Source organism: Halobacterium wangiae, assembly GCF_021249345.1.
GTDB classification, from domain to species: Archaea; Halobacteriota; Halobacteria; order Halobacteriales; family Halobacteriaceae; genus Halobacterium; species Halobacterium wangiae.
In genome coordinates, this window is the sequence record NZ_CP089588.1 from 817,837 (window position 1) to 1,030,699 (window position 212,863).

Sequence of the window (212,863 nt, forward strand, 5' to 3'; positions counted from 1 at the left end):
CGAACGTTCTCCGAATCCTCCTGCCAGAAGACCTTAGCTGGCCGGATGACGTAGTAGATGAACCCCAATGGGGCAAGTAGGAGGACGACGACGTGCATCACGCCCATCGCCGGGAGCCAACCGACGATGGTCACGAGGAACAAGAAGCCTGTAATCCACGCAAGCCCGATAGCCTGCCATAAGAGCGTGAAACACCGATTCAGGTAGATTAGCGCCTCCGTCACGCGCTCATCATTCTCGAGAATCCACTCCACTAACAGGTCCTCCTCCGCGTCTGCCTCCGTCTCGGTTTCTACCGCTCTCCTTCTCGAAGTCGGCAGCGGGCTATCGATTTTCATTATCCAAATCGTATTCATCCCTGCCCCGTACAACAGGCCCACAGTAATCATCGCTAACATGACTATGACGGCCAGCGAGTCGTTGACAATCTCGGGGGCCTTCGCAGCGACACCGTTCTGGAAGACGAGCGGCGAGTTCAGCAACTCGTACAACTGTCCGTTGTTTACGATAGCGGTGTACACCTCCGTGCCGGCGAGCCCGAGAACGAGGGCGGAGGCAGCAATCAGGAGCCGAAAGAACTTCTGGCCCTGTTCCTGGGCGTGACGGAACGTCTCGGCCTGCTGGGTGAGGACGAGTTCGCGTTGCGACTCGGACAACTGCCGCACGTCCTCCCGCGTGAAGTGTCGGTCCATATACACGGCAGAAATCCGGCCAGCAAATGTCTTTGGGACGCTACGGCAGTCGTCCTCCAGCCCTCGCCGGAAGAAGATATGGGGTGGTGCGGGCAGCGACGCCCGAATCTCCGCTCCGCCCAGTGCGAGAGTCTCTTCTTCCGCAGGATTATGGGGGCACGACTCAGTCCAGAGATACCTACTGCTCAGTGAAGCGGAAGTTAGTGCCGCCACACCCAGGGCAGGCATCAACGCGCCTTGGAGTGGGGTCGGTCGTATTCGTGCCGAGCAGCACGAACCCACAGTCCCGACAGGCGATGTACTCAGACACCATGGTCACCGGGCCTTAGTCGACTCCTCTGGGGGTGGTCGAATACAGATGATACCGTCGGCGTGGACCGTTACCTCGTAGTCAACGTACGTCACGGAGACGTGCATCTCTCCGAGTGCTGCCTCCGTTATCATCAGGTCGACCAGCGCGTCGTGTGCGTCTGAGCCAATGTCGTAGTAGACTGGGGGCAACTTCAACGGCTCCGTGTTCGAAACCGTCGCAACAGCGGAGACGACTTCCAGTGCGACGCACTCAGGATGGCTCCCGAGTTTCGCCCAGTACGTGTTTGTTTCTGCGTCGTAGTGGAGCGCCTCTCGCTCATTGGTTTCGCCCCATTCGGTATTCGCTACATCCGGGGTCGGAGGGAGAGCGTGTGGTACTGGTGGTATTCCCGTGCCTATTCGGTTGTTCATCACCACCTCTTAAGGGACACGCACGAATGAACGCCAGTGATTTTCACGCCGTTCCGAATCTGGGTCAATGGGATGGCTGGCAAGACGCGGGGACTTCACTGGAAACGTGTAAACTGCGACCGCAGGCAACTACCGGGTCGTATACTGGCAAGAGCGGGTTTCCCGTTGACGGTCCAAATAGCGTGCGTGAGAGATACACAGGAGTTCTTCTACGAGCCGAATGAGGATGAACCGCTAAGCACAGCAGTCGTCACGGCGGTTGCAGAGGCACACCACGAGGATGTAATCGAGCAAAAGTGGGTCATCAGTGACGATATTAATGCAGACGCACTCGACGGGCTCTTTCAACAGAACAATCTCAAGATGACCCTCCAGTTCGAGGCGGATTCGACGACCGCGACTATCGTCGCCGACAAAAACGGAAATCCAGTCATCAAAATCGAATCGCACCGCTAAGTATGCACATCTCCATCACAATCAGGTGTTCAGTAGTCGACCGACCAAACGGGCCGAAGCGTCGCGCCGGCCACGGTCGCACCCCGGACTACTCGGTTCTGACGGGTTCTCGGCATTGCGGCGAGCCCGCGCCACACGGCCCGCTCAGCCGTTCTCGCACTCGGCCCGACCAATCGAGAACCCGACGCCACGGACGGAGCGTGGCGGGAGGGCTGGCGCCACCGAATCGCTCAGTCCGTCAAATCACGCCGCCACCTGCCCCCTCAGTCGTCGGTGCGGACAATCGTCCCCGTGTCGTTGTGCTTGAACTCCACGCCCCCACAGTCCGGACACGCTTCAACTCCCGGCACAAACTCGCCGTCCTGCTTCTTGCCTCGGGTGAACTCGCCACACGCCCGGCACATCAGCATCTCCATTACGCCACCACGCCGCGAGTGAGATACTGCGACCATTCGTCCGCTGGGACTACTGTGGGAGCGCCCCAGTACCGGACCGTGGCTGACCGGGCGTCGTAGTCGATGAGGCCCTGGTCGGCTAACTTCGGCAAGTCACGGTGGTGGAGGTTCTTCCGGACGTGCTCGCGCTCGGTGTCGGCCTGCTGCGTGGCGAGGAACGCAGTGAGGTCGTCCAGCGATGCCGTGGCCTCCCCCGTCCGCTCAAAGTAGGCCAGCACGAGCCGTCGCTGGTCGCTCGCGAGCGCCGCGTGCAATCGACTCATGGTCGCCGTATCGCCCCCCGTCGTGAAGGGGTGAGTGGACATGGAACGTTTTAGTCCTCAACTCCGGGTAGGGCCTATCGTTGAACAGTCAACCTCTTTTTATAAGCGTGGGTGGCGGGATGGAGCGTGTCACCGGAAATCCGCTGCCGAGGAGAGCAACGCCTGTTTGAGGACCTTCTCGTTGCCGCGGCGAATCCGATTCGAGACGGCCTGCTCGGAAATCCCGAGTTTGTCGGCGAGGTCGGCGAGTGAGGTCCCCCGGGGCGTCTGGAAGTAGCCCTCCTGGAGCGCCAAGACGAGCGCCTCGCGCTGGTCCTGGGTGAGGTCGAACCGGTGGCCGAACTTCGTCTTCTCGGTGAGCGTGTACGACCGCTCGATGTGGATGTCGATGTCCTGCCCAGTGCAGAGATTGTAGAACGTCGAGAGTGCGTCGTGGTCGCGGAACCGAACGCGGAATGCCCAGCCGTTATTTCCGAAGCCTTCGAGGATAGCACCACCGCTCTGGGTGATGATTTCCAGCAGACTGAACGGCTCGTCAGCCCACTCGACGCGGTAGAGCACCCAGTCGTCGGCCCGGTCGAGGGCGTCGAACCTGCCGATGACGGGATTCTCGTTGATGTGCTTCTCGAACGCCTCGTAGTTCTCGCCATGCACCCATAGGAAAGGGATGACTGCATCGCCGGTCGGGACGAGGCGTTCGAGTTCGATGCGCAGCCCTGCCTGCCCCGCCGGCTCCGCCAGCACCTCTCCGAGCAGGAACTCCTCGTCCGGAATCGTGAACTCAACGATGACACTCATGCCGTCCCCCTACAGCAGCCATGTAGGAAGAAGTAGGGGGTACCGCCGAGTGCGCTCACAGGGCTCGCGGGGCTGCGGTATCGGCTCCACGACTGGCGCTGAGGTGTGAAGCCCAGGAGCCACCACAAAAACAGCGGTGAGCGCCCCTCACCACCGCGCGACGCCGCTCAGTCCGACTTGCCTTTCTTCCGCGCCACCGCGTTCCGCCGCTCCTCCTCGGCCTCCGCGTACCGGGCAACGAGCAGCGGGTATCGCTGTTCAACCAACGTCGCCCGCGCCTCGTACGCCGACCGGCCACCCACGGGAACCTCCTCGTCCGGCTCCTGCGGGAGCCCTGCCTGTTTTCGTTCCCACGCCGACCGCCCGCCAGCGGGCCAGTCGTCCTCGTCGTCGCCCGCGGCGTTCGACCGGGAGAACGGCCCCGGGACCGCCGCGTAGTTTACGCGCTGCTCGTCGTCGGCCTCCGCCTCCTTCCGGGCCGCCCACGAGGACCGCGTCCCCGTCGCCACGTCCGCGTTCGTCGTCGGGTCCGCCTCCTCGCCGCCGTCGTAGATATACCGGGGGTCCGCGTCCACCGCCGTCTCGTTCTCCCGCCTGACAACCTCGGGGTCCACCCCCCGGACCCGCGCCGCCGCGTGGTAGCAGAGTGCGTCTATGCAGTCGCACTCCTCGGGCCGCCACCCCACGACGTGGGCCGAGAGGAACACGCCCTTCTCCTTCTCCGGTATCTCCGTCCCGTCCTCCTTCAGGGCCGCCACGGCCGCCTCACGCTCGGCCGCGCTCTTGAAAACGCGCACCTCCTCGTCGTCCTCGTCGGTCTGGTCGACCGCGTGCTCGCCGTCGTGCTCGCCGTAGTCATTGTGGGTGTGCTCGTGCTCGTGCTCGTGCTCGTCGTCGTTCATGGAAGTAGTGGTCTGCTGGTCGCTGTCGTTCGCCGTGCTCGCCGCCCTGTCCGCCTCGCTCTCCGTGTCCGCGCCTGGGTCGTGCTCCTCGTCGCCGGTCGCCGTGTGAACGGTGCCGGTTCCGCACCCGCAGCCGCAGTGCGTACGAAGCGGGCCGACCGACTCCCCGCGTGCGGCTGCTATTGCTCGCGCCTGACCCAGCGACGGGGGCGTGTGCTCCTCGCCGTCAGTCATCGTCGCTCGCCTCCTCGGCCCCGTCGCTCTCAGCGCTACCAGGCGCGCTCTCAGTACCCTCCGACTCGCCCGCCGTGTGGGAGTCGCCGGTCGGCCCCGACTTCGCCTCGTGGGCTTCGCGGGCCTCCTTGGCCGCGCGGAGCCGCTCCAGATACGCGTCGGCAGCGCCGGGATGTGGTTCCGGCTCGCCGTTGTCCCTCGCGTGGCAGTTCCGTAACTGGAACATGTACAGGTCGCTCACGGCAACGTCCTCGTAGGACGCGTCGTACGTGGCCTCCAGGTCCTCGACGCGCTCGGTGAGGTCCCGACTCATCGCCGGACCCCGGGCGTCGCCGCGGGCTTTTCCTCCAAGGCCTCGATGCGCTCCCGGAGGTCGTCCATGTCCCGGTCCTTCAGCAGCCTGCGTTCTGCATTTGCGGCCTGCACGGTGAGCCGGTGGTACTTGATGCGGATGTCCTCGCGCTCAACGTCTCGAATCCGTCCGTCGCCGAACGTCTTGTACCGCGCCTGCTCCCGGACCTCTCGCAGGTCCGCCAGTACGTCGTCTCTCTCTCGCCGTTCGTCGTGTTCCGTCATTTTTCGTATCCTCGTTTTCGTCCTTCTCGTGCTCGTTCTCGTGCTCGTTCTCGTGCTCGTTCTCGTGCTCGCTCGTCCTCCGTCCGGTAGCCCCTGCCACTTCACCACGGAACGCCGCTCACCGACCGCCTCGGCGTCCCTACGGACACCCGCGGTTACGTTATCTACCGGTAAAAAGTACCGGTACCAATAGACAACGCCAGCCGCGACTACCCTCGCACCACCGGAGGCGGCTTCCCTCGCGCCACCACCGTAGCACGCACCCCGAACCCGCCACCGACCGCGGACACCACCACCTCGCACACCGGAGCATCCACAACCACGACCTCGCCCTCGACCGGGGACTCGTCTACGTGCTCCGTCACCGTGTCGTCCACCGCGGCCAGCACCGCCGGGTCCGACGCACCGCGAATCGCCGGCACCGAATCGGGCGCGTCCGCCCACGACGGCTTCGGCACCACGCGAGTACACGGCAAGGCCCAGAAGAGCGCCCCCACCCGCGCCGCTGCGGGATGCACGTCCACACCCTCGACGCCCGTCACGTCCACCGGCAGGTCCGGCCCCCGACCCGGCTCCACCTCCACGTCCCCCAGCGCGCCGTGCGCGTCCGCCATCGCCCGCCGCTCCCCCGCATCGAGGTCCGCCGCACTCGCGAGCGCGTTCGCCCCCTTCGCCAGATACGCCGCCGGCGAACACCCGTCCGCGTCCTCCGGGGCTGCATCCGCCCACGTCCACGCCTCCGAGGATGCGCCCGGCCCCGTCGCGGTCGCGCGTAGCGGCTGCACCTCCACCTGATGCCCGCGACCCCGATGGGTCGCCCAGTAGTCCTTCAGGTCCGCCCGGTGCTCGACCAGCGCCGCCGCGTCCACCCCGAACACCACTACGTGGACGTGCGGGAGTCCGCGCGCCGAGACGTCCAGCACCCAGAGCACCGGCGGCCGCCCCGGCAAGTCCAGCACCCGCTTCACCTTGCCCTTGAACAGGTCCACGTCCTTCGGGAGTGACTCCGCCGCCTCGTAGAGACTCCCGCACCACCCCTCCGCGGTCGTCAGCGTCACGACCGCCGCCTCCAGCACGCCCGCCTCGGCCGCCGCCGCGAACGAATCCAGTACCCGGTCGCGAGTGGCTAACGCCCTCGACAGCGTGTTGTACTTCGAATCCGTCCGCACCTCTGCCGGTCCCCGCTCGTGGCCCAGCCGCTTCGCCGCCCAGTCACCCAGCAGTCCCTCGTAGTCCTCGGCCGTATCCAGCGCCTCTCGCCGCTTCAACCGGCCGCGAGCGTTCGCCAGCGACTCCGACGCCGGTTCCGCCGCCGACTCCTCGGTGTCCGCTCCGTCCCTCGTTGGAGGGCTTTGCTTACTTGCTGTATTGAACTTCTCCGCGTCGTCGAGGAGTTCGAACGCCTGGAACGCCTCTGCCGTCGGGAACACCCAGCGTGGCCGGTTCCACGGGCGTTCCTGGGGGCCGATGCGTTCGATGCGTACCACGTCGTGGCGCGCCAGCGCGTCCGTGAAGTCCTTGAGGCGGTTGTAATCGTAGGTCGAGTTTCGGATGGCGTCGTGGTCGTAGAGATGCTTCACCAGCGCGGAGAACCGGACGCCGTAGCCGTCTGCTTCGACGATGCGACGGAGGGCAGCGATTCGGACTTCTCGGCGGGAGTCCTCGAACAGGTCCGCCCACGGGTACGATTGTGGTATTCGGCCGGGGTGTTGAGACACACCCCGCGCGTCCGCATCGTTCCCGCCGCAGTCGGAGACGCTCACGCAGCCCACCTCGCCGGGCAGCCGGCACCGGTACGGCTTCGTATCTGGAGCGCAGAGGATGCTGTACAGAGTGTTCGCGGCCGTCCCGCGGGAGTGGTTCCTGCTCTCGCCGGCCGCGTAGGTCCCGAGTCGGGTATTCCGGGTGGGCCAATCGGATTCGCACTACTTTTCCTCGCGGGCCGCCAACGTGCTGCCGACGCATGGCCCGCTACCACATCGAGACGTACGGGTGCACCTCGAACCGCGGCGAGAGCCGCGAGATCGAGCGGCGCCTCCGCGACGCCGGCCACCACCAGGTCGAGGGGCCGGACGCCGCGGACGTCGCCATCCTCAACACCTGTACCGTCGTCGAGAAGACGGAGCGCAACATGCTCCGTCGGGCCAAAGAGCTAGAGAGCGAGACGGTGGACCTCATCGTCACCGGCTGTATGGCGCTGGCCCAGGGCGAGGAGTTCCGCGCGGAGGACGTCGACGCCCAGATCCTCCACTGGGACGAGGTGCCCGAAGCCGTCACGAACGGGGAGTGTCCGACGACGACGCCGGACGCCGACCCGATTCTGGACGGCGTCATCGGCATCCTCCCCATCGCCCGGGGCTGCATGAGCAACTGCTCGTACTGCATCACGAAGCAGGCGACCGGCCGCGTGGACTCGCCGCCGGTCGAGGAGAACGTCGAGAAGGCCCGCGCGCTCGTCCACGCCGGCGCGAAGGAGATCCGTATCACCGGCCAGGACACGGGCGTCTACGGCTGGGACAAGGGCGAGCGGAAGCTCCCCGAACTGCTCGAGCGCATCGCCACCGAGATAGACGGCGACTTCCGCGTCCGCGTGGGGATGGCCAACCCCGGCGGCGTCCACGGCATCCGCGAGGAACTCGCACGGGTGTTCGCCGAGCACGACGAGATCTACAACTTCCTGCACGCGCCCGTGCAGTCCGGCAGCGACGACGTGCTCGCTGACATGCGCCGCCAGCACGAGGTCGCCCAGTACGTCGACATCGTGGAGACGTTCGACGACTACCTCGAGGAGTGGACGCTGTCGACGGACTTCATCGTCGGCTTCCCCACCGAGACCGACCACGACCACGAGCAGTCGATGGCGCTCCTGCGGGAGACCCGCCCGGAGAAGATTAACGTCACGCGGTTCTCGAAGCGCCCCGGCACGGACGCCGCCGACATGAAGGGGCTGGGCGGCCAGACGAAGAAGGACCGCTCGAAGGCGATGTCCGACCTGAAGATGGACGTCGTCGCAGAGGCCCACGAGGAGATGGTGGGCACCGAGCGAAACGTGCTCGTCACCGAGCAGGGGACTGGCGACTCCGTGAAGTGCTACGACGACAGCTACCGGCAGGTCATCGTCCAGAACGCGAGCGAGTACGGCCTCGAACCCGGGGACTTCGCGACGGTCGAGGTCGTCGGTCACCAGACCGTCTACGCGTTCGGCGAACCAATCTGAGGCGGAACGAGCGACGTGGTACCGTCGGACACGGGCGGGAAACACTCATTGTTCACGTCGACCGACTTACCTGACGGATGCCGTTCCCGAACCTCCCCGGCAAGTACGACGCCGACCCGGTCGCGACGCCCGATCATAACAACGAGTACCGCGACGAGCGCGCCGACGGCGACGCCGTAGAGCCTCCCGAGGGCGTCGTCGTCTGCTACAGCCGAAGCCTGATGGAGTACTTCGTGGAGTCCTACGACGGCGAACTCGTCGAGCAGTACTACGGCGACCTCTACGTCCTCAACGACACCGACGGCCGCGTCGGCGTGCTCGGCGAGTTCGGCATCGGGGCTCCCACGACGGCCATCCTCATGGACGAACTGGTCGCCGACGGCGTCGAGACGTTCCTCTCCATCGGGTACACGGGCTGTCTCGACCGCTCCGTGGAGATGGGGGAGTTCGTCGTCTGCGACAGCGCCGTCCGCGACGAGGGCACGAGCCACCACTACGTCGAGTCCGCGAAGTACGCCCACGCCACCGAGGCCGTCGTCGACGCGACGACCGACCTGCTGGACGAGCGCGACGAACCGTACCACGTCGGGCCGTCGTGGACGACGGACGCCCTCTACCGGGAGACCGATCTGGAGGTCGAGACGTACGCCGCGGAGGGCGTGCTCACGGTGGAGATGGAGGCGTCGGCGGTGTTCGCCGTCGCGGACCACCGCGGCGTCGACGCGGGCGCGATGTTCGTCGTCAGCGACTACCTCGGCACCGACGACTGGGAGCCGAAGTTCCACCTCACGGCCGAGGACATGCAGCACCTCGGAGACACCGCGGTCGACGTGCTCGCGCGGTACGTGGACTGACCGGGTTTTTGGTCGTATGTGACGTCGTGGCGACCATGCCGTCGCTGCCCCGTCGCCTCTCGTCGTTCGCCGACCGCTACTTCTGGCGCGGCCACGCGAACCCCGGGAGTGTGTGGACGTTCGTCGCCGCCTACCCAGTGTTCGTGCTCGCCGTCTACCGTCGCGACCTGCGCCTGCTCGGGGCGGTCCTGGCGTTCGTAGCCGTCAACCCAGTGGTGTTCCCGGAGCCGGCGGACGACAGCGCGTGGGCGACCCGCGTGGTCCTCGGGGAGCGCGCGTGGCTGGCCGACGGCCTCCTGTCGTCGCCACTGGACCTCCTGCTCGTGGTCGCCGTCGCTCCGTTCCACCTGTGGACCCTCCACGCGGCGGTGCGACGGCGGCCGGTTCGGGCAGCTGTCGGCACCGCGCTGGCGCTGCCACTGATGGGGCTGTTCTTCGGCCGGATGGCGCGGCTGTACGACGAGCGCTAGCGGTGAGGGTTACGCCGGTTCCTGCTCTTCTTTCCACTCGCCGAGTTCCCGTGGGTCCACGTGGACGAACACGTCGTCGACCTCGGGTATGGAGCGGACGTCCTCGACGATGGCCGTCTCGATGTCGTGGACCTCGTGGAGGGTCATCTCGCCCTCGACCTCGATGTGGAGGCTGACGTCGACCTCCGGACCGACGTAGTGGGCGATGACGTCGTGGGCGCCGTGGACCTCCGGGTGGGCGAGTGCGCGCTCGAGGATGTCCTCGCGGAGGTCGTCGGGCGGCGCGGCGCCGACGAGGTAGTTGACGTTGTCGCGAACGATCTCGTAGCCCGTGTAGAGGATGCCGACGGCGACGAGGAGGGCGGCCGCCGGGTCGAGGACGGGGTAGCCGACGGCCGAGCCGAGGACGCCGACGAGCGCGGCGCTCGCGGTAAGGATGTCGTTGCGGTTGTCGAGGGCGGTGGCTCGGATAGCCGGCGAGTGGTGGGTGTCGGCGACGTCGAGGCAGTAGCGGTAGAGCGCGTACTTCCCGACCGCCGTCCCGACGAGCACGACGATGGCGGCCGCTCCCGCGTGCTGCCCGTAGTCCCCCGAGAGCAGCGAGGTGGTGGCCGACCAGATGACGCCGACGCCGGCCGCGAGCACGCCAAGGGCGACGACCAGCGAGACGAACGGCTCGATGCGCTCGTGGCCGTGCGGGTGTTCGAAGTCCGGCGGCTGGGTGGTGAGGTAGAGGCCGCCGAGCACGACCAGCGAGTACGCGACGTCCGCGAGGCTGTTGACGGCCTCGGAGCCGACCGCGATGCTGCCGGAGAGCCACCACGCGGCGGCCTTCGCGGCGACCAGCGCGAGGTTCGCCACCAGGACGACGAACCCGACCCGGCGGACGGCGCGCGTGCGGTCCATCACGCACTGGTTCCCAACGGGGGAGGTTCGGCCTTTCGGTTGGCGTCACGGAGACGCCGCCAGGGCCACGCTCGATCTGCGTCCCGCCGCCTCAACTGTTCGGCAGGTCCCAGCGGATGCCCACGGTGACGCCCTCTACCTCCGTCGGGACGACCTCGACGAGGATGTCGTGGACCTCCATGGCGTTCTCGGTGCCGACAGTGATAGTGCGCCGGGGCTTGCCGGCTTCCGGGAGGAAGTGGTCGTCGTCGACGGACGCCTCTACGACGTACAGCCCCTCGCCGCTGACGACCTGGTCCCACTCGTGGTCCTCGCTGGGGTCGCTCTCGACGGTCTCCTCGAAGACCAGTTCGTCGCTGCCGCGTGGCGCGACGGTGATGGTGACCGAGTACGGGTGGTCGGTCTTGTTGAGGAGGCGGACGCCATAGGAGTCTGTGCCCGCGTCCGGGTCGCCGGAGCCACCGACGCCAGGTATCGCCGAACAGCCGGCGAGAACGGTGGCCGCGAGGACGCTACTACCGCAGAGGACGCTCCGTCTGGTTGGCTGGAGGGCCATATCCGGGCCTCGGCACGCCCGGTAAAGTAATTTTTCCTGACAGGACGGGGCGCGTGCTCAGTCGAACGCGAGTCGCGGAGCGCCCGCGTCGCTCTCGACGGCGGTGGCGTGCTCGCCGAACGCCTCGTGGAGACGGTCGTAGGTGTCGTCGAGGGCTTCGACGATGACCTTCGTGTCGCCGACGACGGGCATGAAGTTCGTGTCGCCGCTCCAGCGCGGCACGACGTGCGTGTGGAGGTGGTCGCCGATGCTGCCGCCTGCCGCGCTGCCCCCGAGGTTGAGGCCAGCGTTGTAGCCGTCCGGGTCGAAGGCGGCGTCGAGCGCGTCGAGCGTGGCCTGCTTGAGGCGCGCGTGGTCGAGGAGGACGTCCGGGGAGAGGTCGGTGTAGTCGCCGGTGTGCTCGCGGGGGACGACCATGCAGTGGCCCGGGTTGTAGGGGTAGTTGTTCAGCATCACGAACGCGTGCTCCGAGCGCGCGACGACGAGGTGCTCGCGGTCGTCCTCGCTGGCGGGGAACTCACAGAACACGCAGTCCACGCCCTCGTTCTTCTCCTCGCGCTCCACCCACTCGATGCGCCACGGGGCGAACACCTGCTCCATGGAGGCGCGTCGGCCCCACGAGACAGGAGTGTTTCGGTGAAGTCGCCCGGTGTACCAGCCCGTTGTATCCAACGTCGTGGAAGTTTATTTACGAGGCTAGTTCGTTGGAACCCCCGGGTGGTTCCGATGGCCAGCAAGACACCGCGCACAGACGGACGAACCGAACACTGCGAGCACTGCGGTCGGGAGACGGTACACGACGTCCGCGTCGAGGTTCGCACGGAGAACGAGCAGGCCGAGTACGCGGCGAACTCACGCGAACCGTACCGAGTCGTCACCTGCCGGGAGTGCGGTCGGGAGACGAGCCAGCGCATGAACGACGCGTAGGTCCCGCCCCGCGCTCGCCAGCCGACTGTCGGCACAGCGCCGCGGCCGTCAGTTCGTCGTGATCTCGCAGCCGTCCTCGGTGACGATGACTGTGTGCTCGTCCTGGCTCACAAGCGTCCCCTCGGCCTCCTTCAGCACGGGGTACGAGCGCACGATGTCGGCCATCTCTAGTCGCCGGAGGCTCATCTCCGCGCGCGGGGAGTCCAGCCAGCGCGCTGCGAACGGCAGGCCGTCGAACTGCTCGAGGTCCTCGAGCAACTGGCGGGCGCGCCGGTCGCGGACCGACCCCTCGCCGACGACCTCGTAGATCTCCGTGTCCGTCCCCTCGGAGACCTTCCCGCTGCCGGTGGTGGCGAACGGCTCGATGGCGAGCACGTCGCCGACCTGTAGTTCGACGCCGCTGTCGACCGCGCGGTTCGGCACGCTCGGCCCGGTGTGCGCGTCGTAGACGTCCATCCCGTGGCCCGTCAGGTTCACGACCGGATTGTAGCCGTACCCCTCGATGGCGGCCTCGATTTCGGCGCCGATCTCGCCCGTGTGGACGCCCGGTTCGACGGCGTCGACCGCCGCATCGAGGGCCGACTCGGCGGCCTCGACGAGGTCGGGGTTCCCGGAGAGGTCGACGGTGGTCGCGGCGTCCGCGATGTGGCCGTCGACGTGGACGCCGACGTCGAGACACACCATCTCCTCGCCGAACTCCGTCTCGTCGTCGGCACCCGGCGCGGCGTGGCTCGCCTCCTCGTCGACGCTGATGTTCACGGGGAAGGCGGGTTCGCCGCCGAGTTCGCGGATGCGCTCCTCGGCGAACTCCGCGACCTCGAGTTGCGTGACGCCGACCTCGATGCGGTCGGCCGCCGCGTCCAGTACGTCGGTGAGAATCTCGCCGGCCTCGACGTACTGCTCGTACGCCTCGGAGCCGACTTCGACGCTGTCTGCCATGTCACGCCACTTCGCCCGACCCGGGGAAAGAGGTTGCGGGATTGGGCGGTCGGCAGCGCCACTCACTCGCCCAGGAACGACTCGACGTCCGCGCGGAACTCGTCGTCCGCGACGCCCTCCGGGACCGAGTCGAACCAGTCGTCCGCCCACTCGTCGCCGTCTTCCGACTCGCGTCTCGCGTTCAGGTAGTCCATCGGCGTCTCGTCGTCCAGCGGCGCCGCCCGGAACACCACGTCGTAGCCCGTCGTCTGCCTGGTCGCGGACCCCGCGAGCCGGTAGCTGGTGCGGCTGACGCGCTCGGGACGCTCGATGTCGACGGCGAGCCCTGCCTTCTGGGCGACCCAGCGCCGCGCGACCGCCGCCCAGTCGTCGCCCGCGCGCACTGGACTCACGGGGAGCGACCAGCCCTGCGGTGCGTTCACCAGCAGGAGGTCACCGTCGTCGTTCAGCACGCCCACGGCGACGGCACCCGCCCACGTCTCGTGGCCGTTGAACGCGGCGACGTCGTTCACGACTTCCGTCTCCTCCCGGAACAGCACGTCCGTCCGCTCGCGTAACTGCTCGGGGTCGAGCAGCGACGTCTTCGAGAAACCGTCGTAGATGGGGCGCTCGGGCATGGGGGACCGTCGGGGGTACCGACTGTGACCCTTGCTTACCCCGCGCTCGTAGAAGAACGCTTCGGCAGTTCGCTCACTCCTCGGCTACGCTCGCGGCTCCCGGTCGCCGCTCGCACGTTCCGATAGCCCTCACTCCGTTCGGGCTATCGCGGTCTGCATCGCCGACGAGTTGAACGCCTCCCCCGCGTTCCCCTCGCTGTCGAGGACGATGACGCCCGCCGAGGAACCCGTGATCTCGCCGAACTCCTCGATGGCGCGCTCGGCGGCCCGCTGGGCGTCCAGCCCGGATTCGAGGTGGCGGACGGCGCGTCGCGTGAGCGTCGTCTTCGCGATGTCCTCGCCGGCGCCCGTCGCGGACGCGGCGCCCGCCGGGGCGGCGTAGAACCCGGAGCCGATCTGCGGGACGTCGCCGACGCGACCCGCGAGTGCGAGCCAGCGGCCGCCCGTCGAGGTGGCCGCGGCAAACTGCTCCCCGTCGTAGGCCACCGCGCCGACGGTGTCGTGGTCCTTGTCGTCTCTCCCGCCTGGATCCGTCTGTCCGAACTTGTCCCGTATCCACGCGAGGTGCTCGGTCGGTGTCCCCTCGGGGTGGTCGTCGAGGGCGTCCCAGCGCTCGCGGGTGTCCTCGCTCCAGAGGTCCCGTTCCACCTCGACCCCGACGTCCGCCGCGAAGTCGACCGCGTGGACGCCGTTCAGGAGGACGTGCGGCGTCTCCTCCAGCACCGCGCGCGCCACCGAGACCGCGGCCTCGACACCTGGCATCGACGCCGCTGCACCAGCACGTCGGTCGCTGGTCATCAGCCCCGCATCGGTCCGGATCACGCCGTCGGACTGCACTGCGCCGCCCGTACCAGCGTTGAACCGGACGTCTGCCTCGAGCACGCGGACGGCCGATTCGACGGCGTCCACCACGTCGTCCTCGCTCGCACCGGCGTTAGCCGCATCATTCAGCGTCGCCTGTCGCGGCGCCGGCTCCTCTGGGTCGCTGCCAGCCCCGCCGTGGACGATGACTTTCACGTCCGACTCTCCCGACGGCGGCCCCTTAGTGGTGCGGTTTCCGCCCGCAGGAGCCGCAACAGGGCGTCGACGTTAGGCGGCGTGTATGGATTCGGGGTGGCCGTCGTGCCGTCGGTAGCCGGTGTATAGCAAAGCGGTGGCACGGCCCGTGGAAAGCCATGAAGCTGGCAGTAATCGGGTTCGGGAACGCAGGGAGCAAGATTGCGGATCGAATCGTCGAGTACGAGGCCGACACGGGGCGGTCTCTCTGCCGGTTCACTGCCGTAATCAACACGGCGAGCATCGACCTGAAGAAGATCGACTACATCCCGAAGGACCACCGCGTACTCATCGGCCAGACCGACGAGCGCTCGAAGGGCCACGGTGCGGGCGCCGACCCCGAGCTGGGCGCGGAGCTCACGCGACAGGACAAACCGGAGCTCGCGCGGTTCCTCGACGGCGTCCCGCTACACGACATCGACGCGTTCCTCGTCATCGGCGGCCTCGGGGGCGGCACCGGGAGCGGGGGCGGCCCGGTGCTCGCAGAAATCCTTCGCGAGCGCTACGACGAGCCGGTGTACGGCCTCGGTGTCCTCCCGAGCCGCGACGAGGGCGGCCGAGCGTCGCTGAACGCCGCGCGCTCCGTCCAGTCGTACGCCGACCAGACTGACGGCCTGATGGTCTTCGACAACAACGCCTGGAAGGAGGGCAGCGACACGGTCGAGGGCGGCTACGAGCGCACGAACTACGAGATCGCCAAGCGCGTGGTGACGCTGCTCGCCGCCGGGGAGTACGACGGCTCGACGGTGTCGGAGAACGCGATGGACTCCAGCGACATCAACCGGACGCTGGCCGTCGGCGGCGTGAGCACCATCGCCTACGCGGAGGCGGAACTCGACGACGCGACGCGGCGCCAACAGGGGCTGTTGAGCCGGGTTCGGTCGGGCGGGTCGAGCGAGGACGGCAACGCCAACTCCGCGACGAAGGTCCACAGCCTCGTCCGGCGGGCGGTCCAGTCGCGGCTCACCTGCCCGGCGGACGTGGCGTCCGCGGAACGGGCGCTCATCGTCGTCTCCGGCCCGCCGAGCGAACTCTCCCAGAAGGGGCTGGTCCGCGCGAGACAGTGGCTCGAGGCCGAGATAGACAGCGTCGAGGTACTCGCGGGCGACGACCCGCGGAAGTCCGCCGACTCCCTCTCGGCGACCGTGCTGCTCTCGAACGTGACCGAGGTCCCCCGCATCGACCGCCTCCAGGAGCAGGCCGTCGACGCCCAGTCCAACATCGAGGAGCAGGCCAGCGGGCGCGACGAGCAGATCACGAACCTCGTGACTGACGCCGACGACAAGCTCGACCCGATATGAGCCGGCGCGGACGAGCGACGCGAGGCGCTCCGCGCCTCGATTCGCGCGAACGGGGAGCACCGCGACCAGTGAGCGGCTCGACGACACTGCCGCGCTGGCTCCGAGACGCACCCCAGCGACGAGCTGGCTAACACCGATGGCCCCGGAGCAACGGACTGACCGACGAGAGACGGCAGCCTCGCCGAGCCTCTGGACCCAGCTCCGCACCGACCTCGGGCGGCTCCACGTCGGCTGGATGGACCTCGCGTTCCCGCGTCAGGCCGACCCCCACCCGACGCTCGGCCGGTGGAAACCCGAGACGGTGCCCCAGCGACTCGCCTACTGGCTGTGGGCGCTCCTCGGCGTGGTGGCGCTCGCCGTCGGCTACCCGCTCGCGCTCGCCGGGTTCACGGTCCGCTTCTACAGCCGACGGCTGTACAGCACCGCGCTCGCGCTCGGCATCCTCGGCGTGGTGGTGGTCGCCACCCTCGTCTGGACCGGGCTCACCGTCGGCGTCTACCTCCTGGAGTTCTCCCGGGAGGGCGTCGTCGCGGTGGCCGCCGGTGGCGGCGTGGCCGTCGTCTCGGCGGCCCTGGCGACCGCGTTCGCGCGCTGGGACGGCCGGCTGGCGACGGTGCTGTTCGCGTACCCCTTCGGCGTCACCGCCGTGTTCCTGCCGCCCGTCGTCGCGGCGCTGTACTCTCCGACGCTCGGCGAGTGGGTGTTCCCGAACAGCTACAGTCTCGCCGTGTGGCTCCTGGAGAACCCGCTTTCCGTCGCCGGAATCGCCGAGTTCCTGCGCTCGCAGTTCACCCTCGTCGGCGTCGCCTACGTCGGGATGTGGTTCGCGCTCGCGGTGCCGGTCGGGTGGGCGCTGGGGCTACTCGTGACGCTCGCGGACTTCGTGCGACCGACCGCGGAGCGCTGAGCGCCCACTGGAGGCGGCAATACTTGGCGAGGCCGCGGCAAACAGCAGTCCTTTTAGGCGCATCCCGCGAGTTTTCGAACGATAATGAGCTACGACAAGATCTCTGTCCCCGAGAACGGAGAGCAGATCACGTACGACGAGGAGGCGGACGAACTCAACGTCCCGGACGACCCTATCATCCCCATCATCCACGGGGACGGCATCGGGAAGGACGTCGGCCCGGCCGCCCAGAAGGTGCTCGAAGCGGCGGCGAACGCGACGGGACGCAACATCGAGTGGATGCGCGTCTATGCTGGCGAGTCCGCTCGCGAGAAGTACGACGAGAACCTCCCCGACGACACGGTCGAGGCCATCAAGGAGTTCAACGTCGCCATCAAGGGCCCGCTCACGACGCCCGTCGGCGCCGGCTTCCGCAGTCTGAACGTCGCGCTCCGCAAGACGCTCGACCTCTACGCGAACGTGCGACCGACCTACCACCTCGACGGCGTCCCCTCGCCCGTCAAGAACCCGTCGGCGATGGACATGGTGACGTTCCGGGAGAACACCGAGGACGTCTACGCCGGCATCGAGTGGGAGGCCGGCACCGACGAGGTCCAGCAGGTCAAGGAGTTCGTCGAGGAGGAGATGGGGTACGATTCCACCATCCACGACGGCCCGGTCGGCATCGGCGTCAAGCCCATCACCGAGTTCGGATCGAAACGCCTCGTCCGTGAGGCCATCGACTACGCCATCGAGAACGACCGCGACTCCGTCACCCTGGTCCACAAGGGGAACATCATGAAGTTCACCGAGGGCGCGTTCCGCGACTGGGGCTACGAGGTCGCCGAGGAGGAGTACAGCGAGGACGTCATCACCGAGGACACCCTCTGGGACGAGTACGACGGCGAAGCGCCCGAGGGCAAGCTAGTCGTCAAGGACCGGATCGCCGACAACATGCTCCAGCAGCAGCTCACCCGGACGTCGGACTACGACGTCATCGCCACGATGAACCTCAACGGTGACTACATGTCCGACGCCGCGGGCGCCCAGATCGGCGGCCTCGGCATCGCTCCCGGCGCCAACTTCGGCGAGTCCCGCTGTCTCGCGGAACCGGTCCACGGCTCGGCCCCCAAGCACGCCGGCAAGGACAAGGCCAACCCGACCGCGATGATCCTCTCGGGCCGGCTGATGCTCGAGTACATGGGCTGGAAGGACGCAGGCAAACTCGTCCGCGACGCCGTCGAGGAGACCATCTCCAGCGGCCAGGTCACCTACGACCTCGAGCGCCAGATCGAGGGCGGCACGAAGCTCTCCACCTCGGAGTACGCGGAAGCCGTCGTCGAGCGCATCGAGGAACTCGCGTAACTCGCTCGCCGGACAGTCGGATTTCGGCCGATACCATCCGAGAGCGCTCGCACGACTCGACACCGACCACTATTCTCTCGGCGAGGACGTCGGCGAACTGTTCCCGAGACTACTCTCGTGGGCCCAGGGGCTGTGGTTCGTCGACGTCGTACCCGCCACCACCGCCGCCGCCGTCCCCGCCGCCGTCGTCACCGTCACCAGGGTCACCACAGCCCGCGAGGACGAGCGTCGCGACGGTTGCTGACGTGGCGAGGAAGCGTCTCCGGCTCATACTAGTGGTTTGGTAACGTTTGGCAATAAGTATACTGGCAGTCCACGCGCGGGCAGACACCGCGGCAACGGCTTTGCGTCTCGGTGGCATAGTGGATAGTATGTCAGACGACGACCCGTTCGAGGGGCTGGACGTACCGGGCGAGGACGACCTGGCGCGCGCCGACCAGGTGTTGACCGTCCGCGTCGAGTCCCGCAGGTACGACAAGCCGATGACCGTCGTCGAGGGGTTCGACCCCGACGTAACCGACACCGACGAGGTGGCGACGATGTTGAAGAAGCAACTCGGGGCCGGCGGCACGGCCAAGGAGACGAGCGTGGAGGTGCAGGGCGACCACGCGGAGCGAGCACGGGACATCCTCGAGAGCGAGGGATTCCAGGTCGACTGACGGTACCCCCTCGAGAGCGAGGAGTGTGGGTCAGGTGATGCGAGCGATGGAGTCGCCGCGGCGGAACTCGCCGTGCTCCTCGACGAGCACCTCGACCGTGCCAGCGTCGGGCGCGGGCACGTCGACGCTCACTTTCTCGATCTGGATTTCGGCTATGGTGTCGCCCGCCTCGACGGTCGCGCCGTCGCGCACGAACCAGTTGGAGACGACCGCCTCCTCGACGTCCATCGCGTCCGCCGGCCAGACGTCCGCGGAGTCGACGTCGGTCATTCCGTGACGCGGCGGACGGCCTCGGAGATATCCCCGGCAGACGGGTTGAACTCCTCTTCGAGTGGGCGAGCGTACGGCACCGGCACGTCGGGGCTGGCGACCCGCTCCGGGGGCGCTGCCAGCTCGTCGAACGCGTGCTCGGTGGCGAGCGCCGAAATCTCCCCGGAGACGCCGAAGGAGTGGTAGTCCTCGTCGACGACGACGAGGCGCCCCGTCTTCCGCACCGAGTCGAGGACCGTCTCGCGGTCGAGGGGGACGAGCGACCGGAGGTCCACGACCTCCGCGTCGACGCCGTCGTCCGCGAGGTCCTCGGCGGCGTCGAGTGCGCGGTGGACGTGGAGACCGAGCGTGACGATGGAGACGTCACTCCCCTCGCGTTTGACGTCGGCCTCCCCGATGGAGGCCTCGTAGTCCTCCTCGGGGACGGCGGTCTTCGGCCCCTCCGGTGCGGGCATCCAGCCTAGCCCCATCAGGCGCTTGTGGAACATGTAGACGACGGGGTCGTCGTCGCGGATCGCGGCGTGCATCAGCCCCTTCGCGTCGCGGGCGGTCGACGGGACGACGACCTTCATCCCCGGGAGGTGGGCGAAGGTGCCGTAGAGTGTCTGGGAGTGCTGGGCGGCGTCGTTGTACGTGCCGCCGACCGCTGTCGTCAGCACCATCGGCACCGACACCTGCCCGCCGCTCATGTACGTGTGCTTGGCCATCGCGTTGTAGATCTGGTCGAAGCAGACACCGAGGAAGTCGGTGAACATCAGCTCCGCGATGGGGCGCATCCCCTCCATCGCGGCGCCGGTGGCGGCGCCGAGGTACGCCGTCTCGCTGATGGGGACGTCCATCACGCGGTCGCGCCCGAACTCGTCGAGGAGCCCCTGGGTCGAGTCGAAGATGCCGCCGTAGTCGGCGACGTCCTCGCCCATGTAGAACACCTCGTCGTTCTCCCGCATCTCGTGCGCGATGGCGTCGACCATCGCGCGACTCATCGTGAGTTCGCGCTCGGCGGTCTGCTGGCTCATTCGGGACCACCCCCGATCGCGGTGCCGTGTTCGGGTGGGTTCGTGAACACGTCCTCGTAGGTCGTCTCGGGGTCCGGTTCGGGCTGGTCTTTCGCCCACTCGATCGCGTCGTCGACGCGCTGTTCGGCTCGCTCCCGGATGTCCGCGAGTTCGTCGTCGTCGACGCCCGCCGCCGCGAGGTCGGCCTCCAGGTGCGGGATACAGTCGAGTTCCTTCGCCCGTTCGACGTCCGCGTCCGGCCGGTAGGACTCGGGGTCGCCCATGAAGTGGCCCATGCGGCGGTGGACCTGGACCGAGAGCAGCGTCGGGCCGTTGCCGTTGCGGGCGCGCCCGACGGCCTCCTCGGCCGCCTCGTAGACCGCGCAGACGTCGTCGAACTCGACGCTGCGGCCGGGCAGGTCGAACCCGTTTGCGCGGTCGGCGATGTCGTCGACGTCCGTGATGCGTTCCTGGGGCATCGAGATGGCCCAGTCGTTGTCCTCCACGACGAAGACGACGGGGAGGTCGTGGACCGCCGCGAAGTTCAGGGACTCGAGGAACCCACCCTGGTCGACGGCGCCCTCACCGAGGAAGGCGACGGCGACGTCGTCCGTGTTGCGCTTCTTCGCTGCGAGCGCGGCGCCGGCGGCGGGCGGGCAGCCCTGCGCGATGATGCCCGAGCAGGCGAAGTTGACGTCCGGGTCGTAGAGGTGCATGTGCCCGCCCTTCCCGGAGGAGAGGCCGGTTTCCCGCCCGAAGATCTCGGCGGTCATGCGCTCCAGGTCGACGCCCTTGGCGATGGCGACGTGGTGCGGGCGGTGGGGCGCGGTGACGGTGTCCTCGTCGCGGAGGTGCGCGCAGACGCCGGCGCTGGCCGCCTCCTGGCCGGCCGAGAGATGGAGTTCGCCGGGGATGGGGCCGGCGGAGATGTCGAACGCCGGCTGTTTCCCCTCGAGGTACTCCTCCTGGAGGCGCTCCTCGTAGTATCGCGCGGTGACCACGTCCTCGTAGAGGCCCCGGATCGTGTCTGCTGTTAACATACCACTGTTTCGGTTCGGCAGCGCTGAGGTAGTAGTTAATTGACACGTGTTGGCGAGGTAGTTACCAGTTCGTGAATCGAGGGGGTGGACCGGGCGACGCGGCGGCAGCACAAAGGGCGCCGGACAACCAACCGGAAACCGTCTGGTAACATCGTTGATTCGTCGACTTGCCGTCGTATCGAACGATGGATATCGCCGACATCTACACCACGGAGTACGTCGCAGTGTCGCCGGATACCCCCGCGTCGAAACTCGTCGGTCGGTTCGAGGAGGCCGACGAGAAGGCCGTCCTGGTCGTCGACGGGGCCGACGTCGAGGGCGTCGTCACGGAGCGCCAGTTCCTCCAGTCCAGCGTGCCGCCGCAGACGAAGGCGCGGTCGCTCGTCTGGCACGTCCCCGCGGTGTCGCCGTCGACGAACGTCCGGGACGTGGCGCGCCACCTGGTGGGGGCACAGACGACGCTGCTGCCGGTCGTCGACGAGGGCGACCTGGTCGGCGTGGTCACTAGCGACGGCGTGCTGGCCGCCGTCGCGGACAACCTCGACGTGCTCACCGTCGCGGACGTCCAGACCGACGACCCTCTGACGGTGCCGCCGACCGCCACCGTCGGGAGTGCACTGAACCAGCTGCGGGAGCGCCGCATCTCCCACCTCCCCGTGGTCGACGACGGCGACGTGGTCGGCGTCGTGAGCGTGGCGGACCTCGTCGGCGTCACGGGACGGGCGGTGTCGAAGTCCAGCGGCGGGGACACGGGGTTCCGTGAGGGGCAGAGCCACGGCGGGTTCGGAGCCCGCGAGGGCGACCGCGACGTCCTCCTCGACGTCCCCGTACGAACCGTCATGACCGAGCGCCCGATGTCGACGGCGCCGACCACCCCGCTCGGGGAGGCGGTCGAGACGATGCTCGGCGCGGGCATCTCCTCGCTCGTGGTCGCGGCGGGCGAACGGCCCACCGGCATCGTCACGAAGACGGACGCCCTGGAGTCCCTGACGTGGACCGACGAGTCCCCGCCGGAGGTCCAGATCCACCACAAGGACCTGATGGACGACCTCACGATGACGACGGTGCGGGAGACCATCGGCGGCATCGTCTCGAAGTACGACGCGATGCGACTCCTCGAGGCGAACGTCTACTTCCACGAGCACGAGGAGCGCCTCCGCGGGACGCCGCTACTGCTCGCGCGCATCCGGCTGTTCACCGACAAGGGCCACTTCGTCGGCACAGGGGAGGGGTATGGCGCGTCCCACGCGTTCCGACTGGCGGCGAACGTCGTCGAACGCGAGATCCTCGAGGGGAAGACCCGGGGGCGCTCGAAGAAGGGGCGTGATCAGGAGGAGCGTGCCGCCCACAAGCTATACGGCTGGTGGCTCGCTGGACCCGACGAACGGCGGTGACGTCGGGCGACGGCTCGGCCCGGGGGCACCGTCGAGGGGTGAGCCTTTTCAGGGGGCGCGACCGACACAGTCGCATGTACGCGGTCGTCGGCTGTTCGAACTGCAACGCGCTGTGGGTGGTCGAGGGACGGCCCGACACCACCGGCTGTCCGCGCTGCGAGAAGCGCCACCAGTTCGGGAAGCTGCGGAAGTTCGTCACCACCGACGACGAGGACCACGCTCGCGAGGTTCGCGCGTCGATCCTCGCGAACAAGGCCGGTCACGGCGACGCGTTCGCGGAACTGGACGACTTCGCGACGCTCGACGACTACACCGACGACGTGGGGATGAGCGACGACGAGTTCCTCTCACAGGCGGGCGTGGACACCGACGAGGTGGCGGGCGTCGCCGAGCGCGTCGAGGCGTCCCCGCGGAGTCTCGGGAAGCGCGAGGCCGTCAGGACCGCGCTGCGGGAACTCGACGAACCGACGGCTGGCGAGGTGAAGGCGTTCGCCGCAGAACACGGCGTCGACGGCGACTACGTCGAGCGCGCACTGGCGAAACTCAAACGCGCCGGCGAACTCTCCGAGTCGGGCGGTCGGTACCGACAGCTGTAACGAACCTACAGCGGCCCGCCGGAGAGCGCCCGGAGGAGGGTGAGGGCGAGCACGAGCACCGTGAGGAGGAGTTTGAGGACGCGGAGCGCGCGCACTGCCAGTGCGGACGGGTCGGGGTCCTCGGCGTCGCTGTGAGCGCGCATATTACGACCCACGGCAGTGAGGAAAATAACCCTGTGTCTGCCGCGGGGCGAAAGTGAAACTGGTCAGGCCGTCAGCGCGAGCAAGACGACGCCGGCGACGCCGACTCCACAGAGCCAGCAGACAGCCTGCAGCGGGTTCGGGATCGGGATCACGTTCCCGGTCTGGTACTGCTCGGGGTTCCCCGTCGGGGCGCCGATGCGGGCGCTCGCGGTGGCGGTCTCGATGCCCGCGTCCGTGACGCCGACGATGCCGGGGACGACGAACAGCGGGACGCCGGTCAGGATCATCCCGAGCAGTTGCAGCGGGAAGTCGGCGGCGACGGCGACGCCGGTCAGTACCAGCGTCGTGGCGACGCCGGCGGCTGCGAACCGGAGGGCGACTTCGCGGAGGTTCACGTCGCTCATGGCCCGCCATCGTGTCGGCGGTGAGATAAGTGTTGCCGGCAGTCTCAGCGTCCGAGTTCGGCGTGGGCCGAGGAGAGGTGGCGGGAGGCGAGCGCGGCGAGCAGGCTGAGTTCGCCGGCGAGGCCGCCCGCGGCGATGACCTCGGCGAGCGCGTCGGCGTTCGCGCCGGCCGGGTCGCCGCCGCCCCGGACGCCTAGCACGTCGAGGGCCTCCCGCTGGGTGGGGAGTTTGGTGCCGCCGCCGACGGTGCCGACCTCGAGACTCGCGAAGCTCACGGAGGCGTAGAGGGCCTCCTCCCGAGCCTCGACGGTGGTGATGGCGTTGGACCCCTCGACGACCTGCGCGGCGTCCTGCCCGGTGGCGAGGAAGACGGCCGCGACGACGTTCGCCGCGTGGGCGTTGAATCCCAGGCTCCCCGCCTTCGCGGAGCCGACGAGGTTCTTCCGGGTGTTGGCCTCCTCGATGGCCTCCGGCGTCGTGTCGAAGCGGTCCTCGACCACGTCGCGGGGGATGGTGACGTCGGCAGTGACCGTGCGGCCCCGACCCTCCACGGCGTTGATGGCGGCCGGCTTCTTGTCCGTGCAGAGGTTGCCCGAGAGCGCGACGAGTTCCGCTGGCGTCTCGCGCTCGACGACCTCGCTGGCGGCCTCGGTGGCGATGGTCGCCATGTTCATCCCCATCGCGTCCTTCGTGTCGTAGCTGAACCGCAGGAAGACGTTGTCGCCGACGACGTACGGCGTCACGTCCAGCAGTTCGCCGTGGCTGGTCGTGGACTCGGCGGCTTCGGCGAGCACGTCGACGTGCTCGTCGACCCACTCGGCCACTTCGGCGCCCTCGGTCACGTCTGCGACCCGGAAGACGGGGGCGCGCGTCATCCCGACCTTCGTGACGCGAGCGTTCGCACCGCCGGCAGCCGTGATAGCCGAGCAACCCCGGTTGACGGAGGCGACGAGCGCACCCTCCGTCGTAGCCAGGGGGAGGTAGTAGTCGTCCCCGGCCGCGCCGCCGGAGACGGCCAGAGGACCGGCGACGCCGAGCGGGAGTTGCGTGCCGCCGGCGAGGTTCTCGACGGCCGTTTCGGCGGCGTGTTCGGCGTCGAACGTGAACGCGCCCGTGGCGTCGAGGTCGGCCCCGGTCTCGCGGACGAGCAGTTCGCGCCGCGCTGCCGCCGCCGTGTCGGCGTCGGCGTGGGATTCGAGTTCGTAGAGTCGGAGTTCGCCGGCCTGCACGCGGTCGGCGAGGTCTGCGGCGTCGGTCATGCCCGGGAGTCGGCGGCCCGGCGCCCTGAAGGTTACCCTTCGGCGTCGACCGGTGGAAATAGTGAGTTATATCACCAAGTAATTCACCGGTGTGGTATGACCGTCACCGCCATGCTGTCGGTCGCACCGCTGGACAGCCCGGAGGTCGAGTTCGACGAGGAGATCGCGAAGGCCGTCGACGCCCTCGAGGACTTCGACGTGCGCTACGAGACCTACCCGATGGAGACCACCATCGAGGCCGACTCCCTCGACGAGGTGTTCGCCGCGGCGCAGGCCGCCCACGAGGCCCTCGACGCGCGTCGGGTCGGCACCAACCTGAAGATAGACCACTTCAGGGAGGAGGACCTCGCCGTCGAGGAGAAGGTCGAGCGCGTGGAGTCGTACCTCGGCCGCGAGGCGGTGAGCGACGAATGACGTCGCGCCGCCGCTTCCTCGCGTCCGCCGGGACCGCCGCCGCGCTCGGTCTCGCCGGTTGCCTGGACGTCGCCAGCCCCGGCGGCGACCCAGACACGCTGAAGGTCGGCACCACGCAGTCCTACGTCGACGCCGTCTCCACGAGCGCCGGCGACTGGGTGAAAGCCGAGTTCGAGGCGCGCTACGACGCGACACTCGAGTGGGTCGTCCGCGAGAACGAACTCAACGACTTCCTCGAACGCCGGAAGCAGGGCGTCGACCTCGGCGCAGACGTGTACGTCGGCGTCACGCCCACCGACCTCGTCCGCGCGGACCGGGAACTCGACGAGTCGCTGTTCGCGGCGTTCGACACCGACCGCGTCCCGAACTCGCGGGACGTCGTCGACGCCTACCGTTTCGACCCGCAGGACCGCGTCCTCCCCACCGGGTCCTCGTACGTCTGCATCGTCTACGACGAGAACGAGGTCGCCGAACCCGAGACGCTGGAGGACCTCACGCGGGAGCCGTGGGCGGACAGCCTCCTCCTCCCGGACCCCCAGAACACGGTGACGGGCCTGAGCTTCCTGCTGTGGACGGTCGAGGCGTACGGCACCGACGGCTACCTCGACTACTGGGAGCGCCTGCTCGACAACGGCCTCCGCACCACCGGCAACTGGAACGCCGCGTACAGCGCCTACTCCAACGAGGAGGCCCCGATGGTAGTGTCCTACAGCACCGACCAGGTGTACGCCGCCCGGAGCGACGTGGACATGAGCCGCCACCAGATCGCGTTCCCGAACGGCCAGGGGTACGCCTACGTCTCCGGCACCGCGCGCTTCGCGGACGCCGGGAAGGACGACCTCGTCCACGAGTTCGCGAACTTCATGCTGGACGCCCGGACCCAGCGCGAGGTCGCCGTGAAGAACGTCGGCATCCCGACCGTCTCGGACGCCTCCCTCCCCGAGGACGTCCAGCAGTACGCCCACGTCCCCGGGGAGACACTCCAGTACGACTACGACACGTTGCGCGAGAACCTCGGCGACTGGCGGGAGACGGTCTCCCGGCGCATCGCCGGCCAGTAACGTACCAGTAACAGACTGGGTGCCAGCCGAACGAGTGCCGGACGGCAGTCGGCGCTGTCAGGCGACCATGTAGTAGGGGTCCCGTTCGACCGCCGGTTCGAGCGCGTCTCGGACGTCTCTCGCTCGCATGAACGACAGCCGCAGACCGTTCGTCTCGCGGTCGTTGACGACCCCGCGGTCGGCGAGGTCGCGCTCCATCTTCCAGCGGTTCCAGTTATAGATGGACGTGAACGTGTCGCCGCGTTGTACTACGGGTTCGTGCGTCTCGCCGTCGCGGTAGAGCACGCCCGAGTGGGTCTCCGCAGCGTGGTACGGCGAGTCGGCCTGCATGGAGATGTAGTGGAACTGGGTCGAGACGAGCCTGTTCGTCCCGATGTTCGCGATCAAGACGTTGTCCCGGTCGAGTTTCGCGTAACAGCCGTCCGCCCCGAACGTGTCGTGGTGGTCGCAGTCGTCGAAGCGGTACGAGCCGGCGACCTGGATGGAGTGCAGCGCGTCGTCCGTGCGGTAGTCGGCGTCGTCCATGAACAGGACGGGGAACGTGCCGACCTGTGGCCGGGAGTACTGCTTGTGGTAGACGCCCGAGTCCCGAAAACTCGGCGTGAATCCGGGGACGAGGACGCTGTCGAACTGCGCCGTCAGCTCCTCGTACAGCCGCTCGTACCCCCGTTGCCCGAACGCAGCGTTCACGTCGCTCAGGCCGACGTGGACGAAGACCACACTGTCGTCGTAGTCGTCCAGGATCGAACTGAGCTCGGAGAACTGGACCGGCGAGGCGGACGTGTCTCTGAGGCGGCCTCTGAGCCGGCGTGTGTACTGTCCTCTGGCCACGGTCCGCCACCGTCGAAGCTCTCGAAGGGGGCGGAGCTCCCGCGACATACACTGAACAGGGCGTTCGTGGCCAATGTAATACCGACCATATGCGAGAACAGGTTCGTTCTATACCCACCCCGGGGGTCTACGGCGTCAGCGGTGGGAGAGCAGACGAGACGAGGGCTGGGAGCCACCGCCGCACCCGCGAGCCGTGGCGCGAATCCCGCGACCCCGCCCCCGATGACCCCTTCCCCAACGTCTTTGCCGACGCACGACCCGGACAGTAGTATGACAGCGCCCGCCGACCTCGTCCTGCACAACGGCGAGGTGCACACGCTAGCCGGCGAGGAACGCTACGACGCCGTCGCGGTGCGGGACGGCCGCGTGGTGCGTCTCGCCAGCGACTACGACATCGACTTCCTGAACGGCGTCGGCACGGACGTCGTCGACCTCGACGGCCGCGTCCTCCTGCCGGGGTTCGTCGACGCCCACACCCACATGGAGACCGTCGGCCAGTACGGCCTCCACGCGGACCTCCGGGGCGCCAGCGGCCCCGGAGACGTGGCCGACCGCCTCCGCGACCGTGCGGCCGAGAGCGACGGCTGGATCCTGGGCTTCGGCTACGACGAGAGCACCTGGGACGCAGACGACATCGTGCAGGCGGACCTCGACGCCGTCAGCGAGGAGCGTCCCGTCGCGGCCATCCGCGAGGACATGCACACGGCGACGGTCAACGACGTCGTCCTCGACGAGTTCGGCTCCCAGATGCCCGACGACGACGTGCTCGGCGACGGCCGCATCGTCGAGGACGCCGTCGAGGTCGTCTACGACGCTACCGACCCCGGCCCCGCGGAGACGAAGGACCTCGTCCGGGCCGCCCAGCGCGAGGCCAACGAGCGGGGCGTCACCGCCGTCCACGACATGGTCCGGCACTCGGACGCGCCGCGGGCGTTCCGGGAACTCGCGCTCGCCGGCGACCTCACCGTCCGGGTGCGCCTCAACTACTGGAGCGACCACCTCGACGCCGTCCGCGAGGTCGGCCTGCGGACGAACCACGGCTCCGGGCTGGTCGACGTCGGCGGCGTCAAGACGTTCACGGACGGGAGCCTCGGCGGCCACACCGCGAAGCTCTCCGACCCGTACGCCGACGCGCCCGACGAGACGGGGACGTGGGTCGTCGACCCCGAGGAACTGGCGTCGTTCGTCCGGGAGGCCGACGAACTCGGCCTGCAGGTGACCGCCCACGCCATCGGCGACGAGGCCGTCGACGCGGTGCTCGACGCCTACGAGGAGTGTGCGGACGCGGCCGCGAGCCGCCACCGAGTCGAGCACGCCGAACTCGCGAGCGACGACGCCGTCGAGCGGATGGCCGAGCTGGGCGTCGTCGCGTCGATGCAGCCGAACTTCCTGAAGTGGGCGGGCGAGGAGAGCCTCTACGAGGACCGCCTCGGCACCGAGCGCCGGGAGGCGAGCAACCGCTTCCGGGCGATGCTCGACGCCGACGTGCCGCTCGCGTTCGGCAGCGACTGCATGCCACTGGACCCGCTGCTGGGCGTCCACCACGCCGTGAACGCCCCTGCCGAGAGCCAGCGACTCTCCGTCACCGAGGCGCTCCGGGCGTACACCAGCGGCGGCGCGTACGCCGGCTTCGCGGAGGACCGGATGGGGACCGTCGAAGTCGGCAACGTCGCGGACTTCGTCGTCCTCGAGGAGTCGCCGTGGGAGCGCCCCGAGTCGATCCGCGACGTCGATGTGGCCGCGACGGTCGTGGACGGCGACGTGGTCTACCGCAGCGAGGGCTTCGACGGCGGGCAGAACGACTAACTGCTCGCGCGGTCACGCTCCGCGTATGGCAGCAGCCGCCGGTAGTGTGTTCGCGTTCTTCCTGGCACTGTCCCTCCTCGGCGCGCTCGCACTCTACTACTTCGTGCGCCGCGAGGCCGAGAACACCGAGCGGATGCGCCGCGACGAGGCCCACGAGCGGGTCTCCCGCGAGCAGGACGAGAACTAGTCGAGCAGCGATTCGCCGGTCATCTCCGTGGGCTGGTCGACGTCCAGCAGCGCGAGCAGCGTCGGAGCGACGTCGCGGAGCGCGCCGCCCTCGCGGACCGCGTGGCCCCCGGAGCAGTCCTCGGCCGCGGCGTCGGCGTCGAGGAAGACGAGTGGCACGGGGTTGAACGTGTGCGCGGTGTGTGGCTCCTCGGCGGTCCCCATGTCGTCGGCGTTGCCGTGGTCGGCGGTGACGAGCACGTCCGCGCCGGACTCGCGCAGTGCGGGGACGAGCCGGCCGAGTTGCTCGTCGACGGCCTCGACGGCCTCGATGGCCGCCTCGTAGTCGCCCGTGTGGCCGACCATGTCGGGGTTCGCGTAGTTCAACACGAGCACGTCCGGGTCGTCGGTTCCGAGCACGTCGAGGGCGGTGTCGGTGACCCCCGCCGCACTCATCTCCGGCTGGAGGTCGTAGGTGGGGACGTCCGGGCTCTCGACGATGCGCCGGAACTCGCCGTCGAACTCCACCTCGCGGCCGCCGTTGAGGAAGTACGTGACGTGGGCGTACTTCTCGGACTCGGCGACCCGGAGCTGCGTGAGCCCGTGTTCCGCGAGCACGTCGCCGAGGGTCTGCTCGGGCTGTCGGGACGGGAACGCCACCGGGAGGCCGAAGGTCCTGTCGTACTCCGTCATCGTGGCGACCGGGGCGTCCGGCGGGTCGGTATCGAAGCCCCAGTCGTCGGGCCGGATGTCGGCGAGCAGCCGGGTCAACTGGCGCGCGCGGTCCGACCGGAAGTTGCAGAATATAACGGCGTCCCCATCGCCAAGTGCCGCGCCACCCTCGACCAGCGTGGGTTCGACGAACTCGTCGGTGGTGTCGCGCTCGTAGGACTCCTGGACCGCCTCGACCGCGGAGTCGGCGCGGTGGTCGGCCTCCCGGTGGACGATGGCGTCGTACGCGCGCTTCGTCCGGTCCCAGTTCTGGTCGCGGTCCATCGCGTAGTAGCGCCCGGTTACCGTGGCCACGTCCCCGGTACCCTGCTCGCCGGCGACGGTCTCGAGCGTCTCCAGGTAGTCCTCGCCGCCGTGCGGGGAGGTGTCCCGGCCGTCAGTGAACGCGTGGGTCGTCGCCTCGACGCCCCGCTCCGCCGCGCACTCGATCAGCGCGTGAACGTGCTCGTGGTCGGAGTGGACGCCGCCGTCACTGACGAGACCCATCAGATGTACGCGGCCGCCCGTCTCCGCCACGTGGTCGAAGGCGCCAGCGATGGCGTCGTTCTCGCAGAGGTCGCCGGACTCGATGGCGTCCTCGATTCGGGTGTACTCCTGGAGGACGACCCGTCCCGACCCGATCGTGAGGTGGCCGACCTCGCTGTTGCCCATCTGCCCCTCCGGGAGGCCGACGTCCCGGCCGGTGGTGGTGAGCGTGCCGTAGGCTCCCCGGCGGGCGTACTCGTCGAAGTTCGGCGTCTCGGCGGCCCTCACTGCGTCCAGTCTGTCGTGGTCGCCGAGCCCCCAGCCGTCGAGAATCACGAGCGCGGCCTGCATGATTCAGGGTGCGGTAGCCGCGGCCATGTAGGTGTCGTTCGTTGGTCGCAGGTCCGGCGGAGCTTGGGACAGCATACTCCGCAGCGAACACCCAGAAAGCCCCGGCGTGCTCGCTGTCGCCGGGCTTCGCCCGGCTGCAAGCGGTTCCGGGGGAACCGCTCTGCCTGCGGCTCGCTGCGCTCCTCGGCCTCCGGCCTGCGGTGCTTACGTCGCCTCGGCTACCGAGCACGCCGCCCCTTTCAGTCCGCCCGTCGGTCGACGCTTCGACCGGCAGACACCGTTGGGGTATTTGGTGCTCGGGGGAACAGACGGTGGCATGACCCTCGACCCCGTCCACTTCGACGGCATCGCGGACCTCGCGCGCCAGATCCGCCACGAGGTGGACGCCGAGGAACACCGCGACGTGGCCGAGGAGACGTGGGCGAACTACCTCGACCCGCTGTACGGCGACGGCGGCGTCGTCCTCGAACCGCTGGCCGAGCAACGTCGGTCGGCCGCCCCCATCGAGGAACTCGCGCTCCAGCCCTCGCCGTTCGACACCGCCCACGGCCTCGACTCCGGCACCATCAACCCGCGGACGTTCAAGAACGGGCTCGTCCTCGACCTGGCGCAGGCGGCGATGAGCGCGACGCCCTCGGACCTCGACCTCCACCGCTCGCGGACGGTCATCACGAGCGTCCACTCGAACGACGCCACCGTCCGCACGAACACCGACTGGCGGAAGTGGGACGCGGGATTCAGCCGCGGGCGCATCGTCCACACCGCGCCGCTCGCCCGCGACCAGGAGCGCGTCGTCCACGGCCTCGCGCTCTACCTCGCGGAGAGCCACCACGCCGTCCAACACGCCGAGGCCGTCGACGACCTGCTGCTGCTGGACGGTCCGGTGTACCCGAAGCAGCTGGTGAACTGGGCGGACCGCCACGCGAGCGTCGCAGACCTCGTCACGGAGGAAGAACTCGTCGGCGAGGTGCTGGAGAACTACGTCCGCCTCGTCGAGCGCTTCGCCGAGCAGGACGTGCCGCTGGCGGGGTTCGTGAAGAGTCCCGCGAGCCAGGCGCTCGTCCGCGCGCTCCGGGACCGCGGCCGGCCGACGCCGTGGGCCAGCGACGCCGCGTTCTTCACGCAGGTGCTCGAACGCCGCGAGTTCGACGGGGAGGACCACCAGCGCCTCACCGACGAACTCACGTGGACCGGCTGGTTCACGTCGACGCTCGGCGCGGACGGCGTGTTCGCCGACGCGGGCGAACTCGGCGTGGAGCGCGAACTCGACGCCGAAGCCTACGAAGTCGCCTTCTTCGTCGTCTACGACCCCCGGACGGACCTCGTCCACAAGGTCGAACTCCCCTGCGCGTTCGCACGCGACGGTGACGTCCGCGCGGCCGTCGAGCGCTACGTCACCAGCCAGGTCGCTGCGGAGGCCGGCCCGCCGAAGCCCGTGGGGAAGGCCGACGAACTCGCCCGTATCGGCGCCGCCGAGAAGGGCGAACTCGTGCGGAAGCTTGAACAGTCCTTCGACAGCCAGCAGGACCGCAACTACGACGACGAGCGCTGGGAGTGAGGCGGCCTGCGGTGTTCGAACGCGGAGAACACTCGTCCGGTTTTAAGACCGGTGAGCCGAGAGTGCCGACAATGAGCGACCGCGCCATCGAGACACGGAACCTGACGAAGCGGTACGGCGACACGACCGCCGTGGAGCGACTCAACCTCGCCATCCCCGCGGGCAGCGTCTACGGCTTCCTCGGCCCGAACGGCGCGGGGAAGACCACGACGATGCGGATGCTCACGACGCTCACGAGACCCAGCGACGGCACGGCCACCGTCGCGGGCGCGGACGTCACCGACCGCGAAGCGGTCGTCTCGAACATCGGCTACCTCCCCGAGGAGCCGCCGCTGCACGCCGAACTCACGGGTCGCGAACAGCTCCGCTACATCGCCGGTCTGCGCGACCTGCCCGAGGCCCACGCCGAGGAGCGCATCGAGGACCTCCTCGCCCGGTTCTCGCTGGCCGACGACGGCGACAAGCGCATCTCCGCGTACTCCAAGGGGATGAAACAGAAGGTCGGCATCATCCAGGCGATGCTCCACGACCCGGACGTCCTCTTCCTCGACGAACCGACCTCCGGGCTCGACCCCCGGGCCGCGCGCACCGTCCGGGACACCATCGCGCACCTCGCTGCGGGCGACGCCACCGTCTTCCTCTCGACGCACATCCTCCCGGTGGTCGACGAACTCGCGGACACGGTCGGCGTCCTCTACGACGGGAGCCTCGTCACGGAGGGGTCGCCGCGAGGACTGAAGTCCCGCGCGGAGTCCGGCGAGGAGCGCACCCTCGAGGACGTCTTCCTCGAGGTGACCGGCGGCATCGGCGAGGAGGCCTGACCATGTCCGCGCTGCCGGACGCCCGCCACTCGTACGCCATCGCCCGCAACGAACTCCGGGTCGGCTGGCGGAAGTTCCGCTCGAAGAGCTTCGTCCAGGTCCTCGTCTTCGGTCTCGCCGCGCTGCTCGGCCTGGTGTTCACAGCCGCTGCGACCTACGGTGCGTACTGGGCGGGTCAGGCGCTCGTCGAGGACCCGGGCGAGGCGGCCGACCTCGCCGCGCTCGTCCCGGCCGGCCTCGGCGCGTTCGTCCTCTTCATGGCGGCGTACATGACGGTCATCCAGATCGGCGACATCGACGTCCGGGACGGCTACCTCACGACGGTCCCCGCGCGTGACGTCGTCGGCGGCCTCCTGCTCTCGGGGTACGTCCGCGTCGCCGGCTTCGTCGCCGGGCCGCTGGTTGTCGCGAGCGCGGGGTTCGCGGTCGGCACCGGCGAGCCCCTGGCGTTCCCGCTGGCCGTCCTCGCCGTGGTCGCGCTGACCGCGACCTCGTTCCTCGTCGGCTACCCGCTGGGAGCCGCCGTCGGCTACCTCCTCGGGCAGTCCGAACTGGTCGCCCGTTACAGGGTCGCGCTCGGCGCGCTCGCGTTCGTCGCGTACTTCGGCCTCATCCTCACGGGCACACTCGACGTGGTGATCGACCCCGTCATCGAGGCGTTCCGTGCCTCGCCCGTCGCGTGGTACAGCGACCTCGTGTTGCTCCCCGTCCTCGACTCGGCGAGCGCCCTGCAGGCGGGGGCGGTGGTCGTCGGGTCCGTCCTCCTCTCGGCGGTCGCCGTGTTCGCCAGCGTCCGCGTCTCCGAGCGCCGGTGGTACGACGACGGCGTCGACGCCGGCGCCCGGGAGACCGACTCCGTCTCCGGTGGCCGCCTCGACGGACTGCTCGGCCGCCGGACCGCGTGGGTCGCACGCAAGAGCTGGCTGCGCGCCCGGCGCGCCCCCGTCAAACTGCTGTACGTCGCCTACCCGATCTTCGTCCTCGTCACCCCGATCCAGGCGAGCGTCGAGGCCGGCCGGGTCACCAGCCTGCTCCCGACGATCGTGGCGCTGTACGGCGCGTGGATGACCGGCGCGCTGTTCACGCTCAACCCGCTCGGCGACGAGGGCGCGGTGCTCCCCGTCTCCGCCATCACGGGCGTCACCGGCCGCGAGTTCGTCGGCGGCCTGGTCACCGCGAGCGCGCTCCTCGGTGGACCGGTGACGCTCGTCGTGACCGTCGTCCTCGCCGTGCTCAGTCCGCTCCCGCCGCTCGCCGTCGTCTGTACCGTCGCGGCCGCCGCCGTCCTGCCGCCGCTCGCCGCCGCCGTCGCCGTCGGCGTCGGCACTGCGTTCCCGAAGTTCGAGGCGACGACCATCACCCGGAGCCGCGAGGCCGTCGTGCCGTCGCTGTGGGCGTTCGCGGTGTACACGCTGGTGTTCCTGGTGACCGCGGGCATCGCCACGGGAGCGCAGTCGCCGGCGGCCGCCGGCCCCATCGCCGACGCGCTCGGCGCGAGCACGGCAGCCGTCCGCCTCGGCAGCCTCGTCGTCGGCGTCGCGCTCGCGGGCGCCACTGCAGTCGTCGGCACGCGCACCGCGGTGCGGGCGTTCGACGGCTACACCACGGACGACTGACCGGACACTACTTGAAGAGCCTAGTGGCTGCGGCAGTACGACGAACTGGGGACGCTCGAAACGTCCCCCTATGACGGTACGTAGCCACAGGTGGTCGCCGTGACGGCGCCGACGCTCCCCGAAGCGATCTCGAACGTCCTCCCGGACGGCCCGCTGGCCGACCCGCTGGGGGCGTTCCTCTCGGCGTTCCTCGTCGCGAACTTCGTGCTCGCGACCACCGCGGTCGCCGGCCCGTGGGCGAAACGCAAGATAGCCGCCGACTTCTGGGGGAAGGTCGGGCCGAACCGGATGGGACCGTACGGCATCCTCATCGTCGTCGCCGACGCCCTCCGCCTGCTCTCCAAGGAGAACATCGTCCCGGAGAACACCGACCGACCGGCCTTCGACCTCGCACCGCTCGTGATGGCGTCGACCGCGCTCCTCGGCTTCGCCGTCGTCCCGATGGGGTCGCTGTTCGGCGTGCGTATCCACCTCGCGGACCCCGAGACCGGGCTCGCGTTCGTCTTCGCCGTCTCCTCGCTGGCGAGCGTCGGTATCGTCATGGCGGGGTACGCCTCGAACAACAAGTTCAGCCTGCTCGGCGGTCTGCGCGCCGTCGCGCTCACGATCGCCTACGAGATCCCGCTCGTGGTCACCGCCGCCAGCGTCGTCCTGCTCGCGGGAACGCTCCAGATGGGCGCCATCGTGGAGGCACAGGCCGAACCGCTGCTCACCGTGGCGGGGGTCACGATTCCCTCGTGGTACGCCGTCGTCAACCCGGTCGCGTTCGCCCTCTTCCTCGTCGCGAACCTCGCGGAGGTCGGGCGCAACCCCTTCGACCTCGCGGAGGCGCCACAGGAGATCGTCGCCGGCATCATGACGGAGTACTCCAGCGTCTACTTCACGCTCATCTACCTCGCCGAGTTCATCCACATCTTCCTCGCCGGCGCCGTCGTCGCGACGCTGTTCCTCGGCGGCCCCGCGGGGCCGGTGCTGCCCGGCTTCGTCTGGTTCGTCGGCAAGATCTGGGCGGTGTTCCTGTTCACGCAGTGGATGCGCGCGACCATCCCCCGGGTCCGCGTCGACCAGCTCATCGAGATCGGGTGGAAGGGACTGCTCGTCCTCTCGTTCCTCAACCTGCTGCTCACCGCCGTAGTCGTCGTCGTGTTCGCAGCCTGAGCCTACGGTTCCGCCTCGTGTTCGCGGACGACCTCGATCACCACGTCGTCGGGGTCGATGCCGATGCGCGCGAACTGCGTGCGGACGTGTTCGCGGGCCGCGTCGAGGGCCAGTTCGCGGGTCTCGAACCCCCGGGGCATCGGCGACTCGAAGGCGACGTTGACGTCCTCGCCGTCGACCCGCTGGACGCTCCCCCCGCTCTCGACGGCGTAGAACTCGTCGCAGACCCAGACGTAGGGCGCGGCCTCGTCGGGGGCGCCCTTGAACGACGGCGAGTCCTCGCCGCGTTCGTACAGGGACCCCGTGAGCGTCGTCCCGCCCGCCGAACCGCGCACCAGTAACATAGGTGGTACTGGGTGGCCGACGACCATAAGCCCGTGGCTGGACCGCAGGTCACGAGACTGCTGCCAGCAGCGCCTCGCAGACGTCTCCGTTCGTCGCGGCGACGTACAGCCCGTCGCCGGGTCGAGCGACCGAAGCCCCTGCCTCTGAGGCGAGCAGTTCGCCGACGTGCTGCTCCTCGTCGTCGGGGTGGAAACAGACCATCCCGTCGAGACGCCCCCGGGCCAGCGCACCCCAGTGGACGCAGGGCGACCAGCTCTCGACGACGCGCTTCGTGACGTCGCCGAGCGCGGCCTGCAGCCGGTCTGCCTCGTCGAGTCTGCCGTCGAGTTTCACGTCGTGGCCGACGACGAACGCGACCGTCGCCTTCGCGGGTGGGACGTCGCTGTCGGCGCGAACCGGGTCGCCGTCGTAGCGCACGCCCTCGCCGCGCCGCACGACGAAGAGGTCGTCGGCGACGGGGACGTAGACGCTGCCGACGACCGGCCCGTCGTCGTCGAGGACCGCGGCCGCCGTCGCGAACGACGGGAGCCCCGAGACGAAGTTGTTCGTGCCGTCGAGTGGGTCGACGATCCAGCGGTAGTCGCCCTCGATGGCCACGTCGCCGGACTCCTCGGCGTACACTGCGTGCCCGGGGTGGGCGGACTGAATCACGTCGAGCATCCGCGCCTCGGAGGCGCGGTCGGCCGCGGCCTTCACGTCGTGTCTGGAGAACTCCGCGTCGACCTCGTCGCCAAAGCGTTCGCGGAGGTGCCGACCGCCGGCGAGACACGCCCGCACGGCCGTGTTCTCTACGTTGGAGAGCATCACCGGACGACACTCGACAAGCGTCTAAGGCGTTCCGGTTCGAGGGAAAGGGGTTTGTAGGCGGCCCGTGAGGAACGCGCCATGAGCGACCTCGGGGACTTCGCCGACCACGACCGCGACGACGCGGGCAGTGGTGCGAGCGACACCGGTGCTGGTGGCGCGGACGATGACTTCCAGCGCGCGGACCTCGACGACGTCGGCGACGACGCGGGCCTCGGCGCGCTGGCCGTCTCGGAGGGACTCCGCATCCACGAGGACGGACAGGAGACCGCACTGAAGGCCTACGTCACAGCCGGCAACCGGTCGGCGGTCCGTCTCGGCACGTACCTCGTCGCGCCGTACCCCCGCGGCGAGAAACTGTTCTGCCGCATTACCGGCCTGGAGTACGTCCAGGCGTTCCAGAGCGACGACGCCACGGAGATCCACGCACGGAGAGCCATGCGCAGCGACGGTGTCGACGAGCAGGACTACAAGTTCCTCGCCGAACTCGAACCGGTCGCCGTCCTCTACGACGACGACGGCGACCTCAAGCGCCGGATGCCCGACCGCGTCCCGAAACCCGAGACGGTGGTCCGGGCGGCCGACGACGCCACCGAGATCAAGACCGGTCTCAAGATCCCGGAGGAGGGTGTCTTCCTCGGTCACCTCTCCGTTGGCGGGGAGAAGGTGCGGACCGCGGCCGAACCGCCGACCATCGACTACCGGGTGAAAGACGACTACGACTCGGGCGACCCGCTCGTCTTCCGGCACACGCTCGTCGCGGGCGGCACCGGGTCCGGGAAGACCCACTCCGCGAAGAACGTCCTCCGGCAGTACCTCCACGAGGACCGCCGCTACCCCGTCGACTCGGGCGGCGCGGAGCGCCGGATGGCGGTCGTCCAGTTCGACCCGCAGGACGAGTACGCACAGATGCACGACGACAACCCCGAGGCCACCGCCGGCGACGAACGGAACTGGGAGACCCAGGGGCTCGCCCACGGCGGCCACGACGACACCGTCGCGTTCGTCCCGAAGGTCGGGGACGCGTCGTACGCTGCGGACCACCACGGCGCCAAACAGGTGGAGTTCACAGTGCCGTTCTCGATGGTGCGCTCGAACCCGTGGCTGGTCGCCTCCAGCGGCCTCAACGACAACCAGTACGGCGCGCTGACGCTGCTCCTCGACCGGTTCTTCGGGAACTACGGGCGCTCGGGAACGTACGAGGAGTTCTGCACGTTCCTCGACGACCCCGCGCTCAAGGAAGAACTCGACGAGAGCGGGCGCGTCCACGAGGCGACCTACGAGGCCGTACTGCGGCGCGTCCACAACATGCCCTCGGGGCTGTTCGACCAGGACGCACGCTCGATCACCGACCTCGTCTCGGACCGCCAGTTCGTGCGACCCGGTCGCCTCTCGGTCGTGCCGACGTACCACATCAGCAACTCCCGGGCGGCGGAGACGGTGGTACTGGCGGTGTCGAGCCTGCTCGTCGACCAGAAGCTCTCGAACGACCCGACCTACGAGTCGATCAAGGAGACGCCGCTCGTCGTGGGGATGGACGAGGCGCACAACTTCCTCGCGGACGCCGACAGCGTGCAGGCGAACAAGGTCGTCGGGAAGTTCACCGAGGCCGCCAAGCAGGGCCGAAAGGAACGTCTCGGCCTCTTCCTCATCACGCAGGACCCCCAGGACATCGCCGACCCGGTGTTCAAGCAGGTGAACACGACGGTCGTGTTAAACCTCGGTGACGAGGACGCCATCAAGGCCGTGAACATCCCCGCGGAGCTCCAGTCGAAGGTCCCGTACATGGAGAAGGGGCAGATGGTCGTCTACTCGCCGGACAACTCCGAACCCGTCGAAATCTGTGGGCTGCCGACGTGCCTGACGCGTCACGGTCGCGAGTAGTGGGAATTGCCCAACCGCTTTTTGAGGGGCACGACGAACTATCCGGTATGTCGAGGATTCTCGTCCCTATCGACGGTTCCGAACAGGCCCAGGACGCCCTAGAGTACGCACTCGAAGAGTTCGAGTCGGACGACATCACGGTCATCAACGTCATCGACCCCATCGAGGCCGGCTACACGGCGCAGGCGACGGTCCCCGGCTACTCCGAGGAGTGGTTCGAGCAGGCGAAGTCGGCGGCCGACGACCTGTTCGAGGCGGCCAACGAGACCGCCGCCGAGTACGGCAACGGACCACTCGACACCGCGACTGAGGTCGGCCGACCGAGCCGCACCATCGTCGAGTACGCCGAGGAGAACGGCTTCGACCACATCGTGATAGGGAGCCACGGGCGCGCCGGCGTGACTCGCATCCTCCTCGGGAGCGTCGCGGAGAGCGTCGTGCGTCGCTCCCCGATGCCAGTGACGATTGTGAGGTAGGGCTTGCAGGCGGCGTGTCGTCCTCGCGGCCCGGGTCGCCGCACTCCCGCCCCGGCCGGACCGCGCTTGTCGTCAGCTCACGGTGCGGGTTGGTTCCGCTCTCCTACTTGAACCTACACGAGCAGAAAGCGACGCCTGTGAGACAGCCGGCAGGTTAGCATCCGGCGACCGAGCGGGTCGAATACCCCGGAAGATCGCCGGTTCACTCCGCGAACGAAGTGAGCGGAGGCCGAGGAGCGACCAACGGGAACGACGCTGGCTTTTGGTGGAGCTTTTGCCGAGCGAGCGGCGCTACACGCCGCTCGCGCAGCGCAAAAGGTCCGCTAGAAGATATTCGCCTGCCGGTAGACGCTGATTCCCTGGTGGGTGATCTCGTACGGTTTGGTCTCGCGGGAGTGGTTGGCGTCCCGGATCTTCTGGATCTCGACGGCGAGACGGGTCTCCCGGAAGTCCTCCGGGCGGATGTAGCGCAGGACGACGACGGCGTCCGTGAGGTACTCGATGATGCCGTAGCGCGAGGCGAAGGGGTTGTCCTCGCTGGCCTCGCTGGTGAGCATCGTGGTGACGCCGGCCTCCTTCAGCGACTTGGTGAAGTCGTAGATCTCGGTGCGGCGCTTGGACTGGTCGTCGTACATCATCTCCAGCAGGGAGACGGAGTCCAGCACGAGACGGCTGGCGCCGAACTCCTCGACCAGACGGGGGAGTTCGTTGCGGATGCTGGTCAGGGAGTTCGCCATCTCGATAGGGTCGATGTCGATGACGGCGAGGTCCCCCGCCTCGGTGTGCCGGTCGAACTCCCAGCCCTTGTCGACGGCGCTCTTGATGACGCGCTCGCGGGACTCCTCGAGCGTGATGAAGACGGCACGGTCGCCGTTCTGGACGGCCTCGTAGAGGAACTGGAGGCCGAACGTGGTCTTCCCGGTCCCGGCTTCGCCGACGGCGACCATCAGGGAGCGTTCGGGGACGCCACCCTGGATCATCTCGTCGAGGCCGTCGATGCCGATGTCGATGCGGGGAATGTCGGAGTCGTACTCTTCGTCCTCCTCGAATCCGCCGGGCGCCCCTGCACCGGCGTCGCCGTCGATGTCGAACCCGAAGGTCTCGTCCCCACCGCCGGGAGCGCCGCCACCGCCGAACGCGTCCGCGAAGTCGTCCTCGAAGAGGTCGTCGCCGCCGCCCGGTTCGCCGCCGCCGAACGCGTCCGCGAAGTCGTCGGAGTCGTCTCCGCCAGACTCACTCTCGGCGGCGTCCGGCGCCGGTTCGTCGCCCAGGTCGAGCGCGTCGGTGGGGTCGACTGACTCGTCCGCGGTGTCCTCGGCTTCGTCGGTGTCGCTGTCGTCCGGGGCGTCGTCTACGTCTGCGGTGTCTGTCTCGACGGCTTCGTCGTCGGCGTCGGCTGACGGTTCGTCTGCGTCCGCCTCCGTCGGCGGGTCGTCGTCAGCATCGGCTGGCGAGTCCCCGGAGTGGTCGGCCGACTCCTCGGCCTCGTCGTCGAACGCCTGCTCGAACCAGTCCTCGTCGTCCTCAGCCACGGTGACGCCTCCAGCCCGCGACGGGACGCGCCGTCGACTCCATACCCGGCCGTTGTGACACAGCGAAAAGTAGTTTCCGCCGCCCGCGGGTTTTTCAAGGGCGCCCGTGAGATAGTCGGTATGCGTGTTGGAATCGTCGCACAGCGGGGGAACTCCCGCGCGGCGTACCTGGCGGCGGACCTGCGTGAGTTACTCGCCGACGAGGACGTCGAGGTGTGGCTGGACACGGAAACGGCGGCCACGCTCGACGGCGACGGCCACGACGTCGACACGTTCGACGCCTGCGAACTCGTCGTGAGCATCGGCGGCGACGGGACGTTCCTGTTCGCCGCGCGGGGCGCCGGGTCGACGCCCGTGCTCGGCGTGAACCTCGGCGAGGTCGGCTTCCTGAACGCGGTGGCGCCGGGCCAGGCCGTCGAGACGACGCGCCGGGCGGTCCGGCGGTACGAGGAGACCGGCGAGGTGAGCCACCGGGAGGTGCCGCGGGTCACCGCGACCGGCGAGGACTGGGCGCTGAACCCCGCGCTCAACGAGGTGGTCGTGGCCGGCGAGCAGCGCGGGCACGGTCACGGAGTGGACGTGGAGGTGCGCGTCGACGGCTCGCTGTACGAGGCGACGCACGCCGACGGCGTGCTGGTGGCGACGCCGACGGGGAGCACCGCGTACAACCTCAGCGAGGGTGGGCCGCTCGTCACGCCGGGCGTGGACGCGCTCGTGGTGACGGGGATGTGCCCCGTCGAGCCGATGCCGCCGCTGGTGACGGGCCTGGACAGCGAGGTGACCGTGCGCGTCGACGGCCCGGAGTACGCGGTCGTCTCCAGCGACGGGCGGAACCGCGAGCGAGTCGCGACGCCGGCGGTCGTGACCGTGCAGACCACGGACGACCCGGCGCGGGTCGCGGGCCCGGAGACGGACTTCTTCCAGGCGCTGAACAAACTGGAGTGAGGTGCCGGAATGAAAAGGGTTAGTGAGCCGCCACACGTAGCGGACGCCAATGAGCCAGCAGCTTCCCGACGTACAGGCGACCGAACCGGACGTCAGAGTCGGCCTCAGTCAGGTCGGCGTCACGGGGGTCGAGAAGCTCGTGAAGATCGCTCGCGAGGACAAACGTCCCATCGCGTTGATGGCGGACTTCGAGGTGTTCGTCGACCTCCCGCAGGGCCGGAAGGGCATCGACATGAGCCGGAACATGGAGGTCATCGACGAGACCCTCGAGGCCGCCGTCTCGGAGCCGGTCTACCAGGTCGAGGAGATGTGCGGAGACACCGCCGAGCGCCTGCTCGACAAACACGACTACACGACGACGGCGACGGTGAAGATGGAGGCGGAGCTGATGATCCAGGACGAGACACCGGCGAGCGAGCGCTCGACGCAGGGCACCGTCGACATCATCGCGTCGGCGACCGCCCGCGAGAACGAGCCGACCCGCGAGGAGATCGGCGCGCGCGTCGTCGGGATGACGGTGTGCCCGTGCAGCCAGCAGATGATGAGCGAGACCGCGCGGGAGACGCTCCGTGACCTCGGGGTCGGCGAGCGCGAGGTCCGGAAGTTCCTCCAGGCGGTCCCGCAGGCGGGCCACAGCCAGCGCGGGCACGCGACGCTCACCGTGGAGGCCGCGGGCGACCCCGAGGTCGACCTGATGGACATCGTCGACCTCGCCCGGGACTCGATGAGTGCGCGCATCTACAACATGGCCAAGCGCCCGGACGAGGACCACATGACGTACGCGGCCCACGCGAACGCGAAGTTCGTCGAGGACTGCGTGCGCTCGATGGCGGAGGGCGTCGTCGCGGAGTTCGACCACCTCGCGGACGGCGTGGTGGTGACGATGAAGCAGTCCAACGACGAGTCCATCCACCAGCACAACGCCCACGCCGAGCGCATCGCGGAGCTGGGGACGCTGCGCGAGGAAGTGAACGAGAACTAGAACTCCCACCGCGTCGCGTCCGTCGGGAAGTCCGCCCACGCGAACGCGCGCTCCGGTCGCACCGCGAAGACGGGCGACCCGTGGCGGACGTCGTACTTCTGTTCGTAGGCGTCGTCGACGCGTTCCTGAGTCTCGTCGTCGGTGACGCGTTCCGCGTGCCCTTCGAGAATCACGACCTCGGTCCCGCTCTCGGAGTGGACGCTCACGGCGGGGTTCGTGGCGAGGTTGCGGACCCAGCGCGTGAGCTCGCCGCCGCCACAGTGGACGGTGTCGTCGACGTAGACGCCCCACACCGGCCGAGTGTGCGGTGAGCCGTCGGGGCGCGTCGTGGCGAGCCAGAACGTCTGCTGGTCGCGCAGGCGGTCGGCGACGAACGACCAGTCGAGGGCGCCATCGCCCTCGGGGATCCCGTAACTGTCCTCGGTCTCCGGGGTGCTCCGCTGGGGGGCGGTCATGGTCGAAGTACGCGCCGGACGACAATCAGTCGAGTGTCGGGTCGGTCGAGTTCGCTCGGTCGGGTGTGCCGGTCAGTCGAGTGTGTCCGCGTCGGTCCAGCTGTCCTCGAAGGCGGCGTAGACGTCGGCGGCGAACTCCGCGTCCTGGAGGTCGATGATGGCGAACGCCTCGTCGGGTTCGACGGGGTTCGACACCTCCAGGCAGACCTCCGCGCCGTCGACGATGGTGACGTTGCCGTCGATGCCGTCGCCGACGCGGACCTCGTAGTCGGGGCTGTCCGCGAGGTCCGAGGCGTAACGCTCGTTGACGACGTCGGGCATCGAGCGCGCCAGGCCCTCGGACATGAGCACCGAGACGGAGACACCCCGCTCGACGGCGTCCTGGAGGCGGCTGAACACGCGTCCGCTCACGTCGTCGAAATCGAAACTGGAGGAGGGCGTGCCGGAGACGAGGACGATGCTGTCGCTGGCGGCGTCGAGGCGTTCGAGCAGCAGGCCCAGCGAGTCGTCCGGTCCGAGCGCGGCGGTCCAGAAGCCGTCCTCGGGGGCGGTCGGGTCCTGGAGGTCGCGGGTGAGTTCGTCGACGACGGACTCGTACTGGTCGGCCTTCTCGCGGAGTTCGCGCTTCCGGTCGTCGAGCAGGCGGTCGAGGGCCGTGTCCGGTTCGACGGCGACGTACTTCTTCGGCCGACTCGCGGCCTGACTCCGGACGAGGTGCTGGGACTCGACGCTCCCGAGCACGTCGTAAATGCGGCCCATCGGCACCCCGCTCTCCTCGGACAACTCCTTGGCGGTTGCCGGACCGGTTCGAAGGAGCGCGCGGTACGCACTCGCCTCGTACTCCGAGAGCCCGATGTCCCTCAAATCAGCCATCTCGTCGTCAGTTGGGATTCGGGGGTCAAAAACACTCCGACGGTTTATCTCGGCCGGCCGGTAGCGCTACTGCGTGCTCGCCACGAGGTCCGCGAGCGCCTCGGGGGAGTCGACGGCCGCCGTCGTGCCGTCGGTGGTCTCCAGCCACGCCGTCTCTCGTTCGCTGTCGGCGTCCGGCAGGACGACCTTCTCGTGGTCTGCCATCCGGAGCGCCGCGCGGTGGAGGTCGCTGCCCACCTCGTCCGCGACCGCGACCACGAGCGGGCGGTCGACGACGCGGGAGGCCGCCGTCCCGTAGCTCGCGACCTGGACGCCCATCCGGTCGGCCGCCCCGGCGAACGCGCCGACAGCGTCGCGTGCGGCGTCCAGGTAGCGGTCGTCGCCGGTGAGGTAGTGGAGGTCGACCAGGGCGTTGGCGAACGTCGCGGCGTCGTCGATGGGCCGGAGCGGCATGTCGAGCAGACCGACGTCCTCGCCGGGGCCGTCCTGAAACGCGCCGGTCGCGTCCTGCAGGTCGTCGATGGTCGCGTCCGCGACGGCGACGGCAGTGTCGAGGTAGCCGTCACCGAGCACCTGGGCCGCCGTGGCGAACGCCTGCGTGACCTGTGCGCGGTCCGCGAGCAGGCCGGTGGGTGCGGCGGGTGCGTCGAAGTGGCGGACTGTCCCGTCGTCGACGAGGCTGTCCGCGAGGTAGTCGAGCGTCCGCTCGGCGTAGCGGGTCGCCGTCTCGTCGTCGGTGTACGACGCGAACGCCAGGAGTGCGTCCGCGGCGAGGGCGTTCACGTCGGCGTACGCCGTCTCGTCAACGGCCGGTTCCTCGTGGCCCGCACGCTCCTCGTCGGGGGCGTCGAAGTACGCGCTGGCGGCCTCGCTACCGCCGAACGCCGCGCCCGTCCACAGCGTCCCCGTGAGGTAGTCGATGGCGTCCGCCGCGGGGTCGCGGTACGCCTCGCTGCCCGTGTGGAGGTAGGCGTGGGCGAACGCCCGGAGCAGGCTGGCGTTCTCCGAGAGCACCTTCTCGCGCTGGGGGTCCGACCAGTCCCGGCCGTGGGCGAACCGGAAGAACCCGCCGTCGACGTCGTCCGTGAGGTTGCGTGCGACTGCGTCGAGGGTCCGGAGGGCCTGGTCGCGCTCGCGCTTGAGGGCGAACTCGATGGTCCCCGGGAGCGGGAACTTCTCGCTGGTCCCCCAGCCCGCGTGTTCGTCGTCGTACTGGTCGCCGAGCTGGCCCGCGAGCAGGCGCTCGATCTCGCCGTCGACCGGTCCCCGGGGTGGTTCGCCGCCCTGCAGCGACCGGGGCACCTGGCCCGCGTCCTCGCCCTGCTCGTCCCACGTCTCGCGGACGCGCTGGAGCACCTGGCGGAACCCCTCGGGTTCGAGGAACGTCGCGCCCGCGATGTGGTTCCCCTCGGGCGTCACGAACACCGTCGACGGGAACCCGCCCATGTTGTACCGCTCGCGGACCCGCGGGTGGCGGTCGGCGTCCACGCGCACCGGCACGAAGTCGTCGTTGACGTTCGCCGCGATGCGGGGTTCCGCGTACGTCCGCTCGTCCATCTGCCGGCACCAGTCGCTCCAGGACGCGACCAGCGCCACCAGCAGCGGGACGTCCCGGTCGGCGGCCTCCGCGAACGCCGCCTCGCCCCACTCGCGCCACTCCACACGCGTCCGGTCCGCAGCGTCTTCCATACCCGCCACTCGGCGGCACGCCCGGGAAACCGTTTCGACACGGGCAGCGCGAGGCCGACCGACGGGAGTCCTCGGACTGCTCGAACGAGGAGCGAAGCGACCCGTGAGAGTCGCGGGAGTCGACAGCGCCGAGGGCTTTCAGACAGTCGCAGGAGTCGTCACCGCCACCAAGCTATCAGCTGAATACAGGAACCGTACGGTAGCAGAAAAGCTATCAGGCGCGCGAAGCAACCTCGTGGTATGCCTCGACTCCGGTGGCTGTTCCTGGCCCTGCTGATCGTCCCCCTCGCGGACGCACTGTTCCTGGTGTTCGTCGCGGGGGAACTCGGCTGGAAGGTCACCGTCGCCATCGTCGTCCTCACTGCGCTCCTGGGGACGCTGTTCGTGCGCGCCGAGGGCCGCCACACCCTCCGGCGCATCCAGCGCTCGCTGGCGAGCGGCGAGTCCCCGGCGGACGACCTCATCGACGGCGCGTTCCTCATCGCCGCGGGCGCGTTCCTGCTCACGCCCGGCCTGCTCACGGACGCCCTCGGCTTCCTGCTCGTCTTCCCGGTGACGCGCATCCCGTTCCGGTACGCCGTCAAGCGCTGGGTCATCCTCCCCAGACTCGACCAGCGCACCGGCGGCTTCGCCACCGGCAACGTCTACACGTTCGGCTTCCCCGGCGACGACGCCGACCCCTTCGGTGGCGACGCCGGCGGCTCGGGCGGCGGCTTCGACCCCCGGGACTTCGACGCGAACGCCGACAGCGAGGACACCGTCGACCTCGGCGAGGAGTCCTACGACGTGGAGTTCGACGACGACGAGGACCGCCGGTAACGCCAGCGGGCGCCGGTGTCGAAAGGAAACCCTTAATTGTGGCACCAGCAAACGTTCGGTTGCGTTCGGGTCAGTAGCTCAACTAGGTAGAGCGCCACTCTGATAAGGTGGAAGTTTGCGGTTCAAATCCGCACTGACCCACTCAGTTTCCTCTCGTTCACTGACCGAGTAGCGAGTTCTCTTTCGTGAGGATATTACCCTGACCTATGCGCTAAAGAACACCGCCGTCAGAACTCGCTGGAAAATTATAGTGAATATGGCAGCCGAAAGGCCAATTAGGAGTTGGAAACACAAAACTTTCCACTTTGGCTCATCCAGTTCGCTGGCCAACCAGGCGACCGAGAGCCCAGTAATCATCAGCATCAGGGAACTTGCGCCCGTGACGCCCCTCTGAATCGCGACGCTATCTGTTGCCACCATTATAGCTCCTGAGAAGAACAAAAGCGCCCACCAGAGCAGAGCGGTTCCTCCTGTGATTATCCCGACCCCCATGATGTCAACATCTTCGTCGCTGTTGAGTACCCACTTCACCACCCCCAACCAAAGCGTAAGCGCCACTAGAGTTGCCTGAAACAGCGGGATAGACGTACTAAGGTCTGCAACCATATCTCCCACTCACCACTATTTCCAGATTAACTTTCCTACCCGTTGTCAGAATAGGTCCGCCTGGCTATATCCCCTGCCACGGATATCCTCCTTTGTCACTCAATCTCGAGCGAATAATGTGGTCCGTGCTCGGGGTAACAGCTCATCTTCGTAAACGAAACCACTACTTCTGCTCTTCACTCTCGGCGATTCGCTGGAGCGCGTCCGCGATGCCTTCTACGGCGACGAGAAACCGCCACAGGAGGTACAGCGACACGAACAGCATCCCGAACCAGATCACGAGCAGTGGCTGGTGTATGACGAGCACCGAGTAGCCCAGGAGGAGGACGTAGAGGAGGACTATCAGGCCGAGCCAGTGGGAGGGAATAGACGCAGGGGACCAGTCCGACATGCGTCGCTCTACCCGGAAGGCACACTTAAAATCAGCGTCACTTGCGCACTGCCTCGCCATAACCGCGTTCGCACGCGCTGCAACTCCGCGACGCTTTCAGTACCCAACACACCGAACTCCCTGCTGGGTTCCGAAGGTTCGGAACCTGTCCCTGTTCCCCGCCACGCCGAGGCCCACGGCCGTTGCCTGGCCGTTCCCTGCCACCCGGGCCTCGGTTGGCGTTCCGGAGTCCAGTCGCGCAGTCGAGGAGTGCCGGACGGCGCTGGTCCCGGATTCGGCCCCCGCGTCTCGAAGCGGAGGATTCACGCACGCCGAGTGCCAACGCGAGTCCATGAAGTCGCACGTGAAACTGGCGCTGGTGCTCGCCGCGGGTATCGCGGTGCCGGGCGTGGCGGACTACGCGCTCAAGGAGGCGGGCGCGCCGACCGCTGGCGCCGCCGTCTGGGCGGTCGGGTACGCGACGATGGTGCTCGTCGTATGGTACTACTGGATCCGCCCGCTGGACATCACTGGACCGAGCGGCGGAACGGAACCTTAAAGGGGATTTCGCGGCGATTTCCGACCAACAATGGCGTTCACACCGTTGCCCCTCATAGACGACTTCCTCGTCAACTACCACGTCGGGCACGCACTCCTGGTGTTGTTCGCGCTGTCCATCGTCGGGGTCATTCCGCTCGGATCGCGGAAGATCGTCTCCATCAACGCCGTGATGTTCGGCCTGCTCTTCCTCGTGATTCCGGGGTCAATGCTCGGCGACGACCCGTTCACGTACCGCTTCCTCGGCCTCGCGCTCGTCATCGTCGCACCGCTGCTGTACGTCACCGCCCGCAGGTAATCCGGGGCCGCGAACGCCGCCTTCTACCGACGACCAATCCGTAGCCGAGCGGCCGCGTCACACCGCGCGCCGACCACGCTCGCGCTACTCTCCGACGAGTTCCTCGTAGCGCGCGCCCGTCTGCTTCAGCGTCTGTTCGCTGTACAGTCGCTCGTGGTCGAACGGCAGGTACTCCGCGGCGAGTTCGTCGATCTTCGCGTCGACGGCGTCGCTCTCCCGGCCGTGGATCATCGTGAAGAGGTTGTACGGCCACTCCTGGTCGGGTCGCCGCGGGCGGTGGTAGCACAGCGTCACGTACGGGAGTTGGCCGACGTCGACGCCGCGCTCGTTGAGTTCGTCGTCGGGGACGTCCCAGACGACCATGCAGTTGGCGTCGAAGCCCGTGACGACGTGGTTGACGATGCAGCCGACGCGCTTGATGCAGCCGTCGGTGAGCAGGCGCTCGACGGCGTCCAGGACGCTCTCGACGTCCGCGCCGATTTCGTCGGCGACGTCCCGGTAGGGGGTCGCGGACAGCGGGAAACCGTCCTGGATGGCCAGCAGCAACTCGGCGTCCAGTTCGGAGAGGTCGCCCGTCGCGTTCTCGCTGATGCGCGTCGCGGAGACGTCCGTGCTGTCCAGGCTCTCCCGTGCGAACCGGTCGGAGTTCACCACCGGGAACTCGAGGTCGATGTAGTAGTCCGTGAGCATCGGGAGGTTCAGCACCTCGCAGCCAGTGCGCTCTTCGATTTCCCGGAGTATCTCGTCGCGTCGCTCCCGGCTGCCGGCGGTGACCACGAACCACTGGTTGTACTCGTGGGCGCGCCGGTAGTTGTGGTTCACCTGCCGGTAGCCGTTGATGACGTCGGCCACCTCGTCGAAGCGGTCCTCGGGCGCCCGCACGGCGGCGAGCGTCGAGGAGCCGATGACCGGCGGGTTGAGCACGGCGCCGAACCGCCGGAAGACGCCCTCGTCGCTGAGCCGTTCCACGCGCTCGACGACGTCTGCCTCCGTCGTCCCGAGCGCCGCCGCGACGGCCTGGAAGGGACGCTCGCGGACGGGGAAGCCGCTCTGGTACTCGTCGACGAGGCGTGCGTCCGTGTCGTCGAGGCGTTCACGCCAGTCCTCCGCAACCATTGGTCGGGCGTAGGGAGCACTGCGGTTACTGTCTACCGGTTCCGGCGCACGCGAACCGGGTGGATTTACCGTGGTGCGATTCCAACCCCGAGACATGAGTGATTCGTACGGCGAGTGGCCGCTACAGCGCCTGATGACGGAGGTCGTCGGTTCTGGGCCGAAGTCCGCCGCGGACATGACCCGCGAGCAAGCGACGGAGGCCTTCGAGCGCATCCTCGACCACGACCCGGACCCCACGACGCTGGGCGCGTTCTGGCTGGCCAACCGCTGGAAGCGCAACGACGGCGAGGAACTCGGCGCGTACGTCGACGTGATGCGCCGTGACAGCGTCGTCACCGCCGAACCGGACGCCGACCCCGTGGACTGCGGCGCGAACTACGACGGGAAGCAGTCGAGTGCGCTGCTCGGCGTCGCGGCCGGCGTCGTCGCGGCCGCCGGCGGCACGCCAATCGTCGTCCACTCCGGCGACCGCGTGCCGACGCAGCAGGGCGACGCGTACAAGCACGTCCTCGACGAACTCGGCGTCCGCACCGAGCTCTCACCGGACGAGAGCGCGCGCATGGTCGACGAGGTGGGCTTCGGCTTCTACTACCAGCCGGAGTTCAACCCGGTCGTCGACGCGCTGTGGGACCGCCGCGAGAAGATGGGCGTCCGGACGTTCGTCAACACCGTCGAGACGCTCGGCAACCCCGCGAACGCCGACGTCCACCTCGGCTCGTTCTACCACCTCGCGTTCGCGAAGAAGATCGTCGAGACGGTCCGCGAGAGCGAGGCCGTCGGCTTCGACCGCGTCCTGATGTTCCAGGGGATGGAGGGGTACGACGACGTGCGCCCCGGGTCGACGACCGTCGCGGAGTGGTCCGCGGGCGGCGACGTCGAGGACTTCACCGTCGAGACGCCGGACTACGGGATGGACTTCGAGAGCGAGGACCTGCACGTCGACGACGTCGCCGTCGACTCCGCGGCGATCACGGCGGACGTGCTGGCCGGTGAGGAGCGCGGCCCGTTCGTGGACGCCGTGGCGCTCAACGCCGCCCTCCGCATGTACGCCGGCGAGGACGTCGACTCCATCGACGAGGGCGTCGAGGCGGCCCGCGAAGTTATCGCCGACGGCCGCGCCGAGTCGCTGCTCGCGGACCTCTGTGCGTTCTGAGGTCGGAACCACTTTGTGACAGCCGGCGAATCGGAGCGCATGAGCGACGGCGACGGGTTCGACGTGCTGGCCGACGAGACCCGCGCCGGCATCGTCCGTGCGCTCGCGGTGGCGCGCCGCGACGACCCGCGGAACCCACACCGCTCGTTCTCCGAACTGCAGGACGACGTGGGGGCGACGGACTCCGGCCGGTTCAACTACCACCTCGGGAAGGTCAGGGGGCACTTCGTGACGCAGACAGAGGACGGCTACACGCTGTCGGCGGTCGGGCAGCGAGCAGCGGGCGCCATCCTCTCGGGGTCCTTCGACGACCCGCCGGAACACGACCCCGTGGACCTCGACGAGGACTGCGGCCGCTGTGGCGAGCCAGTAACGGCGCAGTACGAGGACGGACTGCTCCTGGTGGGCTGTGAGAACGACCACAGGTTCGGGGACTCCCTGCCGCCCGCGACCATCGAGGAGAACACCCTCAGAGAGTCCATCGACGTCCTCGACGCGAAGATGCGCGGCGACGTCGAGCTGGCACGCCGGGGCGCCTGTCCGACGTGCTTCGGCCCGGTCGCGTGGTCGTTCCACCGGGACCTCGACCCCGAGGCCCCGGTCGAGCAGATCTACACCGCCGAGTGCCAGCAGTGCGGCCAGCAACTCGGCGTCCCACCGGGGTTAGTCGTCCACGACCACCCGGCGCTCGTCGCCGCCTACCGGGACGCCGGCGTGGACCTCCGCGAGCAACTCCTCTGGACCGTCGACTGCTGTCTCCCCGGGGCGTCGGAACTCGTCTCCGAGGACCCCGTCCGGGTCGCCATCGACGCCGGCCCGCACGGCGACCAGCGGTTCGTCCTCGACGCCACCGCCGACGTCGTGACGGCACCGAACGACGCGAGTAGGTAGCGTTATCCGCCCGGCGGTCGACCGTTCGGACTGTATGACTATCCAGGCGACGCTCCACACGAGCGAAGGCGACATCGAGGTCGAACTGTACGACGACCGGGCCCCGCGGACGGTCGAGAACTTCGTCAACCTGGCGAAACACGACCCCGCGGCCAGCGACGACCCGGCCCCCGACACGCCCACGTGGGAGGACCCCGAGAGCGGCGAGGTCCGGGGCGACGCGCTGTACAACGACGTCAAGTTCCACCGCGTCATCGAGGGGTTCATGATCCAGGGTGGCGACCCGACGGAGACCGGTCGCGGCGGCCCCGGCTACCAGTTCGACGACGAGTTCCACGACGACCTCCGCCACGACGGCCCCGGCGTGCTCTCGATGGCGAACTCCGGCCCGGACACGAACGGCTCGCAGTTCTTCGTCACGCTGGACGCCCAGCCACACCTCGACGGCCGCCACGCGGTCTTCGGGAAGGTCACCGACGGCATGGACGTCGTCGAGGCCATCGGCACCGTCGAGACCGGCCCGAACGACCAGCCCCAGCGCGACGTCGTCCTCGAGTCCGTCGAAGTCCACGAGTAACGCGACGCTCAGAGCCCTGCGGCGCGGCGTTCTTCTTCGTCACCCAGTCGGGTAGCGACCAGTCGGTCGGCGCTCCACGGGAGCGATTCACTCACTACCGAACATGTCCGCGACAACCACCAACTGGTCGCTCCCGAAACCGGACGACATGGCTGTCGGATCGGGACAACTCGCACTCACAGTGACGACCGGACTGCTGTTGTTCGTCGTCGCGTGGACGCTCACCAGCGTGGAGAACTGGCGCTCGTACACGCCCTCCGGCGGAGGGTTCGGTACCGGCGACGACGTCGACCACCGGGAGAAACCGGGCGGCGTCGTGCGCTGGCTCACCACCGTCGACCACAAGGACGTCGGCATGCTGTACGGCACGTTCGCGCTCCTCTCGTTCGTCTGGGGCGGCGTCGCAGTCCTGCTGTTGCGCACCGAACTGCTCACGCCCCCCATCGACGTCCTCGACGCGGCGACGTACAACGCGTTGCTGACCAGTCACGGCGTCACGATGCTGTTCCTCTTCGGGACGCCCATCCTCGCGGCGGTGGCGAACTACTTCATCCCGCTGCTCATCGGCGCCGACGACATGGCGTTCCCGCGCATCAACGCCATCGCGTTCTGGCTGCTCCCGCCGGGTGCGCTGCTCGTCTGGGGCGGGTTCTTCCTCGAACCGCTGGGGCTGGCCGAGGGCGCCCAGACCGCCTGGACGCTCTACCCGCCGCTGTCGGTCCAGCAGACCAACCCGGGCGTCGACCTGCTGTTGCTCGGCCTCCACCTCACGGGCGTCTCCGCGACGATGGGCGCCATCAACTTCGTCGCCACCATCTTCACCGAGCGCGGCGACGACGTCGACTGGGCCACCCTCGACATCTTCTCGTGGACCGTCCTCGTGCAGTCCGGCCAGATCCTGTTCGCGTTCCCGCTGCTCGGCAGCGTGCTCATCATGTTGCTGCTCGACCGGAACTTCGGCACCACGTTCTTCGCTGTCGGGGGTGGCGACCCCATCCTTTTCCAGCACCTCTTCTGGTTCTTCGGCCACCCCGAGGTGTACATCCTCGTCCTCCCGCCGATGGGACTCGTCTCCTACATCCTGCCGAAGTTCACGGGCCGGAAGCTGTTCGGCTTCAAGTTCGTCGTCTACTCGACGCTCGCGCTCGGCGTCCTCTCGTTCGGCGTGTGGGCCCACCACATGTTCGCCACCGGCATCGACCCACGTCTCCGTGCCTCGTTCATGGCCGTCTCCATCGCCATCGCGATCCCCTCCGCGGTGAAGGTGTTCAACTGGATCACGACCATGTGGAACGGGGACCTCCGGCTCACCGTCCCGATGCTGTTCTGCATCGGGTTCATCCAGAACTTCATCATCGGCGGCGTCACCGGCGTCTTCGAGGCCGCCATCCCCGTCGACCTCATCCTCCACGACACGTACCACGTCGTCGCGCACTTCCACTACGTCATCATGGGCGGCATCGTCTTCGCCGTCTTCGCGGGCATCTACTACTGGTTCCCGCTGTACACCGGTCGCTGGTACCAGCGACGACTCGCCCACGCCCACTTCTGGCTCTCGATGGTCGGCACCAACCTCACGTTCTTCCCGATGATACTGCTCGGCTACGGCGGGATGCCGCGTCGCTACGCGAACTACAGCCTCGAGGTCGGGCCGGTGTCGTACTTCACCGACCTCCACCAGCTCGCGACGCTCGGCGCGTTCGTCCTCGCGGTCGGCCAGCTCGTCTTCGTCTGGAACGTCGTCGTCTCCTGGCGCGAGGGGAAGCGCGTCGAGAGCGACGACCCTTGGGACCTCGCCGTCCACGGCCAGCGGACGAAAGAGTGGGTGTGGTTCGAGCGCGACCGCCGCCCCGTCGTCGCGGACGGCGGCGACGACGCCGACGGCGAGGCGGCGGACTGACCGCCAGTCGCGGGGACCGAAAGCCGAAAGACCGGCGACCCCCAACCCCCGCCAATGAGCGACGCCGACACCGCCGTCGACCCCAGCGACATCGGGGAGGCGGACGCGCCGCCCGTCGAGGAGAAGCCGTACAAGCTCGTCTACGAGGCCAACAAGTGCTTCGGCGCGGGCAAGTGCGCCGAGGTCTCCGCGAACTGGGAGATGGACATCTCGACGGGCGTCGCGAAGCCGAAGACCTACTTCTTCGACGAGGACGAACTCGACCACAACGTCGCCGCCGCCGAGGCCTGCCCCGCGAAGAAGGGCGACGGCGTCATCCACGTCGTCGACCGCCGCACCGACGAGGAGATCGCGCCCGACCCCGACGGCGACGGCACCCTCTCCGTCGACTGGTAGCGTGCGCCCCCTCTACCGCTTCCTCCTCGCGACGAGCGTCGTCTACCCCGTCGCACTCGTCGCCGGCGCCGTCGCGTTCGGCCTCGACTGGACGCTCGCCAACCGCCTCCCCCTGCTCGCCGCGAGTTTCGGCGTCGGCGCCGCCGTCCTCACGCAGGCCGCCGTCCGTCGACAGTTCGCCTGAGCACGCACCGTAACCGACTTCTCCCCCCGGACCCCACGAACGGACGCGAGGGTGGCCGAGCGGCCAAAGGCGGCGGGCTTAAGACCCGCTCCCGTAGGGGTTCGTGGGTTCGAATCCCACTCCTCGCATCTGCGACGAACGAACGTGAGGAGCGATGCGTGGGGGATTCGAAGCACGGCAGACGCAGCGCGAACGGAGTGAGCGACCGTCTGCAGGCGGTTCGAATCCCACTCCTCGCATCGGACCTTTTACGCTGCGCTCGGCGGCTCCGCCGCCTCGCTCGGTAAAAGCTACGCTAAAAGCACTCCTCGCTCCTGCCGCTCGCTACGCTCGCGCAGTGAATCGCGGCGTCCTCGTTCGCCTTCGGCTCACGAGGGACAAGCAGACCTCCGGTCTGCTCAGTCTCGGGCTCTTCGACCCGCTTCCGTCGCCAGCGAACGGGGTCGGCGGCAGCAGGGCCAACACTCTCCGCTCAGGCCGACCCGTCGCCCTCCTCTGGGGGAACGATTTCGAGGACCGCGCCGGTGTCGCCTTCGGGGACGCCGCGCTGGTTGGCGAGGACGTACACCTCGCCGTTCGGCCCCTGGCCGAACATGCGGACGAAGTAGTCGAAACCGCCCTGGACGACGAGTTCCTCCATCTCCCAGAGCTGGTCCAGGGGGACGTCTCCGGCGGTGCCGTCCGCCGCCTCGGTCGTCGTAGTCGTCCCCTCCGTCGTGGTGGTGGTCGTCGTATTGTCCGCCGTCGTGGTAGTGGTCGTCGCGTTGTCCGTCGTCGTAGTCGTCCCGTTGTCCGTCGTCGTGGTGGTTGCGCCGTCGCCCTGCCCGAAGTCGCCGCGAGGAGTCGCCGCGAGGATGCGGCCGGCTGGCTCCTCGCGGGCCGGGTCGGTCGTCCAGGCGCCGAAGACGTACTTTCCCTGGAGGTCCGGGACCGCGTCGGCCTCGTAGCGGTGGCCACCGACGACCGTGATACCGACACTCTCGCCCTGGTACGTGTGGGGGAACTCGACCACTGGGTCGACGAGTGGGCTGCCATCGTACGGTGCCTGATTCGGCTCGTTCGCCGGACAGTCCGTTATCGCGGCGGGGTCGCTCGGGCTCTCAGTGCTGAAGCAGTGCGTGCCCTCCTTGACGTTCCAGCCGTAGTTCCCGCCGCGTTCGACGACGTTCACCTCCTCGAAGAGGTTCTGGCCCGCGTCGGCGACGAACAGGTTCCCCTCGCTGTCGAAGGAGATGCCGTACGGGTTCCGGAACCCGTACGCGTAGATCTCGTCGCGGGCGTCCGTCCCGACGAACGGGTTGTCCTCCGGGACGCCGTACGGCGAGTCGTCTCCCTGTGCGTCCACGTCGATTCGGAGCACGTCACCGAGGAGGTTCTCCGTGACGTCCTGGCCGTTGCCGCCCTCGTTGACGTCGTACCAGTCGTCGACGTGGCCGTACATGTTGTCGTTGGCACCGCCACCGTCGCCCATGGGGACGTACAGGTAGCCGTCCGGACCGAAGGCCATCGGGCCGGCGTCGTGGTTGTACTGGGGTTTCTGGAACTGGAGGAGGACCCGCTCGGACGACGGGTCGGCACTGCTGCCGTCCCCGGTGGTCGTGAACTCGGAGACGACCTCGACGTGGTCCCAGCCCTCCGGCGTGTCCTCGTTCGGCGGTGCACTGTAGTGGAGGTAGAACCGACCGTTGTCCGCGAAGTCAGGGTGGACGTCGATACCCAGCAGGCCGCGCTCGTCGTACTCCTGGGTCTGGCTCGCGTACGAGCCATCGAACTCGCCGAGCGTGACCATCTGGTCGGAGACGTTCACGAACGGGGTCTCTTGGCGGCCGTCGTCGGTGACGACCCACACCTCGCCGGTCTGGTCGGTGACGAACTGTCGGCCGCTCCCGTCGTCCGGCACCGCGAGATCAGTCGGCGCGGTCATCCCGTCCGCGACCGTCCGCAGGCCGACCTCGGTTCCCTCCGTGAAGAATCCGGCCTGGCCGGGCTCCTCGGTCGTCGTAGTCGTCGTCTGCGATTCGTCCGTGACGGAGACGCCGCCGACCATGGTGTTCGGGTGGACCTCGCAGAGGTACTCCGTCATCTCGGTGGTCGCCGTGAACGTCACCGTCTGGGTCGCCCCCTGTTCGGTGACGATGTCGGAGCGTACGAGCTGGTTCCCGTCCGCGTCGACGACGACGACGTTGTGTGGTTGTCCGTCGAGGTTCTCCCAGACGATGCTGTACTCCTGACCGTCCTGCAGTTCCAGCGTCGGGTTGTTGACGCCCTCGATGGAGGCCGGGGTCTGCCCCTGCCACCCCCCGATTTCGCCGCCGAGCCGGAACTCGGTCTGCTGGATTGCCGCGGCGGCGCCGTATCCGAGCAGGCCGAACGCGACCCCTGCACCGCCCACGCCCGCCAGGACGCTCCGCCGCGATACCGGGAGCGCCCCGTCTGCCCAGCTCTCGTCCGCCGGCTTCTGGTCGTTCGCTTCCGGTCTGTCGGCTTCCGCGTCGGTGTGGTGGTTGCGCATGGTCTACAGTCGTCGTTCAACCATCCTGTCGGTCTTTGTTATGCACAATCGCCCGACAGGTAAGCGCGACCGAGGCACGGAAACGCGATGTTACCTTCCGTGGCGACCCGACGAGGCTCGCGGCGTCGCTGTCACCCCCGGCCACAGGTACAGAGCGCAGAAACGGGAGCCGGCCCAGCCAACCAGGTCAGCTTACTACCACCCAGGCCAGACCTATCGCGAGTCCGGCGCCGCCGACCATCGAGAGGCGGACTGCGAGGCCCAATCACGGCGGACACGTATTTGTTCGCTCCCTCCATAAGAACAGTGAGAATGGCCGTCGAACTGAGACCGGCGACGGCGGTGCTCGTGCTTGTCGCCGTGCTCGCGGCCGGTTCGGTGGGGTCGATCGTGGTCGCGGAAGCCGACAGTAGCGGCGACGACGAGACGCTCCGATCCATCACCCTGGAGGGCGAGGACCGCCACCTCTGGCTGTTCACGAGTCGAGGGCGCACGTTTGACCAGCCGACGCTCTCGGTCAACGTGCTCGTCTACGGCGACCCCGAGGACGTCCGGCGACGGCTCGTCGAGTCCAACCGCGGGAACTGGAACGAGACCGGCGCCGGGGAACAGGAGGTCGCCGTCGACGAGAGCGCCTCGGCGCTCAACTCGACCTCCGTCGAGTGGCAGGTCGCCGACGGTGCCGACCGGTACGTCTACCTCTCCGACGTCGAGGGCGGGGCGTGGCTCTCCGAGGACTACCAGATCCACGACGGGTCCTACCTGGGGAGCCGCCACCACGTCCGGGCGTACACGCCACCCGGTGACGACGCGTCGTGGACGGCGATGCAGGCCCACCACGAGCACTGGGACTGGTTCATGGGGCAGCACATCGTCACGAGCGTCGGCGATTCCCAGTCGTACCTCGAACGGGAGTTCGTCGACAACCGCGACGGGCCAGCGATCACCAGAGTGCCGACGAGCAGCGGGGACCACCCGGGCTTCGACCGGTGGCTGACCGTCGTCGACTTCCGGAACGAGGGCGTCCAGTCCGCCGCCGTCCTCGCCGTCGTGCTCCTCGGGGCGTTCCGGACTCGCGTCGCCGACGCCGGGGCCGCGCTGGCGGACCAGTACCCGGAGGCGGACGCTCGCGCGTTCGTGCTCGCCGCCGGAGTCGGCGCGCTGTTCGTGTCGGTTCGCCTGGCTGGAATCGCGCTCGAGCGGTCGCTCGACCTCCCGCCGAAGGGGTTCGCGTTCCTCCTCTACCCCGTGCTGTTCGTCGGACTCCCCGTCACCGCGTACCTGCTCGCAGGGCCACTCGACCGCGCCAGGGCCTTCGGTGGCGCGTCTCTCGGGTTCATCGCCGCCGTCCTCGTGGACTACACGTACCTCGGCGTCGCGAACATCCCCCTGGACGTGCTCGTCCACCGCGGGGCGCTGGCGGTCGCACTGGGCCTGGTCGCCGTCGGTGGGTCGCGGGGCGAGCGCCGCGACCCCGAACACGCCGACCACGTCCGCTCCGGGGTGTTGCTGTGGCTGGTCGCGACGGTGCTCCCACTGCTACGGCACACGCCGTTGCCCGTGTAGCCAGCCCGGGAGTCAGGGTGGGCTGCGGTACGGCCGCTCCCAGCCGGGCGTGACTTTGCCGTAGACGGCGATGCCGGCGAACAGGACCAGGTAGTGGAGCCACTGGGGGAGCGTCAGCCAGCGGAACAGCGCCGCCGAGACGACGAGCCACGTCAGCAACACCGCGGCGTCGACGACCAGCTGGTCGCGGTTGTGCCGGAGGAACGCGAGCAGGCGCCCCGTCCTGGACTCGACGGTGGGTCGGTCGGTCACTGGCGGGGGGTAGACACCACAGCGGCATAACCGGAGCGGCGCTGGGCCGCTCACCCGACCAGCAGCCAGGCCGCTCCGACGGCAGCGCCGGCGCCGACCAGGTTCCCGAGCGCGTGGAACGCCGCCGCGCCCCACCGCTCGTTTTCCGCGAGACCGACGACGTCGACGCTGAACGAGGAGAAGGTGGTGAACGCGCCGCAGGCGCCCGTGCCGACGAGCAGGAGGACGTCGTCGCTGGCGCCCGCGAACGTGACGGCGGCGAGGACGAACGTACCGACGACGTTCACGACGAGCGTGCTCGCCGGGTAGCCCTCGACCCGGACGGCCTCGCCGACGGCGTGGCGGAGGACGGCGCCAACCGCACCCCCGACGCCGACGAGGAATGCGGGTGGCAGCGGGAGGGGCATCACGCCCCACCCCCGTAGCGGACCGCCAGCGAGCGCCCGACGAGGACGCCGAGGAAGCCCAGTCCGTAGTTCGCGGCGACGTTCGCGACCATCAGCGGGGGAGCGACGCCAGCGGTCTGGACGGCGAACGTGCTGTACGTCGTCAGCGAGGAGAGCACGCCCGTGGCGAGCAGGGTCCGGGACGACTCCGAGAGCACGCTGCGGCCGACGGCCTCGTAGACGAGGAAGCCGAGCGCGAGGCTCCCGGCGGCGTTCACGGCGAGCGTGCCGGGGAGGCCGGGGGCGAGCAACGCGACGGCGTACCGGAGGGTCGCGCCGGCGAACCCGCCGGCACCGACAAGCGCCAGCGTCCCTAGCGTCCCGGGTGAGTGTCTCGACATCTGGGCCTCGAGTTGCTCCGAGGTGGTCCGCGCCGGTACGTATAGCCAGCGGTCCCGCGGCCCCGAGCGCAACGCCCAACTGCCCGCACTCCCTCTCGAACGGTAATGAGCGACATCGAGGCCGAGTTCGTCGACCACGGGCTGTACCGACGCGTAGACGCGCAGGACGACGCGGAGGGCGCCGTCTTCGAACCGACGTCGAACGACTGGAGCGCGCGCACGGTCGTCGGGGACGAGACGGTCGAGGTCGCGGTGACGGTGCCGACGCTGTCGGCCGTCGTCGACGAACCCGTCGCGGACGTCGTCGAGGACGGCTGGTACGACACGTTCGAGCGTCGCGTCGTGGACGCCGACAGCGTCACGCTCGCCGACGACGTGACCGTCACGAGCGTCTCGCGGGCGGACGGCGACGTGGTCGTCGAACTGACGCTGACGCCCCGGCAGGGGAAGGCTGCCGACGACGCGCTCGCACTCGTGAACTACGTCGAGGGGACGTGGTTCCAGGGCGTCATCCCGGGCTACGACTACGTAGAGCAGGTCCAGTCGATGCGCGAGCGGGCCGCCCAGAACGGGCAAGGAAGCAGTATCTGAGTCGGGAGAAGGGAGAGAGCGGGACCGATTCAGGAGTCAGCTCATCGAGATGTACGTCTCGGTGTCCTCGACGCCGGGCGTGTTCTGGATGGCGTCGGCGGCGATCTCCTTCACGTCGGCCGGCGAGTCGACATCCACTCTCGCGATGAGGTCGACGTCGCCGGCGACGAGGTGGGCGTCGACGACCCCGTCAATGCCGGCCACTGCGTGGAGCAGGCGGTCGGCCTCCCCCGTGTTGGCCTTCACGAGGATGTAGGCGGTGACCATCTACTGACCCCCCGCGACGGCCTCGGTACCGACGAGTATCTGGCGGACGTCCTCGAGCGCCTCGAACTCCGCGAGCACGGCGATGCGGGACCCGACTTCGAGCGTCTCGTCGGGGAACGGGAGCCCCAGTGAGCCGTCCTCCTTCCCGAAAGCGAGCAGGCGGGCGCCGGCGGGGAGTTCGAGTTCGCTGAGCGTGTAGCCGTGCATCGGCGCGTCCCGGGTGACGGTGAACTGGACGATCTGGAGGTTCTCGGCGAGGTCGGCGATGGCGGTGACGTTGCCGCCGAGGAGCGCGTTCTTCGCGCCGATGGCGCCGAGGCGCTCCGGGTAGACGATCTCGTCGACCTCGTCGGCGTACTTCTGGTAGATCTCCTCGCGGTAGTCCTCGTCGATGCGCATGACGGTCCGGCAGCCGTGGTACTTGCCGACCATGCAGCCCACGAAGTTCGTGTTGAGGTCGCCGGCGAGCGCGCCGAGTGCGTCGGCCGTGTCGAGGTCGGCCTGCATCAGTACCTCCTCGTTGGAGCCGTCGCCCTCGATGACGTCGAAGTCCTGCTTCCGTGCGCGTTCGGCCTTGTCGTAGTCGCGCTCGACGAGCGTCACGTCGTGTCCCTCGTTGGCGGTGATGCGGGCAGTGCGGAGGCCGACCCGCCCCGCGCCGATGATGACGATGCGCATACCCCTCGTAGGACGTGACACGCCAAATAGGTTTGCGCCGCGTTACCACGTGGCAACGTTTTTCGTGTGGGGCGTCCAACGTGACGCCATGGTTCACGCGTTCATCATGGTGCGAACCGGCGCGGGCGCGGCCAGCGACGTCCGCGACTCGGTGGCGGAACTGGAGGGCGTCGAGGCCGCCCACGTCGTCGCCGGACAGTACGACATCATCGCGGAGGTCGGCGGCGGCGAGGTCCACGACGTGCTGGAGACGGTGTCGAGTCGCATCGGCACCGTCGACGGCGTCACGGACACGCGGACGTACATCTCGCTGTCGGCCGCGTGAGGACGGGCGCAACCCCGGCGGTTCGACGCGATTCTCGGCGTCCTCGGCACGCCCCGAGCGCCATCAGCGGCCGACCGAGTCCTGGAACACGGCACGAACCACGCCACCGAGTCCACCGAGTACCGCCGCCACCACCAGCAGGAAGACGAGCGCCACCCCGAGCGCCGTCGGGGTCAGCTGACTGAACCCGACCAACGACTGATCCAGCCCGGGAACGAGACCTACGCCGGGGATTGCGGCCAGGAACGGACCCAGAATCAAGAGGAAGACAGCGCCAAGCAGTAGGACAGGGGCGATGGCGGCGCCCCGTTTCAGCCCCGTCTGCCACCGGTCGGTACCCGACGCGGCGACTGCGCCACCGACGAGCGGCGACGCGAGTTCGAACACCGCCAACCAGAGCGGTGTCCGGTACGCCATGGAGGCGGCGACGGTGTTCGCCACGAACAGCAGTCCGAAGGCGACGAGGCCACCGCGCACGCCGCGTTGCCACGGGGTCATCACGACTCCGTCGGAGCCCCACCGACCTGTCTCGTTCGGTTCTCCTCGACTGGTCCTCGGACCGCCCTAGAACTCCTGTTCCTGCGGGTCGTGGTCCTCGAGCCACTCGTGGAGCCACGCTCGCTGGTCGTCGATGCGGGGCGTGCGCTCGGCGTAGACGTAGTCGAACAGTTCGTCGACGTCCGGTTCCCCGACCGCCTCGGCAGTGTCGACGGCGTCGTCGAGTTCCGCCTTCGCGTCCTCCCGGCACTCGGCGACGAACTCGTCGTCGACGACGCCCTGCTCGCGGAGGTACGTCTCGAAGCGCTCGACGGGGTCGGCGGTCCGCCACTCGGGGAGGTCCTCGTCCTCCGGGCGGTAGCGGTCCGGATCGTCGCTCGTCGTGTGGGCGCCCTGCCGGTAGGTGAGACTCTCAACGAGCACGGGGTCGCCGTCCCGCGCCGAGTCGAGCGCGTCGGCGACCGTCTCGTAGACCGCGACGGGGTCGTTGCCGTCGACCTGCACGCCCTCGAAGCCGTAGGCCTCGGCCTTCACGGCGATGGACTCGCTGGCGGTCTGCCGCTCGCGGGGGAGCGAGATGGCCCAGTTGTTGTTCTCGCAGAGGAAGACGACGGGCGCGTCGAAGACGCCGGCGAAGTTCATCCCGACGTGGAAGTCGCCCTCGCTGGTCGCGCCGTCGCCGAGGTAGCAGACGGCAGCGTCTGTGACCTCGGTGTCGTCGCGAGTCGCCTCGTAGTTCATCGCCATCCCCGCGCCCGCCGCGTGGGGAATCTGGGACGCGATGGGGATGGCCTGGGGGAAGTTCGGCACGTCGTGGTCGGAGTGGTACTCCGCGTGGCCACGCCGGAACAACAGGATGTCACTGGCGGGGACGTCGCGGGCCAGCTGCATCGCGTTCGAGCGGTAGGTGGGGAACAGCCAGTCGTCGTCGGCCATCGCGTGGGCGGCGCCGACCTGCGACCCCTCCTGGCCCTTGTACGGCGGCCAGCCGCTCATCCAGCCGCGGCGCTGGAGCGCCAGCGCGCGCTCGTCGAAGTGCCGTGCGCGAATCATGTCTCGGAAGACGGCGCGCGCCCCGTCCTCGTCCAGCGCGGTCTCCGAGAGGTCCGTTTCCCCGATGACGCGGTGCATATCTCCCGGAACTGGGGCCAGTCACTTACCGATAGCGAAAAGCCACCCGAGTTCGAAGCCGGGGTATGGTCTCGGCCGTCACCGCCGCGGGCGTCGGCGTCATCGTCCTCGTCCACACAGCCATCGCCGCCTTCTGTGCGCGGTTCTTCCGCATCACGCTGAAGACGCGGTGGGGGTCGATCCTCTACACGGCGCTGCTCGTCCCGCTGATCTACGCCGTCACGACGCTCGTGCTGGGTGCGATAGGGCTGGGCGCGGGCGCCTTCGACTCCGCGGGCCAGTTGATCGTCTTCACGTGGGCGTTCCCCTTCTTCCTCGGGTGGTCCATCGACCTGTTCTGGCTGCCGCCGCCCGAGCAACTCGAGGAGCTACCGGAGTAACCGGACGACGAGGAGCGCGCTCAGCGTCGGGAACGCGGTCACCCACCCGAACCCGAGCAGCGCCGCGACCACTTCGAGAACGTACGGAATCCCTAACAGACCGAACGTGGCGCCGGCGACGAGCGACCCACCCACCGTGCGAGCGGCCGTGACGGCCGTCGCGTCGACGGTCAACGCGAGCACGGCGTCCACCAGGTCGAACGCGACGAGCGCGGCAGTCACGAGTCGAGCGGAGACGCGGCGCCGCCGGCCGTCGCCGCCGCCCGGCCACAGGACGCGGAAGTCCTCCGGGAACAGCGGCGGGAGGCGGATCGGTGGGAGCGAGAGCGAGAAGCCGTCCTCGTCGTCAGGCATCGCTGAGCACGCGGTCGAGCACGCTCTCGGCGTCGTCGAGGACCGCCTCCGGGGACTGCGAGGCGTCGATGCGGACGAACCGTTCGGGAGTGTACTCGATGAGCTGCTCGTAGTTCGTGCGGACGTCGCGGAGGAACTCGGCCTGCTCGAACTTGTTCGTGGCGCCGGCGCGTGCGGCGCCCGTCTCCGGGTCGACGTCGAAGTAGAGCGTGACGTCCGGGGGCCGCGTCCACGGCTGGTGGATGCCTCGCACGTACTCCATCGGTCGGGGCACCTCGCCCTCGAGGGCGACGCCCTGGTAGGCGTACCGGGAGTCGGAGTAGCGGTCCGAGACGACGACGTCACCGCAATCGAGGGCGGGTTCGACGACGCTGGAGAGGTGGTCGGCGTGGTCGGCAGTGAAGAGGAACAGTTCCGCGAGCGGGTTCGCGTCGTCTGCCGCCTCGGAGCGGCGAACGGCCTTCCCGTACCACGAGTCGGTGGGCTCGTGCGTGAACGTGTAGCCCTCCTCGCGGTCGGCCCGCAGCGCCTCCCACACCGTGGTCTTGCCGCTGCCGTCGATGCCCTCCAGCGTGACGAGCATACGAGAGACACGGCGAGCGACGTACAAACGGCTTCGGGTTCGCTACGAACCGGGCAGCGTCGCTGCCGGGCCTAGCTTTAGGGCAGCGCCGTCCATCTGTAGGCCTATGGACGTGCTGGTCACCGGCGGAACGGGATTCATCGGGAGGCACCTGTGTCGTGAACTCGACGAGCGCGGCCACGATGTGACCGCGCTCTCGCGGCACCCGGACGGAACTGGCCTGCCAGAGAGCGTCGGGACCGCGGTCGGGGACGTCACGGCGTACGACGCGGTGGCCGAGGCGATGGAGGGCCACGACGCCGTGGTGAACCTGGTCGCACTCTCCCCGCTGTTCAAACCGAAGCAGGGCGACGAGCGGCACCTCGACGTCCACCTCGGCGGCACCAGGAACGTCGTGCAGGCGGCCGAGGAGACGGGTGCGGAGTACGTCTTCCAGATGTCCGCCCTCGGCGCCGACCCGAACGGCCCGACGGCGTACATCCGCGCGAAGGGCGCCGCCGAGTCCGTCGTCAGGGAGAGCGACCTCGAACACACTATCGTCCGGCCGTCGGTCATCTTCGGCGACGGCGGCGAGTTCGTCTCCTTCACGAAGAAGCTGACCACGCCGTACCTCACGGGGCTCCCGGGCGGCGGGAAGACCCGCTTCCAGCCCATCTGGGTCGAGGACCTCGTGCCGATGCTCGCCGACTGCGTCGACGACGAGGACCACTGGGGGGAGACGTACGAACTCGGTGGCCCCGAGGTGTTGACCCTCGCGGACGTGGCTCGACTCGCCTACCGCGCGGAGGGGAAGTCGGTGCGCGTGCTCCCGGTCCCGATGCCGCTGGCCGGCATCGGGATGCGCCTCGCCGACCCGCTGCCGTTCGTCCCGTTCGGGACCGACCAGTACCGGTCGCTGAAGTTCGACAACACGGTCCGCGAGAACGACCTGTCAGCGTTCGGTGTGACCGAGTCGGAGTTGACAACGCTGGCGGCGTACCTGCGCCGCACGTGACGAGTCAGTAGGATGAACCTACCCGGAAGCTAATTTAAAAGGAACGGGTTGACCCTACTCGTGGCCGACAACTATATATCTGTCCCGGGGTCGCTTTCCCGCGAAAAGCAACGTGTACACTAAGCGGGGGAAAACGGGCCTGCAAAAGGCTTATAGGCCCCATACTTCTCTAACTGTGCAAAGGGTTCCGTAATGAAACTGGCAATGATCGGGTTCGGTCAAGCGGGCGGGAAAATACTCGACAAGTTCCTCGAGTACGACAAGCGGCACGACTCCAACATCGTCCGTGCCGCCGTCGCCGTCAACACCGCCAAGGCCGACCTAATGGGTCTCGAACACGTTCCACAGGAGAATCGCGTCCTCATCGGACAGTCCCGCGTCAAAGGGCACGGCGTCGGGGCGGACAACGAACTCGGCGCGGAAATCGCCGAGGAAGACATCGACGAGATTCAGGGGGCTATCGACAGCATCCCCGTCCACGAGGTCGACGCGTTCCTCGTCATCTCTGGTCTCGGCGGCGGTACCGGGTCGGGTGGCTCCCCGGTCATCGCCAAACACCTCAAGCGCATCTACACCGAACCCGTCTACGGTCTCGGCGTGCTCCCCGGCCGCGACGAGGGGGGCATCTACACGCTGAACGCGGCCCGCTCGTTCCAGACGTTCGTCCGCGAGGTGGACAACCTCCTCGTCTTCGACAACGACGCGTGGCGGAAGTCCGGCGAATCGGTCCAGGGCGGCTACTCGGAGATCAACGAGGAGATCGTCACGCGCTTCGGCATCCTCTTCGGCGCGGGCGAGGTCGAACAGGGCGGTGCGGTCGCGGAGTCCGTCGTGGACTCCTCGGAGATCATCAACACGCTCGCCGGCGGCGGCGTCTCCACGGTCGGGTTCGCCTCCGAGGGCGTCGACAACGAGGGCAGCAGTAGCGGCCTGCTCTCCCGGTTCACGAGCAGCGACGACCCGGTCGAGGACTCGGCATCCACGACCAACCGCATCACGTCGCTCGTCCGGAAGGCGGCACTCGGTCAACTCACGCTCCCCTGCGAGATCGAGGGCACCGAGCGCGCGCTCCTGGTCACCGCCGGCCCGCCGAAGTACCTCAACCGGAAAGGGATAGAGCGCGGGCGGAAGTGGCTCGAGGAGCAGACCGGCTCGATGGAGGTCCGCGGCGGCGACTACCCCGTGCGGAACTCCAAGCAGGTCGCGTCGGTCGTCCTGCTGTCCGGCGTGAACAACGTCCCCCGTATCAAGGAGCTCCAGGAGGTCGCCATCGAGGCCCAGGACAACATCGACGACATCCGCGACGAAAGCGAAGAGAACTTGGAAGAACTCGTCGAAGACGACGACGATGAACTTGAGCCGCTGTTCTAAGCTCGCGGCTGCACTCGTCGTTCTCCTGCTCGCGGCTGCCGTGCCAGCGGCTGCGGTCTCCGTGAGCGGTGACAGCCCCGCGGCCGTGCAGGTCGACTCCAGCCAGGACCTCACCTACGAGTTCACCGACCTCTACACGGACTACGACCAGTGGACCCTCCGTGGAGAGACCGGACTCGACGACGTCACGTGGACGGTCACGCTGTACGACCAGACCGGCGCGCAGATCGACCGCCTGACGTACAACGGCCAGCAGTTCGAACAACCCGTCGTCGCCAACGACGACGTCAACCGCGTGACCGTGCGCCTCGAGGGCACGGTTCCGGCGGCCGAGTCGTACTCCTACGACCCGGCCCAGTCGATGACGCTCGCGTCGTTCGCACAGGTCCAGGAGGGTGGAACGTCCACGACGCTCCAGGCCTACGAGACGCGACCGTACACGACCGCCAGCGACGACGCCCGGTCCGCCATCGACGACGCGCGTGACGCCATCGACAGCGCCGCGAGTGCTGGCGCCGGCGTCTCGGACGCCGAGAGCGACTTCGAGGACGCCGTGGAGTTCTTCAACACGGGCAACTTCGAGCAGGCGACGAGCAACGCCGAGGAGGCCGAGCAGACCGCGAACAACGCGGCCTCGTCGGCCCAGCAGACGGACATGCTCCTGCTGGTCGGTGCCGGCGTCGTCGTCCTCGTGCTGGTCGCGGGCGGCGTCTACTGGTACCTCCAGCAGCGGGACACCTACGACAAACTCGGCTGACCGTGCGGGTCGTCGTCCCGTTCGACCCGACCGAGCCGAACACGCGCCTCTCCTCCGTTCTCACCCCCGAGGAGCGACGCGAGTTCGCGGACGCGATGCTCGCCGACGTCCTCAACGCCGTCCAAGCAGCCGGCGGCAGCCCCGAGTTGCTGGCGAGCGCGCCCGTCGACGTCGACGCGCCGGTGACCGTCGACGACCGGTCGCTGTCGGTCGCGGTGAACGACGCGCTCGCCGACGGCGTCCCGGCGGCGGTCGTGATGGCCGACCTCGCGCTCGTCACGCCGGGCGCGCTGGCCGACCTGTTCGACGCCGACGGCGACGTCGTCGTCGCACCTGGCAGGGGTGGCGGGACGAACGCACTGGTCGTCCGGGAGCCCGCGTTCCAGGTGGACTACCACGGCGTCTCCTACCGCGACCACGTGACGGCCGCCGAGGACGTCGGAGCGAGTGTCGCGACCGTCGACTCGTTCCGCCTCGCCGTCGACATCGACGAACGCGCCGACCTCGTGGACGTGCTAGTCCACGGCGACGGTGCGGCCGCGGCGTGGCTCCGGGACGCCGGCTTCCGGGTCGCGGTCCGTGACGGCCAGCCGGTCGCGGTCCGCGAACCCAACGACTAAGCGCGCGAGAGCCGACCGCACCCGTATGCAACTGAGACGGCTCGGGCGCGCGGCAGTCGCGCTCGTCGGCCTCGCGTTCGTCGCCGCCGTACTGTTCTCGGTGCTCCTGGCGGCCCTCGAGGCGGTCGGCCTCGCCCGGTCGACGGCCTCCCCGGCCGCGCTGGGTGGCGTCGTGTCGGCGGCGCTCGCCGCCGCAGACGTCTACACGCCGCTCGGGAACAACAGCCGGACGGCGACGCTGCGCGAGAAGCCCCGGGGAGCGCTCGCCGCCGACTTCGCGGCCGCGTCCGCAGTCGGCTTCGCCACCGGCGCCGTCGCCGGGGCGGTCCTGCTGTCGCCGGGAACCGCCGAGTGGACGAGGATGGGCGTGGTCGCGGCCGCCGTCCTCCTGGGCTACGGCACGTTCGTCGCGCGGAACGTCGCGGTGTACAGCCCCGGGTTCGGCGCCGGGGAGGACGGGTCCGAGCTATGAGTTCGATTCCGGGCGCGGAGGCGTACGGCGTCGACCTCGACGTCCCCGAGGCGGACCGGGAGCGCGCGCTCGCCGTCCGTCCCGGGGACGTCGACCCGGCCGACGAACTGACGTTCGCGCGGAACGTCTTCGTCCCGCTGACGACCGCCTGCCGGTACACCTGCACGTACTGCACCTACTACGACGTCCCCGGCGAGGCGACGCTCGTGAGCCCCGAGGACGTCCGCGAGACGTGTCGGACCGGCGCGCAGGCGGGCTGCACGGAGGCGCTGTTCACGTTCGGCGACGACCCCGACGACCGCTACACCGAGGTCCACGACCAGCTCGCCGAGTGGGGCCACGACTCCATCCACGACTACCTCCGGCGGGTCTGCGAGATCGCCCTCGACGAGGGGTTGCTCCCGCACGCGAACCCGGGCGACCAGACCCGCGAGCAGATGGCACTGGTCGCGGACGTGAACGCCTCGATGGGCGTGATGCTGGAGACGACGGCCGACGTCCAGGCCCACGGCGGCCCCCGGGCGAAGACCCCCGGCCAGCGACTCCACACCATCCGGACCGCGGGCGAACTCGGCGTCCCGTTCACGACCGGTATCCTCGTCGGCATCGGCGAGACGTGGGACGACCGCGCCGAGAGCCTGCTCTCCATCCGCGAGTTGCACGAGCGCTACGGACACGTCCAGGAGGTCATCGTCCAGCCGGTGAGTCCGAACGAGCGCTGGCGGGGCGACCCGCCGAGCGAGGCGACGATGCGCCGGACGGTGGCGATGGCGCGGGCCGTCCTCCCCGAGGAGGTGGCGGTGCAGGTGCCGCCGAACCTCGCGGACGCCCGGGCGCTGCTGGACTGCGGCGTCGAGGACCTCGGTGGGGTGTCCCCCGTGACGGACGACTACATCAACCCGGACTACGCGTGGCCGGCGCTCCGCGAACTCGAGGCCATCGCCGAACACGGCGGCGTCCCGCTGCGCGAACGCCTCCCCGTCTACGAGCGCTTCCTCCCCGAAGACGGCGTCGAGAACGAGTGGGTGAGCGAGCGCATCGGGCGCGCGCTCGCTGCGGACGACGACGCGGGGCGGCGGTACCGTGCCGTCCTGGACGGCTAGACGTCGAGTCGTTCACCGAGCCGTCCGATCGGTTTCCTGACGAGGACGTACACCGCCGACACGGACAGCATCGCGAGCGTGAGTCTGCGGACGAGTTCGCCGTACAGCAGGAGTCCGGGCAGCGAGAAGACGGCGACCGCGAGCAGGTCCTCGGGGGCACCGTCGTAGCGGATCCAGCGCCGCGGCGCGATCCACCGGCCGCGCCGGTGGGCGTAGACGCCGCGCTGGTCGTCGTTCTCCCACGGCCGGGAGCCGAGGCCGCCGCCGAAGGCGTCCGTGACGGAGTGGACGGCGGCGGACAGCAGGAAGAACGCGGCGCCGACGGTGACCGGCGAGGGTACGAGGAGGGCGACGGCGAACCCGACGGCGACGAACGGCCAGTACAGTTCGGGGTAGTGCAGCGTCTTCCGGTGAGCGACGACGGCGACGTCAAGGTCCGGGAAGATGCCGCCGGCGAGCGCGCCGAGTGCCGCCGGGACGGCGAGTTCGGGGGAGACCCACAGAGTACTCGTGGCGAGCGTGACGCCGATGGCGGCGTGGGTGGTGCTCATCATGGCGGTCAGTCGTCCGCGCTGGCCGCTCCGGAGGCGGTGTCGGCGTCGCGTTCGGGGACCAGTGGCGTACCGTCCGCCTGCGGACCGAGTCGGGGGCCGAGCGGGTCGTCGTCCGGGTCGACGACGCGACGTTCGGTGTAGTCCGTCGAGCGCTCGACGGGCGTGCGACCGATGGCCGATATCATCTCGGCGTAGTCCGCGACCGAACGGAACTCGCCGTGCTGGCCGCCCGCGCGCTTCGTGATCTCCTCGCTGAGGATGGTGCCCATGAAGTCGTCGGCGCCGCAGTTGAGGAGTTTGAGTCCCTTCGCGTTCCCGAACTTCACCCACGACGACTGGACGTGCTCGACGTTGTCGAGGTAGAGCCGCGAGACCGCGATCATCAGTTCGTCCTCGGCGTCGCTGGCGCCGCCGGTGACGACGCCGCGGTCGAAGAGGGGGGTCTCCTGGTGGACGAACGAGAGCGGGACGAACTCCGTGATGTTGTCCGTGCGGTCCTGCAGGTCCCGGACGACGTCGAGGTGGTGGATGCGGTGGGCGGCGTTCTCGACGTGGCCGTACATGATGGTCGCGGTCATCGGGAGGCCGACGTCGGCAGCGGCCTCCATCGCGGCGACCCACTCGTCGGTCGAGATCTTCCCGGGGCAGATGACGTCCCGGACCTCGTCGACGAGGATCTCCGCGGCGGTGCCGGGGACGGTGTCGAGGCCCGCGTCTTTGAGTCGCTGGTACACCTCGCGGTAGCCCCACTCGACGCCGCGCTGGGCGTGTTCGGCCTCCTCGGGCGTCACCGAGTGGACGTGGGCGCCGGCCTCGCTCATCGCGCGGATCTGCTCGACGTACGTATGGGGGTCCGTGTCGTAGCGCTCGGGTGGCTTGTAGTTGTGTTCCTGGTTCTGGGGGTCGAGGGCTTCGCGGTGCTCCTCGTTCAGTCCGAACGCGGGGTGGAGCCCGGAGACGGACGTCACCTCGTAGACGCCGCGGTCGACGGCGTCCGCAACGACGTCGTGGGACTCCTCGGGCGTCTTCGTGAAGCCGGCGTGGGCCTCGGTGTGGTCCGTCTCGAACCTGTGGGCGGTGTCCTTGAAGTTGCAGAACAGACAGCCCGTGTTGCAGGCCGTGGTGACGTTGTTGTTGACGTTCGCGACGAACGTCACCTCGTCGCCGACTACCTCGGCGCGGCGGCGGTCGGCGGCCTCGAGGACGAGTTCCTTCCGCCGCTGGTCGATGCCCTCGACGTCGGTGCCGGTGGTGACGAGTTCGATGCCGTCGGCGACGGTGAGGCGGTCGCCGGCGCGCGCCTTCGCCAGCGCGTTCTCGAACGACTGGTCGGAGTCGGGGACCACGTCGAAGTCGAACTCGCCGGCGTCTGTCATGGTCGAGGGAACTGCTCGCACGGACAAAAAGCCTCTCACAGCGGCTAACTGCGACTCGCGCGCCACGAACGTGTACAACTCCAGTCGAAGCAGAGGGGTTGTGGGCACGAGAGTGAAAGATTCATGGTCGTCGGTCACCCGGGTACGGCCATGACGAGCGTCAAGGACCTCCGGGTCGAGGAGCCACCCACCCGGGAGTCGCTGGGTCGCGGCGTCTTCGAGTTCAGCGACCGCTACTCCGTCTTCGACTGGGGGGAGATGCCCGACCTGATCCCGCGGAAGGGCGCCAGCCTCGCTACGATGGGCGCGTTCAACTTCGAACTCCTTGAGGCCGAGGGTGTGCCGACCCACTACGAAGGTGTTCGAACAGCGACCGGTGACACCGTCGCACTCGCGGACGCCCCCGAACCACCGACGGAGATGGTCGTCGCGCTCACCCAGGTGCCCGACCTCCCGTTCGAATCCGGGTCCTACGACTACGACGCCTACCACGAGGCCGCCGCCGGGAACTACCTCGTCCCGCTGGAGGTCGTCTTCCGGAACAGCGTCCCGGTCGGGTCGAGCCTCCGGAAGCGCTACGAACCGGCGGACTTCGACCTCGACGTCGAGGAGTGGCCCGAGGAACGCGTCAGCCTCCCGGACCCTGTCGTGGAGTTCTCCACGAAGTACGAGGAACAGGACCGCTACCTCGGCCGCGAGGCGGCCGACGACATCGCGGGCCGCGCGAGCATCGCGGACCTCGAAGCGCTCGCCCACGAGGTGAACCGCGTCGTCACCGAGCGCGCCGAACGCGCGGGGTTCGTCCACGAGGACGGGAAGATCGAGTGCCTCTACGTCGACGGCGAGGTCCGGGTCGCGGACGTCGTCGGCACGTTCGACGAGAACCGCTTCGGGTTCGACGGCCGCGAGGTCTCCAAGGAGGTCGTCAGGCAGTACTACAGGCGCGCCGACCCCGAGTGGGTCGAGGCCGTCGCGGCGGCCAAGCGGAAGGCCGACGAGCGCGGCGTCGCGGAGTGGCGAGACCTCTGCGAGGTGTCGCCGGACCCGCTCCCCCCAGTACTCGTGCAGGCGACCGCCGACATGTACGCCGCGGGCACGAACCGCTACACGGACCACGAGTGGTTCGATGCGCCGCCACTCGGCGAGGCGCTCGCCGCGTTCGACCAGTGAGGGCGCAGCGGTGGGGTGTAGCCACGACAGTCGCGCTGGCAGTCGTCGCGGCGTCGCTCGTCCCCGCCTCGGCGGCTTCCGGTGGCAGTCTCCCGGGCGGTGCAGACAAACTGCTGCACGCCGTCGGTTACGCCGCACTCTCGTTCTCCGTCGCCGTCGCGCTGCGCGCACGGACCGGCCGCGCACTCGCGGCAGTCGTCCTCGTCGTCGCAGCCCTCGGCGCTGGCGTCGAAGTCGTCCAGCCGACGGTCGGCCGCACCGCCAGCCTGCTCGACGCCGCGGCGAACCTCGGGGGCGCTACAGCTGGCGCTCTCCTCCGGCACCTCGTCGCCACCCGAGAAGCCGACACCCTGGCGGATTGAAAGGGCGAGGCGCTGTCGGCGAACCCCCGCGACGCAAGCACCGCAGTGGAGCGAGGAGCGTGGTTCGAGAGAGCTTCGCTCTCTCGTCATCTCGGAAATCTCCGATTTCCGGCGACAGCGAGCGGCGGGAGTCGACAGTGCCGAGGGCTTTCGGGAGTCGTACCAGGTGGAAGCATCGAAACCAGAGAGCTACAGCCCAAGGACTAGACGAAGCCGCTTTACGCCCGCGTCGACTCCCACCGAGTAATGAGCGAGCCGAGCGCGGAGGTCTACGAGCAGGGGCGGGGGATGGACGCCCACAACAAGGTGATGCGGGAGCTGCGGGACGAGAAGGGCTCGAAGGACTACGCGCCGGACGAGCCGACGCGGGTCTGGCTCGACGAGGACAACACGCCGGACGGCGTCTACCAGAGCCTCACCATCATCCTGAACACGGGCGGCTGTCGGTGGGCGCGGGCCGGCGGCTGTACGATGTGTGGCTACGTCGCGGAGTCCGTCGAGGGCGGGACAGTCGCCCACGAGGACCTGATGGCGCAGGTCGACGCCTGCCTGGACCACGAGCGCGAGGAGGGCGAGGAGACGAGCGGCCTGGTGAAGATCTACACGAGCGGGTCGTTCCTCGACGAGCGCGAGGTGCCCGCGGAGACCCGGCGGGCCATCGCCGAGACGTTCGCGGACCGCGAGCGCATCGTCGTAGAGAGCCTGCCGGACTTCGTCGACCGGGAGAAGCTCGCGGACTTCACCGAGGTGGGCCTGGAGACGGACGTCGCCGTCGGCCTGGAGACCGCGAACGACCGCGTGCGCCACGACTGCGTGAACAAGTACTTCGACTTCACGGACTTCGAGGCGGCCTGCGCGGAGGCCCGCGAGGCCGACGCGGGCGTGAAGGCGTACCTGCTGATGAAGCCGCCGTTCCTCTCGGAGTCCGAGGCTATCGAGGACATGGAGCAGTCCATCCGGCGCTGCACGGACGTCGAGGGCTGCCACACCGTCTCCATGAACCCGACGAACGTCCAGCGCTACACGATGGTCGACCAGCTGCACTTCCGGGGCGGCTACCGGCCGCCGTGGCTCTGGTCGGTCGCGGAGGTGCTGGAGTCGACGGCGGACGCGGACGCCATCGTGGTGTCGGACCCCGTGGGCCACGGCAGCGACAGGGGGCCGCACAACTGCGGGGAGTGCGACGACCTGGTCCAGGAGGCCATCAAGGACTTCGACCTCCGCCAGGACCCGTCGGTGTTCTCGGAGGTGTCCTGTGAGTGCGAGGCGACGTGGGACGCGGTCGTCGAACGCGAGACGGCGTACAACCTGCCGCTCGCGGAGTGAGTAGCCCCGACGCAGCAGCGCTTGAACGCTGCTCGTCTGAGAGCGCGGCCATCCGTCTCTCGCTTGCCGACCGTCACTACCCGCGTTCGCGGGGGAAAGTGTAGATTGCTGGCGACCCTAGCGCGAGGTATGCCCACGATCCACTTCGAGGGGCGAGACGTCGAGTGCGAGGCGGGCGCTGTGCTCCGGGACGCGCTCCTGGCGGCCGGCGAGACGCCGCACAACGGCCTCGCAGACACCCTGAACTGCCACGGGATGGCGACGTGTGGAACCTGTGCCGTCGCCGTCGACGGAGATGTTAGCGAGCGGAACGCGGCGGAGCGCCGCCGCCTCTCCTTCCCGCCCCACGACGCCGACAGCGGCCTCCGACTCGCGTGCCAGACGGAGGTGTACGGCGACGTCGACGTCACGAAACACGGTGGCTTCTGGGGCCAACACGTCGACGAGAAGTAGACCGGGTTACGCGAACGCTTCGAGGACGCCACGACCGTCGGTGAGGCCGAGTTCCGGGAGCGTCGCGCGCTCGGGGTGGGGCATCATCACGGCGACCGTCTCATGCTCGCCGAGGATACCGGCGACGGCGCCACGAGAACCGTTGGGGTTCGCCGCGTCGGTGACCGCACCGTCCGCGTCGCAGTACCGGAACAGCACGCGGTCCTCGTCGACGAGTTCGTCGTAGCGCTCCTCGGTGATCTCGAAGCGACCCTCGCCGTGCGCGATGGGGATCTCCACCACGTCGCCCTCGTCGTACGAGCGGGTCCACGGCGTGTCGGCGTTCTCCACGCGGAGGTGGACGTGCTCGCACTGGAAGCGCGCGCTGGCGTTGGTCGTGAACGCGCCGGGCGTCAGCCTGGCTTCACAGCCGATCTGCGCGCCGTTGCAGACGCCGAGGACGGGGACGCCCTCGTCGGCGAGTTCTCGGACGTCCGCGAGAATCGGTGACTGGGCGGCCATCGCGCCGGCGCGGAGGTAGTCGCCGTAGGAGAAGCCGCCGGGGAGCACGACGCCCGTGGTGTCCGCCGGGAGGCCGTCCTCGTGCCAGACGAGTTCGGCGTCGACGCCGACGTCGGCGAGCGCGCGGACGGCGTCCCGGTCGCAGTTCGACCCGCCGAAGCCGACGACCGCTACGGTCATTCGCGTTCCTCGACCGCCACGTCGTAGTCGTGGATGGTCGGGTTGGCGAGCAGGCGGTCGGCCATCTCGCCCGCGCGGTCGGCGGCCGCCTCCTCGTCGGCGGCGTCCAGGTCGATCTCGAAGCGGTCCGTCGAGCGCAGGTCCGCGAGTTCGAAGCCGAGGCGTTCGAGCGCGCGCTGCGTGGTCTCGGCCTCCGGGTCGAGGACGCCCCGCTTCAGCCGGACCGTCACCGTCGCGGTGTACGCGGTCATCGCGTGGATGTGGGCGTCCGTGGTCAAAGACTCTTTTGGAACGCAGAGAAGTTACACGAACGTGCACAGGCAAGCTCTGCGAGCACGTGGTTGCTTATCAGCGTCGAGCGACTCTGGCGTACTATGCCGACCCCGAACGGCAGTCCGGAGGTGGCGCCGCTGCGAACCGACCTGACCGAGATCACGGTCGTCGGAGCCGACCGCACGGGAATCGTCGCCGGAGTCACCGGACTGCTGTTCGAGCGCGGAGTGAACATCGAGGACATCGAGCAGACCGTCCGCGACGGCGTGTTCCGGATGACACTGCACTGTGACACCGAACCAGTGGAGAGTCGCGACGCGCTCCGCGACGCGCTCGCCGAGACCGGCGACGAACTCGGCGTCGACATCCGCACGCGGTTCCCCGACGAGCGCGACGAGGGCATCGCGGTGCTCGTCACGAAGGAGGACCACTGCCTCCGCGCGCTCTGCGAGGCCGACCTCTCGGCAGACGTGCGCGTCGTCGTCGGGAACCACGCCGGCCTCGAATCCGTCGCCGAAGAGTACGGCGTGCCGTTCTACGACGTCGGCGACGGTTCCGGCGTCCCCGACGAGGACCGCCTGCTCGACCTCCTCGACGAGTACGACGTCGACCTCGTCGTGCTCGCCCGCTACATGCGCATCCTCAGCCCGGACGTCGTGTTCCGGTACCCCGGCCGCATCGTCAACGTCCACCCGAGTCTGCTGCCGGCGTTCCCCGGCGCGCAGGCCTACCGGCAGGCCGTCGAGGCGGGCGTTCGCGTGGCGGGCGTCACAGCCCACTACGTCACCACCGACCTCGACCAGGGCCCCATCCTCACCCAGCGGGCCTTCGACGTCCCGCCGGACGCCACCGTCGAGGACGTGAAGGCTCGCGGCCAGCCACTGGAGGCCGAGGCGCTCGTGACCGCGGTCCGCGCGCACCTCGCCGGGGACGTGACCGTCCAGCGTGGCTCCGTCCAGGTGACCGGCGACCACCAGTTCGGGATGCCCGCCGTCGCGGCCGACGCCAACCCCGAGCGACCGGTGGACGTCGAACCCGTCGACGACTGACGCGGACTCGCCCACCACGGCGCTCGGTCCGCGAGTCGTGGTGTCAGTTCACCCTGGAAGCGCAGCAGTAATGTAGCTCTGCATCGTTTCCCGCCGCGTGAACGACGGAGTGCCACACCTCTCTCGACGATGAGTTCTCCACTCACCGACGCCGTCCGGAGCCTCCGACACGCCGGTCTCGACGCAGTCCGGGAGTTCGTCTCCCGGACGTACTACGCCGTCCGTCCGGCGACCCCCGACCCCGACCCGGTGCTGGAGCGGGACTGGGACCTCCTCGTCGTCCTCGACGCCTGCCGTGCGGACGTCTTCGCGGAGGTCGTCGGAGCGGGCGACTACGACCTCCCGACCACCGAGACGGCTACCTCCCAGGGGAGCACCTCGAAGGAGTGGCTGTCGGCCGTCTTCGGGAGCGCCGACGACGACGCGCTCGCCGAGGTGGCCTACGTCACGGGCAACCCCTACTCGACGAAGATGCTCGACCTGAGCCGGTTCGGCCACGTCGACGAGGTGTGGCGCGACGGCTGGGACGACGACCGCGGGACGATTCCGCCCCGGCCGATAACGAACCGCGCCATCGAGGCGGGCCGCGAACAGGACACCGACCGCATGGTCGTCCACTACATGCAACCGCACTTCCCCTCCATCGTCGACGGCGACGACGACGGCATCGCGCTCGACGACTGGGGCGCCCAGCCGATGTCCGTCTGGGAGGAACTCCGGTTCGGCCACCGCGACGTCGACGACGTCTGGGAGAGCTACCGCCGGAACCTGGAGGCGGTGCTCGAAGACGTCGAACTCCTGCTGTCGAACGTGGACGCCGAGCGGGTCGTGGTCACCGCCGACCACGGCAACGCCTTCGGCGAGCACTACATCTTCGGCCACCCGGGCGGCGTCGGCATCCCCGCGCTCCGCGAGGTGCCGTGGAGCGTGACCGCTGCAACCGACGAGGGGACACACGACCCAGCCGCGGACGCAGAGCCTACAGAGACGACCGACGAGGAAGTCACCGACAGCACGGTCGAGGACCGACTGGAGAGCCTCGGCTACAGGACCTGACCATGAGCGACGACACCACCCCGTCGATCGAGGACCCGAACCTGCTGATCGTCTGCGTCGACTGCTTGCGGGACGACTTCGTGCGCTCCGACCGGACGGACACGCCGTTCCTCGACGACCTGCGGGCGCGCGGACTCGACTGCTCGAACCTCTTCTCGACGACCACCACGACGACGCCAGCCATCGCGAGCCTCCTGACCGGGACGTACTCCGAGCGCAACGGCGTCCAGTCGCTCCAGCACGGGACGCTGTCGCCGGACGTCGAGCCACTCGGCGAGGTCATGAGCGACGCCGGCTACCACACGGAGGCGCTAGTCACCGGTCCGCTGCTCCCGGAGACCGGCCTCGACCGCGGCTTCGACCGCTACGACCACCGAGCGGAGGACGCCGACATGTTCTCCGAGTGGCGCGAGGAGGCCCTCGACCGCGTCGCCTCGCTCCCCGAACCGTTCGCGGCGTTCGTCCACCTCTGGGAGATCCACGAGGACGTCCGCGTGCCAGCCGAGTTCGACAGCCCGGAGTACGGCGAGACGCCGTACGGCCGCGCGTTCTCCGCGCTCGACCGCGAGATCGAGGCCATCGTCGACGCCGCACCCGAGAACACCGTCGTCGCGTTCGTCGGCGATCACGGCGAGAGCATCACGCACCGCCACAGCCCGCTGCGCCTGCTGTTGAAGTCCCTCCGCGACGCGCTGCGCTACTACGGCGGGGTCGACACCCGCGACGTCGTCGGTCGGCTGAACCGCTCGTTCGACGACGAGGGCCCCGACATCGACGACCACTACATCGAGAAGGGGCACGGCGAGAACGTCTTCGACTTCACGACGAACGTCCCGTTCGTGCTGGCGGGTCCGGGCATCGAGCCCGCGACCGTCGACGCGCAGGTCCGCCAGGTGGACGTCCTGCCGACGATTCTCGACTACTTCGGGCTCTCCGTGGACGCCGACGGCGAGCCGATCTGCCCCGACGAGGGCGTCGACGACCGGCCCGCGTACATGCGCGCCTGCGGCGCGTCCCTCCACGGCGAGGAGAACTGGGCGCGGGCCATCCGCGCCGACGGCGCGAAGTACGTCGAGTACCCCGACCGCGACTGGAGCCCGGAGCTGTACGACCTCGAAGCCGACCCCCGGGAACTGCGCCGAATCGACGACCCGGACCTCGAGGCGAGACTCCAGCGACTCATGCCCGAGCGCGGCCAGCCACTCGACGAACTCGAACGACTGGACATCGACGACCACCTCGAGGACCTCGGCTACCTCTGATTCTCCCGTCGTCCGTCGCTACCGTTCGACGGCACCGCGGACGCCCAGCACGCTGGCGGCCGCCGCGCCTACGCTCGTCGTCAACAGGTAGCCGCCGACGCTGTGCAGGGTCACCGCCGCCGCGACGGTCGGCGCCGCGACGGACGTGACGACGGTCAGCACGGTGACGTTGATGGCCTCCGTGCCGCCGAGGCCGCCCGGCGTCGGCACCACCGACCCCATCGTCCCGAGCGGGAGGACGAACAGCGGGACGTAGACGGGGATGTGCTCGCCGAGCGCGAGGAACGTCACCCAGAGGCCGACCGCCTGGAACACCCAGCCGAGCGCGGAGAGCCCGACGGCGCCCGCGAGTCGCGGGCGGTCGTTTCCCACGCGCCTGATGGCGCCGACGAAGCTCGCGATGCGCGCCTTCAGCGACTCGCGGGACGGTGGCTGGACGCGCGGGACGCGCGTCGCCACCGCGTGCACGATGCGGTAGACGGCGCCGCCGGCGTACTGGCGGACGCGCTCCCGGAACCACCACGCGAGGAGGGCGACGACGACGAGCGCGGCGAGGACCCAGAGGACACTCCGGGGCACCATGCCGACGTCCAGGTTCGTCGTCGAGACGAAGTAGAGACCGCCGACCACCGCGAACGACAGCGACGGCACGACGTTGATGGCGTCGAGGCTGGCGATGGACGCCAGGCCCACCTCGTAGTCGGTGTCCATCGACTGCGTGATGAGCCACGCCGTGACTGGTTCGCCGCCGGCCTGTCCGAACGGCGTGACGTGGTTGGCGAAGCCGCTCGCCGCGTTCACCAGCAGCGCCGTGTGCACCGGCGCCTCCACCTCGAGCGTGTGCAGGACGGTCCACAGTTCGAGCCCCCACGCGACGTTCCACAGCAGGATGGTCCCCGCGACGACGGCCAGCAGGAGGAGGTCGGCCTGCCGGCCGGCCGCGAGCACCGCTTCGGCGTCGACCACGTAGAACATCACCGCGAAGACGGCCGCGGCTACGAGGAACCCGGCCACCGTCGCTGCGAGGTGCTCTCGGTCCACGGCGAACGTCTCACGTCCGCGGGAATCAATCCTCCGAAATCGGAGACGCTACTCCGAACTCGGAGGCGCTAGTCGACGGTCCACTCCTCGCGCTCGCGGAGGTACCTCCGGGACTCGGCGTCGAGGTCGCCCTGGGCGGCGAGGAGGTCCGTGGCCGTGACGATGCCGACGAGGTCGATGCCCTCGGCGACCGGGAGGCGCTTGATGCGCTCCTCGCTCATCTTCGCGGCGGCCGCCCGCAGCGTCGCTGTCGGCCCGATGGTGACGAGCGGACTGGACGCCGCGGCGTAGACGGGAATCTCTCCGAAGGGCCGGTCGTGCTCGTGGCCCGCGGCGACGAAGTCGGCCTCGGTGAGGATGCCCGCTGGGTTCCCCTCGCGCGTGACGACGACGCTGCCCACGCCCTCGGTCAGCATCCGGCCGGCGGCGGCATGGAGGGACGCCTCCGCGGCCACCGTCACGACCTCGTTCGTCATCGCGTCCGCGACCTGCATGCGCCTGGCTACGGAGCGGGGTGTCTTGTCACTTCTCCCGAGAGTGACGCACGTGGACCGCGATGCCGCGGGTGGCGTCGGCCATCGCGGGGCCGGGCATCGTCGCGCGCCCGACGGCGAACGCACGCGGCCCCTCGACGACTACCTCGTCGCCGACGCGGATGTCGTCGCTGGCGTCGATGATGCCGGGCGCGAGCACGCTGCCCTCGGGGACGAAGCCGTCGATCTCCACGCGTTTCGTGGGTGCGTCGCTGTCGACCCAGCGGTCCGCGCCGGCGAGCGTGAACGACAGCGAGCCGTACTGTGGGACGAGCGCCGCGAGCTGCTCGCCGTCGGCGTCCAGCGCCTGCAGTTTCGGGTAGCGGCCCTGGACCTGGATGTCCGCGAACACCTCGTCGCCCGCGCCGTCGCCGAGGTAGAAGTCCGCGACCGCGCGCAGCGTCGCTTCCTCGCGTTCGGAGACCCAGATCTTGTCCTCGCCGGCGAGCGCGGCGTTCAGCTCCCCGAGGCTCTCGTCGGTCGTCGGGTGGTCGTCGACGGTGAACTCGAAGGGGACGTCCACCTCGCTGGCGACGCGCTCGCAGATGTCGCGGTAGCCCTCCGGTGGGACGTGAGCGATGACGCGGGAGTAGTCCGTGCGCTCGAGGTAGCGCCGCAGCACGCGCGCGACGAAGTCCTTCTCCTCGGCACTCCAGCGCCCGGTCACCACGGAGTCGTACTGCTGGGCGGGGTACGTGAGTTCGAGTTCCTGGGGGACGACACCGATGGGCGACGTCATCGACACCATGTGCGCGCGGTAGCTGGCGGCGTCCTGGAACTGGCGGTGGCTCTGGCTCTCGCTGTACGGCTTCGCTGCCGAACAGGGAACGAGTAACAGCGGGTGGCCGTCGAGGCGCTTCCGGTAGCGGGTGGTGACGCGCTCGGCGAAGCGCTGGATCTCCACGCGACGGAGCGAGTCCTCGGTCGCGGAGAGCAGCAGGTCGTCGCGGAAGACGGGCGTGCGCTCCTCGAGGTAGCCGTACTGCTGGTCGAACTCGCGGAACGCCGCGGTCGCCCACGCCGTGTGGCGGGCCTGGCCCTCCACGTAGTCCCGGAGGCGGCCGTCACGGATGCGGCGACGCACCCGCGCGAGTTCCGCGCGGAGGACGTTGACGTTGTGCTCGACGCAGTCCTCGCGGTCGAACGACTCTACGGACTGCTGGCAGGCCGCACACGAACACGGCAGTTCGTCGAGGTCGGCGAGGTCGTAGGCGCCCTCGGTTGTGAGGTAGCGGCCCTGCGTCCCGCGCACGACGACGCGGTCGGCGTCCACGAGGTCGACGCCCGCGTAGACGAGCACGGCGACGTTCCGCGGCGTCGCCACCCCCGAGAGGTAGAGCGCGGTGTCGTCGGGGATCGCCGCCCGCGTCTGCACGACGGCGTCGCGGAACGCCGACCCGTGGCCGACGAATCCGGGCGCACCCGAAAGGACGTAGGCGTCCGCGCCGAAGTCCGCGGCCGTCCCGGGGGAGACGACGACGGCGCTGGGGTAGTCCACGTCGGGGTAGTCCGGCGCGAACGACTCCTGGACCTCGGCGGCGGTCCCGGACGGGAACGCGCGGTGTGGTAGCACGGTCAGCATCGAGTCGTCGCCCTCCGGGTGGTCCTGGCGCTGGAACCACTCGCTGCCCGCGTCCGCCACCACGTCGTCCGCGAGTGCCGGCGTCGTCACGGACTCCGCGAGGCGGAGTTCCCCCACGCGCGCGGCGGCGTCGCGCTCGTGGGCCTCGAAGTAGTCGGTCATGCACGCCTCTCCGGGGCGAGCGCCCAATTGCCTTGTCTTTTCACCGAAGACACTTGCCGGCCCGCCGTGAACGCCAACCGATGACCGACGCGCCCTCCAGACGCGAGGTACTGGCGGCCTGTGCCGGCGGCCTCGCCGGCGCCGCTGGCGGCTACGCCGCGGCCCCGCTGCTCGACGCCGACGCGGCGTCCGAACAGTCCCCCGACCCCGTCTCGCTCGCGTGGAGCGACACCGAGTGGCCGTACCCGGACTACGACCCGGCGTGCACCCGCAATCCACCGGCTACCAGTGCGCCCGGCGACGACCTCGAGGTCCACTGGCGGCGGGACCTGGGAACCGCACACGCCCACACTCCGCCGGTCGTGGCCAACGGCCAGGTCGCGTCAGCGAGCCTGGAGTTCCGGGGCACGACGGTCCGGAGCCTCGCGTTCGACAGCGGCGACACCGCGTGGGAGCACCCATTCCTCGGGGGAGAGACGAACGTCGTCCCCGACCTGCTGGCGCCCGGGGACGGCGTCTACTACCGGGTGGACGAGTACGAACGCGGCCCACTGGGGATATTCGGCGCGGCGACCGGCGAGCACGCGTGGGGCGTCCCCGAACCGCCGCGGGGCGAGTGGACGGTCGGTGCTGGCCGACTCTACTACGGGAGTCGCGTCACCGGCGACCTCCACGCCTACGACGCGCGCTCGGGGACCGAACTGTGGGTCGAGAGCGTCGACGACGACCGCCTCGGCGTGCAGTCGTTCCACCCCGACCACGGAGTGTTCGCCACCTCGCGGGGCACCGTGTACGCCCTCGACCCCGCAGACGGCAGCGTGCTGTGGGAGTCGGCCGTCGAACCGTACGTCAGGAGCGGGCCGGTTCTCGCGGGTGGGCTGGCGGTCGTCTCGAAGTGGGCCGGTGGGATGGACCTCGTCGCGTTCGACGCCGTGACCGGCGACGAGCGGTGGACGTACCCGCTGGCCACGACCGAGGTGACGGCAGACGGGGCGACGCTCCGGCGGTGGTACGAGGTCGGTGCGGTGGACGGGGACGTCGTGGTCGTCCGGGAGCGGCGTGCGGACCCGTCGCCGCAACCGCTCCACGCCGTCGACGCGGCCTCGGGCGACCGCCTGTGGCGAGTCGACCCGCCCGAGGGCGCCACGGCGTTCTCGAAGCCGACGGTCGTGGACGGCGAGGTGTTCGTCTGTGTCGGCGGCGACGCGCGGACCGAACTCCGGCGGCTGGACCGCGCCGACGGCTCGACGACCGGGTCGTGGACGCTTCCCGACCACGGTGGCGGACCCGTCGTCACGGACGGCCACGTGCTCGTCCAGACCGGGAACGAACTACTCGCCTTCCGGTGAGATGTCCACCAGTTCGACGCGTTCTGGGACCAGCGCGAGCGCCGAGTCGGGCCAGCCGCGGTGGCCGAGCGTGAACGACGCCGCCGGGTTCGCCTCGGCGAGTCGGCGGACGCCCTCGGCGGCGGCCTCGAAGCCCCCGCGGTCCATCCGGTCGGGCGTCTCCGCGGTCAGGGGGTAGGTCGTCGAGAGCGCGCGCGGGTACGGGCCGAACGGCGCTTCGACGTTCCACCACTCGTCGAAACGGTCGCTGCCCGAGCCCTCCGTGAGGAGGACGTCGCCGGAGACGTCGAGGCGTTCGAGGCGGCGGTGGTGGCGCAGCACCTCGGGGCGGCGCGCGCTGTCCGCGGACGTGTAGAAGAAGGCGTCCTTGCTCGCGGGGTCCGACGCCTCGAGCTGGTCGGCGTGGTCGAGGAGCGTGCGGTAGCCGTCGAGGGAGTCGGGGTGGGCGTGCGCGCGTGACTCCACGAGTTCCAGCAGGTTCCCGGACTTGAGGGCCTGCTTCACGCGGCGGATCTCCCCGAAGGAGACGTGGAGGTTGTGCTCGGCGAGGAGTTTCTCGCGGTCGGCGGCGCCCATGGCCTGGACCTCGGCGGGCGTGTGGTCGGCACAGACCGGGCAGTCACAGGGGAAGTAGTGGAGGTCCGCGAGGTGCTCGGTGCCGCTGACCGTGAGGTAGCGGTCGTCGCGGGCGTAGATGGCGTACGCCGCGGAGTCGAAGAGGTCACAGCCCAGTGCGGCGGCGAGCGCGAACATCATCGGGTGGCCGGCGCCGAACAGGTGGACGGGCGCGTCCCGACCGAGGCCACGCTTGGCGGCGAGGACGGCCTCGGTCATGTCGTCGTAGCGGTACTGGTTCATCAGCGGGACCACCGCGCCGACCGGGAACAGGTCGAGGCCGGTGCCATAGGCGTGCCGCCCTGCGTCCTCCCGGAGGTCCGGGTACGTCGACCCCTGGACGGGTGCGTTGACGAGCATGTCGCCGACGTCGACGGTCGCGGCGAGTTCGAGGCGCTCTTGGGTCGTCGCGAGTTCCGCCTCGGCCTGGTCGCGGTCGACGTCCGGCGGCGTCGGGATGTCAACGGGCGTCCCGACGTCGCTGCCGATGGCGTGCTGGAACTCCAGGATCTCCTCGGTGTGGGTGTCGATCTCGCCGTACTCCGCGAGCTGGAAGCTCCCCGAGTCCGTCATGATGGCGCCGTCGAAGCCCAGCATCTCGTGGAGCCCCTCGTCGAGCGCCTGCTCGTTCAACTCGGGGTCGTTCTTCACGATGTAGGAGTTCGTGATGAGCATCTCCGCGCCGAACTCCGGGAACCGCGACGGCTCGACGGTGATCAGGTTCGGGTTGACGACGGGCATCAGCGTCGGCGTCTCCACGGTCACGCCGGCCCGCGGAATCTCGAGTTCGCCGATGCGGCCGGCGCCGTCCTGGGCGCCGACCTCGAATACCGCTCTCATTGCACCGGGCTACCCGCCCACCGCGCGTAAGGGTTACTGTCCGCGCTCCCCGGCCGTCTCCACGTAGAACACTCGCTCCCGGGGGATGCGACGCACCGTGTCGCCGTCCCCCGCCCGGATGAGCCAGTGGTCCGTGTCCTCGTCGAAGCGGAGGTTCGCGTCCGCCGTCTGCCAGTCCGTCACGCCGCCCTGCGGGTCCTCGTACACGATGACGCCCATGTTCGTTTGCTGCTCGTAGCGGACGGTGTTAAGTCTCGTCCTCAGTGTTCTGCTGGTGGGTTTCCGTCGGTCGTCTAGTCGTAGACACCTCGAAAGCCCCTGGCGGCTGAACCGTCCGCGACTCGCTGCGCGCCTCGCCTTCGGCTGCGGTGCTTGCGTCGTCGGGGCCGGTTTCAGCCGCCAGCCCCTTTCAATCCACCTGTGGCCGGTTGGTCAATCAGCGCGGGGTGGGCTGAAAGGGGCGGCTGGGTTCGGGAAGCACGGCGACGCAAGCACTGTAGTGAGCGGAGCGAACGAAGCGCGCAGCGAGCCGCGCGACCGAAGCCAGCCGGGGCTTTCGAACTGTTCTCGTGCGGTGCGAGGTCCAGTTCGGAGAGCGAACAGGACACTCCAGCGACTAGCCCAGTTCGTACTGCAGCACGCCCAGCGCAGTCCGACCGTCACGGATGTCTCCACCACGGACGGCCGCGAGCAGGTCGTCGTAATCCTCGGTAACGACACGAATCGACTCGTTGAAGTCGAGGTCCTGTTCGGCCGTGGGCTCGCAGCCACGCGCGACGAAGTAGTGATGGACGGCGTTCGAGATCCCGTTGGCGGGTTCGTAGGTGGCGAAGCGTTCCACGGTCTCGGCCTCGTAGCCCGTCTCCTCGCGGAGTTCGCGGCGGGCCGCGACCGCGAGGTCCTCGTCGCCCTCAACGCCGCCCGCCGGGAGCGCGCGGTTGACGCGCTTCACGGCCTGTCGCCACTCCTCGACGAGCACGACGTCGTCGTCGGGCGTGTACGCGAGCAGAACGACCGCGGGGTCGTCGACGAGGTAGTCGAAGTCCGTCTCCGTGCCGTCGGGCAGCACGACGTCCTCGTTGACGATGTCGAAGCCCGGGCACTCGTAGGCGACCTGGCGGTTCGTCGTCTCCCACGCCAGCGGGTCGTCGTCGGTCATGTGCGAGCGTTCGCCGGACTGGAAGAAAAGCGTGGCGCGACGACGGAAGCGTGGCGCGACGACGGCTACAGGAGCGCGTCCACCTGTTCGAGCGTCTCGTCGAGGCGGCCGGAGTTGTCGACGCGGGCGAACGGCCCCGCGATGGGTTCGAACTCCTCGCGGTACTGCTTGTGGATCTCGAAGTCGGCGTCGCTGGCGTCGCCGGTGCGCGCGCGGATGCGCTCGCGGACGACATCCTCGTCGCAGGCGACCTTCACGAGGGAGAGCGGAACCCCGACGGCCTGGGCGGTACGGCGGGCGTCGCCGCGGTGCTCGCGGTACGTGAACGTCCCGTCGAGGACCACGGAGCGGCGCTGGCGGAGCGTCTCCGTCGCGCGGTCGAACAGTTCCTCGTACACCGCCGCGCGCTCCTCGGGCGTGTAGTCGGGGTCCGGGAACAGTTCCTTGCGGACGACGTCCGTGCGCAGCAGCCGGCCATCGAGGGCGTCGGCGGCGTGCTCGGAGACCGTCGTCTTCCCGGCGCCGGGCAGCCCGCACACCACCACGAGGTACGGGCCCCGGCGCGTGGTCGCTGTGTCCCCGGTGGCGTGCTCCCCGCTCACGGTAATCGAGTTGGAGAGGGCGCGCCCCGAATATGAAACTGTGGAATCACGGTGGCAGGGCGGACGTCGAGACAGCCTACAGCGAGACGTCGTCAAGGTCCGCGCCCAGGTCGGCCACGTCCTCGTTGAAGGCCGCGACGAAGTCGCCGAAGTCCTCGGCGTACGCCCGCACGTCCCGCGCCGACGGGGCGCCGTACTGCGAGACGAGGTAGACGCCGCCCTCGCCGCCGACCCGCACGTAGGAGACGCGGTCGGCGTCGCGTTTCAACTCCCAGCGCGTCCCGTCGACGGGCGCCGCGAACGACCCGTACTCCGTGTTCTCGACGCGGTAGAGCGTAGCCGCCATCTCGTTGGCGGCTCCCCGAATTCGCGCGACGATGGCGTCCCGCGCCTCGACGACGGACTCGCCGGCTTCGACGGCCGGGAACTCGGTCGGCACGTCGTCGAGGACGCCGTCCAGGCCGCGCACGTAGTCGTTGAACGACGCGACGAAGTCGGCGTAGTGGGCCATCGCCGTCGCCAGCGGCTCCGGTTCCGGCGGTTGCTGCGTCGAGACGACGTAGACGTCGACGCCGGCCTGCCCCTCGAAGCGGAGGAACTCGATGTCGCCGGCCTCGTACTTCAGCGTCCACTCGCCGCCGTCGGTGCGGAACGACTCGCGGCCGTAGTCCCCGCCCCGCAGGCGCGCGAGTTCCCGGGCGGCCTGCCCCGCGTGCTGGCGCACCTGCTCGACTACCTCGTCGCGGTGCTCGCGGACCGCGTCGGTGTCCTCGAGGTCCGCGTCCAGTCCCTCTATCATCGAACGGAGGGAGGGGCGGCAGGCGGATAACGACGTTGGAGGGTAGCGAGCGGTGAACCCAGAGCCTGTCAGAAGGTTCATTGACTGGAGGATTGAAGTTGGACGCATGAGTTCAGCGGAACTGGATGCAGTTGACCGTGGCATCCTCCACCTCCTGCAGGAGGACGCACGGAACCTGACGCCGGTCGACATCGCGCGAAGGCTCCCCGTCTCGGAGGGGACCGTCCGCAACCGGATCGAGCGACTGGAGGACGACGGCGTCATCCGTGGGTACGTCCCCACCCTCGACTACGAGGCGGCGGGGTTCCCGCTGAAGGTCGCGTTCACGTGTACGGCGCCGGTCTCGCGGCAGGCGGCCCTCGCGGAGTCCGTCCTCGACACCCACCGCGTCGTGAACGTTCAGGAGCTGGTGTCGAGCCGGGGCAACGTCCGCGTCGTCGGCGTCGCCACCGACCTCAACGAACTGATGGAGCTCGCCGAGGACCTCATCGACGCGGGCCTGGTGATCGAGGAGCAGACGCTGATGCGCCACGAGTACACCCAGCCGTTCAACCACTTCGGCGAGGAAGCAGCGACCCAGAACTGAATCGGACGTTCTTTCACCAGAAAAGTTACGTAATATTCAATCATCGCCGAATTCGGTGAGAATTGGCACAAAGTCCCCACTGAGTTTATACGTGGCGGAGCCATCCTCAGCGATATCATGACTGGGCCGGGGTTAGTCGGGCCGTCCAGACGAGCGGGGGAACGTGCCAGTGAGGCAGTCGTCGAAGCAGTCGCCAACCGAAGCAACACCGAGCAGACGTCGCTCCCACCGCTGTACGGCGTCGTCGAACCGGACAGCCTGGACACGCTCGCTGCGAGAGCCGACGAGAGCGACATCCTCGTCTCCTTCGAGTACGCCGGCTACGACGTCCGCGTCGCCGGACCGATGGACGTCACCGTCTCGGCCATCGATGACTGACGCAACTGACAGTTCGGCGCTGGTCTGTACCAACTGCGGCACGCTCCTCGAGTTCGACGTGGCGTACCCGGTCGTCGCCCACAAGCGCAACGGCGACATCAAGTACCACTCGTTCTGCGGCGACGACTGCCGGCAGGAGTGGGACGACGGGACGTAGTCCCGGCCCAGCTCACAGCCGGAACTCGCCGTCGACGAAGCTCCGGGCGGTCGTCGTCACGTAGTCGACCAGCGGCGGGAACGTGGAGTCGTCGCCAGCCGCCAGTCGGCTCCGGTGGAGGTCCTCCCAGACGGTCGCGAGCACGAACGCCGCGTGCGCGAGGTAGTACTCCGCGTGCTCGACGTCGGACCCCGTCTTCGCCTCGTAGCGAGCGACTAGCTCGCGTCGAGTCGGCGTTCCGGGGTCGTTCGTGAACGGCGCCAGTCCGTCCTCGTTCACGTCACGCAGGTGGTCGATGGCCGCCTCGTCCGCGTGGCGCGCTTCGAGGTCGTCCAGCGACGGCGTCGGGTCGCCGTCGTCCCGCCAGCGCAACAGCAGGTAGCCGAGTTCCGTTAGCGGGTCGCCGAGCATCGCCGTCTCCCAGTCGAGCACGCCCGCGATCTCGGGGTCGTCGTCACCAGCGAAGAGCACGTTCCCCGGCCGGTAGTCCCCGTGGACGAGCGTGGTCGCCGTCTCCGCGGGCGCGTGCTCCCGGAGCCACTCGCCGACGGCCCGGAGTTCCGGCACCTCCCGTCCGGTCGCGCTCGTCGCGTTATCCAGCCGCGCCATCGCCCGGTCGACCATCTCCGTCGGCGTCTGGCGCTCGCAGACGTCCGCGAACGGCCCGGGGTCCAGCGAGTGGATCTCGGCGAGCGTGTCGACCAGCCCCTCGGCCAGTCGCCGCCGCGCCGCCGGGTTCCGGAACCGCTCGGGCAGGTCCGACCCCAGCGGCACCGCCTCGCCGTCGAGGAACGTCGTCACGACGAACTCGTCGCCGAACACCGACGCGTCCTCGCAGTGCAACACGGGTTCGGGCGCGGGAACGGCGGTGTCCGCGAGTCGCTCCAGCACCTGGAACTCCACGTCCAGGTCGACGACCAGGTTCGTCTCCCGCAGGTTCCGCGGTCGCCGGAGGACGTACGCTCGCTCCCGCTCGGCGGTCGATACGGCGAGCGAGAGGTTCAGCGCCTCGTGGAGCACCTCGACGTCGACGATCTCGTCGTCGAGTTCCGCGGAGAGGTAGGCTTCCAGGGCGGCAGTGTCGAGGTCCGCTTCGGACATGGTCGGAGAGAAACCGGGTGTCGGTAAAAGTCTCGTCGTGGTGTGATGGGGAGTGGCAGGCAGGACAGAGAGGAGGACATCGTCCCGTGTGACTGTTCGAGAAGACGGGATTACGGTTCAGTCTTTGCCTCTTTCTCCCTCAACCACTCTTTGATTTCGTTGAGACCAAGTTGGTATCCAGAGGACCATTGAGACCGAATTACACCAACGAGAATCACCCCGAGGAAGGAGAACGCGCTTGTCAAAACTGCTTTGTTCCATTTTGCTCTAAAACAGAGTACTTCATCTGGCATCCGAACAGTCAGTCCCTCATACGCTAGTTTTTCTGTAGTGACTTTTCCGATGATAAGATGTGTGCCAAGGAACCACGAGAATACCGTAATTAGAGCAGAGACACCACCCTGATACAGAGCTGACAAACCAAAGTCAGGAATCGAGATTGCAAAGAACGTCAATACGCCCACCACAAAGATGCCCAGAACTTCAAGTTTATTAACAATCTTAACTCCCCTATCTAGGTGCCGATAGGCCTTTCCTGCGTCCCTCACTCCTTGCATTCCCGCATTTCGAAGCTCTGTCTTTTCGGAGATGTCGTATTCGCGGTCTACTGTCTCTACAAAGATCGTCTCTAAGTTATCTCGAAAACCTACAGCACCGTCTAAAAGGCCTAATTCCCTCAGCCTCTTCTCCGTTCTGTCCTTCTCTGAACTCGGGAAAAGCTGGTTGTCATCCTCCTCAGGTATACCGTCTCTCTGTCCACCCACCATGCCCTAATTGGTAAAATATCTACATCTTGAAAGCGTTTCCCCAGAGAGAAGCTACATCTCCTACGGACAACAACTGTACGCGGTTAACTGATGGAATGTCCCCAACTTTAGCTAAGGACTGTACGTAGAGGTGGTTGCCAGGAAGGTACACCTCTAAGCCAAAATGCGGGAGAAGTGGGCCGGCGCGAATTCGAATCGCGGTTACGGCCACCCGAAGGCCGAAGGATACCAAGCTACCCCACCGGCCCGCACCCAGTGATTGGCGAGTGCGATGTTTAACGTTTCCGAATCGGGGCACCGAGAGCGAGGTGAACCCGGGAACTGCGGCGGGGTGTGGGGTCGGGTCGACCGGCAGCGTCCGTGGGCCGGCAACCGTCGTGGGAACGAGAGAACGCTCCCCCGGTAGGGTCAGGTTTCGGTAGTCGTGCCGGGCGGAGCGCGGCTGTACCACCGAGAAAAGTTCTCCGAATCGGCAGATTGCTTGGGGTGTGGGAAAGATTTCTTTACCGAATTAGGCAACCATTAAGACGCGACAGCGGCAATTGCCCGACGATGACTAGGTCCAACCGCGACTGGTGGCCGAACCAGCTGCCACTCGAGATCCTCGACCAGAACGCCCGCGACGTCGGGCCGATGGACGAGGACTTCGACTACGCCGAAGCGTTCCAGCAACTCGACCTCGACGAGGTGAAGGCGGACATCGAGGACGTGATGACGACGTCCCAGGACTGGTGGCCGGCCGACTACGGCCACTACGGCCCGCTGTTCATCCGGATGGCGTGGCACAGCGCGGGCACGTACCGCACCAGCGACGGCCGCGGCGGCGCCTCCGAGGGCGCCCAGCGCCTCGCACCGCTCAACAGCTGGCCCGACAACGCGAACCTCGACAAGGCGCGCCGACTGCTCTGGCCGGTCAAGCAGAAGTACGGCCGCAACCTCTCGTGGGCCGACCTGATGATCCTGGCCGGGAACGTCGCCATCGAGTCGATGGGAGCGAAGACGTTCGGCTTCGCGGGCGGACGCGAGGACGCCTTCAAGCCCGACGAGGCCGTCGACTGGGGACCCGAGGAGGAGTGGGAGGCCTCCGAGCGCTTCGACGACTCTGGCGAACTCCATGAGGGCCTCGGCGCCACCGTGATGGGGCTCATCTACGTGAACCCGGAGGGGCCGGACGGCAACCCGGACCCGGAAGCCTCCGCGGAGAACATCCGGGAGTCGTTCAGCCGGATGGCGATGAACGACGAGGAGACGGTCGCGCTCATCGCCGGTGGGCACACGTTCGGGAAGGTCCACGGTGCCGACGACCCCGACGAACACGTCGGCCCGGAGCCCGAAGCGGCCCCCATCGAGGCCCAGGGCCTCGGCTGGGAGAGCGACTTCGGCTCCGGCAAGGGCAAGGACACCATCACGAGCGGTATCGAGGGTCCCTGGACGCAGGCGCCCACCGAGTGGGACACGGGCTACCTCGACAACCTGCTCGAGTACGAGTGGGCTGCCGAGAAGGGACCGGGCGGCGGCTGGCGGTGGATCCCACTCGACGAGGAACTCAGAACCTCCGCGCCCGACGTCGAGGGCGAGGAGCGTGTGACGCCGATGATGCTGACCACGGACATCGCGCTGAAGCAGGACCCGGACTACCGCGAGATCGTCGAGCGCTTCCAGGACAACCCGATGGAGTTCGGGATTAACTTCGCGAAGGCCTGGTACAAGCTCACTCACCGCGACATGGGTCCGCCCGAGCGGTTCCTCGGCCCGGAGGTTCCCGACGAGGAGATGATCTGGCAGGACCCGCTCCCCGACGCCGACTACGACCTGGTCGGGGAGGCGGACGTCGCGGAACTGGAGGAGGCGATCCTCGACTCGGAGCTCTCGGTCCCACAACTGGTCAGGACCGCCTGGGCGGCGGCGTCGACGTACCGCGACAGCGACAAGCGCGGTGGCGCTAACGGCGCCCGCATCCGTCTCGAACCGCAGCGGAGCTGGGAGGTCAACGAGCCCGCGGAGCTCGAGACGGTGCTGGGGACCCTGGAGGAGATCCAGGCCGAGTTCAACGGCTCGCGGACCGACGACGTGCGGGTCTCGCTCGCCGACCTGATCGTGCTGGGCGGCAACGTGGCCGTCGAGCAGGCGGCGGCGGACGCCGGCTACGACGTCGACGTCCCGTTCGAGCCGGGACGGACAGACGCCACCCAGGAGCAGACCGACGTCGAGTCCTTCGAGGCGCTCAAGCTGAAGGTGGACGGCTTCCGTAACTACCTCGGGGGCGAGCACGACCGGCCGGCCGAGGAGCTGCTGGTGGACAAGGCCGAACTGCTGAACCTGACCGCGTCCGAGATGACGGTGCTGGTCGGCGGCATGCGCGCGCTGGACGCGAACTACGACCAGTCCGACCTCGGCGTCCTCACCGACCGCCCGGGGACGCTGACCAACGACTTCTTCGTGAACCTGCTCGACATGGGCACGGAGTGGGAGCCGGCGCCGGACGCCGAAGCCGTCTACGAGGGCCGCGACCGCGACACGGGCGAACTCGAGTGGGAGGCCACCCGCGTGGACCTCGTCTTCGGGTCGAACTCCCGGCTCCGGGCTATCGCGGAGACCTACGGGAGCGACGACGGCGAAGCGCAGTTCGTCCGCGACTTCGCGGACACGTGGAGCAAGGTCATGAAGCTCGACCGCTTCGACCTCGAGTAGCGCCGCTCGGTCTCTCTGCAGTTCTCCGTTCTCGACGACGACCAGTCGCTACTGGTTCACTCCTCCGCGTTCGCTTCGACGTACGCGACGGCGTCAGCTGGCGTCTCGACGGCCTCGACGTGGGGTGCGTCGGGCGCACCGATACCCGCGATGGGACGGTCGTAGACGGACGCGAACCCGACCTCCGAGAGCGTCCCGCCCGCCCCGTCGACGGCGACGACCGCGTCCCCGTTCATGACGACGAGCGCGTTCCGGGCGTGTCCGAGGCCGGTGGCGATAGCCGTGTCGACGTACTCGTTGGCCGCGCGGCGGTCCTCGCCGGGGAGAATGCCGACGGTGTGGCCACCGGCCTCACTCGCGCCCCGGCAGGCCGCGCGCATCACGCCACCCAGTCCGCCGCAGACGACGGTGTGTCCGTCCTCGGCGAGCAGGCGACCGACCTCGCGTGCGTCCGCGAGAGCAGCGTCCGTTGGCGCACTCGCGCCGATGACACTCACCCGCATCAGTAGTCGGTGAAGCCGTCGGTGTCGAGGTAGTTGTGTACGACGGTGACGGTGTGGTCGGCGTGGAGAATCTCGGGGCCGACGCGCACCCGCCGGTCGCTGCGTTCGGCGAGGAGTTCGGCCTCCCGCTCGGTGAAGTCGTGGTGGTCCGAGAGCACGAACACTGGATTCTCGGGCGGTTCGACGTCGGCGAGCGGCGTGCCGTCCTCGTGGAGTTCGACGACGGTTCCGTCGATCGCGTCGAGGACAGCCTCGAAGCCGCGCTTCGAGACGTGGATGCCGGGCGTGGACTCGGCCTCCCGGTGGCCGATCGCCTGGTCTTTGGCCTCGATGGCCTGCCGGAGGAGGCTGGCGACGTTGCGCTCGTCGGGACTCATGTACCGCAGGGCGGCGCCGTCGACGCGGACGGTCACCTCGTCGGACAGCACGAGGAAGACCTGTACGTCCTCCCGGATGCCGTGGGAGAGGAACAGCGCGGCGCTCACGCAGCGACAGAGCACGTCGAGTCTGCCCGCGGCGCCCGCGAGGTCGTCGAGCGGGAAGTCGGGGTCCGTGGGCGCGTCGTGCCCGAGGACGACGAACTGGCGCATACCCCGACTTCTCGCGGCGTCGGCTTACCACCATCGGAGTTCCGGGCCACCGACCGGCACGCTCACTCCTCGTCGTGGGCGGAGACGGTGAGCACGGGCATCTCGGCGACGCGGACGACCTTCTCGGTGACGCTGCCGAGCAGGTAGCGCTCGAGCCCGGTGCGGCCGTGGGTCCCCATCGCGACGAGGTCGACGTCGCGGTCGGCGGCGTAGTCGAGGATCGCGCGGGCAGTCGCCCCGCCGAGTACCGACGCCTCGATCGTTCCGACGCCGGCGTCCTCGGCCCGGGCGACGACGTCCCCGACCGCTCGCTGGCCAGCCATCTCGAGGGCCTCCAGAACGTCGGCGCTACCGTACTCGCCGGCCGCCGCGGTCGGGTCGACCACGTAGACGACCTGGAGGCCCGCACCGGTCGCTGCGGCGAGCGCGACGGCGCGGTCCGCGGCGGCGTTCGCGGCGTCGCTACCGTCTGTCGGGACGAGCACCGACTCGGGCGCGGTGTCGAGGCCGCTGTCCTCGTGGACGGTGAGGACGGGGACCGGGGAGACCCGGAGCAGGCGCTCGGTGACGCTCCCGAGGACGATGCGCGCGAGCCCGGTGCGGCCGTGGGTCCCCATCACGACGAGGTCGACGCCCTCGTCGGCGACATAGTCGAGGAGTTCCTCGTGGACCGGCCGCGGGGACTCGAGGACGCGCGTGGTCACCGGGACGTCGGTGTCGGCCGCGCGGTCAGCGACGGACTCCACCGCCGCCTCCCCCTGGCGCTGCAGTTCCGTGGTGGCGTCTGACTGCACGCTCGACGGGACGTCGGACAGGTCGACGACGTGGACCGCGTGGACGGCCGCGTCGAACCGGTCGGCGAGCGCGATCGCTACGGAGGCGGCGGTCGCTGCAGCCTCGCTACCGTCTGTCGGGACGAGAATCCTGTGGAACATCGTCTAGCGTGTCCTACGCCGCCCAGGAGCGTCAAACTGGGTGTCCGTTCCGGGCAGACCGAGGACCGAAGAGTACGTACTACCGCGCAACGACACCACCCACATGACCATCCTCGAGGACGCGCGGCGGGTGCTGGCGGAGGACCCCGTCTGCGACGCCTGCGTGGGGCGGTGTTTCGCAGACCGGAGTTTCGGGTTGACGAACGCCGAGCGCGGGCGGGCGCTCCGCACGACAGTGGCGCTCGAGGACGACGAGCCCTACGAGTCCCCGGACACCGCGGACTGCTGGGTCTGCGAGGGGGCGTCGGGGCGCTTCGCGGCGTTCGCCGAACTCGTCGTCGACGCCCTGGACGAGGAGGCGTTCGACACGTACCAGGTGGGGACGCGGGCACCGCCGCTCGTCGAGGAGAACGAGTCGCTGCTTCGGGACCTCGCCGGCCTCCCAGCGGACGCTGGCGAGCAGTTCAAGTCCGAGTGCAACCGGGAGGTCGGCAAGCGCGTCGGGCAGGCGACGGGCGCGGACGTCGACTTCGGGCGACCGGACGTCCTCGCCATCCTGGACGTCGAGGACGAGACCGTCGACGTGACCGTGAACTCGACGTTCGTCTACGGGCGCTACCGGAAACTCGAACGCGGCATCCCGCAGACGAAGTGGCCGTGCAGCGACTGCAACGGCACGGGGACGCTCGTCGACTCGCCGTGCCCGCACTGCGACGGGACCGGGTTCCTCTACCCCGAGAGCGTCGAGCAGTTGACCGCGCCGCCGGTCGTCGAGGCGATGGACGGCGAAGAGGCGTCGTTCCACGGCGCGGGCCGCGAGGACATCGACGCGCTGATGCTCGGGACGGGCCGGCCGTTCGTCGTGGAGGTCCAGCGGCCCCAGAACCGCCACCCGGACCCCGAGGCCCTGGAGGAGGCCATCAACGAGTACGCTGATGGGAAAGTCGAGGTGGAGGGCGTCCGCCTCGCCGCCTACGACATGGTAGAGCGCGTGAAGGAACTCGACGCGAAGAAGCGCTACCGCGCGCAGGTGGAGTTCGACGACCCGGTCGACGAGGAGGCCTTCCAGGCCGCGCTCTCGGAACTCGACGGCGCGACCATCGAACAGGAGACCCCCCAGCGCGTGAGCCACCGGCGCGCGGAACTCGTCCGCACGCGGACGGTGTACGACATCGACGGCGAGCGGACGACCGACACCAACGCGGTCGTCGAGATCGAGGGCGAGGGCGGCCTCTACATCAAGGAACTCGTCTCCAGCGACGACGGCCGCACCGTCCCGAGTCTGGCGGGCCTGCTCGGCGTGGACGCGACGGTCACCGCGCTCGACGTGGTCGCCGTCGAGGGCGAGGACGAGGCCTTCGAGGACGAGGACTTCTTCCGCTGATGCGATTCGGCGTCGACGAGGCGGGGAAGGGACCCGTCCTCGGGTCGATGTTCGCGGCGGCAGTCGCGGGCGACCCCGCCGACCTCCCCGACGGCGTCGCGGACTCGAAGCGTCTCGTCCCCGAGCGCCGCGAGCACCTCGACGAGGCGATCCGGGCGCGCTGCACCGTCGGCGTCGCCGAGATTCCGGTCGCGCGCATCGACGACGCGGAGACCGACATGAACGGACTCACCGTCGCCGCGCAGGCCGAGGCGCTCGCGCAGGTGGCCAGCGACGGCCTCGCCGGCTACGTCGACGCGGGCGACGTGAACGAGGACCGGTTCGGGCGGCGAGTCGCGGACGCCGTGCCGGCGGACGTTCGGGTCACCGCTGAGCACGGCGCCGACGACGAGTACGACCTGGTGGCGGCGGCCAGCATCGTGGCGAAGGTCGCCCGCGACAGCCACGTCGCGGACCTGGCCGCGGTCCACGGCGACGTCGGGTCGGGCTACCCCAGCGACCCCGCGACCCGGGATTTCCTCCTGGAGTACGTCCGCGAGCAGGGCTGTCTGCCCGACTGCGCCCGCGAGTCCTGGCAGACGAGTCGGGACGCGCTAGCGGCCGCCGAGCAGTCCGGCCTCGACGAGTTCTGAACCCCGAGTCTCCCGGTCGATCAGCCGACAGACCCGCGAAGACCACACAACCGGCCCCTGGCGGATCGAAAGGCCGAGCGCCGCGAGGGCTTTCTGGAAGAATACGCGGTGGTGATTGAGGTGACAAGAGACGACCCCAATCCACACCCTTTTCGTCGCCAGCGTGCAAGCAAGCGAGAACGATGGCAGTACAGCGTTTCGACGCGCCGGACCCGGCGGAGTTCGTCGACGCGGCGAAGGCGGCGTTCCGGGACGGCGCGGTGTTGACGGTGCAGGGTCGCTGCGAGGTCGAGTACGAGGGCCGGACGAGCGGCTACCTCGGCGACGGTGACCGCCTGCTCGTCGCGAAGCCCGACGGCACGTTCCTCGTCCACCAGCCGACCGGCCACAAGCCCGTCAACTGGATGCCGGGCGGCGGCACGGTCGAGGCCCGCGAGAGCGACGGCGACGTCGTGTTGCTCGCGCGACGCACGAACCCCAGCGAGCGCGTGGAGGCCCGCATCCGGGAGGTGTACGGGGTGACGCGCTACGACGCGGAGGACGGCGCGACCTACGAGGAGTCCGGGACGGAGGCCGAGATGCACGAGTACATCGAGGCGAACCCGGACGTGCTCGAGGAGGACCTCCGCATCGTGGAACACGAACGCGAGACGAAGTACGGCTTCGTCGACTTCTACGCGGTGGACCGCGACGGCACGCCGGTGGTCGTCGAAGTCAAGCGCATCCAGGCGACGCTGAACCACTTCGACCAGTTGCAGCGCTACGTCGACCTCTACGAGGGAACGAACGACTCGGTCCGCGGGATGCTGGTCGCGCCGTCGGCCTCCGAGCGCGTCCAGCGCGCGCTCCGGGACAACGACCTGGAGTTCGTCGAACTCGCGGAGTTCGGCCTGGACGCGAAGGGCGCGATGGAAGCGAAGCTCACCGACTTCTGACGGGCCAGTCTACAGCCCGACGCCCTCGCGTTCGAGCAGCGCGCGCTTCGCGTCGAGGCCACCGAGCGCGGAGTAGCCGCCGAGACCGTCGGCGGCGACGACGCGGTGGCAGGGGACGACGACCGGGACCGGATTCTCCCCGCAGGCGTTCCCGACGGCGACGGCGGCGGTGTCGATGCTCGCGGCGACGTCGCCGTAGGTTCGCGTCTCGCCCGGCGGAATCGAGCACATCGCGGCCATCACGTCCCCGAGGAACCCCTCGGGGAAGTGGACGTCGAGGTCGAACGTGTCGCGGTCGCCGGCCTCGTACTCGCGCAACTGCTCGCGGACCGCTTCCTCGCTGGCGTCCACGTAGTCGAGGTCGACGTCGAAGTCATGGCCGCAGACGGTTGCTCGCACGAGTGGTCGGACGCGGGCCCCCGAGAAGAAGGTGTCTACCGTCCTGCGGAGGCCAACAGCTAAGTGTTGGCCACAGGAACCCAACACCAGATCGCGATGATCGTCATCCACTCGACCATCACGTTCGACCCGGACCGCGCCGAGGAGGCCCGCGAACTGGTTCGAGAACTCGCGGCCGCGTCCCAACGGGAGCCCGGCGCGATCAGGTACCGCGCGATGACCGACCTCGACGACGAACACACCGTCCGGTTCTTCGAGCAGTACGAGGACGAGGCGGCGTGGCGCGCACACGCCGAGTCCGACCACTACCGGGCGTTCGTCGACCGGCTCCCCGACCTCGTCGACGAACCGATGGAGACGATCAACTTCGTCGACGTCGAGGCCCCTCACGTCCACGAGTTCACCGCCGAAGAAGCCGCGAACGAGGCCTGACGAGCGGCGGTCAGCCACTCGTCCAAGACGATAGAGAACGAAACAGGCGGAGAGGCGTGGCCGCGGCGCGTTACCGGTTGTCCGTCAGCAGGCGACGCAGGATGTCGCCGTACGCCGGGCGCGTGATGATGACGCCGATGAGCACGCCGAGGATGGTGACGATGGCGAACCCGCGGAGGTCACCGAGCGAGAGCACGGCGAGCGGCGACATCGCGATGATAGTCGTCACCGCGGCGGCGCCGATGATCCACAGCGCCTTCCGGAAGCGACTCTGGAAGACGCGACTGGAGGACACCTCCTCGGTCATCACCTCGTCGGCGATGATGACGAGGTCGTCCACCCCCGTCCCGATGACGGCGATGAGCCCGGCGATGTGCGAGAGGTCGAGTGCGAGCCCCGACACCGCCGCGAACCCGAGCAGGATGACCACCTCGGAGAGCGCGGTGAACACCATCGGGATTGCGACCTTCGCCTCGCCGTACCGGAGGAAGACGGTGACCATGACCGCGATGGCGGCCGCGATCCCCGTCACGAGCGAGAGCGGCTTGTACCGCTCGGCGAAGCTCGGTGCGACGTAGTAGGAGTCCTCGAAGTCGAGTTCGGCGGGGAGCGCGCCGGCCCGGAGGTTCACCTGCAGTTCGCGCGCCTCGTCCATCGAGTTCGCCGTGACGACGAACGTCGGGTTGTTCTCGAAGTCGCCGGTCTCGATGAGGTTCGCGAGTCCGGGCCCCATGTTCGCGGAGTAGACGACCTCACCGTCGAGCACCGTCAGCAGGCAGTGGCTGGCACTGCCCTCGGCGGGGAACTGGCAGTTACGGATGCCCTGGTTCGTCGTGAAGCCGTACTGCTGCATGTCGCTGGCGAAGCGCTCTGCGGCCGTCGGGGTGAGTTCGACCGGGACGACCGGCTGGCCGGTCTGGGAGTCCGTCGTCGGCGGGTCGACCTGCGCGAGGTCCTCGCTGCCGAGCAGCGTGGCGTTCGTCTGGTTGCCGTTCTCCGGGTAGTACGCCCACATCTCGACCTCGCCGCGGCCCTCGATGAGGCGCTGGACCTGCGAGGCGTTCTGTCCGGGCACCTCGACTACGACGTACTGCTGGCCGCTCCCCCGCGGGTCGACGTCGTACACGGACGCGCCGGAGAAACCGGTCTGGTCGACCTTGGACGAGATGGTGCTGACGATGGTGTCCCGCGTCATCTGGGTCACGCCCTCGCGGACGTTGCGGGGCTCGTAGCCGAGGTCGGTGAGTGTGGTGCGGACCTCGCTCGTGGAGTTGCTGGAGTACACCTCGACGACGTCCTGGACGGGACGGGCACGGACGCTACGGTCCTCGAGGTTGAGCGCGGCCGCGACGTCCTGCTCGATGGTCCGCTCGTTGTCCTCGGTGACCGAGACGTTCTCGGCGGTGACGCCGACGACCGAGGCGCGGAGGCGGACGCCGCCGGAGAGTTCGAGCCCGTAGTTGAGGTTCGTGGGCCGCTCGACGCTCTCGCCGTTCGCGTTCGTCCCGCTGGCGCCGATTCCGGGGGCGAACAGCGCGACCGAGCTCGCGACGAGCAGGACGACGAGGAAGGCGACGCGCCAGTTCTCGCGGAACCAGCTCATCGTGCCACCCCCTCGAACTTGTACCACCGGAGCAGCGTGACGTTCATCATGTAGGTGTTCATGAGGTCAGCGGTCAGGCCAAACACGAGCACGATGCCGATGTCCGTGAGCAACTGGATGCCGAAGATGTAGGAGACGATGGTCATCACGGTCATCGCGACGATGGAGGTGACCGTCATCGTGACACCGGTCCGCATCGCGCGTTCGACGCTCTCCCAGAAGCTGCCCGAGCGGCGCAACACCTGGTTGTTCAGTAGGATGTCGGAGTCGACGCTGTAACCGATGAGCATCAGGAGTGCGGCGACGGTCCCCAGGGAGAGTTCGATGCCGAAGACGTTCATCAGCGCGAGCGGGATGACGATGTCGCTGAACGCCGAGAGCACGACGGCGATGCTCGGCACGAACGTCCGGAACAGGACGAAGACGACGACGCTCATCCCGACGAACGCGCCCGCGACGCCGAGCAGCGCGAGTTCCTGGGTGGACTTGCCGAACGTGGCGGAGCTACTCTGTGACTGGACCACGTCGAAGCCCGCGTCGTTGGCGGCGTCGTTGATGTCGTTCTGGGCGCCCTCGGTGGTAGCCTGGAACTCGAGGAGGTAGCTGTTGCCGTCAGTACCGATGGGGCGGATAGAGGAGACGTCTTGGCCGCGTTCGTCGAAGGCCGCGACGACCTCGGACTGCGACGCGTCGGTCTCGACGACGATCTCCGTCCCACCCGTGAACTCGATACCGAGGGCGACCGGTGACCCCGTGAGGGCGAACGTCGCGCCGAGGACGGCGAGCGCGACGACCAGTACGGCCAGCGGGGGAGCGACGAGCTCCCGCATGGAGTACTGACTGAGGTCGACCTCCGGGACCTCGAAACTGGGCATGGCTTCCGGTCGGGAGCGACGCAGGATAAGACTTCTTATAGCCGGTGGGCGGAGCGGCCCGCCGGGGGACCGAACCACTCGGCAGCAGGCGTAAGAACGTGGCACCCCTACCCGCGAACATGGCCACGAAACACGTGACACTCGCCTACCCGTCCGACGTGAGCAACTGGGGACGCGACCAGTTGACGACCGGCCACATGCGGGCGTACCTCAAGCGCACGCAGGGGCCAGCCCGCGAGGGAGACGTCTGGGACGTGTTCCTCGACGTCGGCTGCTGTGGGGACAGTCCGGACGTCCCCCTCCGCGTCGTGGCGGTGGACGGCGACGGCGAGCTGAACGAGGAGACGGAGATCGAGTTCGTCGAGGGGGAGGCCTGTGGCGTCCAGTCCGGCTGGGAAGTGCAGAGCCAGGCCGGGCCGTCCCCGGACGAGGCGTAGTGAGAGAAGCGCGACTCTGTCCTACGGCAGGTAGCGCACGCTGAGGAAGTCCTCGCCGGAGCGGACCTCGACGCGTTCGACGCCGATCCTGGCCGCCCGGGCGACCGTCTGGTCGTCCTCGAGGACGTCCTCGACGGCCGCCTCGACGGAGTCCGCGGGCACGGAGAGGACGTGGACTTCGCCGACGCCGGCGCGCTCGGCGGTCGCGAGTTCGCCCGCGTCGAGGTCCGCGGCCATCGACTCGGCCTGCCGCGTCGGCGCCTCCTCGCTCACCTCGACGGGGATCCGCTTCCGTTCTTCGACGTCGACGACGCTGTACGTGACGCCCATCGGCGGGTCCGGCGCGACGGTCGCTGCCAGCACGTCGCCGGCCTCGACGCCGGGGTTCTCCGAGAGCGTGTGCACCTGCGCGTCCGACACGTCCGAGAGAATCGCGGAGTCGTCGTCGGCTTCCGCGACGAGGAACGTCGCTGTCTTCTCGTCGGTCATCGGCGGCACTACGCTCGCTCGCCGTTTCCGCGTTTCGACCTGTACCAGCGGTGGACGGCGTAGACGACGAGCGCACCGACGAGCGGGACCACCGGGGAGGCCACCCCCGGAATCGCGTACAGCAGTTCGACGACCGGCGCGAACAGCCCCGAGGGCTCCGGTCGCGCCACGAGTTCGCCGTTGGTCCGGAACTCCGCGGGCATCGACGCGACGACGCCCAGGTACACCGAGATGACGAATGCGTAGCCGGCGGCCCCGAGCGCGGCGTCGTAGCGCGGTGCGACCGGTGTCTCGCGGCGGTGGCGGCGCGCGACGAGGAGGACGGGCCCGACCAGCGGCGCGAACACGAAGAGGCCGACGACGACGTAGAACGTCCGTGAGAGCGTCAGCGATCCGCCGCGTGCGCCCGCCGTGTTGCCGACGAGCACGACCAGCGCGCCGGCCATCAGGAACGCGAAGAGGGCGCCCAGCAGCGCGCTCACGACGACGTAGCTCCGGAACAGCCGGGAGTCGGAGTGGCGGAACGCGTACGGGTAGGCCGTGAGCAGGCCGGAGTAGCTGTCGAAACGCCCCATCGTCCGTGGGTCGGCACCGACGGAGCAAAAGCACGGCGACTTAAGCCAACGGCACCCCGCATACGGAGTATGCACGTAGACGTGGGGAACGCGCTCGCCGAGACGGCGACGCCGGGGGTCCCCGAGGACGCGCTCGCCCGCCTCGACGACCGCGTCGCCGACGCGCACGACCGCATCGCCGCCGGGATGGCCGACGACGAGTTCGGCTACGCCGCACTGAACCTCCCGGAGACCGCTGACGCCGACGCGATCCGCGAGGCCGTCGAACCGTTCGCGGACTGCGAGACGCTGCTGACCGTCGGCATCGGCGGTAGCGCGCTCGGCGCAGCGACCCTCGTCGACGCACTCGACTCGGAGCTGGACACCTACTTCCTCGACAACGTCGACCCGGAACACGTCACCGGCCTGCTCGACGACCTGGACCTCTCGCAGACGGCCGTGAACGTCGTCTCGCGCTCGGGCACGACGGTGGAGACGCTCGCGAACTTCCTCGTGGTCCGCGAGGCGATGGCCGACGCGGACGTCGACTGGACCGAGCGCACGTTCGTCACCACCGGCCCGGACGGCAACCTCCGGAACCTCGCGGAGGAACACGATCTCCCGGCGCTCGACGTGCCCGACGGCGTCCCGGGCCGGTTCTCGGCGCTCTCGACGGTCGGCCTCCCCGCGGCGGCGCTCGCCGGCCACGACGTCGACGCGATTCTCGCGGGCGGACGCGACGGGATGGCCGCGCTCGGCGACTCGCTGTTCGACTGTCCCGCGTACGCCTACGGCGCACTCGCGTACGCCCTCGACGAACGTGGCGCCGGCACCAACGTGATGATGCCGTACGCGGAGGGCCTGGAGACGTTCGCGGAGTGGTTCGCACAGCTCTGGGCCGAGAGCCTCGGGAAGGACGGCCTGGGCCAGACGCCCGCGCGAGCGCTCGGCGCGACCGACCAGCACAGCCAGCTCCAGCTCTACCGCGCGGGGCCCCGGGACAAACTCGTCACGCTCCTGCGGCCCACCGAACGGACGGACCGCGACATCCCCGACACCGAACTCGAGGACCTCGACTACCTCGCGGGCGGCAGCCTCGGCACCCTGCTCGACGCGGAGTTCGAGGCCACCGAGGCGAGTCTCGCGGAGTCGGGCGTGCCGAACGTCCGCGTCGAGATCGACGGCGTCGACGAGCGGTCGCTCGGTCGCCTGCTGTACGACTTCGAGGCCGCCTGCGTGCTCGCCGGCGAACTGTACGGCGTCGAGACGTTCACCCAGCCGGCCGTCGAGTGGGGGAAAGAGGCCGCTCGCGGCCTGCTGCGCGGCGAGGAGTGGCTGCCCGACAAGCGCCGGTTCGTCGTCGAGTAGCGCGCCGCGAGCGGCACGCCTAAGCCCGCGCGGCCCGCACCGCCGGACGTGAACGACCGGTACGCGCAGACCGTCGGGTTCGTCGTCGCGGGCGTCGGGCTCGCCGCCACGTTCCTCGACTGGGCGCCCGTCACAGACGTCTTGACGACGACCGCCGCCGGGTTCGCGGGCGCCGCGGCGCTCGCGTTCGCGCTCCGCCGCCACGGCTCCGGGCCCGACTGGCTCGACGCCGTCGCCGCCGTCGCCGCCACCGGCCTCCTGCTCGCGTCGGCGTACGCCATTCTCGGCATCACGGGGACCCTCCCGCGGGGCCCGCTGCTCGCGTTGCTCGCCGGCGTCGCCGCGGTGGCCGCGGGCGCCGCTGCGGTCGCGGGCCTCGAGAAGGCCGCCGTCCGCGAGCGCGAGCGCCGGACGTTCGTCGCGGTCGTCGTCTCCATCGCGGCGCTCGTGTTCGGCAGCCTCGTCGCTGCTGTCGTCGTGTCGTTCCTCCCCGAGGGACCGCTCGTGCAGGTGCCGGCGAACACCGCCTTCGCGAGCGTCGGGTACGGAATCGCGGGGCTCGTGTTCGTGCGCTCGTTCGGCGGCAGCCTCGACGTGAGCCGTCCGGGACGCCGGGATCTGCTGATCGCCGGCGGCGGCGTCGTCGCCATCTTCGCGGTCCACCTGCTGTTGAACGTGGTCGTCGCGGCGTTCTCGCTCCCGCAGAGCACCCACAGCCTCGTCGAGACGGCGAAGGCCCACCCCGAGATTCTGCCGCCGCTCGTGGTCGTCTCGCTGGTCTTCATCGGTCCCGGCGAGGAACTGCTCGCCCGCAACGGCGTCCAGCAGTTCCTCGGCGGCGCGTACTCCAAGCACGCGGCCATCGTCGCGGCGTCACTCGTGTTCACGGGGAGTCACCTGCTCGCGTACGCCGGCGCCGGCGCGCCACCGGGCGCGGTGCTGGTGACACTCTCCCGGCTCTTCCTCGTCTCGCTCGTGCTCGGCGTGGCCTACGCGCGGACCGACGACCTGTTCGCGCCGATCGTCGTCCACGGCGTCTACGACGCCGTCCAGTTCGCGCTCGCCTACGCCCTGTTCACGTAGCGTCTGACGCGGGGCTGACTAAGTATTACGTAGTAGCACCGTGAATGGAAGGAGCGTGCCCAGAAAGTACTCCGTCGTCTGTGACGATTCGCTCTCGGCGGACATCGAGGAGCTGGCCCGGGAGTACGACCTCTCCGAGCAGGAGGTCCTCCGCCAGCTAATCGAGAACGGGCTCGAGGAACTGAACTAGCGGGGACGTTTACGCGAGAGGTCGCTCCCACAGACCGGGCAGCGGTCTCTGGACTCGTCGAACTCGCGACCGCAGCCCGCACACTGGAAGTTCCAGTCGCGGCGCTCGTCGATACCGTCCTGGGCGATGGCGTCGACAGCGACGCCGAGTTCGTCGGCCACGTTCTGCATCGCGTAGTCGTCGGTGACCAGCGTCCCGTCGAGTTCGTGGGCCACCGCGAGCAGGCGGCGGTCCGTCTCGGAGAGTTCACGGTCGTCGCCCGTCGCCTTCGCGGCGGTCCGGACCGCACGACGCGCCGCTTCTCCCGGCACCTGTACCTGCATCCCGCTGCCCGACGCGGCGTCGAAGCGGAAACCCGCGGAGTCCGTCAACTCCTCGCGGACCTCCGGCACCGACGCCGTCGGTCCGTCCACGTCGTAGTCGTGGATGAACGCCGACGAGTCGAGGACGTGCACTATCGCTGGACGACGATGTAGTCCTTCACCGCCTGCACGCGCCCGACCGGTACCCGGTAGCGCCCCTGTTCGTCGGTCGGGAAGTCGACGTTCACCGTGGAGTCCTCGTGTTCCTCGACGAGGAGGTGTTCGAGTTTCCCGCTCTTCAGGTCCATCGTGATGTTGTACAGCATCCCGAGTTCCGTGCCGTCCGACCCCATCACGGCCTTCCCGGAGAGGTTCTCGGCGAGGATGTCGGCCATACCCGCTTCCACTGCCGGGATTCACATAAACCCCGCGGGGTCGTCGTACGCCCGTCCGACGACCAGGATAGTCTACTGACTAAACAGCCGGCAGCCTGGCGGATCGAAAGGGCGAGCGCGGCTCGCGGGCGAAGACCGTGTGCGCCTCAGCGACCACTATCGCGCACGCAGTGAGTGATATGTCGCTGAGCGTGCGCAAGCCGCGCGAGGGCTTTCTTCCGTTCACCGCCTGGTGCTACGTCCCTCGCGAGCGGAGCGACACCCATCCAGTGGACGGAGCGACCCACACTCGCCTGCGTTACGATGGAATTATACGATACCACGCGCTCTGTTCGGGTAACGACCGTTCTCTCGGAGGATTCTACTATGTCCGACGCAGACACCACGGAAACCCCCGGGGACCTCCGCACGCCGATCGTGGCGGTCCTCGGTCACGTCGACCACGGGAAGACCAGCCTCCTGGACAAGATACGCGGCTCCGCCGTCATCGAGGGCGAGGCCGGCGCCATCACCCAGCACATCGGCGCGACAGCCGTGCCACTGGACGTGGTGTCGGAGGTCGCGGGCAGCCTCGTCGACCCGACGGAGTTCGACCTGCCGGGCCTGCTGTTCATCGACACGCCCGGCCACCACTCGTTCTCGACGCTGCGCTCGCGTGGGGGCGCGCTCGCGGACATCGCCATCCTCGTCGTGGACGTCAACGACGGCTTCCAGCCCCAGACCGAGGAGGCCATCCGCATCCTGAAGGACACGGGGACGCCGTTCGTCGTCGCGGCGAACAAGATCGACACCGTGCCGGGGTGGAACCCCAACGAGGACGCGCCGGTCAAGGGGACCTACGAGGCACAGTCCGACCGCGTCCGGTCGGACCTCGACGAGAAACTGTACGAACTCATCGGCGAACTCTCCGGTGAGGGGTTCTCCTCGGACCTCTACTGGCGCGTCCAGAACTTCCAGTCGAACATCGGCGTCATCCCGGTGTCCGCGGAGACCGGCGAGGGCGTCCCCGACCTCCTCACGGTGCTGATGGGGCTCGCACAGCGCTACATGAAAGACGAGATGGAGGTGAACATCGCGGGGCCGGGCGCGGGCACGGTGCTCGAGGTGAAAGACGAACAGGGGTTCGGGACGACCCTCGACGTCATCCTCTACGACGGCACCATCCGGCAGGGTGACCAGATCGTCGTCGGCGGGCAGAACGACCCCATTGTCACGGAGGTTCGCGCGCTCCTGAAGCCGCGGGAACTCGCCGAGATACGGACGGAGAAGCGCTTCGACGACGTGCCCGAGATGCAGGCCGCGGCCGGCCTGAAGATCGCGGCACCCGACCTCGACGACGCGATGGCGGGCGCGCCGGTTCGGGTCGTCGGCGACCGCGACGTCGAGACCGTCGTCGAGGAGGTGCAGGCCGAACTCGCGGAGGTCGCCGTCGAGACCGAGGAGGAGGGCGTCGTCGTGAAGGCCGACACGCTGGGCAGCCTGGAGGCGCTCGTCAACGCCCTCGAGGAGGCCGAGATCCCCGTGATGTCCGCGGAGGTCGGTGACGTCGCACCTCGCGACGTGGCGATGGCGACCACCGTCGACGAGGAGAAACACCGCGTCCTCCTCGGGTTCAACGTCGAGGTGCTCTCGGCGGCCGAACAGAAGGCCGAGAACGAGGCGGTGCGACTGTTCGACAGCGACGTCATCTACCAGCTCGTCGAGGACTACGAGACGTTCGTCGACGAGCGCGAGCGCGAACAGAAGGAGGCCATCTTCGAGAACATCGTGCGGCCCGCGCGCTTCCGCATCCTGAAAGACCACACGTTCCGCCAGAGCGACCCCGCGGTCGTCGGCGTCGAGGTCGTCTCGGGGACGCTGAAGCGCAACACGCCGGTCGGTCTCATCGAGGGCAACGAACTCGACCGTGTCGGCGTCGTGAAGGGCATCCAGGACCAGGGCGAGGACGTCGACGAGGCACGAGCGGGCAACCGCGTCAGCGTCTCCATCGACGGCCCGACGGTGGGCCGCGACATCGAGGAGGGCGACGAACTGTGGGTCGACCTACCGGAGAAACACGCGAAGGTCCTGGAGCAGGAACTCGCCAAGGAGATCCCGGCCGACGAGCGCGAGGCGCTGAAGGCGTACCTCGAGATCCAGCGCAAGCGCGACCCCTTCTGGGGGAAGTAGCGCACACCCGACCGGGAGTAGAATTTTAGTTTCCGGCGTTCCTACAACCCACTGCGGGGTGAGTCGTATGCAAGCCGACCAGCCACCAGTCAGTCGAATCGCACGCCAACTGGACGACTCCGTCGCGCCGACTCGATACGACCTCGTCCTCGCCGTCATCCCGCTCGCGTTCCTCGCGAGCGTGTTCGCGGGTGCGACCGCCCTGCCGTGGTCGCTCGCACTCGCCTGCGGGGGCGGCGCCGCGGTCGCCGCGACGGCGTACGCGCTGTTCCTGGCGCCGCCGACAACCGACCACCACCACCACGATGGACTGCAGAACTAGCGTGCGGTCTTCGGGACGTCGTCGCCGAGCGCGGCCTTCACCTGAAGGGCGGCGCTGGCGGCGAGGCCTCGTGCCACTTCTTCGCGGTCCTCGTCGGAGATGAGGTCGTCGTCCGAGAGGTTCTCGAACTCGGGGGTGAACCCCGCGCTGACCGGGTTGCCGACCGGCGGTCGGACGGCGACGGTCACCTGGATACCGTTGGTTCCGCTGGAGATCTCGGAGCCGACGACGTACTCGTCGGGGAGGTAGTCCCTGGTCTGGGCGGCGATCTGTGCGGTGGAGGCACGCAGCGAGCGGCGCTGGGTCGCCGTCAGGTCGGCGCTGGACTGCTCCACACCGCTGTACGGCGTGTTCCCGTGCATTGACACCCCGTAGGCGCCCCCTACGTAAAGGCCTTTTAGTTTGCCACAGAGTCACACGGTCGGCGGGCCGACTACCGGGAGCGCACCTGCTTCCAGTGGGCACGGACGTCCGGCAGCGACTCCCAGCAGCCGTACCGTTCGACGAGCCAGATGGCCAGCCAGTACGACCCCGCCGCGAGCAGGAGCCCGCCGGCGACGTCCGTCGCCCAGTGGATGCCGAGGTACATCGTCGCGGCGGCGACGCTGACCGCGAGGAGCGTCGCGACGAACAGCCAGCCGGGGTAGCGCTGTCGGGAGCGCCACGCGAACAGCGCGACCGTCACGGACAGCGACGCGTGCAGCGATGGGAAGACGTTCGTGTTCAGGTTCACCTCCCCGGTCAGGTGCTGTGACGTCGGGTACGTCGTGTACAGCAGCGACTCGACGGCCGACGGGATGACGTTCCGTGGGCCGTACGCGACGATGAGGACGTAGCAGACGAGTCCGAGCCCGTAGTTCAGTCCGTACGCGGCGAGCAGTTCCGCGAGGCGGTCGCTGTCGTCGAGGACGAAGTACGCGATCAGGGGGAACACCAGCAGGAACACGTAGCCGTAGAGGTAGACGAACACGAAGTACTCCGTCAGCAGCGGCGACGACAGCGACTGGATGGTGACGATGGTCGTCCCCTCCAGCGCGTAGATGAACCCGCTGGCGTTCCACTCCAGGTACCACGACAGCTCCGGTCCGACGGTCAACGCGAGTCGGCGCGCCGCGAGTACGACGGCCAGCGGAAGGAGGTACGGCGCGACCGCGACGAAGCGGCGCCTGGCGTCCGCGAGTGCCCCCGTCAGGTTCCGCACGCCGACGGCGACGACGACTGCCGGGACGAGCATCGCCAACACGTTCACCGCGAGCGCCACTAGCGTCTCTCTGAGGACCATGGTTATCGGTAGAGGTTCTCCTCGTCGTCGTACGTGAGGCCGATCGATTCGAACAGTTCTCGACCGCGTTCGACGTCCAGTTCGCCGTTCCAGCCCGGGAACGGGCCCACGGAGTGTTCGTCAGTCGTCGTCTCGTCGACGCCCCACTTCTCGATGACCGGGAGGTCCGTCGCGTTGGCGACGTCGCCGAAGACGGACGCGACGGTGTGCTCCCGGTCGTGGAGTCGAGCGAGCACCTGCCGGAACCGGAAGTCCGAGAGCGGCGCGCGCCGGAGGTTGTAGCCGACCACGTACAGTCCGTTCGACCCGCCACTCGAGGTGACCACGTCGTCGGTGATGCCGCCGAACGCGTTCAGCGGGAACGAGTGCAGCGACGTGTCGAGTCGGCCGTCCCGGAGCGCCGCGATGGCGTCCTCGCCCGACGGCGCGTACCTGGCGACCAGCCCCTCGCTGTCGAGGGCGCCAGCGTACCGGGTCACCGGGTCGTCGTCCACGTCGGCGAGGAAGTGCTCGGCGAACGGGCGGAGCCGCACCGACTCGTCCTCGGTCGCGCCGTCGAACGCGAACGGGCCGCTGCCTACCGGGTTCGGGTTCTCCCAGACGAGCGCCTGCGTGACGCGGTCCTTTACGAGGTTCGTCCGGTCGCGCCACTCCGCGGCGGGGAGGATTGGTAGCGTGAGGACGCGCTCGGCAGTCCGCGGGCCGACGTCGGGTTCGAGGTCGAACCGGACGGTCGTGCTGTCGGTCGCCCGGACGGAGGAGACGAGCGTCGTCCGACCGCGGAACCGCGTCGCCGGCACCGGAGAGGCGGCGTCTCCGAGGGCGGTGTCCGACAGGAAGTCGACGGTGAACGCCACGTCGTCAGCGGTGAGCGGGGAGCCGTCGTGGAACTGCTGGTCCGGGCGGAGTTCGACGACGAGTTCGTCGTCGAAGTACCAGTCCTCGGCCGCCCACGGGAGGTACGACGAACTATCCCGCGCCGGGCGTGCCAGCGAGTCGTACAGGAGTCCGAGCAGCTGGTCGTTCCACCGGAACTCGCCGGCGATGGGGTTCCGGTTCTCGGTCACCTCCGCGGAGAAGATACCGGCCCGGAGCGGCCGGTCGAGGGCTACGTCCGCGAGCTGCTGGAGGACGTCGATGGGGCGTGCGGTCAGTGCGTCCGCCTCGACCGAGAGCTCCCGGCGGCGCGCGGTGAGGAACTCCGGCTCCGCGACGACGGCGAACGGGACGCGTTCGGTGTACGCGTCCAGGAAGGCGTCTAGCTCCGCGGCCGGGTCGTCGGCCGCGCGTATCGCCTCGAGACTGTCGTCGATGGCGACACTGGTGACGCCGAACGGGTTCTGCCAGCCCGGCTCGGAGGCGAACGACGAGTGGAGCAGCGAGTAGAGCGCGTCGGGGTGGTCGAGGCCCGGGTGACGGCCGACGAACACGTCGAAGTCGTTGTTGATGAGCGCGTCCAAGTAGAGCTGTGACTGCCCCTTCGGCTCGAAGCTGGCGTCGACGCCGAGCGCCGACAGCCGGTCCGCGAGTTCCCGGGCGATCATCGTGGCAGCCTGGTCGTCGTCCGCCGGCGGAGCGCTCACGGTGAGCGAGACGCGCGTCCCGGGGCTGTACCGGTCGCGGTACCTGACGCCGTTGCAGCCCGCGAGCGAGGCGGAGACTGCGGACGCGAGGAACGCGCGCCTGGAGAGAGAGGGACGTGTCATCGTGGGTGGGGTCTCCGGGTCGGGACACGACGGGCGCGATGTCGGGCGATAACGAACTGCGTTGGCGGTGGCAGCCTGGACTCGCCCCGTCGGACGGCGTGGTGTCCGGGCGTTCGAGTGCTGTTCAGTTGGCAGAATTGGCGACAGCCGTATAAAGGTGTTCGGACCGGATGGCGGGAGCCGACCGCGTTCCCCCGGTCGGTCAGAGCACCGGCTCGCTCTCGCCGTACGCCGCGACGACCACCGCAGCCGCGTACTCGCCCGGTGTGGCGTCCGTACTCACCGTTCGCGTCGTCTCCGCGGTGAACGCCCAGTCCCGGAGGTCGCGGCCCGCGTCGAGGCCGGCACGCACGCGCTTGGCGACCGTCTCGGAGTCCGTCTCGCCGGCCGCCTCGTAGAACAACCCCGGGCCGTCCTCGCTCTCGGCCCACGCCAGCCCCGCGCTGACCTGTCCCGGACCGGCGGCGTTCGCGTGCGCCTGGACGACCGTCAGGCGGTTGCCCGCGGGGCCGAGGTCCGGCGCCGTCCCCACCGCCTCGACGTCGGCGTCCGCTGGAATCACCGAGGAGACGGTGACGAGGTTGTAGTTGTGGAGGTTCGCGTCCGCGAGCGCGGCGTCGTAGGCCGCCATCTCGGTCGGCCCCGCGCCCGTCCCCCAGGCGACTCGGATTGTCATACCCCGGGGTAGCGTGGCGGGGAGGTAATGGGCTTCGGTTCCGCGACCGCCCGAAAACAGCGTTACTGGATGTAGCTCGGGTAGCTCGCACCGAGTTCACCGTCCTCACCCTCGGTGACGAGCTTCTCGTAGGCGTCGTCGAAGTCCTCGCGACGGACCTCCTGGCGGTCGTCGCGGATGGCGAACATGCCGGCCTCGGTCGTGAGGCTGGCGAGCTGTGCCCCGGAGAAGCCGTCGGTCTTCTCCGCGAGGTCCGAGAAGTCGACGTCCTCCGCGACGTTCATCTCGCCCGCGTGGATCTCGAGGATGCGCTCGCGGGCCTCGACCTCGGGGTGGGGGACCTCGATGAGGCGGTCGAAGCGACCCGGGCGGAGGATCGCCGAGTCCAGCATGTCGAAGCGGTTCGTGGCGGCGATGATGCGGACGTCGCCGCGCTCGTCGAAGCCGTCCATCTCGGAGAGCAACTGCATCATCGTCCGCTGGACCTCGGCGTCACCGCTGGTCTTCGAGTCCGTGCGCTTGGCGGCGACGGCGTCGATCTCGTCGATGAAGATGATGGCTGGCTCGTTCTGGTCGGCCAGTTCGAAGAGGTCCCGAACCAGCCGGGAGCCCTCGCCGATGAACTTCCGGACGAGTTCGCTGCCGGCCATCTTGATGAACGTCGCGTCGGTCTGGTTCGCGACGGCCTTCGCGAGCATCGTCTTCCCCGTGCCGGGCGGGCCGTGGAGCAGCACGCCGCTCGGCGGTTCGACGCCGACGGCGGCGAACTTCTCGGGGTTGACGAGGGGGTCCTCGACGGCCTCCCGGACCTCCCGGAGCTGCTCGTCGAGGCCGCCGATGTCGTCGTAGCCCACGCTCGGGGACTCGTCGACCTCCATCGCCTGGGCGCGGGCGTCCGTCTCGTCGTCGAGGACGCGCTGGACGCTGAACGAGTCGTTGATGGCGACCCGGTCGCCGACGTCCAGCTGGTCGGAGAGTCGCGGCGACAGCTCCGTCAGCACCTCCTGGTTGTTGCCGTGTTGCTTGATGACGGCATCCCCGTCGGAGGGCAGGTCCTCGACGGTGGCGAGGTACAGCGACGCCGTCTTCAGAGTCTCGTTCTCGCGCTGGAGGTGGTTGACCTCTTCGCGGAGCTCCTCCCGGCGCGACTCGACCTCGTCGAGTTGACTCTGCAGTTGCTCGTGCACTGCGAGAATCTCCCCGAAGTGGTCTTCGAGCGCGTCGAGGTGTTCCTCCGGCGGTGACTCGGGATCGATATCGAGCGTCGGCCGGTCGGGCAATGAGGGACTACGCGACATTCGTTGGCCGTCCTAGGTGCCGGGCGTAGAAGTTCCTTTGGGTAGGCGGAACGCCTTCCGACCGCCGCGCGTCAGACGGTTTCGGGCCGGTTCCGCCTCACTCGACGAGCGTCTCGGCCTCGCCGAGGTAGTCGTCGTAGACGCCGAGCGCGCGCTCGATGGGGTCGCTCGTGGACATGTCGACGCCGGCGTCCCGGAGCAGTTCGAGTGGGTACGCACTGGAGCCACGCTGCAGGAACTCGAGGTAGCGGTCGGCGGCCGGCTGGCCCTCCTCGAGGATGTCCTGGACGAGCGCGACGGCCGCGGAGATGCCCGTGGAGTACTGGAAGACGTAGAAGTTGTAGTAGAAGTGCGGGATGCGCATCCACTCGCGGCGGATGTGCTCGTCGACGTCCGCGTTCGCGTAGTAGGCCTGCTTGCGCTCGCCGTACACCTCGTCGATGCGGTCCGGGGTCAGCGCCTCGCCCTCCTCGGTGAGGCGGTGGAGGCGCTGTTCGACGTCCGCGAACAGCGTCTGGCGGTACAGCGTCGAGCGGAACCGCTCGAGGTACTCGTTGAGGATGTGGCGGCGGAACCGGTCGTCCTCGACGGTGTCCAGCAGGTGGTTGACGAGCAGCGCCTCGTTCACCGTGGAGGCGACCTCCGCGACGAAGATCTCGTACTGCGAGTAGACGTAGGGCTGCTGCTCGCTCGTGTACTCGCTGTGGAGGCTGTGGCCGAGTTCGTGGGCCAGCGTGAACATCGAGGCGATGTCGTCCTGGTAGTTCATCAGGATGAACGGCTGGGTGTCGTAGGTGCCCCCGGAGTAGGCGCCCGAGCGCTTCCCGCGGTTCTCGTAGACGTCCACCCAGTTCGACTCGAGGCCCTCGGCGACGCGCTGCTGGTAGTCCTCGCCGAGGGGCGCGACGGCCTCCACGACGTACTCGCTGGCCTCATCGTAGCCGACCTCGGGGCTCTCGGAGTCGACGATGGGCATGTAGAGGTCCCACATCTTCAGCTCGTCGACGCCCAGCGCCTCCCGCTTCAGGTCCGCGTGACGGTGGAGTTTATCGAGGTTGTCGTCGACGGTGTCGACGAGGTTGTCGTACACCTCCGTCGGGATGTTGCCGCTGTCGAGGGCGGCCTGGCGGGCGGTGTCGTAGTTGCGCGCCTCCGCGAGTTTGACGTCCCGTTTCATCTGGTTCTTCATCGTCGAGCCGATGGTGTTCCGGACGTCGGCCATCGTCTCGAAGAACTCCTCGTGGACGGTCTGGCGGAACTCGCGGTCGGGGTTCTTCAGGAGCTTCGTGAAGTTCGCCTGCGAGATCTCGACCGCCTCGCCGTCCGGGTCCTCGACGGTCGGGAACTCGAGGTCGGCGTCCGTGAGCATGTTGTACGCGTCACTGGGCGCGCCGAACACCTCGCTCAGGTCGCTGAGTAGCTCCTCGACCTCCGCCGAGCGCGTGTGGGGTTTCATCCGGAGCACGTCGTCGAAGTAGTGCTCGTACTGCTCGAGGCCCTCCGTGGACTCCACCATCGACTGGAGTTCCTCGCGCGTGCTGTCCTGGAGTTCCGGGTCGATGTAGGAGCTCGCACTCGACACATCGGCCATCAGACTGGAGCCCCGCGCCCGGAGCGCCTGGTACTCCTGGTCGCGGGTGTCCTCGTCCGAGCGCATCCGCGCGTAGGAGGTCACCTTCTCGGCCTCCCGGTAGATCTCGTCGCGGAGTTCCATGGCCTCGAGGAGCGTGTCGCCGTCCTCGGTGAGCCGACCCTCGTAGGCCGCGAGTTCGTCGAGTTGCTCGGACAGTGCCTCGTACGCCTGCTCCCAGTCGTCGTCGGTCGCGTAGATGGACTCCAGATCCCACTTGTAGTCGTCGTCTCGCTCGCCGCGTTCGGGGACGCTGCTCATACCGGATTTCTCCGTGGCAACTCGGTTAAACGTTCCCAAACACTGCGTGCTTGCCGCCGAGTCGGCGTGAAAGAAAGGAACAGGTGGGGCGTAGTTTTTCCCCGCCGCCGCGCGTACTCCCACGCATGACCGACGACGAGGCGCACAGCGTCGAACGCGTGCTGGGGCGGGCGTGGACCGACGAGACGCCGTGGGACGTGCTCACCGCCCTCACCGAACTCGACGACCGCATGGCCGGCCACGAGGGCGAGCGCCGCGCGGCCGAACTCGCCGCCGACGCCTTCGCCGAGGCCGGCGCACGCGACGTCAGCGTCGACGCCTTCGACCTCGCGGTGTGGACGCGCGGGGACTGCTCGCTCGCGGTAACGGAGCCGACCGAGCGGACGTTCGAGGCGATCGCCCTCCCGTACGCGCCGGCCGGCGACGCGACCGGTCGGCTGGTCGACGTCGGCTTCGGCACGGAGTCGGCGTTCGAGGAGTCCGACGTCGAGGGCGCGGTCGTCCTCGCGTCCACGGACAGCCCACCCGGCGAGCGCCTCGTCCACCGCATGGAGAAGTACGGCCGCGCTGTCGACGGCGGCGCCGCGGGCTTCGTCTTCTACAACCACAAGGACGGCCAGCTACCGCCGACGGGGTCGCTGCGCTTCGGCGACGAGGGAGAGCTCCCCGCCGTCGGCGTCTCGAAGGAGACGGGCGCGTGGCTCCGGGAGTACGCCGACCGGGACGGTCGAGTCACGCTCTCGGTCGACGCGACGACCGAGTCGGGCACCGGCAGGAACGCCCACGCCGTCCTCGGACCGGACACCGACGAGGAGGTGGTCGTCGTCGCCCACCACGACGCCCACGACATCGCGGAGGGCGCACTCGACAACGGCTGTGGCGTCGCCACCGTCGTCGCGGCGGCGCGCGTGCTCGCCGACCTCGACCTCGACTGCAAGGTGCGAGTCGCGTCGGTCGGCGCCGAGGAGGTCGGCCTCCACGGGTCGGCAGCGCTCGCCGAGTCACTCGACCTCGACGCCGTGCGCGCGGTCGTGAACGTCGACGGTGCGGGCCGCTACCGGACGCTCCGGGCGTTCACGCACGGCACCGACGCGTTCGAGGCGGTCCTCGACGACCTCGCCGAGCGGACGGGCCACCCGGTCGAGGTCGACGAGACCATCCACCCGTACAGCGACCACTGGCCGTTCCTCCGGCGGGGCGTGCCGGCCGTCCAGTTGCACAGCGTCACGCCCGAGCGCGGCCGCGGCTGGGGGCACACGCACGCCGACACCCGCGACAAGGCCGACTCGCGGAACCTCCGCGAGCACGGTATGCTCGCCGCGCTCCTCGTCCGGGTTCTGACCGCCCGCGACGTGCCCCGTCCCGACCAGTCGGCGCTCCGGGACCGCCTGCTCGCCGCCGACGTGCGCCCGGGAATGGAGGCCGCGGGCGTCTGGCCCGCGGACTGGGAGTAGTCAGATGCCGTCGGCGACGTGGCCGGCGACGGCGGCGAGCGCGAGACGGTCCTCACGGAGCGCCGCGAACCGCTCGCGGGCGTGGGCCGCGGCGTCCTCGTCCACCGCGAACGCGAGGTCGTAGTCCACGTCGTGGAGCACCAGCGGGTGCGGGTCCGCCGGCGGGACACCATCGGGGCCTTCGACTGGGTCCGGGCCGAGCAGGTCCTCGATGCGGTCGAAAGACCCGCCCGCCGCGACGTCCTCGACGAGCGAGACGACGCGTCGGGCCAGTTCCCGGCAGAAACCCTCGGCGCGGAGCGTGAGGACGAGGAAGTCGTCCTCGCGTGCGAGCGACCCCGATAGCTCCCGGACCGTGTTGCGGTCGTCGGGCGTGAGGTTGTGGAAGTCGTGCTCGCCGGTGAGCCGGTCGAGCGCGTCGCGGGCGCGCTGGTCGTCGAGGTCCGGCACTAGGAGGAAGTAACGGTACTCGCGCCAGTTCGCGTCGTGGGTCGCGTGGAAGTCGGGTGGCGCGTCGACGCTGGCCCACGCGTCGACCGGTCCCGGGAGTTCGGTGTTCAGCGCCGACGGGGAGAGCCAGTCGGGTGCGTCGAAGGCGACGGTCTGAGCGAGCGCCGAGACGCCCGCGTCCGTGCGTCCCGCGGCGGCGTAGCCCGGGGGCTTCTCGCCTTCGAGGACGTCTAGCCGACGGAGTGCGCGAAACAGTTCGTCCTCGACGGTCGTGACGTCCGGCTGGCGCTGGAAACCGCGGTACGGCCGGCCGTCGTAGGCGATGCGGAACGCGCGACGGGGCATTCGCTACTCGAAGTCGTTGACGGTCGGAGCGTCCAGTTCGCCCGGGAACTCCTCGAAGGGGGCGGTCACCTGGTCGCCGCTCTCCATGTCCTTCACCGTCACCTCGCCGTTCGCGAGGTCTTGTTCGCCGACGATGACGACCGTCTCCGCCCCGATGCCGTCCGCGTAGTTCATCTGCGCGCCGAAGCTCCGGCCGGTCACGTCCGTCTCGACGGCGTTGCCGCGGTCCCGGAGGTCGCCGGCGACGCGCGCTGCCTCGGCCTCAGTGTCGCCGACCTGGAGGACGTAGTAGTCCGCGGTGAACTCGCCCTCGGGGAGCACGCCCGCGTTCTCCAGGAGCAGGCCCAGGGTTGCGTGGCCGGGTGCGACCCCGACCGCGGGCGTCGGCTGGCCGCCGAAGCTCTCGATGAGGTCGTCGTAGCGCCCGCCGCCGAACACCGAGCGGCCCACCTCGCCGGTCGCGTCGAAGCACTCGAAGACGACGCCGGTGTAGTAGTCCAGTCCCCTGGCCGTGGTCAGCGAGACGTCGCAGTACTCCCGCACGCCGAGGTGCTCGGCGGCTTCGAGGACGTCACGGAGGTTCTGCACGGCGTCGTCGACGCGCTCGGTGCCCGCGAACTCCACGAGTGCGTCGAGGTCGTCGCCCGCCAGCAGGTCGTCGAAGCGCTCGGCCTGCGAGCGGGTGAGTCCGGCCGCCTCGAGGCCGTCGACGTACTCAGCGAACTCGACCTTCTCGCGTTTGTCCACCGTTCGGATGGCTTCCTCGGTGTCCACGTCGGCGTCGAAGGACTCGAGGAGACCGCCGAGGATGTCGCGGTGGCTCACGCGGAACTCGAAGTCCTCGCTCGTCAGCCCGAGGTCCGTCAGGCCGTCGGCGACGACCGCCAGTACCTCGGCGTCGGCGCGGGGGTCGCTGGACCCGAAGATGTCGACGTTCGTCTGGTAGAACTCTCGGAACCGGCCCTGCTGGGGCTCCTCGTAGCGCCAGAACGGCCGCGTCGAGAACCACTTGATTGGCTTCTGGAGGGCCTGCTGTTTCGCCACCACCATCCGCGCCACCGTCGGCGTCAGTTCGGGCGTGAGCGCCACGTCCCGGCCGCCCTGGTCCGTGAACGCGTACAGTTCCTCGACGATGCCCTCGCCGGACTTGTCGACGTACATCTGCTGGCCCTCCAGCGCGGGCGTCCCGATCTCCCGGAAGCCGTACTGCCGCGCGGCGCCCTCCAGGGCGTCTATCGCCACGCGACGCGGCCCCATCTCCTCGGGGTAGAAGTCACGGAATCCCTTCAGTCGGTCGTACATAGGGCGTCGTTGTCGCGTCTCGCGCTTGAATGCTTTCGTTCCGTGTTTCTGTGTGACGTGGTACGCTCGTTGGGTTCGCGGCGGGTTCCTACACCTCGAAAGCCTCGAGGCTAAGGACGAAGACGGACGAAGTAAGCACCACAGCGAGCACCGCGAGCGAGGAGCGTGGTCCGAGAGAACGAAGCTCTCTCGTCATCTCGAAAGAGCGCTCTGCGCTCTTTCGGCGACAACGAGGCCGGGGGGTGAGACGCCTGGGCTTTCGAGGTCCTGTCGAATACGGTAGTGAGGAACAGGGAACCCGAACTCACGAGTCGAGGGAGCGCGTGAACACGTGGCTCGAGCGCTCCATGCCGCGGTCCTCGTAGAACCGGTGGGCGTCGGTGCGTTCGGGCGCCGACGCGAGCCCGATGGTGTCACAGCCCCGGTCCGCGGCCCAGCGTTCCAGGTGGGAGAGGAGTCGCTCGCCGAAACCATTCGAGCGGTGGTTGGGCGCCGTAGCGAGGTCGTACACCCACAGGTACCGCCCGTACCACACGCTCATGCGGACGGAGACGCCGGCGACGGAAACGAGCGCGTCGTCAGCGAACAGGCCGAACAGGCGGTACCCCTCGACCGCTCGAAGTTCGCGGAGGAACGCAAGGAACTCTTCGCGGGTGAACACTCGGTCGGCGTCCGCCCACAGTTCCATCAGCACGGGGTACGCGGCTTCCCACTCGGCCTCGGTGTCGAGTTCCGCGACGCGTACGGCTGCCATGGTGGTGCCTGGGAGAGCGGTCCCAAGAAAGGGGCGGGTCGGCAGGCGGACTCAGACAGCTATCAGACCGACACCAACCACAGCCAGAACAGCAGCACCCAGGCGACGCCGGAGGCCGGGCTCACCCAGCAACACACAACCCAAAAGCACCGCGACGATGGCCTGGGCGTTGACGAGCGTGGAGACGATGCTCGCGGGGGCGCTGGCGAACGCGAGCGCGGTGACGTGTTCGCCGACGGCGACGCCGGAGCCCGCGAGGACGAACATCGGGAGGTGCTGGCGGACGCCGCCCGCGGGCCAGCGGCGGAGCGCGAGCGGGAGGACGGCGACAGCGACGCCGCCGAGGAACGTCGGCACCCAGAGCCGCGTGGGGAACGTGAAGCCGTCGAGGACGATGCGGCGGCCGACGTCGCTGACGGCGTACAGCATCGCGGAGAGGAGCGCGAGCTGGGCGGCGCGGGAGTGGACCGCCTTCCGGAGGGGCGTGAGGAGGTCGCCGCCCTCGTAGTTCGCGAGGTAGACCGCGGTAGTGGCGACGCCGATGCCGAGGAGGGCCGTGGATTCGAGTGTGGCGCCGAGGCCGAGCACCTCGATGGGAACGACGAACACGGGCACGATCTTCGCGATGGGCGCGACGTAGGAGACGTCGCCGACGGCGAGCGCGCGCACGGAGAGCAGGAACCCCGCACCACCGATGACGACGGTCCCGGCGAAGACGGCGACGTCGAGGGCGTCCATCGGCGGGAACGCGGGGAGGCCGTCGCCGACGCCGACGGCGAACGGGAGGTACCACGCGATGGCGGCAGCGTTCACGAAGACGGTGAGGACGGCGCCGTGGATGCCGGCGAAGTAGCGTTTCAGGGCGAACAGGTAGCTGCCCCAGATGCCGGCGGCGGCGAGCGCGTACAGTACTCCCGGCTCCATTCACGCGAACGGAGCCGGTGTTCGGAGAAGAGTGGTTCGATTACTCCCGGAGGCCGTGGACGTACGTCTGGTCGTGGTCCGGGAACACCTCGCGGATGGCCTCCTCGCCGTGTTCCTCGGCGAGGAGCGCGCGGAGTTCCGCCTCGTAGTCGGCGCGCGGAATCTCCTCGCTGGGGCCGACCTGGACGTCGAGTTCGGCGTTCACGAGGCGGTCGACCGCTCGCCGCCCGAACCCCGAGAGCGGGGAGAGGTAGTCGACGTCGTGGCGGTCCTCGAGGCTCTGTGCCTGCGCCCGCGAGACCGTCGGGACGCGGTCGTCGCGGCGCGTCCCGTCCGCGATCGCGTCGAACCCCTCGTCGGCGACGGCCTCCAGTGCGTGCTCGTGGACGTGCTGGATGCCGTTCCGGGGGTAGCCGTCCTCGCGCATCAGGTCGACGGCCTCCTCGGCGACGTCCTGGTCGAGTTCGATCTCGGCGAACGCGAAGTCCGTGGCGTCGGCCGCCTCGCGAGCGTGTTCCCACTCGTCGGTGACGCCGAAGTGCGCGGTGACGAGCGTGATGTCGTAGAACCGCTCGAGGACGAGCGCCGCGAGCGTAGAGTCCTTCCCGCCGCTGTAGAGCAGGCCCAGCTCCATGCTAGCGGCGGTTGATGTTGAAGCTCTTGGAGTCGGGCTTGAGTTCCCGGAGCAGCTCTTTCATCTGCTCCTCGTCGATGCGGTCCTGCAGCCGCCCGGACTGGGCGAGCGCGAGGACCTGCTGTTCGACCTTGTCGGCGAACTGCGGCTTGCTCATCCGGATGGTGTTCAGGCGCTTGCGCGCGCCGTCCGTCAGGTGCTGTTTGAGCAGTGCCTGTTTCTGCTGTTCGGCCTGCTGCTGGGCCTGCTGCTGTGCCTCGTCCTGGGCGCCCCCACCGCCCTGCTGTTGCTTGAGTTCCTCCATCTTCTGCTGGCGGAGTTCGTCGAGCCGTTCGTCGTCTGGGTTCCCACTCATGTTAGTCGGCCCTTTGCTGCGTATCCCGTTAATTGTTGCGCACCCGGACGATAGTCGTGTGGCTCGGCAGTGGACGAACGGCGGAGAAATCGACCGAACGCGACCTCAGGCGTAGCGTTCGAGTTCGGGGCGGTCGAGGTTCTCGATGACCGTGTTCGCGGTGTCGTCGAGGAGGCTGCGGCCCTCGGCGGTGACGACGCGGCCGCGGTCGTGCTGCTGTTCGACGAGGTCCGCGTCCTCGAGCTGCTGGAGGATGGTGCGGATGATGTTCCGGGAGCCGGCGGCGCTCTCGGACGGCGAGACGACGTAGCGGTTCGAACCGTCGCGGGTGTCGCCGTAGGCCGTCGAGAGGCGCTTCACGCCGATGGGACCTTCCATCGCGACCTTCCGCAGGAGGCTGGCCGCGCGGATCGCCCAGAAGTCCTCCTGTTCGGGCGGGAGTTCTCGGCCGGAGCCGGTCTTCGCGAACTGTGCCCAGTCGGGCTCGTCGAGTTGGTCCTTGAGTTCCTCGGCGAGCTCGTCGATGAGCTCGTCCGCAGGGGCGTCGTAGAGGGTTGCCATTGGGCGGATTTCACGTCGGATTCGTTTAAAGCCATCGTTAGGCGCTCGTTCCCGAGTGCAACGACACGCGGGCCATCGGCCCTGTCTCGCATCCGCGGCGTTTTAGTCGCGGGCGGTGAAGGCCCGGTATGGACGAACGGGCGGCGCTGGACCTGGTCGGCGGTCTCGTCGCGAACGCCGGGGACGACGCCGCGGTCGTGGACGGGACGGTGCTCACCGTCGACATGCTCCACGAAGCGACGGACTTCCCCGAGGGGACCACGCGCTACACGGCGGGGTGGCGGTCGGTCGGCGCGTCGCTGTCGGACGTGGCGGCGATGGGCGCGGAGGCCACCGCGGCGGTCGCCGCCTACGCCGCGCCGAACTTCGACGACGAGGAACTGGCCGCGTTCGTCGAGGGGGCGTCGGCGGTCTGCGAAGACGTGGACGCGGCGTACGTCGGTGGCGACCTCGACAGCCACCAGGAGTTCACGGTGGCGACGGCGGCGGTCGGCGAGACGGACCGCCAGATCGGCCGGGGCGGCGCGACCCCCGGCGACCGCGTGGTCGTGACGGGGACGCTCGGCCGGAGCGCGGCCGCACTGCGGCTGTTCGAGTCGGGCGAGACCGAGCGCGCGAACGAGCTGTTCCGGTTCTCGCCGCGGGTCGCGGCGGGGCTGGCACTGGGCGAGTACGCGACGGCGATGATGGACTCCAGCGACGGCCTCGCGCGCTCGCTCCACCAGCTAGCCGAGGCGAGCGACGTTGGGTTCGCCGTGGACGCCGCGGAGATCCCCGTCGCAGCGGCGCTCCGGGAGGTAGCGACGGACCCACTCGACACGGCACTCACGTTCGGCGAGGACTTCGAACTCGTGGCGACGCTCCCGCCGGAAGCCGTCGCCGACGCGCGCACGGCGTCACCGGTGCCGCTGACGGTGGTCGGCGAAGTCGTCGACGACGGCGTGACCCTCGACGGGGAACCGCTGGCGGACCGCGGCTGGACGCACTAGCAGCAGTTGCTAGTAGGAATTTTCTAGAGTCGAGGGGGGAGCAGCTGTTCGATACAGAGAAGCGGTGATCGGTTCGTACAGCCGCCCCAGTGGCACAACCACTAATGGCAACGAGGGTGACGGCCCGGTATGGTGTCCAGGCCCTCCACTCCCGCAGTCGTGATCGGACTCGGGGTTCTCCTGTTGCTCGTCTCGGCGGTTCCTGTCGGGGACTCCTCGGAGTCGACAGAGTTCGTCCACCGCGTAGCGCCCGCAGAGAACGGCACGCTCGTCTACGGAATCGAGTACGAAGCGGGCGACGTTCGGGCCTACGAGTCCCTCTCCGAGCGCGGTCAGGCTATCTTCGACCGCGCCCGCGCCGACTCACCGTACGTCGTCACGAACCAGTCCATGACTGCACCGGGCCTCGAGTACGCGAGCGACCACATCACCCTCGGGAAGGGAGTGTACGCCGTCGAGTACGACGGCGAGGTCTACTCGCTCCGGACGCAGCGGAACACCCCTGGCTTCAACCCCGCGGCACTCCTAGTCGGGTTCGCCACCCGGACCGCCTTCGTTCTCGGCGTCGTCCTCGTCACCGTCGGGCTGCTCTCCGCTGGCTCGCGTCGATACGGACAGTAACGTGGGTCTGCACGGGAACGGCCCGGAAAACGGCGTTTGACCGTGGCGAGCCCCGATCGTACCTGGGAGCGGCCGCAGTGGTGGGTCCGCACAGCCACGTAGCACTCCGGCGTTTCGTCATCGGCCGAACAGAGAGACCGCGCTAGTACCCACTGCTAGCCGACGATCTGGATGGGGACGGGCATGAAACAGAGCGCCCCGAGGACGAACGTGAGCACGCCGAGTGCGGCGCGACGGCGGTCGAGCGGCTCGTCGTCGATGGGGTCGACGCTCCCCATGAACGTGACGAGCGTGGAGAGGAACCCCCACATGACCCAGATGCCGGCGGCGTTGCCGGCCTCGCCGACCAGCCAGAGGTAGCCCGCGAGCGCGAACAGGCTGGTGGGGACCAGCGGCGCGATGCGGTCGGCGGTGTCGCCGACGAGCGACCGGAGGATGTGGCCGCCGTCCAGCTGGCCGACCGGGATGAGGTTGAGGAACGTGACGAACATCCCGATCCAGCCGCCCATCACGACGGGGTTGACGGAGCGGCTGGGGTCGCTGTAGGAGAGCGGTTCCCCGAGGACGGTCGCGATCGCCTGGAGGAGCGGCGGGTACGCGAACTGGATCTCCACGGCCGACGGGGAGTTGACGATCTCCGGCGGGACGTGCACCGGCGGCAACAGCAGGCCGACGACGGTGACGACGACGGCGGCGACGAGGCCGGCGAGGGGGCCCGCGGCGCCGATGTCGAAGAGTGCGTCGCGGTCGGGCATCTGGCCGCGCATCCTGATGACAGCGCCCATCGTGCCGAACAGCGACGGGAACGGGATGAAGTACGGGAGGCTGGCGTCGACGTCGTGGTAGCGACTCAGCAGGTAGTGACCGAGTTCGTGGGTGCCCAGGACGCCCATCACGGCGAGCGTGAACGGGAGCGCGCGGACGATCTCCGGTGAGAACGGGTCGACGTAGTACCACTGCGCACCGACGAACAGCGTCGAGAGCACAGTGGCGACGAACAGCGCGACGTTCTTCCAGGGGAACCCACCGGTGTCGGCGTCGTGTGGTTCGGCGACGAGGACGAGTTCGCCGGTGCGCCGGGCGAGTTCGACCTCGTAGCCGCGCTCGCGGAACATCGGCCACACCGTCCGGATGACCGTCTGCCGGTCGGTCGTGGCGTCGCCGAAGTAGAGCACGCGGCCATCACGCTGGCTCACCTCGTAGACGTCGAAGACGGAGTCGAAACTCGCCGGCGCGGGTGCGTCGTCGGGCGGCTGGGCCGACATCACGCGGTAGTTACGCCCACAGCGATTTAAACGCCGGGTCATCGGCGCGTCGAATCGCCGTGGGGGACCGGGCCGACACTCGGCCGTGGGGGAAGGAAGGTAGCTCCGTCGGGAAGGGGAGGACCCGACGGAAAAGGGGACGTCGAACGGGAGCGCGCGGGGATCGTGAACTGCGTCGTTACGCCGGCTGGACGCGCCACGTGGTGGCGCTCGTGTACGACCACTTCTCGATGTCGAGGTCGGTCGCGGACTTCGAGAGCTTCACCATGAGCGCGCCGATCTCCTTGGGGGAGAGGTCGACCTCGTCGGCGATGAACTTGCTCTTGAAGTAGAGCTCACCGTCTTCGGCCTTCTCGCGGAGGTAGGACTTGAGGCGAGTCTCCTTGTCCTGCGGTTCGCGGGTCGTGGAGGACTGCTGGGTTGCGCTCATCTTCGTCCCACCCTACTGCCCACGAGGGGTTATAAAGGGGTGAACGTTAGCGACTGTTCGCACGTTTTCAGCCGTGAACGGAATCAGTCGGACATTTCACGACAGTTTCAAATCCGGTTAGACGTTTTACGGAGACTTCTCGTCGTTTCTTTCGCGTTCGTTCGTTATTCCGAGAGTGTATGACATTCGTCTGCGGTTCGCGCTCGAGAACGGAGTCAGGCCCGGTCGTGAACCCAGAACTCCTCCGCGACGGTGACCTCCTTCTTGAAGATCGGTACCTCCTCCTTGAGGCGGTCGATGCCGTCCTCGACGGCCCGGAACGCCTCCCGGCGGTGGCCGGCGAGCACCGCGACGAAGACGATGTCCTCGCCCGCATCGACGCGACCGACGCGGTGGTGGAGGCGGACACCGAGTACGCCCTCGCGGGCCTCCAGTTCCTCGCGGATGGTCGCCGTGCGCTCGGCGGCCACCTCGTCGTACTTCTCGAAGGTGAGCGACTCCGTCCACTCGTCGTCGTCGTCCTCGAGTGCCCGCACCTGGCCGGTGAACGTCGCGATGGCGCCCGCGTAGTCGGCCTCGGGCGTGCGTTTCAGTTCCGCGACGAGCGAGGCGAGCGTCTGGAACGGTTCGGCGTCTTCGAGTTCCGCGACGACCGCGTCGAGGTCGGGGTCGGCCGCGCTCGTCGAGAGCACGGGATCCTCGACGTCGGCGTCCCCGACCGCTACCTGGGGGACGCGGGCGTCGGGGAAGTCGACGAGGAGCGCGTAGTCGTGGTCGCGGGCCAGTTCGTCGAGCACGCTGTCGACGGAGCGCTCGCCGCCGACACCGGTCCAGCCGTCACCGACGACGTAGGCAGTCCAGGCCGGAGCGTCCGTCTCCCCCTCCCGGACGACGGCGACGCGGCCCCGGTCGGTGAGGCGGTCCGCGAGCGCGTCCGCGACGTGGTCGGCGCCGGGCCCGGCGATACCGAGCAGTTGCATAGGTCAGGATGCGTGTCCGGGAGGTTTGTAGGTGTCGCCGTCAGCCCCGGACGCGAACCCACGCGTACTGGACGACCGCGGAGACGACGAGCACGGCGAGGAGAATCGCGACCGACTCCACCGGGTCCGCAACGAGGTCCGAGACGGCGACCACGCTGTACGCCAGGACGAGCGTGCCGGCTGCGACGGCGGCTGTCGCGCGGACCGGTGGTCGGTCGGCGAATCGGTAGTACCAGAGGCCGACGAACGCCGCGACAACGAGGAGTGCGGACAGCAGTACGACCGGCGCTGCGAGGGCGACCATACCGTGGCGAGCGACGGCGCGCGCAAAGGTGTTCCGCAGCCGAACGAACCCGAGTTGACAACCCTTAAGGCCGCTTCGGAGGTATCACGCTGTAGTATGCGAGTCGTGGTTTCTATCGGCGGCAGCGTCCTCGCGCCCGACCTCTCACACGAGCGGGTCGAGGAGCACGCCGCCGCCATCGAGCAGCTAGCCGACGCCGGCTGCGAGGTCGGAGCCGTCGTCGGCGGTGGGGGTGTCGCACGGGAGTACATCGGGACGGCCCGGGAGTTGGGGGCCAACGAGATCGAACTCGACGACATCGGCATCGACGTGACGCGACTGAACGCGCGCCTGCTCATCGCGGCGCTCGGTGGGCGGGCGGCGCCCAGCCCCGCCGAGAACTACGAGGAGGCCGGAGAGGCGATGCGCCGCGACGACGTTGCCGTGATGGGCGGGGTCGTCGCCGGCCAGACGACGGACGCCGTGAGCGCGGCGCTCGCGGAGTACACGGACGCCGACCTCCTCCTGTACGCAACGAGCGTGCCGGGCGTGTTCAGCGCGGACCCCAACGAGGACGACGACGCGAAACACTTCGAGCAGATGACCGCCGGCGAACTCGTCGACATCATCGCGGACATCGAGATGAGCGCGGGCTCCTCCGCGCCGGTCGACCTGCTCGCCGCGAAGCTCATCGAGCGCTCGGGCGTCCGCACCATCGTCCTCGACGGGACCGACCCCCAGCGCATCGTGGACGCCGTGCTGTACGGCGACCACGAGGGGACGGACATCATCCCGGACGGCGCCGACGACCAGATGACGTACTGGGCGAGCGAGTAGATGCTCCCCGAGGACGACCCCTACACGCTCGTCGACGACCGCGACTTCTGGGCGGACGCCGTCGCCGACCGCATCCTCGAACGCGACCCCGAGGAACCCATCGTCATCAAGGGCGGCATCTCGCCGTCGGGCGTCCCCCACCTCGGCAACATGAACGAGCTCGTCCGCGGCTACTTCGTCGCGGAGGCGCTGCGCGACCGCGGCTACGACGTCCGGCAGGTGTTCACGAGCGACGACCGCGACCCGCTCCGGAAGCTCCCGCGGAAGCTCGCCGACCTCGACGGCAACATCGTCGACCTCGGGGAGGTGAACGCGGGTGCGCTCGGGAAGAACCTCGGCGCGCCGTACACCGCGATTCCCGACCCGTTCGGCTGCTGTGACTCCTACGGCGACCACTTCTCGAACCTCATCGAGGAGTCCGCCGCGCTGCTCGGCATCGACGTGGAGATGGTGTCGAACACGGCGCTATACGAGGCGGGCGACTTCGAGGACGTGACGCGGTTCCTCCTCGAGAACCGCGCGACTGCCCGCAAGGTGCTCTCCGACTACCAGGACAAGGTCGACGAGGACTACGTGCCGTTCCGCCCCATCTGCGAGCGCTGCGGGCACGTCACGGAGACGGACGCCGTGACTGGCATCGACCTGGACGCCGGCACCGTCGACTACGAATGCACGAACGTGGAGGCCGGCGACCAGACCATCGACGGCTGCGGCCACGAGGGAACCGCGAGCCTACGCGACGGGAAACTTCCGTGGCGCTTCGAGTGGCCCGCGCAGTGGCGCGTCCTCGGCGTCGACTTCGAGCCGTTCGGCAAGGACCACGCCGAAGGGTCGTGGCCCTCGGGCGTCGACATCGCGCGCAACGTCCTGGGCGACGAACCGCCGGTGCCGATGGTGTACGAGTGGTTCACGCTCGACGGCGAGGCGTTCTCCTCGTCGTCGGGGCACGTCGTCCTCGTCCAGGACGTCCTGCGCATGCTCGAACCGGAGGTCGTCCGCTACTTCTTCAGCAAGGACCCGAAGAAGGCCCGGGACTTCTCCATCGAGCGCCTCGACCAGCTCGTCGACGAGTTCGACCGGATGGAGGCCGTCTACTTCGGCGAGAGCGAGGCCGATGAGGCGGAACGCGAGCGCGCCGAACGCGTCTACCCGGTGGTCGTCGGCGAGGAGCGCTCCGAGCGCATCCGCATCCCGTACACGTTCGCGGCCGTCCTCGGGATGACCGACGACCCCGACATCCGCGAAGAGATCGCGCGCAAGGAGGGACACATCCCCGAGGACGCGTCCGAACAGACCGTCGAGGACGCGCTCGCTCGCGTCGAACTCGCCCGCGAGTGGGCGCGGCGGACGGACAACGAGTTCAACTACGACCTGAAGCGGACCGAACTCCCGGCGTTCGACTTCGACGACGCCACGGCGGTCGCACTCGACGAACTCGCCGAGTTCCTCGAGCGCGAGGACCCCGACGGCGAGACGCTACAGGGCGAGATCTACGAGTCCGCCAAGCGCCACGACGTCGACATAGGGTCGTTCTTCTCGGCGGGCTACCGGCTGTTCTTCGACGAGGACCAGGGGCCACAGCTCGGGCCGTTCCTCGCGAAACTCGACCGCGAGTTCGTGCTCGAACGCCTGCGCCGGGAGCGGTAGGCGCGGCACCCAGACGCCGGCCGAACGAATCCCACCCCGAACGCCTTTTGTCGCCACGTCACTGACTTTGCTATCAATGGACATCTGGACGGTACTGCTCGTCGCACTCGTCGTCTACTGGGCGGGCGTGGCGTGGGCCCGCAGTTCCGGGCTGTTGCCGTCGTGGGTCTCCGCGACGGGACCGATTCTGACACTCCACACGAAGCGCGGGAAGCGGTTCCTCGACTGGGCGTCGACGCCGAAGCGCGCCTGGCGCGCGTGGGGGAACTTCGGCCTCGGTATCACCGCCGTCGTGCTCGTGAGCGTGCTGTTCGTGCTCGTGCTCTCGGCGGTGTCTACGCTCGCGAACCCGCCGGAGCCCTCCGCCGTGAACGAGCCACAGAACACGCTCATCATCCCCGGCCTCAACGACTTCCTGCCGGCCGCTGTCGCCCCCGAGATCGTGCTCGGCCTGTTCGTCGGCATGGTCGTCCACGAGTTCGGTCACGGGCTGATGTCCCGCGTCGAGGACATCGAGGTCGAGTCGATGGGCGCCGTGATGCTGGCCATCCTCCCCATCGGCGCGTTCGTCGAACCCGACCAGGAGAGCCAGAAGGAGAAGTCCCGCGGTGCGCAAGCGCGCATGTTCGCGGCGGGCGTGACGAACAACTTCCTCGTCGTCGTACTCGCGTTCGGCCTGCTGTTCGGGCCGGTCGCGGGCGCAATCGCGGTCGCGGACGGCGGCCTGGTGGGCGCCGTTTACGACGACTCCGCGGCCGCCGAAGCTGGCATCTCGGACGGCGACCGCATCGTCGCAGTCGGCGGCGAAGAGGTGGAGAACAACACCGAGTTCGAGCGCGCGCTCGAGGAGACAGACGAGCGGTCCGTATCGGTGAGACTGGCGAACGGCGACCAGCGGGACGTGGACCGCCGGCTACTGGTCGTCGGGAACTCCTCGACGTCGCCGCTGGCCGCCATCGAGACGGGCGACACGATAGCCGCGGTCAACGGCACGGAGGTCCGCACGGAGACCGAACTGCGTGACGCACTCGAGAACGCGACTGTCGCGACGTTCACGACCGAGGGTGGGAAGACGGTGACCGGTCCCGCGGGCGCGTTCGTGACCGTCGCTCCGGACAGCCCCGCGTCGGACAGCGGGCTCCCCGCCGAGGAGACCGCAGTCATCGTCTCCGTCGACGACGAGCGCGTGACCGGCCGCGAGGACCTCCAGGAGGTCCTCGACGGGCGCGCGCCCGGCGAGACCGTCGGCGTGGTCGCGTACATCGACGGCGAGCGCCAGACGTACGACGTCGAACTCGGGACCCAGCCCGACGGGTCGAGCTACCTCGGCGTGGGCATCGCGCCCGGCGTCAGCGGCGTCACCGTCTCCGGGTTCGGTGCGAACCTCTATCCCGCCGAGCAGTTCCACACGATGGTCTCCGGCGACGCCACCGGGTCGGCTTACCTCTCGGCGGTGTTCGGCTCCGGCGGCGGCGCCATCGTGGGCTTCCTGCAGGCCATCGTCGGCGGCCTCTACCTCCCGCTCATCGGACTGCTCGACCCGTCCATCGGCTTCAACTTCCCCGGGTTCGCGGGCGTGAACACGAACTTCTTCGTCGTCGAGGGGGCACTCGGCGCGCTCCCCGCCGGCGTCGTCTTCGTGTTCGCCAACGTCCTGCTGTGGACCGCGTGGATCAACCTCAACCTCGGGTTCTTCAACTGCATCCCCGCGTTCCCGCTGGACGGTGGTCACCTCCTGCGGACCGGCGCGGAGGCCGTCACCTCGCGGCTCCCAGTGGACAACCGGCGGGCGTTCACCCGCGCCATCACGACGAGCATCGGGCTGCTGATGCTCGCGAGTCTGGTGTTGATGCTGTTCGGGCCGGAACTGCTGAACTAGCGGTAGTTGCCAGCGTCGTTCCTTCTTCGACCCGGGATGGGTTGTTCAGGAGGTGGTGAATTCAGCGAGTGTCCGCTGGTAGTGAATCCGCAACCAACGTGCGACCAACCACTTTCGGAGAGCAGCCGTACGGTTTCGTATGGACCGTTCGGACTCCTACCGGCGCGAGGTCACCGCGAAGGTCGAATCCGGCTGGCAGATCGAGGAGGACACCCGGGACCGGGTCACGCTCGTGCGGCGTGACTTCGGAAATCCGGGCGTCCACCTCGTCATCGCCATCTTCACCATCTGGTGGGCGATGGGCGTCCCGAACCTGCTGTACGCCGCCTACCGGTACTTCACCCGCAGCCAGCGCACCATCGTCTGGAAGAACCGAGCCGAAGCCGACGTCGACGAGCAGTCCACGACCGCAGAATAGGACGGTATCGACGACGCTACAACCGTGTTCCAGACGGCGAGACGGGTTACACTCGCGTCGGTCTTACTACCCGCTACTGCATCTGCTCCCCGTATCGAACAGTCGTGTCCGGGGCGCTCTGCGTACTGAGCCGTGCTGGCACCTGCCGGGAGTTATTCGGAGAGGCCCATCCGCTCGGCGAACTCCTCGGGGGTGTCCTCGACCCGCTCGAACTCCTCGAAGTAGTACTCGTGGTGCCGGATGAGTTGTTCGACGATCCACGCCGAGAACGCCTCGTCGAAGCGCCACCCCTCGCCCGGTTCCGGGTTCGATATCTCGAAGCGCTCGTCGGTGCCGAGCACGGCGAACATGTGGTAGAACCCGAGGATGACATCGATGAAGTCGTCGCCCGTGTCGCCGACCTCGTCGCGCTTGTCCGCGAGTTCCGCGCGGCCCTCGTCGGTGATCTCGAAGTACTTCCGGTCGGGTTCGTCCTCCCGCTCGATCCGCTCGGCGTACCCCTCCTCCTCGAACTTGTAGAGGATGGGGTAGACGGAGCCGTAGGAGGGCTCCCAGTGGCCGCCGCTGAGCGACTCGATCTCCTTGAGAATCTCGTAGCCGTAGCGGGGCTGTTCGTCCAGCAGTTCGAGGACGAGGTAGGAGACGAGTCCCTTCGGCGGACCGCTCTTTCGCATCTGCCCCCACGTTCCGCGGGTCGGCGGGAAAGCGTTTCGGTCGCGGTGGCCCTCAGGAGAGGGACGGAAGCGGGTTCACCGGGCAGAACTGGGGCGTCTCGTCGAGCAGGTGGCGGAGCACCCGGACGTGGCCGCTGCCGACGACCAGCAGGATTCGCTCCTCGTCGCCGGTCTCCTGGGCGTCGGCGTCGACGGCCCGCCACAGGTTGTGGACCATCTTCAGGTTGCGCTCGTACCACGTGCCCAGCGCCGCCGGCCCGCCGAAGTTCTCGCCCTCCCCGTACGGCACGTACATCCCGAACATCCCGGCGTGGTTCTTCAGGAGTTCCCGCTCGCGGTTCAGCATGCGGTGGTAGTCGGGAATTGTCGACGAGGCGAGGCGTTCGTCGCGGGTTCGCTGGAGTGAATCGGTGTCGAGACGCGGCACGTCGACCTTCCGCTCCGGTTCGTAGCCCCGCTCGGCTAGTTCCGCCGTGGCGTCGTTGCCCATCATTGCGGGACAGTCGATGGGGGCGACGCGTTCGTGACCGAGACGGTCGGCGAGTCGGAACCCGATCTGGACGACCTCGCTACGGCACTCGGTCGCGGCGTCGTCGCGCATCCCGTGAGTCGACTCGAACTCGTGTTCGGTGTCGTAGTCGTACGCGCCGGAGCGATACCGCTGGTAGACGTCGTTCAGGTCGGCGGCGCGGTCCCACGGGCGCTCCACGGCGACGCGGTCGGCCTTCCAGCGTTCGAGGCGGTCGGCGAGGTCGCGGAGTTCACCCTGCCTGTCCTCGCCGAGGACGTCGTCAGCGTCGACGTTCACCTCGTCGAGACCGGGGTTGTCCATGTGGTAGGTGCCGAGCAGGAGCACGCGGACCTGGCCCGGCCGGGGTGCGGGCCAGAACGCGTCGTCGACCGTCTCCTCGACCCGTCCGTTCGCCGACTGTGCGGAGTCTGGCATCGGACACAGTGACGGCCGGGGGTGACAAAACAGCTCGTAGAACCGCGTTTCTATACGCCACCTGTCACGTACTCGCGCTCGTTTGGGAAAACCCTTCTACGCGGGTTCCGAAAGCCGAGACATGGTAGACGCGCCGCAGACCGAGGAGGGCTGGTTCGCGCTCCACGACTTCCGCACCGTGGACTGGGACGCGTGGCGGGAGGCCCCCGAGCGCGACCGCGAGGGCGCCCTCGACGAGGCCGAATCGTTCCTGCAGCACCGGGAATCGCTGGCTCGTGCGGACGAAGGAGACTCCGCCGTCTTCTCCATCACCGGCCACAAGGCCGACCTGCTGTTCGTCCACTTCCGGGAGTCCCTGGACGAACTCGACCGCATCGAGCGCACCTTCGAGCAGACGGCGTTCGCGGGGTACACCGAGCAGCCGTACTCCTACGTCTCCGTCACCGAGATATCGGGCTACACCTCCCCGGAGTACTTCGAGGACCCCGACAGCGTCGACGCGGGTCTGCGCCGCTACATGGAGGGGAAGCTCACCCCCGAGATTCCCGCGGACACGTACGTCTCGTTCTACCCGATGAGCAAGCGCCGCCAGCCCGAACAGAACTGGTACGACCTCTCGATGGACGATCGCGCCGACCTGATGGCGGGCCACGGCGAGGTCGGCAAGCAGTACGCCGGGAAGATCAACCAGGTCATCGCCTCCAGCGTCGGCCTCGACGACTGGGAGTGGGGGGTCACGCTGTTCGCCGACGACCTCACGGACGTCAAGGACATCGTCTACGAGATGCGCTTCGACGAGGCGTCCTCGAAGTACGGCGAGTTCGGCGAGTTCTACGTCGGCCGCCGGTTCCCGCCCGCCGACCTCCAGGCGTACATGGCCGGCGAGACGGTCCCGACCGGCGACGCCGAGACCGACGTTCCACACGGCAGGATGCGGGAGGCACACCACCACGGCGACACCGGCCACCACCACGATGAGGGACACGGTCACCACGGTAGCGACGGCAGCCACCACGACCACGGGGGCGGCGACGGTGACGGTGACGAGGAGGGCGACGACCAGGACCTCCGCGGTGAGCTCGAGGAGCTGAACATCTACGCCGGCCAGCCCCACGGCGAGGACGTCCACGCCACGGTCCTCTACTCCGAGGCGGACGTCGACGACCTCTTCGAGGAGGTCGAGGGGCTCCGCGGGAACTTCGACCACTACGGCACGCACGTCAAGACCGCGGTGTACGAGGGGCGGGCGACCGACCGCTCGGCGGTCGTCTCCATCTGGGAGACGGCGAGCGCCGCGGACACTGCCGCCGGCTTCCTCTCGGAGCTCCCGGAGGTCGTCTCGCGCGCGGGCGAGGAGTCCGGCTTCGGCACGATGGGGATGTTCTACGAGACCAAGCCCGAACACACCGCGGACTTCGTCGAGAAGTTCGACACGGTCGCCGACGTCCTCGCCGACATGGACGGCCACCACGAGACCGACCTCATGGTGAACGTCGAGGACGAGAACGACATGTTCATCGCGAGCCAGTGGGCGTCGAGAGAGGACGCCATGGCGTTCTTCTGCCGCTCCGACGCGTTCAGCGACACGGTCGACTGGGGCCGTGACGTCCTCGCAGGACGGCCGCGACACGTCTTCCTCGCGTAGGACCTTTTTACTGCGGGGGGTTTCCTCGGTCGCGACTTCGTCGCTCCTTGCGGGAACCCCCACTTGCAAAAAGCTACGCTAAAAACGTCCCGCGCTCACTCCGTTCGCGCGGAGAAACGCCTCGTTCGGGCTCTTCGAGCCGCTCACTCGGCGGATGCTTGCTCAGAAGATTTAATCAGCGGACCCGAGCAGCCCCGCGTCCCGCAGGTCGTCGCCGTCGACGCTCGTGCGGTAGTCCTCCTCGGCCATCCCGTCGAAACGGTCGACGCCGAAGTTGTCGGCGTAGAGGTCGGCGACGCGCTCGCGCTCCTCGTCGCTGATAGCGGGCGTCTCGGGTGCGGCGGCCCACTCGTCGATGTCGTCCTTCGAGCGGAACGTCGGCGTCACGCTGGCGACCTCGTCGAAGCTGAGCAGCCACTGGATGGCGGCCTGGCCCAGCGTCCGTTCTCCATCCTGTTCGAGGAAGCGCAGCGCCTCGACTTTCTCCCAGCCCGTCTCGTACCACTCGTCCGGGCGGAAGCCGCGGTGGTCGCCCTCGCCGAGTTCCGTCTCGGGAGTCACCTGCTCGTTCAGGAGCCCCGAGGAGTGGGGGACGCGGGGGATGAGCGACGTGGCGGCGCCCGTCTCGCGGACCGTCTCCACGAAGTGGTTGTGGACGTCCTGTTCGAGGAGGTTGCCGACGTACTGCACGCCGTCGAACGCCTCCTCGATGGCGAAGTCGCCCTCCGCGAGCCAGCCGATCGAGGGACCGAGCGCGACGCCGATGGCCGCCGCGCGGCCGTCCTCGCGGAGTTCGTCGAACAGTTCGAGCACGTCCGGCGTCAGTTCGTCGACGTTCGGGTTGTGGAGCTGGAGGTAGTCCACGCTGTCGACGCCGAGTCGGTCCATGCTATTCTCGACGGCCTCCCGGAGGTAGTCGATGTCCATCTCCTTCGGGAGTTCGCCGTGGCCCGCCTGCGGGTTGTTGTAGAAGTCGTAGCCGACCTTCGTCGCGACGGTCATCTCGTCTCCGCGCTCGGCCAGCACCTCCGCGAGCAGTTCCTCGCTGCGGCCGTGGCCGTAGACGTCGCCCGTGTCGAAGTACGTGATGCCCGCATCGAGGGCGTACTCGACCATCTCGAGCGCGTCGTCCTCGTCGCGGTCACCCCACCAGTCGGTGCCGACGACCCACGCGCCGAAGCCGACCTCGCTGACCTCGACCCCGGAGTCCCCGAGTTCTCGGTGTTGCATACGCGGGGATTAGGGGGTCTGTCACTTAGCGAGTGCGGTTCCGGTGTCGGTGTCGTTCACGGGAGGAGTCGAGTCTGTGGGCTCTTCCCCGAAAGCCCCCGGCCGCTCGTGGGCCCGGGGCTCGCTGTGCTCCTCGCTCCCGCCGGTCGCTGCGGTGCTTACTTCGCCCGGGACCCGCCGACCGTCCGGCCCCTTTCAGACCTCCCGTCGACCGGTTGGTCAACCGACTCGGGCGGGACTGAAAGGGGCGGCCAGCTACGGGAAGCACGCCGACGCAAGCACGCGACCAGCGGGAGCGCGCACAGCGAGGCGCGCGACCGTAGCTGGCCGGGGCTTTCGAGGTGTACGGCTCGGTACCACCAGCGGGGAATTCCACTAAAGGCGGGGGTTCCCGTCGGTACGGAAACCACTATCAGTGACGACGGCGCAGTACGACGCATGACCAAGCGACGCGTCTCGCTCCCGGACAGCGCGGAGGCCACGCTCCGCGGGTTCCTCGCGGACGTGGACAACCGGCTGTCGGCGGCGAGCGATCCGGACGGGCTCTCCGAGGCCGTCACGGAGGTTCTGGTGGACCTCAACGGCGACCGGGACGCCTACGAGGCGTGGCGGAACGACGAGAGCGTCTCGCCCGTCGAGGCGGCGCGGCTGTCGAACTACGACCCGCGGAACGCCACTCTCGAGTCGGAGTACTACGCCGAGAAGGACGAGGAGGCGTTCGCGCACTCGAAGCCCCTGCAGTGGCTCTGGCGGCAGTTCGACAACACGCCGCTGGCGGACAACGTGGAGTTCGCGTTCCGGTTCCGCCGGCTGCTCGCCGAGCACCTGTTCGCAGACGTCGGGGAGGACGTCCGCCTGTTCAGGGGGATCTCGATGACGTACGGCCACAACATCGAACTCGGGGACAACGTCGTGGTCCACGACGACGTCCACCTCGACGACCGCGGCGAACTCGTCGTCGGCGACCGCGCGAGCATCAGCGACGGTGTCCACCTCTACACGCACGACCACGACGTCGTCGACCAGACCGAGGTGGACAACTTCCGCACAGTCGTCGGCGACGACGCCCGCGTCACGCAGGGCGCGATGGTGCGGGCGGGCGTCCGCGTCGGAGACAACGCCATCGTCGGCGCGCGCTCGGTCGTGCAGGGCGACGTCCCCGACCACCACGTCGCGGTTGGGATGCCCGCGAAGAGCGTCAAGGTCAAGCCGGGCTGGGAGTCCGTCGCCGACCCGATCGAGGACGCCAACGTGCGCCGCACCGAGGAGCGGCGTCTCGACGCCGACGTCTCCGCGGACGTCGACACGTACGACGAGTTCCAGCGCGACCTCCAGCCACCGGACACGTGACCGGGCGCATCCCCGTCGAGTCCACCGCTCTCGCGGCCAGTTCCACCGACGCTAGCGGTGACAGCGTGGTCTCTGGCGGGCCAAGGCTGAATAGGCTCGGCGTGGTAGTGAGACACATGGAATGGGGGTTGTTCGTGCTCGCGATCGTCTTCGTCGCGGTGCTCCAGTTCGCAGTGTGGCGACGCCTCCAGAGCGGGGACATCGGCGCGACTGACTCCCCGATGCGCCGCGAGAGCGCTCAGTTCGCCGACCACCCGACCCACGAGGAGGCGAACCCCGACGTGGCGCTCTGTCCGGAGTGTGGCGCCAAGAACGACCCCGACTACCAGTTCTGCCGCGACTGTGTCGGCCTGCTCCGAGCGTGACGGGGGCCGTCGCGATCAACGTCGCAGCCAACACCAACCAGCCGGGGTTCCGCGGCCCCCTCCGGTCGGACGGCTCGTTCGTCTACGTCCCCATCCCCGAGTCCGAGCCGACCTCGGAACGAGTGCCGACGTACGCCGATCTCGACCTGCCACTGGACGTTCCCCCCGACGTCCTGGAGACGCCGGTCCACCTCGACCCCACGTTCGCGGAGTACGCCTGCTGCGACCGCTACACGTACGGCGACCCCCACGGCGTGAAGGCCCGACCGCTCTCGGAACTGTCGGCGGGCGACCGGGCCTACTTCTACGCCACCCTGGAGGCACCCGACGGCCCGGCCGACTGGATGGCCGACGCGTGGGGCACCTACCTGATCGGGGAGTTCACGCTCGCCCGCGACCCCCTGGAGGGCGACGCCTTCCACGACCTCTCCCCGGGGGAACGCGAGCGGTTCGCGGGGAACGCGCACCTGAAACGCGACCCGTTCGACGCCGCCGTCCTGCTCGTTGGGACCGACAACTCCCGGCTCTACGACCGGGCGGTCCCGCTGAGCGGCGCACGCGGCGTGGACGCCAACCACGTCGTCACGGAGTGGTCGGCCGACTCCGGGAAGGGGCCGTGGTGGCGCCGGCCACTGCGCTACGACGAGGGTGGCGCCCGGAAACTCCGGGAGTGGGTGCGGCGGGCAGACTACCCCCGCGTGCGCTGACGCTTACGGGGCTTGCGCACGTAGTACCGTACATGCTGGAACTGTACCAGTCCGAAGGCTGTCCGTACTCCCAGACGGTCCGCGAGACGCTCTCCGAACTCGGCGTCTCCTACGTCGCGCACAACCCCCGTCTGCCGGGCGACGAGGGCGGCGACGTGACGAACGAGCAGACCCACGACGAACTCGAAGCCATCGGCGGCGAGGACGCGATCCCGTTCCTCGTGGACACCGACCGCGAGGAGACGGTGTACGACTCCGAGGACATCGTCGACTACCTCGAGGAGCACTACGCGTAGTCACCGTACTCCCGAGACTCACTCACCGCACGGCGACGCTGACGCCACCGTCCGCGCGCTCGTACGCGCCGTCGTCGGTCACCCGGAAGGCGTTGATTCGGACGACCAGTCGGCCGTCGTCGAGCGTCGCGCGCAGTAACGGCCCGCGGCTGGTCACCACCACGTACGGCGGGGCGGGGACCGGTTCGGCCCGCAGGCTCCCGCCAGCCGCGTCGACCGCGCCCGCGAGCACTCCCGGAAGCGCGTCGCGAACGCCGTGTTCGTCGAGACACGCCGCCAATCGGTCGTAGACGGCGCTCGCGTCAGTCGTTCGAGGGCCGTCCCAGGAGTCGGCGACGGCGTCCGCACACGACTCGACGGCTGCGAGGAGGGCAGCGTGCTCCGTCTCGACGTACTCGCGCGCCATCCGGGGGTCCAGCGTCGTCACGCACCAAGTTGGTCGGCCGGCAGCAATGAGCGTTCTGGACGGTCTGCGTGGTCACTTCTCGGCGTCGTACACCGATTCGGCCGCGGCCACCACCGGTTCGACCGGTTCGTCCCGGTCGAGCATGAGGAACAGGCCCTCGTCGTCGAAGTAGATGCGGAGTGCGGTGAACACGTCGAACCCCGTCGCGAGGTAGCGCACCCGGTCGGCCACAGGGAAGATGTCCTCCCTGTAGAACCGCTTCTCGGTGAAGTCGAGGTGGACGTAGGAGTGTATCTCCTCGAAGTGCGCCATCATCTCGTCCTCGTCCTCGTAGAACTGCATCGAGAGGTCGTCGACGTACAGCGTGTTGAACTCGTCCTTGTCGAACTCGACGAGCGACCGGAGTGACCCCTCGACCGTCTCCTGGATCGCCTCCTGCATCGCCGAAACGTCTATCGAGACGACACGAGGGTCGTTCGAGACTGGCATCGTCCTCCGGTGTCTGCTGCAGGCGCATAGGTGTGCGTGTTAGTGACAGTACACGACTGGTGGAGACGTTGGCACTCAACTTTGAGAATTCCCGCTAATCGGGCATTCAGCGAGACGAGAATGCGCCGGCCGGGAGTTGAACCCGGGCTATGAGCTTGGGAAGCTCATGTCCTACCACTAGACCACCGGCGCGCTCACTACGTTCGCGCCCCGTCGCTCGCGAATCCGTTGGATTCGCTCGCCACCGGCGCTCGCAGTGTTAATGTCGAATTGTCCGCGGCCACACTTTAACGTAGCGTTTCCCGAAGTGGACGAACGTCCACGAACTCGGGGGTGGCGAGTGGGTTTTAGTCGGTGCCGGGTGAATCGCGGGGTATGACCGGTCCAGAAACCATCGAGCCGCTCGACCTCCGGTTCTCCGAGGCCGAACTCGCCGAGCGCCGCGACCGCATCCAGTCGTTCGTCCGGGAGACCGTCGACGCCGCGGGTGCCGACCGCTGCGTGCTCGGACTCTCCGGCGGCATCGACTCGACGGCCGTCGCGCACCTCGCCGTGGCGGAGCTGGGGTCGGACGCGCTCCACGGGCTCGTGATGCCCGGCGCGGTGTCCAGCGAGGCGAACATGAGCGACGCCGAGCGCGTCGCCGAGCAGCTGGACATCGAGTACGACGTGATCGAGATCGACCCGTTCGTCGACCTGCTGACGGAGCACTACCCCGACGCAGAGGGCGACCAGCTCGCGGTCGGGAACGCACGCGCTCGCACCCGCGGCGTCCTGAACTACCTCGTGGCGAACCACGAGTCCGGCGTCGTGCTCGGCACCGGCAACCGGACGGAGGCGCTGGTGGGGTACTTCACGAAGTACGGCGACGGCGCGGTCGACTGCCACCCCATCGGGAACCTCTACAAGATGCAGGTCCGACAGCTCGCACGCGACCTCGGCGTCCCCGAGGACCTCGTGACGAAGACGCCGACGGCGGAGCTGTGGGCCGATCAGACCGACGAGGAGGAACTCGGCGTGGACTACGACACCATCGACGCGGTGCTCGCGATGCACGTCGACGGCGGCGTCCCGGCGGGCGCGACGGCCGACCACCTGGGCGTCCCCGACAGCGTCGTCGAGACCGTACGGGGACTCTACGAGCGCAGCGAGCACAAGCGTGGGATGCCGCCGTCGCCCTGAGTCAGAACGGGTCCCTGGCGAGCAGGTCGCCGAACGCCGCGGCCTCCTGCCGCTCGGTCTCTTCTCGGTCGGCGTCCGCTCCCAGGAGCCGTTTCAGTGCGGCGAGCGCCGTCTCGTCGTTGCCCGCCACTTCGTCGGCGACGGCTCGCGGCTCCGACGTGACGCGGGAGACGAGCCCCATCTCGCGTGCCGTTTCGGCGTCCACGGTCCGCCCGGACAGCGAGAGGTCGGCGGCATGCGTCGCGCCGACGGCGCGTTCGAGCCGTCGAGTGCCGCCCCAGGCGCCGAACAGTCCGAGGGTAACGCCGGTCTCCGCGAACGTCGCGTCCGGCGTGCAGACGCGGACGTCGCAGGCGAGTGCGAGTTCCACGCCGCCGCCCCGCGCCGCCCCGTCGACGCCCGCGACGACCACGCTGTCGGTGTCCGCGACGGCGTTCATCGTGCGCTGGCCACGCCGGGCGAACGCCTCGCCGTCCTTGCGGTCGAGGCTCCTGACCGTGTCCAGGTCCGCGCCGGCGCAGAACGCCTCGCCCGCGCCGTGAACGTAGACGACCGGCTGGTCGGCGCCACGGACGGCGTCCCGGAGGTCGTCGAGGCCCGTGGGCGTGAGCGCGTTGCGACGGTCCGGGCGGTCGAGGGTCACCACCCGTACGCGGTCCTCGTCGGTGACTGCGAGCATACGGGAGCGACGGGGTGCTTTCCAAAGGTCTTTGCCGTTCCCGCCGTTACCCTCCCGCGATGGAGGAGGCCGAGCAGGCACGGGCTGCCGCCCTCGAGGCCGTCGCGGACATCGAACCCGACGGGCTCCGGGCGGTCATCGACGACCACGTCGCGTCGTCCTCGATGTTACCGGGCGTGTTGACCATTCTGAGCGCGCGCGTCGTCGACGGGCGCGCCGACGAGCACGCGGTCTCGCGACGAGCAGCCGGTGTACAGCTCATCTACGAGGGGCTCCGTGTGACCAGAGCGCTCGTCGCCACCGAGCCGTGGGCGGACACCGACGAGTCCGACCCGGACGACGACCTGGACGTCCTCGCGGCCGACGTCCTCGTCGCCCGCGGGTTCCGCATCCTCGCGCGCACCGAGGCGGCCAGCCACGCGGTCCACACAGTCCGGGAGTTCGGGCGCGAGCAGACCGACGCCCAGGAGGGTCGGACGTCGACCGCCCAGACCCTTGAGGCGAACGTCTTCGAACTCGCGGCCATCGCGGGCGCGACGGCGGCGGGCGGCGAGACGCCGGTGCCGCTGCGCCAGTACGTCGTCGGGCTCGCGGCCAACCACGGCGCCCCGCCGCTCGCCGACGCGACCGACGCGCTCCCCGAGGGCGTCGAAGAGGTGATGACCCGCGTCGGCGGACCCACGGCGGACGACAGAGTCAGCCCGACGTCGGTCGGCGACCGCTGAATCGAAACGAATAAAGAAGACGCCGGCCCTTGATACGGATGCGTGCCTGGGTAGCTTAGCGGTAAAGCGCGTCCTTGGTAAGGACGAGACCCCGGATTCAAATTCCGGCCTAGGCTTCAGTTCTCTCCGCACGCTCGGACCGTTCCAGTCGTCCACAGCAGGCGCTTCGTGCAATCTCCGAGTATCGACGGTCAGAAAGTGGGTAGCGGCCCGGAACTCGCCGCATTACTGCGTGGAGCGAGCGAACGTGGGAGTGGGGAGTGCCGGACGCGCGGGGGGAGGTAGGGAGTAAGACGCGCGTCCAGTCGGCTGATGCTCGTCGGGTTACATAAGTGTACGTCAGACGGAAGCGGCGACCGGAAACGACAATGGGCAGGGGGTCGTGGTGGCTCCATGAACGGACTCGGCGTTCCACTTGCGACACCGTTCGACGACGCGGGCGACGTCGACCACGACGCACTGGCGACGCTCGTCACGTGGGTGACCGACCGCGACGTCGACTTCCTCGTTCCCTGCGGGTCGACCAGCGAATCGGAACTGCTCACGGCGGACGAGCGAGCGGCCGTCGTAGGGACGGTCGTCGACGCCGCCCCGGCAGACGTACCCGTGCTCGCGGGGACGGGGAGCCCGGGACTGCGGGAGACGCTGGAAGCGACGGAGCGGGCGGCGGACGCAGGCGCCGACGGCGCGCTCGTCGTCACGCCGTTCTACTACGACCACGACGAAGCGGACGTGGCTGCGTACTACCAGGAGGTTGCGGACGCCTCCCCACTCCCGGTGTACCTCTACAGCGTCCCGGCGTACACCGGCCACACACTCGAACCCGAGACTGTGGCGTCACTCGCACCACACCCGAACGTCGCCGGCATGAAGGACACGACGGGCGACCTCGGTTCCTTCCAGCGCATCCGGGCGGCTACCGCCGGCGAGGCGTTCGACCTCTTCGTCGGGAGCGGGAGCGTGCTCGCGCCGGCCCTCGACGCGGGTGCGGACGGCGGCGTCCTCGCGCTCGCGAACGTCGCACCGGAACGGGCTGCCGAGATCGTCGAGCGCCACGCCGCCGGCGACGACGACGCGGCGCGAGCAGTGAACCGCGATGTGGTGGAACTCGACTACGCGGTCACCGCGAGGTACGGCGTCCCGGGACTGAAAGCGGCGATGCGCTCCCGGGGTGTGCCAGCAGGGACTGTACGGTCGCCCCACCGACCGGTCGACGACGACGCCGTCGCAGTCCTCGAGGCGCTCGTCGAGGACGCCCTGTAGCCGGTAGTTGGCTCACTGGAACGACCGCTGGGCTCCGCCGTATCACGATTCTACCAGTGGAGGTCACACGGCGGAAGACACATAACCCAGTAGCGTCGCACTGTGGGGCATGAACCGCCGCAGATTCCTCGGTGGAGCAGGTGTCGTGGGGCTCGGGGCGCTCGCCGGCTGCAGTAGCGCGCTCGGCACGGTCGCCCCGCCGGACGTCCCGCAGGCAGCGATCGACGACGGTGGCTGGGAGCAGACCGACAGGACCGAGCAGACCGTCATGGAGGAGTCCTACGGCCCGGTGACCGTCACCGCGAAGTCGACGACACTGACGTTCAGCGACGAGGCGCTCGCGGCGGAGGTTTCCGAGAAGACGCTCGAACAGATCGACGGGACACTCGCCATCTTCGCGGCGTCCCACATCAACTTCTCACCGGACCTAAACAACCTCCCAGGAGGCGTCGGGCGGAAGGAGGTCGTCGAACAGGCCGAGTCGTCCGCACGCGAACAGTTCAAGCAGCGGATGCGCGACGAGGGTCTCGAGAACGTCCAGGAGACCGGCGAGGAGTCCTTCCAGACGGAGTCGGGCGCGAGCCCAGGGCTCACCACGTTCGCCGCCGAGTTCCCGGTGGGAGAGATGGCGTACGACACCGGCGAGGAGACGTTCAACATCGACGTCGGCACCATCGAGGTCGCCGGCGACCTCGCCGTGTGGAACGTCGGTGACTACGTCGTCGTCGCTGGCGGAGCCTATCCCGCCGAGAGCTTCGCGACGACGACGACCAAAGAGCTCTCCGAGGCCATCAGCGTCACCGTCGACATCGACCTCGGGTTGACGCCCGAGAAGTACCGCGAGGAGGTTCGGGGCCTCATCGCCGGCACCCAATGACCACCTGGGCGTCGCTGTTCGAGCGCGCGGCGGAACACGACGTGGACGTAGAGACCGTGCGAGACACGCTGGCCGACCGTCGCGATGAGTGACGTCGACCCGGCGCGTGTCGTCGCTGGCGCCGACGTGCTCGCAGCCGACCTGTTCGTCGACGGGGACGCGCGGCGGGCGCTCGACCACGTGCGCTCGCACTCGTGGGTGGAACTCGTCGCGAGCGAACCGCTGCTGGACGACGCGACCGCGATCGTCGAACGCCTTGGCGACGCCGACCTGGCGGCGGACTGGAGGGAGAAAGTCGAAGCGACGGCGACGCTGGTCGAGCACCCCGAGGGCGACCACCCGGCGCTCGCCGCGGCGTACAACGGGGACGCCGCCCACGTGCTCACCTACGACGAGGACCTGCAGTCGGCTCGGACGGGGATGAAACTCCAGGGTCGCGTCGACGTGAGCGTGAAGGCGCCGGCGGCGTTCGCGGCCATCTTCGACCCCGAGGGCCTCTACTCGGCGGTGGTCGGTGGGGAGTACCCCGGCCCGGACCGCGACCCGCGGGACTGAGGGGCTGACAGGCGGTACAGTGCTCGTTCGCGACGCGGCGTACCGCGCTCTCGGTCGACTCACGGTCGCACCGCTCGCCCCGGTGAGGTGGGTCGCACCTCGCGCGCGTCGCGGCGATTCTCAGGTCACGCGCCGGGTTGGTCCCGGCTTCTCACTTCAACGTTCGCGTTCGACGAGCCAGTCCGCGAGTTTCGCGAGCGCGCGGCCGCGGTGGCTGAGTGCGTTCTTCTCCGCGGTGTCCATCTCCGCGAACGTCTGGCCGTCGTGTTCGAAGATGGGGTCGTAGCCGAACCCGCCGTCGCCCCGCGGCGCGACCAGACGCCCCTGGACGGCTCCCGAGAACGTCTCGGTGGTGTCGCCGTCCGTGAACGCCACGACACAGCGGAACGCGCTCCGGCGGTTCTCCAGGGACTCCGCGAGGTTCCAGACGCGCTCGACGCCCAGCGTGTCCTCGACGTACGCGGAGTACGGGCCGGGGAACCCGTCGAGTGCGCGGACGAACAGCCCCGCGTCGTCGACGATAACCGGGACGTCGGCGTCCTGGGCGTCGTAGGCCTCCCTGGCGCCGCGGGCGGCGATGGTGTCGAGGCTGTCGCTCTGTACCTCCGTGTAGTCGTAGTCGAACTGTTCGACGGTGTAGATGTCCTCGAGGTACTGCTCGGCCTCCCGGACCTTCCCGGGGTTCGTCGTCACGAACCGGAGCGTGTGCATGTACGCCGCCTCGCGGGCCAGGAAATTGGGTGCGTCGATTCAGTCGTCGTCGACGACGACCTCGACCGCCTCGTCGCTGTGCTCCTCGTCCCCACTGTTCTGTTGCTGCCACAGCAGTCCGCCGGCGATGGCGAGCACGATCCACGACCGCCAGTTCGCGAGGTTCAGCGTGTAGCCGACGCCGAACGGCTTCTCCACGAGCATCCCCTCGCCCGGTTGCCAGTACGACGAGAGCATCCGGCTGATGCTGGGTCGCTCGAAGTTGTAGGGCACCCCGAACAGTTCACCACGGGTCGATTTCTCTGCCATGGACTGTGCTTCGACGCGACGACCCAAATCAGTTTGGGGCGGCCTGATACCGGCCGCGACCCTCGATAGCGCGTAGCTGGTCGAGGACGCCCGCCTCGCCGTGCTCTCGGTAGGCCTCCTCGAAGGCGTCGGCGAGCACGGCGGCGTCGTCGGCGGTGCCCGCGAGGCTCTGCTCGAAGACGTGGCAGTCCATCGCGTAGTCCTCCTCGTCGTCCGTGTAGTAGCCGAGTCCGAAGTCGATGAGGTAGGTCCGGTCGTCGCCTCCTGCTACCCGTACGTTGCGAGTGGTCGGGTCGCCGTGGACGAACCCCGCCCGGTGGATCGTCGCGAGGTGGCGGCCGACGTCCCGTACACGGGGTTCGGTGAGCGCGTCCCGGAGGTCGGTGTCACCGACGCGCTGGAGTGTCAGCGTCGCCTCCGGCACGTCGACGTCCCAGACCAGCGGCGTCGGCACGCCGTTGCGTCGCGCCTCGCTCGTCAGTCGGGCCTCCAGGACCGTACGGTCCCGGCGTAGTCGCGCGTCCAGGGACTCGTGGCGGTAGGTCTTGGGGAGGCGCGTCTTCTCGACGGTTCCATCCTCGAAGGTGACCGTGGCCTCCGCACCCTGCACCACGTCCCCGTCCCGGATGGGCGGGGCGTCAGGCTCCCGCCACGTCACCGGCACCTCGTCCGGGCGGAAGTTCGAGTCGATGGCGGAGTCCTCGATCGCGATGGTGTCGCCCGCCGCGGCCATCTTCGCGCCGAGCACCGCGATCATCCCCGCGTTGTCCCGCAGGAACCGGGGTTCGGGCGCGAAGAAGTCGGCGCCACGCTGCTCGCACACGTCCGCAAGCATCCCCCGGAGGCGGTCGTTCTGCCCGACGCCGCCGCCGAGAACGAGTTCGTCCCGTCCCGTCAGCGAGAGCGCGCGCTCGGCGACTTCGGTGAGCATCGCGAAGACGTGCTCCTCGAGGCCGCGGCAGACGTTCTCGACGGGTTCACCGTCGTCGTAGGCCGCCTTCGCGGCGCTCATGATACCCGAGAAGGAGAAGTCCATCCCCTTCACGACGTACGGGAGTTCCGTGTACTCGCCGTCCTTCGCGTGAGCCTCGACCTTCGGGCCACCGGGGTGGGTCCAGCCGACGTGGCGCGTGAACTTGTCGAGGGCGTTGCCGACGCCGGTGTCCATCGTCTCCCCGAGCACGCGGTAGCGGCCGTTCCGGTAGGCCAGCACGTGGGCGTTCGCGCCGCTGGCGTTCAGGCAGACCGGCGAGTCGAACCCCGAGCGGTGGCGCCCGATCTCCAGGTGCGCGACCATGTGGTTGACGCCGACCAGCGGCACGTCGAGCGTCTGGGCGAGTGCGCGGGCCGCGGACCCGACGATACGCAGGCAGGGGCCGAGACCCGGTCCACGGGAAAACGCGACAGCGTCGATGTCACCCGCCGCTTCGTCGAGGATTGTCTCGACGACGGCCGGAATCGCCGACCGCATGTGCTCGGCGGCCTCTCTCGGGTGGATGCCGCCGCTCTCGGGCTGGTAGGCGTCGGACTCGATGACGACAGAATCAGTCCCGGAATCGTACAACGCCGCGCTCGCACACCACGCGGTGCCCTCGATTCCGAGAACGCGCATCTACCGCGCTACTCCCACTCGGTGTAGCCGCACTTCCCGCAGTGCTGGCGGTCACCGTGGTCCGCGAGGAACGTGTCGCCACAGCGGGGGCAGTGTTCCTTCGTCTCCTGCCCGTCGTCGTCGTAGTAGTCGCCGCGGGGCATTATTCGGCCTCCTCCGCCTCGGTGTCGGCCTCGGCGTCCTCGCCGATCTTGTTGCGCTCGAGCATGTGCTCGTGTTCGACCTCGGCGGCCTCCTCGGGCGAGTCGTACACCTTCGCGCGACCGACGGTCTGGCGCATCCCGAACTTCGTGTCCAGGTTGTGGACGACGACCTCCTCGGAGTCCTTGTCCAGTTTCGCCGCGAGGCTGTCGCGGACGGAGAGGCGGGACGGCGTCTCCTCGTCGTGTTTGATCTCGAATTTGACCTCGGTCCGGTGGAGCAGAGGGTTGTCCTCCTGTTCCAGAATCTCGATTTCCATGGTCAGTTGTGTGTACATGGACGCGAAATCAGTAAAAGGATTTCGAAGGGACTGTCGGGGGTTCGAACCGGAATTTCAGTCGACGAGCGCCCAGAACTCCTCGGTCGTCTCCAGCAACTCCGCCAGTTCCCGGGCCCGGGCCTTCGTCTCGCTGTCGACGTTCACCAGCACCATCCCCTCGTTCGGCTGGCCGTAGACGACGCTCGCGCCCGTCGGCGCCGCGAGCACCGCTGGGAGCGTCGCGAGGTCCTCCTCGCCGACGACGGAGACGAGCGTCGACCCGTCGGCGTCGATGGCCTCCACGAGCGCCGCGAGCAGTTCCTCGGAGACAGTCGCGGGCTGACTAGCGACCTCGACGTCGCGGTCGGCGTCGGGGACGCCGCTGCGGACTTCTTCCGACGCCTCCTCGCGCTTGGTCTTGCCGTCGACGAGCGCGACCTTCGGCGGCGCGCCTGCCGCGACGAGGTGGTAGGTGACGACGTCGCCGACGGCAATAATCGGGTCGCCAGCGTCCGCCAGCAGTCGCTGGGCGTCCTGGTAAACGGGTCCGAGTGGGTCCTTGAACGCGCCGCGCGCGTCCGGCGGCAGCGTGGCGGCCGGTCGGGTCACGCTATCTGACTTTCAGCGCGTACTCGCCCGGCTCCGTGACCTCCATCTTCTCCGCGATCTCGGACTGCTCGGGGTGCGTGATGACCACGTAGCCCGCCCAGTCCTCGGTGAGACTCGTCGAGGAGCAGTACGGACACATCTCCTCGTCGGGCTCGACGATGTGGTGGCAGTCGTGGCAGGCGAGGCGGTTCGACGCCATTACTCGGCCTCCTGGTTCTGCTCCTGTTGCTCGCGGTCGGCCCGGAGCCAGCCGTGTTTCCCGAGGCCGGGCTGTTTGGCCGTCAGCCCGATCTTCGACTCGCGCGGGTTGCGCTCGTCGATGCTCTTCGTGACGATCCGCGCCCGCACCGCGTCACCGGTGCCGATGACGCTGTTGGACTCCCTCGAGGCGAGTTGCTGGTTCTCCTCGTCGAAGGCGAGGTACTCGTCGCTGATCTGGGAGACGTGCAGCAGGCCGTCGACCGGCCCGATGCCGACGAACGCGCCGAAGCTGACGACCTCGACGATCTCGCCGTCGACGACCTCCTGCATCTCCGGGTCGAACGTGACCGCGTCGAACTCGGCCTCGTAGTAGACGCCGGGTCGACTCGGCAACACCGCGCCGTCACCGAGGTCGTGGACCTCCGTGACGGTGACGACGCTCCCGATGTCCTCGTCCATCCGTCCCTCTAGTTTGTCCTGTAACAGCCGCTTCACGAGGTCCGGCCCCACGTCTCCGAGGTGCTGGGGCGGAACCTCCACCGTGTCCTTCAGCCGTGCTCGCTTGTACATCTATGGTTGAGTGATAGTCAGTTGATTCCGACCCCTTAAATGAATTACCGGGACGCCCGCGCCGAGCAGGCGCTCCTTCAGGGGGCCGTCGTTCGTGACGACTGCGTCCACGTCGCCGTCGGTGGCGAGTTCGAACAGCGCGTCGTCTGCGTACGGTTCCTCCGTCTCCACGGCATCACAGCGTGTCGCCAGGTCCGCTCCCACGCTTGCGGCCTTCCCCTCCTCGCCACCGCCTTCGGCGAGTTTCGAGAGCTCCGCGACGACGCAGTCTGGAACGACGGCGTCGTAGTCGCCGGCGATGCGGTCGAGTTCCTCGAACAGGCGAACCCCGACCTCCACCGGCATCATCAGCGCGTTGGCGTCCATGGCGACTCGCATCACTCCGTGAGCGTTCCCACGCCGATGAGCCGCCACCGGGCGCCGACGCGGCGGTTGATGGCGATCTTCGCGCCCGCCGGCGCGCACACCGGCCGCTTGAGCTGTACCTCGCACTCGTCCTCGCGGGCGCTCGTCACGGCGCCGACGGTGGTTGCGGTGCCGACGGTGAGCATCAGCGGTTCGCCGGTAGAGATGTCCTCGACCTCCTCACCCTCCTCTGCGCCGACGAGGCGCTCGAGCAGGTCGACGTCCATCGTGAAGGAGTTCCACGTCGGCGGGAGCGTGCCGGGCGGGCCGGCAACCTGCCCCGCGAGCGCGTCACCCTTCGTGAGACTCGGGTCGAGGCCCGTGCCGACGCCGAGCAGGCCGCCCGGCGACACCGAGTCGACCGTCTCGCCGCCAGCCTGGAGGCTCCGGACGTCCGTGCTCACCGAGCGCCACTCGGTCTGGCCGCCCTCCTCTACCTCCCGGCCGGGGCGGAGTTCGATCTCCTCGTCGACCTCGAGTTCGCCGGCCACGAGGCTGCCGCCGAGCACGCCGCCGGTCAGGCCGTCCCAGGTCGTGCCGGGCCGGTTGATGTCGAACGAGCGCGCGACGTACATCTGGGCGTCCGCGTCGGGGTCCCGTTCGGGCGTGGGGATCTCCGACTCGAGCGCGTCGATGATCAGGTCGATGTTGATCTCCTGTTCGGCGGAGATGGGGACGATGGGCGCGCCCTCGGCGACCGTGCCCTCGACGAACGCCTGGATCTGCTCGTAGTTCTCGCGGGCTTCGTCGGCGTCGACGAGGTCGATCTTGTTCTGCGCGATGACGATGTTCTCGATGCCGATGATGTCCAGCGCCATCAGGTGCTCCTCGGTCTGGGGCTGGGGGACGGGTTCGTTGGCGCCGACGACCAGCACCGCGCCGTCCATCAGCGACGCACCCGAGAGCATCGTCGCCATCAGCGTCTCGTGGCCGGGCGCGTCGACGAAGGAGACGGTCCGCAGTACCTCCGTCTCCGTCTCGTGGTCCGGGCACGTCTCTTCGACCGTGAAGCACTCCGGCTCCTCGCCGTCGGGGCACCGACGCAGCGTGGCGTCGGCGTAGCCGAGGCGGATGGAGATGCCGCGTTTCATCTCCTCGGAGTGCTGGTCGGTCCACTCACCGCTGAGTGCGCGGACCAGCGTCGTCTTGCCGTGGTCCACGTGGCCGACCAGTCCGATGTTCACCTCCGGTTGTCGGTGGTTGTCTGCCATGTTCACAGAGTAATCTTGCGTGAATTTCGCCCCGAACGACTGATAAACCTACTGTTACAGGTTCGGGCGAGACGGCCCCGCGGGCGGGGAGACGCGCGCCTCGGCAGTCGGTCACCCGCGGCCGGCGCGGACGCGGCGTTTAACCCGGTCGGCCGCGTACGCCGGGCCGTGCGAGAGTTCGGCTTCGAACTACGACTGTCCGCCCACCTCGAAGCGGCGGGCGTGCCGGGTGTCGGGGACGCTGGCGTCGTCTCGCGGCAACTCGGCACGAGCGTCCACGCCGCCGGCGGCCGCATCGTGGACACCGTCTGCGTGCTCCCCGGACCGCAGTTCGACGCCCGGACCGAACTCACCAGCGACACGATTCCGCCCGCGATTCTCGACGGCGACGTGCGCGTCGGAGAGTGGACCCGCGTCACCCGCGCCTTCGACGGCCCGCCGGAGCGCGCCCGGTCGCTCGCCGAGCGCGGCGCCGAGACGGGTTTCCTCGACCTCACGCGCCGGAACGGCCAGCAGGTCGTCCGGCAGACCGCGCGCTACCCGGACTGGGTCGGCGGCCTCGTCGGCGTGGAGAACAAACCAGACCTCGGCCGTCCCGGCGACCTGCGACTCCAGATGCGCCACGACGCCAGCCTCGGCGTGCTGGACTACGCGGTCCTCGCGACGGCGTCCCACGTCACGCGCGCCCACCTGAATCGACTCCCGGAGGCCGTGGGCGTCTGGCGCGTCGACTTCGACAACGCCGAGCCAATCGAGGTCGTCCGCGACCCGCAGCGACTCGACTCCGCGGGGCCGGGTCTGGAGGTGCTCGACGAACACCCCGGTCGGACGGACGTCCGGCCGGTGACAGCCGGCGAGAAGGCTCGCCAGCGTCGCCGTGTCGCCGAGCGAGCGTACGGGAAGGGGTGGCGGACGTTCGACCTGCCGGCCTGCGCGGAGGCGTCCACGGGCGACGACGACGCGACGCTCCCATTCTGCGCGTTCAAGGACCGCCTCGTCGACGCCGCCGCGGAGTGCGGTCCCGACTGCCCGGGGTACGACGAGGCGGACCCGCCAGCGTCGGACCTCGACGCCGAGCGCGAGGCGGCGACGGCGTGGCGGGCGGACGCGGGCGGCCGGCGCCGGCAGTCCGGGCTCGATAGGTTCGGGTAGCGAGGTCAGAGACTGAACGTCTCACCGTCCACTGCCAGCGCGTCGTCGAACGCCTCCTCGACGGGGTAGAAGTGCGAGACGTGGACGACGCGGGTCTGGCTGGCACCCAGGTCGTCGGCGAGTGCGAGCGCGCCCTCTCTCGTCATGTGCTTCGTGCCGAACGTCCGCGGAACCCCGTTCTCGTCCTCGTGCTGGCCGCCCGCGGGGTGGTGCTCGCAGAGGTGAGCGGGCACGATGCCGTCTGCGAGCAGGAGGTCCGGGTCCTGCATGGCGTCCAGTGATTCCTCGGGAATCGCGTACGTCGTGTCCCCGGAGAGGACGAGTTTCGCGCCGTCGCGCTCGACGACCACGCCGTAGCAGAGCAGCGGCGGGTGGTCGACGGGCACGAGCGTGACGTCGAAGCCCGCCGCGTCGAACGTCTCGAACGGCGAGACCGCGGTGGGGTGCACGTTGTCGAGGTAGTCGTACTTCCGTGCGACCGTCTCGGCGACGGACTCTCCGGTCGCCGGGTCCGTCTCGTTCGCCGCGTACACCGGCAGGTCGTCGAAGAGGCGGTAGGCGTTCCCGAGGCCGTCGAGGTGGTCGAAGTGGACGTGGGAGACGACGCCAGCGTCCGGCAGCGTGACGTCCTCGCGGAGGAACTGCGTCCGGAAGTCCGGGCTGAAGTCGAGGAGGAGGGAGTCGCCGCTCTCGGCTTCGACGTGGACGGAGAACCGCGTGCGTTCGACGCCGCGTTCGATGGCCGCCCGGCAGGTGTCGCAGTCGCACCCCGGCGTCGGGGTGCCCGTGGTGTCGCCAGTGCCGAGCAGCGTGACCCGCATCAGTGTTCGTGCGCGTGGTCGTGGCCCTCCGCGGTGGTGCCGTCCTCGAGGGCGTCCTCGAGCGTGTCCAGGTTGCGGAGGTGGTCGCGGTCCTCGAAGTCCTCGACGGCGACCATGAGGTCCTCCTGGGTGAGCGTGCGGCGGTCCTCGACGAGCGCGTCCAGCACCGCCTCCCGGAGCACCAGTCGGAGGTCGCTACCCGTGAGGCCCTCGGTCTGTGCGGCGACGGCGGCCGGGTCGAACTCCGCGATGTCGAGTTCCCGGGTGACGAGCGCGAGGATGTCCGCGCGCATCGCCTCGTCGGGCCGCGGGAAGGAGAGAATCTCGTCGAAGCGCCGCCACGCCGCGGCGTCGAGTTCGTCCGGGTGGTTGGTCGCGCCGATGAGCAACACGTCGTCGTTGACGAGGCTCACCTCGTCGATGCTCTTCAGCAGCGTGTTGACGGCGCGCTTGATGGCGTTGTGCTCGTCGCCGGTCCGCGTGGTGGCGACGAAGTCGAACTCGTCCATGAACAGGATACACGGTGAGAGCCGTTTCGCCACCTCGAAGACCTTCTCGACGTTCTTCGCCGTCTCGCCGAGGTACTGGCTCGTGATCATCGACAGCTTGACCTCCACGAACGGCAGGTCGAGCTGGTGGGCGAGCCCCCGGGCGGTCGAGGTCTTCCCCGTTCCGGGCGGGCCGACGAAGAGGAGCTTCCCGATCTCGCTGAGCCCGATGGTGGCGAGGTAGTCGCGGTGTTCGATGGCCTTCGCGACCTTCGACATCTCCTCCTCCTGTTCCTCGGTGAGCACGATGTCGTCGAGGGTGACGTCGATCTCCGCGGGCGAACGCACCTCCACGAGGTCGAGCATCTCCTCGTCCTCCTCGTCGAAGTACTCCGCGAGCAGGCCGTCGATCCACTTCCGGTCGGCCTGCACGGAGCGGTTGTCCGCGCGAGCGGCCTCGTAGTCGACGCCGAAGTCCTCGCCCATCACGAACGCCAGCGTCGGGTTGTCGTGGATGCGCTCGGCGTCGGCGCGCTCCGCGAACCAGTCGATGGCCATGTCGTCGTCGACGAGTTGCATGCTGCCCGCGAACGTGTCGCGGTCGGTGAACATCAGCCCGGACACCGCGTCCCAGGGGTCCTCGACGCCGGCAGCCTCGCTGACTGCCTCCTCGGTCGCCTGTGGCGGCCGCGGAACGCCGTCGTTCTCCCAGAGTGCGCTGCGGTGTGCGGGTGGTAAGTCGTTCTCGTCGAGTTCCCGGTGCTGGTCGTAGACGCGGGCCGTGAGCAGGAATTCGACGACGTCGAGCGCCTCAGTCACTATCCGGGAACTATCCACCCGGGCGGCTTAAGAGCGTCGCAGTTGCTCCGCCGTCGGTCCCGGTCAGTCGGCCCCAACTGCGACCGACACCGCTGCTCCGGTCAGGCGGCCGCCAACGCGGCCAACACCGCTGCTCAGCTGGTCGCGTTCGCGCGGACGTAGAACACGACCGGGCGGCCGTGCTGGTAGCCCTGGTGGACGGTCCGCGTGTAGCCGCGGGCCTCGAGGTCGACCTCGAGGTTCTCCTCGTCGGATTCGAGCGTGACGACGACCGGCGGGTCGTGTTCGACGATCTCCTCGGTCTGCATCGTGCTGGAGACGTTCGCGTCGTAGACGCCGAAGTACCACGGGAGCGGCAGGCGACTGAACCACCCCTGGTAGCCGCCGCCCGTGTCCGTGTCGTTGTCGTAGTTGTCGATGCGGAGCGTCTTCTCCACCCCGAGTTCGTTCGACGAGTAGAACTCCTCGCCGTAGAACATGACGTCCACGCCGTCGTTGGTCGCGGACACCTCGCGGATCTCCGCGAGCGTCGGTTGCATCTGCCCCGAGGGCTGGGCGTACTGGACGAGCGGGTTGCCCGGCCCCTGCGCGTTCGCGTAGGAGGTCTGCGCCGCGACGGCCCCGGTGCCGGCGGCCGCGACGAGCAACACGACGGCGGCGGCACGAGCCTGGGCGGTGTTGCCGGCGGCGAGGGCGCTGCGGCCGTTGTCGAAGACGAGCGCGGCGCCGACGCCCGCGGGGACCGCCAGCGGGACGAGCGCGTTGACCATCGTCCACCCCGCCGAGATGTCCGAGACGGCGGGGTAGCCGAAGACCGAGAACAGCCCCCAGTAGAAGCAGAACGCGACGACGGCCCGGGGTCGCTCCGCGGCGTAGCGGTCGTAGAGGAAGCCCAGCAGGGCGAACGACACGAGCGCGAGGCCGCCGACCCCCAGCACGGTGAGGTCGTGTTTGAGGAACTCGATGTAGGAGTGTGTCTGCATGTCCGTCGACCCCCAGAGACCGGCGAACTCGTCGTAGGTGCCGAGCGTGGCCGCGCGCAGCACGTCGGGGGCCAGCCCGGGGTTCGTGAACAGCCGGTAGAAGTCGGGCTTCGGCGCGTAGAACGAGACAACGACGACGGCGAACTGGACGACGGCAAGCAGGAGGTGGAGTTTGTACCGCCACGCCGAGCGGAGCGCGCCGCGGACGTACGCTCTGGCCGTCTCGTACCGCGACGCCTCGTCGCTGGCGCCCGCGAGCACGAGTCGGCCGTCGAAGACGAGGACGAGCGCGCCGAGCCAGCAGACGGGGTAGAGCAGGCTGTTCTCCTTGGTCGTGAACGCGAGCGCGAACGGGAGGACGCCGGCGTAGAGGTAGCGCGCTCGCCCCGTGGAGAGCGCGCGGACGAACAGCCCGAGCGCGACGAGCATGAACGCCGCGAGCAGCAGGTCGTTGCGCATGAACCGCGAGTAGTACAGCAGGACGGGGTTGCCCGCGAGGAAGACGCCGACGGCGACTATCTCCGTTCCGCGCAGGTGGTCGCGGTAGAGCCACGCGGCCAGCGGCAGCAGGCCGCCGACGAGCGCGACGACGAGGCGCATCGCGAAGTCCGAGGGCCCGAGCAGGTCGAAGACGACGCCGTTGACGTGCGGGAGGAACGGCCCGTGGATGATGGCGCGGTACTCCCAGCCGCCGACGTCCATGTAGTGGAGGATCCAGTCGGCGACCCGCGACTCGTCCTGGTGGGCGACCCGCCAGCCGAGCGCCCAGAGGCGTGCGACCAGCGCGAGCGCGACGACTCCGAGGAGGGCTGCGACGACTCGGAGGTGTCCGTCCGAGTCGCCACGCGGCCGTGACATACCGTTGTTGTCCGGGCGACGGGGGTAAACGCTTTCCGGGTTGCGAGGACGACCGAAGGGAGTCCTCGAGGTGGCGAGCGGCGACCAGCGGGAGCCGCGAGCTGCGAAGACTAGCCAAGCGGGCCCACGGTGACGCGACAGACCTCACTGCTTGCGAGCGACCAAAGACACTTACTGCGTTCTATCGGAACTCAGAGACGTGAACGCACGCCGCCCGACTACCGCCCTCCTCGTCGCGAGTGCCGGTTGTTCCGGTCTCGTGGGCACCGACGGCCAACCCTCCGAGACGACCACGGCACCGACGACAGACACGACCACTGAAACGCCTGCCTCGACCTCCGAACAGTTGGCGCCGGGTCTCACGAGCGAGGGTGTCACCGACGCGCTCACGCTCGCGGACGCGCACCTTTCCCAGTTGGAGAACGCGAGTTTCGGGAAGGTCTCTCGCGTCAAGCACCCGAACGCGGACGACGCGTCGTTCCGGTACGTCTGGATGACGGCCGCGAACGAATCCAACTGGCGGATGAAAGTGGACGCCGCGGGGATGCCGCTCGCGTACGGACGGAGTAACGGGGTGTTCTGGCAGTACGCCGACGGGGAGAAGGTGCTGTGGCGGCTTCTCACCTCCGGGAACGGGACGCAGGGCAACGTGACGTACGGTGTCAGAAACGTCGATGTGCAAGGGAGGGGCGAGCCGATACCGCCCGAGCAGGTCTTCCCATCGGGGACTTACGAGCGTAGCCTGGTCTACTCGTTGTTCGGAAACGCAGACGTGACAGTCGAGAACGCCAGCGGGTCGACGACCACCGTAAGTGGGACAGTCGACGAGATGACCATCGGCCAGCAGCCGGTGACGGAAGTCGAATTCACTGCGACGGTGCAAGCGGACGGGTTGGTCGAATCCGTGGACATGACGTACGAGCAGGATGGCTGGCTGGTTGAGCGAATGTTCGAGTTCGAGACGACTAACCAGTCGTCGGTGAGCAAGCCAGTGTGGTACGACACTGCGCTGAATCGGACCGGCGCCGAGCCAGCATCGTAAGCTCTCGTCGAATCGGCCGCGATAAACAGCGAGCGACAGGCGTTCGGTTGTGAGAGGTTTATGGTTCGCCGTCCGCCACGTGCTAGTATGGCAAGCGAGCACACCCCGGTCGTCGCGGCGGCCTACCGGACCCCCCAGGGGAAGGACGGCGGCGTCTTCGCCGACACCCGCAGCGAGGACCTCTCGGTCCCGCTCATCGACCACATCCTCGCAGAGAACGGGCTGACGAGCGACCACATCGACGACCTCCAGTGGGGGGTCGCCCAGCAGCGCACCGAGCAGGACAACAACGTCGCGCGGGTCATCGCGCTCCTCTCGGACCTCGGCGAGGACGTACCCGCGGCCTCCATCAACCGCTGGTGTGCGTCCTCGATGGAGGCCATCATGCGCGCCGCGGACGCCATCTCGGCGGGCCAGCGCGACGCCATCATCGCGGGCGGCGTCGAGAACATGAGCCGCGTCCCGATGGACGGCAACTCCTACGAGCACCTCCACCCGGGGCTCGCGGAACTGTACAACGTCCCCCAGCTCCAGATGGGAATGACCGCCGAAGAGGTCGCCGAGCGCTACGAGATCACCCGCGAGACCCAGGACGAGTACGCCCTCCAGTCCCAGCAGCGCGCCGCCGACGCCACGGACTCCGGGCGCTTCGACAGCCAGATCGTCCCCATCGAGACGGACAGCGGCCTCGTCGAGGAGGACGAGGGCATCCGCCGCGACACGTCGATGGAGGCGCTGAGCCAGCTCCCGACGGTGTTCAAGGGCGACGGGACGGTGACGCCCGGCAACGCCAGCCAGATCTCCGACGGCGCGGCCGCGACGCTGATCACCAGCGAGGCGTTCGCCGAGGACCACAGCCTCGACGTGCTCGCGTACGTCGGCGACCACAACGTCACGGGCGTCGACCCGGAGGTCATGGGTATCGGTCCCGTCCCGGCGACGAGGGAGCTGCTCGACCGCACGGGCGAGGACATCGACGAGTTCGACGTCGTCGAGCTCAACGAGGCGTTCGCCTCCCAGGCCGTCTACTCCCGCGACGAACTCGGCGTCGACCCCGAGAAGTTCAACGTCAACGGCGGCGCCATCGCGCTCGGCCACCCGCTGGGCGCCAGCGGTGCTCGCCTCCCCGTCACGCTCATCCACGAACTCATCGAGCGCGACGCGGACAAGGGCCTCGCGACGCTCTGCGTCGGCTTCGGTCAGGGCGCGGCCATCACGTTCGAGCGGTAACCCGCACCAGCAGTTTTCGGCGGAGATTCTCCGGGCAGGTTGGCACGTTGTGACGTGCCGGGGACGGTCCGAGCCACGAAACTGATACCGCTCGCTCACGTTCGTCTACGGGATGCCCTCCCTCGGAATCGTCGTCCCCGCCTTCGAGCCGAACGTCGAGGTGCTCGTCGAGTACCTCGCAGCGCTCCGCGAGACCCTGCACCCGGAGCGACTGCACGTCGAACTCGACGAGGGGCGGCGGGAGACTGTCGGCCGACTGCAGGCTGCCGGCGCGACGGTCAACAACGCGAGACGGCGGCGGGGCAAGGGCGCGGCCATCACGGCCGGCTTCGAGGCCCTGGAGACGGACGTGCTCGCGTTCGCCGACGCCGACGGCAGCACGGGCGCCGAGTCGCTGTCGGACGTGGTGGCGGCCGTCGTGGACGGCGGCGCGGACCTGGCGGTCGGCTCTCGCCGGCACCCGGACGCGGAGGTGACGAGCCACCAGACGCTCGCCCGGCGGTTCCTCGGCGACGGGTTCGCGTGGCTCGCCGGCAACCTGCTGGCTGTCGACCTCTACGACTACCAGTGCGGCGCGAAGGCGCTCACTGCGACGGCGTGGGAGTGCGTCCGCGACCACCTCCACGAACCGGGGTTCGCGTGGGACGTCGAACTGGTGGCGATGGCGGGCGCGCTGGGGCTGCGCGTCGAGGAGGTGCCGCTGATCTGGGAGGACAAACCCGGCTCCACCGTCTCGGTGGTCCGGACGCCGGTCGAGTTGCTCGAGACGCTGCTGGCGGCCCGCCACCGCGCGAAACGGCTCGAGGACAGCCGGCTCCACGAGGCCATCGCCGCCCAGCGCGGGGAGTCAGCGGCGCTCGTCGAACGGAACCATGAGTAGCGGCGACCGCCTGCGGGGCGTCGTCCCCGAGCGCTTCGACTCGCTGGTGTCGGGCGCCCGATTCGGCCAGTTCGTCTCGGTCGGCGTCGTCGGCGCGATCAGCGACAACGCCGTGTTAGCGGCGCTCCGGCTCGGCTTCGGCGTGCCGGAGATGTGGGCGAAGGCCGCCGGCGTCGAGACGGCTATCCTCGTGATGTTCCTCGTCAACGAGCACTGGACGTTCGCGGACGAGGGGGCGACCGGGAGCGGCGCGTTCGCGCGCCGTCTCGGGACGTCCCACCTCGTGCGCTCGGGGGGCGTCGCCGTCCAGCTGGCGGTGTACTGGCTGCTCACGCAGTGGCTCGCCGTGACGCTCGTCGTCGCCGGCACCGACCTCTGGTTCCTCGCGGCGAGCCCGCTGGCCATCGCGGCCGCGATGCTCGTCAACTACGTCTTCGAGAGCGTCTTCACCTGGCAGGTCCACCGGGACGAGCCCGCGTAGGCCGGTCGGCCACGACCAGTCAGCCCGCGTAGCGGTCCACGGTGGTCTTTTCTGCGAGCCGCCAGTACCACACCCATGGACGAACAGGCGGGCACCGGCACCGCGTTCTGGGCGGACGCCGACGATGCCGAGATCCTGCAGCACTACCGGACGCTGGTGAATCTGGTCGACGACGGCATCTACCAGATCGACACCCGCGGGCGGTTCGTCGCGGTCAACGACGCAATCGTGGAGCTGACGGGGTACGCCCGCGAGGAGCTGCTCGGTTCGCACGTCTCCGTGCTGGTCGGGGAGGACGACTCCCGCCGCATCGAGCGCGAGATCGCCGAGCAACTCGCCGCCCACGAGCAGCACACGCAGACGTTCGAGCTGGCGGTGGAGACGGCCAGCGGTGCGCGCATTCCCTGCGAACTCAGGGTGAATCTGCTGGTCGTGGACGGGGAGTTCCAGGGCACGGTGGGGGTCGCCCGCGACATCCGGTCGACGGATCGCGGCCAGGAACTCCTGCGGAAGCAGCGAAAGTACGACGCCATCTTCAACGACCCGAACATCCTCGTCGGCCTGCTCGACACCGAGGGGACGGTCCTCGACGTCAACGACACCGCGATGAAGTACGTCGACGCGGACCGCGACGACGTCGTCGGCGAACGGTTCTGGGACACGCCGTGGTGGGGACGAGGCGAGGCCGTGGAGGCCGACGTCCGGGAGTGGGTCGAGCACGCCGCGGCGGGCGAGTACGTGGACTTCGAGACCGACCTCACCGACCCGAGCGGCGAGACGTACTCCATCAGCGGCTTCTTCCGCCCCGTCACGGACGACGACGGCGAGGTGGTCTCCATCATCGTCTCCGACCGCGACATCACCGAGCGCAAGCAGCGCGAGCGCGAACTCCGGGAGGTCGAGCGCCGCTACCGGACGTTCGTCGAGCACTTCCCGGACGGCGCCGTCGCGCTGGTCGACGACGACCTCCGCTACGTCACGTTCGGCGGGACGCCGGAGGGCGGTGCGGACCTGACCAGAGTGGACCTGGAGGGAGAACTGCTCCAGGAGACCCTGCCGGCCGAGGTCGCCGAGGTCGTCGTTCCGGCCTACGAGGCCGCACTCGACGGCGAGCAGTTGCGGTTCGTGGACACGGTCGGTGACCGGGTGTACCAGTTCCACTTCGTTCCGGTCCGAGACGAGGACGGCGACGTCACGAGCGTCATGGCGATGTCCCAGGACGTCACCGACCAGAAGGAGCGCGAACGGGACCTGCAGAACGCGAAGGCGCAACTCGAGGCGGCGACGGAGGCCGGCGCGGTCGGCACCTGGGAGTGGCACGTGCCCGAGGACCGCTTCGTCGCGGGTGCGTCGTTCGCGAAGACGTTCGGGGTCGACCCGGAGGACGCTCGCGAGGGCGTCTCCATCGACCAGTTCACCGAGTCCATCCACGAGGACGACCGCGAGCGCGTCCAGCGACAGGTCGACGCGGCCCTCGCGTCCTGTGGCGACTACGAGGTCGAGTACCGCGTGCAGAACGCCGACGGCGAGTGGCGGTGGGTCGTCGCCCGCGGTCAGGTGGAGTGCGACGAGGACGGCGACCCGGTGACGTTCCCCGGGACCGTCACGGACATCACGGAGCGCAAGCGCGCGGAGCGAGAGCTCCAGCGGAACAAGAACCAGCTCGAGGTGCTCATCGAGGTGCTCCCCGTCGGCGTCATCGTCGCCGAGCGCGACGGGGAGCTCGTCATGGCGAACGACGCTGCGCACGAGATCTGGGGTGGCGACGTCTTCGACGCCGACTCCATCGCGGAGTACGAGGAGTTCCCGATGTGGTGGGCCGACACGGGTGAGCCGGTGACCACCGATGAGATGATGTTGCCCCGCGTGCTCGCCGGCGAAGAGGTGACCGACCCGGTGGTCTACGAGATCGAGGCCCTCGACGGCGACCGCCGCGTCATCAGCGTCGAGGGGATGCCCGTCCGCGACGAGAACGGGGAGGTGATTCGAGGCGTCATCACCATCACCGACATCACCGAGCGCCGCGAGGCCCAGCGCAAACTCGAGGCGTCCAACGAACGCCTCGAACAGTTCGCGTACGCCGTCTCTCACGACCTGCAGGAACCACTCAGGATGGTCACGAGCTACCTCCAGCTCGTCGAACGGCGCTACGACGACGCGCTCGACGACGACGGCCAGGAGTTCATCGACTTCGCCGTCGACGGCGCCGAGCGCATGCGGGACATGATCGATGGATTGCTGGAGTACTCGCGGGTCGAGACCCAGGGCGAGGCGTTCGAGCCAGTCGACCTGGACGACGTGCTCGCGGACGTCTGCGAGGACCTGGCGGTTCGCGTCGAGGAGTCCGACGCCGACGTCTCGACCGAGTCGCTCCCCACGGTGGTAGGTGACGCCAGCCAGCTACGGCAGTTGTTCCAGAACCTGCTCTCGAACGCCATCGAGTACAGCGGCGACGACCCGCCGCGAGTCGACGTCTCCGCCGAGCGACACGGGGATGTGTGGCGTATTTCGGTCCAGGACGAGGGTATCGGCATCGACCCCGCCGAACAGGACCGCATCTTCGAGGTGTTCCAGCGCCTCCACACCCACGACGAACACCCCGGGACCGGCATCGGGCTGGCGCTGTGCAAACGCATTGTCGAGCGCCACGGCGGGGACATCTGGGTCGCCGCCGAACCCGGCGAGGGGTCGACGTTCACGTTCGAACTCCCGGCCGACGACGCGTGAGCTCTCGGCTGCTACCTGGCGAAGAGAGAGGAACGTGCAGGCACCCCGGCAGCGACAGTTCGGCCGCTCAGTCGTGCGGGTGGCACCACTCCAGCGCCTCGCGGACCGCCTCCGTCCGCCCGAGGAACGTGAGGTGGTCGCCGCGCTGGAGCGTGAAGTCCGCGTCCGGAACCTGATTGTCGCCGTCGCGGCCGACGAGCGCGATGATGCAGCCGTTAGGGAGTTCGCCGTCGACCTCCTCGATGGTGCGTCCCACGAGGTCCTCGGAGGTCACCTCGACCTCCTGGACGTCGCCCGAGCGCCCGATCTCCGTCATCCAGTTGGCGAGCGCGGGGCGCTCGATGATGTTGTCGATGCCCCACGCGGTCGCCAGCGACGAGGAGACAGTCCGAACGCCGAGGTCCTCGAAGGCGTCGACGTTGTCCGGGTTGTTCGCGCGAGCGATGATGGTCTCGACGTCGAACTTCGATTCGGCCAACTGGGCGACCAGCAGGTTGGCGTCGTCGTCACCCGTCGAGGCGACGACGATGCGGGCGCTGTCCGCGCCCGCCGACCGGAGTTCGTCGGTGTCCGTCCCGTCGCCGTGGTAGACGGTGAACCCCTCGTTCCTGGCTCGTTCGACCATCGATACGTCCCGTTCGACGATGACGACGTTCTCACCGCGGTCTTCGAGGCGCTCAGCGAGCGCCCGACCGACGGTGCCGCCGCCGACGATGATGACACGCATTGGTATGACCTCAAGTGCTTCCGCGATGTGTCTCGCGAGGCCGCCCTCGAAGACGACCGTCAGCAGGATGGTGAGGAAGACGATGCCGACGAGGAGGCTCGCGGCCCCCGGCATGCCGGCGTTCTGCAGTTCCGCGGCGAACAGCGTCGCGACCGAGGCGGGGATGATACCGCGGGGACCGACCGCGCTCATGAACGTCCGCTCGGCCGAGGAGTACCGGCCGCCGAACGTGGAGAGGAAGACCCCGATTGGACGGACGACGAGCGCGATGATTGCGACCGCGACGAGTCCCGCGAGACCGAACTGCGTGAGGTCGTCGAAGGACAGCAGCGCCGCGAGCGCGATGAACACGAACGAGAGGACGACGAGCGTCACGTCGCCCTTGAACGACTCGATGTCCTCCTCGTAGGGGAGGTCAGCGTTGCCGAGCACGATGCCGGCGGTCGCGACCGCTGCGATGCCCGCCTCGGCTTGGAGCGTGTTGGCGGCGCCGTAGGAGACCAGTGCGCCCGCGAGGACGACGAGGCGGGCGCTCTGTGGTGCGTTCCCCCGCGAGAGGTCGACGTGGTGGAGCAGGTACCAGATGATCGCCGCGACGACCAACCCGATCAGCACGCCCACGCCGAGCCGCGTCATGAAGTCCTGGATGACGGCGGTGGCCGGCAGGTCGGGGTTGATGACGACCTGGAAGACGACGATGGCGAGGATGGCGGCCGTCACGTCGTTGACGACGCCCTCCGTCTCCAGGGCGGCGCCGACGCGGTCCCGGACGGGGACCACCTCGAGGATGGGCGTGATGACCGTCGGCCCGGTGGCGACCAGCAGGCTACCGACGAGGAAGGAGATGTCCCAGCGGGCGTCCAGCAGGAAGCGGACGGCGAGTGCCGTCCCGACCAGCGAGATGGCCGCGCCGAGGGTGACCAGGCGGAGCGTCGCGCCGGGGGCCTCCCGGAGCTTCGAGAGCTTCAGGTGGAACGCCCCCTCGAAGACGATGATCGCGACAGAGAGCCCGACGACGCCGGCCAGCGTCTCCACGCTGCCGAACGACTCGATGGTCACGACGCCGAGCACTTCCGGCCCGACGACGATGCCAGCGAGGATGAGAAACAGGACGCTGGGTACCTGCAGGCGGTCCGCGAGCACCTGCGCCGCGACGCCGAGTGCGATGATCGTCGCAACGACGGGGATGATCGTCGAACTCATGTACTACCCTCCGGTGTCGGCATCGGGTGTGGGTTGTCGAGGGGAGGGTATAAAGCGCGTGGGTTGCGGCCCGAACTGCTGTTTCGACCGGCGGGAACGGCCGGTTACTCGTACATGTCGCCGATCTGGTCGGCGAATCGGTCGAGGATGTTCCGGCGTTTCTTCTTCATCGTCGGCGTGAGCATATCGTTGTCCTCGCTGAACTCGGTGGGCACGAGGCGGAACTGCTTGATCTGCTCGTAGCGCTCGAACTGCTCGTTGACCGTGTCGACCTCCCGCTGGATGCGGTCTTTCACGCGGTCGTCGCGGCAGAGTTCCGCGTCGTCCTCGGGCAGGTCGACGTCAGCCTTGCGCGCCCACTTGCGGACGCCGTCGAAGTTCGGGACGAGCAACGCGGAGACGAACTTCTGCTCGTCGCCGACGACCATGCACTGTTCGACGAGCGAACTGGCGGCGAACGCGTCCTCGATGGGGCCGGGGGCGACGTTCTTCCCCGTCGAGAGCGTGAGTAGCTGTTTCGCGCGTTCGAGGAAGCGCACGTAGCCGTCCTCGCGGATCTCGACCACGTCGCCGGTGCGGAACCACTGCTCGCCGTCGCGTTCGACGAACGCCGCGTCGGTGGCGTCCGGGAGCTCCCAGTAGCCGTCGAACACCTGCGGGCCGCGGACGAGCAGTTCGCCAGCGTCGCCGTCCGTCCGCTCCTGCTGCTCGGGGCTGGCGACGGACTCGTCGAGGTCGAGGTCGGTGTCCGGGACCGGCGGGCCGATGGTGCCGACCTTCGGCTCCTCGGCGGGGTTGACCGCGACGACCGGACTCGTCTCCGTGAGCCCGTACCCCTCGAGGATGGGGAGGCCGATGCCGTGGTAGAGCGCACACAGCTCCGGCGACAGCGAGCCACCGCCGGAGATGAAGAACTCGACGTTGCCGCCGAGGGCGTCCCGCACCTTCTCGAAGACGAGTTTGTCCGCGACGGCGCGCTTCCCGCGGAGGACGAGCCCGGGGTCGTCGGTCTCGTGATACTCGCGGCCGACGCCGACGGCCCACTCGAAGATGCGTTCTTTCGTCGGTGACTCCGTGGCCTGCTCGCGGACGGCGTCGAACAGTTTCTCGTACACCCGCGGGACGCTCGTCCCGGACGTGGGCTGGACCAGCCCGAAGTCCTCCTGCAGCGTGTCCGGGGACTCCGCGTAGCAGACGTGAGCGCCCGAGGCGAACATCAGGAAGTGGCCGGCGAGCCGTTCGAGGACGTGGGCGAGCGGGAGGTAGGAGACGACGCGGCTGGTCTCGTCGATGCACTGGCCGCTCTGCTTGTCGGGTCGCGGCCCGAAGCGCTTGCGGCACTGGTTGACGTTCTCCCGGAAGTTCCGGTGGGTGAGCGTCACGCCCTTCGGCTTCCCGGTGGTGCCGGAGGTGTAGATGAGACTCGCCAGGTCGCCGTAGTCGCGGTCGTCGATCCACGACTCGTAGGCCTCGCGGTCGTAGACCTCCCGGCCGCGCTCGTAGAGGTCGGCCAGGGAGATGGCGTCGGCGTCGGCGACGTGGTCCATCGCGACAACGAACTCCACGTCGAGGTCGTCCTCGACCTCGCGGACGCGTTCCAGTTCGGACTCCCCCTCGACGACGACGCCCGTCGCGCCGCTGTCGCCGAGCAGGTGTTCGACCTGCCGGCTACTCGACCCCGGGTAGACGGTGGTGACGGCGCCGCCGGCGGCGAGCACGCCGAGGTCGCTCTGGGCCCACTCCATGCGCGTGTGGGCGAAGATACCGACCCGGTCGCCGGGCCCGACGCCGAGGTCGCGGAACCCCGCCGCGAGGTTCCGGACGATATCTCGCATCTCGCCGTAGGAGACGTGGGCGTAGTCGCCGTCGGGTGCGGGCGGGAGCACGTCCGGCGTGAGCGCCCGGTCGTAGACGCCGCCCTTGTACCCCTGGGCGGGGCGGGCCGAGTAGCGTTCCGCCGCGTCCTCGAACATTCGCGGGAGGGTGTCCTGCCCGGTCACCTCGTCCTCGTAGGTCTGCTCGGCCTCGCGCCAGTTCATGGGCACCCCTCTCACTCCCGGTTCTTAAGATAGTGGAGAACTCCACGGACGTTCATTTTCGTTTCCGCTTCCGCCTTGCGGTCGCCCCAGATCGCCGCGACGTCGTTGGTCGCCGCGAAGTGGTCGGCGGTCGCTTCCTCCTCGCCGCGTTCGACGACCTCCCGCTCGACGGCGTCGACCCAGTCCTGGAGCACCTGCTCGTACTGGCGGAGCACGGCGTCCGTGTCCGCCGGCCCGGGTCCGAAGTGGGCGTACAGCAACACGTCGGGGTCGAGGCGCCGGATCAGTTCGGCGTCCGTGACGCACTGTTCGAGGTCGAAGTTCGGCGGCGGACTCGTCTCTCGGACGCGGTCCTGAGCGGGCACCCAGATGCCGGCGGCGTCAGCGGTGAACACCGCGTCACAGGAGTGGTCCTCGTAGACGATCTGGTGGGGCGCGTGGCCGGGGGCGTGGTGGGCCGTCAGCTCCCGGGAACCGAGGTCTACCGTGTCGCCGTCGGTCAGTTCCACGATCCGGTCCTCGGGGACCGGTTCGGGGTCGGTGTAGAACTCCCACTGGTCGCCGACCGCGCGCTTGGTCCCTTCGACGAGGCGCTCCGGGTCGACGAGGTGTGGTGCGCCGACCTCGTGGACGTAGACGTCCGCGTTCGGGCAAGCCTCGGCGAGCAACCCCGCGCCGCCCGCGTGGTCGAGGTGGACGTGTGTGACGAGGATGGCCGCGAGTTCGTCGCGCTCGACGCCCACCTCGTCGAGTGCGTCGAGGATGCGCTCGTAGTTCGTGCCGATGCCCGTGTCCACGACGGCGGGGCGGTCGGCGTCCACGACGTAGACGGAACCGTACGCCTCGGTGTCGTACATGCCGGTGTCCACGTAGGAGATCCCGGGGCACTGCTCGACCTCGAAGACGTCGCCGATACTCATGGTCCAAGCAGGGGCGGCCGCGGGCAAAAGCGTTCGCGTGGGGGACGACCGAAGTCCGGCCACGCGCCACTCGGAAGCCTGATGTCGACCGCCGGCCTTCCCGAGCGTCATGCCCCCCACCCGCCGTCGTCTGCTACTCGCCGCCGCGAGTGCGGGCACCGCCTTCCTCGCTGGCTGTGCCGGCCGGTTGCCCCGCCTGGACCGTCAGCCCCGGGCAGACCCGACCACGGACGGCCCGACGACACCGAACCCAGCCGTCGACGATGCGACCCAGCTACCCACGACGACGCCGGGAGTGACAGTCACCGTCCGGAACGGTGACGACGAGTCACACGACGTGCGCGTGACCGGAGTCGACGCCGACGAGGACGACGAACCCGTCGCGCTCGGGCCCGGCGAGGCGCACGAGGTCGGCGTCCTCGACCCCCCCGAGGACGGCGAGATATCCTACTCCGTCGTGGTGTGGGTGGACGGTGAACGCGCCGCCGACCGCCGGGTCGCGGTCCGCCGGGACTCGGACCTCGCCGCGGTCACCGCGCACCTGCGCGGGGGCTGGGTTTCGTGGAGCGAGACGCACACCGGGCCCGCGCCAGGCGACGCCGCGTGAAGCGCGGCCCCTGTTCCGTGGACTGGCCGAGTCGGGGCGACTCCTAGACGGGCAGCAGGACGAACGTCAGGTAGGACAGCAGCGTGGCGACCGACGGTCCGATGATCCAGAAGGAGACGAAGCGCACGACCATCCCCGGGTCGAACAGTTCGCTGGCGGACTGGAGGTCCTCGGCGCGCTCCTCGCCGATGCCCGGGACCTCGTCGCTGGCTTCGACGGTGACCGCGTCGACGGAGACGCCACCCTCGAGTTCGCCGCGGGCTAGCTGGCCCGCCGTTGCGGTGCGGGTCGCGCGACCCCAGCCGAGGCCGACGATGGTCATCACAGTCGAGAGCGCGAGGCTGATCGGGACGCCGAGCCACGACGCGAACGTTGTGATCGTCGCGGCGACCACCATCACGACCATCGCGGCGAGCAGCGGCAGGTCGGTGAGGCCGTTCCCGACGGACTCCATCGTCCGCCGCGCGATGGTGAACGCCCCCAGCCCGATGGTGAGCGTCGCGAGGACGACCCCCGGACCCGGCTCGACGAGTCCGCCGCCGACCAGCGGCGCGACGGCGTTCGCGACGTTGCTCGCGCCCGCGCTGAAGGACATGTAACACGCGATGGCGAGGACGAACGCGGTGCTGACGAGTTCCCGCGGGGTCGTTCCGGGGCCGAGTCTCGGCGCCGGCACCATCCCCGAACGGTCGAGTTCCACGAGCCGACCGCCGGACTGCTCGATGGCGGCGAGCCGGTCGAGGTGCGGGTAGAGGTAGCGGCCGATGACGGCACCGAACCAGAAGCCGACGACGGGCGCGATGAGCCACCAGACGACGATCTCACCGAGCACCGCCAGGTCGAGAGTGTCGGTCGCGAGGCCGAGTCCGGCGATGGCGCCGACGGCGGTCATCGACGTGGAGACGGGGACGCCGTAGAGGTTCGCGACGGCCATCCCGAGGCCGATGAACGCCAGCACGACGATGCTCGCTTCGATGGTGAACGCCGACTGGGCGACGAGGTCGCCGCCGAGCGTCGCGATGACCTTGCGGCCGACGGTCCACCCGCCGAGGAGGACGAAGAACGTCATCAGCGCCGCCGCGGTCGTCTTCCGGGTGACGCGGGCGCCGACCGCCGGTCCCCACGCGACGCCCGTCGACGACCCGCCGATGTTGAACCCGACGAACCCGGCGGCGAGGAGGCCGACCAGCAGAAGGGTAGAAACCATGCTGTGGCGTTCGTACGCCCCCGAAGTATAGATTCTGGGTAGGAGTGAGAGGTCAATGGGTCTGTGACTCCGTCCCGGGGATGCGACACGTTCTTGCCGCGTCCCGGTGAACCAACAGGAAAATGCTGAGCAGACAGTTCGTCCGGGAGCACCCAGATGAGGTCCGCGACGCCCTCGCGAAGAAGGGCGTCGACGCGGACTTGAGCCGGATTCTGGAGGTCGACGAGGAGTGGCGGGAACTCAAGAGCCGCGGGGACACGCTGCGCCACGAGCGCAACGAGGTCTCCTCGAAGATCGGTCAGCTCAAACAGGAGGGCGACGAGGACGCCGCCCAGGAGGCCATCGACCGCTCCCAGGAGCTGAAATCGGAACTCGAGGAGGTCGAGGCCCGCGCCGACGAACTCGAGGCCGAACTCGAGCGGAAGCTGCTCACCCTCCCGATGGTCCCCGACGACGACGTCCCCGTCGGAGCCGACGAGACGGAGAACGTCGAGCGCCGCCGCGAGGGCTTCGACGACCTGCGCGACCTCCCCGATGAGGTGGTCCCCCACTACGACCTCGGCGAGGACCTCGACGTCCTCGACTTCGAGCGCGGCGCGAAGGTGTCGGGCGGCGGCTTCTACTTCGCGAAGGGCGCGGGCGCCCGCCTCGAACACGCGCTCGTCCAGTTCATGCTCGACGTCCACCGCGAGCAGGAGTACGTCGACCTGTTCCCACCCATCCCGGTGAACTCGAAGTCGATGGAGGGGACCGGCCAGTTCCCGAAGTTCGTGGAGGACGCCTACCGCGTCGGCGACGTCAACGAGGCCGACTACGAGGACGACGACCTCTGGCTGCTCCCGACCGCCGAGGTGCCGGTGACGAACATGTACCGCGACGAGATCCTGCTCAGCGAGGACCTCCCGCTGAAACACCAGGCGTACACCCCGAACTTCCGGCGGGAGGCTGGCGAGCACGGCACGGAGACGCGGGGCATCGTCCGCGTCCACCAGTTCAACAAGGTGGAGATGGTGAACTTCGTCGAACCCGAGGAGTCCTACGAGCGCTTCGAGGGCCTCGTCGACGAGGCAGAGGAGGTGCTCCGGCGCCTCGAACTCCCGTACCGCATCCTCGAGATGTGCACGGGCGACCTCGGGTTCACGCAGGCGAAGAAGTACGACATCGAGGTGTGGGCGCCCGGCGACGACATGGACGACGGCCCCGCGGAGGGCGGCCGCTGGCTCGAAGTCTCGTCGGTGTCGAACTTCGAGGACTTCCAGGCGCGTCGCGCGGGCATCCGCTACCGGCCCGAGCGCCACGAGAGCGCGGAGTACCTCCACACGCTGAACGGGTCGGGCCTCGCCATCCCGCGCGTGATGGTCGGCATCCTCGAGTACTACCAGAACGACGACGGCACCGTCGACGTGCCCGAAGCGCTCCAGCCGTACATGAACGGCCAGGAGGTCATCGAGGGTACGCAGAAGGTCGGCGAGAGCGCGCTCGGCGACGGCGAGCGCGAATAGGGGCGGCGGCGGTACGTTTTTGTCCACGCGGTGAAACGACGAACCGACTAGATTGCCATGGTTCGTGGGAAACAGGGACGCCGACGGTTTCTCGAACTAGCCGCAACACTCGGGACCGCAACTACGCTCGCAGGGTGCGTCGGCGAGGGCCTGCCGTCCCAGAACGACGACGCTGTGAACGAGGAGGGGGAGCGTGACGGCGCCGACCAGACCAGTTCCACGGCGACCACTCGGAGCGGAACGCCAGCCGTGCACACGGTCGACGTCGGTCCGGGCGGGTCGCTGGTTTTCGACCCCGACGAGGTGCAGATCGCACCGGGCAACGTCGTGCGCTGGGAGTGGAAGACGAGTACCCACAACATCGACCCCGACGCCGCCCATGGTGCCAACGACTGGCGCGGAACCGAGGGCGGCGACGACACGTTCTACGACGAGGGGCACGTCCACGAACACACGTTCGACGAGCCCGGCGTCTACGACTACGCCTGCGTCGCGCACGAGCCGATGGGGATGCGGGGGACAGTCGTCGTGGGCGACGCCGAGCGGCGACCGCTCGGGGACACGGTCGTCCTGTCCAGTACCCCATCCATCGACGTGGGACCAGACGACGACGCCGAGTTCGTTCCGGGGACGGACCCTGTCGCCATCGTCCGGCCGGGCACCGAGGTCACGTTCGTCTGGCGGTCCGACGGACACAGCATCGTCGTCGACGACCAGCCACAGGACGCGGCGTGGGAGGGCACGGGCGCTCAGGACGCCGGCCACGAGCACACCCACGAGTTCCGGTACGAGGGCCGCTACGAGTTCCACTGCAGCGCCCACCCGGACGCCCCCGGCGGCACCATCGTCGTCGAAGCCACGAACTGATTGCGGACACCGCTTCGACGGCGAGCGAAACTAACCTGAAACTACACTCTTTCCGGTTCGTGCCGAACTGGAGAGCCGATGGTACGAACCCAACCCGGGAGGTGGCCGTAGATGGTGGAACTCGGCTACGCGCTCTCCAGCGAGGAACACCCGCCGAACGACCTCGTGGAGAACGCGGCCCGCGCCGAGGACGTCGGCTTCGACTTCCTCGGCATCTCGGACCACTTCCACCCGTGGACGAGCCAGCAGGGCGAGAGCCCGTTCGTCTGGACGACGCTCGGCGGCATCGCCCACGCCACCGACGACATCCCGGTCGGCGTCGGCGTGAACTGCCCCATCGTGCGTTACCACCCGGCGAACGTCGCGCAGGCGGGGGCGACCGTCGCCGAGATGCTGCCGGGACGGTTCGCGCTCGGCGTCGGCACGGGCGAGTTGCTCAACGAGCACGTCCTCGGTGACCACTGGCCCGAGCACGCGGTCCGCCTGGAGATGCTCGAGGAGGCCGTCGACGTCGTCCGCAAACTCTGGACCGGCGAGCAGGTGAACCACCACGGCGACCACTACACCGTCCAAAACGCGCGCCTGTTCACGGTCCCCGACGAGCAGCCGCCGATCCACGTCTCCGCGTACGGCGACGCCGCGGCGAGGACGGCCGCCGACATCGGCGACGGCTTCTGGAGCGTCGGACCCCAGGACACCGTCGAGACGTGGGAGGAGGAAGGCGGCGAGGGGCCGCGGTACACCCAGTTGCAGATGTGTTACGCCGAGACCGAGGAGGAAGCCGTCGAGACGGCCCACGAGTGGTGGCCGAACGACGCGCTCCCCGGCGAGTTGAGCGCCCAGTTGCCGACGCCCGTCCACTTCGAGCAGGCGACCCAGATGGTCTCCGAGGAGGACATCCGCGAGGGGAGCATGGTCACCAGCCCGGACCCCGAGGCCCACGTCGAGAGCATCCGTGAGGCCGTCGACGCGGGCTACGACCACGTCTACGTCCACCAGGTCGGCCCCGACCAGGAGTCGTTCTTCGAGTTCTACGAGGAGGAGGTGTTCCCTGCGGTCGAGGACGCCGAACTCGCGTAGGTCCGCAGTCCCGTGATCTGGTCTCCACCCACCTCGAAGACGTCGACGAACGCGAACAGTTCTCCCCCCGTGTCGAGAAGACGGCCGCGAGCGGCGACGCCGTCCCGGCCCTCGTAGACCGCGTCGACGACGTGGCGGGTGTCCGTCCGCGGGCGGTCGTCGCGCATGAACGAGACGAACGCCTCCCGACCCGAGAGCGTGCGGTCCGGCCGGATGTGCTCGAAACCGGGTGCGAGCACGTCAGCGAGCGCCTCGTAGTTGCCGTCGTCAATGGCGTCGTAATATGCCTGGGCGAGGGCGGCGGCGTCCATACCACCAGCGAGGGCGCCGCCGGACAAGAAACCGGGGGCCGGTATCGGCGTCCGCCACAGTCGGTAGTGGGCGGACCGAAAGGGGCGGCACGCTCGCGTTCATCTGGTCACCTCGCGCCGCTAGCACCGCAACGACCAACGGGAGTGAGGCGCGCAGCAAGCGAGCGACCGCGAGCGTGCCGGGGCTTTCTACGCAGCTGTAGCGCCAGAGTGGGCTGAACCGCGAAACGTCCTCCAGTCGAGCGGGGTGCTTTTGCCCGACCGACTACAACCGAGTCCGTGGACCTCCACGTCAGGTACGAGGGCGACGACGACCCCGAGAAGTGCACGGCCCGGAAGCTGGCGCGCTTCGACATGGCCGCCCTCCACGAGTCGGCGCGCGCGACGCCCTACGGCGTGGTCCTGAACCCGCACGCCGAGCAGGCGCTCTCGCCCGCGGACGCCGAGTACACCAATCTGGTCGCCCTCGACTGTTCGTGGGAGACGGCCGGGCGCGCGATGTTCGAGATGAAGGGTGAACACCGCGCGCTCCCGTTCCTCGTCGCCGCCAACCCCGTGAACTACGGGCGACCGTTCCAGCTCAACACCGTGGAAGCGTTCGCCGGCGCCCTCTGCATCCTCGGGGAGCGCGAGCACGCCGAGCGCATCCTCGCGAAGTTCCGCTGGGGACACACGTTCCTCGAACTGAACGAGGAGCCCCTCCGCCGGTACAGCGAGTGTGCGGACTCCGCCGAGGTGGTCGACGTGCAACAGGACTATCTGGACGCCGGCGAGCAGTAGGGAACGACAGCGCAGAGATGACCGGGGAACTGTTCGACACGTACGTGGCGGCGCTCCAGCACGACCAGGCCGACCTGCCCGCGGACGCGACGCTCGTGGGCGTGGTGCGGCGGCCGACCGGCTGGTTCTCCGCGACCGTCGACGAGAACGTGTCCGCCGTCGCCCCGCCCGAGGAACTGCTGGACGACGCGAAGTCCCGCGAGAGCGAACTCGAGTCCCGGGGCGTCGACGACGCGGCGGCGAACCAGCGTGCGTGGGCGGACGTCGACTTCGCCGAGCGGTACCGCGAGTACCTCGACAGCGACCCCGGGGCGCGGGCTGCCGTCGCGGCGCTCGAAGAGCGCCTCCGGGCGGGGGAGTCGCTGGCGCTCGTCTGTTTCGAGAACACCGACGAGAAGCGCTGCCACCGGACGATACTCCGCGAACGGCTGGCGGCACGGCTGTGATCGGCGGCCGCTGGCGGCGCAAGTTCGACGTGGAGGTGGCGTCGTGACCACCGGTCCGTTCCGAACCGCTTAAACGCGGCGCGGGCGAACCCGGGTGCATGACCGAGACCATCGAGGACCGTCTGCTGGGCAAGCAGATCTGCATGCGATGCAACGCGCGGAACCCGAAGGACGCCGAGAGCTGCCGGAAGTGCGGCTACAAGAAGCTCCGTCCGAAAGCCAAGGAGACGCGTTCGACGTAACCGCTACTTCTCGCCGTCCCACTCGTCTTCGAGCACCGAGTAGTACCGCACGTCGAGGTACTCGCCGTTCGCGTACACCTGGTCGCGGTGGGTGCCCTCCAGTTCGTAGCCGAGTTTCTCCCAGATGCGCGCCGAGGCCTCGTTGCCCTCGAACACCCGCGCGACGACGCGGTGGCGCCGGTGCTGGTCGAACGCGTAGTCCGTGGCGAGACGGCCGGCTTCCGTGCCGTAGCCGTTCCCCCACTGCTCCTCGGCGAGGAAGATGCCGAGTTCCGCGCTCCCGTTGACGCTGTCGACGCCGTGGACGCCGAGGCTGCCGACGGGGTCGCCGTCGACGGCGACGACGAAGTTCACGTCGCCGTTGTCGGCGCTCGCGCGTTGCTCGTACCACTGACGTTCCTGTCTCTCGGTGAGCGGCGTGCGGGAACTGAGCATGCGCCACACGGCGGGGTCGTTGAGCGTGTCCTGGAGGAACGCCAGGTCGTCCTCGTCGACCGCACAGAGGTCGACCGTGTCGCCGGAGATGAATGGTCGGCCGGGCATACGTACAGAGACGTCGAGCGACAGAAAAAGGGTTCCCGTGGTCTGACAGTCCCTGCCAGGCTACTCGTCGGGGTACTTCGGTTCGCGGCGCTCGGCGCGCTCCAGCGCTCGTTCGACGACCGCCCGCACGTCGCCCTCGAAGACGCTCCCGTGGCCCGAGTACATCTCCCCGACGCCATCGCCGTCGGGCATGCGGTCGAGCAGCTCCCGGATGCTCTCGATCAGCCGGTCGCGGGACTGCCCGGCCATGTCCGTGCGGCCGAAGCTCCCGTCGTCGAAGGCGCCGTCGTCGTGGACGACGACGTCCCCGGAGAACAGCGCCGTCTCCGAGACGAACGAGACGTGGTCGGGGGCGTGCCCGGGCGTGTACACCACCTCGAACTCGTCGTCGCCGATAGTGACGCTGTCGCCGTCGGCGAGTTCGTGGGTCCGCAGCGGGTGGTCGTCGTAGGCGTACACGTCGGGGTCGAAGGCCTCACAGACGGCCTCGAGTTGCTGGACGTGGTCGCCGTGCTGGTGGGTGAGCACGACGGCGTCCAGGGTGTCCGTGTGGCGTCGAATCTCGTCGACGACGCCGTCGTAGGCGCCCGCGTCGACGAGTGTCGGGTGGCCGTCGAGCGCGAGGAAGGCGTTGCAGGTGAACGTCTCCGCGTCGCTCGTGACGTGTTCCACGTTCATGGTGTGGTGGTGGCGCGCTGGCCCCTTAAACCGGCGGGGAATTTTTGTGGAGGCCACTCGTACCCACGAACATGGGCTTCGGGAGCTACGACGAATCCGAACAGGACAACCAGTCTCTCGACTCCGAGGACATCGACACCGAGGAGAGCCTGGACACGGGCGAGTTCGAACACGCGGGGGACGTGAGCTACGAGATCGGGGCGTCGAATGACGAACTGCTCGACCGCCTGCAGGACATCAAAGAGCAGTAGCGCCGTGAAGACCGGGACGCGGGCGCTCGGCGTCGCCGAATCCTACCGTGGCGACCGCTCGACGCTCGCCGGCACCGTAGTCCGTGCGTCCCGGGTCGTCGACGGCTTCTCGTTCTCGTCGTGTACGGTCGGCGGTACCGACAGCACCGACGCCGTCGTCGATGTCTACCGGAGCCTCGACCGCGAGGACGTCCGGTACGTCCTCGTGTCGGGCATCGCGCCGGCGTGGTTCAACGTCGTGGACCTCCACGCCGTCCACGAGGCGGTCGACCGCCCCGTGCTCTCGGTCTCCTTCGAGGCGAGTCCCGGGCTCGAGGACGCCATCGCGGAGGCGTTCGAGGGCGACGAGCGCGACCGGCGACTCGCCGTCTACGACGCCCAGCCCGACCGCCAGGCTGTCGACGTGAACGGGGAGCGGGTGTTCGTGCGTGCCGTCGGCTGTGAGGACCCGGCGAACGTGGTCGAGTCGTTCACGCCGGAGGGTGGCCGGCCGGAGCCGCTGCGGGTGGCGCGGCTGGCGGCGCGGGCGGCCGACGACTACGCCTGAGTCCCTGCCAGTACGGCGACGACGAACGCTTAACAGCGCCCGCGTGGTAGCCGACCCATGGACAGCATGGACGGCCTCGAGGTGACCGGGTGCACGAAGTGCGAGGAACTCGTCGAGTCCCGCTCGCAGATCGTCAACGGCGCCGGGCCCGCGGACGCCGACGTCCTGTTCGTCGGCGAGGGGCCGGGCGCCAACGAGGACGAACAGGGCGCACCGTTCGTCGGGCGGAGCGGCAGCGTCCTCGACGCCGCGCTCGCCGACGCCGGCCTCGAACGGGCGGACGTCCGCATCACGAACTGCGTGCGCTGCCGACCGCCCGAGAACCGCGACCCCACGAAGGAGGAGCTGAACAACTGTCGGCCGTACCTCGAACGCGAGGTCGAACTCGTCGCTCCCGAGGTGCTCGTCACGCTCGGGAAGGTGCCGGGCGAACACCTACTCGGACGCAGCGTCGCGGTCACCTCGGAGACGGGCGACGTCGAGCGTGTCGAACTCGGCGGCGAGCCACGGGACGTGTTGCTCTGTCTCCACCCGGCGGCGACGCTGTACGACGCGAGCCAGAAGGAGGCGTTCCGCGAGACCATCGAGAAGGCGGCGACGATGGCTGGAGTCGAGGGTGGACAGTCCCGGCTGGGGGAGTACTAATCCGAGGAGCGGCCGGTCCACTTGTCGGCGTCGAACAGCCCCTTGACGGCGTCGAAGAACGACGTCTCCTGGGTCTCGCCGGGGCGGAGGCGGGCGCGGATGCGCGAGGAGAGCAGTTCGACGCTGATGACGATGAGCACGACCATCAGCAGGCCGGCGGCCGCCTGCGCGTAGGCGTCCGGGGTGCCGAACTGGATCTTCAGGCTGATGTACTGGCCGAGACCGCCGGCGCCCACGACGCCGAGGCTGATGGCGATGCGGGTGTTGATCTCGAGGACGTACATCGTCCACGCGATGAACGACGACGAGACCTGACTAAGCATCCCGAAGATGACCGTCTGCGGGCGGTTCGCGCCCGTCGAACTGATGGCCTCGATGGGGCCGTCGTTGATCTCTTCGAGTTCGTCCGTGAACAGGCGGCCCAGGTTACCGATGGTGTCCGTCGCGATGGCGAAGATGGCGGACTTCGGGCTGATACCGAACAGCGGGATGTAGATGAGGATCCAGACGAGCGACGGCACGGCGCGAATCGTCGACATCGTGCCGCGGAAGATGAAGTTGAACGGGAACGGCGTGACGCGCTCGGAGCCGAGCACGCCGAGGAGGAGCGCGAGCGGGAATCCCAGCACGGTGCCGGTGAAGCCGACGATGATGGTCATGACGGCTGCCGCGACGAGCACCGATCCACTGGACTGGGTCGCCCCTGCGCTCTCGACGATGGTACTGGGGTGGGTGAGACTGTACCAGAGGCCGTCGAGGCCGCTGACGCCCTGGCTCTTCGACGCGAGCGTGAAGTCGACGAAGTCCGGGTTGAGGAACTCGGCGACGAAACTCAGCCAGATGGGGAACTGTCGGATCAGTTCTGCGACGGTGAACCCGACGTACCGCATCCCGAGTGCGGTCGCCCCCGCCACGAAGAAGATGCCGAGCGCGCCGAGGATCCGGCGTCGGCGCTGTTTTCGTTCGATCCTGTCCTTGACTCGTTTGATGTCGCTTGACGCCATTATCAGTTCCCCGTGATGTGTTCGACGCCGTGGTCGGTGGTGTCGCCGTCGCCGTAGTAGATGCGGTCGACGACGTCCATCGTCAGGTCTTCTTTCCCGCCGTCGAAGACGACTTCACCGTCGCGGAGGCCGATGAACCGTTCGCCGAACTCGCGGGCGATGTTCACCTGGTGGAGCGAGACGATCGACGTCAGGTCGCGTTCGGTCGCGGCGTCCTTCAGGTACTGCATCACTTCCTGGGCGGCCCGTGGGTCGAGGCTGGCGACCGGTTCGTCGGCCAGCAGCAGGCCCGGGTCCTGCGTGAGTGCGCGAGCGATGCCGACGCGCTGCTGTTGCCCGCCGGACATCGACCCGGCGCGCTGGTCGGCCTCCTCCAGCAGGCCGACGGTGTCGAGGGCGTTCAGCGCCATCTCCTTGTCCGGCTCGTCGTAGTGCGTGAGGACGCTGTCGACCGTCTCCGTGCGGTTCAGAGCGCCCGTCAGCGAGTTCCGGTACGCGCTCATCGACTCGACGAGGTAGTGCATCTGGAACACCATCGCCACGTCCGAACGGGTGCCCGTGACCACCTCGTCGCCGATAGAGAGGGTGCCCTCGGTCGGTTGCGTCAGGCCGTTGAGAATCCGGAGGAGCGTCGATTTTCCCGCGCCCGACGGCCCGAGCAAGACCACGAACTCGCCGTCGGGAATCTCGAATGATACGTCGTTCAACGCCACCGTGTCCTCGCCGTAGACCTTGGTGACGCCCGATGCGGTTACTGTCGCCATTCTCTCGTTGTTGTAGGAGGCTGGCCTGAATAGGCCAAAATGTTATGTTTCTCAGTTCGGCGACTTCGTTATTCGTCGGCGTCCCCGAAGACGTCCTCGCTGTAGCCCAGTTCCTGGGCCACGTCGATGACGGGCTGGTACGTGTCGACGCCGCGTTCGCGGACGCCGGAGAACCAGATGTCGTCCTCGGTGCCTTCCTCGCCGTCGGCACCGTAGTACATCTCGTCGGATGCCTCCGTGAACGCCTTCGTGATGGTGTCCTTCTCGTCGTCCGAGAGCTTCGGGCTCACGACGATGGGCGCGCGCGGGATGCCGTCCTCGGAGGCGACCTCTCGGATACCCTCCGCGTACTCGCTCTCGTCGCCCGAGGCGATGAAGTAGCCGACGCCCGCTGCGGCGGCCTGCTCGTTGCGGAGTGCCTCCATCGCGGACGCGTGGCTCGACCAGTTCGGGTCGAAGTTCGCGCCTGCCGGGCTGCCGGGTTCGTCGGGAATCTCGAGGCCAGCGTCCTTCAGCATGTACAGGGGGTATAGCGAGCCGGACGCCGAGAGCGCGTCGGCGAACGCGACCGTCTCTCCCTCGAGGTCGGACAGCGACTCGATGTCGGAGTCCTCGCGGGTGACGATGACGGACTTGTACGTCCAGCCGCCGTACGCCTCCCGCTGGAGGATGATGTCGGCCTTCTCGGAGTTGACGCCGAGCGCGGCCGCGAACGGCCCCGTCTCCGCGACGTCCGCGGTGCCGGAGTCGAGGGCGTTGAGCGTCGCCGCGTAGTTCGCTGCGTACTTGATGTCGACCTCGTCGACTGCGTCGATGGTCTCCGCGAGGCGTTCCTGGACGGGTTCGTACTGCGCCGTCATCTGGTCCTGCGGTTCGGTCGGTGACATCAGGAAGCGGACGTCGCCGTCGACGTACGGCTGACTACCGAACTGTCCGAGACATCCTGCCGTGAGACCAGCGGCACCCGCTGCGCCGGCCGCCTTGAGGAACTTTCGTCGGTCCATGGGAAATACAGGCAAAAATTCGTTAGAATCGTCAAAAACCTTTCCATACCATTTACAGCCGTATACAGACGACACAACGACCCTCGCGAGGGATCCGTACCGCCGGGGGGCGACGGGGAGCCGGCAGGCATCGTTCGGAGGGAAAGGGACTTGCGGCGGGTCGTCCTAGGTGAGCTATGAGTACGCCGCCACCCGAGCAGACGGCCGCGTCCGTCGTCGTCGTGGACTACGGCCTCGGGAACCTCCGCAGCGTCACGCGCGGGCTGGAGCGCGCGAACGCCGACGTCTCCGTCGTCGACGACCCGGCCGCCCTCGACGACGCGGACGGCATCGTCCTGCCGGGCGTCGGCGCGTTCGGCGACGGGATGGAGAACGCCGGCCCGTTCCGGGACGCGCTCGTCGACGCCGCCGCGGGCGGCCGCCCGGTGTTCGGCATCTGTCTCGGGATGCAGATGCTGCTGACCGAGAGCGAGGAGGCCGAGCGCGCGGGACAGGGCGACGCTCGCGGCCTCGACCTGATTCCGGGGCGCAACGTCCGCTTCAAGGGCGACGTGAAGGTTCCCCACATGGGCTGGAACGACCTGGACGTCGTTCGCGACCACCCGCTGGTCGAGGGCGTCGACGGCGAGTACGCCTACTTCGTCCACTCCTACTACGCCGAACTGGACAGCGACGACCACGCTGTCACGGAGACGGAGTACGGTACGCGGTTCCCCTCCATCGTTGCCAACGACGAGGGCAACGTCTTCGGCACGCAGTTCCACCCCGAGAAGTCCGGCGAGACCGGACTCCGGATCCTCCGGAACTTCGTGGACATCTGCGCCGAGCAGTAACGACGCGACCCAGTCAGTCGAGCCCTACCCGCCCAACCGACGACCAGCATCCGCGAGCGAGCAGCTCGAAGAGCCCGAGCGAAGCGGTTCCCCCTGCGAGCGAACAGCGGCCGACGAGCGACTAACGCGAGCGTAGCGAGCGGCAGGAGCGAGGAGTGCTTTTCCCCAAGTTTTTGCCGAGTGGGGCGCGCGCAGCGCGCCCCACGCAGAGCAAAAAGTGGGATTTTAGAGGAAATCCCGGACTTCGCTGTAGAACATGTCGTGGTGGTCGACCTCCTCGACGCCTTCGGCGACGTCGACGGCGAGAGCGTGCCAGCAGAACTCGTCGGCCGCGAGGTTGTACTGGCTGTCGCGACAGGTGCAGCCGCCGTCCTCGATGATGTACTCGTCTTCGTGGCCGACGACGACGGTGAAGTCGTTGTACTGTTTGACGCGGCCCTCGCTGGCGGCTTCGATGGCTCGCTGGCCGCGGTCTCCGTGTTCGGCGAGGAGACGCTCGGTGATGGGGGCGGTGAGTTCGCCTTCGGCGGCGAGTGACGCCCGCCAGTCGTCGACCTCGGGCACGCCCCCCTGTTGAACGGGCCGTGGTTTAGCCGGTTCGGTTGGCCCAGCAGCAATCCTTAATGATTATTAATACCCTTTTCCACATACCTGCATGATTATTCATTAACTTTATTCGCGTCACCGCCGCCTGTCTGGTCGTCGTGCTCGCAGCACACAGCCACGAACGGACTCGCACCACCCGCCGACCACCCAGAGACCGACGGAGACCCACCTGATGCCCCGATACACCGACATCGAGAACACCGGCATGCCAGTCGTGCCAGACCTCAGAACGGACGCCGACCGCCAGCAGTGCCTCGAAGAGACCGTCCAGAGCCACCGACTCCCACCCACCGATGACTGACGACACCGACTACACGCGACGAGACCTCGACAACCCCGCGGGCCGTGAGTTCCGCGAGAAAATCGACGAACAGGAGTACGTGTTCGCCCCCGGCCTCTACCACGCGCTGGACGCCCGCCTCGCCGAGATGGCGGGCCTCGACGCCGCGTACATGAGCGGCTACTCGACGGTGCTCGGCCAGTTCGGCCTCCCGGACCTCGAGATGGTGTCGATGACGGAGATGGTCGAGAACGCCAAGCGCATCGTCGACGCCACCGACCTCCCCGTCGTCGCGGACTGCGACACGGGCTACGGCGGCATCCACAACGTCCGGCGGGCCGTCCGGGAGTACGAGAAGGCGGGCGTCGCCGCCGTCCACATCGAGGACCAGACGACGCCCAAGCGCTGTGGGCACATCGCTGGCAAGCAGATCGTCTCCCGGGAGAAGGCCCGCGCGCGCTTCGAGGCCGCAGTGGACGCCAGACAGAGCGAGGACACGGTCGTTATCGCGCGCACGGACGCCTACGGCTCCGCGAACGGCGACTGGGAGGAACACCTCGAACGCGGCCGCATCTACGCCGACGCCGGCGTCGACATCGTCTGGCCCGAGATGCCCGACCCCTCCCGCGAGGACGCCGTCGAGTACGCCGAGACCATCCACGAGACCCACCCGGACCTCGACCTCGCGTTCAACTACTCGTCGTCGTTCGCGTGGAGCGAACAGGACGACCCGCTGACGTTCTCCGAACTCGGCGGCCTCGGCTACAACTACATCTTCGTGACGCTGTACGCGCTCCACTCGGGCGCCCACGCCGTCTACGAGGACATGGCGAACGTCCAGGAGAACGCCGAGCAGGCGCAGTTCGACCTCGAGGACCGCTACCTCGGCCACGAGACGGAGAGCCACCACGAACTCTCCCAGGTGTCCCGGTACCAGGACATCGAGACGGAGTTCGACCCGGAGGCCCGCCGGCGCATCGAGAACTCCGAGGGGTTCTCCGAGGACGACGCCGACCCCATCACGGCCCAGGAAACCGGAGACGATGACTGACCCGACCGCGCGCCACTACGACCGCGAGTTCGTCCGGACGTTCTTCACGTCCCCGACCGCCGTGGAGGGCGAGGACGACTCCGCGAAGCTGCTCCGCCGGGCCGCCCAGCTCCGCGGCATGCAGGCGCCGGACGTCTGGGTGCCGGACAACGAGGACGCCACCGCCCCCTCGATGCGCGACGAAGGGGTAGAGAACGTCGTCGACGTCGTCGCCGAGCACGGCGCCGACTTCCCGGGCGAGATCCACCCCCGCATCGTCTGGCACCGCGACGACCCCCAGACCCGCTACCGCGGGTTCCAACACGCTCTCGACATCGCCGACCCCCAGAACGGCGCCAGTGAGTACATCGACGGCTTCGTGATTCCGGAGGTCGGTGGCGTCGACGACTGGAAGAAGGCCGACGAGTGCCTCACCATCGTCGAGCACGAACACGGCCTCGACCCCCGCTCGCTCTCGATGTCCGTCATCGTCGAGAGCGGGGAAGCCGAACTCGCGATGGGCGACCTCCGCGAGGAGATCGGCAAGTCCGAGAACAACCTCGAACGCCTGTTCCTCCTCGTCGACGGCGAGGTCGACTACACGAAGGACATGCGCGCGATGACGCCGACCGGCGAACTCCCACCGTGGCCCGAACTGCGGCACAACACGTCTCGGGGCGCCAGCGCCGCCGGCCTCGTCGCCGTCGACGGCCCCTACGACGACATCCGGGACGTCGAGGGCTACCGCGAGCGCATGCGGGAGAACCGCGCGAAGGGGATGACCGGCATCTGGTCGCTCACCCCGACCCAGGTCGAGGTGGCGAACACCGCACCGCTCCCGCCCGAGTCCGGGCGCTGGTTGCTCGACGTCGACGGCGAGTCGGTCGAACTCGACCCCGAGGACGGCCGCCAGGTCTACCGCGGGAACGCACTCTCCCTCGAAGCGACCGGCGAGGACCAGTACGTCCTCCGGGTCGGTGGCGACGAGCGAACACTCGACGGCGACGAACTCCACGAGAAACTGCTCGACCGCACGTCCTACGTCCCGAGCATGGACGACATCGTGGACTCGATGGAGGCGTTCGAGACCGCCAAGGAGTCCGGGAAGGGCGCCATCGCGATGACGCAGTCGACGACGCTCGCCGTCGGCGACGTCGAAGTCGACCTGAGCCGGGACCGGATGTGGGACGAAGCCACCTACCAGGCCGCCCAGACGCCCATCACGCTGTTCCAAGACGTCTACGAACACCGGTCCGACCAGCACGAAGAACTCGAAGAACGGTACGGTGCGGACGTCGTCGAACGCGCCACGAACGTCGGCGGCTGAGCCGCTCGTTCGTTCTTCATCGTGGCTCGCGGCTCACGGGTCGTTTCACTCCCCGCTCACTCGTTCCGAGGCGCGTAGCGCCTCGGGCCTCGCAACCACGACCCTTTTTTCGCACCCCCACCGAGTAGCGGTATGCTCGTCGAGGAGGGCGGCGTCACGGTCGAGGTTCCAGGGGAGTCCGGCGGCGGCGAGGGCGCCGACGACGGCGTGTTCTTCAACCCGACTCAGGAGCTCAACCGGGACGTGACGGTCGCGACGCTGGCGGCGTACCGGGAGCGCGAGCCACGCGCGACCACCTACCTCGACGCGATGGCGGCCAGCGGCATCCGGGGCGTCCGGGCGGCCGCGAACGGCTGGGACGCGACGCTCGCCGACCTCGACCCGGACGCCGTGGAACTCGCACGGGCGAACCTCGCGCGAAACGGCCTCGACGGCGAGGTCGTCGAGCGGAACGTCAACAGCCTCCTGTACGACGACGACCGGTTCTTCGACATCGTGGACGTCGACCCGTTCGGGACGCCGATCCCGTTCGCGGACGCGGCGTTCGCCAACGCCCGGAACCTCGTCTGCATCACGGCGACGGACACTGCCCCGCTCTGCGGTGCGCACTTCGAGTCCGGCGTGCGGAAGTACGGAGCAGTCCCGCGGAATACGGAGTACCACGCGGAGATGGGGCTGCGGGTGTTGCTGTCGGCGCTCGCGCGCACCGCGGCGCGCTACGACGTCGGCGTCACGCCCGTCCTGAGCCACGTCAGCGACCACTACGTGCGGACGTACCTCGACCTCTCCCACCGCGCGACGGACGCCAACAGCGCTATCGACGAACTCGGGTACGTCTACCACTGCCAGCAGTGTCTCCACCGCGAACACGAGGACGGCCTGATCGCCGACCCGCGCGACGAGTGCCCACACTGCGGCGGCGACCAGGTGCTGTCCGCCGGCCCGCTGTGGCTCGGTCCCGCCCACGACGAGGCGTTCGTGGCGAGTGTGCGCGAGCAGGTCACCGACGAGATGGGGACGGCGAAGCGCGCCCGGAAGCTCCTCGACACCGTCGAGGGCGAACTCCACGAACCAACGCACTTCGACCAGCACCGCCTCTACAGGCAGTGGTCCGAACCCGCGATCGGGATGGACGAGTTCCTCGACGAACTGACAGACGCCGGCCTCGCGGCCTCCCGGACGCACTTCGGGGGGACGACGTTCAAGACCGACGGGACGCTCGCCGACGTCGAGGCCGCCGTCCGCTGACCGACGGATGCATCAGTTCGCGCGCACGACCCGATTTATGGGTAGGGCTGCCGAACGTACCGACGTGACCCGACTCCGGAACGCCATCGGTCTCCTGAAGCAGATGGTCCGGACGGCGCGCGACGAACAGGTGACGTTCCTCTCGGCCGCCGTCGCGTACTACGCGTTCGTCTCTATCGTCCCCCTGCTGTTGCTCGGCGTCGCCGTCGGCACCGCCGTCGGCGGGGAGGCGCTCGTCGACGCCGTCGTCGGGAACCTCGACCAGTTCCTCACCGACACCGGACAGGACGTCGTCCGCGACGCGCTGACGAGCGCCCGCGGACAGGTGAGCGCGACGGCCGCCGGGCTCGCCCTGTTGATGTGGTCCGGGCTGAAACTGTTCCGCGGCCTCGACGTGGCGTTCTCCCGGATCTACGGCGTCCAGGCTATCGAGTCGCTCCCGAAGCAGGTGACCGACGCCACCGTCGTGCTCGCCACCATCGCGGTGGCCGTCGTCGCCTCCGTCGGCATCGGCTTCCTCGTCCCGTCGCTCGGCGTCGTCGCGTACGTGAACGTCGCCACGGTGACGACGCTGTTCGTCTCGCTGTCGCTCGTCTTCCTGCCGGCCTACTACGTCTTTCCGAACGTCCCGATGACAGTTCGGCAGGCAGTCCCCGGGGCGACGTTCGCGGCCCTCGGGTGGACGGCCCTCTCCCAGTCCTTCCGCGTCTACACCGGGTACGTCGGGGGGATGGAGGTGTACGGCTTCCTCGGCGCGGCGCTGCTGCTGGTGACCTGGCTCTACGTTGGCGCCATAATTATCACCCTCGGTGCAGTATTGAATGCTGTGTTGTCGGGACGAACTGACGACGACGACGAATCCGCCCGCCCGCCCCCCGAGGAGGCGCCCGACATCGCCGAACTCGGCGCCGAAGTCGAGGCGATGCGCGCGGAGCTGGACGCGAAGACCGTGAGCAAGCAGGACCTCGAGAGCGACCTGAAGCGGTACGTCCGCGCCCGGATGCGCCGCGGGCACGCCCGGGGCTGGGGGCCGTACCTCGTGTTGCTGTACGGCACGGCGATGACCATCGGCGCGTTCGTCTACCTCGGCGGTGGCTGGGCGATCCTGGCGATGGTCGTCGTCTGGCTCTCCACCCTCGGCCTCTACACGCTGATGGTGCTGTTCGGCCTCGGCGCGAACGCCATCGGCCTCCCGGGTCGCCTCGCCGACCGCGTGCGTTCGTGGCGATCATGACCGGGCGCGGAATCGGCGTGGCCGAGGCGATCGCCGGGAGCGTTCCAGGCTCGCTCGTCGTCGTGCTGGCCGTGCTCACCTTCCTCGGGAGCACCTGGCTCATCACGACACTCGGGCCCGCCGTCTACCTCTTCGGCCCGCGCCGCGGGCTGCTCTCGAGACGCGACGGCGCGCGCCTGCTCGCGGTGAGCATCGGCGCGCTCGCGCTCGTCGTCCTCCTGAAGGGGCTGTTCGACGTGGCGCGACCACCGGAGACGGTGATGCTGATCGCCGAGGAGGGCAACGGCTTCCCGAGCGGACACGCGACGGGGGCGGCGGCGTTCTACGGGGGACTCGCAGCGCTCGTCGGCGTCGGTACGCGCGTCCGACGGCTGCTGGCCGCGGCCGGGATGGTCGCCTTCGTCTCGTTCACGCGACTCGCGCTCGGCGTCCACTACCTCGTGGACGTGGTGGCTGGCGCCGCGCTCGGCGCCGCGTTCGTCGGCGTCCTACTCGCACTCACCCGTCGCCGCGTCGGCTACGGGTTCGGCGTCGCGTTCGTCACCGCGGTCGCCGCCGTCGTTCTCGTCGGGCCACACCACGACGCGATGGCCGCGCTCGGCGGGACGGCCGGTGTCCTCGTCGGCTGGTGGCTGGTCACCGAGCGTGACGCGCTCGAACGACCCGTACGCACGGTGCCGACGCTCGTGGCGCTGGCGCTGCTGGGCAGTGCGGCGGCAGCCACGCTGGCGCTCGACGCCCCGATTCCGGCAGTCGTGGCCGCCCACGTCGCCGCCGGAGTCGGGTTCGTCGGTCTGCCCGCGCTTCAGAAGGTCTCGAGGTACCGGTCGAGTTCCCAGTCGGAGACGTCGACGCGGTAGTCGTCGAACTCCGACCGCTTCGCCTCGACGAACTTCTCCGCGACGTGCTCGCCGAGCGCGTCGGTGACGACGTCGTCTTCGGCCAGTGCGTCCAGCGCCTCGCCGAGGTTCGACGGGAGCGTCTCGATGCCGTACTCCTGGCGTTTCTGCTCGTCGAACTCGTAGATGTTCTCACGGACCGGTTCGTCGCAGTCCAGTCCGCGCTCGATGCCGTCGAGGCCGGCGTGGATGAGCACCGCGAACGCGAGGTACGGGTTACACGACGGGTCGGGGAAGCGCGCCTCGATGCGGCTGGCAGCGGGCACGCGCGCCGCCGGCTTCCGGATGAGCGCCGAACGGTTGCGGTCGGACCACGCCACGTACACCGGGGCTTCGTAGCCCGGGACGAGGCGCTTGTAGGAGTTCACGGTCGGGTTCGTGACGGCCGCGAGCGCCTTCGCGTGTTCGAGGACGCCGGCGGTGAACTGTTTGGCCTCCTCGGAGAGGTTGAACTCGTCGTCGGCGTCGTGGAACGCGTTCGTGCCGTCCTCGGTGAACAGCGAGAAGTGGGCGTGCATGCCCGACCCGTTGATGCGCGGGATGGGCTTGGGCATGAACGTCGCGTGGAGGTCGTGCTGGGCCGCGATAGCGCGGACGACCGTGCGGAACGTCCCGACGTTGTCGGCCGTCGTGAGGGCGTCGTCGTACTCGAAGTTGATCTCGTGTTGCCCCTCGGCGACCTCGTGGTGGGAGGCCTCGATCTCGAAGCCCATGTCCTCGAGGCCGTAGATGATGTCCCGGCGCACGTCGCTCGCGAGGTCCTTCGGCGCGAGGTCGAAGTAGCCGCCGGCGTCGTTGGTCTTCGTCGTCGCGCGGCCGTTCTCGTCCTCCTCGAAGAGGAAGAACTCGGGTTCGGGCGCGGCGTTCACCGTGTACCCCATCTCCTCCGCGCGGTCGAGGGCCTGCTTCAGGACGTAGCGCGGGTCGCCCTCGAACGGTTCGCCCGTCGAGGTGTTGATGACGTCACAGATGAGACGGGCGGCGCCGCCGGTCTCGCCCTCCCGGGTCCGCCACGGGAGCACCGAGAACGTCTCGGAGTCGGGCTTGAGGCGCATGTCGGACTCCTGGATGCGGACGAAGCCGTCGATCGAGGACCCGTCGAAGTAGATACCCTCGCGGAACGCCTTCTCCGCCTGCGAGGCGGGGACGGAGACGTTCTTCACGGTGCCGAGGATGTCCGTGAACTGGAGACGCAGGAAGTCGATGCCCTCTTCGTCAATCTTCTCGACGACCGCCTGCTCGCGTTCGTCGAGTTCCGAGTTGTCGTTCGTCATTTCTATGGACAGAACACACGACTACATCCACGGTTAAATCGTTACCGCTCGGGGTAAGTATGAGCCTGTGCGTCCAGAACTGGACATTCGTAAACTTCTATACGGGGGAGAGGCAATCGGGGTGTATGACGTACGAGAACCTCGACGCGCGACTCGTGAACGAACTCCTCGGCGACGGCCGCGCCAGTCTCCGCAGTCTCGGCGAGGACCTCGGCGTCTCCGTCACCACCGTCTCGAACCACCTCCAGACCCTCGAGGAGGGCGGCGTCATCCAGGGGTACACGCCCATCGTGAACTACGACGAACTCGGCTACGACGTCACCGCCATCCTCCAGCTCAAGGTCGAGGGCGGTGCACTCCCGGACATCACCGGTCGTCTCCGCGGTCACAAGCAGATGGTCTCCGTCTACGAGGTGACCGGCGACTACGACGTCGTCGCCGTCGGCAAGTTCAAAGACACCGACGACATGAACGCACTCATCAAGGAACTGCTCGCGGACGCCGACATCAAGGAGTCCAACACGAGCGTCGTCCTGAACGCCGCCGCCGAGAACGAGCAGTTCGAACTCGACATCGACGAGGAGTAGCCCGGCGGTCCAACGGCAGAACGACTGCTCAATCCTCTCCAGGGTGCCGGACGACCGCCAGCCAGAACTCCTCGACGGACTGCACGAACTGGATGAACTCCTCCGGTTCGACCGGCTTCTGGATGTAGTAGTCCGCGTCGAGGCCGTGCGACCTGGCGATATCCTCGCCCACGTCGGAACTCGAGAGGACGACGATGGGGACGTCCGAGAGCGCCGACTCGTCTTTCAGTTCCGACAGCAGCTCCATCCCGGCTTTCCCGGGTAGCCGCGGTTCGAGCAACACGAGGTCGGGTCGGGGCATCTCCGCGTACGCACCGTGCTGCTGGACGAAGTCGATGGCCGCCTCGCCGTCGGTGACGGTGTAGATCTCGTTCAGCAGTTTCCCGTCGTTGAACGATTCGGCGAAGAGCCGAGCGTCCCCCGGGTTGGGTTCGACCAGCAGGATGTCGATGTGATCGCCCACCCGTTCCTCGTCCGGCGTCATTGTGCCTCGTAACCAGCGAACGGACATAAAGTAGCCGTCGGGAGCAACGTTCGCGCCGCCCGCACAGTGCCGCGCTGGCCTCCCAGCGCGCAGCCGTCGCTGTGCAGCGACGCGTCGAAAGAAGTCGCGTGTCGGTGAGCGAGCGGGGCTCTGTCGGCTGTCGTGAAGTCGGTCTGAGACCGATCTTACATCATGCCGCCCATGCCGCCGCCCATGCCGCCCATGCCGCCGGCGCCGCCCTCGTCGTCACCCTTGTCGGTGGAGAGGTCGCCGGCGGAGATGATGTCGTCGATCTTGAGCACGAGGTTCGCGGCCTCGGAGGCGCTCGTGACGGCCTGCTCCTTGGCGTGAGCGGGCTCGACGACGCCAGCCTCGAAGGTGTCCTCGAGGTTGCCCGAGAGGACGTTCAGGCCGGTGCGCTCCTCGCCGGACTCGTGGGCCGAGCGGAGGTCGACGAGCGTGTCGATGGAGTCGAGGCCCGCGTTCTCCGCGAGGACGCGGGGGACGAGCTCCAGGGAGTCGGCGAACGCCTCGACGGCGAGCTGCTCGCGGCCGGAGACGGAGTCCGCGAAGTTGCGGAGGCGGTCCGCGAGTTCGACCTCGATGGCGCCGCCGCCGGGGAGCACGCGACCGTCGCTGAGCGTCTGGGCCGACACGTCGAGCGCGTCGGTGACACCGCGCTCGAGTTCGTCGACGACGTACTCGGTGGAGCCGCGCAGGAGGATGGTGACGCCGTGGGCCTCGTCGTCGTCGCCCTCGACGTAGAACAGTTCGTCCTCGTCGTCGCGCGTGACGGAGCCGCTGGCGACGTCGTCCTCGCTGGCCGCGTCGAGGTCCGTGACGACGGACGAGTTGAGCACGTTCGTCAGGAACTCGATGTCGGACTTCTTCGTGCGGCGGACCGCGAGGATGCCCTCCTTCGCGAGGTAGTGCTGGGCCATGTCGTCGATGCCCTTCTGGCAGAAGACGACGTTGGCGCCGGTGTCGACGATCTGCTGGACCTTCTCCTTGAGCTGCTGTTCCTCCTGGTCAAGGAAGGACTGGAGCTGGTCGGGGCTCTCGATGTTGACGTTCGTGTCGGCCTCGGCCTCCTCGACCTCGACGGCCTCGTTGAGGAGGAGGATGCGGGCGTCCTCGACGACGCTGGGCATCCCGTCGTGGACCGGGTCCTTGCTGATGGCTGCGCCGCGGAGGAGTTCGGACTCGCTGGAGCTACGGCCGGTCTGGGTCTCGATGTTGATGTTGGCTGCGTCGACGACGACGTCGCCGTCCTCGGTGTCGACGGCGACCTGCTTGATCGCCTCGTAGATGATGCCGGAGAGGAGTTCCTTGTCGAGTTCGGCGCCCTTCCCGGTCATGGAGGTCTCGGCGACGCTCCGGATGAGGTCCTCGTCGTCGGGGTCGACCGCGATGGCGATGTCGTCGACCTCCTCGCGGGCCTGTTCGGCGGCGAGGTTGTACCCCTTGATGATGGCCGTCGGGTGGATGTCGTTCTCGAGGAGGTCCTCGGCGTTCTTGAGGAGTTCACCCGCGATGGCGACCGCGGTCGTGGTGCCGTCGCCGGCCTCGTCCTCCTGTGTCTCGGCGACCTCGACGATCATCTCAGCCGTCGGGTTGTCGATGTCCATCTCCTGGAGGATGGTGACGCCGTCGTTCGTGACGGTGACGTCGCCCATCGAGGAGACGAGCATCTTGTCCATCCCTTTCGGGCCGAGCGTGGAGCGTACCGCGTCGGCGACCGCGCGCGCCGCGGAGATGTTGTGCTCCTGGGCGTCCTTGTCCTTCACGCGCTGTGCGTCGTCGCCCATGATGATCATCGGCTGACCCTGCATCCGGTTTCGCTGTGCCATAGGTACTGGATAGATTGAATGTGATTCTATATAAAACTTCCCCACACGTCAGCCGTGGAGTGGGCGGGTGCATTCCCAGTGAGCGCCTGAAACGCCTGCAATCTCGCCGAGGCAGCGAAATAGTGTGCCAGTCGTTCACACGAACCAACCCGGCAAAGACGGGTTTTAAGTAATCCTCTGGCGGCCCGGTCCGCGTTCGCCCGCCCTACGCCTCCTCCTCGGCGGCGTAGCCGAGCGCCTCGACGTCGGAGAGGTTCCCCACGGGTTCGGTCGTGTCACGCTCGCCGTCGTACTCGTCGACCAGCGGTTCGAGCCAGCCGTTCGCCCACTGGGTCTCGATGCGGAACACGCGGTCGTCCTCGGTCTGGACCACCACCCAGAGTTCGCCGTCGTCGACGCGTTTGCGGTGTGAGTACCCCTCGAACTGTTCGCCCGCCACCTCGAAGCGCAGGCGCTCCAGCATCCCGAGGTCCGCGAGCGTCTCCGCCGGATTCTCGCTACACGTGGCCATACCACCTCACCGCGCCTACGCCATCTTGACTATACGTCGGCTACTCCCGATTATGGTCGAGTTAAACGCGTCACGCTGCCCCTACGCGGTCGGGGGCGGCCGAGAATCGTGCTACTCCGACTCGAAGTCGACGTCGGCCTCGTCGCCCGCGAGCGCGATGTGCCCGTAGTTGAGCAGGCCGACGAACACCGACCCGCCGACGACGTTGCCGACGGTCGCCAGCACCAGAAACTCCCCGAACGCCGCCGGCCCGACCCCCTGCCCGAGCAGCATCGCCGTCAGCAACTCCGTCGTCCCCAGGATGACGTGGTGGAACGGTCCGAACCCGATGGTCGCGGTGATTACCAGGACGACCACCACCCGCCCGATCGTGTCGCGGCTGGCGGCCGCCAGCCAGGTGGTCAGCCCCATCAGCCAGCCAGCGATGACCGCACTGGCGAGCACGACCCACCACGGGAGTCCGGTGAGCGCGTCCGCCAGCGACCCCACCGCGCCCGGTTCGACGACTCCCATCGCCGGGCCGACAACCGCGATCAGTCCCGCGAACCCGGCACAGCCCAGCAGGTTCGCGGCGTAGATGATCCCCCAGAACCGCCCCAGTTTCGAGAGCCCGATGCGCCCGTCGAGCACCGGGATGACGGCCATCGTCGCCTGGGCGGTGAACAGTTCGGTCTGGCCGATGACGACGAAGAGGAACGCGACGGCCGAGACCACCGCCAGCGTCACCTGTTTCGTGAGCTCCGAGCCGAACCCCCCGGAGTAGGTCAGCACCATCGCCATGAACAGCACGCCGAAGCTCAGGTTCAACCCCGCCGAGAAGCCCGAGAGGAACAGTCCTCTGGGCGGACGGCCGACCTCCTTGAGGGCGTTCTCCATCTCGCGTTCCAGGATGTTGCGGTACGACAGCGTCGCACCGCTGGGATCGGAGTCCGTGGACATCGAGTAGTAGACCTACCACGCTAGTACGGCGACTGCGTCCATAAACCCGGTCACCGCGAGAGCGTCCACCCCAGAGGCGCTCGCACAGACTCACGTTCCCAGCGCGATGAACCGCGTTGCTCGGCGGTGAGTCCACAGAGAAGCGCCGGGACAGGGATTTGAACCCTGAACCCCGTAAGGGGACACGCTTTCCAGGCGTGCGCTTTGCCATTCGGCCATCCCGGCCTACACTACCGTACCTCGGTCCGGCGTTTAAACCCTTCTCTTCGGCGTCAGTACACCGCGTCGTGGAGGGCGTAGGAGGCGACGGTCGCGGCGGCGAAGACGGCGAGAGCGACGCCGAGCGTTGGGCCGAACCCGATACTGCGGTCCGCGAGGAGCAGGTACGCCTGTGCGAGCACGAGGAAGGCGAGCGCGCCGACGAGACCCCAGAGGAGACTCCCCTTCGTGTGCGCTTCCATGCCTAGTGCTGTGGCTGGGTGGCGATGGCCTCGATCTCGACGCCGACGCCCTTCGGGAGGTTGGCGACCTCGACCGCGGAGCGGGCGGGCGGGTTGTCCTGGAAGTACTCCTTGTAGGCGTCGTTCATCTCGTCGAAGTCCTGGATGTCGTCCATGAACACCGACACCTTGAGCACGTCCTGCATCGTCAGCCCCTCGTCCTCGAGGATGGCCTTCACGTTCTCGAGACTCTGGCGGGTCTGGACGGCGATGGCCTCGTCGTCGAGGAGGTCGCCCTCCGGGGTCATGGGAATCTGGCCCGCAGTGAACAGGAGGTTGCCGTCTGTCGTCGCCTGACTGTACGCGCCGACCGCCGCCGGCGCGTCGGGGGTGTCGATGATGCGCTTCATACTCGGTGGCTCGCGTGCACACCCCTTAAACCCACGGAGTCCGGCGCTCTCGGACGGGACAGCGCGCAGTCAGTTCTGCGGGCGCGGGCCGTTGAGCACGGTCACCTCGAAGCCCTCCTCGCGGATGCGGTCGAGCAGCCCGTCGACGTGCTCGGGGCCGCGAGTCTCGAGGTCGAGTTCGACCTCGGTGGCGTTCATCGCGATGTCGCGGTTCGTGCGGTCGTGCTGGATGGCGTAGATGTTCGCGCGCTCGTCGGCGACGACGTCCAGCAGGTCGTTGAGCGACCCGGGGCGGTCCTTCAGGACGGTGCGCAGTTTCACGTAGCGACCCTGGTCGACGAGGCCGCGCATGATGACCGTGGTGAGCAGGTTGAGGTCGATGTTCCCGCCGCAGAGCGCGGGCACGATGGTCTCGCCCTCCTCGTAGTCGAACTTCCGCTCGAGCACCGCCGCCAGCGGCGTCGCACCGGCGCCTTCGACGAGGGTCTTGCCGCGCTCGAGCAGCAGGACGAGCGCGGTCGCGATCTCGTCGTCGGAGACCGTGACCACCTCGTCGACGCGCTCGCGGATGACGGGGAACGTCCGCTCACCGACCCGTCGGACGGCGATGCCGTCCGCGATGGTGTCGACGGAGTCGACGCTCTGGGGACCCCCTTTGTCGAGGGAACTGGCGACGGTGGAGGCACCCTCGGCCTGTACGCCCACGACGCGAACGTCGGGGTCGTGGGCCTTCACCGCAGTCGCGATGCCCGAGATGAGGCCGCCGCCCCCGATGGGGACGACGACGGTGTCGAGGTCCGGGAGGTCGTCGACGATCTCGAGGCCGAGCGTCCCCTGCCCGGCCATGATGTACTCGTCGTCGAAGGCGTGGACGTACGTGCGGCCCTCTCGGTCCTCGATTTCGTGGGCGTAGGCCTGTGCCTCGTCGTAGTCCGCGCCGTCGAGGACGACCTCCGCGCCGTAGCTCCTGGTCGCCTTCACCTTCGAGATGGGGGCGGTCTCGGGCATCACGACCTTGGAGTCGACGCCGGAGCGACTCGCCGCGAGCGCGACGCCCTGCGCGTGGTTGCCGGCGGAGGCGGTGACGACGCCGGCGGCCTGCTCCTCGTCGGTGAGCGTGCGGATGCGGTTGGTGGCCCCCCGTATCTTGAACGACCCCGTCCGCTGGAAGCACTCCAGTTTCAGGTGGACGGAGGCGCCCGTCATGTCGGAGAACGTGTGGGAGTAGTCCAGGGGTGTGTGTCGGGCGACGTCCGCGACGCGGTCGCGGGCCGCCAGCACGTCGTCGAGTTCGATCATGTCTGCGGCTACGAGGCAGTCGCTGTTAACGGTTGGTGATGTTGGCCCCAAGGAATGGGGAAAACCAGCGTGTGACGACTGAACCGAGAGACGGGACGGTAATAAAACCGACCAAACCGGAGTGAAAGTGAAACTGGAGGGTCGAGAGACCGATACGCACTTTCCGCCCGACTGCGACGGGCCGCTGTGTACCCGCGACTGCGGACCGTGTGGCGCCGGGTCTTCGCGCTCGCGTGGCCGGTGATGGCCGAGCAGACGCTCCGCACGCTGATGCGGACGGTCGACGTCCTCGTCACTGCCGCCATCTCCCCGGCCGCCGTCGTCGCCGTCGGCCTCGCCGACCTCTACGCGCGCTTCCCGCTCCGCGTGGGTCTCGGCCTCGGTGGCGGCGCCATCAGCCTCTCCAGTCAGGACACCGGCCGCGGCGCCGCAGTCACTCGCGACGAGGCCATCACACAGGCCATCATCCTCGGCGCGCTCGCCGGCCTCCCGTTCGCCGCGTTCGGCCTCCTGTTCGGCCCGGCGGCCATCCGCCTGCTCGGTGCGAACCCGACCGTCGTCGACCTCGGCGGGACCTACCTCGCAGTCGTCCTCCTCACCGCGCCGGCGCGTCACGTCGCCCTGATCGCGGCGCGCTCGCTGCAGGGGACCGGCGACACCCGGACGCCGATGTACGTCAACGCCGTCTCGAACGTCGGCAACATCCTGGGGAGTTTCGGCCTCGGCCTCGGCTACTTCGGACTCCCGGAACTCGGCGTGTTCGGCGTCGGTGTCGCCACCGCCTCGGCGAACGTCTTCACGTCGCTCGCGCTCGTCGCGGCCATCGCCTCCCGCCACACTACCGCCGGGTTCGCGCGCCCGCAGTCGACGGTCATCACGCGCCAGCTGTTCGTCGTCAGCGTGCCGAAGATCGTCGAGGGGATGAGCTCCGCGCTCGCGGAGTTCCCGTTCAACGCGCTCCTCCTGACGTTCGGCACGAACGTCAACGCCGCCTTCCAGATCGGGCGCCGGGCCTACCAGCAGGTGACGGGGCCGCTGTCCCGGGGCTACAGCGTCGCCGCGAACGTCGTCGTCGGGCAGGCGCTCGGCGAGGGTGACCCGGCCCGCGCGCGCTTCGACGGCTGGGCGGTCGCCGCGCTCGGCCTCCTCACCGTCGGCAGCGTCGGATTCGGCCTCGCGTACTTCGCCCGTCCGCTCGTCATGCTGCTCGACGACAACCCGGAGACACTCCGGTACGGCGTCTGGTTCGCTCGCGCGTACGGTCTCAGCGCGCCGTTCCTCGTCGCGTTCGTCGCGCTCTCCGGCGCGCTCCAGGGCGCCAGCGAGACCCGCGTCCCGCTTGTCGCTCGCGCCACCGGCATGTTCGGCTTCCTGCTCGGGTTCTCCTACCTCGCCGGCGTCGTCCTCGACTGGGGCGTCACCGGCGCGTACTGGGGCGTGGCGCTCGCGAACGTCTGGATGGCCGCCGTCGTCGTCGCCGGCTTCCACTGGGGCGACTGGGCGAGCAGAGCGGCAGGCATGATGGCCGAACGCGCCGACAGTTGAACGGCAGCTAATCTAGTTTCTCTATAGAGGAACGCGTATCTACACCCAGGGAGCTAGATTCGGGTTCGAGACGCCCCGTTCGGAACAGTTAATTGAGAAAGTGTTCAATTGAACTACGATGGCACAAGCCACGGACAGATTACGCCGGTACCTCGACGACGAGCTCGGGGAGTGCCGGAGCGAGGACGTCGAGCAGCGACTCGACGAACTCGGCACGCTCGAGGCCGCACTCGGCTCGGCGCGCGTCGAGGCCGAACTCGACGTCCTGTCGGCGCTCGCCAACGAGACCCGGTACACGCTCGTGCGCGTGCTCGTCGCCGCCGGCGAGGAGCTCTGCGTCTGCGAACTCAACGCCGTCGTCGACGTGACCGAGAGCGGACTGAGCCACGCGCTGTCGGCGCTCGTCGACGCGGGGCTCGTCGAGGGCCGGAAGGACGGCCGCTGGAAGAAGTACCGCGCGACGAACCGCGCCGTCGCGCTCGTCACCGTCCTCGAGGGGAGCGTCAGTGAGTGAGGTCGCCCACGACCACGGGCCGGACTGCGGGTGTGCCGACTGCGGCGACCCGCGGTCGATGGACTTCCTCGACAGGTACCTCACCGTCTGGATCTTCGCCGCGATGGCGCTCGGCGTCGGCCTGGGCTTCGTCACGCCGTCGGTGACCGGGCCGATCCAGGACCTCCACCTCGTCGAGATCGGGCTCGTCGTGATGATGTACCCGCCGCTGGCGAAAGCGGACTACAGTCAGCTCCGGGCCGTGTTCAGCAACTGGCGCGTGCTCGGCCTGAGCCTCGTGCAGAACTGGCTCATCGGGCCGACGTTGATGTTCGGGCTCGCCGTCTTCTTCTTCGGCGGCCTCGTCCCCGGTCTGCCCGCTCGTCCCGAGTACTTCCTCGGCCTCGTGTTCATCGGAATGGCGCGCTGCATCGCGATGGTGCTCGTCTGGAACGAACTCGCGGAGGGGTCGACGGAGTACGTCACCGGCCTCGTCGCGTTCAACAGCCTCTTCCAGATCCTCACCTACGGCGTATACGTCTGGTTCTTCGCGCTGGTCCTTCCGCCGCTGCTCGGGATGGACGCGCTCGTCGCCGGCATCACGACCTTCGACGTCACCCCGGTGCAGGTGGTCGAGGCCATCGTCGTCTTCCTCGGCATCCCGTTCCTCGGGGGGTTCCTCACGCGCTACGTCGGCACCCGGGTGAAGAGCGAGCAGTGGTACGACGACGAGTTCGTCCCGAGAATCGACCCGCTGACGCTGGTCGCGCTGCTGTTCACCGTCGTCGTCATGTTCGCCACGCAGGGCGAGAATATCGTCGCCACCCCGGGCGACGTCCTGCTCATCGCGGTGCCACTCACCATCTACTTCGTCGTGATGTTCCTCGTCAGCTTCGGGATGGGACGGGGCATCGGCGCGGACTACTCCACGACCACCGCCATCGGCTTCACGGCCGCCTCGAACAACTTCGAACTCGCCATCGCCGTCGCCGTCGCCGTCTTCGGCGTCGGCTCCGGTGTCGCGTTCGCGACCGTCGTCGGTCCGCTCATCGAGGTCCCCGTCCTCCTCGCGCTCGTCAACGTCGCGCTGTACTTCCAGCGGCGCTACGACTGGAGCGCCCGCGGCGACGCCGCCACTCCAACCACCGATTGACCAACAATGTCCACTGACAACCCCACCGACGACCAGACCCGCGTCGTCGTCTGCGTGCAGAACGCCGTTTCACCCGCAGTGCGACGTGCTCTGCACGCCCGGCGAGGAGTGGTCGCGTGACCACCACCGTCGCCTTCGTCTGCGTGCAGAACGCCGGTCGCTCCCAGATGTCCGCCGCGTTCGCCGAGCGCGAAGTCGACCGCCGTGGCCTCGCCGACCGCGTCGAGATTCTCACCGGCGGCACTCACCCCGCCGACCACGTCCACGAAGGGGTCGTCGCGGCGATGGCCGACGCCGGCTTCGACCTCTCCGACCGGACGCCCCGCGAGATCCCACTCGACGAACTCCGAACCTGTGACTACGTCGCGACGATGGGCTGTTCGACCCTCAACGTCGACGAAGTGCGTGACGACGTCGACGTCCGCGACTGGGCGCTCGCCGACCCGGACGGCCAGGACCCCGAGGCAGTCCGGGAGATACGCGACGAGATCGAAGATCGAGTCGTTGCGCTGTTCGACGAACTGGAGCGGGAAGGCGTGACGGCGTAGCGGTCGACAGGAATCTGGCCGACCAGACGTCAGTGCGACGAATCCGGGTGGTCCGTCTGCCGAACGGCCCCGTGGACGTCACCCGCTCGGAACCAGTGTCTTTACGTGACGCTCGGCCGACAGCACCGAATGATGAGTCTGCCCTCCATCGTGTTCGGAGCGTTCACCCTGCTCCTCGGTGTCTACCTGTACCTGAACGCGGCGTGGGAGTTCGAGCAGAGCATGCGGCTCCACGGCGTCGACACCGACGCGATCGAGGCACGCGAGACCCAGTCAGGTGTCCGACGGAACCGACTGGGCGCCCTCGTCGTGGCCGTCTTCGGGGCGGGGTGGCTGGCCTGGGGACTGCTCGGGTGATCGTCGCTCGACGCTCGCCACTGGGCCGTACTCGGTGACCAGTTGGCGGGAACGGCGACGAAACGCGCGTCGACGACTGAGAGAGAGAAGAGCGTGAGAGTGTGCCGCCTACCGGTCGTTGATGCCCGGGAACTCCCGGTCCTCCTCGCCGACGTAGCGGGCGCGCGGCCGGATGAGGCGGTTGTCATCGTACTGCTCCAGGATGTGGCCGACCCAGCCGCCGACGCGGGACATCGCGAAGATGGGCGTGTAGATGTCGATCGGGATGCCCATCTGGTAGTACGTCGAGGCGGAGTAGAAGTCGACGTTCGGCGCGAGGCCCTTCTCCTTGGCCATGTACTCCTCGATGGTGGTGCTCATCTCGTACCACTTGGTGTCGCCAGCGGCCTCGCCGAGGTCCTCGGACTGCTCGCCGAGGATCTTCGCGCGCGGGTCCTTGACGTTGTAGACGCGGTGGCCGAAGCCAGCGACGCGCTTGCCCTCTTCGAGGGCGTTCTGCACCCACTCGAGGGGGTCCATGTCGCTGTCGTCGACCTCCTTCAGCATGCGCATCACGTTGGCGTTGGCGCCGCCGTGGAGGCTCCCGGAGAGCGTGCCGATGGCGGACGTGACCGCCGAGTGGACGTCCGCGAGCGTGCTTGCGGTGACCATCGAGGAGAACGTCGACGCGTTGAGGCCGTGGTCGGCGTGGAGCACGAGCGCCTGATCGAAGACGTCGGCGAGCACGTCGTCGGGCTCCTCGTCGTTGAGCATGTAGAGGAAGTTCGCCGCGTGGTCGAGGTCTTTCCGGGGTTCGACGACGTCGTCGCCGTTGCGGAGGCGCGTGAACGCCGCGACGATGGTCGGCACCTTCGCGGTGATGCGCTTGCCCTTCCGGAGGGTCGCCTCGCGGTCGGTCGGGTCGGCGTCCGCGTCCTCGTCGAAGGCGGAGAGTTCGGAGACGGCCGTGCGGAGCGCGGCCATCGGCCCCTCATCGGCGTCCGCGAGGTCGGCGACCAGCGAGAGGACGTCGTCGTCGACGGCGCGGTAGCCCGCCATCTCGTCGCGGAAGGCGTCCAGTTCCTCCCGGTTCGGGAGTCGGCCGTTCCAGAGGAGGTACAGCACCTCCTCGTAGCTGGCGTCCCGCGCCAGGTCCTCGATGGTGTAGCCGCGGTAGACGAGTTTCCCCGCGTCGCCGTCGATGTAACTGAGCTCGGACTCGGCGACGAGCACACCTTCGAGACCTTTCTTGAGTTCGTCTGCCATAGGTTGTGGTCCTCGGGGTCGCTCCTAATGGGTGTCGGTTTCTGGCGCGAACACGGGGGCCCCGCCCCCGTTTCCGGCCGACTACCCCACGCGAACGTTTTTCGCACGGGGGCCAGAACGTGTAGCCATGAGCGGTCGCGTCGAGTACGAACCCGCGAGCGTGAAAGCCCTCCTCGCGGAGATGAAAGACACCGCCGAACTCCTCATCGACCTCTCGTTCTCGGCGGTGCTCCACGGCAGCGACGACGTGGCAGCGGAGGTGCTGCGCCTCGAAGAACGCATGGACATCCTCCAGTTGCGCGCCCGGATGAGCCTCCTGATGGCCGCGCGCAACCCGGAGGACGCGGAGACGCTGGCGCCGGTCCTCGGCGTCGTCGGCGCCGCCGAGAAGATCAGCGACGCCGCGGGCGACGTCGCGAAGGTGGTCCTGGAGGACATCGGCGTCCCGGACGCGATGCGCGCGGCACTCCCGGAGGCCGTCGAGTCGCTGGTGCGTGCGGAACTCGCCCCCGATTCGCCGTACGCTGGCCGTACGCTCGGCGACGTGAACCTGGAGACAGAGACGGGTGTCCGCGTCATCGCGCTCCGGCGGGGCGGCGACTGGATCCTGAACCCCGACCGGGAGACCACCCTGCGGGCCGCGGACGTGCTCCTCCTGCGCGGCCCGGAGACGCGCGTCGACGCCGTCTTCGAGACGGCGACCGGCGAGCGCTACGAACACCCCGAACCCGTCGAACCCGACATCGAGGACCTCGAGCGCGCCGTCGACTCCGTGGTGCTGATGAAGAACATGAGCGAACTCGCGGTCGACCTCGCCTACGGCGCCGTCCTCTTCGACTCCGAGGACCTCGCCAGCGAGGTGGTCGAACTCGAGGCCGAGGTGGACGCGCTGAAGTCCCGCTTCGAGGCGTGGACGCTGCGGGCCGCAGGCCGCGTCGAGGACCCGGTGTCGCTGCGCGGCCTCGTCCACATCGCCACCTCGACGGAGGTCATCAGCGACGCCGCCCTCGAGATCAGCGAGGGTGTGCTGCGCGGCCTCGACACCCACGTCGTCGTCCAGGAGGCCGTTGGGGAGTCCGACGAGGTGCTCGTCCGGGTCGTCGTGGAGGGCGACAGCGAACTCGCGGGGACGACGCTCGGCGGCGAGCAGGTGGAGACGGAGACGGGGATGCGCGTCATCGCGGTGCGGCGGCCGGACGCCGACAGCGACGAGTGGGTCGTCCAGCCGAGTTCGGCGACGAACGTCGAGGCGGGCGACGTGCTGCTGGCAAAGGGGACGCGGGCGAGCGGCGACCGCCTGCGGACGCTCGCAGCAGGCTAGCGCAGCGCCTTCCGCTCGGCGACGACGGCGCGTAGCGCGAGGTCCGGCAGCGGCACCGCGAGGTAGTCGCGGCCGTCGTCGTAGCCCGTCACCGTCACCATCGACGTCTCCGACGTCTCGAAGCGGAGTTCGAAGCCCGCCGGGTCCTCGGTGGTCCGCGCGGTCGTGACGCGGTTCACGATGCCGTCCTCGACCAGTCGCTTCCGGCGCTCGGCGAGTCCGGCGGCGACGTCGGCGTCGACGCCGAGCGCGTCGTAGCCGTCGTCGCTCCCCCGGACCCGGGAGAGCAGGCCGCCGCTCTCCGGTGGTTCGACGCCGGAGCGAGCGTAGACGTGGCCGTCCTCGCGGAACACCACGAGGCGGGCGGTGCAGTTCTCGCCCGCGAAGCCGACATCGCACGTGAACGTGTAGCGCTTCTCAGCGTGGTCGGTGGACTCGACATCGAAGCGGTGACCGCCCGGGGACTTCTCGGCTCCCCTGAGCGGCGCGAGCACGCCCGCGACGACGGCCGACGGCGTCGGTAGTCCATCGCCACCGTCGCCGTCGTCGCCCATCGCCGCAGCGAGGCGCGTCGGGAAGTCGTCGTCCGCCATCTGCCAGATGGAACGCGTCCGCGTACAATAGGTTTACTTCTGGAAAGTAACTAGTCGAGGGACCGCGAGAGGCGGTAGGCGGCGCCCAGCGTGAACACGAGCGTCGCCAGGAGGCCCACGGTGAACGCGAGCACGAGGCCGAGCGCAATCAGGTACGGCGAGGCGTACGGCGACCCGCCCGAGGAGACGACGAACAGGTAGTACGTCCCGACGGCGACGAGAAGCCCCACGAGGAACCCGCGTTTCGCCTGCGTCGCCACGTCGAGCGCGCGCACGAAGTTGTCGACACCGGGCCGCTCGGACATACCCGTGCGTTGTGACGGATTCGGGAAAGCCTCGTCGGTTCCGGGACCGAATCGCTCAAGGCCCAGCCCACGCCTTCTGTACGTAATGACTACGCTCGGCACGGCGTCCGCGGCCCCCGGGGAGCTCGACACGGGTCGGCTCACCGTCGGCGAGACCCGGGACGGCACCGCGGTCGGCCTCCCGGTCGCGGTCGTCAACGGCGAACGCGACGGGAAGACCCTCTACGTGCAGGCCGCCAGCGACGGCGACGAACTCAACGGCGTCGGCGTCGTGCGCCGCGTCGTCCCGCAGCTCGACCCCTCGGAGCTCGCGGGCGAGGTGCTCGTCGTCGGCATCACGAACTACCACGCCTTCCAGGTGGGCGAACACCGCAACCCCATCGACGACACGAAGCTGAACCGCGCCTACCCGGGGAAGGCCAACGGCTCCTCCTCCGAGCGCATCGCCCACGCGACGTTCTCGGCGGCCGAGAACGCCGACCTCATCCTGGACCTCCACCAGGGCTCGACCTCCCGGATGATCAACGAGGTGCGGGTGCGCTGTGGCCGCCACCACCGCCTCCACGGCGACTGCCTCGAACTCGCGAAGGTGTTCGGCTGCGGCCACGTCCTCGACCAGAAGGGGCCGGAGGGCCAGCTCGCCCGCGCCGGCCCCGACGAGGGCATCCCGACCGTCGACCCCGAACTCGGCGGCTGCGTCGGCCTCGATGAGGAGTCAGTCCAGTACGGCGTCGACGGCGTGTTCAACGTCCTCGAGTACTACGGCTTCCTCGACGGCGACGTCGAAACCCAGCCACAGACCCGCGCGAAGGAGTTCGACCGCTACGGCTCGCCGGTCGGCGGCCTCGTCCAGTTCAAACCGGAACTCGGCGAGGCGGTCGAGTCCGGCGACACGCTGTTCGAAGTGACGGACGTCTTCGGCACGCTGAAGGCCACCGTCACGGCCGACGACGACGGCATCTTCTGGCGCACCTGTCGGCTCCCGCAGGTCGCCACCGGGGAGTACGTCTGCTCCGTAGGCACCGACGTCGATACCTACTGATGACGACCAATCTCGACTGTCGTTCCTGTGGTCGAACGTACGAGTCCGGCCCGGACGAGCCGTGGCGCTGCGACTGCGGCCACACGCTGGACTTCGCCGAACGACCGCTCCCTGACAGCGACGACCCGGACGTCGACCCGCGGGAGGGACTGTGGGCGTTCTCGGAGTTCCTGCCGGTCGGACGGGAGGTGACCCTCGGCGAGGGGTGGACGCCGCTGGCCGACGCACCCCACTGGGACGCGGAGTTCAAACTCGACTACGTGTTCCCCTCCGGGAGTTTCAAGGACCGCGGCGCGGCGCTGACGCTCTCGCGGGCGGCGGAACTCGGCGTCGAGCGCGTCGTCGAGGACTCCTCGGGGAACGCGGGCGCGGCCATCGCGCAGTACGCCGCGCGAGCGGGCATCGACGCCGACATCTACGTGCCCGCGGACGCCAAGCAGTCGAAACTCGACGCAATCGAGGCGGCGGGCGCGACGCCCGTGCGCGTCGAGGGGACACGCCAGGACGTGACCGACGCCTGCGTCCGCGAAGCCGTCGGCGGCGACGCGTGGTACGCGAGTCACGCGTGGAACCCGGCGTTCTTCGCTGGCACGTCGACGTTCGCACTCGAACTCGCCTACCAGCGCGACTGGGACGTGCCTGACGCGGTCGTGCTGCCGCTCGGCCACGGCACGCTGTTCCTCGGCGCCTCCCGCGGGTTCCGAGCGCTCCGCGACGCCGGCTGGACAGACGAGGTGCCCCGCCTGCTCGGCGTGCAGGCCTCGGGCGTCGCGCCGATCGTCGAGGAACTCCACAGACCCGAGCGGGCCGGGACGAACGACGTCGCCGACGGCATCCAGATCCGCGAGCCAGCACGGCGAGACGAGATTCTCGAAGCCATCGAGGCGACAGGCGGCGACGCGATCGCCTGCGACGCCGACACGACTGGCGACGCGCTCGGGGCGCTCCACGAGCGCGGCTTCTACGTCGAACCGACGAGCGCCGTAGGCGTGGCTGGGCTCGAAGCGTACCGCGAACGCGGCGAACTCGCGTCGGACGACGACGTGGTCGTCGCGCTGACCGGGAGCGGGCTGAAGACGTGATTCCGTCGTTCTGTCCCCAGTGCGGGACCGAGCTCGGCGAGCGACGCATCGAGGGACGCGACCGCAAGTGGTGCGGGTCCTGCGAGCGGCCCGTCTACCGGAATGCGGTGCCCTGCGCGGGCGTCACGGTGCTCGACGGCGACCGGGTGCTGCTCGTCCAGCGGACGGCGCCGCCTGGCGAGGGGGAGTGGTCGATTCCCGCCGGCCACCTAGAGGTCGAGGAGGAGCCCCGCGTGGGGGCGGCGCGAGAGCTGAAGGAGGAGACCGGGCTCTCTATCGACCCCGCGGCGCTGACGCTCCTGGAGACGGCCCAGCTCGATTCTCTCGGGGAGAAACACGTCGTCTCGGTCGGGTACGCGGCGAGTGTCGCCGACGTGACCGGGACGCCGGAGGCGGGGTCGGACGCGGCGGCCGTCGAGTGGGTGCCCCTGGACGGCCTCGCGGAGCGGCCGCTCCGGCCACACGTCGAGCAGAGAGTGAGGGTGCGGTTCGCGCGCTGGCCGACTAGCGGATCGTCTTGAGGTCGACGAACGCGTCGTCGGCGGCGGTCACCCAGGTGGTGACCAGTTCGTCGGCGGGGGCGTGGGCGGGGAACAGGGTGCACTCCTCCCGTCCGTCCTGGGACTCGATGCGGGCGAGGAGCCGGGACGAGGCGCCGTCGCTGCTGACGCCCTGTGCGGGGTCGGGGTGGGTGCGGTGTCCACCGTTCATGGTTCCAGCTACGTCCGGTAGTGAATAAAGTGTTGTGGTACGGTGCCACGAGTTCGCAAAGGGACCCGGCGAGTGAGACTCGCCCGCCTCGAACTACCGCTCCGGGTGGACTGGAGCGTCCCACTCGCCGCGGACGAGTGGTCTGGCGACGTGCCGGCGGGCACACGGCGGTACCTCGTACCAGCCGACCTCGAGGTCTCGGTCGAGGGGGCGGGGCACCTTGCCGGCGGCGTCGGTGCCACAGTCGCGACAGCGGTAACCCTGGCCGGCGCCCGCGCTCTCCATCCGGTTGCCACAGGACGGGCAGGTCGGCGTCTCCCGCGCGGTCGTGACGAGGTCGCGGACCGCGAACTTCTCCAGTTTGAGCGTGCCGTCGCTCACCTCGCCACAGACCGTGAGGTAGTCCCCGGGGACGAGCGCACGCACCCGGTCGCGGAAGCGCTTCGTGGGTTCGAAGGCGGCACACTGGATTCGCTCGCCGTCGGCCTCGACGGGGACGAAGACGTGGCCGCCGCGACGGGTCTCGGGGTCGCCGGCGACCGTCACGTCGACGCGGTAGGCGCGGCCGTCCTGGACGTCCGAGAGGTCGGCGTCCGCGAGGTGGGCGTCGGTACCCTGGTTCGTCACGAACAGGGCGCTCGCGTGGACTGGTTCGCTGTCGATTTCGTCGGCGACCCACGCGACCGTCTCCGGGTCGTCGCCGCGGATACCGTAGAGGATGGGGCCGGGCGTGTGTGGGACGCAGACGGTCTCGCCCTCCCCCCGGTCGACGGTGTCCCAGGCGTCCGGGTAGGCGGCGTCCGCGGCCGCGAACACGCTGTCGGCGTCGACGCGGCGTTCGGTCCCCCAGCGCTCGGGGTCGCGGTAGTCGATGCGCTCGTAGGTCCAGTCGTCGAAGGCCGTCCACGCACCCACCGCCGCGAGCGCACCCATCACGCCGCGGCCGTTCCCCCAGCCAGCGGTGTCGTAGCCGTGGGCTGCCGCCAGCGAGTGAGCCTCCTCCGGGTCGAGGTGTTCGCGCATCGCTCGCGCGGCGAACTCGGCGACCGCGGCGGGCGCCTCGACCTCGTGAGCGACGACGACCCCAGGGTTCGTCCGTGGGTCGTCGGTCTCGGCGGTCGCCGCGACCACGTCCGTCGCGACCTCGAAGGCGACGGCGGGGTCGACGTCCGCGTGGACCGCGAGTGCGGCGTTCCCGCGGGTCTTGTACTCGACGGCGGGGTTGAGGCGGACGAGCAGCAGGCGCTCGACGCTGGCGCCGCGTTCGCGCAGTCGCTGCGCGACGAGGTGGGCGGCGTACGTCGTACACATCCCGCGCTCGCGGGAGTCCGTGTCGTCGAGCGCAACGACGGTCATCCCCTCGACGTACGTCCCCGGAACGTTTCGCGTTTCCGGTCCGGGCGGGTGGCGATACTCGTCGGAGTGGCCCGAAATCGCGCGGGAGCGCGGGTTTCCCGGCACAACGCATATATGTGGTCACCGGCTTACGTCCCCGTATGTCACGGTCGGCACTCATCGAGAACGTCACCGCGATGCTCGGGGACGCGGGGTTCACGGTGAGCGACCGCTGTGCAACCCGACCGAAGAGCTTCGACGTCGCGGCGCGGCGCGGCGACAACGTCGTGCTCGTGAAGATCCTCGGCAACATCGACGCCTTCGACGGTGAGACGGGCGCCGAGATGCGCCGCATCGGGAGCTACCTGCAGGCCACGCCGATGGTCATCGGCCTCCGCACTCGCGACGAGGAGCTGAAACCCGGCGTCGTCTACTTCCGGCACGGCGTCCCCGTGCTCAGCCCGGACACCGCGATGGACTTCTTCGTCGAGGGCGTCCCGCCGCTCATCTACGCGGCCCCGGGCGGCCTCTACGTCAACATCGACGGCGACGTGCTCGCGGACCGGCGCAAGAACGAGGAGCTGAGCCTCGGCCAGCTCGCGAACGAACTCGGCGTCTCCCGGCGCACCGTCTCGAAGTACGAGGACGGGATGAACGCCAGCATCGAGGTGGCGATGGCGCTCGAGGAGCTGTTCGGCGGCGACCTCACTGCGCCCGTCTCCGTGATGGACGGGGCAGAGGAGGTCCGGGACGCCGACCCCACGCCAGAGGACCCCGAGGCCGCGCCCGAGGACGTGCCCGTGTTGAGCGTGCTCGCGCGCGTCGGCTTCGAGGTGCACCCGACGCTCCGGGCGCCGTTCAAGGCCGTTGGCGAGGACCTCTCGCGGGCAGACCGCCTGCTCACCGGCCACTCCGCGTTCACGGAGGCCGCCGTCAAGCGCGCCCGCATCATGAGTTCGCTCGGCGAGGTCACGCACACGCGAGCAGTGTACGTCGTCGACGAGGCGAGTCGCGAGTCCATCGACGGCACCGCCATCGTCGAGCGCGAGGAGCTCGAGGACGTCGAGGAGGCCGAGGAGTTCCGCGACCTGCTGGCCGGCCGCGGCGACCCCCAGGAAGCCTGACGACAGCGTTCACTTCTGCTGACACGAGTTCGCAGTCCGGGGTGAAGCGGCAATCATTTCCGAATCCGTGCCGTCTCGGACGTTGAAGAAATTAGAGAGGAGCTATCAGCACTGATAGTCCCGGGCGAACAGTTATGGGCGGAACCGGGCACCTGTCGGTATGCCTGCAGACGGCGAGCAACTCGCATCTGACGCTATCGACACGGACGTGACAGACGACCTCGCGGAGACCGACGACGTCGAGGACGAGAACGTCGCCGACATCAAAGAGTCGCTGCTCGAACTGTACCGGTCCTCCGAGGAGATCGCCGCGAGCATCAACGAGATCGACGCGCTCTCGGACGAGCAGAGCGAGGGGATGGACCAGGTCGCCTCCGAGGTCACGGAACTCAGCGCGGCCATCGAGCAGGTGGCGGCGTCCGCCGAACAGGTGTCCAGCGCGAGCAGGCAGGCCCGGACGAACGCCGACGAGAGCCAGGCGGCCGCCGAGGAGGTACTTGACTCGATGGAGCGCGTCCAGAACGCCACCGAGTCGGTCGCCGGGGACGTCCGAACCATCCGGGACGGCGTCGAGCACATCGACAGCGTCGTCGAGGTCATCAACGACATCGCCGACCAGACGAACCTGCTGGCGCTCAACGCCAGCATCGAGGCCGCACGCGCCGGCGAGGCGGGCGCCGGCTTCTCCGTGGTCGCCGACGAGATCAAGGAACTGGCGGCAGAGTCCCAGGACCAGGCCGGCGAGATCGAGGAGATGGTGGCGTCCATCCAGACCGACGCCGAGTCCGCCGTCGAGAACCTCGACGAGAACACGGGCGTCGTCGACGAGGGGATCGAACAGGTCGCTACCGCGATGGACAAACTCGACGACATCTCTGGGGCGGTCCGCGAGGTGTCCCTGGGCATCGAGGAGGTGGCAACGGCGACCGACCAGCAGGCCGCCAGCGCGGAGGAGGTGTCCGCGATGGTGAAACAGACCGCCCAGAACGCCGAGGAGATCAGCGCGGAGACGACGGACATCGCGGCAGCCATCCAGGAGCAGACGGCGATGGTCGACGACGTCAACAACGAACTGACGGACATCGACGAGTAAGCCGACGGCGGGCGGGTACGGTGCCGTCGCGCCACCACGCTGTCCACGTTCAGCTTGCGTCGACGTTGTTACCAGCTACCGGTACAATGGTCACGAAAGTTATATTTAGGGCAGTCTCGCAGTACAGTGCGTAGATGTCGGGTACCAACGTCAGAGAGCACGCGGACGAGGCACACGATTCAGGGGCGAGTTCTTCGGTCTCCAGTTCTGTCACCACGACGTACGACTGGGCGAACGTCGAACCGACGACCGCGGTCGTCGAGACCACTGCGGCTGCGACGGGCCGCGAGCCGACCGACCTCGACGTCCTCCACGAGGCCGTCGACACGGGGGCGTTGAACGCGTTCCTCCGGTCGAGTCGGGCGGACGGCGACGAGGACCTCCGCATCTCCTTCGACTACCAGGGCTGTACGGTGATCGCGCGACAGGGTGGCCGCGTCACGGTGTACCCGGTCGACGGCTGAGTCGCTACTGTCCTGTCCGCAGTTCTACGGGATCGACGTCACCAGACGGCGGGCCGCTGGGAGAAGCAGCGTGCTACGAGCCGTACGTCTCCTCGAGGTACGCCACGATGTCGTCGCTCTCCGGCATCCCCTCGACGCCGTGTTCGGTGTCGACGAGGACGGGAACGCCAGTCTGGCCGCTGACGGCCTCCACCTCGTCGCGTTCGGCGTGCGAGCCGGGGACGCTGTGTCGCTCGTAGTCGAGACCGAGTTCGTCGAGTTTCGTCTCGACTTTCGCGCAGTACGGACAGCCGTCGAGTGCGTACAGTTCGAGTGCCATACTCGCGTGTAGACACGTCTCACTGAAGAATTCGGTGGTCGAAGCGGGGAGGACCGCTACACCGCGGCCGAGAGCACGCCGCTGGTGCGGACGTAGAAGTAGACGATGAACAGCCCGGCGAGCACCCACTGACCGACGTGAACGTCGTCCCACTCGCCCACAGCGCCCTTGACGATGGGGTAGGAGACGATGCCGGCCGCGAGGCCGTACGCGATGGAGAACGTGAACGGCATCACGAAGACGGTGAGCGCGGCGGGGATGGCGTACGTGACGTCCTGCCACGCGATCTCGGCGACGTTCGCGAGCATGATGATGCCGACGACGACGAGCACGAGGTGGCTCGCGTACGTCGGGATGGCGACGGCCAGCGGGACGACGGCCAGGCTGAGGACGAACAGCACGGCGACGACGAGCGCCGTCAGCCCGGTGCGACCGCCCTCCTCGACGCCGGTGGCGGACTCGATGTACGTCGTGACGGTGGACGTGCCGAGCATCCCGCCAACGGTGGTGCCGATGGCGTCAGCCATCAGCGGCTTGTCGATGTCGGGGAGGTTGCCGTCCTCGTCGAGGAAGCCGGCGGCCTGCCCGACGCCGGTGAGCGTGCCGGCAGTGTCGAAGAAGTCCACGAAGAAGAACGTGAAGACGATGAGCGCGAACGACACGCCCTCGATGTTCTCGAGGCCGGTCACGAACGCGCCGGCCAGCGGCGTGATGTCGTAGCTGGCGGCGTTGTAGGTGATGGGCGCGTCGGGGACCAGCGGCACCGGCGACTGAAGGGTGGCGCCGTAGATCTCCGTGGCCTTCGCGGCCGGGTATGCGGCGTAGTCGAGTGCGCTGGCGGCGTAACCGAGCAGACTCGTCGCGATGATGCCGACGACGATGCTTCCGGTGACGCCGCGGGCGTACAGCGCCAGTGTCAACAGCAGTCCGACGACGCTGACGATGGCGACGGGGTCGCTCGCGAACACCGGGCTGAACCCGACGAAGGTGGCGGGGTCGCCGACGACGACCCGCATCTCCTGCAGTCCGATGATGGCGAGGAAGAGTCCGATACCCGCTCCGACGGCGAGTTTGACGGGCTCGGGGAACAGTTTGATGATGTACTCGCGGGCGCCGACGGCGGTGAGCGCGATGAAGATGACGCCCTCCACGACGACGGCGGCGAGTGCGGTCTGCCAGGCGACGCCGAGGCCGAGGACGACCGTGTACGCGAAGAACGCGTTGAGGCCGAGGCCGGGCGCCTGCGCGAACGGTCTGTTGGCGTACAGCGCCATCACGAGCGTCGCCGTGGCGGCGGCGATCAGCGTGACGACCGCGATCATCTGGAACGTGCGCTCCGGACCGATACCGTCGATCTGGATGGCGTCCGCAAGGATGACCGGGTTGACGACGACGATGTAGGACATCGTCAGGAACGTGGTGATGCCGGCGATCAGTTCGGTACTGACGTCCGTGTCGTGTTCGTCGAGTGCGAAGTAGTCAGCGAGCCCCATGATGCACGTTCGAGCACATCGGCACCAGAGTATTAAGCATTGTTATGCACGTTCGTCCTTCGTGCATCCCAACACGTTCTAGAGGGCGAGGATGAGCACAGGCGTGTACAGAATCGGCCGATCTGCGGGGTCGAGCGGACCGACGGGTCAGTCGAGGTGTGCGAGTGCGCCGACCGGAGCGTCCGTGAGGGCGCGGGCACGTTCGATACCCTCCTCGCCGGCTGCGATGAGTGTGAACACGCCGGTGACGTCGGCGTCGGCGGCGTGTGCGATGTCGAGGAGGAGTTCTTGGGTCTCGCCCGAGCGGATGAGGTCGTCGACGACGAGCACCGTGTCGCCCGCACCGATGGCCGCCGCCGGCAGGTAGTAGGTCAGTTCGATGCCCGAGTCGAGGCGCTGGCGGGCCTCGATGAACTCCTCGACGGCGGTCTCCTTGGACTTCTTCGCGTACGCGCAGTCGGCGCCGTAGTAGGAGGCCAGCGCGGCGGCGAGCGTGATGCCGTCGGTGGCCGCGGTGAGCACGACGTCGGGGCGCT

Annotated in this window: 247 protein-coding genes and 6 tRNA genes (2 of these 253 running past the window's edge); 120 read left to right on the forward strand and 133 right to left on the reverse strand. The window is 68.7% G+C overall.

Annotated elements, in window-relative coordinates; all coding sequences use genetic code 11:
- Both LT965_RS04420 and LT965_RS04425 read right to left on the reverse strand, forming a co-directional pair.
- Positions 1 to 692: the 5' portion of a hypothetical protein gene (locus LT965_RS04420; RefSeq protein ID WP_232702808.1), read on the reverse strand. Its footprint begins 151 nt before the window's first position; only the first 692 of its 843 coding nucleotides appear in the window; the start codon lies at positions 690 to 692; its stop codon lies beyond the left edge, outside the window.
- 315 nt (positions 693 to 1,007) lie between these two features.
- Positions 1,008 to 1,415 (reverse strand): HalOD1 output domain-containing protein, encoded by a 408-nt coding sequence (locus tag LT965_RS04425; RefSeq protein ID WP_232702809.1) that lies wholly within the window; start codon positions 1,413 to 1,415, stop codon positions 1,008 to 1,010.
- Between the two features lie 186 nt (positions 1,416 to 1,601).
- On the opposite strand from LT965_RS04425, the gene LT965_RS04430 reads away from it, so the two are divergent.
- Positions 1,602 to 1,871: a HalOD1 output domain-containing protein gene (locus tag LT965_RS04430; protein ID WP_232702810.1), complete on the forward strand. Its 270-nt coding sequence runs from the start codon at positions 1,602 to 1,604 to the stop codon at positions 1,869 to 1,871.
- A gap of 263 nt (positions 1,872 to 2,134) precedes the next feature.
- On the opposite strand, the gene LT965_RS04435 is transcribed toward LT965_RS04430, so the two are convergent.
- From LT965_RS04435 to LT965_RS04465, 7 genes are all read right to left on the reverse strand, one after another.
- Positions 2,135 to 2,287: a hypothetical protein gene (locus LT965_RS04435; RefSeq protein WP_232702811.1), complete on the reverse strand. Its 153-nt coding sequence runs from the start codon at positions 2,285 to 2,287 to the stop codon at positions 2,135 to 2,137.
- Positions 2,287 to 2,589 (reverse strand): DUF7344 domain-containing protein, encoded by a 303-nt coding sequence (locus LT965_RS04440; RefSeq protein WP_232702812.1) that lies wholly within the window; start codon positions 2,587 to 2,589, stop codon positions 2,287 to 2,289. Before LT965_RS04440 ends, LT965_RS04435 begins: the two co-directional genes overlap by 1 nt.
- A gap of 129 nt (positions 2,590 to 2,718) precedes the next feature.
- Positions 2,719 to 3,387 (reverse strand): helix-turn-helix domain-containing protein, encoded by a 669-nt coding sequence (locus LT965_RS04445; RefSeq protein WP_232702813.1) that lies wholly within the window; start codon positions 3,385 to 3,387, stop codon positions 2,719 to 2,721.
- 167 nt (positions 3,388 to 3,554) lie between these two features.
- Positions 3,555 to 4,523, reverse strand: a complete 969-nt coding sequence (locus tag LT965_RS04450; protein WP_232702814.1) for a hypothetical protein — start codon at positions 4,521 to 4,523, stop codon at positions 3,555 to 3,557.
- Entirely contained in the window at positions 4,516 to 4,836 is a 321-nt protein-coding gene (locus LT965_RS04455) for a hypothetical protein (RefSeq protein ID WP_232702815.1), read from the reverse strand. Before LT965_RS04455 ends, LT965_RS04450 begins: the two co-directional genes overlap by 8 nt.
- Positions 4,833 to 5,099, reverse strand: coding sequence for a DUF8136 domain-containing protein (locus LT965_RS04460; protein ID WP_232702816.1), 267 nt, complete (start codon positions 5,097 to 5,099; stop codon positions 4,833 to 4,835). Before LT965_RS04460 ends, LT965_RS04455 begins: the two co-directional genes overlap by 4 nt.
- Before the next feature lie 209 nt (positions 5,100 to 5,308).
- Complete coding sequence (locus LT965_RS04465; protein ID WP_232702817.1) at positions 5,309 to 6,862, reverse strand: hypothetical protein; 1,554 nt, start codon at positions 6,860 to 6,862, stop codon at positions 5,309 to 5,311.
- Between the two features lie 200 nt (positions 6,863 to 7,062).
- On the opposite strand from LT965_RS04465, the gene LT965_RS04470 reads away from it, so the two are divergent.
- The 3 genes from LT965_RS04470 (at position 7,063) to LT965_RS04480 (ending at position 9,640) form a co-directional block, all read left to right on the forward strand.
- Entirely contained in the window at positions 7,063 to 8,316 is a 1,254-nt protein-coding gene (locus LT965_RS04470) for a tRNA (N(6)-L-threonylcarbamoyladenosine(37)-C(2))-methylthiotransferase (protein WP_232702818.1), read from the forward strand.
- Positions 8,317 to 8,393: 77 nt separating this feature from the next.
- On the forward strand, positions 8,394 to 9,170 hold the full coding sequence (locus LT965_RS04475; protein ID WP_232702819.1) for a nucleoside phosphorylase: 777 nt from the start codon (positions 8,394 to 8,396) through the stop codon (positions 9,168 to 9,170).
- A gap of 35 nt (positions 9,171 to 9,205) precedes the next feature.
- Positions 9,206 to 9,640: a DUF6653 family protein gene (locus tag LT965_RS04480; protein ID WP_232702820.1), complete on the forward strand. Its 435-nt coding sequence runs from the start codon at positions 9,206 to 9,208 to the stop codon at positions 9,638 to 9,640.
- A gap of 9 nt (positions 9,641 to 9,649) precedes the next feature.
- Here the strand turns inward: LT965_RS04480 and LT965_RS04485 are convergent, their stop codons facing one another.
- The 3 genes from LT965_RS04485 to LT965_RS04495 all read right to left on the reverse strand — a co-directional run bounded on the left by LT965_RS04485 (position 9,650) and on the right by LT965_RS04495 (position 11,702).
- The gene (locus LT965_RS04485; RefSeq protein ID WP_232702821.1) at positions 9,650 to 10,546 is read right to left on the reverse strand and encodes a cation diffusion facilitator family transporter; all 897 of its coding nucleotides are present in this window, start codon (positions 10,544 to 10,546) and stop codon (positions 9,650 to 9,652) included.
- Positions 10,547 to 10,637: 91 nt separating this feature from the next.
- On the reverse strand, positions 10,638 to 11,102 hold the full coding sequence (locus LT965_RS04490; protein WP_232702822.1) for a hypothetical protein: 465 nt from the start codon (positions 11,100 to 11,102) through the stop codon (positions 10,638 to 10,640).
- Between the two features lie 57 nt (positions 11,103 to 11,159).
- Entirely contained in the window at positions 11,160 to 11,702 is a 543-nt protein-coding gene (locus LT965_RS04495; protein WP_232702823.1) for an HIT family protein, read from the reverse strand.
- Between the two features lie 126 nt (positions 11,703 to 11,828).
- Here LT965_RS04495 and LT965_RS04500 point away from each other — a divergent pair, with 126 nt between their 5' ends.
- Entirely contained in the window at positions 11,829 to 12,029 is a 201-nt protein-coding gene (locus tag LT965_RS04500; RefSeq protein ID WP_232702824.1) for a DUF7835 family putative zinc beta-ribbon protein, read from the forward strand.
- Between the two features lie 48 nt (positions 12,030 to 12,077).
- On the opposite strand, the gene map is transcribed toward LT965_RS04500, so the two are convergent.
- The 3 genes from map to LT965_RS04515 form a co-directional block, all read right to left on the reverse strand.
- The gene (map, locus tag LT965_RS04505) at positions 12,078 to 12,968 is read right to left on the reverse strand and encodes a type II methionyl aminopeptidase (protein WP_232702825.1); all 891 of its coding nucleotides are present in this window, start codon (positions 12,966 to 12,968) and stop codon (positions 12,078 to 12,080) included.
- 62 nt (positions 12,969 to 13,030) lie between these two features.
- The gene (locus LT965_RS04510) at positions 13,031 to 13,585 is read right to left on the reverse strand and encodes an NUDIX hydrolase (RefSeq protein WP_232702826.1); all 555 of its coding nucleotides are present in this window, start codon (positions 13,583 to 13,585) and stop codon (positions 13,031 to 13,033) included.
- A gap of 129 nt (positions 13,586 to 13,714) precedes the next feature.
- Complete coding sequence (locus LT965_RS04515; protein ID WP_232702827.1) at positions 13,715 to 14,602, reverse strand: isoaspartyl peptidase/L-asparaginase; 888 nt, start codon at positions 14,600 to 14,602, stop codon at positions 13,715 to 13,717.
- A gap of 158 nt (positions 14,603 to 14,760) precedes the next feature.
- Between LT965_RS04515 and LT965_RS04520 the strand changes: the two genes are divergently transcribed.
- The 3 genes from LT965_RS04520 (at position 14,761) to icd (ending at position 18,193) form a co-directional block, all read left to right on the forward strand.
- Complete coding sequence (locus tag LT965_RS04520; RefSeq protein WP_232702828.1) at positions 14,761 to 15,942, forward strand: tubulin/FtsZ family protein; 1,182 nt, start codon at positions 14,761 to 14,763, stop codon at positions 15,940 to 15,942.
- Between the two features lie 235 nt (positions 15,943 to 16,177).
- Positions 16,178 to 16,849 carry a hypothetical protein gene (locus tag LT965_RS04525; RefSeq protein ID WP_349292083.1) on the forward strand — a complete coding sequence of 224 codons (672 nt, stop codon included), beginning with the start codon at positions 16,178 to 16,180 and terminating at the stop codon, positions 16,847 to 16,849.
- Between the two features lie 84 nt (positions 16,850 to 16,933).
- Entirely contained in the window at positions 16,934 to 18,193 is a 1,260-nt protein-coding gene (gene icd / locus LT965_RS04530; RefSeq protein WP_232702830.1) for an isocitrate dehydrogenase (NADP(+)), read from the forward strand.
- A 109-nt stretch (positions 18,194 to 18,302) separates the two neighbouring features.
- Here the strand turns inward: icd and LT965_RS04535 are convergent, their stop codons facing one another.
- Positions 18,303 to 18,464, reverse strand: coding sequence for a hypothetical protein (locus tag LT965_RS04535; RefSeq protein ID WP_232702831.1), 162 nt, complete (start codon positions 18,462 to 18,464; stop codon positions 18,303 to 18,305).
- A gap of 100 nt (positions 18,465 to 18,564) precedes the next feature.
- Here LT965_RS04535 and LT965_RS04540 point away from each other — a divergent pair, with 100 nt between their 5' ends.
- The gene (locus LT965_RS04540) at positions 18,565 to 18,852 is read left to right on the forward strand and encodes an SUI1 family translation initiation factor (RefSeq protein WP_232702832.1); all 288 of its coding nucleotides are present in this window, start codon (positions 18,565 to 18,567) and stop codon (positions 18,850 to 18,852) included.
- 30 nt (positions 18,853 to 18,882) lie between these two features.
- Here the strand turns inward: LT965_RS04540 and LT965_RS04545 are convergent, their stop codons facing one another.
- Genes LT965_RS04545 through LT965_RS04555 form a run of 3 tightly spaced genes read right to left on the reverse strand, consistent with a single transcriptional unit; the run spans position 18,883 to position 21,157 of the window.
- A complete protein-coding gene (locus LT965_RS04545; RefSeq protein ID WP_232702833.1) occupies positions 18,883 to 19,122 on the reverse strand; it encodes a lipoyl domain-containing protein in 240 nt (79 codons plus the stop codon).
- Positions 19,119 to 20,138 carry an alpha-ketoacid dehydrogenase subunit beta gene (locus LT965_RS04550; protein WP_232702834.1) on the reverse strand — a complete coding sequence of 340 codons (1,020 nt, stop codon included), beginning with the start codon at positions 20,136 to 20,138 and terminating at the stop codon, positions 19,119 to 19,121. The genes LT965_RS04545 and LT965_RS04550 overlap by 4 nt, the downstream gene beginning before the upstream one ends.
- A complete protein-coding gene (locus LT965_RS04555) occupies positions 20,135 to 21,157 on the reverse strand; it encodes a thiamine pyrophosphate-dependent dehydrogenase E1 component subunit alpha (RefSeq protein ID WP_232702835.1) in 1,023 nt (340 codons plus the stop codon). The genes LT965_RS04550 and LT965_RS04555 overlap by 4 nt, the downstream gene beginning before the upstream one ends.
- Positions 21,158 to 21,342: 185 nt before the next feature.
- On the opposite strand from LT965_RS04555, the gene LT965_RS04560 reads away from it, so the two are divergent.
- Together LT965_RS04560 and LT965_RS04565 are read left to right on the forward strand one after the other, a co-directional pair.
- Positions 21,343 to 22,551 carry a CBS domain-containing protein gene (locus LT965_RS04560; RefSeq protein WP_232702836.1) on the forward strand — a complete coding sequence of 403 codons (1,209 nt, stop codon included), beginning with the start codon at positions 21,343 to 21,345 and terminating at the stop codon, positions 22,549 to 22,551.
- A gap of 74 nt (positions 22,552 to 22,625) precedes the next feature.
- Positions 22,626 to 23,147, forward strand: coding sequence for a DUF5817 domain-containing protein (locus tag LT965_RS04565; protein WP_232702837.1), 522 nt, complete (start codon positions 22,626 to 22,628; stop codon positions 23,145 to 23,147).
- Positions 23,148 to 23,152: 5 nt separating this feature from the next.
- Here LT965_RS04565 and LT965_RS04570 read toward each other — a convergent pair whose 3' ends face one another.
- The 3 genes from LT965_RS04570 to hmgA form a co-directional block, all read right to left on the reverse strand.
- The gene (locus LT965_RS04570) at positions 23,153 to 23,290 is read right to left on the reverse strand and encodes a hypothetical protein (RefSeq protein ID WP_232702838.1); all 138 of its coding nucleotides are present in this window, start codon (positions 23,288 to 23,290) and stop codon (positions 23,153 to 23,155) included.
- A 63-nt stretch (positions 23,291 to 23,353) separates the two neighbouring features.
- Positions 23,354 to 23,695, reverse strand: a complete 342-nt coding sequence (locus LT965_RS04575; RefSeq protein WP_232702839.1) for a hypothetical protein — start codon at positions 23,693 to 23,695, stop codon at positions 23,354 to 23,356.
- 44 nt (positions 23,696 to 23,739) lie between these two features.
- Positions 23,740 to 24,954 carry a hydroxymethylglutaryl-CoA reductase (NADPH) gene (hmgA, locus tag LT965_RS04580; RefSeq protein WP_232702840.1) on the reverse strand — a complete coding sequence of 405 codons (1,215 nt, stop codon included), beginning with the start codon at positions 24,952 to 24,954 and terminating at the stop codon, positions 23,740 to 23,742.
- 96 nt (positions 24,955 to 25,050) lie between these two features.
- On the opposite strand from hmgA, the gene LT965_RS04585 reads away from it, so the two are divergent.
- Positions 25,051 to 25,368: a thiamine-binding protein gene (locus LT965_RS04585; RefSeq protein WP_232702841.1), complete on the forward strand. Its 318-nt coding sequence runs from the start codon at positions 25,051 to 25,053 to the stop codon at positions 25,366 to 25,368.
- Positions 25,365 to 26,429, forward strand: a complete 1,065-nt coding sequence (locus LT965_RS04590) for a thiamine ABC transporter substrate-binding protein (protein ID WP_232702842.1) — start codon at positions 25,365 to 25,367, stop codon at positions 26,427 to 26,429. Before LT965_RS04585 ends, LT965_RS04590 begins: the two co-directional genes overlap by 4 nt.
- A 57-nt stretch (positions 26,430 to 26,486) precedes the next feature.
- Here the strand turns inward: LT965_RS04590 and LT965_RS04595 are convergent, their stop codons facing one another.
- Complete coding sequence (locus LT965_RS04595) at positions 26,487 to 27,149, reverse strand: AAC(3) family N-acetyltransferase (protein ID WP_232702843.1); 663 nt, start codon at positions 27,147 to 27,149, stop codon at positions 26,487 to 26,489.
- Between the two features lie 381 nt (positions 27,150 to 27,530).
- Here LT965_RS04595 and LT965_RS04600 point away from each other — a divergent pair, with 381 nt between their 5' ends.
- Together LT965_RS04600 and LT965_RS04605 are read left to right on the forward strand one after the other, a co-directional pair.
- The gene (locus LT965_RS04600) at positions 27,531 to 29,066 is read left to right on the forward strand and encodes an amidohydrolase (RefSeq protein ID WP_232702844.1); all 1,536 of its coding nucleotides are present in this window, start codon (positions 27,531 to 27,533) and stop codon (positions 29,064 to 29,066) included.
- Positions 29,067 to 29,091: 25 nt separating this feature from the next.
- Positions 29,092 to 29,253, forward strand: coding sequence for a hypothetical protein (locus LT965_RS04605; protein WP_232702845.1), 162 nt, complete (start codon positions 29,092 to 29,094; stop codon positions 29,251 to 29,253).
- On the opposite strand, the gene gpmI is transcribed toward LT965_RS04605, so the two are convergent.
- The gene (gene gpmI / locus LT965_RS04610; RefSeq protein WP_232702846.1) at positions 29,250 to 30,779 is read right to left on the reverse strand and encodes a 2,3-bisphosphoglycerate-independent phosphoglycerate mutase; all 1,530 of its coding nucleotides are present in this window, start codon (positions 30,777 to 30,779) and stop codon (positions 29,250 to 29,252) included. The genes LT965_RS04605 and gpmI overlap by 4 nt on opposite strands.
- Before the next feature lie 316 nt (positions 30,780 to 31,095).
- Here gpmI and LT965_RS04615 point away from each other — a divergent pair, with 316 nt between their 5' ends.
- From LT965_RS04615 to LT965_RS04630, 4 genes are all read left to right on the forward strand, one after another.
- The gene (locus tag LT965_RS04615) at positions 31,096 to 32,337 is read left to right on the forward strand and encodes a DNA double-strand break repair nuclease NurA (protein WP_232702847.1); all 1,242 of its coding nucleotides are present in this window, start codon (positions 31,096 to 31,098) and stop codon (positions 32,335 to 32,337) included.
- Positions 32,338 to 32,408: 71 nt separating this feature from the next.
- Positions 32,409 to 33,158 (forward strand): ABC transporter ATP-binding protein, encoded by a 750-nt coding sequence (locus tag LT965_RS04620; RefSeq protein WP_232702848.1) that lies wholly within the window; start codon positions 32,409 to 32,411, stop codon positions 33,156 to 33,158.
- A 2-nt stretch (positions 33,159 to 33,160) separates the two neighbouring features.
- On the forward strand, positions 33,161 to 34,774 hold the full coding sequence (locus tag LT965_RS04625) for a hypothetical protein (protein ID WP_232702849.1): 1,614 nt from the start codon (positions 33,161 to 33,163) through the stop codon (positions 34,772 to 34,774).
- 90 nt (positions 34,775 to 34,864) lie between these two features.
- Complete coding sequence (locus LT965_RS04630; protein ID WP_432419307.1) at positions 34,865 to 35,932, forward strand: complex I subunit 1/NuoH family protein; 1,068 nt, start codon at positions 34,865 to 34,867, stop codon at positions 35,930 to 35,932.
- A 2-nt stretch (positions 35,933 to 35,934) separates the two neighbouring features.
- Here the strand turns inward: LT965_RS04630 and LT965_RS04635 are convergent, their stop codons facing one another.
- On the reverse strand, positions 35,935 to 36,276 hold the full coding sequence (locus tag LT965_RS04635; RefSeq protein ID WP_232702850.1) for a DUF7113 family protein: 342 nt from the start codon (positions 36,274 to 36,276) through the stop codon (positions 35,935 to 35,937).
- Between the two features lie 49 nt (positions 36,277 to 36,325).
- Positions 36,326 to 37,081, reverse strand: coding sequence for an inositol monophosphatase family protein (locus LT965_RS04640; protein WP_232702851.1), 756 nt, complete (start codon positions 37,079 to 37,081; stop codon positions 36,326 to 36,328).
- An 81-nt stretch (positions 37,082 to 37,162) separates the two neighbouring features.
- Here LT965_RS04640 and LT965_RS04645 point away from each other — a divergent pair, with 81 nt between their 5' ends.
- Together LT965_RS04645 and LT965_RS04650 are read left to right on the forward strand one after the other, a co-directional pair.
- The gene (locus LT965_RS04645; protein ID WP_232702852.1) at positions 37,163 to 38,965 is read left to right on the forward strand and encodes an ATP-binding protein; all 1,803 of its coding nucleotides are present in this window, start codon (positions 37,163 to 37,165) and stop codon (positions 38,963 to 38,965) included.
- 47 nt (positions 38,966 to 39,012) lie between these two features.
- On the forward strand, positions 39,013 to 39,441 hold the full coding sequence (locus LT965_RS04650) for a universal stress protein (protein ID WP_232702853.1): 429 nt from the start codon (positions 39,013 to 39,015) through the stop codon (positions 39,439 to 39,441).
- Positions 39,442 to 39,764: 323 nt separating this feature from the next.
- Here the strand turns inward: LT965_RS04650 and LT965_RS04655 are convergent, their stop codons facing one another.
- Positions 39,765 to 40,973, reverse strand: coding sequence for a KaiC domain-containing protein (locus LT965_RS04655; RefSeq protein ID WP_232702854.1), 1,209 nt, complete (start codon positions 40,971 to 40,973; stop codon positions 39,765 to 39,767).
- A gap of 120 nt (positions 40,974 to 41,093) precedes the next feature.
- Between LT965_RS04655 and LT965_RS04660 the strand changes: the two genes are divergently transcribed.
- Positions 41,094 to 41,918, forward strand: a complete 825-nt coding sequence (locus tag LT965_RS04660; RefSeq protein ID WP_232702855.1) for an NAD(+)/NADH kinase — start codon at positions 41,094 to 41,096, stop codon at positions 41,916 to 41,918.
- A 49-nt stretch (positions 41,919 to 41,967) separates the two neighbouring features.
- Complete coding sequence (gene mptA, locus LT965_RS04665; protein ID WP_232702856.1) at positions 41,968 to 42,900, forward strand: GTP cyclohydrolase MptA; 933 nt, start codon at positions 41,968 to 41,970, stop codon at positions 42,898 to 42,900.
- Here the strand turns inward: mptA and LT965_RS04670 are convergent.
- The 3 genes from LT965_RS04670 to LT965_RS04680 form a co-directional block, all read right to left on the reverse strand.
- Positions 42,897 to 43,355 (reverse strand): DUF2255 family protein, encoded by a 459-nt coding sequence (locus LT965_RS04670; protein ID WP_232702857.1) that lies wholly within the window; start codon positions 43,353 to 43,355, stop codon positions 42,897 to 42,899. The two genes, mptA and LT965_RS04670, sit on opposite strands and share 4 nt — an antisense overlap.
- A 72-nt stretch (positions 43,356 to 43,427) precedes the next feature.
- Positions 43,428 to 44,228 carry a TrmB family transcriptional regulator gene (locus tag LT965_RS04675; RefSeq protein ID WP_232702858.1) on the reverse strand — a complete coding sequence of 267 codons (801 nt, stop codon included), beginning with the start codon at positions 44,226 to 44,228 and terminating at the stop codon, positions 43,428 to 43,430.
- A gap of 66 nt (positions 44,229 to 44,294) precedes the next feature.
- Positions 44,295 to 45,917: a DUF255 domain-containing protein gene (locus LT965_RS04680; protein WP_232702859.1), complete on the reverse strand. Its 1,623-nt coding sequence runs from the start codon at positions 45,915 to 45,917 to the stop codon at positions 44,295 to 44,297.
- 240 nt (positions 45,918 to 46,157) lie between these two features.
- Here LT965_RS04680 and LT965_RS04685 point away from each other — a divergent pair, with 240 nt between their 5' ends.
- Together LT965_RS04685 and LT965_RS04690 are read left to right on the forward strand one after the other, a co-directional pair.
- Entirely contained in the window at positions 46,158 to 46,736 is a 579-nt protein-coding gene (locus LT965_RS04685) for an FxsA family protein (RefSeq protein WP_232702860.1), read from the forward strand.
- Between the two features lie 67 nt (positions 46,737 to 46,803).
- Positions 46,804 to 46,877, forward strand: a tRNA-Ile gene (locus LT965_RS04690).
- A 63-nt stretch (positions 46,878 to 46,940) separates the two neighbouring features.
- On the opposite strand, the gene LT965_RS04695 is transcribed toward LT965_RS04690, so the two are convergent.
- Together LT965_RS04695 and LT965_RS04700 are read right to left on the reverse strand one after the other, a co-directional pair.
- Complete coding sequence (locus LT965_RS04695) at positions 46,941 to 47,342, reverse strand: hypothetical protein (protein ID WP_232702861.1); 402 nt, start codon at positions 47,340 to 47,342, stop codon at positions 46,941 to 46,943.
- A gap of 163 nt (positions 47,343 to 47,505) precedes the next feature.
- Complete coding sequence (locus LT965_RS04700; RefSeq protein WP_232702862.1) at positions 47,506 to 47,733, reverse strand: DUF8066 domain-containing protein; 228 nt, start codon at positions 47,731 to 47,733, stop codon at positions 47,506 to 47,508.
- Positions 47,734 to 48,064: 331 nt separating this feature from the next.
- Between LT965_RS04700 and LT965_RS04705 the strand changes: the two genes are divergently transcribed.
- Positions 48,065 to 48,271 (forward strand): DUF7996 family protein, encoded by a 207-nt coding sequence (locus LT965_RS04705; protein ID WP_232702863.1) that lies wholly within the window; start codon positions 48,065 to 48,067, stop codon positions 48,269 to 48,271.
- Between the two features lie 30 nt (positions 48,272 to 48,301).
- Positions 48,302 to 48,568, forward strand: a complete 267-nt coding sequence (locus tag LT965_RS04710) for a DUF8006 family protein (RefSeq protein ID WP_232702864.1) — start codon at positions 48,302 to 48,304, stop codon at positions 48,566 to 48,568.
- 84 nt (positions 48,569 to 48,652) lie between these two features.
- Here LT965_RS04710 and ahbB read toward each other — a convergent pair whose 3' ends face one another.
- Positions 48,653 to 49,684 (reverse strand): siroheme decarboxylase subunit beta, encoded by a 1,032-nt coding sequence (ahbB, locus tag LT965_RS04715; protein WP_232702865.1) that lies wholly within the window; start codon positions 49,682 to 49,684, stop codon positions 48,653 to 48,655.
- 94 nt (positions 49,685 to 49,778) lie between these two features.
- Here ahbB and LT965_RS04720 point away from each other — a divergent pair, with 94 nt between their 5' ends.
- The 7 genes from LT965_RS04720 (at position 49,779) to LT965_RS04750 (ending at position 54,913) form a co-directional block, all read left to right on the forward strand.
- Positions 49,779 to 50,837, forward strand: coding sequence for an anthranilate phosphoribosyltransferase (locus LT965_RS04720; RefSeq protein ID WP_232702866.1), 1,059 nt, complete (start codon positions 49,779 to 49,781; stop codon positions 50,835 to 50,837).
- Between the two features lie 39 nt (positions 50,838 to 50,876).
- Positions 50,877 to 51,728 carry a helix-turn-helix domain-containing protein gene (locus LT965_RS04725; protein WP_232702867.1) on the forward strand — a complete coding sequence of 284 codons (852 nt, stop codon included), beginning with the start codon at positions 50,877 to 50,879 and terminating at the stop codon, positions 51,726 to 51,728.
- 34 nt (positions 51,729 to 51,762) lie between these two features.
- The gene (locus LT965_RS04730; protein WP_232702868.1) at positions 51,763 to 52,305 is read left to right on the forward strand and encodes a peptidylprolyl isomerase; all 543 of its coding nucleotides are present in this window, start codon (positions 51,763 to 51,765) and stop codon (positions 52,303 to 52,305) included.
- A 148-nt stretch (positions 52,306 to 52,453) separates the two neighbouring features.
- A complete protein-coding gene (gene ctaD, locus LT965_RS04735; RefSeq protein WP_232702869.1) occupies positions 52,454 to 54,205 on the forward strand; it encodes a cytochrome c oxidase subunit I in 1,752 nt (583 codons plus the stop codon).
- Positions 54,206 to 54,259: 54 nt separating this feature from the next.
- Complete coding sequence (locus LT965_RS04740; RefSeq protein ID WP_232702870.1) at positions 54,260 to 54,601, forward strand: ferredoxin; 342 nt, start codon at positions 54,260 to 54,262, stop codon at positions 54,599 to 54,601.
- A 1-nt stretch (position 54,602) separates the two neighbouring features.
- Entirely contained in the window at positions 54,603 to 54,785 is a 183-nt protein-coding gene (locus LT965_RS04745; protein WP_232702871.1) for a hypothetical protein, read from the forward strand.
- 45 nt (positions 54,786 to 54,830) lie between these two features.
- Positions 54,831 to 54,913, forward strand: a tRNA-Leu gene (locus tag LT965_RS04750).
- A gap of 344 nt (positions 54,914 to 55,257) precedes the next feature.
- Here the strand turns inward: LT965_RS04750 and LT965_RS04755 are convergent.
- On the reverse strand, positions 55,258 to 57,297 hold the full coding sequence (locus LT965_RS04755) for a PQQ-dependent sugar dehydrogenase (RefSeq protein WP_232702872.1): 2,040 nt from the start codon (positions 57,295 to 57,297) through the stop codon (positions 55,258 to 55,260).
- 312 nt (positions 57,298 to 57,609) lie between these two features.
- Here LT965_RS04755 and LT965_RS04760 point away from each other — a divergent pair, with 312 nt between their 5' ends.
- The gene (locus tag LT965_RS04760; protein ID WP_232702873.1) at positions 57,610 to 58,863 is read left to right on the forward strand and encodes a hypothetical protein; all 1,254 of its coding nucleotides are present in this window, start codon (positions 57,610 to 57,612) and stop codon (positions 58,861 to 58,863) included.
- A 12-nt stretch (positions 58,864 to 58,875) separates the two neighbouring features.
- On the opposite strand, the gene LT965_RS04765 is transcribed toward LT965_RS04760, so the two are convergent.
- From LT965_RS04765 to LT965_RS04775, 3 genes are read right to left on the reverse strand one after another with little or no spacing between them, the layout of a single operon-like run.
- On the reverse strand, positions 58,876 to 59,115 hold the full coding sequence (locus tag LT965_RS04765) for a DUF8119 family protein (protein WP_232702874.1): 240 nt from the start codon (positions 59,113 to 59,115) through the stop codon (positions 58,876 to 58,878).
- A gap of 50 nt (positions 59,116 to 59,165) precedes the next feature.
- Positions 59,166 to 59,522, reverse strand: a complete 357-nt coding sequence (locus tag LT965_RS04770; RefSeq protein WP_232702875.1) for a fluoride efflux transporter FluC — start codon at positions 59,520 to 59,522, stop codon at positions 59,166 to 59,168.
- Entirely contained in the window at positions 59,522 to 59,902 is a 381-nt protein-coding gene (locus LT965_RS04775) for a CrcB family protein (protein ID WP_232702876.1), read from the reverse strand. Before LT965_RS04775 ends, LT965_RS04770 begins: the two co-directional genes overlap by 1 nt.
- 105 nt (positions 59,903 to 60,007) lie before the next feature.
- Here LT965_RS04775 and LT965_RS04780 point away from each other — a divergent pair, with 105 nt between their 5' ends.
- A complete protein-coding gene (locus LT965_RS04780) occupies positions 60,008 to 60,493 on the forward strand; it encodes a DUF5813 family protein (RefSeq protein ID WP_232702877.1) in 486 nt (161 codons plus the stop codon).
- 36 nt (positions 60,494 to 60,529) lie between these two features.
- On the opposite strand, the gene LT965_RS04785 is transcribed toward LT965_RS04780, so the two are convergent.
- Positions 60,530 to 60,760, reverse strand: a complete 231-nt coding sequence (locus tag LT965_RS04785) for an Lrp/AsnC family transcriptional regulator (protein WP_232702878.1) — start codon at positions 60,758 to 60,760, stop codon at positions 60,530 to 60,532.
- The gene (locus LT965_RS04790; RefSeq protein WP_232702879.1) at positions 60,761 to 61,438 is read right to left on the reverse strand and encodes a potassium channel family protein; all 678 of its coding nucleotides are present in this window, start codon (positions 61,436 to 61,438) and stop codon (positions 60,761 to 60,763) included. It lies immediately after the preceding gene.
- 88 nt (positions 61,439 to 61,526) lie between these two features.
- Here LT965_RS04790 and LT965_RS04795 point away from each other — a divergent pair, with 88 nt between their 5' ends.
- Positions 61,527 to 61,763 (forward strand): Lrp/AsnC family transcriptional regulator, encoded by a 237-nt coding sequence (locus LT965_RS04795; RefSeq protein ID WP_232702880.1) that lies wholly within the window; start codon positions 61,527 to 61,529, stop codon positions 61,761 to 61,763.
- 63 nt (positions 61,764 to 61,826) lie between these two features.
- On the opposite strand, the gene LT965_RS04800 is transcribed toward LT965_RS04795, so the two are convergent.
- Both LT965_RS04800 and LT965_RS04805 read right to left on the reverse strand, forming a co-directional pair.
- Positions 61,827 to 62,261 carry a hypothetical protein gene (locus LT965_RS04800; RefSeq protein ID WP_232702881.1) on the reverse strand — a complete coding sequence of 145 codons (435 nt, stop codon included), beginning with the start codon at positions 62,259 to 62,261 and terminating at the stop codon, positions 61,827 to 61,829.
- Between the two features lie 66 nt (positions 62,262 to 62,327).
- Positions 62,328 to 63,392 (reverse strand): thiamine pyrophosphate-dependent enzyme, encoded by a 1,065-nt coding sequence (locus LT965_RS04805; protein ID WP_232702882.1) that lies wholly within the window; start codon positions 63,390 to 63,392, stop codon positions 62,328 to 62,330.
- 65 nt (positions 63,393 to 63,457) lie between these two features.
- Here LT965_RS04805 and LT965_RS04810 point away from each other — a divergent pair, with 65 nt between their 5' ends.
- Positions 63,458 to 63,772: a DUF7991 family protein gene (locus LT965_RS04810; protein ID WP_232702883.1), complete on the forward strand. Its 315-nt coding sequence runs from the start codon at positions 63,458 to 63,460 to the stop codon at positions 63,770 to 63,772.
- On the opposite strand, the gene LT965_RS04815 is transcribed toward LT965_RS04810, so the two are convergent.
- Together LT965_RS04815 and tmk are read right to left on the reverse strand one after the other, a co-directional pair.
- The gene (locus tag LT965_RS04815; protein WP_232702884.1) at positions 63,761 to 64,126 is read right to left on the reverse strand and encodes a hypothetical protein; all 366 of its coding nucleotides are present in this window, start codon (positions 64,124 to 64,126) and stop codon (positions 63,761 to 63,763) included. The genes LT965_RS04810 and LT965_RS04815 overlap by 12 nt on opposite strands.
- Entirely contained in the window at positions 64,119 to 64,709 is a 591-nt protein-coding gene (tmk, locus tag LT965_RS04820) for a dTMP kinase (protein WP_232702885.1), read from the reverse strand. The genes LT965_RS04815 and tmk overlap by 8 nt, the downstream gene beginning before the upstream one ends.
- 106 nt (positions 64,710 to 64,815) lie before the next feature.
- Between tmk and LT965_RS04825 the strand changes: the two genes are divergently transcribed.
- From LT965_RS04825 to cofG, 6 genes are all read left to right on the forward strand, one after another.
- Positions 64,816 to 65,703: a complex I NDUFA9 subunit family protein gene (locus LT965_RS04825; protein WP_232702886.1), complete on the forward strand. Its 888-nt coding sequence runs from the start codon at positions 64,816 to 64,818 to the stop codon at positions 65,701 to 65,703.
- A 192-nt stretch (positions 65,704 to 65,895) separates the two neighbouring features.
- Positions 65,896 to 67,074 (forward strand): tubulin/FtsZ family protein, encoded by a 1,179-nt coding sequence (locus LT965_RS04830; protein WP_232702887.1) that lies wholly within the window; start codon positions 65,896 to 65,898, stop codon positions 67,072 to 67,074.
- Positions 67,052 to 67,831, forward strand: a complete 780-nt coding sequence (locus LT965_RS04835; protein WP_232702888.1) for a hypothetical protein — start codon at positions 67,052 to 67,054, stop codon at positions 67,829 to 67,831. The genes LT965_RS04830 and LT965_RS04835 overlap by 23 nt, the downstream gene beginning before the upstream one ends.
- Before the next feature lie 2 nt (positions 67,832 to 67,833).
- Positions 67,834 to 68,451, forward strand: a complete 618-nt coding sequence (gene cofC / locus LT965_RS04840) for a 2-phospho-L-lactate guanylyltransferase (RefSeq protein WP_232702889.1) — start codon at positions 67,834 to 67,836, stop codon at positions 68,449 to 68,451.
- A gap of 25 nt (positions 68,452 to 68,476) precedes the next feature.
- Complete coding sequence (locus LT965_RS04845; RefSeq protein ID WP_232702890.1) at positions 68,477 to 68,923, forward strand: hypothetical protein; 447 nt, start codon at positions 68,477 to 68,479, stop codon at positions 68,921 to 68,923.
- Positions 68,920 to 70,026, forward strand: coding sequence for a 7,8-didemethyl-8-hydroxy-5-deazariboflavin synthase subunit CofG (cofG, locus tag LT965_RS04850; protein WP_232702891.1), 1,107 nt, complete (start codon positions 68,920 to 68,922; stop codon positions 70,024 to 70,026). Before LT965_RS04845 ends, cofG begins: the two co-directional genes overlap by 4 nt.
- Here the strand turns inward: cofG and LT965_RS04855 are convergent.
- Entirely contained in the window at positions 70,023 to 70,580 is a 558-nt protein-coding gene (locus tag LT965_RS04855; protein ID WP_232702892.1) for a metal-dependent hydrolase, read from the reverse strand. The two genes, cofG and LT965_RS04855, sit on opposite strands and share 4 nt — an antisense overlap.
- 5 nt (positions 70,581 to 70,585) lie before the next feature.
- Positions 70,586 to 71,956, reverse strand: coding sequence for a 7,8-didemethyl-8-hydroxy-5-deazariboflavin synthase subunit CofH (cofH, locus tag LT965_RS04860; RefSeq protein ID WP_232702893.1), 1,371 nt, complete (start codon positions 71,954 to 71,956; stop codon positions 70,586 to 70,588).
- A gap of 150 nt (positions 71,957 to 72,106) precedes the next feature.
- Between cofH and LT965_RS04865 the strand changes: the two genes are divergently transcribed.
- From LT965_RS04865 to LT965_RS04880, 4 genes are all read left to right on the forward strand, one after another.
- Positions 72,107 to 73,126, forward strand: coding sequence for a phosphoribosylaminoimidazolesuccinocarboxamide synthase (locus tag LT965_RS04865; protein ID WP_232702894.1), 1,020 nt, complete (start codon positions 72,107 to 72,109; stop codon positions 73,124 to 73,126).
- The gene (locus tag LT965_RS04870) at positions 73,123 to 73,488 is read left to right on the forward strand and encodes a VanZ family protein (RefSeq protein ID WP_232702895.1); all 366 of its coding nucleotides are present in this window, start codon (positions 73,123 to 73,125) and stop codon (positions 73,486 to 73,488) included. The genes LT965_RS04865 and LT965_RS04870 overlap by 4 nt, the downstream gene beginning before the upstream one ends.
- Before the next feature lie 246 nt (positions 73,489 to 73,734).
- On the forward strand, positions 73,735 to 74,814 hold the full coding sequence (locus tag LT965_RS04875; protein WP_232702896.1) for an archaeosine biosynthesis radical SAM protein RaSEA: 1,080 nt from the start codon (positions 73,735 to 73,737) through the stop codon (positions 74,812 to 74,814).
- A 129-nt stretch (positions 74,815 to 74,943) separates the two neighbouring features.
- Positions 74,944 to 75,267, forward strand: a complete 324-nt coding sequence (locus LT965_RS04880) for a 2Fe-2S iron-sulfur cluster-binding protein (RefSeq protein ID WP_232702897.1) — start codon at positions 74,944 to 74,946, stop codon at positions 75,265 to 75,267.
- Positions 75,268 to 75,273: 6 nt separating this feature from the next.
- Here LT965_RS04880 and purQ read toward each other — a convergent pair whose 3' ends face one another.
- Positions 75,274 to 75,948 (reverse strand): phosphoribosylformylglycinamidine synthase I, encoded by a 675-nt coding sequence (purQ, locus tag LT965_RS04885; protein WP_232702898.1) that lies wholly within the window; start codon positions 75,946 to 75,948, stop codon positions 75,274 to 75,276.
- Positions 75,945 to 76,199, reverse strand: coding sequence for a phosphoribosylformylglycinamidine synthase subunit PurS (gene purS, locus LT965_RS04890; RefSeq protein WP_232702899.1), 255 nt, complete (start codon positions 76,197 to 76,199; stop codon positions 75,945 to 75,947). Before purS ends, purQ begins: the two co-directional genes overlap by 4 nt.
- Positions 76,200 to 76,358: 159 nt before the next feature.
- Between purS and LT965_RS04895 the strand changes: the two genes are divergently transcribed.
- The 3 genes from LT965_RS04895 to LT965_RS04905 all read left to right on the forward strand — a co-directional run bounded on the left by LT965_RS04895 (position 76,359) and on the right by LT965_RS04905 (position 79,588).
- Positions 76,359 to 77,270, forward strand: coding sequence for a formyltetrahydrofolate deformylase (locus LT965_RS04895; RefSeq protein WP_432419322.1), 912 nt, complete (start codon positions 76,359 to 76,361; stop codon positions 77,268 to 77,270).
- Between the two features lie 129 nt (positions 77,271 to 77,399).
- Entirely contained in the window at positions 77,400 to 78,326 is a 927-nt protein-coding gene (locus LT965_RS04900) for an alkaline phosphatase family protein (RefSeq protein WP_232702901.1), read from the forward strand.
- 2 nt (positions 78,327 to 78,328) lie between these two features.
- Positions 78,329 to 79,588 (forward strand): sulfatase family protein, encoded by a 1,260-nt coding sequence (locus tag LT965_RS04905; protein WP_232702902.1) that lies wholly within the window; start codon positions 78,329 to 78,331, stop codon positions 79,586 to 79,588.
- An 18-nt stretch (positions 79,589 to 79,606) separates the two neighbouring features.
- On the opposite strand, the gene LT965_RS04910 is transcribed toward LT965_RS04905, so the two are convergent.
- From LT965_RS04910 to arcS, 3 genes are all read right to left on the reverse strand, one after another.
- Positions 79,607 to 80,629 (reverse strand): lysylphosphatidylglycerol synthase transmembrane domain-containing protein, encoded by a 1,023-nt coding sequence (locus LT965_RS04910; protein ID WP_232702903.1) that lies wholly within the window; start codon positions 80,627 to 80,629, stop codon positions 79,607 to 79,609.
- Positions 80,630 to 80,697: 68 nt separating this feature from the next.
- The gene (locus LT965_RS04915) at positions 80,698 to 81,123 is read right to left on the reverse strand and encodes a CBS domain-containing protein (protein ID WP_232702904.1); all 426 of its coding nucleotides are present in this window, start codon (positions 81,121 to 81,123) and stop codon (positions 80,698 to 80,700) included.
- Positions 81,124 to 81,151: 28 nt separating this feature from the next.
- Entirely contained in the window at positions 81,152 to 82,906 is a 1,755-nt protein-coding gene (gene arcS, locus LT965_RS04920) for an archaeosine synthase subunit alpha (RefSeq protein ID WP_232702905.1), read from the reverse strand.
- A gap of 80 nt (positions 82,907 to 82,986) precedes the next feature.
- On the opposite strand from arcS, the gene LT965_RS04925 reads away from it, so the two are divergent.
- Positions 82,987 to 84,255, forward strand: coding sequence for an outer membrane protein assembly factor BamB family protein (locus LT965_RS04925; protein WP_232702906.1), 1,269 nt, complete (start codon positions 82,987 to 82,989; stop codon positions 84,253 to 84,255).
- Here the strand turns inward: LT965_RS04925 and tgtA are convergent.
- The 5 genes from tgtA to LT965_RS04950 form a co-directional block, all read right to left on the reverse strand.
- Positions 84,238 to 85,710, reverse strand: coding sequence for a tRNA guanosine(15) transglycosylase TgtA (gene tgtA, locus LT965_RS04930; protein WP_232702907.1), 1,473 nt, complete (start codon positions 85,708 to 85,710; stop codon positions 84,238 to 84,240). The two genes, LT965_RS04925 and tgtA, sit on opposite strands and share 18 nt — an antisense overlap.
- A 33-nt stretch (positions 85,711 to 85,743) precedes the next feature.
- Positions 85,744 to 85,929 (reverse strand): hypothetical protein, encoded by a 186-nt coding sequence (locus LT965_RS04935; protein ID WP_009487466.1) that lies wholly within the window; start codon positions 85,927 to 85,929, stop codon positions 85,744 to 85,746.
- A 397-nt stretch (positions 85,930 to 86,326) separates the two neighbouring features.
- Entirely contained in the window at positions 86,327 to 86,869 is a 543-nt protein-coding gene (locus LT965_RS04940; RefSeq protein ID WP_232702908.1) for an NUDIX hydrolase, read from the reverse strand.
- Between the two features lie 65 nt (positions 86,870 to 86,934).
- Positions 86,935 to 87,471: a P-loop nucleotide/nucleoside kinase family protein gene (locus LT965_RS04945; RefSeq protein ID WP_232702909.1), complete on the reverse strand. Its 537-nt coding sequence runs from the start codon at positions 87,469 to 87,471 to the stop codon at positions 86,935 to 86,937.
- Between the two features lie 76 nt (positions 87,472 to 87,547).
- Positions 87,548 to 88,270 carry a profilin-fold protein gene (locus LT965_RS04950; RefSeq protein WP_232702910.1) on the reverse strand — a complete coding sequence of 241 codons (723 nt, stop codon included), beginning with the start codon at positions 88,268 to 88,270 and terminating at the stop codon, positions 87,548 to 87,550.
- Positions 88,271 to 88,376: 106 nt separating this feature from the next.
- Between LT965_RS04950 and LT965_RS04955 the strand changes: the two genes are divergently transcribed.
- From LT965_RS04955 to LT965_RS04965, 3 genes are all read left to right on the forward strand, one after another.
- Positions 88,377 to 88,856: an Lrp/AsnC family transcriptional regulator gene (locus LT965_RS04955; RefSeq protein WP_232702911.1), complete on the forward strand. Its 480-nt coding sequence runs from the start codon at positions 88,377 to 88,379 to the stop codon at positions 88,854 to 88,856.
- Between the two features lie 117 nt (positions 88,857 to 88,973).
- Positions 88,974 to 89,234, forward strand: coding sequence for a HalOD1 output domain-containing protein (locus LT965_RS04960; protein ID WP_232702912.1), 261 nt, complete (start codon positions 88,974 to 88,976; stop codon positions 89,232 to 89,234).
- Positions 89,227 to 89,391, forward strand: a complete 165-nt coding sequence (locus LT965_RS04965; RefSeq protein ID WP_232702913.1) for a DUF7576 family protein — start codon at positions 89,227 to 89,229, stop codon at positions 89,389 to 89,391. Before LT965_RS04960 ends, LT965_RS04965 begins: the two co-directional genes overlap by 8 nt.
- Before the next feature lie 12 nt (positions 89,392 to 89,403).
- Here LT965_RS04965 and LT965_RS04970 read toward each other — a convergent pair whose 3' ends face one another.
- The 3 genes from LT965_RS04970 to LT965_RS04980 all read right to left on the reverse strand — a co-directional run bounded on the left by LT965_RS04970 (position 89,404) and on the right by LT965_RS04980 (position 91,507).
- On the reverse strand, positions 89,404 to 90,492 hold the full coding sequence (locus tag LT965_RS04970; RefSeq protein WP_232702914.1) for a phosphotransferase family protein: 1,089 nt from the start codon (positions 90,490 to 90,492) through the stop codon (positions 89,404 to 89,406).
- Between the two features lie 110 nt (positions 90,493 to 90,602).
- Positions 90,603 to 91,259 (reverse strand): hypothetical protein, encoded by a 657-nt coding sequence (locus LT965_RS04975; RefSeq protein WP_232702915.1) that lies wholly within the window; start codon positions 91,257 to 91,259, stop codon positions 90,603 to 90,605.
- A gap of 175 nt (positions 91,260 to 91,434) precedes the next feature.
- A tRNA-Pro gene (locus tag LT965_RS04980) sits at positions 91,435 to 91,507 on the reverse strand.
- Positions 91,508 to 91,811: 304 nt separating this feature from the next.
- Here LT965_RS04980 and katG point away from each other — a divergent pair.
- A complete protein-coding gene (gene katG / locus LT965_RS04985; RefSeq protein ID WP_232702916.1) occupies positions 91,812 to 93,950 on the forward strand; it encodes a catalase/peroxidase HPI in 2,139 nt (712 codons plus the stop codon).
- 56 nt (positions 93,951 to 94,006) lie between these two features.
- Here the strand turns inward: katG and LT965_RS04990 are convergent, their stop codons facing one another.
- From LT965_RS04990 to LT965_RS05000, 3 genes are all read right to left on the reverse strand, one after another.
- Positions 94,007 to 94,453, reverse strand: coding sequence for a TIGR00725 family protein (locus tag LT965_RS04990; RefSeq protein ID WP_232702917.1), 447 nt, complete (start codon positions 94,451 to 94,453; stop codon positions 94,007 to 94,009).
- Positions 94,453 to 95,043, reverse strand: a complete 591-nt coding sequence (gene trmY, locus LT965_RS04995; RefSeq protein ID WP_232702918.1) for a tRNA (pseudouridine(54)-N(1))-methyltransferase TrmY — start codon at positions 95,041 to 95,043, stop codon at positions 94,453 to 94,455. Before trmY ends, LT965_RS04990 begins: the two co-directional genes overlap by 1 nt.
- Before the next feature lie 62 nt (positions 95,044 to 95,105).
- Entirely contained in the window at positions 95,106 to 95,978 is an 873-nt protein-coding gene (locus tag LT965_RS05000; RefSeq protein ID WP_232702919.1) for a universal stress protein, read from the reverse strand.
- 103 nt (positions 95,979 to 96,081) lie between these two features.
- On the opposite strand from LT965_RS05000, the gene LT965_RS05005 reads away from it, so the two are divergent.
- From LT965_RS05005 to nucS, 3 genes are all read left to right on the forward strand, one after another.
- Positions 96,082 to 97,362 carry a tRNA pseudouridine(54/55) synthase Pus10 gene (locus LT965_RS05005; RefSeq protein WP_232702920.1) on the forward strand — a complete coding sequence of 427 codons (1,281 nt, stop codon included), beginning with the start codon at positions 96,082 to 96,084 and terminating at the stop codon, positions 97,360 to 97,362.
- Positions 97,359 to 97,994 (forward strand): ribonuclease HII, encoded by a 636-nt coding sequence (rnhB, locus tag LT965_RS05010; protein ID WP_232703611.1) that lies wholly within the window; start codon positions 97,359 to 97,361, stop codon positions 97,992 to 97,994. The genes LT965_RS05005 and rnhB overlap by 4 nt, the downstream gene beginning before the upstream one ends.
- A gap of 182 nt (positions 97,995 to 98,176) precedes the next feature.
- On the forward strand, positions 98,177 to 98,929 hold the full coding sequence (nucS, locus tag LT965_RS05015; RefSeq protein WP_232702921.1) for an endonuclease NucS: 753 nt from the start codon (positions 98,177 to 98,179) through the stop codon (positions 98,927 to 98,929).
- A 9-nt stretch (positions 98,930 to 98,938) separates the two neighbouring features.
- Here the strand turns inward: nucS and LT965_RS05020 are convergent, their stop codons facing one another.
- Positions 98,939 to 99,328: a methylated-DNA--[protein]-cysteine S-methyltransferase gene (locus LT965_RS05020; RefSeq protein ID WP_232702922.1), complete on the reverse strand. Its 390-nt coding sequence runs from the start codon at positions 99,326 to 99,328 to the stop codon at positions 98,939 to 98,941.
- 66 nt (positions 99,329 to 99,394) lie between these two features.
- Between LT965_RS05020 and LT965_RS05025 the strand changes: the two genes are divergently transcribed.
- Positions 99,395 to 99,760, forward strand: a complete 366-nt coding sequence (locus tag LT965_RS05025; protein ID WP_232702923.1) for a putative quinol monooxygenase — start codon at positions 99,395 to 99,397, stop codon at positions 99,758 to 99,760.
- Positions 99,761 to 99,830: 70 nt separating this feature from the next.
- Here LT965_RS05025 and LT965_RS05030 read toward each other — a convergent pair whose 3' ends face one another.
- Complete coding sequence (locus tag LT965_RS05030; protein ID WP_232702924.1) at positions 99,831 to 101,363, reverse strand: preprotein translocase subunit SecD; 1,533 nt, start codon at positions 101,361 to 101,363, stop codon at positions 99,831 to 99,833.
- On the reverse strand, positions 101,360 to 102,238 hold the full coding sequence (gene secF / locus LT965_RS05035) for a protein translocase subunit SecF (protein ID WP_232702925.1): 879 nt from the start codon (positions 102,236 to 102,238) through the stop codon (positions 101,360 to 101,362). Before secF ends, LT965_RS05030 begins: the two co-directional genes overlap by 4 nt.
- A 119-nt stretch (positions 102,239 to 102,357) precedes the next feature.
- On the opposite strand from secF, the gene LT965_RS05040 reads away from it, so the two are divergent.
- Complete coding sequence (locus LT965_RS05040; protein ID WP_232702926.1) at positions 102,358 to 102,675, forward strand: DUF7968 family protein; 318 nt, start codon at positions 102,358 to 102,360, stop codon at positions 102,673 to 102,675.
- Between the two features lie 21 nt (positions 102,676 to 102,696).
- Here the strand turns inward: LT965_RS05040 and LT965_RS05045 are convergent, their stop codons facing one another.
- The gene (locus LT965_RS05045) at positions 102,697 to 103,164 is read right to left on the reverse strand and encodes a DUF5812 family protein (RefSeq protein WP_232702927.1); all 468 of its coding nucleotides are present in this window, start codon (positions 103,162 to 103,164) and stop codon (positions 102,697 to 102,699) included.
- An 8-nt stretch (positions 103,165 to 103,172) separates the two neighbouring features.
- Complete coding sequence (locus LT965_RS05050; RefSeq protein WP_232702928.1) at positions 103,173 to 103,739, reverse strand: DUF8056 family protein; 567 nt, start codon at positions 103,737 to 103,739, stop codon at positions 103,173 to 103,175.
- A gap of 69 nt (positions 103,740 to 103,808) precedes the next feature.
- On the opposite strand from LT965_RS05050, the gene LT965_RS05055 reads away from it, so the two are divergent.
- From LT965_RS05055 to LT965_RS05065, 3 genes are read left to right on the forward strand one after another with little or no spacing between them, the layout of a single operon-like run.
- Entirely contained in the window at positions 103,809 to 105,086 is a 1,278-nt protein-coding gene (locus LT965_RS05055) for a glucose-6-phosphate isomerase (RefSeq protein WP_232702929.1), read from the forward strand.
- Positions 105,087 to 105,134: 48 nt separating this feature from the next.
- Positions 105,135 to 106,169: a CPBP family intramembrane glutamic endopeptidase gene (locus LT965_RS05060; RefSeq protein ID WP_232702930.1), complete on the forward strand. Its 1,035-nt coding sequence runs from the start codon at positions 105,135 to 105,137 to the stop codon at positions 106,167 to 106,169.
- Between the two features lie 55 nt (positions 106,170 to 106,224).
- Complete coding sequence (locus LT965_RS05065; protein ID WP_232702931.1) at positions 106,225 to 106,359, forward strand: CopG family transcriptional regulator; 135 nt, start codon at positions 106,225 to 106,227, stop codon at positions 106,357 to 106,359.
- Here the strand turns inward: LT965_RS05065 and LT965_RS05070 are convergent.
- Both LT965_RS05070 and LT965_RS05075 read right to left on the reverse strand, forming a co-directional pair.
- Positions 106,356 to 106,814, reverse strand: coding sequence for an NOB1 family endonuclease (locus LT965_RS05070; RefSeq protein WP_232702932.1), 459 nt, complete (start codon positions 106,812 to 106,814; stop codon positions 106,356 to 106,358). The two genes, LT965_RS05065 and LT965_RS05070, sit on opposite strands and share 4 nt — an antisense overlap.
- A complete protein-coding gene (locus LT965_RS05075; RefSeq protein ID WP_232702933.1) occupies positions 106,814 to 107,056 on the reverse strand; it encodes a PRC-barrel domain-containing protein in 243 nt (80 codons plus the stop codon). The genes LT965_RS05070 and LT965_RS05075 overlap by 1 nt, the downstream gene beginning before the upstream one ends.
- Positions 107,057 to 107,422: 366 nt before the next feature.
- Between LT965_RS05075 and infB the strand changes: the two genes are divergently transcribed.
- Positions 107,423 to 109,225 carry a translation initiation factor IF-2 gene (gene infB / locus LT965_RS05080; RefSeq protein ID WP_232702934.1) on the forward strand — a complete coding sequence of 601 codons (1,803 nt, stop codon included), beginning with the start codon at positions 107,423 to 107,425 and terminating at the stop codon, positions 109,223 to 109,225.
- 67 nt (positions 109,226 to 109,292) lie between these two features.
- Entirely contained in the window at positions 109,293 to 109,547 is a 255-nt protein-coding gene (locus LT965_RS05085; protein ID WP_232702935.1) for a DUF8015 family protein, read from the forward strand.
- On the opposite strand, the gene LT965_RS05090 is transcribed toward LT965_RS05085, so the two are convergent.
- The 6 genes from LT965_RS05090 to pepF all read right to left on the reverse strand — a co-directional run bounded on the left by LT965_RS05090 (position 109,544) and on the right by pepF (position 116,400).
- On the reverse strand, positions 109,544 to 109,909 hold the full coding sequence (locus LT965_RS05090) for a DUF5811 family protein (protein ID WP_232702936.1): 366 nt from the start codon (positions 109,907 to 109,909) through the stop codon (positions 109,544 to 109,546). The two genes, LT965_RS05085 and LT965_RS05090, sit on opposite strands and share 4 nt — an antisense overlap.
- A 71-nt stretch (positions 109,910 to 109,980) precedes the next feature.
- Positions 109,981 to 110,829 carry a phosphatase PAP2 family protein gene (locus tag LT965_RS05095; RefSeq protein WP_232702937.1) on the reverse strand — a complete coding sequence of 283 codons (849 nt, stop codon included), beginning with the start codon at positions 110,827 to 110,829 and terminating at the stop codon, positions 109,981 to 109,983.
- A gap of 2 nt (positions 110,830 to 110,831) precedes the next feature.
- Complete coding sequence (locus LT965_RS05100; RefSeq protein ID WP_232702938.1) at positions 110,832 to 112,535, reverse strand: ABC transporter substrate-binding protein; 1,704 nt, start codon at positions 112,533 to 112,535, stop codon at positions 110,832 to 110,834.
- A gap of 202 nt (positions 112,536 to 112,737) precedes the next feature.
- Positions 112,738 to 113,211, reverse strand: a complete 474-nt coding sequence (locus tag LT965_RS05105) for a pyruvoyl-dependent arginine decarboxylase (protein WP_232702939.1) — start codon at positions 113,209 to 113,211, stop codon at positions 112,738 to 112,740.
- Positions 113,212 to 113,273: 62 nt separating this feature from the next.
- On the reverse strand, positions 113,274 to 114,509 hold the full coding sequence (gene pan2 / locus LT965_RS05110; RefSeq protein ID WP_232702940.1) for a proteasome-activating nucleotidase Pan2: 1,236 nt from the start codon (positions 114,507 to 114,509) through the stop codon (positions 113,274 to 113,276).
- Positions 114,510 to 114,606: 97 nt separating this feature from the next.
- Positions 114,607 to 116,400 (reverse strand): oligoendopeptidase F, encoded by a 1,794-nt coding sequence (gene pepF, locus LT965_RS05115; protein ID WP_232702941.1) that lies wholly within the window; start codon positions 116,398 to 116,400, stop codon positions 114,607 to 114,609.
- Between the two features lie 125 nt (positions 116,401 to 116,525).
- Between pepF and LT965_RS05120 the strand changes: the two genes are divergently transcribed.
- A complete protein-coding gene (locus tag LT965_RS05120) occupies positions 116,526 to 117,854 on the forward strand; it encodes a M28 family peptidase (RefSeq protein WP_232702942.1) in 1,329 nt (442 codons plus the stop codon).
- Here LT965_RS05120 and truA read toward each other — a convergent pair whose 3' ends face one another.
- The 7 genes from truA to LT965_RS05155 form a co-directional block, all read right to left on the reverse strand.
- Positions 117,855 to 118,649, reverse strand: coding sequence for a tRNA pseudouridine(38-40) synthase TruA (truA, locus tag LT965_RS05125; RefSeq protein ID WP_232702943.1), 795 nt, complete (start codon positions 118,647 to 118,649; stop codon positions 117,855 to 117,857).
- Between the two features lie 3 nt (positions 118,650 to 118,652).
- Positions 118,653 to 119,951: a histidine--tRNA ligase gene (hisS, locus tag LT965_RS05130; RefSeq protein ID WP_232702944.1), complete on the reverse strand. Its 1,299-nt coding sequence runs from the start codon at positions 119,949 to 119,951 to the stop codon at positions 118,653 to 118,655.
- A 304-nt stretch (positions 119,952 to 120,255) separates the two neighbouring features.
- Positions 120,256 to 120,705, reverse strand: coding sequence for a GNAT family N-acetyltransferase (locus LT965_RS05135; RefSeq protein ID WP_232702945.1), 450 nt, complete (start codon positions 120,703 to 120,705; stop codon positions 120,256 to 120,258).
- Between the two features lie 51 nt (positions 120,706 to 120,756).
- Positions 120,757 to 121,629, reverse strand: a complete 873-nt coding sequence (locus LT965_RS05140; RefSeq protein WP_232702946.1) for a DMT family transporter — start codon at positions 121,627 to 121,629, stop codon at positions 120,757 to 120,759.
- Positions 121,630 to 121,669: 40 nt separating this feature from the next.
- Positions 121,670 to 122,263 carry a DUF7411 family protein gene (locus tag LT965_RS05145; RefSeq protein WP_232702947.1) on the reverse strand — a complete coding sequence of 198 codons (594 nt, stop codon included), beginning with the start codon at positions 122,261 to 122,263 and terminating at the stop codon, positions 121,670 to 121,672.
- 1 nt (position 122,264) lies between these two features.
- Complete coding sequence (locus tag LT965_RS05150; protein ID WP_232702948.1) at positions 122,265 to 122,618, reverse strand: DNA-binding protein; 354 nt, start codon at positions 122,616 to 122,618, stop codon at positions 122,265 to 122,267.
- A 105-nt stretch (positions 122,619 to 122,723) separates the two neighbouring features.
- Positions 122,724 to 123,179, reverse strand: coding sequence for a 30S ribosomal protein S19e (locus LT965_RS05155; protein ID WP_232702949.1), 456 nt, complete (start codon positions 123,177 to 123,179; stop codon positions 122,724 to 122,726).
- Positions 123,180 to 123,307: 128 nt separating this feature from the next.
- Here LT965_RS05155 and thiL point away from each other — a divergent pair, with 128 nt between their 5' ends.
- Both thiL and LT965_RS05165 read left to right on the forward strand, forming a co-directional pair.
- Entirely contained in the window at positions 123,308 to 124,168 is an 861-nt protein-coding gene (gene thiL, locus LT965_RS05160; protein ID WP_232702950.1) for a thiamine-phosphate kinase, read from the forward strand.
- A gap of 129 nt (positions 124,169 to 124,297) precedes the next feature.
- Positions 124,298 to 124,789 (forward strand): DUF7979 domain-containing protein, encoded by a 492-nt coding sequence (locus tag LT965_RS05165; RefSeq protein WP_232702951.1) that lies wholly within the window; start codon positions 124,298 to 124,300, stop codon positions 124,787 to 124,789.
- Positions 124,790 to 124,944: 155 nt separating this feature from the next.
- Here the strand turns inward: LT965_RS05165 and LT965_RS05170 are convergent, their stop codons facing one another.
- The 4 genes from LT965_RS05170 to LT965_RS05185 all read right to left on the reverse strand — a co-directional run bounded on the left by LT965_RS05170 (position 124,945) and on the right by LT965_RS05185 (position 127,768).
- On the reverse strand, positions 124,945 to 126,054 hold the full coding sequence (locus LT965_RS05170) for a site-2 protease family protein (RefSeq protein ID WP_232702952.1): 1,110 nt from the start codon (positions 126,052 to 126,054) through the stop codon (positions 124,945 to 124,947).
- A gap of 178 nt (positions 126,055 to 126,232) precedes the next feature.
- Positions 126,233 to 126,484: a DUF7123 family protein gene (locus LT965_RS05175; RefSeq protein ID WP_232702953.1), complete on the reverse strand. Its 252-nt coding sequence runs from the start codon at positions 126,482 to 126,484 to the stop codon at positions 126,233 to 126,235.
- 215 nt (positions 126,485 to 126,699) lie between these two features.
- The gene (locus LT965_RS05180) at positions 126,700 to 127,464 is read right to left on the reverse strand and encodes a molybdopterin synthase (RefSeq protein WP_232702954.1); all 765 of its coding nucleotides are present in this window, start codon (positions 127,462 to 127,464) and stop codon (positions 126,700 to 126,702) included.
- 40 nt (positions 127,465 to 127,504) lie between these two features.
- A complete protein-coding gene (locus LT965_RS05185; RefSeq protein WP_232702955.1) occupies positions 127,505 to 127,768 on the reverse strand; it encodes a hypothetical protein in 264 nt (87 codons plus the stop codon).
- Between the two features lie 96 nt (positions 127,769 to 127,864).
- Here LT965_RS05185 and pyrH point away from each other — a divergent pair, with 96 nt between their 5' ends.
- The 4 genes from pyrH to LT965_RS05205 all read left to right on the forward strand — a co-directional run bounded on the left by pyrH (position 127,865) and on the right by LT965_RS05205 (position 132,528).
- Positions 127,865 to 128,584 carry a UMP kinase gene (gene pyrH, locus LT965_RS05190; protein WP_232702956.1) on the forward strand — a complete coding sequence of 240 codons (720 nt, stop codon included), beginning with the start codon at positions 127,865 to 127,867 and terminating at the stop codon, positions 128,582 to 128,584.
- A complete protein-coding gene (gene lysS / locus LT965_RS05195) occupies positions 128,585 to 130,231 on the forward strand; it encodes a lysine--tRNA ligase (RefSeq protein ID WP_232702957.1) in 1,647 nt (548 codons plus the stop codon).
- A 76-nt stretch (positions 130,232 to 130,307) separates the two neighbouring features.
- Complete coding sequence (locus LT965_RS05200) at positions 130,308 to 132,110, forward strand: site-2 protease family protein (protein ID WP_232702958.1); 1,803 nt, start codon at positions 130,308 to 130,310, stop codon at positions 132,108 to 132,110.
- Between the two features lie 139 nt (positions 132,111 to 132,249).
- A complete protein-coding gene (locus tag LT965_RS05205; RefSeq protein WP_232702959.1) occupies positions 132,250 to 132,528 on the forward strand; it encodes a DUF8108 domain-containing protein in 279 nt (92 codons plus the stop codon).
- 152 nt (positions 132,529 to 132,680) lie between these two features.
- Here LT965_RS05205 and LT965_RS05210 read toward each other — a convergent pair whose 3' ends face one another.
- Both LT965_RS05210 and LT965_RS05215 read right to left on the reverse strand, forming a co-directional pair.
- The gene (locus tag LT965_RS05210; protein WP_232702960.1) at positions 132,681 to 133,202 is read right to left on the reverse strand and encodes a PadR family transcriptional regulator; all 522 of its coding nucleotides are present in this window, start codon (positions 133,200 to 133,202) and stop codon (positions 132,681 to 132,683) included.
- Positions 133,203 to 133,254: 52 nt separating this feature from the next.
- Entirely contained in the window at positions 133,255 to 134,148 is an 894-nt protein-coding gene (locus tag LT965_RS05215; RefSeq protein ID WP_232702961.1) for a DUF5694 domain-containing protein, read from the reverse strand.
- A 121-nt stretch (positions 134,149 to 134,269) separates the two neighbouring features.
- On the opposite strand from LT965_RS05215, the gene LT965_RS05220 reads away from it, so the two are divergent.
- Positions 134,270 to 135,793 (forward strand): heme-binding protein, encoded by a 1,524-nt coding sequence (locus tag LT965_RS05220; RefSeq protein ID WP_232702962.1) that lies wholly within the window; start codon positions 134,270 to 134,272, stop codon positions 135,791 to 135,793.
- A 171-nt stretch (positions 135,794 to 135,964) separates the two neighbouring features.
- On the opposite strand, the gene LT965_RS05225 is transcribed toward LT965_RS05220, so the two are convergent.
- Complete coding sequence (locus tag LT965_RS05225) at positions 135,965 to 137,023, reverse strand: aldo/keto reductase (protein ID WP_232702963.1); 1,059 nt, start codon at positions 137,021 to 137,023, stop codon at positions 135,965 to 135,967.
- Between the two features lie 438 nt (positions 137,024 to 137,461).
- Between LT965_RS05225 and LT965_RS05230 the strand changes: the two genes are divergently transcribed.
- The 4 genes from LT965_RS05230 (at position 137,462) to LT965_RS05245 (ending at position 139,741) form a co-directional block, all read left to right on the forward strand.
- On the forward strand, positions 137,462 to 138,373 hold the full coding sequence (locus LT965_RS05230; RefSeq protein ID WP_232702964.1) for an acyltransferase: 912 nt from the start codon (positions 137,462 to 137,464) through the stop codon (positions 138,371 to 138,373).
- 116 nt (positions 138,374 to 138,489) lie between these two features.
- Positions 138,490 to 138,738, forward strand: coding sequence for a DUF7577 domain-containing protein (locus LT965_RS05235; protein WP_232702965.1), 249 nt, complete (start codon positions 138,490 to 138,492; stop codon positions 138,736 to 138,738).
- Positions 138,735 to 139,445 carry an Nmad3 family putative nucleotide modification protein gene (locus LT965_RS05240; protein WP_232702966.1) on the forward strand — a complete coding sequence of 237 codons (711 nt, stop codon included), beginning with the start codon at positions 138,735 to 138,737 and terminating at the stop codon, positions 139,443 to 139,445. The genes LT965_RS05235 and LT965_RS05240 overlap by 4 nt, the downstream gene beginning before the upstream one ends.
- Positions 139,446 to 139,477: 32 nt before the next feature.
- The gene (locus tag LT965_RS05245; RefSeq protein ID WP_232702967.1) at positions 139,478 to 139,741 is read left to right on the forward strand and encodes a glutathione S-transferase N-terminal domain-containing protein; all 264 of its coding nucleotides are present in this window, start codon (positions 139,478 to 139,480) and stop codon (positions 139,739 to 139,741) included.
- A gap of 22 nt (positions 139,742 to 139,763) precedes the next feature.
- On the opposite strand, the gene LT965_RS05250 is transcribed toward LT965_RS05245, so the two are convergent.
- The 3 genes from LT965_RS05250 to LT965_RS05260 form a co-directional block, all read right to left on the reverse strand.
- Positions 139,764 to 140,168, reverse strand: a complete 405-nt coding sequence (locus LT965_RS05250; RefSeq protein ID WP_232702968.1) for a DUF7988 family protein — start codon at positions 140,166 to 140,168, stop codon at positions 139,764 to 139,766.
- A 51-nt stretch (positions 140,169 to 140,219) separates the two neighbouring features.
- Positions 140,220 to 140,636, reverse strand: coding sequence for a DUF7522 family protein (locus LT965_RS05255; RefSeq protein ID WP_232702969.1), 417 nt, complete (start codon positions 140,634 to 140,636; stop codon positions 140,220 to 140,222).
- Positions 140,637 to 140,757: 121 nt separating this feature from the next.
- Positions 140,758 to 140,828 (reverse strand) — tRNA-Gly (locus LT965_RS05260).
- Positions 140,829 to 141,011: 183 nt separating this feature from the next.
- Here LT965_RS05260 and LT965_RS05265 point away from each other — a divergent pair.
- Positions 141,012 to 141,818: an NAD+ synthase gene (locus tag LT965_RS05265; protein WP_232702970.1), complete on the forward strand. Its 807-nt coding sequence runs from the start codon at positions 141,012 to 141,014 to the stop codon at positions 141,816 to 141,818.
- A 1-nt stretch (position 141,819) separates the two neighbouring features.
- Here LT965_RS05265 and LT965_RS05270 read toward each other — a convergent pair whose 3' ends face one another.
- The gene (locus tag LT965_RS05270; RefSeq protein ID WP_232702971.1) at positions 141,820 to 142,497 is read right to left on the reverse strand and encodes an enoyl-CoA hydratase/isomerase family protein; all 678 of its coding nucleotides are present in this window, start codon (positions 142,495 to 142,497) and stop codon (positions 141,820 to 141,822) included.
- A 59-nt stretch (positions 142,498 to 142,556) separates the two neighbouring features.
- Between LT965_RS05270 and LT965_RS05275 the strand changes: the two genes are divergently transcribed.
- The 5 genes from LT965_RS05275 to LT965_RS05295 all read left to right on the forward strand — a co-directional run bounded on the left by LT965_RS05275 (position 142,557) and on the right by LT965_RS05295 (position 145,917).
- On the forward strand, positions 142,557 to 143,222 hold the full coding sequence (locus LT965_RS05275) for a DUF7114 family protein (RefSeq protein ID WP_232702972.1): 666 nt from the start codon (positions 142,557 to 142,559) through the stop codon (positions 143,220 to 143,222).
- Between the two features lie 44 nt (positions 143,223 to 143,266).
- Positions 143,267 to 143,338: transfer RNA gene (locus LT965_RS05280), tRNA-Thr, on the forward strand.
- Positions 143,339 to 143,615: 277 nt separating this feature from the next.
- Entirely contained in the window at positions 143,616 to 144,485 is an 870-nt protein-coding gene (locus LT965_RS05285) for a dihydrodipicolinate synthase family protein (protein WP_232702973.1), read from the forward strand.
- Positions 144,486 to 144,594: 109 nt separating this feature from the next.
- Positions 144,595 to 145,362 carry a DUF6517 family protein gene (locus tag LT965_RS05290; RefSeq protein ID WP_232702974.1) on the forward strand — a complete coding sequence of 256 codons (768 nt, stop codon included), beginning with the start codon at positions 144,595 to 144,597 and terminating at the stop codon, positions 145,360 to 145,362.
- Between the two features lie 84 nt (positions 145,363 to 145,446).
- A complete protein-coding gene (locus tag LT965_RS05295; RefSeq protein ID WP_232702975.1) occupies positions 145,447 to 145,917 on the forward strand; it encodes a DUF7384 family protein in 471 nt (156 codons plus the stop codon).
- 156 nt (positions 145,918 to 146,073) lie between these two features.
- Here the strand turns inward: LT965_RS05295 and rdgB are convergent, their stop codons facing one another.
- The 10 genes from rdgB to LT965_RS05345 form a co-directional block, all read right to left on the reverse strand.
- Positions 146,074 to 146,628, reverse strand: coding sequence for an RdgB/HAM1 family non-canonical purine NTP pyrophosphatase (gene rdgB / locus LT965_RS05300; RefSeq protein WP_232702976.1), 555 nt, complete (start codon positions 146,626 to 146,628; stop codon positions 146,074 to 146,076).
- 39 nt (positions 146,629 to 146,667) lie between these two features.
- A complete protein-coding gene (locus tag LT965_RS05305) occupies positions 146,668 to 146,937 on the reverse strand; it encodes a DUF5808 domain-containing protein (RefSeq protein WP_232702977.1) in 270 nt (89 codons plus the stop codon).
- A 28-nt stretch (positions 146,938 to 146,965) separates the two neighbouring features.
- Positions 146,966 to 148,549 carry a bifunctional N(6)-L-threonylcarbamoyladenine synthase/serine/threonine protein kinase gene (locus LT965_RS05310; RefSeq protein ID WP_232702978.1) on the reverse strand — a complete coding sequence of 528 codons (1,584 nt, stop codon included), beginning with the start codon at positions 148,547 to 148,549 and terminating at the stop codon, positions 146,966 to 146,968.
- Between the two features lie 8 nt (positions 148,550 to 148,557).
- A complete protein-coding gene (locus LT965_RS05315) occupies positions 148,558 to 148,692 on the reverse strand; it encodes a 30S ribosomal protein S27ae (RefSeq protein ID WP_232702979.1) in 135 nt (44 codons plus the stop codon).
- Entirely contained in the window at positions 148,692 to 149,009 is a 318-nt protein-coding gene (locus LT965_RS05320; protein ID WP_232702980.1) for a 30S ribosomal protein S24e, read from the reverse strand. Before LT965_RS05320 ends, LT965_RS05315 begins: the two co-directional genes overlap by 1 nt.
- 75 nt (positions 149,010 to 149,084) lie before the next feature.
- Positions 149,085 to 149,618: a GTP-dependent dephospho-CoA kinase family protein gene (locus LT965_RS05325; protein ID WP_232702981.1), complete on the reverse strand. Its 534-nt coding sequence runs from the start codon at positions 149,616 to 149,618 to the stop codon at positions 149,085 to 149,087.
- A gap of 1 nt (position 149,619) precedes the next feature.
- On the reverse strand, positions 149,620 to 149,817 hold the full coding sequence (gene spt4, locus LT965_RS05330) for a transcription elongation factor subunit Spt4 (RefSeq protein WP_232702982.1): 198 nt from the start codon (positions 149,815 to 149,817) through the stop codon (positions 149,620 to 149,622).
- On the reverse strand, positions 149,817 to 150,389 hold the full coding sequence (locus tag LT965_RS05335; RefSeq protein WP_232702983.1) for a DNA-directed RNA polymerase: 573 nt from the start codon (positions 150,387 to 150,389) through the stop codon (positions 149,817 to 149,819). Before LT965_RS05335 ends, spt4 begins: the two co-directional genes overlap by 1 nt.
- Positions 150,390 to 150,767, reverse strand: coding sequence for a PIN domain-containing protein (locus LT965_RS05340; protein WP_232702984.1), 378 nt, complete (start codon positions 150,765 to 150,767; stop codon positions 150,390 to 150,392).
- Complete coding sequence (locus tag LT965_RS05345; RefSeq protein ID WP_232702985.1) at positions 150,767 to 152,005, reverse strand: translation initiation factor IF-2 subunit gamma; 1,239 nt, start codon at positions 152,003 to 152,005, stop codon at positions 150,767 to 150,769. The genes LT965_RS05340 and LT965_RS05345 overlap by 1 nt, the downstream gene beginning before the upstream one ends.
- A 168-nt stretch (positions 152,006 to 152,173) precedes the next feature.
- On the opposite strand from LT965_RS05345, the gene LT965_RS05350 reads away from it, so the two are divergent.
- On the forward strand, positions 152,174 to 153,157 hold the full coding sequence (locus tag LT965_RS05350) for a DUF5787 family protein (RefSeq protein WP_232702986.1): 984 nt from the start codon (positions 152,174 to 152,176) through the stop codon (positions 153,155 to 153,157).
- A 5-nt stretch (positions 153,158 to 153,162) separates the two neighbouring features.
- Here LT965_RS05350 and LT965_RS05355 read toward each other — a convergent pair whose 3' ends face one another.
- From LT965_RS05355 to LT965_RS05365, 3 genes are all read right to left on the reverse strand, one after another.
- Positions 153,163 to 153,978, reverse strand: a complete 816-nt coding sequence (locus tag LT965_RS05355) for an MBL fold metallo-hydrolase (RefSeq protein WP_232702987.1) — start codon at positions 153,976 to 153,978, stop codon at positions 153,163 to 153,165.
- Entirely contained in the window at positions 153,978 to 155,285 is a 1,308-nt protein-coding gene (locus LT965_RS05360) for an ATP-binding protein (RefSeq protein WP_432419308.1), read from the reverse strand. Before LT965_RS05360 ends, LT965_RS05355 begins: the two co-directional genes overlap by 1 nt.
- Positions 155,286 to 155,419: 134 nt before the next feature.
- Positions 155,420 to 157,126, reverse strand: coding sequence for a flippase activity-associated protein Agl23 (locus tag LT965_RS05365; RefSeq protein ID WP_232702988.1), 1,707 nt, complete (start codon positions 157,124 to 157,126; stop codon positions 155,420 to 155,422).
- Positions 157,127 to 157,325: 199 nt separating this feature from the next.
- On the opposite strand from LT965_RS05365, the gene LT965_RS05370 reads away from it, so the two are divergent.
- From LT965_RS05370 to LT965_RS05390, 5 genes are all read left to right on the forward strand, one after another.
- Positions 157,326 to 158,168 carry a hypothetical protein gene (locus LT965_RS05370; protein ID WP_232702989.1) on the forward strand — a complete coding sequence of 281 codons (843 nt, stop codon included), beginning with the start codon at positions 157,326 to 157,328 and terminating at the stop codon, positions 158,166 to 158,168.
- 87 nt (positions 158,169 to 158,255) lie between these two features.
- Entirely contained in the window at positions 158,256 to 159,398 is a 1,143-nt protein-coding gene (locus LT965_RS05375; protein ID WP_232702990.1) for a thiolase family protein, read from the forward strand.
- Between the two features lie 112 nt (positions 159,399 to 159,510).
- Positions 159,511 to 160,278 (forward strand): glycosyltransferase, encoded by a 768-nt coding sequence (locus tag LT965_RS05380; RefSeq protein ID WP_232702991.1) that lies wholly within the window; start codon positions 159,511 to 159,513, stop codon positions 160,276 to 160,278.
- Complete coding sequence (locus LT965_RS05385; RefSeq protein ID WP_232702992.1) at positions 160,271 to 160,759, forward strand: GtrA family protein; 489 nt, start codon at positions 160,271 to 160,273, stop codon at positions 160,757 to 160,759. The genes LT965_RS05380 and LT965_RS05385 overlap by 8 nt, the downstream gene beginning before the upstream one ends.
- 75 nt (positions 160,760 to 160,834) lie before the next feature.
- Positions 160,835 to 163,486, forward strand: coding sequence for a PAS domain S-box protein (locus tag LT965_RS05390; protein WP_232702993.1), 2,652 nt, complete (start codon positions 160,835 to 160,837; stop codon positions 163,484 to 163,486).
- 67 nt (positions 163,487 to 163,553) lie between these two features.
- On the opposite strand, the gene LT965_RS05395 is transcribed toward LT965_RS05390, so the two are convergent.
- The 3 genes from LT965_RS05395 to LT965_RS05405 form a co-directional block, all read right to left on the reverse strand.
- On the reverse strand, positions 163,554 to 165,416 hold the full coding sequence (locus tag LT965_RS05395) for a cation:proton antiporter domain-containing protein (RefSeq protein WP_232702994.1): 1,863 nt from the start codon (positions 165,414 to 165,416) through the stop codon (positions 163,554 to 163,556).
- Between the two features lie 104 nt (positions 165,417 to 165,520).
- On the reverse strand, positions 165,521 to 167,455 hold the full coding sequence (locus tag LT965_RS05400; protein ID WP_232702995.1) for an AMP-dependent synthetase/ligase: 1,935 nt from the start codon (positions 167,453 to 167,455) through the stop codon (positions 165,521 to 165,523).
- A gap of 11 nt (positions 167,456 to 167,466) precedes the next feature.
- The gene (locus LT965_RS05405; protein WP_232702996.1) at positions 167,467 to 168,375 is read right to left on the reverse strand and encodes an MBL fold metallo-hydrolase; all 909 of its coding nucleotides are present in this window, start codon (positions 168,373 to 168,375) and stop codon (positions 167,467 to 167,469) included.
- A gap of 109 nt (positions 168,376 to 168,484) precedes the next feature.
- On the opposite strand from LT965_RS05405, the gene LT965_RS05410 reads away from it, so the two are divergent.
- A complete protein-coding gene (locus LT965_RS05410; protein WP_232702997.1) occupies positions 168,485 to 168,982 on the forward strand; it encodes a hypothetical protein in 498 nt (165 codons plus the stop codon).
- Between the two features lie 43 nt (positions 168,983 to 169,025).
- On the opposite strand, the gene LT965_RS05415 is transcribed toward LT965_RS05410, so the two are convergent.
- Positions 169,026 to 170,189: an inorganic phosphate transporter gene (locus tag LT965_RS05415; protein WP_232702998.1), complete on the reverse strand. Its 1,164-nt coding sequence runs from the start codon at positions 170,187 to 170,189 to the stop codon at positions 169,026 to 169,028.
- A gap of 122 nt (positions 170,190 to 170,311) precedes the next feature.
- On the opposite strand from LT965_RS05415, the gene serS reads away from it, so the two are divergent.
- From serS to LT965_RS05430, 3 genes are all read left to right on the forward strand, one after another.
- Positions 170,312 to 171,691: a serine--tRNA ligase gene (gene serS, locus LT965_RS05420; protein WP_232702999.1), complete on the forward strand. Its 1,380-nt coding sequence runs from the start codon at positions 170,312 to 170,314 to the stop codon at positions 171,689 to 171,691.
- A 174-nt stretch (positions 171,692 to 171,865) separates the two neighbouring features.
- On the forward strand, positions 171,866 to 172,558 hold the full coding sequence (locus LT965_RS05425; protein WP_232703000.1) for a plastocyanin/azurin family copper-binding protein: 693 nt from the start codon (positions 171,866 to 171,868) through the stop codon (positions 172,556 to 172,558).
- A gap of 111 nt (positions 172,559 to 172,669) precedes the next feature.
- Positions 172,670 to 173,638 (forward strand): TIGR03557 family F420-dependent LLM class oxidoreductase, encoded by a 969-nt coding sequence (locus LT965_RS05430; RefSeq protein ID WP_232703001.1) that lies wholly within the window; start codon positions 172,670 to 172,672, stop codon positions 173,636 to 173,638.
- Here the strand turns inward: LT965_RS05430 and LT965_RS05435 are convergent.
- Positions 173,590 to 173,949 carry a nuclear transport factor 2 family protein gene (locus tag LT965_RS05435; protein WP_232703002.1) on the reverse strand — a complete coding sequence of 120 codons (360 nt, stop codon included), beginning with the start codon at positions 173,947 to 173,949 and terminating at the stop codon, positions 173,590 to 173,592. The genes LT965_RS05430 and LT965_RS05435 overlap by 49 nt on opposite strands.
- Before the next feature lie 279 nt (positions 173,950 to 174,228).
- Between LT965_RS05435 and LT965_RS05440 the strand changes: the two genes are divergently transcribed.
- The 3 genes from LT965_RS05440 (at position 174,229) to LT965_RS05450 (ending at position 175,417) form a co-directional block, all read left to right on the forward strand.
- The gene (locus LT965_RS05440) at positions 174,229 to 174,729 is read left to right on the forward strand and encodes a DUF367 family protein (protein ID WP_232703003.1); all 501 of its coding nucleotides are present in this window, start codon (positions 174,229 to 174,231) and stop codon (positions 174,727 to 174,729) included.
- Between the two features lie 17 nt (positions 174,730 to 174,746).
- On the forward strand, positions 174,747 to 175,175 hold the full coding sequence (locus LT965_RS05445) for a DUF488 domain-containing protein (protein ID WP_232703004.1): 429 nt from the start codon (positions 174,747 to 174,749) through the stop codon (positions 175,173 to 175,175).
- 98 nt (positions 175,176 to 175,273) lie between these two features.
- Positions 175,274 to 175,417: a 50S ribosomal protein L40e gene (locus tag LT965_RS05450; protein WP_232703005.1), complete on the forward strand. Its 144-nt coding sequence runs from the start codon at positions 175,274 to 175,276 to the stop codon at positions 175,415 to 175,417.
- Between the two features lie 3 nt (positions 175,418 to 175,420).
- Here LT965_RS05450 and LT965_RS05455 read toward each other — a convergent pair whose 3' ends face one another.
- Both LT965_RS05455 and LT965_RS05460 read right to left on the reverse strand, forming a co-directional pair.
- The gene (locus tag LT965_RS05455; RefSeq protein WP_232703006.1) at positions 175,421 to 175,960 is read right to left on the reverse strand and encodes a GNAT family N-acetyltransferase; all 540 of its coding nucleotides are present in this window, start codon (positions 175,958 to 175,960) and stop codon (positions 175,421 to 175,423) included.
- 60 nt (positions 175,961 to 176,020) lie between these two features.
- Complete coding sequence (locus LT965_RS05460; protein ID WP_232703007.1) at positions 176,021 to 176,638, reverse strand: MBL fold metallo-hydrolase; 618 nt, start codon at positions 176,636 to 176,638, stop codon at positions 176,021 to 176,023.
- Positions 176,639 to 176,709: 71 nt separating this feature from the next.
- Between LT965_RS05460 and LT965_RS05465 the strand changes: the two genes are divergently transcribed.
- Genes LT965_RS05465 through LT965_RS05475 form a run of 3 tightly spaced genes read left to right on the forward strand, consistent with a single transcriptional unit; the run spans position 176,710 to position 178,081 of the window.
- Positions 176,710 to 176,889, forward strand: coding sequence for a DUF5786 family protein (locus tag LT965_RS05465; RefSeq protein ID WP_232703008.1), 180 nt, complete (start codon positions 176,710 to 176,712; stop codon positions 176,887 to 176,889).
- Positions 176,890 to 176,893: 4 nt separating this feature from the next.
- Positions 176,894 to 177,436 carry an endonuclease dU gene (locus LT965_RS05470; protein WP_232703009.1) on the forward strand — a complete coding sequence of 181 codons (543 nt, stop codon included), beginning with the start codon at positions 176,894 to 176,896 and terminating at the stop codon, positions 177,434 to 177,436.
- A gap of 57 nt (positions 177,437 to 177,493) precedes the next feature.
- Complete coding sequence (locus LT965_RS05475; RefSeq protein WP_232703010.1) at positions 177,494 to 178,081, forward strand: uracil-DNA glycosylase; 588 nt, start codon at positions 177,494 to 177,496, stop codon at positions 178,079 to 178,081.
- On the opposite strand, the gene LT965_RS05480 is transcribed toward LT965_RS05475, so the two are convergent.
- The 3 genes from LT965_RS05480 to phnD form a co-directional block, all read right to left on the reverse strand.
- Positions 178,078 to 179,085, reverse strand: a complete 1,008-nt coding sequence (locus LT965_RS05480; RefSeq protein WP_232703011.1) for a PhnE/PtxC family ABC transporter permease — start codon at positions 179,083 to 179,085, stop codon at positions 178,078 to 178,080. The two genes, LT965_RS05475 and LT965_RS05480, sit on opposite strands and share 4 nt — an antisense overlap.
- A gap of 2 nt (positions 179,086 to 179,087) precedes the next feature.
- Positions 179,088 to 179,849 carry a phosphonate ABC transporter ATP-binding protein gene (locus LT965_RS05485; protein ID WP_232703012.1) on the reverse strand — a complete coding sequence of 254 codons (762 nt, stop codon included), beginning with the start codon at positions 179,847 to 179,849 and terminating at the stop codon, positions 179,088 to 179,090.
- 68 nt (positions 179,850 to 179,917) lie between these two features.
- A complete protein-coding gene (phnD, locus tag LT965_RS05490; RefSeq protein WP_232703013.1) occupies positions 179,918 to 180,853 on the reverse strand; it encodes a phosphate/phosphite/phosphonate ABC transporter substrate-binding protein in 936 nt (311 codons plus the stop codon).
- Positions 180,854 to 181,029: 176 nt separating this feature from the next.
- Here phnD and hisH point away from each other — a divergent pair, with 176 nt between their 5' ends.
- On the forward strand, positions 181,030 to 181,686 hold the full coding sequence (gene hisH, locus LT965_RS05495; RefSeq protein WP_232703014.1) for an imidazole glycerol phosphate synthase subunit HisH: 657 nt from the start codon (positions 181,030 to 181,032) through the stop codon (positions 181,684 to 181,686).
- A 225-nt stretch (positions 181,687 to 181,911) separates the two neighbouring features.
- On the opposite strand, the gene LT965_RS05500 is transcribed toward hisH, so the two are convergent.
- Complete coding sequence (locus LT965_RS05500) at positions 181,912 to 182,250, reverse strand: SWIM zinc finger family protein (RefSeq protein WP_232703015.1); 339 nt, start codon at positions 182,248 to 182,250, stop codon at positions 181,912 to 181,914.
- A 214-nt stretch (positions 182,251 to 182,464) separates the two neighbouring features.
- On the opposite strand from LT965_RS05500, the gene LT965_RS16560 reads away from it, so the two are divergent.
- The 6 genes from LT965_RS16560 (at position 182,465) to LT965_RS05525 (ending at position 188,271) form a co-directional block, all read left to right on the forward strand.
- Positions 182,465 to 182,593, forward strand: coding sequence for a hypothetical protein (locus tag LT965_RS16560; protein ID WP_269782712.1), 129 nt, complete (start codon positions 182,465 to 182,467; stop codon positions 182,591 to 182,593).
- Positions 182,586 to 183,623 carry an isocitrate lyase gene (gene aceA, locus LT965_RS05505; RefSeq protein WP_232703016.1) on the forward strand — a complete coding sequence of 346 codons (1,038 nt, stop codon included), beginning with the start codon at positions 182,586 to 182,588 and terminating at the stop codon, positions 183,621 to 183,623. Before LT965_RS16560 ends, aceA begins: the two co-directional genes overlap by 8 nt.
- Positions 183,616 to 184,929 carry a malate synthase AceB gene (aceB, locus tag LT965_RS05510; RefSeq protein ID WP_232703017.1) on the forward strand — a complete coding sequence of 438 codons (1,314 nt, stop codon included), beginning with the start codon at positions 183,616 to 183,618 and terminating at the stop codon, positions 184,927 to 184,929. The genes aceA and aceB overlap by 8 nt, the downstream gene beginning before the upstream one ends.
- Before the next feature lie 132 nt (positions 184,930 to 185,061).
- Positions 185,062 to 186,177: a tRNA (guanine(26)-N(2))-dimethyltransferase gene (locus LT965_RS05515; protein WP_232703018.1), complete on the forward strand. Its 1,116-nt coding sequence runs from the start codon at positions 185,062 to 185,064 to the stop codon at positions 186,175 to 186,177.
- Positions 186,178 to 186,241: 64 nt separating this feature from the next.
- Positions 186,242 to 187,411, forward strand: a complete 1,170-nt coding sequence (locus LT965_RS05520; RefSeq protein ID WP_232703019.1) for a YihY/virulence factor BrkB family protein — start codon at positions 186,242 to 186,244, stop codon at positions 187,409 to 187,411.
- On the forward strand, positions 187,408 to 188,271 hold the full coding sequence (locus tag LT965_RS05525; protein ID WP_232703020.1) for a phosphatase PAP2 family protein: 864 nt from the start codon (positions 187,408 to 187,410) through the stop codon (positions 188,269 to 188,271). Before LT965_RS05520 ends, LT965_RS05525 begins: the two co-directional genes overlap by 4 nt.
- Here the strand turns inward: LT965_RS05525 and glnA are convergent.
- Positions 188,217 to 189,584 (reverse strand): type I glutamate--ammonia ligase, encoded by a 1,368-nt coding sequence (glnA, locus tag LT965_RS05530; protein WP_232703021.1) that lies wholly within the window; start codon positions 189,582 to 189,584, stop codon positions 188,217 to 188,219. The two genes, LT965_RS05525 and glnA, sit on opposite strands and share 55 nt — an antisense overlap.
- A gap of 125 nt (positions 189,585 to 189,709) precedes the next feature.
- Between glnA and lrp the strand changes: the two genes are divergently transcribed.
- Positions 189,710 to 190,171 carry an HTH-type transcriptional regulator Lrp gene (lrp, locus tag LT965_RS05535; protein ID WP_232703022.1) on the forward strand — a complete coding sequence of 154 codons (462 nt, stop codon included), beginning with the start codon at positions 189,710 to 189,712 and terminating at the stop codon, positions 190,169 to 190,171.
- Positions 190,172 to 190,199: 28 nt separating this feature from the next.
- Here the strand turns inward: lrp and LT965_RS05540 are convergent, their stop codons facing one another.
- From LT965_RS05540 to ilvA, 8 genes are all read right to left on the reverse strand, one after another.
- Positions 190,200 to 190,655, reverse strand: coding sequence for a response regulator (locus LT965_RS05540; protein WP_232703023.1), 456 nt, complete (start codon positions 190,653 to 190,655; stop codon positions 190,200 to 190,202).
- Between the two features lie 185 nt (positions 190,656 to 190,840).
- The gene (gene thsB, locus LT965_RS05545) at positions 190,841 to 192,505 is read right to left on the reverse strand and encodes a thermosome subunit beta (protein ID WP_232703024.1); all 1,665 of its coding nucleotides are present in this window, start codon (positions 192,503 to 192,505) and stop codon (positions 190,841 to 190,843) included.
- A 205-nt stretch (positions 192,506 to 192,710) separates the two neighbouring features.
- Complete coding sequence (locus LT965_RS05550) at positions 192,711 to 193,016, reverse strand: hypothetical protein (RefSeq protein WP_232703025.1); 306 nt, start codon at positions 193,014 to 193,016, stop codon at positions 192,711 to 192,713.
- A 111-nt stretch (positions 193,017 to 193,127) separates the two neighbouring features.
- Positions 193,128 to 193,955 carry a formate/nitrite transporter family protein gene (locus LT965_RS05555; protein ID WP_232703026.1) on the reverse strand — a complete coding sequence of 276 codons (828 nt, stop codon included), beginning with the start codon at positions 193,953 to 193,955 and terminating at the stop codon, positions 193,128 to 193,130.
- A 143-nt stretch (positions 193,956 to 194,098) separates the two neighbouring features.
- Positions 194,099 to 194,180: transfer RNA gene (locus tag LT965_RS05560), tRNA-Ser, on the reverse strand.
- Positions 194,181 to 194,227: 47 nt separating this feature from the next.
- Positions 194,228 to 194,416 carry a DUF7981 family protein gene (locus LT965_RS05565; RefSeq protein WP_232703027.1) on the reverse strand — a complete coding sequence of 63 codons (189 nt, stop codon included), beginning with the start codon at positions 194,414 to 194,416 and terminating at the stop codon, positions 194,228 to 194,230.
- Between the two features lie 2 nt (positions 194,417 to 194,418).
- Positions 194,419 to 194,805: a Rid family detoxifying hydrolase gene (locus LT965_RS05570; RefSeq protein ID WP_232703028.1), complete on the reverse strand. Its 387-nt coding sequence runs from the start codon at positions 194,803 to 194,805 to the stop codon at positions 194,419 to 194,421.
- 69 nt (positions 194,806 to 194,874) lie between these two features.
- On the reverse strand, positions 194,875 to 196,104 hold the full coding sequence (gene ilvA, locus LT965_RS05575; RefSeq protein WP_232703029.1) for a threonine ammonia-lyase: 1,230 nt from the start codon (positions 196,102 to 196,104) through the stop codon (positions 194,875 to 194,877).
- A 243-nt stretch (positions 196,105 to 196,347) separates the two neighbouring features.
- On the opposite strand from ilvA, the gene LT965_RS05580 reads away from it, so the two are divergent.
- The 5 genes from LT965_RS05580 (at position 196,348) to LT965_RS05600 (ending at position 200,200) form a co-directional block, all read left to right on the forward strand.
- Positions 196,348 to 197,649 (forward strand): MATE family efflux transporter, encoded by a 1,302-nt coding sequence (locus tag LT965_RS05580; protein WP_349292085.1) that lies wholly within the window; start codon positions 196,348 to 196,350, stop codon positions 197,647 to 197,649.
- Positions 197,650 to 197,767: 118 nt separating this feature from the next.
- Positions 197,768 to 198,163 (forward strand): ArsR/SmtB family transcription factor, encoded by a 396-nt coding sequence (locus LT965_RS05585; RefSeq protein WP_232703031.1) that lies wholly within the window; start codon positions 197,768 to 197,770, stop codon positions 198,161 to 198,163.
- Positions 198,156 to 199,295, forward strand: coding sequence for an ACR3 family arsenite efflux transporter (gene arsB, locus LT965_RS05590; protein ID WP_269782713.1), 1,140 nt, complete (start codon positions 198,156 to 198,158; stop codon positions 199,293 to 199,295). The genes LT965_RS05585 and arsB overlap by 8 nt, the downstream gene beginning before the upstream one ends.
- A 167-nt stretch (positions 199,296 to 199,462) precedes the next feature.
- Positions 199,463 to 199,843, forward strand: coding sequence for an arsenate reductase/protein-tyrosine-phosphatase family protein (locus LT965_RS05595; protein WP_232703614.1), 381 nt, complete (start codon positions 199,463 to 199,465; stop codon positions 199,841 to 199,843).
- Between the two features lie 129 nt (positions 199,844 to 199,972).
- The gene (locus LT965_RS05600) at positions 199,973 to 200,200 is read left to right on the forward strand and encodes a hypothetical protein (RefSeq protein WP_232703032.1); all 228 of its coding nucleotides are present in this window, start codon (positions 199,973 to 199,975) and stop codon (positions 200,198 to 200,200) included.
- 108 nt (positions 200,201 to 200,308) lie between these two features.
- Here the strand turns inward: LT965_RS05600 and citZ are convergent, their stop codons facing one another.
- Entirely contained in the window at positions 200,309 to 201,445 is a 1,137-nt protein-coding gene (citZ, locus tag LT965_RS05605; RefSeq protein WP_232703033.1) for a citrate synthase, read from the reverse strand.
- Between the two features lie 127 nt (positions 201,446 to 201,572).
- Between citZ and LT965_RS05610 the strand changes: the two genes are divergently transcribed.
- Positions 201,573 to 202,766 carry a potassium channel family protein gene (locus LT965_RS05610; RefSeq protein ID WP_232703034.1) on the forward strand — a complete coding sequence of 398 codons (1,194 nt, stop codon included), beginning with the start codon at positions 201,573 to 201,575 and terminating at the stop codon, positions 202,764 to 202,766.
- Here the strand turns inward: LT965_RS05610 and LT965_RS05615 are convergent.
- Positions 202,763 to 203,359: a hypothetical protein gene (locus LT965_RS05615; RefSeq protein ID WP_232703035.1), complete on the reverse strand. Its 597-nt coding sequence runs from the start codon at positions 203,357 to 203,359 to the stop codon at positions 202,763 to 202,765. The genes LT965_RS05610 and LT965_RS05615 overlap by 4 nt on opposite strands.
- Before the next feature lie 50 nt (positions 203,360 to 203,409).
- Positions 203,410 to 203,664 (reverse strand): DUF7536 family protein, encoded by a 255-nt coding sequence (locus tag LT965_RS05620; RefSeq protein WP_232703036.1) that lies wholly within the window; start codon positions 203,662 to 203,664, stop codon positions 203,410 to 203,412.
- An 85-nt stretch (positions 203,665 to 203,749) separates the two neighbouring features.
- Here LT965_RS05620 and LT965_RS05625 point away from each other — a divergent pair, with 85 nt between their 5' ends.
- From LT965_RS05625 to LT965_RS05635, 3 genes are read left to right on the forward strand one after another with little or no spacing between them, the layout of a single operon-like run.
- Positions 203,750 to 204,706, forward strand: a complete 957-nt coding sequence (locus tag LT965_RS05625; RefSeq protein ID WP_232703037.1) for a succinylglutamate desuccinylase/aspartoacylase family protein — start codon at positions 203,750 to 203,752, stop codon at positions 204,704 to 204,706.
- Positions 204,706 to 205,788, forward strand: a complete 1,083-nt coding sequence (locus LT965_RS05630) for a threonine synthase (protein ID WP_232703038.1) — start codon at positions 204,706 to 204,708, stop codon at positions 205,786 to 205,788. Before LT965_RS05625 ends, LT965_RS05630 begins: the two co-directional genes overlap by 1 nt.
- The gene (locus LT965_RS05635) at positions 205,785 to 206,309 is read left to right on the forward strand and encodes an NUDIX hydrolase (protein ID WP_232703039.1); all 525 of its coding nucleotides are present in this window, start codon (positions 205,785 to 205,787) and stop codon (positions 206,307 to 206,309) included. The genes LT965_RS05630 and LT965_RS05635 overlap by 4 nt, the downstream gene beginning before the upstream one ends.
- On the opposite strand, the gene LT965_RS05640 is transcribed toward LT965_RS05635, so the two are convergent.
- Complete coding sequence (locus LT965_RS05640; RefSeq protein WP_232703040.1) at positions 206,293 to 206,499, reverse strand: DUF7511 domain-containing protein; 207 nt, start codon at positions 206,497 to 206,499, stop codon at positions 206,293 to 206,295. The genes LT965_RS05635 and LT965_RS05640 overlap by 17 nt on opposite strands.
- Positions 206,500 to 206,592: 93 nt before the next feature.
- Positions 206,593 to 207,855, reverse strand: coding sequence for a tRNA(Ile)(2)-agmatinylcytidine synthase (locus LT965_RS05645; RefSeq protein ID WP_232703041.1), 1,263 nt, complete (start codon positions 207,853 to 207,855; stop codon positions 206,593 to 206,595).
- Positions 207,856 to 207,995: 140 nt separating this feature from the next.
- Between LT965_RS05645 and LT965_RS05650 the strand changes: the two genes are divergently transcribed.
- The 3 genes from LT965_RS05650 (at position 207,996) to LT965_RS05660 (ending at position 210,515) form a co-directional block, all read left to right on the forward strand.
- On the forward strand, positions 207,996 to 208,958 hold the full coding sequence (locus tag LT965_RS05650) for a transcriptional regulator (RefSeq protein ID WP_232703042.1): 963 nt from the start codon (positions 207,996 to 207,998) through the stop codon (positions 208,956 to 208,958).
- 160 nt (positions 208,959 to 209,118) lie between these two features.
- Positions 209,119 to 210,051, forward strand: coding sequence for a methyl-accepting chemotaxis protein (locus tag LT965_RS05655; protein WP_232703043.1), 933 nt, complete (start codon positions 209,119 to 209,121; stop codon positions 210,049 to 210,051).
- Between the two features lie 134 nt (positions 210,052 to 210,185).
- Positions 210,186 to 210,515 carry a HalOD1 output domain-containing protein gene (locus tag LT965_RS05660; protein WP_232703044.1) on the forward strand — a complete coding sequence of 110 codons (330 nt, stop codon included), beginning with the start codon at positions 210,186 to 210,188 and terminating at the stop codon, positions 210,513 to 210,515.
- Between the two features lie 73 nt (positions 210,516 to 210,588).
- On the opposite strand, the gene LT965_RS05665 is transcribed toward LT965_RS05660, so the two are convergent.
- From LT965_RS05665 to LT965_RS05675, 3 genes are all read right to left on the reverse strand, one after another.
- Positions 210,589 to 210,834 (reverse strand): glutathione S-transferase N-terminal domain-containing protein, encoded by a 246-nt coding sequence (locus LT965_RS05665; RefSeq protein ID WP_232703045.1) that lies wholly within the window; start codon positions 210,832 to 210,834, stop codon positions 210,589 to 210,591.
- A gap of 56 nt (positions 210,835 to 210,890) precedes the next feature.
- Positions 210,891 to 212,327, reverse strand: coding sequence for an NCS2 family permease (locus LT965_RS05670; protein WP_232703046.1), 1,437 nt, complete (start codon positions 212,325 to 212,327; stop codon positions 210,891 to 210,893).
- A gap of 147 nt (positions 212,328 to 212,474) precedes the next feature.
- Positions 212,475 to 212,863 carry the 3' portion of a phosphoribosyltransferase family protein gene (locus LT965_RS05675; RefSeq protein WP_232703047.1) on the reverse strand. It continues 325 nt past the right edge of the window, so 389 of the gene's 714 nt are visible here — the last part of the coding sequence; its start codon lies off the right edge, out of view; its stop codon occupies positions 212,475 to 212,477.

Bases quoted from the DNA above. Each gene is read 5' to 3' on its own strand.
- LT965_RS04425 (WP_232702809.1), bottom strand. From the start codon at position 1,415: ATGAACAACCGAATAGGCACGGGAATACCACCAGTACCACACGCTCTC.
- LT965_RS04435 (WP_232702811.1), bottom strand. From the start codon at position 2,287: ATGGAGATGCTGATGTGCCGGGCGTGTGGCGAGTTCACCCGAGGCAAG.
- LT965_RS04440 (WP_232702812.1), bottom strand. From the start codon at position 2,589: ATGAGTCGATTGCACGCGGCGCTCGCGAGCGACCAGCGACGGCTCGTG.
- LT965_RS04445 (WP_232702813.1), bottom strand. From the start codon at position 3,387: ATGAGTGTCATCGTTGAGTTCACGATTCCGGACGAGGAGTTCCTGCTC.
- LT965_RS04450 (WP_232702814.1), bottom strand. From the start codon at position 4,523: ATGACTGACGGCGAGGAGCACACGCCCCCGTCGCTGGGTCAGGCGCGA.
- LT965_RS04455 (WP_232702815.1), bottom strand. From the start codon at position 4,836: ATGAGTCGGGACCTCACCGAGCGCGTCGAGGACCTGGAGGCCACGTAC.
- LT965_RS04460 (WP_232702816.1), bottom strand. From the start codon at position 5,099: ATGACGGAACACGACGAACGGCGAGAGAGAGACGACGTACTGGCGGAC.
- LT965_RS04470 (WP_232702818.1), top strand. From the start codon at position 7,063: ATGGCCCGCTACCACATCGAGACGTACGGGTGCACCTCGAACCGCGGC.
- LT965_RS04475 (WP_232702819.1), top strand. From the start codon at position 8,394: ATGCCGTTCCCGAACCTCCCCGGCAAGTACGACGCCGACCCGGTCGCG.
- LT965_RS04480 (WP_232702820.1), top strand. From the start codon at position 9,206: ATGCCGTCGCTGCCCCGTCGCCTCTCGTCGTTCGCCGACCGCTACTTC.
- LT965_RS04485 (WP_232702821.1), bottom strand. From the start codon at position 10,546: ATGGACCGCACGCGCGCCGTCCGCCGGGTCGGGTTCGTCGTCCTGGTG.
- LT965_RS04490 (WP_232702822.1), bottom strand. From the start codon at position 11,102: ATGGCCCTCCAGCCAACCAGACGGAGCGTCCTCTGCGGTAGTAGCGTC.
- LT965_RS04495 (WP_232702823.1), bottom strand. From the start codon at position 11,702: ATGGAGCAGGTGTTCGCCCCGTGGCGCATCGAGTGGGTGGAGCGCGAG.
- LT965_RS04500 (WP_232702824.1), top strand. From the start codon at position 11,829: ATGGCCAGCAAGACACCGCGCACAGACGGACGAACCGAACACTGCGAG.
- map (WP_232702825.1), bottom strand. From the start codon at position 12,968: ATGGCAGACAGCGTCGAAGTCGGCTCCGAGGCGTACGAGCAGTACGTC.
- LT965_RS04510 (WP_232702826.1), bottom strand. From the start codon at position 13,585: ATGCCCGAGCGCCCCATCTACGACGGTTTCTCGAAGACGTCGCTGCTC.
- LT965_RS04520 (WP_232702828.1), top strand. From the start codon at position 14,761: ATGAAGCTGGCAGTAATCGGGTTCGGGAACGCAGGGAGCAAGATTGCG.
- LT965_RS04525 (WP_349292083.1), top strand. From the start codon at position 16,178: ATGGACCTCGCGTTCCCGCGTCAGGCCGACCCCCACCCGACGCTCGGC.
- icd (WP_232702830.1), top strand. From the start codon at position 16,934: ATGAGCTACGACAAGATCTCTGTCCCCGAGAACGGAGAGCAGATCACG.
- LT965_RS04535 (WP_232702831.1), bottom strand. From the start codon at position 18,464: ATGAGCCGGAGACGCTTCCTCGCCACGTCAGCAACCGTCGCGACGCTC.
- LT965_RS04540 (WP_232702832.1), top strand. From the start codon at position 18,565: ATGTCAGACGACGACCCGTTCGAGGGGCTGGACGTACCGGGCGAGGAC.
- LT965_RS04545 (WP_232702833.1), bottom strand. From the start codon at position 19,122: ATGACCGACGTCGACTCCGCGGACGTCTGGCCGGCGGACGCGATGGAC.
- LT965_RS04550 (WP_232702834.1), bottom strand. From the start codon at position 20,138: ATGAGCCAGCAGACCGCCGAGCGCGAACTCACGATGAGTCGCGCGATG.
- LT965_RS04555 (WP_232702835.1), bottom strand. From the start codon at position 21,157: ATGTTAACAGCAGACACGATCCGGGGCCTCTACGAGGACGTGGTCACC.
- LT965_RS04560 (WP_232702836.1), top strand. From the start codon at position 21,343: ATGGATATCGCCGACATCTACACCACGGAGTACGTCGCAGTGTCGCCG.
- LT965_RS04565 (WP_232702837.1), top strand. From the start codon at position 22,626: ATGTACGCGGTCGTCGGCTGTTCGAACTGCAACGCGCTGTGGGTGGTC.
- LT965_RS04570 (WP_232702838.1), bottom strand. From the start codon at position 23,290: ATGCGCGCTCACAGCGACGCCGAGGACCCCGACCCGTCCGCACTGGCA.
- LT965_RS04575 (WP_232702839.1), bottom strand. From the start codon at position 23,695: ATGAGCGACGTGAACCTCCGCGAAGTCGCCCTCCGGTTCGCAGCCGCC.
- hmgA (WP_232702840.1), bottom strand. From the start codon at position 24,954: ATGACCGACGCCGCAGACCTCGCCGACCGCGTGCAGGCCGGCGAACTC.
- LT965_RS04585 (WP_232702841.1), top strand. From the start codon at position 25,051: ATGACCGTCACCGCCATGCTGTCGGTCGCACCGCTGGACAGCCCGGAG.
- LT965_RS04590 (WP_232702842.1), top strand. From the start codon at position 25,365: ATGACGTCGCGCCGCCGCTTCCTCGCGTCCGCCGGGACCGCCGCCGCG.
- LT965_RS04600 (WP_232702844.1), top strand. From the start codon at position 27,531: ATGACAGCGCCCGCCGACCTCGTCCTGCACAACGGCGAGGTGCACACG.
- LT965_RS04605 (WP_232702845.1), top strand. From the start codon at position 29,092: ATGGCAGCAGCCGCCGGTAGTGTGTTCGCGTTCTTCCTGGCACTGTCC.
- gpmI (WP_232702846.1), bottom strand. From the start codon at position 30,779: ATGCAGGCCGCGCTCGTGATTCTCGACGGCTGGGGGCTCGGCGACCAC.
- LT965_RS04615 (WP_232702847.1), top strand. From the start codon at position 31,096: ATGACCCTCGACCCCGTCCACTTCGACGGCATCGCGGACCTCGCGCGC.
- LT965_RS04620 (WP_232702848.1), top strand. From the start codon at position 32,409: ATGAGCGACCGCGCCATCGAGACACGGAACCTGACGAAGCGGTACGGC.
- LT965_RS04625 (WP_232702849.1), top strand. From the start codon at position 33,161: ATGTCCGCGCTGCCGGACGCCCGCCACTCGTACGCCATCGCCCGCAAC.
- LT965_RS04635 (WP_232702850.1), bottom strand. From the start codon at position 36,276: ATGTTACTGGTGCGCGGTTCGGCGGGCGGGACGACGCTCACGGGGTCC.
- LT965_RS04640 (WP_232702851.1), bottom strand. From the start codon at position 37,081: ATGCTCTCCAACGTAGAGAACACGGCCGTGCGGGCGTGTCTCGCCGGC.
- LT965_RS04645 (WP_232702852.1), top strand. From the start codon at position 37,163: ATGAGCGACCTCGGGGACTTCGCCGACCACGACCGCGACGACGCGGGC.
- LT965_RS04650 (WP_232702853.1), top strand. From the start codon at position 39,013: ATGTCGAGGATTCTCGTCCCTATCGACGGTTCCGAACAGGCCCAGGAC.
- LT965_RS04660 (WP_232702855.1), top strand. From the start codon at position 41,094: ATGCGTGTTGGAATCGTCGCACAGCGGGGGAACTCCCGCGCGGCGTAC.
- mptA (WP_232702856.1), top strand. From the start codon at position 41,968: ATGAGCCAGCAGCTTCCCGACGTACAGGCGACCGAACCGGACGTCAGA.
- LT965_RS04670 (WP_232702857.1), bottom strand. From the start codon at position 43,355: ATGACCGCCCCCCAGCGGAGCACCCCGGAGACCGAGGACAGTTACGGG.
- LT965_RS04675 (WP_232702858.1), bottom strand. From the start codon at position 44,228: ATGGCTGATTTGAGGGACATCGGGCTCTCGGAGTACGAGGCGAGTGCG.
- LT965_RS04680 (WP_232702859.1), bottom strand. From the start codon at position 45,917: ATGGAAGACGCTGCGGACCGGACGCGTGTGGAGTGGCGCGAGTGGGGC.
- LT965_RS04685 (WP_232702860.1), top strand. From the start codon at position 46,158: ATGCCTCGACTCCGGTGGCTGTTCCTGGCCCTGCTGATCGTCCCCCTC.
- LT965_RS04695 (WP_232702861.1), bottom strand. From the start codon at position 47,342: ATGGTTGCAGACCTTAGTACGTCTATCCCGCTGTTTCAGGCAACTCTA.
- LT965_RS04700 (WP_232702862.1), bottom strand. From the start codon at position 47,733: ATGTCGGACTGGTCCCCTGCGTCTATTCCCTCCCACTGGCTCGGCCTG.
- LT965_RS04705 (WP_232702863.1), top strand. From the start codon at position 48,065: ATGAAGTCGCACGTGAAACTGGCGCTGGTGCTCGCCGCGGGTATCGCG.
- LT965_RS04710 (WP_232702864.1), top strand. From the start codon at position 48,302: ATGGCGTTCACACCGTTGCCCCTCATAGACGACTTCCTCGTCAACTAC.
- ahbB (WP_232702865.1), bottom strand. From the start codon at position 49,684: ATGGTTGCGGAGGACTGGCGTGAACGCCTCGACGACACGGACGCACGC.
- LT965_RS04720 (WP_232702866.1), top strand. From the start codon at position 49,779: ATGAGTGATTCGTACGGCGAGTGGCCGCTACAGCGCCTGATGACGGAG.
- LT965_RS04725 (WP_232702867.1), top strand. From the start codon at position 50,877: ATGAGCGACGGCGACGGGTTCGACGTGCTGGCCGACGAGACCCGCGCC.
- LT965_RS04730 (WP_232702868.1), top strand. From the start codon at position 51,763: ATGACTATCCAGGCGACGCTCCACACGAGCGAAGGCGACATCGAGGTC.
- ctaD (WP_232702869.1), top strand. From the start codon at position 52,454: ATGGCTGTCGGATCGGGACAACTCGCACTCACAGTGACGACCGGACTG.
- LT965_RS04740 (WP_232702870.1), top strand. From the start codon at position 54,260: ATGAGCGACGCCGACACCGCCGTCGACCCCAGCGACATCGGGGAGGCG.
- LT965_RS04755 (WP_232702872.1), bottom strand. From the start codon at position 57,297: ATGCGCAACCACCACACCGACGCGGAAGCCGACAGACCGGAAGCGAAC.
- LT965_RS04760 (WP_232702873.1), top strand. From the start codon at position 57,610: ATGGCCGTCGAACTGAGACCGGCGACGGCGGTGCTCGTGCTTGTCGCC.
- LT965_RS04770 (WP_232702875.1), bottom strand. From the start codon at position 59,522: ATGCCCCTCCCGCTGCCACCCGCATTCCTCGTCGGCGTCGGGGGTGCG.
- LT965_RS04775 (WP_232702876.1), bottom strand. From the start codon at position 59,902: ATGTCGAGACACTCACCCGGGACGCTAGGGACGCTGGCGCTTGTCGGT.
- LT965_RS04780 (WP_232702877.1), top strand. From the start codon at position 60,008: ATGAGCGACATCGAGGCCGAGTTCGTCGACCACGGGCTGTACCGACGC.
- LT965_RS04785 (WP_232702878.1), bottom strand. From the start codon at position 60,760: ATGGTCACCGCCTACATCCTCGTGAAGGCCAACACGGGGGAGGCCGAC.
- LT965_RS04790 (WP_232702879.1), bottom strand. From the start codon at position 61,438: ATGCGCATCGTCATCATCGGCGCGGGGCGGGTCGGCCTCCGCACTGCC.
- LT965_RS04795 (WP_232702880.1), top strand. From the start codon at position 61,527: ATGGTTCACGCGTTCATCATGGTGCGAACCGGCGCGGGCGCGGCCAGC.
- LT965_RS04800 (WP_232702881.1), bottom strand. From the start codon at position 62,261: ATGACCCCGTGGCAACGCGGCGTGCGCGGTGGCCTCGTCGCCTTCGGA.
- LT965_RS04805 (WP_232702882.1), bottom strand. From the start codon at position 63,392: ATGCACCGCGTCATCGGGGAAACGGACCTCTCGGAGACCGCGCTGGAC.
- LT965_RS04810 (WP_232702883.1), top strand. From the start codon at position 63,458: ATGGTCTCGGCCGTCACCGCCGCGGGCGTCGGCGTCATCGTCCTCGTC.
- LT965_RS04815 (WP_232702884.1), bottom strand. From the start codon at position 64,126: ATGCCTGACGACGAGGACGGCTTCTCGCTCTCGCTCCCACCGATCCGC.
- tmk (WP_232702885.1), bottom strand. From the start codon at position 64,709: ATGCTCGTCACGCTGGAGGGCATCGACGGCAGCGGCAAGACCACGGTG.
- LT965_RS04825 (WP_232702886.1), top strand. From the start codon at position 64,816: ATGGACGTGCTGGTCACCGGCGGAACGGGATTCATCGGGAGGCACCTG.
- LT965_RS04830 (WP_232702887.1), top strand. From the start codon at position 65,896: ATGAAACTGGCAATGATCGGGTTCGGTCAAGCGGGCGGGAAAATACTC.
- LT965_RS04835 (WP_232702888.1), top strand. From the start codon at position 67,052: ATGAACTTGAGCCGCTGTTCTAAGCTCGCGGCTGCACTCGTCGTTCTC.
- LT965_RS04845 (WP_232702890.1), top strand. From the start codon at position 68,477: ATGCAACTGAGACGGCTCGGGCGCGCGGCAGTCGCGCTCGTCGGCCTC.
- cofG (WP_232702891.1), top strand. From the start codon at position 68,920: ATGAGTTCGATTCCGGGCGCGGAGGCGTACGGCGTCGACCTCGACGTC.
- LT965_RS04855 (WP_232702892.1), bottom strand. From the start codon at position 70,580: ATGATGAGCACCACCCACGCCGCCATCGGCGTCACGCTCGCCACGAGT.
- cofH (WP_232702893.1), bottom strand. From the start codon at position 71,956: ATGACAGACGCCGGCGAGTTCGACTTCGACGTGGTCCCCGACTCCGAC.
- LT965_RS04865 (WP_232702894.1), top strand. From the start codon at position 72,107: ATGACGAGCGTCAAGGACCTCCGGGTCGAGGAGCCACCCACCCGGGAG.
- LT965_RS04875 (WP_232702896.1), top strand. From the start codon at position 73,735: ATGAGCGAGCCGAGCGCGGAGGTCTACGAGCAGGGGCGGGGGATGGAC.
- LT965_RS04880 (WP_232702897.1), top strand. From the start codon at position 74,944: ATGCCCACGATCCACTTCGAGGGGCGAGACGTCGAGTGCGAGGCGGGC.
- purQ (WP_232702898.1), bottom strand. From the start codon at position 75,948: ATGACCGTAGCGGTCGTCGGCTTCGGCGGGTCGAACTGCGACCGGGAC.
- purS (WP_232702899.1), bottom strand. From the start codon at position 76,199: ATGACCGCGTACACCGCGACGGTGACGGTCCGGCTGAAGCGGGGCGTC.
- LT965_RS04900 (WP_232702901.1), top strand. From the start codon at position 77,400: ATGAGTTCTCCACTCACCGACGCCGTCCGGAGCCTCCGACACGCCGGT.
- LT965_RS04905 (WP_232702902.1), top strand. From the start codon at position 78,329: ATGAGCGACGACACCACCCCGTCGATCGAGGACCCGAACCTGCTGATC.
- LT965_RS04915 (WP_232702904.1), bottom strand. From the start codon at position 81,123: ATGCAGGTCGCGGACGCGATGACGAACGAGGTCGTGACGGTGGCCGCG.
- arcS (WP_232702905.1), bottom strand. From the start codon at position 82,906: ATGACCGACTACTTCGAGGCCCACGAGCGCGACGCCGCCGCGCGCGTG.
- LT965_RS04925 (WP_232702906.1), top strand. From the start codon at position 82,987: ATGACCGACGCGCCCTCCAGACGCGAGGTACTGGCGGCCTGTGCCGGC.
- tgtA (WP_232702907.1), bottom strand. From the start codon at position 85,710: ATGAGAGCGGTATTCGAGGTCGGCGCCCAGGACGGCGCCGGCCGCATC.
- LT965_RS04935 (WP_009487466.1), bottom strand. From the start codon at position 85,929: ATGGGCGTCATCGTGTACGAGGACCCGCAGGGCGGCGTGACGGACTGG.
- LT965_RS04940 (WP_232702908.1), bottom strand. From the start codon at position 86,869: ATGACCGACGACGACCCGCTGGCGTGGGAGACGACGAACCGCCAGGTC.
- LT965_RS04950 (WP_232702910.1), bottom strand. From the start codon at position 88,270: ATGATAGAGGGACTGGACGCGGACCTCGAGGACACCGACGCGGTCCGC.
- LT965_RS04955 (WP_232702911.1), top strand. From the start codon at position 88,377: ATGAGTTCAGCGGAACTGGATGCAGTTGACCGTGGCATCCTCCACCTC.
- LT965_RS04960 (WP_232702912.1), top strand. From the start codon at position 88,974: ATGACTGGGCCGGGGTTAGTCGGGCCGTCCAGACGAGCGGGGGAACGT.
- LT965_RS04965 (WP_232702913.1), top strand. From the start codon at position 89,227: ATGACTGACGCAACTGACAGTTCGGCGCTGGTCTGTACCAACTGCGGC.
- LT965_RS04970 (WP_232702914.1), bottom strand. From the start codon at position 90,492: ATGTCCGAAGCGGACCTCGACACTGCCGCCCTGGAAGCCTACCTCTCC.
- LT965_RS04975 (WP_232702915.1), bottom strand. From the start codon at position 91,259: ATGGTGGGTGGACAGAGAGACGGTATACCTGAGGAGGATGACAACCAG.
- katG (WP_232702916.1), top strand. From the start codon at position 91,812: ATGACTAGGTCCAACCGCGACTGGTGGCCGAACCAGCTGCCACTCGAG.
- LT965_RS04990 (WP_232702917.1), bottom strand. From the start codon at position 94,453: ATGCGGGTGAGTGTCATCGGCGCGAGTGCGCCAACGGACGCTGCTCTC.
- trmY (WP_232702918.1), bottom strand. From the start codon at position 95,043: ATGCGCCAGTTCGTCGTCCTCGGGCACGACGCGCCCACGGACCCCGAC.
- LT965_RS05000 (WP_232702919.1), bottom strand. From the start codon at position 95,978: ATGTTCCACAGGATTCTCGTCCCGACAGACGGTAGCGAGGCTGCAGCG.
- LT965_RS05005 (WP_232702920.1), top strand. From the start codon at position 96,082: ATGACCATCCTCGAGGACGCGCGGCGGGTGCTGGCGGAGGACCCCGTC.
- nucS (WP_232702921.1), top strand. From the start codon at position 98,177: ATGGCAGTACAGCGTTTCGACGCGCCGGACCCGGCGGAGTTCGTCGAC.
- LT965_RS05030 (WP_232702924.1), bottom strand. From the start codon at position 101,363: ATGAGCTGGTTCCGCGAGAACTGGCGCGTCGCCTTCCTCGTCGTCCTG.
- secF (WP_232702925.1), bottom strand. From the start codon at position 102,238: ATGCCCAGTTTCGAGGTCCCGGAGGTCGACCTCAGTCAGTACTCCATG.
- LT965_RS05040 (WP_232702926.1), top strand. From the start codon at position 102,358: ATGGCCACGAAACACGTGACACTCGCCTACCCGTCCGACGTGAGCAAC.
- LT965_RS05045 (WP_232702927.1), bottom strand. From the start codon at position 103,164: ATGACCGACGAGAAGACAGCGACGTTCCTCGTCGCGGAAGCCGACGAC.
- LT965_RS05050 (WP_232702928.1), bottom strand. From the start codon at position 103,739: ATGGGGCGTTTCGACAGCTACTCCGGCCTGCTCACGGCCTACCCGTAC.
- LT965_RS05055 (WP_232702929.1), top strand. From the start codon at position 103,809: ATGCACGTAGACGTGGGGAACGCGCTCGCCGAGACGGCGACGCCGGGG.
- LT965_RS05075 (WP_232702933.1), bottom strand. From the start codon at position 107,056: ATGGCCGACATCCTCGCCGAGAACCTCTCCGGGAAGGCCGTGATGGGG.
- infB (WP_232702934.1), top strand. From the start codon at position 107,423: ATGTCCGACGCAGACACCACGGAAACCCCCGGGGACCTCCGCACGCCG.
- LT965_RS05085 (WP_232702935.1), top strand. From the start codon at position 109,293: ATGCAAGCCGACCAGCCACCAGTCAGTCGAATCGCACGCCAACTGGAC.
- LT965_RS05090 (WP_232702936.1), bottom strand. From the start codon at position 109,909: ATGCACGGGAACACGCCGTACAGCGGTGTGGAGCAGTCCAGCGCCGAC.
- LT965_RS05095 (WP_232702937.1), bottom strand. From the start codon at position 110,829: ATGGTCCTCAGAGAGACGCTAGTGGCGCTCGCGGTGAACGTGTTGGCG.
- LT965_RS05100 (WP_232702938.1), bottom strand. From the start codon at position 112,535: ATGACACGTCCCTCTCTCTCCAGGCGCGCGTTCCTCGCGTCCGCAGTC.
- LT965_RS05105 (WP_232702939.1), bottom strand. From the start codon at position 113,211: ATGACAATCCGAGTCGCCTGGGGGACGGGCGCGGGGCCGACCGAGATG.
- pan2 (WP_232702940.1), bottom strand. From the start codon at position 114,509: ATGTCGCGTAGTCCCTCATTGCCCGACCGGCCGACGCTCGATATCGAT.
- pepF (WP_232702941.1), bottom strand. From the start codon at position 116,400: ATGAGCAGCGTCCCCGAACGCGGCGAGCGAGACGACGACTACAAGTGG.
- LT965_RS05120 (WP_232702942.1), top strand. From the start codon at position 116,526: ATGACCGACGACGAGGCGCACAGCGTCGAACGCGTGCTGGGGCGGGCG.
- truA (WP_232702943.1), bottom strand. From the start codon at position 118,649: ATGCCCCGTCGCGCGTTCCGCATCGCCTACGACGGCCGGCCGTACCGC.
- hisS (WP_232702944.1), bottom strand. From the start codon at position 119,951: ATGTACGACCGACTGAAGGGATTCCGTGACTTCTACCCCGAGGAGATG.
- LT965_RS05135 (WP_232702945.1), bottom strand. From the start codon at position 120,705: ATGGCAGCCGTACGCGTCGCGGAACTCGACACCGAGGCCGAGTGGGAA.
- LT965_RS05140 (WP_232702946.1), bottom strand. From the start codon at position 121,629: ATGGAGCCGGGAGTACTGTACGCGCTCGCCGCCGCCGGCATCTGGGGC.
- LT965_RS05145 (WP_232702947.1), bottom strand. From the start codon at position 122,263: ATGGAGCTGGGCCTGCTCTACAGCGGCGGGAAGGACTCTACGCTCGCG.
- LT965_RS05150 (WP_232702948.1), bottom strand. From the start codon at position 122,618: ATGAGTGGGAACCCAGACGACGAACGGCTCGACGAACTCCGCCAGCAG.
- LT965_RS05155 (WP_232702949.1), bottom strand. From the start codon at position 123,179: ATGGCAACCCTCTACGACGCCCCTGCGGACGAGCTCATCGACGAGCTC.
- thiL (WP_232702950.1), top strand. From the start codon at position 123,308: ATGGACGAACGGGCGGCGCTGGACCTGGTCGGCGGTCTCGTCGCGAAC.
- LT965_RS05165 (WP_232702951.1), top strand. From the start codon at position 124,298: ATGGTGTCCAGGCCCTCCACTCCCGCAGTCGTGATCGGACTCGGGGTT.
- LT965_RS05170 (WP_232702952.1), bottom strand. From the start codon at position 126,054: ATGTCGGCCCAGCCGCCCGACGACGCACCCGCGCCGGCGAGTTTCGAC.
- LT965_RS05175 (WP_232702953.1), bottom strand. From the start codon at position 126,484: ATGAGCGCAACCCAGCAGTCCTCCACGACCCGCGAACCGCAGGACAAG.
- LT965_RS05180 (WP_232702954.1), bottom strand. From the start codon at position 127,464: ATGCAACTGCTCGGTATCGCCGGGCCCGGCGCCGACCACGTCGCGGAC.
- LT965_RS05185 (WP_232702955.1), bottom strand. From the start codon at position 127,768: ATGGTCGCCCTCGCAGCGCCGGTCGTACTGCTGTCCGCACTCCTCGTT.
- pyrH (WP_232702956.1), top strand. From the start codon at position 127,865: ATGCGAGTCGTGGTTTCTATCGGCGGCAGCGTCCTCGCGCCCGACCTC.
- lysS (WP_232702957.1), top strand. From the start codon at position 128,585: ATGCTCCCCGAGGACGACCCCTACACGCTCGTCGACGACCGCGACTTC.
- LT965_RS05200 (WP_232702958.1), top strand. From the start codon at position 130,308: ATGGACATCTGGACGGTACTGCTCGTCGCACTCGTCGTCTACTGGGCG.
- LT965_RS05205 (WP_232702959.1), top strand. From the start codon at position 132,250: ATGGACCGTTCGGACTCCTACCGGCGCGAGGTCACCGCGAAGGTCGAA.
- LT965_RS05210 (WP_232702960.1), bottom strand. From the start codon at position 133,202: ATGCGAAAGAGCGGTCCGCCGAAGGGACTCGTCTCCTACCTCGTCCTC.
- LT965_RS05215 (WP_232702961.1), bottom strand. From the start codon at position 134,148: ATGCCAGACTCCGCACAGTCGGCGAACGGACGGGTCGAGGAGACGGTC.
- LT965_RS05220 (WP_232702962.1), top strand. From the start codon at position 134,270: ATGGTAGACGCGCCGCAGACCGAGGAGGGCTGGTTCGCGCTCCACGAC.
- LT965_RS05225 (WP_232702963.1), bottom strand. From the start codon at position 137,023: ATGCAACACCGAGAACTCGGGGACTCCGGGGTCGAGGTCAGCGAGGTC.
- LT965_RS05230 (WP_232702964.1), top strand. From the start codon at position 137,462: ATGACCAAGCGACGCGTCTCGCTCCCGGACAGCGCGGAGGCCACGCTC.
- LT965_RS05235 (WP_232702965.1), top strand. From the start codon at position 138,490: ATGGAATGGGGGTTGTTCGTGCTCGCGATCGTCTTCGTCGCGGTGCTC.
- LT965_RS05245 (WP_232702967.1), top strand. From the start codon at position 139,478: ATGCTGGAACTGTACCAGTCCGAAGGCTGTCCGTACTCCCAGACGGTC.
- LT965_RS05255 (WP_232702969.1), bottom strand. From the start codon at position 140,636: ATGCCAGTCTCGAACGACCCTCGTGTCGTCTCGATAGACGTTTCGGCG.
- LT965_RS05265 (WP_232702970.1), top strand. From the start codon at position 141,012: ATGACCGGTCCAGAAACCATCGAGCCGCTCGACCTCCGGTTCTCCGAG.
- LT965_RS05270 (WP_232702971.1), bottom strand. From the start codon at position 142,497: ATGCTCGCAGTCACCGACGAGGACCGCGTACGGGTGGTGACCCTCGAC.
- LT965_RS05275 (WP_232702972.1), top strand. From the start codon at position 142,557: ATGGAGGAGGCCGAGCAGGCACGGGCTGCCGCCCTCGAGGCCGTCGCG.
- LT965_RS05285 (WP_232702973.1), top strand. From the start codon at position 143,616: ATGAACGGACTCGGCGTTCCACTTGCGACACCGTTCGACGACGCGGGC.
- LT965_RS05290 (WP_232702974.1), top strand. From the start codon at position 144,595: ATGAACCGCCGCAGATTCCTCGGTGGAGCAGGTGTCGTGGGGCTCGGG.
- LT965_RS05295 (WP_232702975.1), top strand. From the start codon at position 145,447: ATGAGTGACGTCGACCCGGCGCGTGTCGTCGCTGGCGCCGACGTGCTC.
- rdgB (WP_232702976.1), bottom strand. From the start codon at position 146,628: ATGCACACGCTCCGGTTCGTGACGACGAACCCCGGGAAGGTCCGGGAG.
- LT965_RS05305 (WP_232702977.1), bottom strand. From the start codon at position 146,937: ATGGCAGAGAAATCGACCCGTGGTGAACTGTTCGGGGTGCCCTACAAC.
- LT965_RS05310 (WP_232702978.1), bottom strand. From the start codon at position 148,549: ATGCGCGTTCTCGGAATCGAGGGCACCGCGTGGTGTGCGAGCGCGGCG.
- LT965_RS05315 (WP_232702979.1), bottom strand. From the start codon at position 148,692: ATGCCCCGCGGCGACTACTACGACGACGACGGGCAGGAGACGAAGGAA.
- LT965_RS05320 (WP_232702980.1), bottom strand. From the start codon at position 149,009: ATGGAAATCGAGATTCTGGAACAGGAGGACAACCCTCTGCTCCACCGG.
- spt4 (WP_232702982.1), bottom strand. From the start codon at position 149,817: ATGGCGTCGAACCGCCTCGCCTGCCACGACTGCCACCACATCGTCGAG.
- LT965_RS05335 (WP_232702983.1), bottom strand. From the start codon at position 150,389: ATGTACAAGCGAGCACGGCTGAAGGACACGGTGGAGGTTCCGCCCCAG.
- LT965_RS05340 (WP_232702984.1), bottom strand. From the start codon at position 150,767: ATGCGAGTCGCCATGGACGCCAACGCGCTGATGATGCCGGTGGAGGTC.
- LT965_RS05345 (WP_232702985.1), bottom strand. From the start codon at position 152,005: ATGGCAGACAACCACCGACAACCGGAGGTGAACATCGGACTGGTCGGC.
- LT965_RS05355 (WP_232702987.1), bottom strand. From the start codon at position 153,978: ATGCGGGTCACGCTGCTCGGCACTGGCGACACCACGGGCACCCCGACG.
- LT965_RS05365 (WP_232702988.1), bottom strand. From the start codon at position 157,126: ATGTCACGGCCGCGTGGCGACTCGGACGGACACCTCCGAGTCGTCGCA.
- LT965_RS05375 (WP_232702990.1), top strand. From the start codon at position 158,256: ATGGCAAGCGAGCACACCCCGGTCGTCGCGGCGGCCTACCGGACCCCC.
- LT965_RS05380 (WP_232702991.1), top strand. From the start codon at position 159,511: ATGCCCTCCCTCGGAATCGTCGTCCCCGCCTTCGAGCCGAACGTCGAG.
- LT965_RS05385 (WP_232702992.1), top strand. From the start codon at position 160,271: ATGAGTAGCGGCGACCGCCTGCGGGGCGTCGTCCCCGAGCGCTTCGAC.
- LT965_RS05390 (WP_232702993.1), top strand. From the start codon at position 160,835: ATGGACGAACAGGCGGGCACCGGCACCGCGTTCTGGGCGGACGCCGAC.
- LT965_RS05395 (WP_232702994.1), bottom strand. From the start codon at position 165,416: ATGAGTTCGACGATCATCCCCGTCGTTGCGACGATCATCGCACTCGGC.
- LT965_RS05400 (WP_232702995.1), bottom strand. From the start codon at position 167,455: ATGAACTGGCGCGAGGCCGAGCAGACCTACGAGGACGAGGTGACCGGG.
- LT965_RS05405 (WP_232702996.1), bottom strand. From the start codon at position 168,375: ATGAGTATCGGCGACGTCTTCGAGGTCGAGCAGTGCCCCGGGATCTCC.
- LT965_RS05410 (WP_232702997.1), top strand. From the start codon at position 168,485: ATGCCCCCCACCCGCCGTCGTCTGCTACTCGCCGCCGCGAGTGCGGGC.
- LT965_RS05415 (WP_232702998.1), bottom strand. From the start codon at position 170,189: ATGGTTTCTACCCTTCTGCTGGTCGGCCTCCTCGCCGCCGGGTTCGTC.
- serS (WP_232702999.1), top strand. From the start codon at position 170,312: ATGCTGAGCAGACAGTTCGTCCGGGAGCACCCAGATGAGGTCCGCGAC.
- LT965_RS05430 (WP_232703001.1), top strand. From the start codon at position 172,670: ATGGTGGAACTCGGCTACGCGCTCTCCAGCGAGGAACACCCGCCGAAC.
- LT965_RS05435 (WP_232703002.1), bottom strand. From the start codon at position 173,949: ATGGACGCCGCCGCCCTCGCCCAGGCATATTACGACGCCATTGACGAC.
- LT965_RS05445 (WP_232703004.1), top strand. From the start codon at position 174,747: ATGACCGGGGAACTGTTCGACACGTACGTGGCGGCGCTCCAGCACGAC.
- LT965_RS05450 (WP_232703005.1), top strand. From the start codon at position 175,274: ATGACCGAGACCATCGAGGACCGTCTGCTGGGCAAGCAGATCTGCATG.
- LT965_RS05455 (WP_232703006.1), bottom strand. From the start codon at position 175,960: ATGCCCGGCCGACCATTCATCTCCGGCGACACGGTCGACCTCTGTGCG.
- LT965_RS05460 (WP_232703007.1), bottom strand. From the start codon at position 176,638: ATGAACGTGGAACACGTCACGAGCGACGCGGAGACGTTCACCTGCAAC.
- LT965_RS05465 (WP_232703008.1), top strand. From the start codon at position 176,710: ATGGGCTTCGGGAGCTACGACGAATCCGAACAGGACAACCAGTCTCTC.
- LT965_RS05475 (WP_232703010.1), top strand. From the start codon at position 177,494: ATGGACAGCATGGACGGCCTCGAGGTGACCGGGTGCACGAAGTGCGAG.
- LT965_RS05480 (WP_232703011.1), bottom strand. From the start codon at position 179,085: ATGGCGTCAAGCGACATCAAACGAGTCAAGGACAGGATCGAACGAAAA.
- LT965_RS05485 (WP_232703012.1), bottom strand. From the start codon at position 179,849: ATGGCGACAGTAACCGCATCGGGCGTCACCAAGGTCTACGGCGAGGAC.
- phnD (WP_232703013.1), bottom strand. From the start codon at position 180,853: ATGGACCGACGAAAGTTCCTCAAGGCGGCCGGCGCAGCGGGTGCCGCT.
- hisH (WP_232703014.1), top strand. From the start codon at position 181,030: ATGAGTACGCCGCCACCCGAGCAGACGGCCGCGTCCGTCGTCGTCGTG.
- LT965_RS16560 (WP_269782712.1), top strand. From the start codon at position 182,465: ATGCCCCGATACACCGACATCGAGAACACCGGCATGCCAGTCGTGCCA.
- aceA (WP_232703016.1), top strand. From the start codon at position 182,586: ATGACTGACGACACCGACTACACGCGACGAGACCTCGACAACCCCGCG.
- aceB (WP_232703017.1), top strand. From the start codon at position 183,616: ATGACTGACCCGACCGCGCGCCACTACGACCGCGAGTTCGTCCGGACG.
- LT965_RS05515 (WP_232703018.1), top strand. From the start codon at position 185,062: ATGCTCGTCGAGGAGGGCGGCGTCACGGTCGAGGTTCCAGGGGAGTCC.
- LT965_RS05525 (WP_232703020.1), top strand. From the start codon at position 187,408: ATGACCGGGCGCGGAATCGGCGTGGCCGAGGCGATCGCCGGGAGCGTT.
- glnA (WP_232703021.1), bottom strand. From the start codon at position 189,584: ATGACGAACGACAACTCGGAACTCGACGAACGCGAGCAGGCGGTCGTC.
- lrp (WP_232703022.1), top strand. From the start codon at position 189,710: ATGACGTACGAGAACCTCGACGCGCGACTCGTGAACGAACTCCTCGGC.
- LT965_RS05540 (WP_232703023.1), bottom strand. From the start codon at position 190,655: ATGACGCCGGACGAGGAACGGGTGGGCGATCACATCGACATCCTGCTG.
- thsB (WP_232703024.1), bottom strand. From the start codon at position 192,505: ATGGCACAGCGAAACCGGATGCAGGGTCAGCCGATGATCATCATGGGC.
- LT965_RS05550 (WP_232703025.1), bottom strand. From the start codon at position 193,016: ATGGCCACGTGTAGCGAGAATCCGGCGGAGACGCTCGCGGACCTCGGG.
- LT965_RS05555 (WP_232703026.1), bottom strand. From the start codon at position 193,955: ATGTCCACGGACTCCGATCCCAGCGGTGCGACGCTGTCGTACCGCAAC.
- LT965_RS05565 (WP_232703027.1), bottom strand. From the start codon at position 194,416: ATGGAAGCGCACACGAAGGGGAGTCTCCTCTGGGGTCTCGTCGGCGCG.
- LT965_RS05570 (WP_232703028.1), bottom strand. From the start codon at position 194,805: ATGAAGCGCATCATCGACACCCCCGACGCGCCGGCGGCGGTCGGCGCG.
- ilvA (WP_232703029.1), bottom strand. From the start codon at position 196,104: ATGATCGAACTCGACGACGTGCTGGCGGCCCGCGACCGCGTCGCGGAC.
- LT965_RS05580 (WP_349292085.1), top strand. From the start codon at position 196,348: ATGGCCGAGCAGACGCTCCGCACGCTGATGCGGACGGTCGACGTCCTC.
- LT965_RS05585 (WP_232703031.1), top strand. From the start codon at position 197,768: ATGGCACAAGCCACGGACAGATTACGCCGGTACCTCGACGACGAGCTC.
- LT965_RS05595 (WP_232703614.1), top strand. From the start codon at position 199,463: ATGTCCGCCGCGTTCGCCGAGCGCGAAGTCGACCGCCGTGGCCTCGCC.
- LT965_RS05600 (WP_232703032.1), top strand. From the start codon at position 199,973: ATGATGAGTCTGCCCTCCATCGTGTTCGGAGCGTTCACCCTGCTCCTC.
- citZ (WP_232703033.1), bottom strand. From the start codon at position 201,445: ATGGCAGACGAACTCAAGAAAGGTCTCGAAGGTGTGCTCGTCGCCGAG.
- LT965_RS05610 (WP_232703034.1), top strand. From the start codon at position 201,573: ATGAGCGGTCGCGTCGAGTACGAACCCGCGAGCGTGAAAGCCCTCCTC.
- LT965_RS05615 (WP_232703035.1), bottom strand. From the start codon at position 203,359: ATGGCGGACGACGACTTCCCGACGCGCCTCGCTGCGGCGATGGGCGAC.
- LT965_RS05620 (WP_232703036.1), bottom strand. From the start codon at position 203,664: ATGTCCGAGCGGCCCGGTGTCGACAACTTCGTGCGCGCGCTCGACGTG.
- LT965_RS05625 (WP_232703037.1), top strand. From the start codon at position 203,750: ATGACTACGCTCGGCACGGCGTCCGCGGCCCCCGGGGAGCTCGACACG.
- LT965_RS05630 (WP_232703038.1), top strand. From the start codon at position 204,706: ATGACGACCAATCTCGACTGTCGTTCCTGTGGTCGAACGTACGAGTCC.
- LT965_RS05640 (WP_232703040.1), bottom strand. From the start codon at position 206,499: ATGAACGGTGGACACCGCACCCACCCCGACCCCGCACAGGGCGTCAGC.
- LT965_RS05645 (WP_232703041.1), bottom strand. From the start codon at position 207,855: ATGACCGTCGTTGCGCTCGACGACACGGACTCCCGCGAGCGCGGGATG.
- LT965_RS05650 (WP_232703042.1), top strand. From the start codon at position 207,996: ATGTCACGGTCGGCACTCATCGAGAACGTCACCGCGATGCTCGGGGAC.
- LT965_RS05655 (WP_232703043.1), top strand. From the start codon at position 209,119: ATGCCTGCAGACGGCGAGCAACTCGCATCTGACGCTATCGACACGGAC.
- LT965_RS05660 (WP_232703044.1), top strand. From the start codon at position 210,186: ATGTCGGGTACCAACGTCAGAGAGCACGCGGACGAGGCACACGATTCA.
- LT965_RS05665 (WP_232703045.1), bottom strand. From the start codon at position 210,834: ATGGCACTCGAACTGTACGCACTCGACGGCTGTCCGTACTGCGCGAAA.
- LT965_RS05670 (WP_232703046.1), bottom strand. From the start codon at position 212,327: ATGGGGCTCGCTGACTACTTCGCACTCGACGAACACGACACGGACGTC.